199 protein-coding genes, 3 tRNA genes, 1 other RNA gene and 1 riboswitch (2 of these 204 cut by a window edge) are annotated in these 230,686 nt (G+C 30.5%); of the genes, 120 read left to right on the plus strand and 83 right to left on the minus strand.

Going from position 1 to position 230,686, the window contains the following annotated elements:
• The 13 genes from Q1A15_RS12835 to Q1A15_RS12895 form a co-directional block, all read left to right on the plus strand.
• On the plus strand, window positions 1–1,458 hold the 3' portion of the coding sequence (locus tag Q1A15_RS12835; RefSeq protein ID WP_299624400.1) for a hypothetical protein. It extends 321 nt beyond the left edge of the window; 1,458 of the gene's 1,779 nt are visible here — the last part of the coding sequence; the start codon falls outside the window, past its left edge; its stop codon occupies window positions 1,456–1,458.
• Between the two features lie 87 nt (window positions 1,459–1,545).
• A complete protein-coding gene (locus Q1A15_RS12840; RefSeq protein WP_299624403.1) occupies window positions 1,546–2,688 on the plus strand; it encodes a hypothetical protein in 1,143 nt (380 codons plus the stop codon).
• Window positions 2,689–2,791: 103 nt separating this feature from the next.
• Window positions 2,792–4,303, plus strand: coding sequence for an alanine/glycine:cation symporter family protein (locus tag Q1A15_RS12845; protein WP_299624406.1), 1,512 nt, complete (start codon window positions 2,792–2,794; stop codon window positions 4,301–4,303).
• A gap of 83 nt (window positions 4,304–4,386) precedes the next feature.
• Complete coding sequence (locus tag Q1A15_RS12850; protein WP_299624410.1) at window positions 4,387–5,835, plus strand: M20/M25/M40 family metallo-hydrolase; 1,449 nt, start codon at window positions 4,387–4,389, stop codon at window positions 5,833–5,835.
• 1 nt (window position 5,836) lies between these two features.
• Entirely contained in the window at window positions 5,837–6,202 is a 366-nt protein-coding gene (locus tag Q1A15_RS12855) for a hypothetical protein (protein ID WP_299624413.1), read from the plus strand.
• A gap of 5 nt (window positions 6,203–6,207) precedes the next feature.
• Window positions 6,208–7,821 (plus strand): amidohydrolase family protein, encoded by a 1,614-nt coding sequence (locus Q1A15_RS12860; RefSeq protein WP_299624416.1) that lies wholly within the window; start codon window positions 6,208–6,210, stop codon window positions 7,819–7,821.
• Window positions 7,822–7,904: 83 nt separating this feature from the next.
• Window positions 7,905–8,384 (plus strand): hypothetical protein, encoded by a 480-nt coding sequence (locus Q1A15_RS12865; protein ID WP_299624421.1) that lies wholly within the window; start codon window positions 7,905–7,907, stop codon window positions 8,382–8,384.
• Between the two features lie 241 nt (window positions 8,385–8,625).
• Window positions 8,626–9,165: a sigma-70 family RNA polymerase sigma factor gene (locus tag Q1A15_RS12870; RefSeq protein WP_299624425.1), complete on the plus strand. Its 540-nt coding sequence runs from the start codon at window positions 8,626–8,628 to the stop codon at window positions 9,163–9,165.
• Window positions 9,165–9,749, plus strand: a complete 585-nt coding sequence (locus Q1A15_RS12875; protein WP_299624429.1) for a Crp/Fnr family transcriptional regulator — start codon at window positions 9,165–9,167, stop codon at window positions 9,747–9,749. Before Q1A15_RS12870 ends, Q1A15_RS12875 begins: the two co-directional genes overlap by 1 nt.
• 69 nt (window positions 9,750–9,818) lie before the next feature.
• Window positions 9,819–10,493 carry a type 1 glutamine amidotransferase domain-containing protein gene (locus tag Q1A15_RS12880; protein WP_299624432.1) on the plus strand — a complete coding sequence of 225 codons (675 nt, stop codon included), beginning with the start codon at window positions 9,819–9,821 and terminating at the stop codon, window positions 10,491–10,493.
• Between the two features lie 435 nt (window positions 10,494–10,928).
• Window positions 10,929–11,522, plus strand: coding sequence for a Crp/Fnr family transcriptional regulator (locus tag Q1A15_RS12885; RefSeq protein ID WP_299624435.1), 594 nt, complete (start codon window positions 10,929–10,931; stop codon window positions 11,520–11,522).
• A 92-nt stretch (window positions 11,523–11,614) separates the two neighbouring features.
• Window positions 11,615–12,196, plus strand: a complete 582-nt coding sequence (locus Q1A15_RS12890) for a YceI family protein (RefSeq protein WP_299624438.1) — start codon at window positions 11,615–11,617, stop codon at window positions 12,194–12,196.
• Between the two features lie 50 nt (window positions 12,197–12,246).
• On the plus strand, window positions 12,247–12,639 hold the full coding sequence (locus tag Q1A15_RS12895; RefSeq protein WP_299624441.1) for a DUF1801 domain-containing protein: 393 nt from the start codon (window positions 12,247–12,249) through the stop codon (window positions 12,637–12,639).
• A gap of 1 nt (window position 12,640) precedes the next feature.
• On the opposite strand, the gene Q1A15_RS12900 is transcribed toward Q1A15_RS12895, so the two are convergent.
• Window positions 12,641–14,590, minus strand: a complete 1,950-nt coding sequence (locus Q1A15_RS12900) for a YgiQ family radical SAM protein (protein ID WP_095073598.1) — start codon at window positions 14,588–14,590, stop codon at window positions 12,641–12,643.
• Window positions 14,591–14,662: 72 nt separating this feature from the next.
• Here Q1A15_RS12900 and Q1A15_RS12905 point away from each other — a divergent pair, with 72 nt between their 5' ends.
• The gene (locus Q1A15_RS12905; RefSeq protein WP_299624448.1) at window positions 14,663–15,529 is read left to right on the plus strand and encodes a DUF3667 domain-containing protein; all 867 of its coding nucleotides are present in this window, start codon (window positions 14,663–14,665) and stop codon (window positions 15,527–15,529) included.
• 2 nt (window positions 15,530–15,531) lie between these two features.
• Here Q1A15_RS12905 and Q1A15_RS12910 read toward each other — a convergent pair whose 3' ends face one another.
• The gene (locus tag Q1A15_RS12910) at window positions 15,532–16,254 is read right to left on the minus strand and encodes a DJ-1/PfpI family protein (protein ID WP_299624451.1); all 723 of its coding nucleotides are present in this window, start codon (window positions 16,252–16,254) and stop codon (window positions 15,532–15,534) included.
• A gap of 157 nt (window positions 16,255–16,411) precedes the next feature.
• Here Q1A15_RS12910 and Q1A15_RS12915 point away from each other — a divergent pair, with 157 nt between their 5' ends.
• Window positions 16,412–18,913 (plus strand): zinc-dependent metalloprotease, encoded by a 2,502-nt coding sequence (locus tag Q1A15_RS12915; RefSeq protein WP_299624454.1) that lies wholly within the window; start codon window positions 16,412–16,414, stop codon window positions 18,911–18,913.
• A gap of 77 nt (window positions 18,914–18,990) precedes the next feature.
• The gene (locus Q1A15_RS12920; RefSeq protein WP_299624457.1) at window positions 18,991–20,922 is read left to right on the plus strand and encodes a CocE/NonD family hydrolase; all 1,932 of its coding nucleotides are present in this window, start codon (window positions 18,991–18,993) and stop codon (window positions 20,920–20,922) included.
• A 100-nt stretch (window positions 20,923–21,022) separates the two neighbouring features.
• Here Q1A15_RS12920 and asnB read toward each other — a convergent pair whose 3' ends face one another.
• Complete coding sequence (asnB, locus tag Q1A15_RS12925; protein ID WP_299624460.1) at window positions 21,023–22,684, minus strand: asparagine synthase B; 1,662 nt, start codon at window positions 22,682–22,684, stop codon at window positions 21,023–21,025.
• Window positions 22,685–22,930: 246 nt separating this feature from the next.
• Between asnB and Q1A15_RS12930 the strand changes: the two genes are divergently transcribed.
• The 10 genes from Q1A15_RS12930 (at window position 22,931) to trpA (ending at window position 32,935) form a co-directional block, all read left to right on the plus strand.
• The gene (locus Q1A15_RS12930; protein ID WP_299624463.1) at window positions 22,931–24,634 is read left to right on the plus strand and encodes a glycoside hydrolase family 9 protein; all 1,704 of its coding nucleotides are present in this window, start codon (window positions 22,931–22,933) and stop codon (window positions 24,632–24,634) included.
• A gap of 177 nt (window positions 24,635–24,811) precedes the next feature.
• Window positions 24,812–26,203 (plus strand): anthranilate synthase component I family protein, encoded by a 1,392-nt coding sequence (locus tag Q1A15_RS12935; RefSeq protein ID WP_299624467.1) that lies wholly within the window; start codon window positions 24,812–24,814, stop codon window positions 26,201–26,203.
• A 79-nt stretch (window positions 26,204–26,282) separates the two neighbouring features.
• Window positions 26,283–26,864 carry an aminodeoxychorismate/anthranilate synthase component II gene (locus Q1A15_RS12940; protein ID WP_299624470.1) on the plus strand — a complete coding sequence of 194 codons (582 nt, stop codon included), beginning with the start codon at window positions 26,283–26,285 and terminating at the stop codon, window positions 26,862–26,864.
• A gap of 5 nt (window positions 26,865–26,869) precedes the next feature.
• Entirely contained in the window at window positions 26,870–27,856 is a 987-nt protein-coding gene (gene trpD, locus Q1A15_RS12945) for an anthranilate phosphoribosyltransferase (RefSeq protein WP_299624473.1), read from the plus strand.
• 71 nt (window positions 27,857–27,927) lie between these two features.
• On the plus strand, window positions 27,928–28,716 hold the full coding sequence (gene trpC / locus Q1A15_RS12950) for an indole-3-glycerol phosphate synthase TrpC (RefSeq protein ID WP_299624476.1): 789 nt from the start codon (window positions 27,928–27,930) through the stop codon (window positions 28,714–28,716).
• A gap of 85 nt (window positions 28,717–28,801) precedes the next feature.
• Window positions 28,802–29,446, plus strand: coding sequence for a phosphoribosylanthranilate isomerase (locus Q1A15_RS12955; RefSeq protein ID WP_299624479.1), 645 nt, complete (start codon window positions 28,802–28,804; stop codon window positions 29,444–29,446).
• Complete coding sequence (locus Q1A15_RS12960; protein WP_299624482.1) at window positions 29,446–30,204, plus strand: hypothetical protein; 759 nt, start codon at window positions 29,446–29,448, stop codon at window positions 30,202–30,204. Before Q1A15_RS12955 ends, Q1A15_RS12960 begins: the two co-directional genes overlap by 1 nt.
• Window positions 30,205–30,232: 28 nt before the next feature.
• Complete coding sequence (gene trpB, locus Q1A15_RS12965) at window positions 30,233–31,408, plus strand: tryptophan synthase subunit beta (protein WP_299624485.1); 1,176 nt, start codon at window positions 30,233–30,235, stop codon at window positions 31,406–31,408.
• 97 nt (window positions 31,409–31,505) lie between these two features.
• Window positions 31,506–32,066 carry a hypothetical protein gene (locus tag Q1A15_RS12970; protein ID WP_299624488.1) on the plus strand — a complete coding sequence of 187 codons (561 nt, stop codon included), beginning with the start codon at window positions 31,506–31,508 and terminating at the stop codon, window positions 32,064–32,066.
• Window positions 32,067–32,167: 101 nt separating this feature from the next.
• The gene (gene trpA / locus Q1A15_RS12975; protein WP_299624491.1) at window positions 32,168–32,935 is read left to right on the plus strand and encodes a tryptophan synthase subunit alpha; all 768 of its coding nucleotides are present in this window, start codon (window positions 32,168–32,170) and stop codon (window positions 32,933–32,935) included.
• A gap of 82 nt (window positions 32,936–33,017) precedes the next feature.
• Here trpA and Q1A15_RS12980 read toward each other — a convergent pair whose 3' ends face one another.
• Window positions 33,018–33,677, minus strand: a complete 660-nt coding sequence (locus Q1A15_RS12980) for a DsbA family oxidoreductase (protein ID WP_299624494.1) — start codon at window positions 33,675–33,677, stop codon at window positions 33,018–33,020.
• A gap of 227 nt (window positions 33,678–33,904) precedes the next feature.
• Here Q1A15_RS12980 and Q1A15_RS12985 point away from each other — a divergent pair, with 227 nt between their 5' ends.
• From Q1A15_RS12985 to recQ, 5 genes are all read left to right on the plus strand, one after another.
• A complete protein-coding gene (locus Q1A15_RS12985; protein WP_299624497.1) occupies window positions 33,905–34,666 on the plus strand; it encodes an SDR family oxidoreductase in 762 nt (253 codons plus the stop codon).
• A 10-nt stretch (window positions 34,667–34,676) separates the two neighbouring features.
• A complete protein-coding gene (locus Q1A15_RS12990; protein ID WP_299624500.1) occupies window positions 34,677–35,591 on the plus strand; it encodes a helix-turn-helix transcriptional regulator in 915 nt (304 codons plus the stop codon).
• A 92-nt stretch (window positions 35,592–35,683) separates the two neighbouring features.
• A complete protein-coding gene (locus Q1A15_RS12995; protein ID WP_299624503.1) occupies window positions 35,684–36,232 on the plus strand; it encodes a TlpA disulfide reductase family protein in 549 nt (182 codons plus the stop codon).
• A 116-nt stretch (window positions 36,233–36,348) separates the two neighbouring features.
• Window positions 36,349–39,531 (plus strand): S41 family peptidase, encoded by a 3,183-nt coding sequence (locus tag Q1A15_RS13000; RefSeq protein ID WP_299624506.1) that lies wholly within the window; start codon window positions 36,349–36,351, stop codon window positions 39,529–39,531.
• Between the two features lie 73 nt (window positions 39,532–39,604).
• Window positions 39,605–41,710, plus strand: coding sequence for a DNA helicase RecQ (gene recQ / locus Q1A15_RS13005; RefSeq protein ID WP_299624509.1), 2,106 nt, complete (start codon window positions 39,605–39,607; stop codon window positions 41,708–41,710).
• A gap of 44 nt (window positions 41,711–41,754) precedes the next feature.
• On the opposite strand, the gene Q1A15_RS13010 is transcribed toward recQ, so the two are convergent.
• Together Q1A15_RS13010 and Q1A15_RS13015 are read right to left on the minus strand one after the other, a co-directional pair.
• Window positions 41,755–42,375, minus strand: coding sequence for a hypothetical protein (locus tag Q1A15_RS13010; RefSeq protein WP_299624512.1), 621 nt, complete (start codon window positions 42,373–42,375; stop codon window positions 41,755–41,757).
• Complete coding sequence (locus tag Q1A15_RS13015) at window positions 42,359–42,841, minus strand: sigma-70 family RNA polymerase sigma factor (RefSeq protein WP_299624515.1); 483 nt, start codon at window positions 42,839–42,841, stop codon at window positions 42,359–42,361. The genes Q1A15_RS13010 and Q1A15_RS13015 overlap by 17 nt, the downstream gene beginning before the upstream one ends.
• A gap of 284 nt (window positions 42,842–43,125) precedes the next feature.
• Here Q1A15_RS13015 and Q1A15_RS13020 point away from each other — a divergent pair, with 284 nt between their 5' ends.
• From Q1A15_RS13020 to Q1A15_RS13065, 10 genes are all read left to right on the plus strand, one after another.
• Window positions 43,126–43,632 carry a MarR family transcriptional regulator gene (locus Q1A15_RS13020; RefSeq protein WP_299624518.1) on the plus strand — a complete coding sequence of 169 codons (507 nt, stop codon included), beginning with the start codon at window positions 43,126–43,128 and terminating at the stop codon, window positions 43,630–43,632.
• Between the two features lie 89 nt (window positions 43,633–43,721).
• Window positions 43,722–44,015 carry a hypothetical protein gene (locus Q1A15_RS13025; RefSeq protein WP_299624521.1) on the plus strand — a complete coding sequence of 98 codons (294 nt, stop codon included), beginning with the start codon at window positions 43,722–43,724 and terminating at the stop codon, window positions 44,013–44,015.
• 38 nt (window positions 44,016–44,053) lie between these two features.
• Window positions 44,054–44,875 carry a hypothetical protein gene (locus Q1A15_RS13030; protein WP_299624524.1) on the plus strand — a complete coding sequence of 274 codons (822 nt, stop codon included), beginning with the start codon at window positions 44,054–44,056 and terminating at the stop codon, window positions 44,873–44,875.
• 4 nt (window positions 44,876–44,879) lie between these two features.
• Window positions 44,880–45,224: a hypothetical protein gene (locus Q1A15_RS13035; RefSeq protein WP_299624527.1), complete on the plus strand. Its 345-nt coding sequence runs from the start codon at window positions 44,880–44,882 to the stop codon at window positions 45,222–45,224.
• 2 nt (window positions 45,225–45,226) lie between these two features.
• Window positions 45,227–45,598: a hypothetical protein gene (locus tag Q1A15_RS13040; protein WP_299624530.1), complete on the plus strand. Its 372-nt coding sequence runs from the start codon at window positions 45,227–45,229 to the stop codon at window positions 45,596–45,598.
• Between the two features lie 8 nt (window positions 45,599–45,606).
• The gene (locus tag Q1A15_RS13045) at window positions 45,607–46,503 is read left to right on the plus strand and encodes a TIGR01777 family oxidoreductase (protein WP_299624533.1); all 897 of its coding nucleotides are present in this window, start codon (window positions 45,607–45,609) and stop codon (window positions 46,501–46,503) included.
• A 107-nt stretch (window positions 46,504–46,610) separates the two neighbouring features.
• Complete coding sequence (locus Q1A15_RS13050) at window positions 46,611–47,081, plus strand: SRPBCC family protein (protein ID WP_299624536.1); 471 nt, start codon at window positions 46,611–46,613, stop codon at window positions 47,079–47,081.
• Window positions 47,082–47,145: 64 nt separating this feature from the next.
• The gene (locus tag Q1A15_RS13055) at window positions 47,146–47,853 is read left to right on the plus strand and encodes a DUF2071 domain-containing protein (protein WP_299624539.1); all 708 of its coding nucleotides are present in this window, start codon (window positions 47,146–47,148) and stop codon (window positions 47,851–47,853) included.
• Window positions 47,854–47,889: 36 nt separating this feature from the next.
• Complete coding sequence (locus Q1A15_RS13060) at window positions 47,890–49,170, plus strand: hypothetical protein (RefSeq protein ID WP_299624542.1); 1,281 nt, start codon at window positions 47,890–47,892, stop codon at window positions 49,168–49,170.
• Window positions 49,167–49,973, plus strand: a complete 807-nt coding sequence (locus tag Q1A15_RS13065; RefSeq protein WP_299624545.1) for a hypothetical protein — start codon at window positions 49,167–49,169, stop codon at window positions 49,971–49,973. The genes Q1A15_RS13060 and Q1A15_RS13065 overlap by 4 nt, the downstream gene beginning before the upstream one ends.
• A 19-nt stretch (window positions 49,974–49,992) precedes the next feature.
• Here Q1A15_RS13065 and Q1A15_RS13070 read toward each other — a convergent pair whose 3' ends face one another.
• Window positions 49,993–50,145: a hypothetical protein gene (locus tag Q1A15_RS13070; RefSeq protein WP_299624548.1), complete on the minus strand. Its 153-nt coding sequence runs from the start codon at window positions 50,143–50,145 to the stop codon at window positions 49,993–49,995.
• 278 nt (window positions 50,146–50,423) lie between these two features.
• On the opposite strand from Q1A15_RS13070, the gene Q1A15_RS13075 reads away from it, so the two are divergent.
• Entirely contained in the window at window positions 50,424–50,918 is a 495-nt protein-coding gene (locus Q1A15_RS13075) for a hypothetical protein (RefSeq protein ID WP_299624551.1), read from the plus strand.
• Between the two features lie 334 nt (window positions 50,919–51,252).
• Entirely contained in the window at window positions 51,253–51,756 is a 504-nt protein-coding gene (locus Q1A15_RS13080; RefSeq protein ID WP_299624554.1) for a DNA starvation/stationary phase protection protein, read from the plus strand.
• Window positions 51,757–52,021: 265 nt separating this feature from the next.
• On the opposite strand, the gene Q1A15_RS13090 is transcribed toward Q1A15_RS13080, so the two are convergent.
• The 12 genes from Q1A15_RS13090 to Q1A15_RS13145 all read right to left on the minus strand — a co-directional run bounded on the left by Q1A15_RS13090 (window position 52,022) and on the right by Q1A15_RS13145 (window position 64,321).
• Complete coding sequence (locus Q1A15_RS13090) at window positions 52,022–52,708, minus strand: DUF547 domain-containing protein (protein WP_299624560.1); 687 nt, start codon at window positions 52,706–52,708, stop codon at window positions 52,022–52,024.
• A 66-nt stretch (window positions 52,709–52,774) separates the two neighbouring features.
• Window positions 52,775–53,335, minus strand: a complete 561-nt coding sequence (locus Q1A15_RS13095) for a glycoside hydrolase family 19 protein (protein WP_299624563.1) — start codon at window positions 53,333–53,335, stop codon at window positions 52,775–52,777.
• A 24-nt stretch (window positions 53,336–53,359) separates the two neighbouring features.
• The gene (locus Q1A15_RS13100) at window positions 53,360–53,929 is read right to left on the minus strand and encodes a hypothetical protein (protein WP_299624566.1); all 570 of its coding nucleotides are present in this window, start codon (window positions 53,927–53,929) and stop codon (window positions 53,360–53,362) included.
• The gene (locus Q1A15_RS13105; RefSeq protein ID WP_299624569.1) at window positions 53,929–54,297 is read right to left on the minus strand and encodes a hypothetical protein; all 369 of its coding nucleotides are present in this window, start codon (window positions 54,295–54,297) and stop codon (window positions 53,929–53,931) included. Before Q1A15_RS13105 ends, Q1A15_RS13100 begins: the two co-directional genes overlap by 1 nt.
• 606 nt (window positions 54,298–54,903) lie before the next feature.
• Window positions 54,904–55,104 (minus strand): hypothetical protein, encoded by a 201-nt coding sequence (locus Q1A15_RS13110; RefSeq protein ID WP_299624572.1) that lies wholly within the window; start codon window positions 55,102–55,104, stop codon window positions 54,904–54,906.
• A 275-nt stretch (window positions 55,105–55,379) separates the two neighbouring features.
• Window positions 55,380–55,604: a hypothetical protein gene (locus Q1A15_RS13115; RefSeq protein WP_299624575.1), complete on the minus strand. Its 225-nt coding sequence runs from the start codon at window positions 55,602–55,604 to the stop codon at window positions 55,380–55,382.
• A gap of 126 nt (window positions 55,605–55,730) precedes the next feature.
• A complete protein-coding gene (locus Q1A15_RS13120; protein ID WP_299624579.1) occupies window positions 55,731–57,377 on the minus strand; it encodes a serine hydrolase in 1,647 nt (548 codons plus the stop codon).
• Window positions 57,378–57,461: 84 nt separating this feature from the next.
• Window positions 57,462–58,598, minus strand: coding sequence for an AraC family transcriptional regulator (locus tag Q1A15_RS13125; protein ID WP_299624582.1), 1,137 nt, complete (start codon window positions 58,596–58,598; stop codon window positions 57,462–57,464).
• 212 nt (window positions 58,599–58,810) lie between these two features.
• Entirely contained in the window at window positions 58,811–62,251 is a 3,441-nt protein-coding gene (locus Q1A15_RS13130; RefSeq protein WP_299624585.1) for a methylmalonyl-CoA mutase family protein, read from the minus strand.
• Between the two features lie 74 nt (window positions 62,252–62,325).
• Window positions 62,326–63,126, minus strand: coding sequence for a M15 family metallopeptidase (locus tag Q1A15_RS13135; protein ID WP_299624588.1), 801 nt, complete (start codon window positions 63,124–63,126; stop codon window positions 62,326–62,328).
• Window positions 63,102–63,425: a hypothetical protein gene (locus tag Q1A15_RS13140; RefSeq protein WP_299624591.1), complete on the minus strand. Its 324-nt coding sequence runs from the start codon at window positions 63,423–63,425 to the stop codon at window positions 63,102–63,104. The genes Q1A15_RS13135 and Q1A15_RS13140 overlap by 25 nt, the downstream gene beginning before the upstream one ends.
• Window positions 63,422–64,321 carry a LysR family transcriptional regulator gene (locus Q1A15_RS13145; protein ID WP_299624594.1) on the minus strand — a complete coding sequence of 300 codons (900 nt, stop codon included), beginning with the start codon at window positions 64,319–64,321 and terminating at the stop codon, window positions 63,422–63,424. The genes Q1A15_RS13140 and Q1A15_RS13145 overlap by 4 nt, the downstream gene beginning before the upstream one ends.
• A 77-nt stretch (window positions 64,322–64,398) precedes the next feature.
• Between Q1A15_RS13145 and hutH the strand changes: the two genes are divergently transcribed.
• From hutH to Q1A15_RS13160, 3 genes are read left to right on the plus strand one after another with little or no spacing between them, the layout of a single operon-like run.
• Window positions 64,399–65,889, plus strand: coding sequence for a histidine ammonia-lyase (gene hutH / locus Q1A15_RS13150; RefSeq protein WP_299624598.1), 1,491 nt, complete (start codon window positions 64,399–64,401; stop codon window positions 65,887–65,889).
• Window positions 65,890–65,899: 10 nt separating this feature from the next.
• Window positions 65,900–67,894 (plus strand): urocanate hydratase, encoded by a 1,995-nt coding sequence (locus Q1A15_RS13155; RefSeq protein ID WP_299624601.1) that lies wholly within the window; start codon window positions 65,900–65,902, stop codon window positions 67,892–67,894.
• Window positions 67,895–67,907: 13 nt separating this feature from the next.
• A complete protein-coding gene (locus tag Q1A15_RS13160; RefSeq protein WP_299624606.1) occupies window positions 67,908–68,453 on the plus strand; it encodes a DUF4136 domain-containing protein in 546 nt (181 codons plus the stop codon).
• 52 nt (window positions 68,454–68,505) lie between these two features.
• Here the strand turns inward: Q1A15_RS13160 and Q1A15_RS13165 are convergent, their stop codons facing one another.
• Complete coding sequence (locus Q1A15_RS13165) at window positions 68,506–69,633, minus strand: hypothetical protein (RefSeq protein ID WP_299624609.1); 1,128 nt, start codon at window positions 69,631–69,633, stop codon at window positions 68,506–68,508.
• A gap of 257 nt (window positions 69,634–69,890) precedes the next feature.
• Here Q1A15_RS13165 and Q1A15_RS13170 point away from each other — a divergent pair, with 257 nt between their 5' ends.
• Window positions 69,891–70,784, plus strand: coding sequence for an ABC transporter ATP-binding protein (locus tag Q1A15_RS13170; RefSeq protein ID WP_299624612.1), 894 nt, complete (start codon window positions 69,891–69,893; stop codon window positions 70,782–70,784).
• Between the two features lie 16 nt (window positions 70,785–70,800).
• Window positions 70,801–74,454 carry a M1 family aminopeptidase gene (locus Q1A15_RS13175; RefSeq protein ID WP_299624615.1) on the plus strand — a complete coding sequence of 1,218 codons (3,654 nt, stop codon included), beginning with the start codon at window positions 70,801–70,803 and terminating at the stop codon, window positions 74,452–74,454.
• A 79-nt stretch (window positions 74,455–74,533) separates the two neighbouring features.
• Here the strand turns inward: Q1A15_RS13175 and Q1A15_RS13180 are convergent, their stop codons facing one another.
• Window positions 74,534–76,000 carry a hypothetical protein gene (locus Q1A15_RS13180; protein ID WP_299624618.1) on the minus strand — a complete coding sequence of 489 codons (1,467 nt, stop codon included), beginning with the start codon at window positions 75,998–76,000 and terminating at the stop codon, window positions 74,534–74,536.
• Window positions 76,001–76,176: 176 nt separating this feature from the next.
• Between Q1A15_RS13180 and Q1A15_RS13185 the strand changes: the two genes are divergently transcribed.
• The 3 genes from Q1A15_RS13185 to Q1A15_RS13195 are packed head-to-tail and all read left to right on the plus strand — an operon-like array spanning window position 76,177 to window position 77,351.
• Entirely contained in the window at window positions 76,177–76,338 is a 162-nt protein-coding gene (locus Q1A15_RS13185; RefSeq protein ID WP_299624621.1) for a DUF5522 domain-containing protein, read from the plus strand.
• Window positions 76,339–76,395: 57 nt separating this feature from the next.
• Entirely contained in the window at window positions 76,396–77,106 is a 711-nt protein-coding gene (locus Q1A15_RS13190; RefSeq protein WP_299624624.1) for a DUF4197 domain-containing protein, read from the plus strand.
• 59 nt (window positions 77,107–77,165) lie between these two features.
• Entirely contained in the window at window positions 77,166–77,351 is a 186-nt protein-coding gene (locus tag Q1A15_RS13195) for a Lacal_2735 family protein (protein WP_299624627.1), read from the plus strand.
• On the opposite strand, the gene Q1A15_RS13200 is transcribed toward Q1A15_RS13195, so the two are convergent.
• Together Q1A15_RS13200 and Q1A15_RS13205 are read right to left on the minus strand one after the other, a co-directional pair.
• Window positions 77,331–78,131 (minus strand): helical backbone metal receptor, encoded by an 801-nt coding sequence (locus Q1A15_RS13200; RefSeq protein ID WP_299624630.1) that lies wholly within the window; start codon window positions 78,129–78,131, stop codon window positions 77,331–77,333. The two genes, Q1A15_RS13195 and Q1A15_RS13200, sit on opposite strands and share 21 nt — an antisense overlap.
• 27 nt (window positions 78,132–78,158) lie before the next feature.
• The gene (locus Q1A15_RS13205) at window positions 78,159–78,932 is read right to left on the minus strand and encodes a LytTR family DNA-binding domain-containing protein (RefSeq protein ID WP_299624633.1); all 774 of its coding nucleotides are present in this window, start codon (window positions 78,930–78,932) and stop codon (window positions 78,159–78,161) included.
• A 234-nt stretch (window positions 78,933–79,166) separates the two neighbouring features.
• On the opposite strand from Q1A15_RS13205, the gene Q1A15_RS13210 reads away from it, so the two are divergent.
• Both Q1A15_RS13210 and Q1A15_RS13215 read left to right on the plus strand, forming a co-directional pair.
• Window positions 79,167–82,163 carry a SusC/RagA family TonB-linked outer membrane protein gene (locus tag Q1A15_RS13210; protein WP_299624637.1) on the plus strand — a complete coding sequence of 999 codons (2,997 nt, stop codon included), beginning with the start codon at window positions 79,167–79,169 and terminating at the stop codon, window positions 82,161–82,163.
• Window positions 82,164–82,173: 10 nt separating this feature from the next.
• Window positions 82,174–83,667 carry a RagB/SusD family nutrient uptake outer membrane protein gene (locus Q1A15_RS13215; protein WP_299624640.1) on the plus strand — a complete coding sequence of 498 codons (1,494 nt, stop codon included), beginning with the start codon at window positions 82,174–82,176 and terminating at the stop codon, window positions 83,665–83,667.
• A gap of 309 nt (window positions 83,668–83,976) precedes the next feature.
• Here the strand turns inward: Q1A15_RS13215 and pyrF are convergent, their stop codons facing one another.
• Window positions 83,977–84,789, minus strand: coding sequence for an orotidine-5'-phosphate decarboxylase (gene pyrF, locus Q1A15_RS13220; RefSeq protein ID WP_299624643.1), 813 nt, complete (start codon window positions 84,787–84,789; stop codon window positions 83,977–83,979).
• A gap of 64 nt (window positions 84,790–84,853) precedes the next feature.
• Here pyrF and Q1A15_RS13225 point away from each other — a divergent pair, with 64 nt between their 5' ends.
• The 8 genes from Q1A15_RS13225 to Q1A15_RS13260 all read left to right on the plus strand — a co-directional run bounded on the left by Q1A15_RS13225 (window position 84,854) and on the right by Q1A15_RS13260 (window position 91,300).
• Window positions 84,854–85,930, plus strand: coding sequence for an ABC transporter permease (locus Q1A15_RS13225; protein ID WP_299624646.1), 1,077 nt, complete (start codon window positions 84,854–84,856; stop codon window positions 85,928–85,930).
• Window positions 85,931–86,392, plus strand: coding sequence for a TlpA family protein disulfide reductase (locus tag Q1A15_RS13230; protein WP_299624649.1), 462 nt, complete (start codon window positions 85,931–85,933; stop codon window positions 86,390–86,392).
• Between the two features lies 1 nt (window position 86,393).
• Window positions 86,394–86,876, plus strand: coding sequence for a TlpA disulfide reductase family protein (locus Q1A15_RS13235; protein ID WP_299624652.1), 483 nt, complete (start codon window positions 86,394–86,396; stop codon window positions 86,874–86,876).
• A gap of 156 nt (window positions 86,877–87,032) precedes the next feature.
• On the plus strand, window positions 87,033–87,791 hold the full coding sequence (gene tpiA / locus Q1A15_RS13240) for a triose-phosphate isomerase (RefSeq protein WP_299624655.1): 759 nt from the start codon (window positions 87,033–87,035) through the stop codon (window positions 87,789–87,791).
• Complete coding sequence (gene prmA, locus Q1A15_RS13245; RefSeq protein WP_299624658.1) at window positions 87,792–88,625, plus strand: 50S ribosomal protein L11 methyltransferase; 834 nt, start codon at window positions 87,792–87,794, stop codon at window positions 88,623–88,625. It begins immediately after the preceding gene.
• Between the two features lie 8 nt (window positions 88,626–88,633).
• Window positions 88,634–88,909 carry an ATP-dependent Clp protease adaptor ClpS gene (locus Q1A15_RS13250; protein WP_299624661.1) on the plus strand — a complete coding sequence of 92 codons (276 nt, stop codon included), beginning with the start codon at window positions 88,634–88,636 and terminating at the stop codon, window positions 88,907–88,909.
• Window position 88,910: 1 nt separating this feature from the next.
• Window positions 88,911–89,183, plus strand: coding sequence for a hypothetical protein (locus tag Q1A15_RS13255; protein WP_299624665.1), 273 nt, complete (start codon window positions 88,911–88,913; stop codon window positions 89,181–89,183).
• Window positions 89,184–90,472: 1,289 nt separating this feature from the next.
• Window positions 90,473–91,300, plus strand: a complete 828-nt coding sequence (locus tag Q1A15_RS13260; RefSeq protein WP_363322680.1) for a M57 family metalloprotease — start codon at window positions 90,473–90,475, stop codon at window positions 91,298–91,300.
• Window positions 91,301–91,365: 65 nt separating this feature from the next.
• Here Q1A15_RS13260 and Q1A15_RS13265 read toward each other — a convergent pair whose 3' ends face one another.
• The 3 genes from Q1A15_RS13265 to Q1A15_RS13275 form a co-directional block, all read right to left on the minus strand.
• On the minus strand, window positions 91,366–91,761 hold the full coding sequence (locus tag Q1A15_RS13265; RefSeq protein ID WP_299624671.1) for a hypothetical protein: 396 nt from the start codon (window positions 91,759–91,761) through the stop codon (window positions 91,366–91,368).
• Window positions 91,762–91,947: 186 nt separating this feature from the next.
• The gene (locus tag Q1A15_RS13270; RefSeq protein WP_299624674.1) at window positions 91,948–93,444 is read right to left on the minus strand and encodes a S8/S53 family peptidase; all 1,497 of its coding nucleotides are present in this window, start codon (window positions 93,442–93,444) and stop codon (window positions 91,948–91,950) included.
• A 246-nt stretch (window positions 93,445–93,690) separates the two neighbouring features.
• Window positions 93,691–94,773 (minus strand): M28 family peptidase, encoded by a 1,083-nt coding sequence (locus tag Q1A15_RS13275; RefSeq protein WP_299624677.1) that lies wholly within the window; start codon window positions 94,771–94,773, stop codon window positions 93,691–93,693.
• 64 nt (window positions 94,774–94,837) lie between these two features.
• Here Q1A15_RS13275 and kdsA point away from each other — a divergent pair, with 64 nt between their 5' ends.
• Together kdsA and Q1A15_RS13285 are read left to right on the plus strand one after the other, a co-directional pair.
• Window positions 94,838–95,656, plus strand: coding sequence for a 3-deoxy-8-phosphooctulonate synthase (gene kdsA, locus Q1A15_RS13280; protein WP_299624680.1), 819 nt, complete (start codon window positions 94,838–94,840; stop codon window positions 95,654–95,656).
• Window positions 95,657–96,226 (plus strand): hypothetical protein, encoded by a 570-nt coding sequence (locus tag Q1A15_RS13285; protein WP_299624683.1) that lies wholly within the window; start codon window positions 95,657–95,659, stop codon window positions 96,224–96,226. It abuts the gene before it with no gap.
• A 4-nt stretch (window positions 96,227–96,230) separates the two neighbouring features.
• Here the strand turns inward: Q1A15_RS13285 and Q1A15_RS13290 are convergent, their stop codons facing one another.
• Window positions 96,231–97,106, minus strand: a complete 876-nt coding sequence (locus tag Q1A15_RS13290) for a DUF4846 domain-containing protein (protein ID WP_299624686.1) — start codon at window positions 97,104–97,106, stop codon at window positions 96,231–96,233.
• A gap of 164 nt (window positions 97,107–97,270) precedes the next feature.
• Here Q1A15_RS13290 and Q1A15_RS13295 point away from each other — a divergent pair, with 164 nt between their 5' ends.
• Complete coding sequence (locus Q1A15_RS13295; RefSeq protein WP_299624689.1) at window positions 97,271–97,762, plus strand: hypothetical protein; 492 nt, start codon at window positions 97,271–97,273, stop codon at window positions 97,760–97,762.
• 54 nt (window positions 97,763–97,816) lie between these two features.
• Here the strand turns inward: Q1A15_RS13295 and Q1A15_RS13300 are convergent, their stop codons facing one another.
• The 3 genes from Q1A15_RS13300 to Q1A15_RS13310 are packed head-to-tail and all read right to left on the minus strand — an operon-like array spanning window position 97,817 to window position 102,245.
• A complete protein-coding gene (locus Q1A15_RS13300) occupies window positions 97,817–100,264 on the minus strand; it encodes an ABC transporter permease (RefSeq protein WP_299624692.1) in 2,448 nt (815 codons plus the stop codon).
• Window positions 100,265–100,295: 31 nt separating this feature from the next.
• Window positions 100,296–100,973 (minus strand): ABC transporter ATP-binding protein, encoded by a 678-nt coding sequence (locus tag Q1A15_RS13305; RefSeq protein WP_299624695.1) that lies wholly within the window; start codon window positions 100,971–100,973, stop codon window positions 100,296–100,298.
• Between the two features lie 21 nt (window positions 100,974–100,994).
• Entirely contained in the window at window positions 100,995–102,245 is a 1,251-nt protein-coding gene (locus Q1A15_RS13310) for an HlyD family efflux transporter periplasmic adaptor subunit (RefSeq protein ID WP_299624698.1), read from the minus strand.
• 207 nt (window positions 102,246–102,452) lie between these two features.
• Here Q1A15_RS13310 and Q1A15_RS13315 point away from each other — a divergent pair, with 207 nt between their 5' ends.
• The 3 genes from Q1A15_RS13315 to Q1A15_RS13325 all read left to right on the plus strand — a co-directional run bounded on the left by Q1A15_RS13315 (window position 102,453) and on the right by Q1A15_RS13325 (window position 106,218).
• A complete protein-coding gene (locus tag Q1A15_RS13315) occupies window positions 102,453–103,805 on the plus strand; it encodes a sigma-54 dependent transcriptional regulator (protein ID WP_299624701.1) in 1,353 nt (450 codons plus the stop codon).
• Window positions 103,795–105,135 carry a HAMP domain-containing sensor histidine kinase gene (locus Q1A15_RS13320; protein WP_299624704.1) on the plus strand — a complete coding sequence of 447 codons (1,341 nt, stop codon included), beginning with the start codon at window positions 103,795–103,797 and terminating at the stop codon, window positions 105,133–105,135. Before Q1A15_RS13315 ends, Q1A15_RS13320 begins: the two co-directional genes overlap by 11 nt.
• Window positions 105,136–105,267: 132 nt before the next feature.
• Window positions 105,268–106,218 carry a transglutaminase domain-containing protein gene (locus Q1A15_RS13325; protein WP_299624706.1) on the plus strand — a complete coding sequence of 317 codons (951 nt, stop codon included), beginning with the start codon at window positions 105,268–105,270 and terminating at the stop codon, window positions 106,216–106,218.
• Between the two features lie 39 nt (window positions 106,219–106,257).
• On the opposite strand, the gene Q1A15_RS13330 is transcribed toward Q1A15_RS13325, so the two are convergent.
• Together Q1A15_RS13330 and Q1A15_RS13335 are read right to left on the minus strand one after the other, a co-directional pair.
• On the minus strand, window positions 106,258–109,332 hold the full coding sequence (locus tag Q1A15_RS13330; RefSeq protein ID WP_299624708.1) for a hypothetical protein: 3,075 nt from the start codon (window positions 109,330–109,332) through the stop codon (window positions 106,258–106,260).
• 67 nt (window positions 109,333–109,399) lie between these two features.
• Window positions 109,400–110,137 carry an outer membrane lipoprotein-sorting protein gene (locus Q1A15_RS13335; RefSeq protein ID WP_299624710.1) on the minus strand — a complete coding sequence of 246 codons (738 nt, stop codon included), beginning with the start codon at window positions 110,135–110,137 and terminating at the stop codon, window positions 109,400–109,402.
• A gap of 197 nt (window positions 110,138–110,334) precedes the next feature.
• Between Q1A15_RS13335 and Q1A15_RS13340 the strand changes: the two genes are divergently transcribed.
• Entirely contained in the window at window positions 110,335–111,294 is a 960-nt protein-coding gene (locus tag Q1A15_RS13340; RefSeq protein WP_299624712.1) for a transglutaminase domain-containing protein, read from the plus strand.
• Window positions 111,295–111,375: 81 nt separating this feature from the next.
• Complete coding sequence (locus tag Q1A15_RS13345; RefSeq protein WP_299624714.1) at window positions 111,376–112,335, plus strand: transglutaminase domain-containing protein; 960 nt, start codon at window positions 111,376–111,378, stop codon at window positions 112,333–112,335.
• An 8-nt stretch (window positions 112,336–112,343) separates the two neighbouring features.
• Here Q1A15_RS13345 and Q1A15_RS13350 read toward each other — a convergent pair whose 3' ends face one another.
• Window positions 112,344–112,715 carry a DUF1801 domain-containing protein gene (locus tag Q1A15_RS13350; protein ID WP_299624716.1) on the minus strand — a complete coding sequence of 124 codons (372 nt, stop codon included), beginning with the start codon at window positions 112,713–112,715 and terminating at the stop codon, window positions 112,344–112,346.
• A 70-nt stretch (window positions 112,716–112,785) separates the two neighbouring features.
• Between Q1A15_RS13350 and Q1A15_RS13355 the strand changes: the two genes are divergently transcribed.
• The 8 genes from Q1A15_RS13355 to Q1A15_RS13390 all read left to right on the plus strand — a co-directional run bounded on the left by Q1A15_RS13355 (window position 112,786) and on the right by Q1A15_RS13390 (window position 118,521).
• Window positions 112,786–113,394, plus strand: coding sequence for a hypothetical protein (locus tag Q1A15_RS13355; protein ID WP_299624718.1), 609 nt, complete (start codon window positions 112,786–112,788; stop codon window positions 113,392–113,394).
• A gap of 15 nt (window positions 113,395–113,409) precedes the next feature.
• Window positions 113,410–113,706: a transcriptional regulator gene (locus Q1A15_RS13360; protein WP_299624720.1), complete on the plus strand. Its 297-nt coding sequence runs from the start codon at window positions 113,410–113,412 to the stop codon at window positions 113,704–113,706.
• Between the two features lie 141 nt (window positions 113,707–113,847).
• Complete coding sequence (gene creD, locus Q1A15_RS13365; RefSeq protein WP_299624722.1) at window positions 113,848–115,257, plus strand: cell envelope integrity protein CreD; 1,410 nt, start codon at window positions 113,848–113,850, stop codon at window positions 115,255–115,257.
• A complete protein-coding gene (locus tag Q1A15_RS13370; RefSeq protein WP_299624724.1) occupies window positions 115,250–115,630 on the plus strand; it encodes a DUF2809 domain-containing protein in 381 nt (126 codons plus the stop codon). The genes creD and Q1A15_RS13370 overlap by 8 nt, the downstream gene beginning before the upstream one ends.
• Window positions 115,631–115,653: 23 nt before the next feature.
• Window positions 115,654–116,343, plus strand: a complete 690-nt coding sequence (locus tag Q1A15_RS13375; RefSeq protein ID WP_299624726.1) for a hypothetical protein — start codon at window positions 115,654–115,656, stop codon at window positions 116,341–116,343.
• A complete protein-coding gene (locus Q1A15_RS13380) occupies window positions 116,340–116,786 on the plus strand; it encodes a hypothetical protein (RefSeq protein ID WP_299624727.1) in 447 nt (148 codons plus the stop codon). The genes Q1A15_RS13375 and Q1A15_RS13380 overlap by 4 nt, the downstream gene beginning before the upstream one ends.
• Before the next feature lie 11 nt (window positions 116,787–116,797).
• Complete coding sequence (locus Q1A15_RS13385) at window positions 116,798–117,445, plus strand: DUF1361 domain-containing protein (protein WP_299624729.1); 648 nt, start codon at window positions 116,798–116,800, stop codon at window positions 117,443–117,445.
• A gap of 173 nt (window positions 117,446–117,618) precedes the next feature.
• Window positions 117,619–118,521, plus strand: coding sequence for a transporter (locus Q1A15_RS13390; protein WP_299624731.1), 903 nt, complete (start codon window positions 117,619–117,621; stop codon window positions 118,519–118,521).
• Window positions 118,522–118,576: 55 nt separating this feature from the next.
• Here Q1A15_RS13390 and Q1A15_RS13395 read toward each other — a convergent pair whose 3' ends face one another.
• From Q1A15_RS13395 to Q1A15_RS13405, 3 genes are read right to left on the minus strand one after another with little or no spacing between them, the layout of a single operon-like run.
• On the minus strand, window positions 118,577–118,792 hold the full coding sequence (locus Q1A15_RS13395; RefSeq protein ID WP_299624733.1) for a DUF3820 family protein: 216 nt from the start codon (window positions 118,790–118,792) through the stop codon (window positions 118,577–118,579).
• A 9-nt stretch (window positions 118,793–118,801) separates the two neighbouring features.
• The gene (locus Q1A15_RS13400) at window positions 118,802–119,440 is read right to left on the minus strand and encodes a DUF2459 domain-containing protein (RefSeq protein ID WP_299624735.1); all 639 of its coding nucleotides are present in this window, start codon (window positions 119,438–119,440) and stop codon (window positions 118,802–118,804) included.
• A complete protein-coding gene (locus Q1A15_RS13405; RefSeq protein WP_299624737.1) occupies window positions 119,441–120,649 on the minus strand; it encodes an NAD(P)-dependent oxidoreductase in 1,209 nt (402 codons plus the stop codon). It lies immediately after the preceding gene.
• A gap of 231 nt (window positions 120,650–120,880) precedes the next feature.
• On the opposite strand from Q1A15_RS13405, the gene ssrA reads away from it, so the two are divergent.
• Window positions 120,881–121,278: a transfer-messenger RNA gene (gene ssrA, locus Q1A15_RS13410) on the plus strand.
• A 59-nt stretch (window positions 121,279–121,337) separates the two neighbouring features.
• Here the strand turns inward: ssrA and Q1A15_RS13415 are convergent.
• The 8 genes from Q1A15_RS13415 to Q1A15_RS13450 all read right to left on the minus strand — a co-directional run bounded on the left by Q1A15_RS13415 (window position 121,338) and on the right by Q1A15_RS13450 (window position 128,128).
• On the minus strand, window positions 121,338–122,306 hold the full coding sequence (locus Q1A15_RS13415) for a succinylglutamate desuccinylase/aspartoacylase family protein (RefSeq protein WP_299624739.1): 969 nt from the start codon (window positions 122,304–122,306) through the stop codon (window positions 121,338–121,340).
• On the minus strand, window positions 122,306–123,730 hold the full coding sequence (locus tag Q1A15_RS13420) for a hypothetical protein (protein WP_299624741.1): 1,425 nt from the start codon (window positions 123,728–123,730) through the stop codon (window positions 122,306–122,308). Before Q1A15_RS13420 ends, Q1A15_RS13415 begins: the two co-directional genes overlap by 1 nt.
• A gap of 126 nt (window positions 123,731–123,856) precedes the next feature.
• Window positions 123,857–124,270: a VOC family protein gene (locus Q1A15_RS13425; RefSeq protein ID WP_299624742.1), complete on the minus strand. Its 414-nt coding sequence runs from the start codon at window positions 124,268–124,270 to the stop codon at window positions 123,857–123,859.
• Between the two features lie 2 nt (window positions 124,271–124,272).
• Window positions 124,273–124,533, minus strand: coding sequence for a hypothetical protein (locus Q1A15_RS13430; protein ID WP_299624744.1), 261 nt, complete (start codon window positions 124,531–124,533; stop codon window positions 124,273–124,275).
• Window positions 124,534–124,548: 15 nt separating this feature from the next.
• Window positions 124,549–124,821: a hypothetical protein gene (locus Q1A15_RS13435; protein ID WP_299624746.1), complete on the minus strand. Its 273-nt coding sequence runs from the start codon at window positions 124,819–124,821 to the stop codon at window positions 124,549–124,551.
• 5 nt (window positions 124,822–124,826) lie between these two features.
• Window positions 124,827–125,807, minus strand: coding sequence for a deoxyhypusine synthase family protein (locus tag Q1A15_RS13440; RefSeq protein WP_299624748.1), 981 nt, complete (start codon window positions 125,805–125,807; stop codon window positions 124,827–124,829).
• Entirely contained in the window at window positions 125,794–126,741 is a 948-nt protein-coding gene (gene speB / locus Q1A15_RS13445) for an agmatinase (RefSeq protein WP_299624750.1), read from the minus strand. The genes Q1A15_RS13440 and speB overlap by 14 nt, the downstream gene beginning before the upstream one ends.
• Window positions 126,728–128,128 carry an arginine decarboxylase gene (locus Q1A15_RS13450; protein WP_299624752.1) on the minus strand — a complete coding sequence of 467 codons (1,401 nt, stop codon included), beginning with the start codon at window positions 128,126–128,128 and terminating at the stop codon, window positions 126,728–126,730. Before Q1A15_RS13450 ends, speB begins: the two co-directional genes overlap by 14 nt.
• 480 nt (window positions 128,129–128,608) lie before the next feature.
• Between Q1A15_RS13450 and Q1A15_RS13455 the strand changes: the two genes are divergently transcribed.
• Window positions 128,609–129,442, plus strand: a complete 834-nt coding sequence (locus Q1A15_RS13455) for a hypothetical protein (protein ID WP_299624754.1) — start codon at window positions 128,609–128,611, stop codon at window positions 129,440–129,442.
• 99 nt (window positions 129,443–129,541) lie between these two features.
• Here the strand turns inward: Q1A15_RS13455 and Q1A15_RS13460 are convergent, their stop codons facing one another.
• The 4 genes from Q1A15_RS13460 to Q1A15_RS13475 form a co-directional block, all read right to left on the minus strand.
• Window positions 129,542–129,898, minus strand: coding sequence for a DoxX family protein (locus Q1A15_RS13460; RefSeq protein ID WP_299624756.1), 357 nt, complete (start codon window positions 129,896–129,898; stop codon window positions 129,542–129,544).
• Between the two features lies 1 nt (window position 129,899).
• Window positions 129,900–130,763, minus strand: a complete 864-nt coding sequence (locus Q1A15_RS13465) for an SDR family oxidoreductase (RefSeq protein WP_299624758.1) — start codon at window positions 130,761–130,763, stop codon at window positions 129,900–129,902.
• A 54-nt stretch (window positions 130,764–130,817) separates the two neighbouring features.
• On the minus strand, window positions 130,818–131,363 hold the full coding sequence (locus tag Q1A15_RS13470; protein ID WP_299624760.1) for a TetR/AcrR family transcriptional regulator: 546 nt from the start codon (window positions 131,361–131,363) through the stop codon (window positions 130,818–130,820).
• 132 nt (window positions 131,364–131,495) lie between these two features.
• Complete coding sequence (locus Q1A15_RS13475) at window positions 131,496–133,778, minus strand: fibronectin type III domain-containing protein (RefSeq protein ID WP_299624762.1); 2,283 nt, start codon at window positions 133,776–133,778, stop codon at window positions 131,496–131,498.
• Between the two features lie 170 nt (window positions 133,779–133,948).
• Here Q1A15_RS13475 and Q1A15_RS13480 point away from each other — a divergent pair, with 170 nt between their 5' ends.
• Both Q1A15_RS13480 and Q1A15_RS13485 read left to right on the plus strand, forming a co-directional pair.
• A complete protein-coding gene (locus Q1A15_RS13480) occupies window positions 133,949–134,812 on the plus strand; it encodes a hypothetical protein (RefSeq protein ID WP_299624764.1) in 864 nt (287 codons plus the stop codon).
• 177 nt (window positions 134,813–134,989) lie between these two features.
• Entirely contained in the window at window positions 134,990–135,148 is a 159-nt protein-coding gene (locus tag Q1A15_RS13485; protein WP_299624766.1) for a hypothetical protein, read from the plus strand.
• 1 nt (window position 135,149) lies between these two features.
• Here the strand turns inward: Q1A15_RS13485 and Q1A15_RS13490 are convergent, their stop codons facing one another.
• The 9 genes from Q1A15_RS13490 to Q1A15_RS13530 form a co-directional block, all read right to left on the minus strand.
• The gene (locus Q1A15_RS13490) at window positions 135,150–136,682 is read right to left on the minus strand and encodes a hypothetical protein (protein ID WP_299624768.1); all 1,533 of its coding nucleotides are present in this window, start codon (window positions 136,680–136,682) and stop codon (window positions 135,150–135,152) included.
• Window positions 136,683–136,873: 191 nt separating this feature from the next.
• Window positions 136,874–137,158, minus strand: coding sequence for a hypothetical protein (locus Q1A15_RS13495; protein ID WP_299624771.1), 285 nt, complete (start codon window positions 137,156–137,158; stop codon window positions 136,874–136,876).
• A gap of 21 nt (window positions 137,159–137,179) precedes the next feature.
• Window positions 137,180–137,785 carry an ester cyclase gene (locus tag Q1A15_RS13500; RefSeq protein ID WP_299624774.1) on the minus strand — a complete coding sequence of 202 codons (606 nt, stop codon included), beginning with the start codon at window positions 137,783–137,785 and terminating at the stop codon, window positions 137,180–137,182.
• Between the two features lie 98 nt (window positions 137,786–137,883).
• Window positions 137,884–138,756: a helix-turn-helix domain-containing protein gene (locus tag Q1A15_RS13505; RefSeq protein WP_299624777.1), complete on the minus strand. Its 873-nt coding sequence runs from the start codon at window positions 138,754–138,756 to the stop codon at window positions 137,884–137,886.
• 26 nt (window positions 138,757–138,782) lie between these two features.
• Complete coding sequence (locus Q1A15_RS13510; RefSeq protein WP_299624780.1) at window positions 138,783–139,247, minus strand: DUF4174 domain-containing protein; 465 nt, start codon at window positions 139,245–139,247, stop codon at window positions 138,783–138,785.
• A gap of 5 nt (window positions 139,248–139,252) precedes the next feature.
• Entirely contained in the window at window positions 139,253–145,654 is a 6,402-nt protein-coding gene (locus Q1A15_RS13515) for an alpha-2-macroglobulin family protein (RefSeq protein WP_299624783.1), read from the minus strand.
• Between the two features lie 159 nt (window positions 145,655–145,813).
• A complete protein-coding gene (locus Q1A15_RS13520; protein ID WP_299624786.1) occupies window positions 145,814–147,874 on the minus strand; it encodes an OmpA family protein in 2,061 nt (686 codons plus the stop codon).
• A gap of 9 nt (window positions 147,875–147,883) precedes the next feature.
• On the minus strand, window positions 147,884–148,840 hold the full coding sequence (locus Q1A15_RS13525; protein ID WP_299624789.1) for a type IX secretion system membrane protein PorP/SprF: 957 nt from the start codon (window positions 148,838–148,840) through the stop codon (window positions 147,884–147,886).
• A gap of 7 nt (window positions 148,841–148,847) precedes the next feature.
• Entirely contained in the window at window positions 148,848–151,748 is a 2,901-nt protein-coding gene (locus tag Q1A15_RS13530; protein WP_299624792.1) for a gliding motility-associated C-terminal domain-containing protein, read from the minus strand.
• Between the two features lie 113 nt (window positions 151,749–151,861).
• On the opposite strand from Q1A15_RS13530, the gene Q1A15_RS13535 reads away from it, so the two are divergent.
• Window positions 151,862–153,220 carry a Mur ligase family protein gene (locus Q1A15_RS13535; protein ID WP_299624795.1) on the plus strand — a complete coding sequence of 453 codons (1,359 nt, stop codon included), beginning with the start codon at window positions 151,862–151,864 and terminating at the stop codon, window positions 153,218–153,220.
• On the opposite strand, the gene Q1A15_RS13540 is transcribed toward Q1A15_RS13535, so the two are convergent.
• The 4 genes from Q1A15_RS13540 to Q1A15_RS13555 all read right to left on the minus strand — a co-directional run bounded on the left by Q1A15_RS13540 (window position 153,217) and on the right by Q1A15_RS13555 (window position 159,013).
• Window positions 153,217–154,281: a nucleotidyltransferase family protein gene (locus tag Q1A15_RS13540; protein WP_299624798.1), complete on the minus strand. Its 1,065-nt coding sequence runs from the start codon at window positions 154,279–154,281 to the stop codon at window positions 153,217–153,219. The two genes, Q1A15_RS13535 and Q1A15_RS13540, sit on opposite strands and share 4 nt — an antisense overlap.
• A complete protein-coding gene (locus Q1A15_RS13545; protein ID WP_299624801.1) occupies window positions 154,271–155,401 on the minus strand; it encodes a hypothetical protein in 1,131 nt (376 codons plus the stop codon). The genes Q1A15_RS13540 and Q1A15_RS13545 overlap by 11 nt, the downstream gene beginning before the upstream one ends.
• Window positions 155,402–155,476: 75 nt before the next feature.
• Window positions 155,477–156,406, minus strand: coding sequence for a septum formation inhibitor Maf (locus Q1A15_RS13550; RefSeq protein ID WP_299624804.1), 930 nt, complete (start codon window positions 156,404–156,406; stop codon window positions 155,477–155,479).
• Between the two features lie 48 nt (window positions 156,407–156,454).
• Entirely contained in the window at window positions 156,455–159,013 is a 2,559-nt protein-coding gene (locus tag Q1A15_RS13555; protein WP_299624807.1) for an ATP-dependent Clp protease ATP-binding subunit, read from the minus strand.
• 299 nt (window positions 159,014–159,312) lie between these two features.
• Between Q1A15_RS13555 and gyrA the strand changes: the two genes are divergently transcribed.
• Window positions 159,313–161,814, plus strand: a complete 2,502-nt coding sequence (gyrA, locus tag Q1A15_RS13560; protein WP_299624810.1) for a DNA gyrase subunit A — start codon at window positions 159,313–159,315, stop codon at window positions 161,812–161,814.
• A 31-nt stretch (window positions 161,815–161,845) separates the two neighbouring features.
• Entirely contained in the window at window positions 161,846–163,090 is a 1,245-nt protein-coding gene (locus tag Q1A15_RS13565) for a tetratricopeptide repeat protein (RefSeq protein ID WP_299624813.1), read from the plus strand.
• Between the two features lie 62 nt (window positions 163,091–163,152).
• Here the strand turns inward: Q1A15_RS13565 and Q1A15_RS13570 are convergent, their stop codons facing one another.
• Together Q1A15_RS13570 and Q1A15_RS13575 are read right to left on the minus strand one after the other, a co-directional pair.
• Entirely contained in the window at window positions 163,153–163,920 is a 768-nt protein-coding gene (locus tag Q1A15_RS13570; RefSeq protein WP_299624816.1) for a C40 family peptidase, read from the minus strand.
• A 20-nt stretch (window positions 163,921–163,940) separates the two neighbouring features.
• Window positions 163,941–165,116 carry an acetyl-CoA C-acyltransferase gene (locus tag Q1A15_RS13575; protein ID WP_299624819.1) on the minus strand — a complete coding sequence of 392 codons (1,176 nt, stop codon included), beginning with the start codon at window positions 165,114–165,116 and terminating at the stop codon, window positions 163,941–163,943.
• A gap of 99 nt (window positions 165,117–165,215) precedes the next feature.
• On the opposite strand from Q1A15_RS13575, the gene Q1A15_RS13580 reads away from it, so the two are divergent.
• From Q1A15_RS13580 to Q1A15_RS13630, 11 genes are all read left to right on the plus strand, one after another.
• Window positions 165,216–167,279 carry an HDIG domain-containing metalloprotein gene (locus Q1A15_RS13580; RefSeq protein ID WP_299624822.1) on the plus strand — a complete coding sequence of 688 codons (2,064 nt, stop codon included), beginning with the start codon at window positions 165,216–165,218 and terminating at the stop codon, window positions 167,277–167,279.
• Window positions 167,280–167,364: 85 nt separating this feature from the next.
• Window positions 167,365–167,446: transfer RNA gene (locus Q1A15_RS13585), tRNA-Ser, on the plus strand.
• Between the two features lie 21 nt (window positions 167,447–167,467).
• A tRNA-Pro gene (locus tag Q1A15_RS13590) sits at window positions 167,468–167,542 on the plus strand.
• 14 nt (window positions 167,543–167,556) lie between these two features.
• A tRNA-Arg gene (locus tag Q1A15_RS13595) sits at window positions 167,557–167,630 on the plus strand.
• 188 nt (window positions 167,631–167,818) lie between these two features.
• Window positions 167,819–169,009 carry a site-specific integrase gene (locus Q1A15_RS13600; RefSeq protein WP_299624825.1) on the plus strand — a complete coding sequence of 397 codons (1,191 nt, stop codon included), beginning with the start codon at window positions 167,819–167,821 and terminating at the stop codon, window positions 169,007–169,009.
• Window positions 169,010–169,339: 330 nt separating this feature from the next.
• Window positions 169,340–170,158 (plus strand): hypothetical protein, encoded by an 819-nt coding sequence (locus tag Q1A15_RS13605; RefSeq protein WP_299624828.1) that lies wholly within the window; start codon window positions 169,340–169,342, stop codon window positions 170,156–170,158.
• 217 nt (window positions 170,159–170,375) lie between these two features.
• A complete protein-coding gene (locus tag Q1A15_RS13610) occupies window positions 170,376–171,230 on the plus strand; it encodes a hypothetical protein (protein ID WP_299624831.1) in 855 nt (284 codons plus the stop codon).
• Window positions 171,231–171,351: 121 nt separating this feature from the next.
• Entirely contained in the window at window positions 171,352–171,693 is a 342-nt protein-coding gene (locus Q1A15_RS13615; RefSeq protein ID WP_299624834.1) for a hypothetical protein, read from the plus strand.
• Between the two features lie 112 nt (window positions 171,694–171,805).
• A complete protein-coding gene (locus Q1A15_RS13620; protein WP_299624837.1) occupies window positions 171,806–172,687 on the plus strand; it encodes an AAA family ATPase in 882 nt (293 codons plus the stop codon).
• Complete coding sequence (locus Q1A15_RS13625) at window positions 172,671–173,663, plus strand: DUF3871 family protein (RefSeq protein WP_299624840.1); 993 nt, start codon at window positions 172,671–172,673, stop codon at window positions 173,661–173,663. Before Q1A15_RS13620 ends, Q1A15_RS13625 begins: the two co-directional genes overlap by 17 nt.
• 516 nt (window positions 173,664–174,179) lie before the next feature.
• Window positions 174,180–176,240: an NUMOD1 domain-containing DNA-binding protein gene (locus tag Q1A15_RS13630; RefSeq protein ID WP_299624843.1), complete on the plus strand. Its 2,061-nt coding sequence runs from the start codon at window positions 174,180–174,182 to the stop codon at window positions 176,238–176,240.
• A gap of 95 nt (window positions 176,241–176,335) precedes the next feature.
• Here the strand turns inward: Q1A15_RS13630 and Q1A15_RS13635 are convergent, their stop codons facing one another.
• On the minus strand, window positions 176,336–177,244 hold the full coding sequence (locus tag Q1A15_RS13635; protein WP_299624846.1) for a hypothetical protein: 909 nt from the start codon (window positions 177,242–177,244) through the stop codon (window positions 176,336–176,338).
• Window positions 177,245–177,311: 67 nt separating this feature from the next.
• On the opposite strand from Q1A15_RS13635, the gene Q1A15_RS13640 reads away from it, so the two are divergent.
• Window positions 177,312–178,361, plus strand: a complete 1,050-nt coding sequence (locus Q1A15_RS13640; protein WP_299624849.1) for a DNA cytosine methyltransferase — start codon at window positions 177,312–177,314, stop codon at window positions 178,359–178,361.
• Window positions 178,362–178,467: 106 nt separating this feature from the next.
• Here Q1A15_RS13640 and hmpA read toward each other — a convergent pair whose 3' ends face one another.
• Together hmpA and Q1A15_RS13650 are read right to left on the minus strand one after the other, a co-directional pair.
• Window positions 178,468–179,676 (minus strand): NO-inducible flavohemoprotein, encoded by a 1,209-nt coding sequence (gene hmpA, locus Q1A15_RS13645; RefSeq protein ID WP_299624852.1) that lies wholly within the window; start codon window positions 179,674–179,676, stop codon window positions 178,468–178,470.
• Complete coding sequence (locus Q1A15_RS13650; protein ID WP_299624855.1) at window positions 179,666–180,139, minus strand: HPP family protein; 474 nt, start codon at window positions 180,137–180,139, stop codon at window positions 179,666–179,668. The genes hmpA and Q1A15_RS13650 overlap by 11 nt, the downstream gene beginning before the upstream one ends.
• Before the next feature lie 169 nt (window positions 180,140–180,308).
• On the opposite strand from Q1A15_RS13650, the gene cobW reads away from it, so the two are divergent.
• From cobW to Q1A15_RS13720, 14 genes are read left to right on the plus strand one after another with little or no spacing between them, the layout of a single operon-like run.
• Window positions 180,309–181,424: a cobalamin biosynthesis protein CobW gene (cobW, locus tag Q1A15_RS13655; RefSeq protein ID WP_299624858.1), complete on the plus strand. Its 1,116-nt coding sequence runs from the start codon at window positions 180,309–180,311 to the stop codon at window positions 181,422–181,424.
• Between the two features lie 3 nt (window positions 181,425–181,427).
• Window positions 181,428–182,009 carry a cob(I)yrinic acid a,c-diamide adenosyltransferase gene (locus Q1A15_RS13660; RefSeq protein WP_299624861.1) on the plus strand — a complete coding sequence of 194 codons (582 nt, stop codon included), beginning with the start codon at window positions 181,428–181,430 and terminating at the stop codon, window positions 182,007–182,009.
• Between the two features lie 3 nt (window positions 182,010–182,012).
• A complete protein-coding gene (gene cobI, locus Q1A15_RS13665) occupies window positions 182,013–182,714 on the plus strand; it encodes a precorrin-2 C(20)-methyltransferase (RefSeq protein WP_299624864.1) in 702 nt (233 codons plus the stop codon).
• The gene (cobJ, locus tag Q1A15_RS13670) at window positions 182,707–184,074 is read left to right on the plus strand and encodes a precorrin-3B C(17)-methyltransferase (RefSeq protein WP_299624867.1); all 1,368 of its coding nucleotides are present in this window, start codon (window positions 182,707–182,709) and stop codon (window positions 184,072–184,074) included. The genes cobI and cobJ overlap by 8 nt, the downstream gene beginning before the upstream one ends.
• Window positions 184,075–184,076: 2 nt before the next feature.
• Window positions 184,077–184,733: a 5,6-dimethylbenzimidazole synthase gene (gene bluB, locus Q1A15_RS13675; protein ID WP_299624870.1), complete on the plus strand. Its 657-nt coding sequence runs from the start codon at window positions 184,077–184,079 to the stop codon at window positions 184,731–184,733.
• Window positions 184,730–185,920, plus strand: coding sequence for a precorrin-6y C5,15-methyltransferase (decarboxylating) subunit CbiE (cbiE, locus tag Q1A15_RS13680; protein ID WP_299624873.1), 1,191 nt, complete (start codon window positions 184,730–184,732; stop codon window positions 185,918–185,920). Before bluB ends, cbiE begins: the two co-directional genes overlap by 4 nt.
• Before the next feature lie 4 nt (window positions 185,921–185,924).
• Window positions 185,925–187,775 carry a precorrin-4 C(11)-methyltransferase gene (cobM, locus tag Q1A15_RS13685; protein WP_299624876.1) on the plus strand — a complete coding sequence of 617 codons (1,851 nt, stop codon included), beginning with the start codon at window positions 185,925–185,927 and terminating at the stop codon, window positions 187,773–187,775.
• Window positions 187,776–187,781: 6 nt separating this feature from the next.
• Complete coding sequence (locus tag Q1A15_RS13690; RefSeq protein WP_299624879.1) at window positions 187,782–188,525, plus strand: precorrin-6A/cobalt-precorrin-6A reductase; 744 nt, start codon at window positions 187,782–187,784, stop codon at window positions 188,523–188,525.
• Complete coding sequence (locus Q1A15_RS13695) at window positions 188,518–189,618, plus strand: cobalt-precorrin-5B (C(1))-methyltransferase (RefSeq protein ID WP_299624882.1); 1,101 nt, start codon at window positions 188,518–188,520, stop codon at window positions 189,616–189,618. The genes Q1A15_RS13690 and Q1A15_RS13695 overlap by 8 nt, the downstream gene beginning before the upstream one ends.
• Window positions 189,615–190,328, plus strand: coding sequence for a hypothetical protein (locus Q1A15_RS13700; RefSeq protein ID WP_299624885.1), 714 nt, complete (start codon window positions 189,615–189,617; stop codon window positions 190,326–190,328). The genes Q1A15_RS13695 and Q1A15_RS13700 overlap by 4 nt, the downstream gene beginning before the upstream one ends.
• Window position 190,329: 1 nt before the next feature.
• Window positions 190,330–191,988, plus strand: coding sequence for an AAA family ATPase (locus Q1A15_RS13705; protein WP_299624888.1), 1,659 nt, complete (start codon window positions 190,330–190,332; stop codon window positions 191,986–191,988).
• 2 nt (window positions 191,989–191,990) lie between these two features.
• Window positions 191,991–193,292, plus strand: coding sequence for a cobyrinate a,c-diamide synthase (locus Q1A15_RS13710; protein WP_299624892.1), 1,302 nt, complete (start codon window positions 191,991–191,993; stop codon window positions 193,290–193,292).
• Between the two features lie 6 nt (window positions 193,293–193,298).
• Window positions 193,299–197,045 carry a cobaltochelatase subunit CobN gene (gene cobN / locus Q1A15_RS13715; RefSeq protein WP_299624895.1) on the plus strand — a complete coding sequence of 1,249 codons (3,747 nt, stop codon included), beginning with the start codon at window positions 193,299–193,301 and terminating at the stop codon, window positions 197,043–197,045.
• A 50-nt stretch (window positions 197,046–197,095) separates the two neighbouring features.
• On the plus strand, window positions 197,096–197,749 hold the full coding sequence (locus Q1A15_RS13720) for a hypothetical protein (RefSeq protein ID WP_299624898.1): 654 nt from the start codon (window positions 197,096–197,098) through the stop codon (window positions 197,747–197,749).
• A gap of 30 nt (window positions 197,750–197,779) precedes the next feature.
• Here Q1A15_RS13720 and Q1A15_RS13725 read toward each other — a convergent pair whose 3' ends face one another.
• The 16 genes from Q1A15_RS13725 to galK form a co-directional block, all read right to left on the minus strand.
• A complete protein-coding gene (locus Q1A15_RS13725; protein ID WP_299624901.1) occupies window positions 197,780–198,718 on the minus strand; it encodes a sirohydrochlorin chelatase in 939 nt (312 codons plus the stop codon).
• Between the two features lie 10 nt (window positions 198,719–198,728).
• Window positions 198,729–199,451 carry a uroporphyrinogen-III C-methyltransferase gene (gene cobA, locus Q1A15_RS13730; protein WP_299624904.1) on the minus strand — a complete coding sequence of 241 codons (723 nt, stop codon included), beginning with the start codon at window positions 199,449–199,451 and terminating at the stop codon, window positions 198,729–198,731.
• Window positions 199,452–200,270: an SDR family oxidoreductase gene (locus Q1A15_RS13735; RefSeq protein WP_299624907.1), complete on the minus strand. Its 819-nt coding sequence runs from the start codon at window positions 200,268–200,270 to the stop codon at window positions 199,452–199,454.
• A complete protein-coding gene (locus Q1A15_RS13740) occupies window positions 200,260–201,099 on the minus strand; it encodes a (2Fe-2S) ferredoxin domain-containing protein (protein WP_299624910.1) in 840 nt (279 codons plus the stop codon). The genes Q1A15_RS13735 and Q1A15_RS13740 overlap by 11 nt, the downstream gene beginning before the upstream one ends.
• A 205-nt stretch (window positions 201,100–201,304) precedes the next feature.
• A riboswitch (cobalamin riboswitch) is annotated at window positions 201,305–201,494 on the minus strand.
• Between the two features lie 8 nt (window positions 201,495–201,502).
• Window positions 201,503–202,027 carry an AAA family ATPase gene (locus Q1A15_RS13745; protein WP_299624913.1) on the minus strand — a complete coding sequence of 175 codons (525 nt, stop codon included), beginning with the start codon at window positions 202,025–202,027 and terminating at the stop codon, window positions 201,503–201,505.
• 3 nt (window positions 202,028–202,030) lie between these two features.
• Window positions 202,031–202,960: an adenosylcobinamide-phosphate synthase CbiB gene (gene cbiB, locus Q1A15_RS13750; RefSeq protein WP_299624916.1), complete on the minus strand. Its 930-nt coding sequence runs from the start codon at window positions 202,958–202,960 to the stop codon at window positions 202,031–202,033.
• A complete protein-coding gene (locus Q1A15_RS13755; RefSeq protein ID WP_299624919.1) occupies window positions 202,948–203,970 on the minus strand; it encodes a histidinol-phosphate transaminase in 1,023 nt (340 codons plus the stop codon). The genes cbiB and Q1A15_RS13755 overlap by 13 nt, the downstream gene beginning before the upstream one ends.
• A gap of 10 nt (window positions 203,971–203,980) precedes the next feature.
• Window positions 203,981–205,483, minus strand: coding sequence for a cobyric acid synthase (locus Q1A15_RS13760; protein ID WP_299624922.1), 1,503 nt, complete (start codon window positions 205,481–205,483; stop codon window positions 203,981–203,983).
• 98 nt (window positions 205,484–205,581) lie between these two features.
• Window positions 205,582–206,592 (minus strand): UDP-glucose 4-epimerase GalE, encoded by a 1,011-nt coding sequence (gene galE, locus Q1A15_RS13765; protein ID WP_299624925.1) that lies wholly within the window; start codon window positions 206,590–206,592, stop codon window positions 205,582–205,584.
• 147 nt (window positions 206,593–206,739) lie between these two features.
• Entirely contained in the window at window positions 206,740–208,308 is a 1,569-nt protein-coding gene (locus Q1A15_RS13770; protein ID WP_299624928.1) for a PKD domain-containing protein, read from the minus strand.
• Window positions 208,309–208,314: 6 nt separating this feature from the next.
• The gene (locus tag Q1A15_RS13775; RefSeq protein WP_299624930.1) at window positions 208,315–210,063 is read right to left on the minus strand and encodes a RagB/SusD family nutrient uptake outer membrane protein; all 1,749 of its coding nucleotides are present in this window, start codon (window positions 210,061–210,063) and stop codon (window positions 208,315–208,317) included.
• A gap of 12 nt (window positions 210,064–210,075) precedes the next feature.
• The gene (locus tag Q1A15_RS13780) at window positions 210,076–213,165 is read right to left on the minus strand and encodes a TonB-dependent receptor (RefSeq protein ID WP_299624933.1); all 3,090 of its coding nucleotides are present in this window, start codon (window positions 213,163–213,165) and stop codon (window positions 210,076–210,078) included.
• A gap of 439 nt (window positions 213,166–213,604) precedes the next feature.
• Window positions 213,605–214,615, minus strand: coding sequence for an aldose epimerase family protein (locus tag Q1A15_RS13785; RefSeq protein WP_299624936.1), 1,011 nt, complete (start codon window positions 214,613–214,615; stop codon window positions 213,605–213,607).
• A gap of 1 nt (window position 214,616) precedes the next feature.
• The gene (locus tag Q1A15_RS13790; protein ID WP_299624939.1) at window positions 214,617–215,630 is read right to left on the minus strand and encodes a LacI family DNA-binding transcriptional regulator; all 1,014 of its coding nucleotides are present in this window, start codon (window positions 215,628–215,630) and stop codon (window positions 214,617–214,619) included.
• Between the two features lie 6 nt (window positions 215,631–215,636).
• A complete protein-coding gene (locus Q1A15_RS13795) occupies window positions 215,637–216,665 on the minus strand; it encodes a UDP-glucose--hexose-1-phosphate uridylyltransferase (RefSeq protein WP_299624942.1) in 1,029 nt (342 codons plus the stop codon).
• Window positions 216,662–217,786, minus strand: a complete 1,125-nt coding sequence (gene galK, locus Q1A15_RS13800) for a galactokinase (protein ID WP_299624945.1) — start codon at window positions 217,784–217,786, stop codon at window positions 216,662–216,664. The genes Q1A15_RS13795 and galK overlap by 4 nt, the downstream gene beginning before the upstream one ends.
• A gap of 209 nt (window positions 217,787–217,995) precedes the next feature.
• Between galK and Q1A15_RS13805 the strand changes: the two genes are divergently transcribed.
• The 10 genes from Q1A15_RS13805 to Q1A15_RS13850 form a co-directional block, all read left to right on the plus strand.
• Entirely contained in the window at window positions 217,996–219,609 is a 1,614-nt protein-coding gene (locus Q1A15_RS13805) for a hypothetical protein (protein WP_299624948.1), read from the plus strand.
• 492 nt (window positions 219,610–220,101) lie between these two features.
• Entirely contained in the window at window positions 220,102–221,121 is a 1,020-nt protein-coding gene (locus Q1A15_RS13810; RefSeq protein WP_299624951.1) for an alcohol dehydrogenase catalytic domain-containing protein, read from the plus strand.
• Window positions 221,122–221,138: 17 nt separating this feature from the next.
• Complete coding sequence (locus tag Q1A15_RS13815) at window positions 221,139–221,903, plus strand: SDR family NAD(P)-dependent oxidoreductase (protein WP_299625038.1); 765 nt, start codon at window positions 221,139–221,141, stop codon at window positions 221,901–221,903.
• A 24-nt stretch (window positions 221,904–221,927) separates the two neighbouring features.
• Window positions 221,928–223,382 (plus strand): aldehyde dehydrogenase, encoded by a 1,455-nt coding sequence (gene aldA / locus Q1A15_RS13820; RefSeq protein ID WP_299624954.1) that lies wholly within the window; start codon window positions 221,928–221,930, stop codon window positions 223,380–223,382.
• Between the two features lie 5 nt (window positions 223,383–223,387).
• On the plus strand, window positions 223,388–224,479 hold the full coding sequence (locus Q1A15_RS13825) for a mandelate racemase/muconate lactonizing enzyme family protein (protein WP_299624957.1): 1,092 nt from the start codon (window positions 223,388–223,390) through the stop codon (window positions 224,477–224,479).
• Window positions 224,480–224,485: 6 nt separating this feature from the next.
• A complete protein-coding gene (locus tag Q1A15_RS13830) occupies window positions 224,486–225,604 on the plus strand; it encodes a family 43 glycosylhydrolase (RefSeq protein WP_299624959.1) in 1,119 nt (372 codons plus the stop codon).
• Entirely contained in the window at window positions 225,605–226,651 is a 1,047-nt protein-coding gene (locus Q1A15_RS13835; protein WP_299624962.1) for a sugar kinase, read from the plus strand. It abuts the gene before it with no gap.
• A 91-nt stretch (window positions 226,652–226,742) separates the two neighbouring features.
• Window positions 226,743–227,420, plus strand: coding sequence for a bifunctional 4-hydroxy-2-oxoglutarate aldolase/2-dehydro-3-deoxy-phosphogluconate aldolase (locus Q1A15_RS13840; protein ID WP_299624965.1), 678 nt, complete (start codon window positions 226,743–226,745; stop codon window positions 227,418–227,420).
• Between the two features lie 15 nt (window positions 227,421–227,435).
• A complete protein-coding gene (locus Q1A15_RS13845) occupies window positions 227,436–228,998 on the plus strand; it encodes a sugar porter family MFS transporter (protein ID WP_299624968.1) in 1,563 nt (520 codons plus the stop codon).
• A 17-nt stretch (window positions 228,999–229,015) separates the two neighbouring features.
• A protein-coding gene (locus Q1A15_RS13850) for a beta-galactosidase (protein WP_299624971.1) crosses the window boundary here: on the plus strand, window positions 229,016–230,686 show its 5' portion. It continues 456 nt past the right edge of the window; 1,671 of the gene's 2,127 nt are visible here — the first part of the coding sequence; the start codon lies at window positions 229,016–229,018; the stop codon falls past the right edge of the window.

Raw genomic sequence — 230,686 nt, forward strand, 5'->3', positions numbered from 1 at the left:
TCTTTAGGTTTCGGAAATAACTTAACACCTTTTGTTGAAGCTTATTTTCAAAATACAAGTGCTTTTGAGTATGAGTATGGAGGAAAAATAAATTTTATTTCATCGAGTAATCCAGTTCAAAATACTGTATTAAATAGTAGTTATTATAATGCAAGTGTAGATTTATTCTTAAAACAAGAAATGCGTTATTTTGATTGGAAAGTTGGATTCAATGCGTATCGAAATAAATACAATTGGTATGGTTTACCTCCAGAAATAGTGTTTTTAGATACTACAACAAGTACTATTGAAGAAGAACAATTGTATCAATATGTTAATATTTTCGGGTCTATATTTTTTCAGAATAGTGCTACAAAAGAAGTAAACGCATCGATTGCATATTTTTCTGATGACCAAGAGTCAGATGAAATTCATGCAGATGTTGATGCCAACTTTGCCGTTTCTTTAGGAAGATTTGGTTTGAATTATGAGGATTTAGACGTGAGAACTTCATTAAACTTCATTATGGGAGGTTTCGATAGAGCGTATATCGATCCGCTTCAAAAAATAAATTATAGTTTTCTTACCGCAGGTGTTCATCCTTCGTATGCTTTTTCAATCAAAGATTTTGATATTAAAGTAGGAGGTAAAGCGTATTATTCTTTTGATGTAGAAAATACTCAAGGAAAGTTTTTTGCTTATCCAGATGTAGAGGTTAATTATCCTATTATACCAAGATTTGCAAATATCTATGCTGGAGCTACTGGAGATTTAACAGTGAATTCTTATGAAAGTTTTTCTTCAGAAAATCCACATGTTTCTCCAACATTAAATATTCAACAATCTAGTGAGGCGTTTAATGCTTTTGGAGGTTTTAGAGGAATATTAAGCGGTAACTTAAATTATAATGTAAGAGCTAGCTTTAAAAAAGAAGAGAATAAGGCATTTTTTGTGTTAAATGAAGCACTTTCAAACGGAATTAATATTGGTTACCCAAGCGGAATTTTATTTAGAGGTTACAATTATGGAAATTCTTTTAATGTAATTTATGATGACATTACTACAGTTGGTTTCTTTGGAGAAGTTACGTATGATTTTTCTAGAAAACTTAACCTAGGATTAAATGTTTCTTTTAATACATACAATACAACAACTCAAGATAAAGCTTGGAATTTACCACAAATAAAAGCAGATGTTTTTGCTAATTATAAGGTGAAAAAATGGTATGCTGGAGCGAATTTATATTTTATAGGAAGTAGAACAGGAGCTCAAACAAACGGAGCAACTTTTAATGCTATAGATTTAGATGCTTACATTGATTTAAATCTTAATGGAGGGTATCATTTTAATGATTTATTTTCAGTGTTTTTACAAGCAAATAACATTACGAATAGTAATTACCAGCGTTACACAAACTTCAACGCACAAGGATTCCAAATTATTGGTGGGTTCATTTGGAAGTTTGATGCGCTGTTTTAGGTAAATACTACTTTTTAAAATATAACAAAACACAACTATAATTTATGGTTGTGTTTTTATTTTAATAAAAAAACGTACCTTGAAAATATGTTAATTCATATTTCAAATTACATTACAGCATTAGTATGCTTGATCACATTTTTCGTTATTCAAAGAATATATCACAAAGAAAAATCTAGAGAATTAAAAACGAATTCTGTTGAAGGTATAAAATGGTTCGCTTTAGCTATTTTTTCTTGGGGATTAGGAGCTTTTTTGAACATAATGCTTATCGATTTCTTTAATGTATCCGCATCAAATAGTATTATAATAAGCATTGGAGTTTTATTTTCGCTATTAAATTCACTTTTCATTTTACTATCAATTCCTTCGATACAACATAATGAAAAAAGAAGTATTGTAATTCGAATTATAGAACGATTTACAAATAAAGAAGTGTTCATCATTTTCGGAGGAGTATTAACTATGATAGCCTCAGTTTTTATAATCTCTTTTTACACAAATAATCAAGTGAATTCCAGTAATAATGTAATTTGGTTAATCGATATTCCAATTTCTTTAGTGGTAGCTTTTGCATTATTACAAGAGTTAAACAAAGCATTTAAAAATAGAGGAATGCGTTTTATGGTGTTGCCTACATTAGCTTTGTTTTTATTGATTGTTGTTGCAGTTACACATCGAATTTTTCCAGAAGAGAGCGTGGCAAATTGGGTTGATACTAATATTTGGAGTGTTCTTGGTGTAATATCAAGTATTTCATTCAAGTTTTTATTTATACTCTTGTTTACGATCTTACTATACAGTTGGAAATTATTAGCTGAGAAAGAAGAAAAACAAACAGAATTACAAAATACAAAGCTCTTACAAGAAGATTTAATTCTTGAAAATGAAAAGCTACAAATAGCGAATGAAAGTCATTTAAGCACAATAAAAAGTTTGAAATCAGAAATTTTAGCAGAGAAAAAGAAATTCAAAGAGTTGCAATTAGCTTCTAAAGTAGAGTTATCTGATCGTCAAAAAGAAGTATTAGGAAATTTAGGAATTTGTGGAGAAGAAAAATCATATACTGAAATTGCTGAGGCAATGAATATAAGTGTAGATGGATTTCAAACTCACATTTACCAAATCAAAAAAGTACTTAATATTTCAGGAACAGGTGGAAAAGAGCAGTTAATTGCTTACGCTAAAGATCACGAATTACTTGATTTTGCTACGATTCAGCATGATTAACCATATGCTTAATCATTGCTACTTTTAAAAAGAGCATTGTGTAACCTTTACATGCTTTGTCTTTAAAAACATTTTTGTGTGAAACATTTTAATCACACAAATTATGGCATTTCTCATTCAAGAAGCACAAAGTTTAGATCAACAAATCAATCAATCTTTTCATGAAGCAACGAGTTGGTTTACCGACGCAATTTTATATCAAATTCCGATAACAAATACCATTTCCATTCCTTGGGTATTAATTATTCTTGTGCTTGGCGCATTATATTTTTCAATCTATTTCAAAGGAATAAATATCCGTAGTTTTTTAACTTCAGTAAATATCATTAGAGGAAAATATGATCATATTGATATTCCAAATCAAGAAGATGTTAAAGAAACAATACGAGTTGAAGGAAATGGAGAAGTATCACATTTTCAAGCATTAACAGCTGCACTTTCAGCAACAGTGGGTTTAGGTAATATAGCCGGAGTTGCCATCGCTTTGTCTATAGGTGGAGCTGGAGCTACATTTTGGATGATTATTATTGGATTACTCGGAATGGCGTCAAAATTTGTAGAATGTACTTTAGGTGTAAAATACAGAGAAATTGCAAAAGATGGAACTGTTTTTGGCGGACCGATGTACTATCTTAAAAAAGGTTTTTCACAATTAGGTTTTTCTAAAATAGGAAAGTTGTTGTCAGTTGTATTTGCAGTAATGTGTGTTGGAGGTTCTTTCGGAGGAGGAAATATGTTTCAAGTAAATCAAGCATTTAAACTATTCGAATATGTTACTGGAGCAGAAGAGAGTTTTATTTATGGAAAAGGTTGGATTTTCGGATGTATAATGGCAATTTTTGCTGGAATAGTAATTATCGGCGGAATAAAAAAAATAGCCAAAGTAACAGATAAAGTTGTGCCTGTTATGGTGGTCGTATATGTGTTCGCTGTTATTGTAGTTTTATTGACTAATTTTTCTGAAATTCCAAATGCGATATCACAAATTATTGAGGGAGCGTTTAATCCTGAAGGAATCGCTGGTGGTTTTATTGGTGTTATGATTCAAGGTTTTCGTCGTGGTGCATTTTCAAATGAAGCAGGAATCGGATCTTCTTCGATAGCACACGCAGCAGTGAAAACGAATTATGCAGCTAGCGAAGGTTTAGTAGCTTTATTAGAGCCTTTTATAGATACTGTTATTGTTTGTACTATGACTGCTCTAGCGTTAATTATAACAGGACAAATAACTGCTGGAAATGAAGTGTCTTTTGAGCAAGGAGCAATTTTAACTTCTAAAGCTCTAGAAAGTAGTATTTCTTGGTTTCCGTATGTATTAACTATAGCTGTGATTTTATTTGCGTTTTCTTCTATGATTTCTTGGTCGTATTATGGCTATCAAGCTTGGACCTTTCTCTTCGGAAGAAATAAAACCATTGGAAATATTTACAAAGTAATCTTTTGCATATTTACAGTTGTTGGAGCAGCAGCTACTTTAAATGCAGTAACCGATTTTTCTGATGCTATGGTTTTTTCTATGATGGTGCCTAACATGATAGGTTTGGTTGTATTAGCTCCGCAAGTATTAAAAGAACTAAAAAAATATAAATTAAAGATCAAGCAAAATAAACATTAATCAAAAATGTGTTTATAAGAACATGAAACTTACTAGGAAAAAAATAAAACCGTAATTTTAAACTCCATTAATTAAACCAAAACATGAAAAAAACTCTCATTTTTTTATTGGCAGCAACTGTAATTAGTAGCTGTAATACAGATAAAAAAGAAAAAGCTAATGAAACCAAAACTGTTGCTATTGTAAATAAAGCAGAGCAAAAGAAAGACAGTGCTAATATTAAACACTTTTTCAATGCAGCATTAACTGAAGGAAAATCATACGAATGGCTACGTGATTTAACTCAAAATATTGGAGGTCGTTTATCGGGTTCTCCGCAAGCTGCTAAAGCTGTTGTTTGGGGTGAACAACTAATGAAAGACGTAGGTTTAGATTCTGTGTGGTTACAACCTGTTATGGTGCCACATTGGGTTCGAGGAGAAAAAGAAGAAGCGTATTATACTGTAAACGGAAAGAAAAAAGATGTTCCTGTTTGTGCTTTAGGTTTTTCAATTGCTACTCCTGCATCTGGAATTAAAGCTGAAGTTATTGAGGTGAAAAGTTTAAAAGAAGCTGAAGAATTAGGCGACAAACTAAAAGGAAAAATAGTATTCTTTAACGGAGCTTTTGATGAAACTTTAATTAATACTTTTCAAGCTTACGGAGGTTGTGTCGGACAACGTTTTTCTGGAGCTAGAATTTGTGGACAGTTTGGTGCTAAAGGAGTAATTGTTCGTTCAATGACTAACGGAATTAACGATTATCCTCATACTGGAACAATGAGTTACGGAGAAATGCCAAAAGAACAATACATTCCTGCAGCTGCAATTAGTTCGAGAGCAGCAGAAAATTTAAGTGCAGATTTAAAAAAGAATCCAAGTTTACAGTTTTACTTCAAGCAAAGTTGCGAAACATTACCAGATGCGCCATCTCATAACGTTGTTGGAGAAATAAAAGGAAGTGAAAATCCAGAAAAAATTATTGTTGTAGGTGGACATTTAGATTCTTGGGATTTAGGTGAAGGTGCTCACGACGATGGAACAGGAGTTGTACAATCTTTAGAAGTTGCATACTTGTTAAAAAAGAATAATATAAAACCTAAAAATACAATTCGAATCGTATTCTTTATGAATGAAGAAAACGGAACTCGTGGAGCGAAAGAATACGCTAGATTAGCAAAATTGAATAAAGAAATTCATGTTGCTGGTTTGGAAAGTGATGCAGGTGGACATACACCTAGAGGTTTTTCTATTGATGCAAATGCAGAAAATACGGCTTTAGTTCAAAGTTGGAAAACGTTATTGGCTCCTTATGGTTTGCACGATTTAATTAAAGGTGGAAGTGGAGCAGATATTTCTCCGTTAAAAGACGATCATGTTACTTTAGCAGGATATAGACCAGATAGTCAACGTTATTTTGATTATCACCATACATCTACTGATACTTTTGATAAAGTAAATAAAAGAGAATTAGAGTTGGGTAGTGCATCTATGACAAGTTTAGTGTACTTAATGGATAAGTATTTGTATACAGACGAAAAAGTAAAACCATAATATGGAGCAGATGTTTTTGTATTCAAGGTTTCTTATGGCTGTAATGTTAATAGCTATAGGGTTTCATCATTTTTATAAACCTAAATTTTATTATCCAATCATACCAGCTTTTTTTCCTAAGCTTTTTGTTACGTATGCTTCAGGAATAGTAGAATTAGTTATAGGAATAGGTTTGTGTATTCCAAATTATCAGAAATATGCAGCTTTAGGAATGGCCTTGCTTATGATTGCATTTTTACCATTACATATTTGGGATATCACAAGAGAAAAACCAGCAATGAAAACAAAAAAAGGAGCTTACATTAGGCTTGTTATTCAATTTGTTTTGATAGCGTGGGCATGGTTTTTATTCAAAAAACTAAACTAACTTAAATGAAAAAAATAATTCTATTATCAGCATTAGGATTCTTAGCATATTCTTGTCAACAAAAGCAAAAGGTTGATGTTATTGTTAAAAACGCGAATGTTTATACCGTAAATAAAAACTTCGAAACTGTTGAAAGTTTTGCCATTCAAGATGGAAAATTTGTAGCGGTTGGATCAACATCAGAAATTGAAAATAAATATGAAGCAGCTTCAGTTATTGATGCTGAAGGAAAAGCAGTATATCCAGGTTTCATAGATGGACATTGTCATTTTTTTAGATTCGGATTACAATTACAAAAAGTAGATGTTACTGGAACAGAAAGTTACGATGCTGTTTTAGAGAAATTAGTTGCTTTTCAGAAAGAGAAAATCCTTCCTTTTATCACAGGTAGAGGTTGGGATCAAAATGATTGGGAAGTAAAAAAGTTTCCCACAAAAGAGAAATTAGATCAACTTTTTCCAGATACTCCTGTAGCAATCACAAGAGTTGACGGACATGCGATGTTGGTGAATCAAAAAGCTTTAGATGTTTCAGGAATTACAAACGATTCTAAAGTTGAAGGAGGAGAATTTATCAAAGACGATGGAAAACTAACAGGAGTATTAATTGATAATGCAATGGATTTTGTAAAAGTTCCTTTGGCTTCTAAAGCAGAACAAATTCAAGCATTAAAAGATGCAGAAAAAATCAATTTTTCTTATGGATTAACAACTGTTGTTGATGCAGGTTTAGATCAAGAAACAATCGAACTAATCGATAGTTTACAGCAATCTGATGATTTAAAAATCAGAATGTATGCAATGGTTTCTGCAACGCAAAAGAATTTAGATTACTATATTAAAAAAGGAATTATTAAAACAGATCGTTTAAATGTTCGTTCTTTTAAAGTTTACGGAGACGGAGCTTTAGGTTCTCGTGGAGCAGCGTTAAAAAAGCCATATAGCGATCGTCATAATCATTTCGGAGCATTAATTTTTTCTCCTGAACGTTATAAGGAAATTGCGAAACAAATCGCAGATTCAGAATATCAAATGAATACGCATGCCATTGGAGATTCAGCAAATTATTTAATGTTGAAAACATATCAAGAAGTTTTAAAAGGTCAAACCGATAGACGTTGGAGAATCGAACATGCACAAATTGTAGATCAACAAGACTTTGATTTGTTTAAAAATGTTATTCCATCTATTCAGCCTACACACGCAACTTCAGATATGTATTGGGCAGCAGATCGAGTAGGAGAAGAAAGAATAAAAGGAGGTTATGCTTTTAAACAGCTGTTAAATGTATACGGAAAAGTAGCCTTAGGTACCGATTATCCTGTAGAAAAAGTAAATCCGTTTTTAACTTTTTACGCAGCTGTTGCTAGAAAAGACTTAAATAATTATCCTGAAAACGGATATCAAATGGAAAATGCGTTAACCAGAGAAGAAACCTTAAAAGGAATGACAATTTGGAATGCATATGCGAACTTTGAAGAAAATGAAAAAGGAAGTATTGAAGTTGGTAAAATGGCAGATTTCATCATCTTAGATCAAGATATAATGAAAGTTGATATTAATAAAGTGCCTAAAACAAATGTTTTAGAAACGTACTTGAATGGAGAGAAGGTAAAGTAAGTTTCCTCGAGTTATTCAATAAAAAATAAGGGTTATTTTAAAATTCTGTGTAAGGAATTGAGAAATAACCCGTTTTTAATTTTATGAGATCTATAAAAATATTCATCGGACTATTGTTTTTAGTATTGTCTATTTATGGACAGCAAACTGAAAAGGAAGCATTAAAAAAACTATCTTTTTTAATTGGAGATTGGAAAGGAATATCAACTTCATATGGTAAAGACGGTACTTCTAAAGTACCTGTGCAAGAAAATGTACACTATATTATGGATGGTGATTTAATTGTGTTAAACGTAAAATCTGAATGGATTCAATTACATACAATCATCAGTTATAATGTAAAAGATAAAAACTACTATTATTATCCGTTTTCAAAAAAAGGAAATAAACAGGGTTACAAAAGTGAAATTGTAGATGGTAAGTTTATGGTGTATTTCAATGAAAGTGCACGATTAACTTTTACAAAAACAGCTAAAGGAGAATTTCATGAGTTTGGTGAGCGCTTAGTTGATGGAAATTGGGAGAAATACTTTGAGGATATTTTAGAACTTCAAAAAAAATAAATTACAATCTGCGTCTTTTTAAAAAGTTTCATGTCTATTAAGTGAAATTTTAAAATAAATATTATGACGTATAAAGGAGAATGCACCTGTAATTGCGATGGATGCAAAACAGGAAGTTGTACAAATTGCACTTGTGAAAACTGTACATGTTCAAATTGTAACTGTTAATTAAAAATAATTTAAATAGAGTTTCGATGCGTTGTTGTTGAAACTCTATTTTTCGTAAATTATCTTTGTATATATGAATACTCATGAGATTTGGATAAATTACAGTGAAGATTTAAAAAGGTTCATTCTTAGTAAAGTTAAAGACGAGGCAACAGCTGATGATATTTTACAAGATGCTTTTTTTAGGATTCATAGTAAACTAGCTACATTAAAAGATGCATCTAAGCTAAAACCTTGGGTGTTTACAATAGCTAGAAATACTATGTACGATCATTTTAAAGCTTTAGGTAAAACAGTTACATTCGATGTAGTAGATATCGTTTTTGAAGATGATAAAAATGAGCATTCAAAACGAGACTGTTTACCGGGAATAATCAAAAATCTTCCGAAAAAATATAGAACACCATTATTCCTATATGATATAAAAGGAATAAAACAACAAGAAATAGCTGCACAATTAAACTTACCTTTGTCTACAGTTAAATCACAAGTCCAAAGAGGAAGAAAGTTGATCATGAAAGGTTATATGGATTGTTGTGGTTATACAGTAAATGAAAAAGGAAAACTAGTAGGAGAAATCAAAGAAAAAGAAGATTGTAAAGTCTGTAAGTAATGTTAACCAAAGCAATTGTAGATCGCATATTTGATGGTATAGATTTAACTATACAAGAAAGAGAAGTAATTTTCTCTAAATTAGAGTATGTTACAGTTAAAAAAGGACAAGTATTACTAACTCAAGCTCAAGAAATAAAAGATCAGTTTTTTGTTGTAGATGGTTGTTTGCGAACATATTATTTAGATGAATCTGGGAAAGAATACACATTGCAATTCGCAATTAAAGATTGGTGGATAAGCGATTATATAGCCCTATGGACTGGCGATCAAACGGTTTTAAATATTGAATGTATTCGAAATTCAGAATTAGTTAGTATTAGTCAGAAATCATTAGATCAACTTTTTATAGAAATTCCTAAACTGAATGCTTTTTTCAGACAGAAGTTACAAAATGCTTTTGTTCGACAAGAAAAACGAATCTTATCAAACTTAACCAAATCGGCTAAAGAACGTTATTTAGATTTTATTAGAGTTTATCCCGATTTTGAAAAGCACATTAAAAATTTTCATATAGCTTCCTACTTAGGAATAACTACAGAAAGCTTAAGTAGAATACGAAAAGATATCGCACAAAGCGTATAAATTACCATACATCAATTTTTATCTCAAAGCGCAGTTTTACTTTTGTAACATAATTTAAATCACTTATGTATGAAAAAAGTATTATTTGTATTAACTAGTCACGATAAGTTAGGAAGTACAGAAGAAAAAACAGGTTTTTGGGTAGAAGAATTTGCTAGTCCGTATTATTATTTAGCAGATAAAGATGTAGAAATCACTTTAGCATCTCCAAAAGGAGGACAACCTCCAATTGATCCTAAAAGTGAATTGCCAGATTTTCAAACACCAGCAACAGAGAGATTTAATAAAGATGAAAACCTTCAAAATCAATTAGCAAATACAAAAATATTAGGTGAAGTAAAAGCAGAAGATTTTGATGCTGTTTTTTATCCAGGTGGTCACGGTCCATTATGGGATTTAGCAGAAGACAAAGATTCAGTTCGTTTAATTGAAGATTTTTATAACACTAATAAACCAGTAGGAGCAGTTTGTCACGCACCAGCGGTTTTTAAAAATACAACTAGTAACGGAGAGTCTTTAGTAAAAGGGAAAAAAGTTACTGGATTTAGTAATACAGAAGAAGAAGCTGTTCAATTAACAGAAGTTGTACCGTTTTTAGTAGAAAATATGTTACAAGAAAATGGTGGTCAATATTCAAAATCAGAAGATTGGCATCCGTATGCAGTTGAAGACGGACATTTAATTACGGGTCAAAATCCAGCATCATCAGAATTAGTAGCTGAATTATTATTAAAGCAATTATAATAAGATCAAAATAAAAAACCACTCAAGTAATTGAGTGGTTTTTTTCTCTATGAAAAAGAAAAACTACTAAAAATTGCGAAACAACATATAACTTATTTTTTGTAGTATATTTTAAATATCTTCTCGCTTAATTTTTCTTTAGTAAAGCTTTATTAGTGCCTAATCGCATATCCTGCTGCTTTACCGAGTTGTCTTAAATTCATTAAAATTATTTTTATTAAATCTCTCATAATCATTTATAATTAATTGGTTAATTATTCCTTTCATTACAAAAGTACGATCAAGATCCAAGTCGTATTAACTCAAAAGATTTAGATATTAGCTCATTTACGATTTTGAGCTAAAACTGGAATCACTTCATTATAAATGTTACATTTGGGAATAAGTAAGGTTCTTTTTGTAGAACTATAAACTATAATATTTATAAAATTAGTTTTGGAACACACATTAGCACTTATTCGTTATATCAATAAAATAGTTGAGTTAAATTCAAATGAAGAACAAGTTATAATTGATGCTTTAACACATAGAAAATATTTAAAAGATCAATATATTGTTCAACAAGGAGACGTTTGTAAATGCATCAATTTTATTTTAAAAGGATGTACAAAAACATCTTACATGGATAGTAACGGTCAAGAGCATATTGTTATGTTTTCTATTGAAGACTGGTGGACATCTGATATGGGGAGTTTTATAACACAAACACCAGCAGATTATAATATTCAGTGTATAGAGAATACAGAATTGTTCCAGTTAAATTATACTACAGTTGAAGAATTATTTGTGAAAATTCCCAAACTAGAACGATTTTTCAGAAAAATAACAGAAAGAGCTTTAGTAGCTTCTCAAAAGAGAATTGTTACAAACTTTAGTGAAACGGCTAAAGAAAGGTATTTAATTTTTAAAGAGAATTACCCAGAAATAGAAAAGAGAGTACCGCAATATTTATTAGCATCTTACCTTGGTATTACAAAAGAGTTTTTAAGTAGAATAAAGAGTAAAATAGCAAGAGAACCTAAAAGTTAAACTAGTTTAATATGATTTCATAAAATAGATCATTTTTGCCTTCGTCTTTCTTGCGGAAATTTGTCGTATAATTTTTATTAAAAACAAATACGATGAAGAATTTATTCAAAAAAGGATTAGGAATTGCTTTAATTTCATTAGCTACAGTTTCTTTTACAACGATTAAAAAAGAGAAAAAACAAATCAATATTAGCGAAAGTAATATTGAATGGAAAGCTTATAAAGTAACAGGTTCTCACAAAGGAAAAGTTAATGTTAAATCAGGATATTTAAGTTTCGATGATGGTAAATTATCTGGAGGATCAATAACGATCGATATGACAAGTATTAATACTACAGATTTAACAGGAGATTATAAAAATCAATTAGATGGTCATTTAAAGTCAGGAGATTTCTTTAGTGTAGAAAAGCATAATACTTCAATACTAAATTTTACTAAAGTAAAAGCTAAAGGAAAGAACACTTACGAAGTAACAGGAAAATTAACTATTAAAGGAATTACGAAATCAGTAAAGTTTTTAATTTCTATTTACGGAAATAAAGCAACAGCTTCTTTAAAAGTAGACAGAACAAAATTTAATATTAAATACGGTTCATCTAGTTTCTTCGATAACTTAAAAGATAAAGCTATTTACGATGAATTCGATTTAGTTGCTGATTTACAGTTAAAATAAGGAGTATAGTTTTATTTTACATTTTTAAACACCATTTTAAAACTTAAGTTTTGAATGGTGTTTTTTTATACATTAGAAGTGTAGATAATTGTAATGTTGATATGAAATCTTTAGAAGAGTTTTATTACAGTCAAGAAGATGAAATAAAAGAGTGTTTACTGGCTTTAAAAAGTATTATATTGAAATATAATGACGAGTTTACACATAAATGGTATTATCGATTGCCTTGCTTTATGTATAAGAATCAGATATTTTGTTATTTGTGGATTGATAAAAAAAGTAAAACACCTTACATCGCTATTGGAAAAGGAATTCATATCAATCATCCTGATTTGATAAAAGAAAAACGAACCTTTACATCAAAATTAATGGTTGAAATACACAAAAATATTCCAACCACTAAAATTTATACTATTTTCGATGAAGTAATGAAGTTGTATTAAATTACCTTCTCCTTTTCTTTTTAAATCCTTTATTCTTTCTTCTCGATTCTTTTACGCTAGTTACTGTGTCGTTAAACGTATTTTTTGTTTTTCCTGGTTTGTTCTTTCTCCAAGATTTATCTTCAGGTAATAGTTTTTTTACTAAATCTGTTTTTCCAACTTTAGTCAACGTGTCTTTAATCCACTTTCTGTTTTCCTTTTTGTACCAAAAGAAAAACTTATGTTGATCTAATTTTTCTTGACGTGTTTTCGCAGTTTTAACTGGTTTTAAAGTATAAGGATGATAACCACTATAGTAAATCACTGTAGCAACTGTCATTGGAGTAGGAGTGAATCCTTGAACTTGTTCTAACTGGAATCCCATATCTTTAGTTTCAGCAGCTAAGTTTGCCATGTCTTCTGGTTCACAAGCTGGGTGGCTAGAAATGAAATACGGAATTAACTGAAGTTTCAGTTTGTTCTTTTTATTTAAACGATCAAAACGATCTTTAAACTTATGGAAATACGTAAAAGATGGTTTACGCATTAATTTTAAAACAGGATCTGAAGTATGTTCCGGAGCAACTTTTAATCGTCCAGAAACATGATTTTTCATCACCTCTTCAGTATAGTCATCTAATTCTTGCGGATCAGCATTTTTATTGAATTCAGGAACTAGCATATCATGGCGAATTCCACTTCCAATAAATGATTTTTTTACTTTCGGATGCGCATCAACAGCTTTATATAACTCTGTTAATGGTTTATGTGAAGTATCTAAATTACTACAGATAACAGGTGAAATACAAGATGGAGCAACACATTTGTCACAAATCGATTGTATTTTTCCCTTCATCTTATACATGTTTGCTGAAGGTCCACCGATATCAGATAAATATCCTTTAAAGTCGTCCATTTGAGCAACTTTATCAACTTCTTTTAAAACAGATTCCTGACTTCTACTGGCAATAAACTTTCCTTGATGCGCAGAAATTGTGCAGAAACTACAACCACCAAAACATCCTCTATGAATATTAATAGAGAATTTAATCATTTCAAAAGCAGGAATTGGTCCGCGCTTATTGTATTTTGGATGTGGTAATCTTGTATATGGTAAATCAAAAGAAGCATCAATTTCGTTTTCCGTCATCGTTGGAAAAGGAGGATTGATAACTAATTTCTTATCTCCAATTTGCTGAAAAATACGTCGAGCAATTAGTTTATTAGATTCTTGTTCAATGATTTTAAAGTTAGAAGCAAATGTTTTTTTATCCTTTAAACAAGCTTGATGAGAAGCAATTTCTACATCTTCCCAATTTTTGTTTTTAGGCGTTTTCTCATCAGGATTTACTAAGAAAGCAGTTTGCTTAATTGTACGTAAGCTAGAAAAAGGAACACCTTTTTGTAATAATTCTACAATTTCACGTAGCGGTTGTTCTCCCATTCCATACACTAACATATCGGCTTTAGAAGTTTCTAAAATAGAAGGAAGTAATTTATCCGACCAATAATCGTAATGTGTTACTCTTCGCAAAGAAGCTTCAATTCCACCAATAAGTACAGGAACATCTGGGAATTTTTCCTTTAATATTTTTGAATATACAGAAGTTGCATAATCTGGTCTAAAACCAATATCACCATTAGGTGTATATGCATCTTTATCTCTTTTCTTTTTGTTTGCCGTGTAATTACTTACCATTGGATCCATACATCCACCAGTAATAGCAAAGAAAAGTCTAGGAGTTCCTAATTTTGAAAAATCTTGTAGATTATCATTCACATTAGGTTGTGGTACAATAGCAACACGTAAACCATAGCTTTCTAAAATTCGTCCAATTACTGCAGGACCAAATGATGGATGATCAACATACGCATCTCCACTAAACAAAATCACATCTAATTCATCCCAACCACGAAGTTTTACTTCTTTGTTAGTCGTTGGTAACCAGTCAGAAAGTCTTCTTATCCTCATATTTTGCAAAAATACGTTAATATTAACTAATTCCCATATATTTGAGCTGGATAAAACAACGCGTACTAATAAATGAACTGTAAAAATTGCAACGAAGTTATAGAAGATGATGCTTTATTTTGTGATCATTGTGGAGCAAAGGTTTTAAAAGATCGAATTACTTTCCGATTTTTATTGAAAGAGCTTTTTATTAGTTTGGGATGGGATAGCTATTTTATATTAACTATAAAGATGATGTTCTCCAAACCAGATAAGGTTTTACGTGAATATGTAAATGGTATTAGAAAAAGATATTTAAATCCGTTTACTTACATTGCTATTAGTGCTGCACTATCGTTAATCATTTTTAATGTTTTTTCAAAAGATTTTACTAAACTTCAAAATACTATTAATAACACAGAAGTTGCAGCATTGAAAAAGCTAGTAGATCAAGACTTAACAAAGTTAAAAGATGTAACTCCGGAACAATTAAAAGCATTACAGAAACAACAAGTTGCAGCTAAAATTAGGTTAGATGTACAAGATAAAATAATGAAGCTTTTTCTAAAGTACTTTAATATTTTCATGTTTTTATTAGTGCCTTTTTACGCTTTAATAAGTAATTGGACATACAGAAAACCCTACAATTATGGAGAACATATTGTAATGAATAGTTATTTAGTAGGTACATCTATGTATTTTACTATTATCTTATTTTTCTTAGCAATAATAATACATCCAGCTTTCTACTTTTCGAACATCTTTATTTTTACAGCTTATTACCTGTATACATTCAGTAAATTACACGAATACAATCTAAAACAAAGTTTATTGTCTTTATTAAGATTTATACTTGTAGCGTTTATAGTTACAGTTGTATTAATTGTAATTATAGGATTAATAGCAATACTTGTTGGAATACTATATGCGTTAAAAAATCCAGATATATTTAAAATGTAATATTATGGAACTACTAAATGCGGAACTTTAGTAACATCCCAGTCAATTACAAGTCCGCCAGAAATAGATTTTGCTATTTCTTTACCATATAATAGTTCACATAAATATAGTGCAGCTTCAAAAGATTTTGCTCCACCAGCAGAAGTGATAAGATTGTCATCGTGAACAAAAAGTACTTCTTTTCTAATATCTAAACTAGGAAACATTTCACGCATTTTATCAATGTCGGAAGGAAAAGTGGTTGAAACTTTGTTTTGTAATAAACCTGCTTTCGCTAGCACAAATGCTCCGTCGCAATGAGAAGTAACAAATTTAGCATCTTTAGCTACTTTTTGAACGAACGCTATCATTTCCTTGTTTTCTAAATCAGTATCTAAATGATGTTCAGCACTTGGTACTACCAAAATATCAATCTTTGGTAATTGATCTTTTAGGTAATTAAAATCTGGTAAAATACGCATACCTTCAAAAGTTGTTACAGGAGTATCAGTGTCTGCCACAGTAAATACGTTCATAGGTTTTATCCCTTTTCTGAATATTGTATGCTGAAAAATATCAAAAGGAGCAGTAAGTTCTGTATTATATGTTCCATCCATAATTAAAAACGCAACATTATACCTGTTAGGTTTTATTTCAGGAAAGGTTTTAGTTGTTTCTTGTTCTTTTTTAGTTGGTTGACATGCAACTAAACTCACAGTAAAAAGGAAAAGTAAAATTTTTTTCATTTATTAATTTATTATGATAAATTTTAATGTTTAAAAATAAGTATTTTAAATAAGTTCTGTTTTTATTAAGAATTGTTGAGTTTCTTTAACATTATGTTAAGAACTAATGGGATGTCCATTTATTAATTTCGATAAATTTTTTTCAACAAATTTAATAATGAATATAAAACTAATCTCAAGAATTCTTATTGTTTTCATGACTTTAGGTATCACATTAGATGTAGATGCACAAAGAAGAAAGAAAAAAAATAAGAAGGAGGATGCTAAAAAAACTGCAACTCCACCTAAAAAAAGACCTAAAAAAGGCGGTATACAGCCTTATGCCAAGGTAGTTACTAAAAAACACAAAACAGACGAAGGGTTATTTAAAGTACACCAAAAAGATCAAAGTTATCTTTTTGAAATTCCTGATTCTTTATTAGGAAAAGAAATGTTAATGGTAACTAGAATTGCTAAAACAGCTAACGGAATTGGTTTTGGTGGAGGAAAACAAAATACACAAGTATTAAGATGGGAAAAGAAACATAAAAATATATTATTACGTGTTGTTTCTCATTCTGTAGTTGCAGATAGTATTTTACCAGTTCATGAAGCTGTTGTAAATTCTAATTTTGCACCAATTTTATTCTCTTTTCCAATAAAAGCGTTTAGTAAAGATTCTACAGCAACAGTTATTGATGCGACTCCTCTATTTGCTACTGATGTTAAAGCTTTAGGTTTTCCTCAGTCAAGAAGAAGACAGTATAAAATTACAAGAATGGATAAAACAAGATCTTTTGTAGATCGTGTAAATAGTTATCCAAAAAATATTGAAGTTCGTCATGTAAAGACTTACTTTTCTAGCCAACCACCATCGAATGGTAGTGTGGGTTCTATTTCATTAGAGTTAAGTAACTCTATGATTTTATTACCAGAAAAACCAATGAAGCGTCGTTACTTTGATCAAAGAGTAGGATGGTTTGCAAGATCTCAAACAGATTACGGATTAGATGTGCAAAAAAGTAAATCTGTTCGTTATTTAGATCGTTGGAGATTAGAAGTAAAAGACGAAGACAAAGAAAAGTTTAAAAGAGGTGAATTAGTTGAGCCTAAAAAGCAAATCGTTTACTACATAGATAGAGCTACTCCAGAAAAATGGAGAAAATATATCAAGCAAGGAATTGAAGATTGGCAAGTAGCTTTTGAAGCAGCTGGATTTAAGAATGCAATTATCGCTAAAGATCCACCATCTAAAGAAGAAGATCCAGATTGGAGTCCAGAAGATGTACGTTATTCTGTAGTACGTTACTTAGCTTCTCCAATTCCAAATGCAAACGGACCTCACGTAAGTGATCCAAGATCTGGAGAGATTTTAGAATCAGATATCAACTGGTATCATAATGTAATGACATTATTACACAATTGGTATTTTATTCAAACTGCTGCCATCAATCCAGAAGCAAGATCAAATCAATTTAAAGATGAGATCATGGGACGATTAATCCGTTTTGTTTCTGCACACGAAGTAGGGCACACATTAGGATTACCACACAATATGGGAAGTTCAGTAGCTTATCCTGTTGATTCTTTACGTTCGGCAACATTTACTAAAAAATATGGAACAGCTCCATCTATTATGGATTATGCTCGTTTTAATTATGTAGCACAACCAGAAGATAAAGGTGTAGCCTTAATGCCAAATATTGGAATTTACGATAAGTATTCAATCAAATGGGGTTATAAGCCAATTTTAGACAAGACTGCTGAACAAGAAAAGCCTGTTTTAGATCAATGGATTTTAGAGCATGCTGGAGACCCTATGTATCGTTTTGGTAGACAACAATTCGGAGTTATTGATCCTAGCTCTCAAACTGAAGATTTAGGAGACGATGCTGTAAAAGCTAGTTTATATGGTATTGCTAACTTGAAACGTATTTTACCTAATTTAATCAGATGGACTGGTGAAGAAGGTGAAAACTATAGTGAGTTAGGAACTATGTATGGTCAATTACTTGGACAGTACAACAGATACATGGGACATGTATCAGCTAATATTGGAGGAGTATACGAATATTATAAAGCTTACGGTCAAGATGGAGCTGTATATACTCATGTAAGTAAAGCTCATCAGAAAAAAGCAATGAAGTTTTTACAAGATCAATTGTTTAAAACTCCAACTTGGTTAATCGATGAAAATATTTTTAACAAAATAGAGAATGCCGGAAGTGTTGAGCGTTTAAGAGGAACACAAGTAAGAACGTTAAACAACGTTTTAGATTTCGGAAGGTTAGCAAGAATGATTGAAAATGAAACGCTAAATGGTAGAGAGGCTTACACAGCTATTGACATGTTAGGTGAGTTACGTAGAGGTTTATGGAGTGAGTTAACTAGCGGTAGAAAAATAGATACGTATAGACGAAATCTTCAAAGAGCTCATATCGAGCGTTTACAATTTTTAATGGAAAAAGAACAGCGTCCTGTTCCTGCAAGATTTAGAAGATTTTTCGGAGGAACTAGAGTTGATGTAAGTCAATCAGATATTAGAGCTATAGTTCGTGCAGATTTAAAAATTCTTAGAAGAAATGTTAGAGCTGCTATAGGTAGAACATCAGATCGTTTAAGTAGATATCATTTGCAAGATGCTGTAGAACGAATCAATAATATTTTAGATCCTAAGTAGTTAGGAGTACTTTAAAGAGGTCTTTTGTAGACCTCTTTTTTGTTTTATATTTACTTCAAAATCAATCAAAACTAAACATGAAAACATTACTAAAGTTAGTCTTAGTTGCCAGTTTCATTCTAAGTTGTAATACACCAAAAAGCGATGAAGGAGAAAAGAAACAAGCTAAGAAAGAAGACACATTTGTTGAAGACAATTACACAAAGCAAGAGGTAAAAATTACCATGCGTGATGGAGTAAAGCTTCATGCGACAATTTATTCACCTAAAGACACAACTAAAACTTATCCTATTTTGTTACAAAGAACGCCATATAGTTGTGCGCCTTACGGAAAAGATAAGTTTAGAAAAAGAATCGGACCGAATCCAAATTTAATGAGAGAAGGTAACATTATTGTTTATGAAGATGTTCGTGGTCGTTGGATGAGTGAAGGAGTTTACGATAACATGCGTGCGTATATTCCAAACAAGAAAGAAAAAGAATCTGATGAGACTACCGATACTTACGATACAATAGATTGGTTGGTGAAAAATGTAAAGAATAATAATGGTAAAGTAGGAACTTGGGGAATTTCTTATCCTGGGCATTATGCAACAGTTTCTACCGTTGATGCACATCCAGCATTAAAAGCAGCTTCACCACAAGCATGTATTGGAGATTTCTTTTTCGACGATTTTCGTCATAATGGAGCGTTCTTGTTAAGTTATTTTAGAGCAATTTCTCTATTCGGAACATACAAAGATCAACCAACAGATACAGCTTGGTATTCTTTTCCTGATATGAAAACTCAAGATCAGTATCAGTTTTTCTTAGATAAAGGTCCTTTGAAAAATTTAAATGAATATTTTCAGTATGATAGATTAGATACTAAAACAGCTACCACTAATAAAAATAGAATTGATGATTTCTTCTGGAAAGAAATTGTTGAGCATCCAAATTATGATTCTGTTTGGCAAAGTAAAGGTATTATTCAGCATTTAAATAAAGTGCCTTCCACAGTAGCAACAATGATTGTTGGTGGATGGTTTGACGCAGAAGATTTATACGGTCCGTTAGAAACATATAAAGGAATTGAGAAAAACCAGCCAAATAACTACAATACTATGGTTTTCGGACCATGGGACCACGGAGGATGGTCTAGAAATAGAGTACAAAATAAAGTAGGGAATTACTATTTTGGAGATTCTATTTCTTTAAACTTCCAGAAAAATATTGAAACAAAATTCTTTAATCATTTCTTAAAAGGAGACGGTTCTAAAAATACAGGTTTACCAGAAGCTTATGTTTTCGATACAGGTAAAAAAGAATGGAAATCATACGATACTTGGCCGCCAAAGAATGTTCAAAAAGAGTCTTTCTATTTAGGAGAAAATCAAGAATTAAAATCAACGAAATCAGGAAGCGCAAAAATCCAGTTTGTAAGTGATGTAAAACGACCTGTTCCTTATTCTGAAGATATTAAAACAGTATTTACGCCAAGAAAATACATGACAGACGATCAGCGTTTTGCTGCGCGTAGACCAGATGTTTTAGTCTTTGAAACAGACGTGTTAACAGAAGACTTTACTTTAGCTGGAGATATTTTAGCAAAATTAAAAGTAGCAACTACAGGTACAGCTGCCGATTGGGTGGTGAAAATTGTAGATGTACATCCGGCAGATTTAAAAAATGATAACAAACAAATGCAATCGCATTTAAAGTTAAGTAACTATCATATGATGGTGCGTAGTGAAGTTATTCGCGGAAGATTCAGAAATAGTTTTTCAAACCCAGAGCCTTTTACACCTAACAAGAAAACAGATGTGAATTTAAGATTACAAGATGTTTTCCATACGTTTAAAAAAGGACATAAACTTCAGATTCAAGTACAAAGTACTTGGTTCCCTTTAATAGATTTAAATCCGCAAACTTATGTAGATAATATCTTTAAGGCAGATGAAAAAGATTTTAAAACACAAACACATACTGTGTTTACAGATTCTAGTATAGAATTTTCTGTTTTAAAATAATAAGTAAAAAACATACAAAAATTAAAAAATCCCGAGCTGAGTATAATTTCTCTTTGCTCGGGATTTATCAATCACTAAAATATAAAATTAAAAAATCGTTTTAATACGCATCTTCGTGTACCATTTTTATAGCTCTACCACTTGGTTCGTTTTGGTTTTGAAAACTTTCATCCCAAGCTAATGCTGTAGGAGTACTACATGCAATTGATGGAACAGATGGTACAGTTAAAGCAGCAGTTTCACTTGGGAAATGCTCTTCGAAGATTGAACGATAATAATATTCTTCTTTTGCTCTAGGTGTTTGCACTGGGAATCTATGATGTGCACTTTTCATCATTTCATCAGTAACTTCACTTTCAACTAATTCTTTTAAAGTGTCAATCCAGTTGTAACCAACACCATCAGAGAATTGTTCTTTTTGTCTCCATGCTACTTCTTTTGGTAAATAGCTCTCAAATGCTTTACGTAATACCCATTTTTCCATGCGTTCTCCGTTAATCATTTTATCTTCTGGGTTAATTCTCATGGCTACATCCATAAATTCTTTATCTAAGAAAGGAACACGACCTTCAATTCCCCAAGCCATTAAACTTTTGTTAGCTCTTAAACAATCGTACTGATATAATTTATCTAGTTTACGAACTGTTTCTTTGTGGAATTCTTCAGCATCAGGAGCTTTATGGAAATATAAATATCCTCCGAAGATTTCATCAGCACCTTCACCAGATAAAACCATTTTTATTCCCATTGATTTTATAACACGAGCCATTAAATACATAGGAGTAGAAGCCCTAATTGTTGTAATATCGTAAGTTTCTAAGTTGTAGATTACATCACGAATAGCATCTAAACCTTCTTGAATTGTAAATGTGATTTCATGGTGAATTGTTCCAATATGATCTGAAACTTTTTTTGCAGCGGCTAAATCTGGTGATCCATCTAAACCAATAGAGAATGAATGTAACTGCGGGTACCAAGCTTCTTCTTCATCACCACTTTCTACACGCTTAGAAGCATATTTTTTTGCAATAGCAGAAGTAATAGAAGAATCTAATCCACCAGAAAGTAAAACACCATAAGGAACATCACTCATTAATTGACGATGCACTGCTGCTTCTAAAGCATCTCTCAACTCATCAATACTAGTTTGGTTTTCTTTAACTGCTTGATATTCCATCCAATCTCTAGAATACCAAGGTTGTAAACCATCTTCACGAGTAAAATAATGACCCGGAGGAAATATTTCAATCTTATTGCAAACACCTTCTAAAGCTTTTAACTCAGAAGCAACATAAAATGTTCCTTTTTTATCCCATCCTATATATAATGGAATAATTCCCATGTGATCTCTTGCTACTAGATATTCATCAGTTTTAGCATCATAAACAGCAAAACCAAAAATTCCATTTAAATCATCTAAAAATTCAACTCCTTTTTCTTGATATAAAGCTAGAATTACTTCACAGTCAGATTTTGTTTGAAAATCATACTTGTCTTTAAGTTGTTTTCTTAATTCTTGGTGGTTGTATATTTCTCCGTTTGCTGCTAAAACAAATCTTCTATCATTACTAAAAAGAGGTTGTTGTCCAGAAGTAGGATCAACTATTGCTAACCTTTCGTGAGACATAATTACTTTGTCATCACTGTAGACTCCACTCCAATCCGGACCTCTATGACGAATTTTTTTCGACATTTCTAAAATCTGAGATCTTAATACTTCAGATTTTTCTTTTAAATCAAACGCACATACAATTCCACACATAACTTTATATTTTTAATTTTATTTTCTACTTTTAATTATGGTTCAAATTACTTGAATGTGCTTTTTAATAAAAACAATAAAATGTAAATTGGTTTATAATTGTAACTTTTAATATGTTTTTTGTTTTTATGTGTAATATTTTTAACTGAAATGTCTAATTTGAATTAAAGTTTGCTATTTTTCAATTGTTTTTTTGTACTAACTTGTAACATTATTCAAGAATAAAAAGATAAAAGTGAAATAATAATGAAGGTATTTCTTAAAATAATATTGTTGTTTTTAACAATAAATGTTACTTCCCAAACTGCTGTTGATAATTTAGATATCAGATATAATCAAATAGGCTATGCTGTTGGAAGAACAAAACTAATCTCTATAAATAGTAGTTCAAAATTTGAATCTATTTACGAGATCAAGAATAAAAATGGTAAAACTGTTCAGTCAGGAAAAGTAAAAGGAAATAGTTTATGGAATGATGCAGGTGAATATGTCGGTATTATAGATGTTACCAAAATAAATAAAGAAGGAATTTACACGGTTACTGTAGCTGGAAATTCAAAAGAATTCAATGTGCTGAAAAATCCTTACCAGAAATTAGCAGACGATGTGTTCAAGTATTATTATTTCAATAGAGCTTCAACTGAACTTACAGAAGAATATGCTGGTGTATGGAAAAGAGCAAGCGGATTAGAAGGTGATGAAGTGAAAATACATAGTTCAGCAGCAACAAAAGAACGTCCAGAAGGAACGGTAATAAAAGCAACTAAAGGATGGTTTGATGCAGGAGATTACAATATGTATGTAACCAATAGCGGAATTAGTACTTACACTTTATTAAGTGCTTTTGAAAATTTTGAAAACTATTATACTAATAAGACTTATGCTATTCCTGAAAATAAAAACGAAATACCAGATCTTCTTGACGAAGTAATTTGGAATTTAGATTGGATGTTAGCCATGCAAGATCCAAATGACGGAGGAGTCTATCATAAACTTTCTGGATTAAAATTTTCAGGAGCTATTATGCCAGATCAATATAAATTAGATCGATATGTAGTTAAGAAAAGTACGTCAGCAGCTCTAAATTTTGCAGCTGTTTGTGCTATTGCATCAAGAGTGTTTTCTAAAGTGAAAGGTAAGAAAGCGTATAGTAATCAACTATTAGAAGCTGCAGTGAAAGCTTACGATTGGGCTAAAAAACATCCTAAAGATTATTTTACCAATCCTAAAGGAGTAAGAACAGGACAATACGAAGATTTTGATTTAGCCGGTGAATTTCAATGGGCTGCTGCGGAGTTATTTGTAACTTCAGGAAATAAAAAATTTATCAATGATATTTCTGTAGCTACAGTATCTAACAAAGTACCTTGGTGGCAAGATGCTAGTGCGTTAACATTATATACTATTGTAAAGTATGGAGAAAATTTTAAAGGTCAGATTCCATTCAAGAAAGCAAAAAACAAGTTTTTAAGCAAAGCAGATGAGTTGAAAAATAGAATACTAAAATCTTCAATGCGAATTGCAATGGATGGATCAGATTATGTTTGGGGAAGTAATGGAGTAGCAGGAAATCAACTAATGTATATTATGAAAGCTTACGAACTCACTAAAGATAAAACGTACTTAGATGCTGTATTTGTTGGTTTAGATTATTTATTAGGTAGAAACGGAACAGGAATTTCTTATATCACAGGAGCTGGAGTAAATGCTGCAAAATTTCCACATCATAGAACTTCAGAAGCAGATAAGGTAGATTTACCAGTGCCAGGAATGGTTGTTGGTGGACCGCAACCTGGGCAACAAGACAAATGTAAATACATAAGTAAAATGCCTGCGAAATCATATTCAGATACTTGGTGTTCTTATGCTTCTAATGAAGTCACAATCAATTGGAATGCTCCAATAGTTTATGTTGTAAATGCACTTCAATACTATCAAACAAAAAAATAAATAAATACTTGTTTAGATAAAAAAGACTTTATAAATTTGTTGCAAATGAAAATGACACAATTAAATAACTGGTGGTGGAAATCTCTTAACTTACGTTAGTGAGACCATCTTGTTATATATAAATAATAACTGAAAAGGCTTATCTCATGATAAGCCTTTTTTTATTGACCAAATACAATGAAACCTACAAAATTTAAAACACTTTTTAAGCAAAAAATCTCAGATACAGTAACACCTGTAGGCTTATATCTGCGTTTGAGAGATAAGTATTCAAATACTTTATTATTAGAGAGTTCAGACTATCATAGTAAAGAAGAAAGTTACTCGTTTATCTGTATAGAACCAATGGTTTCTTTTAAAGCAGATAAAGATGAATTTTCAATTTTTCACAAGAATAAAGAAGTGAGAAAAGATAAAATCGATAGAAATTTCAATGAATTATTTAACGATTTTACAAAGATTATAGATTTAGACTGTGAGCCAGAATTAAAATCATTTAATGGTTTATATGGATACACAACTTACGATAGTGTTCAGTATTTCGAAACTATCAAGTTAAATAACCCAGATGCACCTTCTGCAATTCCAATGATGCAGTATAGTTTTTATCGTTTTGTGATTGCAATTAATCACTTCAATGATGAAATGAAATTAATCGAGAATTTAGAAGAAGGAGAAACTTCTCGATTAAGTGAAATAGAAACAATCATTGAAGCACAAACCTTCAATACGCAGAAGTTCGAAATAGTTGGAGATGAAACTTCAAACCTAACAGGAGAAGAGTTTATCGAAAATGTAAAAAGAGCAAAATCACATTGTAAAAGAGGAGATGTATTTCAGTTAGTATTATCTCGTCAATTTCAACAACAATACAAAGGAGATGAATTCAATGTGTATAGAGCTTTACGTTCTATAAATCCATCACCGTATTTATTCTATTTCGATTATGGAAGTTTTAAGTTAATGGGATCTTCACCTGAAGCTCAGATTAAAATTAATGAAGGAAAAGCGATTATTAATCCGATTGCTGGAACGTTTAGAAGAACGGGGAATATGGCAGAAGATATTAAGCTTGGTAAAAAACTTTCAGAAGATAAAAAAGAAACAGCAGAGCATGTAATGTTAGTTGATTTAGCTCGTAACGACCTAAGTAAACATGCTGCCGATGTTACAGTAGAAGTATTTAAAGAAGTACAATATTTTAGTCATGTAATTCATTTAGTTTCTACAGTACAAGGAGATTTAAACGGAGATCCAATTAAAGTTGTTGGAGATACTTTTCCTGCTGGAACATTAAGTGGAGCGCCAAAATATAAAGCAATGCAATTGATTGATAAATATGAAAATCAGTCACGCGGTTTTTATGGTGGGGCAGTAGGAATTTTAGGTTTAGATGGAGATGTAAACTTAGCGATTGGTATTCGTTCATTTGTAAGTAAAAACAATGTGTTGTATTATCAAGCAGGAGCAGGAATTGTAATTCATTCTGATGAAGAAAAAGAGTTGCAAGAAGTAAATAACAAATTAGCAGCATTAAAGAAAGCATTAACCTTAGCAGAAAAAATATAAACTAGCATCAAGTTATAGGTGAAAAGCTTGAAGATAATCAAGAACTTTTTACTGAAAACTTAGCTCAAATACTAAAAAAATGAAAATATTAATCTTAGATAATTACGATTCGTTTACATACAACTTGGTGCATATGGTTGAAAAAATTACCGATAAATATCCAGACGTATACAGAAATGACGAAATCTCATTAGAAGATGTTGGAGAATATGATTTAATCATGTTATCACCTGGTCCTGGAATTCCAGATGAAGCAGGAATTTTAAAAGAAGTAATTAAAACTTATGCAGGTAAAAAACCAATTTTTGGTGTGTGTTTAGGTTTACAAGCAATTACTGAAGTTTTTGGAGGAAAGATTATTAATATGAATGAAGTATTTCATGGTGTAGCAACAGACATGAAAGTTACAAAACCAGAAGCTGTAATCTTTAATGGAGTTCCAGAAACTTTCCCAGCTGCACGTTATCATTCTTGGATTGCTTCAAATGAAGATTTACCAGCAGAACTTGAAGTTACTGCAATAGATGAAGAAGGTGGAATTATGGCTATTCGCCATACAGAGCATCAAATTAGTGCTGTACAATTTCACCCAGAAAGCATTCTAACAGAAGTTGGAGAACAGTTGGTACGTAATTTTATTAATTCAGTTTCTAAAAATTAATTCAAATGAAATCGATTCTAAACGATTTATATCAGCATAAAAGATTATCGAAATCAGAAGCAAAAGAGATTTTAATCAATATTGCCAAAGAAGAATATAACGATGCACATTTAGCTTCTTTTTTAACGGTTTTCATGATGCGTCCAATTACAGTAGAAGAACTTGCAGGTTTTAGAGAAGCATTATTAGAATTGGCAGTAAAAGTTGATTTATCTGAATTTAATACTATTGATATAGTAGGTACTGGAGGAGATGGAAAAGATACATTTAACATTTCTACATTAACTTCTTTTATTGTTGCGGGAACCGGACAAAAAGTTGCGAAGCACGGAAATTATTCTGTGTCTTCTAAATCTGGATCTTCAGATATGTTAGAAAGCTTTGGTTATAAGTTTACCAACGATGAATCAGTTTTAAAATCGCAATTAGAAAAAGCAAATATTTGTTTTTTACATGCACCTAAGTTTCATCCAGCAATGAAAGCTGTAGGACCAACAAGAAAAGCTTTAAAATTAAAGACATTCTTTAACATGCTAGGTCCTCTAGTAAATCCTAGTTTTGCCCAAAATCAATTATTAGGAACATACAATTTAGAAGTGGCAAGATTGTATAACTATATCTTACAAGAAGAAGATACTAACTATGGTATCGTTCATGCGTTAGATGGTTATGATGAAATTTCTTTAACAGGAGGATTCAAATTATTTACCAAAGCAGGAGAGCAATTAATCACACCAGAAGATTTTGGAATAAACAGAGTTCAACAATCTGATATTTACGGAGGAGATTCTGTAGAAGCTGCAGCTAAAATATTTAAATCGATTTTAAACGGAGAAGGAACAGAAGCACAAAATAATGTGGTTTTAACCAATGCTTCTTTTGCTTTAACTATTGTAAATCCAGAAAAAGAATTTTCAGTAGCTTTTGAAGAGGCGAAAGATTCGTTATTCGGAGGAAAAGCAAAAGCGTGTTTAGAAAAATTAGTGAATTAAATGTCACTTTGAGTACAGTCGAGAAATAATTTAATTCTTGATTCCACTCGAATTGACACAAAGAATATAAAATGACAATTTTAGAGAAAATAGTAAACTTTAAAAAACAGGAAATAGCAAAAATAAAGGCAGAAATTCCTGTTAAAAAACTAGTTGAAAGTCCGAGTTTTAAAAGAACTCCAATTTCATTAAAAGCATCTTTAACAGCACAAGATTCTACTGGAATCATAGCGGAGTTTAAGCGTCAATCTCCTTCAAAAGGAATTATTAACGATAAAGTTACCGTTGCTGATGTTACAAACGGATATTTAGATGCGAATGTAGCGGCACAATCTGTACTTACCGATACTTCTTTTTTCGGAGGAACAATGGCCGATTTAATGGAAGCTAGAAATGTAAATTCGATCAAACCAATTTTACGTAAAGATTTTGTTGTAGACGGATTTCAAATTGTAGAAGCTAAAGCAATTGGAGCAGATGTTATTCTATTAATTGCGGCTTGTTTAACTGCTGAAGAAATTAAGAATTACGGTCAGTTAGCTAACGATTTAGGATTAGAAGTTTTATATGAAGTTCACAATCAAGAAGATTTAGATAAGATTTCAGATTTAGATAATAAAATTATAGGAATTAACAACCGTGATTTAAAAACGTTTAAAGTAGATCTTGAGCATTCTATCAAGTTAGCAAATCAAATACCAAGTTCAGCAGTAAAAGTTTCTGAAAGTGGAATTAGTAATCCTAGAATTGTAACTGGATTAAAAGAATACGGATTCCAAGGTTTCTTAATTGGTGAGAATTTTATGAAGGAAGAAAATCCAGGAGAAGCTTGTTTAGATTTTATCAATCAAATTCGTTAAACGTCATCGCGAGGAAATATGACGAAGCGATCTTATAATGAGATTACTTCACTTCTTTCGTAATGACCAAAAAGTAATTAAGTAAATGAAATTAAAAATCTGCGGAATGAAATATGTAGATAATATTCGGCAAGTTGCTGAATTAAAACCTGATTATTTAGGTTTTATATTCTACGAAAAATCAAAACGAAATTTTGAAGGTATCATTCCTGAAATTCCTAAAGGAATAAAAAAAACAGGCGTATTTGTAAATGAGTATTTAGAGATTTTAATTTCTCTTGCTGAAGAGTATAAATTGGAAGCTATACAATTACATGGAGATGAATCTGTCGAATATATAAAAGAATTGAAAGGTCACCTCGAGAGCAGTCGAGAAGAAAAACGATTACCAAAAGTAGAGATCATCAAGGTTTTTGGAATTAAAGATGAATTTGACTTTTCTGTTTTAGAACCTTATGAAGCTGTAGTTGATTATTTCTTGTTCGATACTAAAGGAAAGGAGCGCGGAGGAAACGGAGTTACGTTCGATTGGAAAGTTTTAGAAGGTTATAATTCTGAGAAACCATTCTTTTTAAGTGGCGGAATTGGATTACATGAAGTAGCAAAAGTGAAAGAAATTATAAAAACAGATTTACCAGTTTATGCTTTAGATGTTAACAGTAAGTTCGAAAAAGAACCTGGTTTAAAGTCGGTAAAAGATTTGAAGAAGTTTATTAATCAGGTTTTATAATGAGAAAGTTAGGTCAATTTTTTATACTGTTTACTACAGTTCTGATTTCTTGTAAAAGTCAAGAAAAAGAAAAAGTAGAAAAGATAGTTGTAGAAAAAAATCAACCTAAAGTTCATAAAATTGAAAATCTACAAGAATTCGTTTTAACTGAAGATAAGACAAGAACATATCAGCAAATAAGAAGTACAGTTCTTGAACAAAAAAGAAATTTGTTAGCGCGTAAACAATTCGATTCTTTAAGTCAGTTTTTTGAAACAGCATTATTACATCGAATTATTCCTCAATGGGAAGGAACAGTTTGGTCTTTTGAGGGACATACATCAATACCTAAAAAAGGAGAAATCGCGTGCGGATATTTTATTTCAACAACATTAAAACATATTGGATTCAATATAAATAGATATCAATTAGCACAGCAAGGTCCCGTTAACGAAGCTAAAACGCTAGCTTTAGAAAATAAAGTAATTGAGGTCTTTGATCATGAGACAGACAAAATCATCCAGAAGATAAAAGAAGTATTACCTGAAGGTATTCATTTTATAGGTTTTGATCAAGGTCATGTAGGATATATTCTTAAGAAAAAAGGAGAATTGTATCTGATTCATTCAAATTATCTAGATGGAAAAGTAGGAATAGAACCTGTACATAAATCAACAGTTTTTGCTTCATTTTTTGAGTTTTATTTAGTTGAATTAAGTACTAATAAACAACTACTTGAAAAGTGGATTAAAAACGAAGAAATAATAGTTAAGAAATAACAAACACAACACACAAAATAAAAGTATCATGAAATATAATCCAGATGAAAATGGGTACTACGGACAATTTGGAGGCGCATTTATTCCAGAATTGTTACACCCAAATGTAAAAGAGATTGAAGATAATTATATTCAAATTATAGAATCAGAAGAATTTCAAGAAGAATATAAAGCATTGTTAAAAGATTATGTTGGTAGACCTAGTCCGTTATATTTAGCAAAGCGTTTATCTGAAAAATATGGAGCAACTATTTATTTAAAGCGTGAAGATTTAAATCATACTGGAGCTCATAAAGTAAACAACACGATTGGTCAGATTTTAATCGCAAAAAAATTAGGTAAAACTAATATTATTGCAGAAACAGGAGCTGGTCAACATGGTGTAGCAACTGCAACAGTTTGTGCTTTAATGGGATTAGATTGTACTGTGTTTATGGGGGAAATCGATATTGAACGTCAAGCACCAAACGTTGCTCGTATGAAAATGCTAGGAGCAAAAATTATTCCTGCAACAAGTGGAAGTAAAACTTTAAAAGACGCGACTAACGAAGCCATTCGTTATTGGATTCAAAACCCAGAAACGTTTTATTTAATTGGTTCAGTTGTTGGTCCACATCCACATCCAGATATGGTTGCACGTTTACAAGCTATTATTTCAGAAGAAATGAAATGGCAGTTAAAAGAGAAAACAGGTAAAGAAAATCCAGATACTATTATTGCTTGTGTTGGTGGTGGAAGTAATGCAGCCGGAGCTTTTTATCATTATTTAGAAGATGAAGAAGTAGAATTAATTGCTGTTGAAGCAGCTGGTTTAGGAGTGAATTCAGGTGAAAGTGCAGCAACTTCTCAGTTAGGTGAAGTAGGTGTGATCCACGGAAGTAAAACCATTTTAATGCAAGATGAATACGGACAAATTGTTGAGCCTTATTCTATTTCGGCAGGATTAGATTACCCAGGAGTTGGACCATTACATGCCTTTTTACATGATACAAAGAGAGCTAAGTTTATGAATGCCACAGACGATGAAGCATTACAAGCTGCTTATGAGTTAACTCGAATTGAAGGAATTATTCCAGCGTTAGAAACTGCTCATGCTTTAGCTGTTTTGCCAAAAATGAATTTAAAGCCAGATCAAACGGTAGTAATTAACTTATCAGGAAGAGGAGATAAAGATTTAGAAACTTATATCAAGCATTTGAAATAATAAAAAATAGCGTTGTCACCTTGAGCGGAGTCGAAAGGTTTGACAATTAAATTAGTTCTCGACTCCGCTCGAACTGACATTATATAGTATAAATACGATGAGAAAATTTACATATTTATTATGGAGTCTTTTTTCACTAGGAATTGCTTTTTTGATTTGCTATATATTTAGTTTTTTTCAAAAGTATTATCCTTTTGATGGATTTATTTTTGCTATACAAATTCATTTTCTAATGATGGCTTGGATGGCAATTGTAATGGATTATCTTAAGGTTAAAGAGATAACAGTTAAATATTTTGAATCTCAAAGTTTTGAGAAAGGTGGTCGTATTTATGAATGGATAGGTGTTAATTTTTTTAGAAGATTATTAGTTTTAATTGGTTGGGAAAAAGTAACTAATCGTATGAATCCGATAATAAAGAAGGATTTAAATGTATTGATAACTAGAGAAAAGAACACGAAATCAGGAGAACTAGCACATCTTATGATTTTCATTATTATACTAATAGTAATTCCATTTATAACAAATTCATTAGAAGAAGCTAAATGGTTATTAATTACCAATGTAATATTTCATTTTTATCCTGTGTGTCTTCAAAGATATAACAGACCAAAATACCGTAAGGTGATAAGTTTAATGCAAAATAGAAGAACTTAAATTATAAAATATACTCGTCATTCCGAGCAAAGTGAAGGAATCTTTTGTTAAGACTACCTTGTCATTTTATTCCTCGTAATAACATATAAGAAGAAAAAACAATGAACTCAATTCAACAAATATTTCAAAAACAAAAACATAATTTATTATCTATATTTTTCACTGCAGGATTTCCAGAATTAAATCAAACTGCTGAAATTATAGATAAATTAGGAAGTAATGGCGTAGATTTTATCGAAGTTGGTTTACCTTTTTCCGATCCGTTAGCAGACGGACCAACAATTCAGCATAGTAGTACTGTTGCTTTAAAAAATGGAATGAACCTAGATGTTGTTTTTGAACAATTAATAGCAATAAAAGATACAAATATAACTCCATTAGTATTAATGGGGTATGTAAATCAAATTATAAAATACGGAGAAGAAGCTTTTTGCCAGAAAGTAGTAGATTGCGGTATTGATACCTTAATTCTTCCAGATCTACCAATGGTAGAATACGAATCACATTATAGAGATTTATTTAAAAAATACGGATTAACAAATGTGTTTTTAATCACGCCACAAACTTCTGATGAGAGGATTCATAAAATAGACGATTTAACTGAATCTTTCATTTACATGGTAGCATCTTCAGCTATTACAGGAGCAAAAGGAGAAATTTCTCAACAACAAATCGATTATTTCGAGCGCATCAAAGCCATGAATTTAAAAAGTAAATTAATTATTGGTTTTGGAATTTCAGATAATAAAACATTTTCAAAAGCTTGTGAATATGGTAATGGAGCCATAATTGGTTCTGCATTTATTAAAAGCTTAGATAAAAATGGAGTTAACGGAATCGGAGATTTCGTAAAAGGAATTAAAGGATAAAATAATATTCACTTTACAATAAAATAAAACCTCACCATGAAAATGGTGAGGTTTTTTTGCAAAACATATAATTAACCTTAACCTATGCTTTGATTGCTTTAGGTTGGGTGAATTCTTTTAAAATAGATTTAAATACTTCAATAGGTTGCGCTCCAGTAACGGCTTCTTTTCTATTAAAAACAACTGTAGGTACAGATCTCACACCGAGATTTTGCCAATATTGTTTATTACGTTGTACTTCAAAGCGAGCATCATCATCTTTCAACTTAGCTAACGCCTCTTCAGCATTTAAACCAACATCTAATAAAGCTTGTTTTAAAACATCTTCTTTAGATACATCTTTACGTTCACTAAAAAAAGCAGTAGTTAAATGCATTTTTAATTCTGTTTGTTTTCCAAATTGTTTGGCATATTCTAATAATACATGAGCATTAAAAGTGTTAACTACTCGCATACCATCAAAATAATCGAAAGTAAATCCAACATTATTACCTGCATCAACTAAACGTTGTTTAGAAACTTTTTGTTGTTCTGGTGTAGAACCATATTTCTGAGTAATATGTTCAGTTAAATCTTGACCTTCTTCTGGCATATGTGGATTTAGTTCAAATGGTTGCCATTCAATTTCTATTTGATCTTCTATATTTAAATCTTCTATTGCTTTTTGTAAGTGCTTGTATCCTACAGTACACCACGGGCAAACAACATCAGAAACGATATCTATTTTTAACTTATCTTTCATGTTTTATTCTAATAAAGATCATTTTCATGATCGTAATTTTATCTATTTGTAGTAATAACTGTTCCGAGCTTACAAAGTTTTTCTATAACAGTTTAGAAGAGGAAATTCATAGTCTGATACTGAAATTTATAGCATAAATTAGATTTGGAAAAGTAAATCGTAGATATGGAAAAATATAATCAATATTGATAATCGAATTTTGTAGTATAATTTTAAATGAAAGAAAAATGAGTACTAAAAAAACAGCTGTTGTTACTGGTGGAAGTAGAGGTTTAGGTAGAGAAATGATTTTAAATCTTGCTGAAAATAATTTCGATATCATATTTTCATATCATAGTAATAAAGCAAAAGCCGAAGAGGTAATTAATGAGGTAAAAGCTTTAGGAAGCGAAGCTGTTGCTTTTCCTTTTGATGCTAATAATTTAGAAAATACAACATCATTTATACAAGCTATTACAGCGTATCAAAAAGAAAAAAAAGGAACACCTAATTTTGATTTTCTAATTAATAATGCAGGAACAGGAACTTACAATTTAATAGCAGATACAACCGAAAGTCAATTTGATGAAATGTTACATGTGCATTTAAAAAGCGTTTATTTTTTAACTCAAAAAGCACTTCCTTTTTTAAATGATTCTGGTCGAATTATTAATATATCAAGTGGTTTAACACGTTTTAGTTTGCCTGGAATGTCGGCATATGCAATTATGAAATCAGCAATAGAAACTTTTACAAAATATCTAGCAAAAGAATTAGGTGAACGTAAAATTACAGCAAATGTAGTTGCACCTGGAGCTATAGCAACAGATTTTGCAGGAGGAACAAATCGAGATAATTTAGAGAAAAGAGCTATTATTGAAAATTTAACTGCGTTAGGTCGAGTAGGAGAAACGGAAGATGTTGGTGGAGTTGTTGCTTTTTTATGTTCTGAAAAAGCAAGATGGATTAATGGTCAGCGTATAGAGGTTTCTGGAGGAATGTTATTATAATTGTAGAACGATGAAAAAACTACTTCATTTTAAGAAAATTTCGGATTATCATAAGTTAGCTAATTTAAAAGCTCCAGAGCATCCTTTAATTAGCTTAATTGATTACAACGAAATAAATTACCCTGAAGATATTAAAGAAATAAAATGGCGACAAGATTACTTTACTATTGGGTTGAAAAGAAATGTAGCATATAAGTTTTTTTATGGTCAACAAGAATATGATTTTGATGAAGGTGTGATGACATTCATCGCTCCGAATCAAGTAATGAGTTTGGGTGAAAATCCGAATATCAATAAAAAACCATCAGGATGGCTTTTGTTAATTCATCCTGACTTTCTTTGGAATACTCCATTAGCATCAAAAATTAAAGATTATCATTACTTCGATTATGTGGTGAGTGAAGCATTGTTTCTTTCAGAAAAAGAAGAAAAGTTAATAATTTCTATTTTAGAAAATATTGCTACAGAGTATGCTTCGAATATTGATAAATTCAGTCAGAATATTATCGTTTCACAATTGTCGTTATTATTAAATTATGCGGAACGATTTTATGAAAGACAATTTATTACTAGAAAAATATCGAATCATAAAATATTAAATGAGTTTGAAACCTTATTGGCGGATTCTTTTTCAAATCCAGAATTAGAAAAAAACGGTTTACCAACTGTGCAATCTATGGCAGAAAAATTATTTGTTTCTCCTAATTACTTAACGAGTGTTTTAAAACATTTAACAGGTCAAAATACACAGCAACACATTCAAAATTCAACCATTAAAAAGGCAAAAGAAGAATTAACAATTACAAACTTTTCTGTAAGTGAAATCGCTTATAAATTAGGATTTGAATATCCATCGTCATTTACAAAACTGTTTAAAAACAAAACAGATATGACTCCTTCAGAATTCAGACGAAGATTTAACTAGATTTTAAGTAAAGGAATTGTTAGTTTTTTGAGCTTTAATAGACAAAGGGAAAAACTATAAGTATTTTTGCTTGAAATTTAATGAATAACGATTTGAAAAAACATCTTACGCTATCTAACATAATTTTTATAATACTATTGTTTTTAATAGTTTATAAACCAACTAGAGCATGGTTTATTCGTCAGATTTCTTTTTCACCAAAAGTTGAAAAAGTAGAAGGTAGCGCGCGTATTTTTGATTATAACTGGAAGTTAACAGGGTTAAATACTTACGATACCAATTTTTCTGAATTTAAAGGAAAGGTGATTTTCTTAAACTTCTGGGCAACTTGGTGTCCAACGTGTATTGCAGAATTACCTTACATACAAGAGTTCTACAACGATTATAAAGACAAAGTCGAATTCGTTTTTATAACTAATGATAGTAGAGAAACTTTAGAACAATTTTTTAGAGAAAATGATTATGAGTTTCCTGTATATCAGTCGAAGTTTGATTTCCCTAAAGAGTTACCCCCAGTTACTTCTATACCAAGAACTTTTGTGATTGATAAGCAAGGAAATATTAGAGTAGATAAATCGGGTTCTGCTAATTGGAATAGCAATAAGTTTCGAAAAAAAATAGATGAATTAGTAGAACACTAGATCTTTTTCTGAAAAACAGCTAACTACATTATCGCAACTGAGTTGTTAAAAAATCTTAAAAAATTAATAACAACCTAGGAAAACTTTAAATTCGTTGCATAAGAAATCTTACTATAATGAATTTAAAACAAACTACTTTAGTAGTATTACTATCCTTTATTGGCTTAACAACCGTGCAAGGACAGTTAATACGCAAACCAGCGATAAGTCCAGATGCTTCTCAAATGGCTTTCAGTTATTATGGAGATATTTGGGTGTATAATCTTAACTCAAAAGATGCAAAAAGGCTAACGATACATAAAGCCTATGAAACAAATCCAGTTTGGAATCCTAAAGGAAATGAAATTGCTTTTACTTCTGATAGAAAAGGAAATAGCAACATTTTTACAACTTCAGTAAACGGAGGAGTTCCTAAACAATTAACGTATTATCCAACAACAAACATTCCAACATCTTGGGATAAAAACGGAGATGTAATTTTTACAACTCGTCGTATTTATGCTGGTCCGGAATGGGATTTACAAATGTATGCTGTAAATGAAAACGGAGGAACACCTACACGTTTGTTAAATGCTTATGGAGAAATGGCTACAGTATCTCCTAATGGAAAGTTAATTGCATTTACTAAAGGAGCTTGTAGAATTGCACGTGAAGATTACTCAGGTTCTGCTCAAAGAGATGTTTGGATTTACAACACGCAAACTATGAAGTATATTCAAATCACTACAAGTAATAAAAATGATCATTCACCAGCTTGGGATGCGGATGGAAACTTATATTTCATAGGTGCTGAAAGCGGTAGATATAATATTTACAAACAAAAGATTGCTTCAAATGGTGAAGTTAGTGGAGCTAAACAAAAGTTAACGAATTTAACTAAAAACGGAGTTCGTACATACTCTGTTAGTAATAACGGAACAATAGTATATACTTCAGGAATTTCTGTTTTCCAATTAAAGAATGGAAGCAGTAAAAAGTTAACTATTGATATCGCTTCAGATAGTAGATTAAATTCTGAACAAACAAGAACTACAATTGGCGGTATTAGAAATTTTGCTATCTCTCCTAACGGAAAAATGGCTGCAATTGCTATCGACGGAGAAATTTTTGTAAAAGAAAATAATAAAGAAAAAAAGAGAACTAACAATGTTAGTAAAGATCCTTACAGTGATAAAAGCGTAGGGTGGTTTGATGATAAAACAGTAGTGTTTTTGTCTGATAGAGATGGTTTATTCCAATTATACAAGGCAACTTCAGCTGATGATAAAGTAGGAATTGAAAGATCATTAAAAATTAATAACGAGAAATTAACTAGCGCAAAAGAAGATATTCAAGGATTTATTATTTCTCCAGATCAGAAGAAAATTGCTTATCAAGTTGGTAGAGGAAAGTTAATTATTGCTGATATTGAAGATGGAAAATTAAAGAATAAGCAAACTTTTATAGATAGTTGGTCTGCGCCACAAGGCGTTTCTTGGAGTCCAGATAGTAAGTATATTGCTTATTCTCAAACGGATTTAGATTTTGATACTGAGATTTTTATTCAATCTGTTGCAGATAAGAGTAAAAAAATGAACGTAAGTATGCACCCAAGAAATGACATCAATCCAGTTTGGAGTCCAGATGGGAAGAAATTAGCATTCCTTTCAAACAGAAATGACATCAATTATGATGTTTGGATGGTTTGGTTACAAAAAGAAGATTGGGAAAAGTCAAGAATAGATCACGAAGAAGGAGACTATTACAAGAAAGAAGATGAAAAGAAAGCTAAAGGCGATAAAAAAGATGCAGCCAAAAAGCCTAAGAAACCAAAGAAAAAATCTGTAATTGTTAAAATAGATGAAGAGAGAATTTTTGACAGATTAGTTCAAGTTACTTCATTATCAGACGATGAATTTAGTTTAGCGTTTAGTGGAGATAGTAATTTTATGTATTATTCAGCAACAGATCCATCTTCTAAAAGAAGAAACTTATATAAAATTAAGTGGGACGGTTCTAAACCTAAAGCAATTAAAGGTGGAGCAAGAGCTGGAGGTTTTTCATTACAAAAAGGAAAATTATACTTTACTGCTGGAGGAGTTTTAAAAGAATTAAATACTAAGTCAGACAGAATTACAGTTTATCCACATAAAGCAATATACACAAAGTATAGAGGTAAAATTAACGAACAAGTATTTAACGAAGGAATTAGAGCATTAACTGCTGGTTTTTATGATCCTAATTTCCACGGATACGATTGGAATTCTTTAGTGAAAAGATATAAACCTTGGGTATTATCAGCTACTACAGATCAAGATTATTCGTATATGTTCAATTTATTATTAGGACAATTAAATGCGAGTCATATGGGGTATAGAAGTTTTACTCCACCAAATCCTTCTGATAAAATTGGTTTATTAGGGTTAGATGTTACAGATACAAGTAACGGAGCAAAAGTAAACTACGTTTTACCAAATTCTGTATCAGATAAATCTAAGAGCAAATTAAATGTAGGAGATATTATTACACATGTAAATGGAATTGAAGTTCCTAAAGGTGAAAGTTTCTATAAATCACTTAAAAACACAATTAATACTGAAACATTATTAACCTTAAGTTCTGGTAAAGAAGTTGTATTACGTCCTCAAGGAAGTTTAAGAAGATTACAATATGAAGAGTGGATTCGTTCTAGAAAAAAGTTAGTTGACCAATATTCAAACGGACAATTAGGTTATATTCATATTCAAGGAATGAATCAACCAAGTTTTGAGCGTTTCGAAAGAGAGTTAAAAGCAAGTGGTTACGGTAAAAAAGGAATCGTAATCGATGTAAGATACAACGGTGGTGGATGGACTACTGATAGATTAATGGCAGTTTTAAATGTAAAGCAACATGCTTATACCGTTCCAAGAGGAGCAACAAAGTCATTAAAGAATCATAAGAAATTCGAAAATCATTATCCTTATAACGAAAGAGCAATATTATCTGTAAACATAAAGCCAGTTGTTGCTTTATGTAACGAGAATAGCTACTCAAATGCAGAAATTTTCGCACATGCGTTTAAGAATTTAGGGTTAGGTAAATTAGTAGGACAGCCTTCATTTGGAGCTGTAATTTCTACTGGTGGAGCAGGATTACAAAACGGATTTATCCGTATGCCTTTTAGAGCATGGTTTGTAAAACAATCAGGAAAAAATATGGAAAATGAAGCGCCAGCTGTTCCAGATTTCTTAGTGAAAAACGCTCCAGGATGGAAAGATAGAGGAGAAGATGCTCAGCTTAAAAAAGCTGTAGATGTTTTACTACAAGATATTAAGTAGAAAAAGAAAATTTTAATTTTCTGAAAAGCGAAGTTGTAAAAAACTTCGCTTTTTTTATGCTTATTTTTGCCGAATGGAATACCAAGAAGTAGAATTGTTAGAGAAGTTAAAGACGAACTTTGGTTATGATAGTTTTCGATTAAATCAGCAAAAAATAATTACAAATATCTTAGAAAAGCAAGATACGTTAGTAATTATGCCAACAGGTGGAGGTAAATCGATTTGTTATCAATTACCAGCTTTATTTTTCGAAGGAGTTACTTTGGTTATTTCGCCTTTAATTGCCTTAATGAAAGATCAGGTTGATAGTTTAAAGGCAAATGGTATTCCAGCAATGTATTACAACAGTAGTCAATCTAAAGAAGATCAAGATGCTGTTTTTAGTGCTGTTGCAGAAAGAAAAATTAAACTGTTATATGTTGCACCTGAAAGTTTACCATTACTTCAAAATATTTTAAATCAAACCTACGTAAGTGCTATAGCTATTGATGAAGCGCACTGTATTTCTTCTTGGGGACATGATTTTAGACCTTCGTACAAGCAACTTGCTTTTTTAAAAAAATCGTTACCAGAAGTTCCAATTGTTGCATTAACGGCTACTGCAGATAAAGCTACTCAAGAAGATATTGTAGAGCAATTAGTAATTCCTCATGCGACGCGTTTTATTAGTTCATTCAATAGAGCTAATATTAGTTTAGAAGTTCGTCCAGGAAATGAAAGAATTAAGCAGATTGTAAATTTTATAAAAAGAGCTCCAGATGAAGCTGGGATTATTTATTGTTTAAGTAGAAAAGCTACAGAACAATTAGCAAGAAAATTACAAGAACAAAATATAGATGCAAGAGCATATCATGCAGGATTATCTTTTGAAGAACGAGCAAAAACACAAGAAGCTTTTGTAAAAGACGACGTTCAAATCATTTGTGCAACTATTGCTTTCGGAATGGGAATTGATAAATCGAATGTACGTTGGGTGATTCATTATAATATGCCTAAAAATATAGAAGGCTATTATCAGGAAATAGGACGTTCAGGAAGAGATGGATTACCAGCGAAAGCATTGTTATTTCATAGTTATGCAGATGTAATACAATTACGTCAGTTTATAGAAAATACAACAAATAAAGAAGTTCAAGAAGCAAAACTAGACCGAATGAAACAGTTTGCAGAAGCGACTGTTTGTAGAAGGAAAATCTTATTGAGTTACTTTGGAGAATTGATTGAAGAAAACTGTGGAAATTGTGATGTATGTAAAAATCCACCTCAGTTTTTCGACGGAACTGTAATTGCTCAAAAAGCCTTGTCAGCAATTTTTAGGTTGAAAGGAAAAGAAGCCATGGGAACAGTGATTGATGTTCTTAGAGGAGCACAAAACGCTACAGTATTAGATAAAAATTACAATACTTTGAAAACTTATGGAGTAGGAAGAGATATTTCATGGAGAGATTGGCAACATTATTTAGTTCAATTAGCAAATCAAGGTTATTGCCAAATTGCTTTTCATTTAAATAATGCATTACAGTTAACAGACTTCTCTAAAAAGGTATTATTCGATGGAGAAAAGATTCAATTAACAGCGCCAGTAGAAGTTAAGAAAGAAGAAAGGAGAGTTGCTTCAAAAAGTACAAAAACTGCGGCGAAAGATACTTTATTCGAACGTTTAAGAGCATTACGTTATCGAATTGCAACTGAAGAAAATATAGCTGCTTATTTAGTTTTTAACGATGCGACATTAAGAGAAATAGAAAAAGAACGTCCGTTAACAGATAATGAGTTCTTAGCTGTAAGTGGAGTAGGGCAGCGTAAACTTGAAGTTTATGGAGGAGAATTTATGGAAGAAATTAAAAATTTCCTTCAAGAAAAAAAGAGAGGGAAAAAGAATACGGCTTTAGAAACATATAAATTATACAGCCAAGGTTTAACTATTGAAGAAATAGCAGAAGCTAGAGCTTTAAAAACACCAACTATATTTTCTCATTTATCGAAACTATATCTAGAAGGAAAGGATATTAATTTAGATCAGTTTACTTCACCAGAAACAATAAAAGAAGTAGCAAATGCTAAGAAAGTATTGAAAAACGAAACAGCATTAAAACCATATTTCGAATTTCTAGGAGAGAAAGTTCCTTATGAACAAATTCGAGTTGCATTAACTATTTTACAGAAGAAATCAGTTTAAAAATAAAAATTGTCATCCTAGTTTGCTAAGATGACGATTATAATTTATTCGTTTTTTAAACCTTCTATTTCGTTAATAAGGTCGTCTAGTTTAGAAAATAATGTAGCGTATAATAATTTGGTAGAAAGTTTAAAAGCTATCATTGAAATTATAGAAACGATAATTGCAACAGATCCTCCAATACCAATAATTTCTAATAAGGTAGTTTCACTATTTATAAATTTAGATAAAAAGCTATTTTCCTTCAGAAAAAAGGCTAAAATAAAAATAGATAAAACTACAAACGGAATTACAAAAATGAACATTCGTTTCGTTGCTAAAGAAACTGATTTAATCACTTTTCGATAATTTTTTAAATACGTTAAATTATCAGATTTTACATCTAAACTAGAAAATCTACGTAGTAATCTATTGTTATAATAATACAAGCAAAGGATTAAAATTGTACCATATAAACCAATAATGGTTTCCGATAAAAGTATGCCTCCAATAGCTACAATTCCAGCCATTGGTAATAAACCTCTGTTATCAAACTCATAAGTTCGTTTAATTTTGCTAACAATAGATTTAGATTTCTGATTATATAAATTATTAATTCTAGGAGCAATTAAAGATTGTTCATCAATAAAAGCTTCATTCCATATCTTTTCAATTGATTTTTCCATCTAATATTTTTTTTAATTGTTTTTTTATTCTGTTTATACGTACTGCTATATTGTTAGCGCTAGTTCCAATAATTGCAGCAATTTCTTTGTAAGGATTTTCTTCAAGATGCAATAAAATTATAGCTCTATCTACTTCAGATAATTTTTTAATTGCAGCATAAAGTAAGTTCAAATGCTCGTTTTCAAAAGCTTTATTATTTTCAGAAAGCTCAGAGAAATGTTCTGTATTTATAGGCTTTCTTTTGTTCTTTTTATCTAATGTTAAACAAACATTTAAGGTAATTCGATACACCCATGTAGACCATTTTGACTTTTCTTGAAATGCAGCTCTACTTTTCCAAATTTGTAGACAAGCTTCTTGATAAAAATCTTCAAAATCTTCTTGAGAGTTTGTATATGCTCTACAGATTTTAATAATGATTCCTGCATGAGGCAGAATTGATGATATGTAAAAATCGTTACTCAAAAAATATATTTTACATGATTAGTAAATCCTGATTTAAAAATATTACACAAGAATAAAAAAAATAAAAATTAATAAGTTATTTATGATATTATCTGGAATTATATTTTACTTTATTTATTGAGATTAATATATTATATAGTGCTTTGTAATGAATGTATCTTTTGTACTATTTTTTAGGCTTATTTAACTTGGATTTTAGAAATAAGTTGCGTAGTAATGGAAAACAAAAATATTTTATTTTCAATAATTTTTGAAAGTTTAGAAAAAACATATATATTTGTCGCATGAAGTTAGAAGACGCAAAAATAAAGTACATACAAACTTGGGGTAGTTTAGCAACAAGTTGGGGTATAAATAAAACGATGGCTCAAGTACATGCGTTACTACTAGCGACTAATGAAGCTTTATCTGCAGATGAAATTATGGAAGCTTTAAAAATTTCTCGTGGAAATGTAAACATGAATGTTCGTGCATTAATCGATTGGGGAATTGTAAGAAAAGAGTTTGTAGCAGGAGAGCGCAAAGAATTTTTTGTAGCTGACAAAGATATTTGGGAGCTATTTAAACAAGTAACCAAAGAGCGTAAGAAAAGAGAAATTGAACCTGTATTAAAAGTATTAGAAGAGTTACAAAACGATGTAAGTGAAAATTCTGAAGACGCTGAGGTTTTTCGTAAACTAATGAAAGATATTTTATCTGTAACAGGAATGTTTAACGGTTTATTAGAAAAGGCAATTAAAGCAGACGAGCATTGGTTATTATCTAATTTTACAAGATTAATTAAGAAATAAAAAAATTTAAAAACAAGCTTTCAATAATTTCTGAAACTATGAAATATATAAATAGAATATTTGTCATAATCTTCACATTACTACTATTATTGGGAATTGTTGATATAAATAATTTGATTTTTGCCACTTTATTTGCTATTCCTTTAGGGTTTTGTCAGGTTTTAGTTTGTATAGCTATACTTTTTAAGTGGAAAATTTTAAGTAGAAGAAGCAAAGTTTTTGAAGTCATTTACTTTTCTCTTGTTACTTTTTATTTTGTTACGTGGCATTTTTTTATGTCTTACCCAACGGCAAGTATATCCAAAGAGCTATTTTTTAATATAATGCCAATTATTTTAGCTTTTTCTGTAACTCTATTTCTTGAAAACTTAAAATTAGAGTAAAAAAATTTGATTATTAACTTTCAATAATTTTTGAAAATATGAAAACTTTAAATCAACATACATTATTATACGATACAGATTGTCCGTTATGTAACTTTTATACTAGCGCTTTTGTTAAAGCTAAAATGTTAGATACAGAGGGAAGAAAGTCTTTCGGTAAAATAACAGCAAAAGAGAGAAAGTTTATAGATGTAAAAAGAGCTGTAAATGAAATAGCTTTAGTCGATAGAGAAAATAAACAAGTTACTTATGGTATCGATAGTTTATTAAAAGTAATAGGAAATTCATTTCCAATTGTGGAAAAAATAGGAAACTTCAAACCTATTAAATACGGATTATCAAAGTTATATTCCTTGATTTCTTACAATAGAAAAGTAATTATTCCTTCAGAAAAGAAAGCATCTGAAGAGTTAGAATGCATTCCAGATTTTAATGTGAAATACAGATTGTTATTTATTGTCTTAGGAACTTTAATAACGTCAATAACATTATTTCAATTTTCGCATATAATTCAGGCTTTACCAAAAGCAAGTTTTACAAGAGAAATTTGGCTAGCATTAGGTTTAATAGTTACTCAAACTGTATTTATTATCAATAAAGATTTTAAAATCATTTTGAATTACGTTGGAAACCTCATTACTGTTTCATTAATCGGTTGTATTGGTTTGTTTCAATTAATCGTATTAAATAGTATAGCTAGTTTTCCACAATGGTTGATCTTATTTGCTTTTTCTGGAGTTGTTGGTTTCATGTTTTTTGAACATAAAAGAAGAATCAAATTATTAGAGTTACCAAGTTACTTAAGTTGGACTTGGATTGGATATAGAGTGATCATTTTATTTTTCATCTTAAACGGATAATACTATGGATATTGTAACCTACATAGTTTACATTCTCATCTCTGGAATTATTATAGTTTATGTTGGAAATGAATGTTATCAAAACGGAAAAATATACATAGCTAATTTTTTTCCAAACGATCTAAATTTCGCAAACGGAATCAATAAAGTATTACGAACGGCTTATTATGTATTGAATTTAGGAATTGTTGTTTTCACGCTAAATAGTTTAAATAACATCGTAAATATTCAAGAATTGATAGAAGAAATTACTGGCAGATTGAGTTTTGTTTTATTACTCATAGCTTTTTTACACGGAATAAATCTTATCACAATATATATATCACACAAACATTTTAAAAACAAGTAATTATGAACACAACACTAGTATTAATAGCTTATGCAATTTATTTACCAATTAGTACAGGATTAACCACTTTTGTATCGCAACATTTATTTAAGAATAGTAAAATATTTATGCTAGATATTTTCAATCAGCAACAAGAAATTGCTATGGCTACAAATAAATTATTTAAGATTGGTTTCTACTTAGTAAACATTGGCTTTGCTTTAAAAATCATAAAAATTTATTCGTTAACAGATTACAAAGATTTAGTAGAAACACTAAGTGCAAAAATTGGAGGTTTTTCAGTGTATTTAGGTGTTGTTATGATAGTGTTTATTATGTTCTTTTTAAAAGGAAGAAAAGCAAGTAAGGCAGAAAATTTAAGAACACAAAGTTAGGGTTAGTTATGAAAATCGTTATCGCTGGAGGAGCTGGATATTTGGGGAAGTTGCTTACCGAATACTATAGAAAAAAGAAAGAAAATCAGATTTACATTTTAACTAGAACACAACAGTTAAATGTTGAAAATGTAAATTACTTAGAATGGGATGGAAAAACGAAAGGCTATTGGACTAACTTTTTAGAAAACACAGATCTATTAATCAACTTAACAGGTAAATCGGTGAATTGTAGATATACAGCTAAAAATAAAGCTGAAATTTATTCAAGCAGATTAGAAAGTACAAGTGTATTATGTGAAGTTATTCAAGAGCTAAAATTTCCACCTAAAATTTTTATTCAGTCTTCTTCAGCAACGATTTACAGACATTCAAAAGATAAATTAATGACTGAAGACGATGGAGAAATAGGAATTGATTTTTCTATGGATGTATGCAAGAAATGGGAACAAGTTTTTAATGCTTTTGAATTACCAAAAACTAAAAAAATAATTACGAGAACATCTATTGTTATTGGAAATAAAGGCGGAGCATTTCCGATAATGAAAAGAATGACAAAATTAGGGTTAGGAGGGAAGCAAGGTAATGGAAAACAATTTATCAGTTGGATTTCAGAGCAAGATTATATAAATGCTATAGATTTTTTAATCATTCAAAAATCGGGAGTTTACAATCTGTGTGTTCCAAATCCTATTAAGAATGCAGCATTTCAAAAAGAATTAAGACAAAAATTAAAAGTTTCATTGGGTTTACCATCTCCAAAGTGGATGTTAAAATTAGGAGCAAAATTCATTGGAACAGAAACTGAATTACTATTAAAAAGTAGAAATGTGTATCCGAAAAAACTATTGAACCTTGGCTTCAAATTTCAAACGGATAATTTTTATGAATTTAAAATAGAATAGTCATTGCGAGTAAGACGAAGCAATCTGAGGTATAGATGGATTACTTCTTTTCGCTTTGCTTCAATCGTAATGACTTTATAAAACTAAACACCATAAAACATAAAATTATGCCAATAATCATGTTATTCACTAAAATAAAAGCACCGAAACAATTAGTTTTCGATTTATCAAGAAGTATCGAGTTGCATAAAATTTCAACTCAAGTAACAAATGAAAAAGTAGTAGCTGGAAGAAAGTCAGGATTAATAGAATTAGGAGAAACTGTTACTTGGCGTGCAAAACATTTAGGTGTTTATCAGAATTTCACATCTAAAATTACAGGCTGTGCTCCATCGAGCTATTTTGCAGATAAAATGGTGAAAGGAGCGTTCAAGAAATTTAGACATGAGCATTTCTTTTCGCATCAAAATAATACCACATTATTGGTCGACGTTATGGAATATATTTCACCTTTAGGAGTACTTGGTAAATTTGTAGATTATCTTTTCTTAGAAAAGTATATGACTCGCTTTTTGGTAGAAAGAAATAATACAATAAAATCTTATGCTGAATCAGGTAAATGGAAAGAGATTATATAATCTTAACACAGCATTAAAGTTCAATTTAAAAAGTTGAGGTAATATTATTTAATACATTTGAAATATGAGTTTTTTAAAAGCAGAATGGCGAAAGTTAGTAATGATTAATTATGCAGTTAAACCAGAAATATTACAACCTTATGTACCAAAGGGAACATCGTTAGATTTCTTTGATGGAAAATGTTATGTGAGTGTGGTTGGTTTTATGTTTTTGAATACAAAATTACTAGGTATAAAAGTTCCGTTTCATGTCAATTTTGAAGAAGTCAACCTAAGGTTTTATGTAAAAAGATCACATGAAGGAGAAACAAAAAGAGGAGTTGTTTTCATTAAAGAAATTGTGCCAAAATCAGCAATTACTTTTGTAGCAAATACAATTTATAACGAACATTACGAGACGTTGCCAATGCAGCATTATTGGAATATTACTGAGGAAAAGATAAATGTTGAATATAAATGGAAGAAGCAAAAAAAGTGGAATCGTATTACTGTAGAAGCTTCAACTACACAACAAGAAATAGTACTAGGTTCAGAAATTGAATTCATAGCTGAACATTATTGGGGATATTCAGAAAAGAATGCAAGAGAAACTACAGAATATGAAGTAAAACATCCAACATGGCAGTTTTATCCAGTATATAAATCAGAAATAGCATTAGATTTTAAGGCAAATTATGGTGAAGATTTTGAGTTTCTAAAAGACGAAAAACCAACATCAGTATTTTTATTAGAAGGTTCAGAAGTTTCTGTAGAAGGAAAAAAATCGCTGTAATTTTTTTAAGTTTACATTTTAAAACTATGAATAACTATGAAAAAGATATTTGCTTTATTTTTTATAATTACACTTAAAATTTTTGCTAATGGTGGACCAATAGATGGTTCAGTATTTCATAAAACAGGAGATATTATTTTATTAAAACATGCCAATATTACATTAATCAAAGAGGATTTAAAGATTAAGTTAAAAGGTGATTATAGCTATGTAATGGTAACTTATGTTTTAAAAAATAAAGCTTATTCTAAAGAAGATATTACATATGGTTTTCCTGTAGAATTTATGACTGATTCAGATTGGAGAGTTGATGAAGATTTATTATCGAGTTTTAAATTTTCAATTAACGATAAACAAATACCATTTAAAAGTCAAACAGATCTTTCTGTATTCAAATCTGAAGTTGAAAGTTTTGCAAATGAAAAAGTTTCTGTAAAAAGAAAATGGCATGTAATGAATTTTTCACTTGAAGAAGATGAAACTATTACCCTTAAAGTAAGCTATAAAGTTAAAAACAGTTTTTTAGATTGGTCAACAAGTAAAAGTTTTTTTGAAAACTATGATGATAGAAAATTTATCTATGACTTCAGTCCTGCCCATAAATGGGGAAATGGAACGGTTCAAACAATGAATATTGAATTAGATGCTACTGAAGTTATTAATAAAGGAGGAAAGTTAGAATTTAAAGGAATAGAACTTAAAGAAAACGAAGGTGTGTACTCGCTTAGTAAAAGTAATTTTGATTTAAAGAAAGAATTACCAATATACGTGTCTTACAGAAACGAATCTGAGAAGTATTCTAAGTTTTTGTTGAAGAAACGAATAAGCAAAAAGTATCTTAAAAAGATAAAAGTTTCTTCTCAATTAAAAGGTAATTATAAAAAATCATACTTGTTTGATGGTAATTTTAGTACTGCTTGGGTTGAAGGAAAAAAAGGAGCTGGAATAGGCGAGAAAATAGAAATTGAGTTAGATGATTACAATTTAGCTGCGATCTGTTTAGTCAACGGATATACAAAAAATGCAAATACGTATTTGGAGAATAATCGTTTGAAAAAGATAAAAGTTGAAAAGGAGTTTATTGATTATAACGATCCTAATAAGACACAAACCTCAAGTTTCGAAAAAACTTTTGAAGACAAGAAATTCTCGAGTATCAATACTGATAATTTTTATGATTTAGTATCCAAGGTGGCAGATTTTGGAGATGGATATTTGAAAATAAAAAAAGTAACAATTACAATTTTAGAAGTCTATAAAGGAACTAAGTATAATGATACTTGTATTACAGAACTTTTTCTTTTAGGCTATAGATGAAAATAATAAGCTGTTATATATTTCTATTATTCTTAGGAATAAATTCATTTAACTCTAAAATACGAGTATCTATAAATCATAATCTTCCTGTTTATGAATCGACAATTCGAATAATTCAAGGAGATCATATAAAACTTGAAACAGATGCTCAGGGAAAGTGGTATAATATCAAGCCAGTTCTAAAAGAATACGATAATTTATCAAGTAAGAAACAAAATATACTAAAGATAGATTATGAGGTTTCTGAAGTACAAAATAAGTCAGAAAGTAAAATACTTAATTTATCTAACCTATCACCTGGAACTTATTATTACGGAAGGTTTAAGAATTCGAAGAGCAAAATAAAATCGAATAAGCCAATTCATTTTGAATCTGAATCGATTATTCAAATCATAGTTAGAAGAGATAATTCTTACACAGGTATTTTAACAGAGCTATTAAACTTACCATTTATTATTCCGCCGAAAACTATTCCAGATTATGGACATCAAACTGATTTAGCAATTGGTAGCGATTGCGCTGAATTAGCAATTTATGGCAGGAGGCAATTGGGACATAAAATTCCGTATTGCGGACCAAGAAATATCTATAAATATGTAGAAGAATCAGATAATATTAAACCAGGAACAATTCTTCATTTTGGTTTTCAAGTATCTGTTTTATATAAAGACAAAGGTGTGATAGGAAAAATAGATGAAAAAGATCTTTTAATACATGCTTTTGAGAACAAAGTTGAAATTACACCTTTCGGAAAAACCAGTTTGATACAATCTCCTTTTAAACTTTATAATTGGAAGTTATAGCAGTTTAAGTCGTTATAATTTATTTTGTCATTAATATAATAGAAACAATAATTGCAATAATTAAAGCTACGATACCTATTATTATAATGATGTTACTTTCGTTGTAGTTTTTTTGGTTAAAAGGTTTAGAACGCTTTCTTCTTACCTTTAAAAATTTAGATACTTTTTTCATAAAATAAACTTGTTTTAATGTTCACTTCAAGATAACTCATTTCGAATTCTAAGATGAACTCAAATGATGTTTTTATTAACCCATTTCCTACTTTTTTAGTTTTTAAATGCTTGTTTTACAGGTTTTTTTAAATGAGTCAAGAATGAAATCATATGAGCTAAAGAAGAAGATAAAGCCTGCTTAATTTTGTAGTGTATTTGTTTAAAAGCATAAATGCAGATGTTAAATAGTAAGCATCTAAAAAGTAAGTTACTACTAACTTTAAAAACATATACATTATGAAAAAAGTATTCACAACAGCATTAATTTTTAGTTTAGGATTGTTATTCGCACAACAAGACATAATTAAAACAGATTACATTAAAACTATTGAAGAAGGAAAAACAAAAGTTTATGAAAATGGTAAATGGATTTACAAAGACATCAAAATTATAACCTTAAAAGAGGAAGACGTTAAATTCGATAAAAAAGACCGCTACAAGTTAAATCAAGATCGAATCGATGCGCCAGTTGAAGTCACAAAAATTGTAATGACAGATAACGATATGGATAAATATTATGACGACGCATATCTAGTCACTTATACTTTAAATAAAGACAATTCTTTATTATCACAAAGTACTATTCTACCCAAAAGAATTTCATTAGATACCGATTCATTTAAGAATATCGAAAACTTTACAGGAGAAGTAGCATTAACAGAAGAAAGAGACTTTAAAATTACTGCAGTAGATAACGAAAACGAGGAATTCGAATTTATACTTACTTACTAGTGAAAGGGATTTTACAGATTTTCGTTTTCCCCGATAACCAGAGTGTAGATTATATACTCTTCACACAGGCTCTGTACAGAGTGCAGAGCCTTATTTAAAGAACTAAATGCATTTAATTAAAAGTGTATTTGATGATAAAGGAGAGGGATTCGAATTATTATTTATTTACCAATAAAGATTACTAGACTTTCGTTTTCCCCCGATAACCAGAGTGTATTTATTATCACTCTTCACAAAAGGCTCTGTAGAGAGTACAGAGCCTTATTTTAAAAAGAATTACGAACACACAATTATCAATTTATATTGATTTCCACATTGTGAAAAAACATTAAACATGAATTATTTAACAAGAAATAAAGAAGAAAACTTATTAGTAGCTAAACAATTAAATCAATTATTAGCAGATTATCATATTTACTATCAAAAATTAAGAAACTTTCACTGGAATATTGTGGGAGAAAACTTTTTTGAATTGCATGAAAAATTCGAGAATATGTATAAAGATGCCAGAGTAAAAATTGATGAAATAGCAGAACGAATTTTAACTTTACAATTTCACCCAGTAAGTAGATATAGTAGATATTTAAAAATCTCATCCATTTCAGAGAATTCTCCGTTTCAAACAGATAGAGATATGATGTTTATTCTGTTAGAAGATCATAAGAAATTATTATATCAAATGAATATAGTAATTAAAAAAGCAGAACAAGTAGGAGATGAAGGTACAATCGATTTAATTGGAGGATACATTAAAGACTTAGAGAAAACAAGTTGGATGTTAAATGCTTGGACAAAAAGTAAAGTGCAACAATTGAAAGCAGACATCGTATTATCATAGAAAATTATAAACTTAAAATAAATCAGAATTAATTAATGAAGTTATTTCACATTAAAAGAAAAACCAAAATAGAAAACAGATTCTCACCACAAATGGGGAGGTTAATTACGAAAGTCACTTACATAAAAAAATATTTTATGTTTCTACCTGTAAACACTTTACATAAATACAGAGAAACATATTACGGAGAAGTTAAAATGTGCGATGACTGTCATTTATATATTTAAAAAAGGAAAAACCTTTTACCATTGGTAAAAGGTTTTTTTTATGATACGAAGTTATCTAAATTTTCTTCCCAAGAATAAGGCTTGAATTTTATAACATGACTTGAAATATTTTTATCTAGTTGTGTTTTATAAATTTCACGAATACCAGAAAAACCACCAAAATCTTTTAAAAACCATTTGAATAACATGGTTACATGTACTTCTTTCTTGTTCTCAAAAAAGTCTGTCTCATTCTCTAAAAAAGATTGTGTTGCCAAATCTAGTTGTTCATCAATTGTATCAGCATTATAAAAAGCAATTGGAGGGCAACTTTTTGCTCCGCAATTTAAAGCAAAGTGTATGCGATAATCAATTGTTGTAACCGCTAGTTGTTTAATTAATTTTGGAGCAAATAAATTAGCGATAAATCCTAACGAATATTTGTAACGATACTTTCTTAAAATTCCGTGTTCAATATCATCTAAACTGAAATAACAACCTGCAATTTTAATGATTTTAGCTCTATATATTTGAGGTTTACTTAGGCGTAGTTCTTTCCTTAAAATTAAAAAGTAAGCATTATAGATATTAATCCAGAATGCTTTCTTTTTAGAACCATCTTGTAAACTTTGTTCTAAAACTTCTAAAGGCGTAAAAGAAAGTTCTAATGTAAACCTAGTGGTTTCGTTATTATTTTTTACGGCTAATAAAAGTTGTTTAGAAATATCAATTATTGATAAATTCATAAGAAAAATCATGTATGGTTACATGATTAGACTAAAAAAACAAAATATCTTACAAGAATCTATTTCTTATGGAATATAGTTGAAAGAAATCGCAGCGAAAAACTCTTTAGCATAGTCACCGATAGTATACATTTTATCAGTCCCATTCACTATTCTTCTAGCATTATACCAATCAGATTTACTTTCGTTGAAATAATTACCTAAAGATTTTCCAGTGAAAACCCCATTAATCATTCCGTGGAATAAAATTTTAGTAGCAATTTCTTGTTCTAAAGCTAAATCAGGATTGTTAACAAGATCTATGGCTAAGATATCTGTATATCTTTGGTAATTTAGTTTCCAAGTCAATTGAACATAACCTCGTCCGTAATAAACTTGTCCGGTTTCTGCATCAGGAATTCCATATTTTCTTCCTCTTCCTTTACGATATTCACGAAGAGGTTTAATAGTTTTATCGGTTTCATGATATGCTGTAGCCAAAACATAAGCAAGCCATCTTACATCTTTTAAGTTTTCATTTTCCCAGTAATCTAAAATTTGATTGTAACCGTCAACCTGACTTTGTTTTAATCTTCCAAAATGTAATTTGAATCTGATATAATCAAAAAAGAATTTTCTATTTATCATAACATATTTAATAAGGTGGTTAATTTAATTTGCAATTAATAATCCTATTAAAAGTCCGGCTCCAATGCCTCCTCCAATAAGACCAAAATTTTTCCAGAACTGTCTTCGTTGTGCACTTTTAATTTGTTTCATGCTAAGTTCTAACGAAGTGTTGGCATTATTTAAAGATTGCTGAGTTAAATTCAATGTTCTTTCAGTTTCCTTTAAAGAAGCTTTTAATTCTGATATAGTTGTTATATATAAGTTTGATTGTGTTTTTGATTTTTCTTCTAACTGATTAAAAAGTTCATTGTTTTCTTCTATAATACGTTCATATTTTAAAACAATATTTTCAATGTCTTTTCCAAAGTCATTTTTAAATAATTCTCTTCTTAATTCTTCATAATAATTAAAACGAATTTGATTTACTAAGTGCAAAGAATCAATATTATTAATAACTACAGTTCCTTTATTAACTGTAATTGGTAATTTTCGAGATCGAGCATATTCTTTTCCAATAGTTATAGTGTCTTTATTCTTTTTTTGACCATAACTATTATTAAAGGAAAGAAGTGTTATAAAGATTAATAAGGTTAATTTAATTGTGTTTTTCATTATTCAAATTCATTGTTTTTTTGACGTAAATACGCTAATCGTTCTGTAATTTCTTGTTGCTTTTTCTTAATGTTTTGTCGCTCTTCCCAATCTTTTGGCGCTTTAGCTCTTTTCTTTAAAATAATAGAATCTATTTCTAATTGTAAAGCTTCATTTTGAAGTTCATATTTCCTGATTTCAGTTTTTAAATTTTTAATTTCTTTCTGAGCTTTATTATTAGATTCTTGTGCATTTAAAACTTCGGTTTGAGCCTTTTTTACAGATTCTTTTGCATTTTTTAAATGACTGTCTAAAGTGAAAATTTTAATAAGATTTGAAACACCAATAATACAGAGTACAATGAGTAAAATGATATTCGTTTTTTTCATGAAATAGGAGCTTTTTCGACTTAATTTTTGTGTAAATTACTTAAAAAATATGGAAGAATACTACTATAAACGATAAAGTTTACATTAAAAATTGAAATTATTTTAAGAGTGGGAACACAGTGTTTTAGTGTTGATTTTTAGGTTTGTACAATAGAAATAGAATACAAATAAGAGGGATGAATACACAAATTACAACAGAAGCTTGTGTGTAATTTAATCCGATCACTTTGAACCAGTTTAAGAAGTCAACAGATTGTTTAAAAAGCTGATCTGAGAATGATTTAAAATCTTTGATAAAGAGCAAAGAAACAAACACAAAACATATAAAAGTTAATACTATTGTATAGTTCTTTAGAATTCGGCTTAATAAGTATAGAAAAAGTGCTGGAATAAGTATGTAGTAAACAATTATATTAATTTCATTATAACTAAAACCAGTAATTTCAGCTATCCATTTTAATAGTTTATATATCCATTGAAATATTGTTTTCATCAGCAATTAATTCTATAGCAATTTACAGTGAAAAATATAAAAAAAAATCCTGAGTAAAATATACTCAGGATCTGATTTTATAAGTCTTAAAGGTTAGTTGTGTTGTTGTGTTTTTATAATGTATTTTGAATCTTATAATTTTCAACATAAGCTTTTAGTGAATATCCCACTGCAAAACCTAATAATAAACCTGTTATACTACCTAGTAAAATTCCTACTGAAAGATTTCCAGTTAAAGTTCCGAAATTAACTCCTAAAGAAGCTCCTAAGCCTGTGGCGAAGATTAAACTAAAGATAAAATATGTTTTACTCATTTATTAATTTTGATTTGCTTACATATATAAGAAGAGTAATAAGTCTTTTTGTTACAGTGTTTTACAAAATATTTTATTTTTTGGGATGAATAAAAATTAAATTTTATCAGATTTTACAAGGCTTCTAAATCAATTTTAATAGGTGATATTTTTTGATGAAATTTTGTGTTTTTTGATGTTTTTTTGGATCTCAAAAGTTATGTTTTTTACTATTTTGAATAAAAAAGAGAGATAAAATCTCTCCTTTTTTAGGTGTTAATTATGTTTTATTTTTTCTAATAAAACCAAAATCCTCCATTATTTCCTGAACATTGTGCTAAATGACCGTTAATTACACAGTCTCCTTCAACACCAACACAAGCTTCAGAATATCCTTCAAAAGATCCTCCACCTACACCAGTTCCCATACATTTTTGAACTAGAAAAGCTCTTCCTCCATTGATTTCTTGTTGCTCTCCTTTGTTTAATTTTTTACCTAAGTTTAAAATTGTTTTTTTCATGATATTAAATTGTTTTACACTAGAGAGTTCAATCTATTTATGAATTGTTACTACCATTAATCATGATTTTTTGAAAAAAATTAAACTATAAGTTCGAATAGCTTTTTTTACTGATCAAAACTGTTTTTAATTTTCATCAATTACAGCAGGAAGTATATATTCTTGCATCATTTTATCTACATTAGAATGAGCATTTGGAACATTATATGCCGAAGAAGTAATAACAATAACAAAAGGAATATTTTTAAAAATAAAGATTTTATTTCCGCCTCTACCGCTACAATATGAAACTTCATAAGTTTTGTTGTTTACAATGTAAGTTTTATTCCAGAAAAGAAAACCGTAATATTCATTTTCTAATCCAATATTTGCTAGCGACACTTGTTTAGATAAGGTTTTTTCTACCCATTTTTCATTAAGAATTTGTTTGCTTTTCCAAGTCCCTTTGTTTTTATATAGCTGTCCGTATTTTGCAAAGTCAACAGCTCTTAATTGAATTCCACCAGCTGTGTTTCCTACTTTTTGAGGTGTATATTGCCATTTGTAATTAGTAATACCGAGAGGTTTAAATAATTTTTTGCCTGCATAAGAAACCAATCCTTCAGGAACAGATTTATGAATTACATCTCCTAAAACAACTACTCCAGCTGTAAAGTAAGTGAAATCGTGACTTAATTTTTTATCTTTTTCCATGGGTAATTTCAATGTGAAATCAACCCAATTTTTAGTTGGATACATTTTTTCTTCATTTCCTGGGCTATTATAATTTGTGTCGTCACCAAGAAAACCAGAAGTCATGGTTAACAAGGATTCTAAAGTGATACTGTCTTTCTTTTGAGTATAGTTTTTAAATGATTTTAAGTTGTAAAAATCTTTTAAAAGCGCTTTTTCATCATTAATATAATTTTCTTGAATTGCTATTCCTAATAGGGTAGAAGCAAAAGATTTTCCTACAGATCTAACATTATGTAAACTGTTTCTGTTGGCTCCATTAAAATATTCTTCAATTAACAGTTCATTATTTTTTATGACAACAATTCCATTAATTTGATCAAATCTTTTTTCAGCTATTTTTCTATTTAAAGCTTCAATTTTATCTTTATCGTAGTTGCCTTTTGAAATTTCCCAATCGTTAAGTGGTTTTATTTTTTGAATTGGAACTAAATGTTCATCAATTTTGATTCTAGCGACTTCAATTTTTAGAGTTCCTTTAGATAAAACAGGTCCTGTTTTTAATTCTTGATCCTTCAAATACGATCTTACTTCTACAATCAGCGAATGTTTTCCTTCAGTTAAAATATCTTCTCCACCACTTAATTTCATAAACTTTAACCACATAAACCAACTCCAAAAATCAATTTGTTCAGGATAAATTAATGGGAGTTTATAAATAAGTTTATTGGTTTTAGTTTCTAAAGTACCGGCACCTTTATTTAAATTTTCGACGTGTATTTTTTTATCATTTACTAAAAAAGTAAATTGAAAATTCCCTTTGTTTAATAATTGTTCATTAGTTAAATTAGGAGCTAATGATTTAAGACTTTTTATAAGTGGTTCTTTTAACGTAAAGTGAATGTTTAAAAACTTATCTTTATGTAATGTGAAATCATCAGTATAATTATCGGATGTGATTTTATTGGTTTTGAAATCAGCCTTAGAAAAAAATAAGGTGTTTTCTGGTGTTTCTAATTGATTTTTTTTCTGTGAAGAACTTATAGTATTGCAAGCAATAAAGAGATAAATGATACAGAGTAAATTAAAATTTAATTTCATGTTTATTAGTGTTTTATTATTAACAAACATAGATTTAACAAGGAAGTCAAACGCTCCAATTTATAAAATGGGACGCATTTAATACTATTTGGAGTTGTTTTCTATGGACTTTTTATACTGCAAAGGAGTGATTCCTTTGATATTTTTAAATACTCTATTGAAAGTCGTTTTTGAATTGAAACCGCATTCAAAAGATAATCCCAATAAAGTAATATGATCATAATTACCACTCTGTAATTTTTCTATAATTGCATTAACACGATATTCATTAATAAAGTCTGAAAAGTTCTTATCTAATCCGTCATTAATTACTTTAGATAACATGTTAGGGTGCATATTAAGATTATCGGCAAGAGATTTTAAAGTCAATTCAGAATTTAAGTAAAAACGATTCTTTTTCATTTCCTCTTTTAACCAAGAAGCTTTTTCAAGAATTTCTTCAGTTGGGCCTTCTTTTTTATGGTGAGTCTCTTTTTTGTTAGCTTCTAAGAAAACAATTTCAGGTCGTAAAAAAGCTTCAGCGCTAATCCAAATTGTAATTATAGAAAGTGCTATATACATAGGATAATAATCACTAATACCTAACTGAAAATTAAATACTAAATAATCTATAAAAGTATACGGAACCCAAAGTATCCAGATTATAGCGAATATGACGATTAATCGATATAACCATCTTAAATTATAAGCATTGTTATCACTATAATTCTCGTTAAGCCATGTATGATAAATTCTGATTTCTTTTAAAGCATAAATACTGTACGAAACAACGGATATAATAGCAAGGAATTGAATAATTGGAATTATTTGATGAAAAATAGTTGTTTCAATACTAGTTTTCTGAGTTGTAAGAGCTTCTTGACTAATTAGAAAATGAACACTAAGTTCTAAAACTACTGGTAAAAAATGAAGGAGTTCTTTTTTAGAAAAGTGAAAACTAAAATTAGTCATTCGTTTCACATAGAAATATAACAATGGACCAAGTGCCAAAGAGAAGTGTAGTGGAATTAAATAAAAGTAAGTAAAATAACGAGTGAACTGAAAATCTATACTTATAACCCAAACATTCCATAAAACAATAATAAATACAACTAAGCCAAGAAGGAAATTAGCTTTTCTATTGATACGTTTGGTAAAAATGAGTAAAGATCCAAATGTAGTGCCTATAAAAATCGACGCAATTATAACGAGATTGAAGATGTTTAAATTTAGTTCACACATTAACTTATAGGTTTGGATTGCATTTTAGTTCAACAATATAATTTCTTTAAAGAAAAAGAGCAGTAAAAACTTAACATTTCTACTGCTCTTGATTTTATATTAGAATAATTGGTTTTGCGTCATTCCGAATTTATTTCGGAATCTCATAAAGCTATTTAAGAAACAGTTTACAATGAGAATCTGAAAAAAGTTCAGGTTGACGTATATAATTATTACATATTTCTTCTGTATTGTCCACCAACTTCAAATAATGCTGAAGTAATCTGACCTAAAGAACAAACTTTAGCAGCTTCCATTAAGCATTCAAAAATGTTTTCGTTTTGAATTGCAGCTTGCTGTACAATCTTTAATTGATCTTGTACCTCTTGCTTGTTAGCTTCATTTAAGTTTTCTTTTGTTTTGATTTGGAATAATTTTTCCTCTTCTGTTGCACGAATAACTTCTTGTGGAGTAACTGTTGGAGAACCTTTAGAACTTAAGAACGTATTTACACCAATAATTGGAAATTCTCCTGTGTGTTTTAAAGTTTCGTAATATAAACTCTCTTCTTGAATTTTAGAGCGTTGATACATTGTTTCCATTGCTCCTAAAACTCCACCACGTTCTGTAATTCTATCAAATTCAGTTAATACAGCTTCCTCAACTAAATCAGTTAATTCTTCAATAATAAATGAACCTTGAATCGGATTTTCATTCTTAGCTAATCCTAATTCTTTATTGATAATTAATTGAATTGCCATTGCTCTACGTACACTTTCTTCTGTTGGTGTAGTAATCGCTTCATCATAAGCATTTGTATGTAACGAATTACAGTTGTCGTAAATCGCATATAATGCTTGTAATGTAGTTCTAATATCGTTGAAGTCAATTTCCTGTGCGTGTAAAGAACGCCCAGAAGTTTGAATGTGATACTTCAACATTTGTGCACGTGGATTTGCTCCGTACTTATATTTTAATGCTTTTGCCCAAATTTTACGAGCTACACGTCCGATAACTGCATATTCCGGATCGATACCATTTGAGAAGAAGAACGATAAGTTTGGACCAAACTTATTAATATCCATTCCTCTAGATAAATAATACTCTACATAAGTAAATCCGTTAGCTAAAGTTAAGGCTAACTGTGTAATTGGATTCGCACCAGCTTCAGCAATATGATATCCAGAAATAGAAACAGAGTAGAAGTTACGTACGTTTTTCTCAATAAAATATTCTTGAACATCTCCCATTAAACGTAATGCAAATTCTGTAGAGAAAATACAAGTATTTTGAGCCTGATCTTCTTTTAAAATATCTGCTTGAACCGTACCACGAACTTGTGCTAATGTATTCGCTTTAATTTCTGCATACACGTCTGCTGGCAAAACTTGATCTCCGGTAACACCTAAAAGTAATAAACCTAAACCATTATTACCTTCTGGTAAATCACCGTTGTATTTTGGTCTAGCAATACCTTTATCGTCGTATAACTCTTTTAATTTTGTTGCTACTTTCGATTCTAAACCGTGTTCTTTAATGTGTTTCTCACAGTTTTGATCAATTGCTGCATTCATAAAGAATCCTAATAGCATTGGAGCCGGACCATTAATAGTCATCGATACAGAAGTCATAGCATGACTTAAATCAAATCCAGAGTATAGTTTTTTAGCGTCATCTAAACAACAAATAGATACTCCTGCATTTCCAATTTTTCCGTAAATATCTGGTCTATGTCCAGGATCATTTCCATATAACGTTACCGAGTCAAAAGCAGTAGATAAACGTTTTGCTGGCATTCCTAAACTTACGTAGTGGAAACGTCTATTCGTACGTTCTGGTCCACCTTCTCCTGCAAACATTCTTGTTGGATCTTCACCAGTCCTTTTGAAAGGATACAATCCAGATGCATATGGGAATTCTCCAGGAACATTTTCTTGCAAATTCCAACGTAATAAATCACCCCAAGCTTGATATTTAGGTAAAGCTACCTTTGGAATATCAGAATGAGAAAGTGATTTTGTATGCGTTTCAATTTTTATTTCTTTATCACGTACTTTAAACGTGTAAATAGGATCTTTATATTTTTGAACTTTAGTAGCCCAGTTTAAAATGACTTCCCAATTATATGGGTCTAAATTCATTTTAACCTTGTCGAATTGCGCAAATAATAATTTAGCAAATGGGTGTTCGTCATTCTGAACTTGTTTCAGAATCTCATCTTGGTTAATTCCATTTTTAGTAAGGAAAGATTCCTTCACTTCGTTCGGAATGATAGATAATATCGTTTGATAAATTCCATATAACTTTTGAGCAACCTTTTCTTGGTCATCTACTTTTTTATCGTAAGCTCTATTATTTTCTGCAATTTCAGATAAGTAACGTGTTCTAGCTGGCGGAATTACAAATATCTTTTCAGACATTTCTTTAGTAATTTCAAAAGTAGATTTTAAATCAGCTCCTGTTTTTTCAACAACTTTATCCATAATCGCTTTGTATAGCGAGTTCATTCCAGGATCGTTGAATTGAGAAGCAATAGTTCCATACACAGGCATATCATCCATGTGTACATCCCAAAGATTATTATTACGCATGTATTGTTTCTTAACATCGCGTAATGCATCTAATGCACCTCTTTTATCAAATTTGTTAATCGCAACTAAATCAGCAAAATCAAGCATGTCAATTTTCTCTAACTGAGTTGCAGCTCCAAATTCAGGAGTCATAACATATAAAGAAGCATCAGAATGTTCTATAATCTCAGTATCAGATTGTCCGATACCAGAAGTTTCCAAAATAATTAAATCAAACTCAGCAGCTTTTAAAACTTCAACTGCTTCATTTACATATTTAGATAAGGCTAAATTAGATTGACGTGTTGCTAAAGAACGCATATACACACGTTCGTTATTAATAGCATTCATACGAATACGGTCACCTAATAAAGCTCCACCAGTTTTTCTTTTAGAAGGATCGACAGATATTAAACCAATAGTTTTTTCTGGGAAATCAATTAAGAAACGACGAACTAATTCGTCTACTAAGCTTGATTTACCAGCACCACCAGTTCCTGTGATACCTAATACTGGAGTTTTAGAAGTTTCATTTTTCTTATGAATAATATCCATAGTTTCTTTTGAAACTTCTGGGAAGTTTTCTGCTGAAGAAATTACACGAGCAATACTTCCAATTTGTTTTTCAGCTAAGTGTTTTACTTCACCGTTTAATTTATCACCAATGGCAAAATCAGATTGTTGTACAAGATCATTAATCATACCTTGTAATCCCATTTCACGACCATCGTCAGGAGAATAAATACGAGTAATTCCGTAATCCATTAATTCCTTAATTTCTTCAGGAAGGATTACTCCACCACCACCACCAAAAATTTTGATATGACTTGCTCCTTTTTCTTTAAGCAAGTCGTACATGTATTTAAAATATTCGTTATGACCACCTTGATAAGAAGTCATAGCAATTGCATTAGCATCTTCTTGAATAGCACAGTTTACTACCTCTTCAACACTTCTATCATGACCTAAATGAATTACCTCTACACCAGTAGACTGGATAATTCTACGCATTATGTTTATTGCAGCATCATGACCGTCAAATAATGAAGCAGCAGTTACAATTCTTACTTTATGCTTGGGTTTATAAGGAGCTATTTGTTCCATTCGTAAATTTAGTTGTTATTTTGAGTTGCAATTTACGAAAATCTCAAAAAAATTAAGCAATGTTTAAGAAAAGCTTAGGGCTTAAAAGTCAATATTTTTGGGTTTATTCCATTTACATAATTGGTAATCATGTCAATGTCTTTTGCGAACTGTGAACCTTGAAACCCTGTAATGTCTTGATGTGTAATGTTTTGATTGTAGAATTCTAAGTAAATTGAAGATAATGGAGCATAGGACCAGTGCCATTTTTCTTCGTTATATCCAGTTCTTCCGTTATCTTTTGACGTATACACTAAATAGAAACCAAAACTGTTTGCGTGTTTCATTAACCATTCGTATTCTTTTTTACCTTTTCCTTGTAAAAAATATTCATCCTCTAAATCATTAATATCAACATCAGTTCCCCAGTGATGTCTTGAAGTTCCTGGCATAGAACTGTATTCTAAAATTTTTAAAGCGCGTTTGTTTTCAGGATATTTTTTGTATTTGTCAGTCCATTTATAATCCCAAATTCTTTTTTGGTGTGGAAAATTTCGAGTTGCAGAAACAGCTTTTAATTTAATTCCTTCTTTTTCTGCAGCATTTACCATATTAAGAAATTGTTCTAATACTTCTTTTCGTAAATACATTTCGCTAGAAGACAAATTCTTCGGAATTTTACCAAAGTCAGGATGTGTTTTATAATCAAATTTCCCTAAGACGTATTCTTTTGTTAAATACTTTGGGTATTTAGGTGTAGTATCTTTTTTAACAATAGCTACTTCAGCTATTTCGATAACTTCCTCTTTTTTTATTTTCTTTTCAGTTTTGCAGTTAAAGAAAATGCTTAAAAATAGTATTGATGAAAATTTTATAGATGTTTTATAAATGCCCAAAACTTCCTGTTTTTTAAATAATTGATGTCTGTTTCAAATGAGTAAGCTTCTCGCTCAAAGCTTAAATTTCGATAAGCAATATAACTATTTTTATATTTTAAAAATTTAAAAAACCATTCAATTCCATAGAAAATATAAAAAGGAATAATAAGCATTTCTATTTGTTGTCGCAGATGAATTTTCTCATGATTAATCGTGATTTTATCATTTTTAATTGAAGAGTTTTTAAGAAAAATAAACGGATATAAAGTAATACCAGTGAAACCTTTAGGGACGAGATGTTTTGAGATTATAATCATAATTTAGGAGGAAATTTCTTGATTTCTAACAATAAGGATTGAAGTATCGGATTTCTGTTTTTTTTATTCCAAACAATCGATAACGTAGTTCGTTGTGATATCTCTGTTAATTCAATAAATTTCACATTAGAGTCGTAGCCATGCTGTAGCGATTTTGGAACTATAGATAAACCAAATCCGTTTTCAACTAATTTATAGATGGAAGCTGCATGAATTGTATTGTGCGATACGATGGGAGCAAAACCACTTTCGTCAAATATTTGTAAAACTTTTTCGTAATAAGAAGGACTGTAAGATGGATCAAATAAAATAAAAGATTCATCTTTTAGTTGTGATAAATTTTTATAATTCGATTCATTTATAGCATGTTCTTTTGGTAAAACTAAACAGAAGGGTTCTTTTAAAATTGGTGTAATTGCAATATCTCTAGGAACACGATCTAATCGCACAAAACCAATGTCTATTTCTTGAGAAAGCAAATGTTCAATTTGCTTTTGATTATCCATTTCTTTAAAACCAAATTTCACATCAGAAAGTATTTCTTTAAATCGAACTAAAATATCAGGAATAATGCGTTGCATAGCAGAACCTACATAACCAAATCTCAGTTCTCCTAATTTACCATCTTGTAAGAGTTTTGCATATTTTAAACTATTATCGATGTTTGTTAAGTGTTGCGTAAATTCTCGTTGTAAATAACTCCCCGCTGAAGTTAGGGCAACTTTTCTATTATTACGAACAAACAATTGAATTCCTAAATCATCTTCCATTTGCTTGATTTGTCTACTTAACCCAGGTTGAGAAATAAACAAGCGTTCAGCAGCTTTTCTAAAGTGAAGATCTTCAGCAACTGCCAAAAAATATTTGATATGTCTAAACTCTAATTGATAACTCATGGTTATTAATTGTTGATTTAAATGATGTTGTTGGTTATCAAAAGTAAAAATAACTTTGTAAATAGAAAACGATTAGGATGTTTAAATACGGTATAGATAATTTAACAGTAGATACAGTAATTTCAATAGCAAAGGGCGAATTGAAAGCTGTAATTAATGATGAAGCTAAAGCTAAAGTACAGTCTTGTAGAGCTAAGGTAGAAAAAATGGCAAATTCTGATGTAGCTGTTTATGGAATAAATACAGGATTCGGACCTTTATGTGATGTGCAAATCACACCTGAGGAAACAAGTAAGCTTCAAGAGAATTTATTAATAACTCATGCAGTTGGAGTAGGAGAGCCAATAGATGGATTCTTATCTAAAATAATGATGATTTGTAAAGTTCATGCTTTATGTCAAGGTTTTTCGGGTGTTCGACTTGAATTGATTGAAAGAATTCTTTATTTTATAGAGAACGATTTATTACCTGTAGTTCCAAAACAAGGTTCTGTAGGTGCTTCTGGAGATTTAGCACCACTTTCTCATTTGTTTTTACCTTTATTGGGTGAAGGAGAATTTTGGATTAATACTAAAATTAAATCTTCAAAAGAAGTTTTAAAAGCGCATAATTTAAGTCCGCTACAGTTACAGGCTAAAGAAGGTTTAGGATTAATAAACGGAACACAATTTATTTTAGCACATGCCATTTTAGGTTTAAAGAAAATGGAATATGTGTTAGATCTAGCTGATTTAGCTGGAGCAATGAGTTTAGAAGGTTTTCAAGGAAGCGCTTCGCCATTTAAAGAAGAGTTGCATAAAATTAGACCTTTTAAAGGAAATTTGAAAGTTGCAGAACGTATGCGAATGTTTTTAAAAGATTCGCAAAATGTAGAGAATCATTTCGAGTGTGAACGTGTTCAAGATCCGTATTCGATTCGTTGTATTCCTCAAGTACATGGAGCTTCTAGAAATGCATATCAGCATTTAAAAGAATTGGCAGGAATAGAAATGAATTCAGTAACAGATAATCCTATAGTTTTAAGTGAAACTGAAGCAATTTCTGGTGGGAATTTTCACGGACAACCATTAGCTATGGCTTTAGATTATGCTTCAATTGCAGCTTCGGAGTTAGGAAATATATCAGATCGTCGTAGTTATTTATTGTTAGAAGGAAAGTATGGATTACCAAGATTATTAACTGAAGCAGGAGGTTTAAATTCTGGATTTATGATTCCACAATATACAACAGCTGCTTTAGTAACCGAAAATAAATCATTGTGTTTTCCTCCATCAGCAGATAGTGTTCCAACCTCTTTAGGGCAAGAAGATCATGTATCTATGGGAAGTATTTCAGGAAGAAAATTCAATCAAATTTTAGGAAATATAGATAAAATTTTAGCTATCGAATTAATGTATGCGGCACAAGCAATGGAGTTTAGAAGACCGAATACATTTTCAAAAATAGTTGAAGAAAACTTTAAGCTAATTAGAGAGAAAGTTGCTAAATTAGAAGAAGATCGTGTATTAAAAGATGATATTAATGCATTGGTAAATATGGTGAAAGCACAACATTTTATAGTGAATTAAAAATAGGAAGATGACATTTAAAGAGCAAATAAAACAAGGTATTCCTTCAGTTTTACCTTCAAAAAAAGAATACGATTTAACTATAAATCATGCACCAAAACGTAAAGAAATTTTATCTGAAGAAGAGCAAAAATTAGCTTTACAAAATGCGTTACGTTATTTTAAAAAAGAATATCATGCAGAATTACTTCCTGAATTTAAGGAAGAATTAGAAAAATATGGTCGAATATATATGTATCGTTTACGTCCAGATTATAAGATGTATGCTCGTCCAATTGAAGAATATCCAGGAGAATCTACTCAAGCGAAATCAATTATGTTGATGATTCAAAATAATTTAGATTATGCTGTAGCACAACACCCTCATGAATTAATTACTTATGGTGGAAATGGAGGGGTTTTTCAAAACTGGGCGCAGTATTTGTTAACGATGCAGTATTTATCTGAAATGAATGATGAGCAGACATTAGTAATGTATTCTGGTCATCCTATGGGATTATTTCCATCGAATAAAAACGCACCGAGAGTTGTGGTTACTAATGGAATGATGATACCGAATTATTCCAAACCAGATGATTGGGAAAAGTTTAATGCTTTAGGAGTTACGCAATACGGACAAATGACTGCTGGAAGTTACATGTATATTGGTCCGCAAGGTATAGTTCACGGAACTACGATTACGGTTTTAAACGGATTTAGAAAATTAGGAAAATCACCAAAAGGAAATTTATTTGTTACTGCTGGTTTAGGAGGAATGAGTGGAGCACAACCTAAAGCTGGTAACATTGCAGGTTGTATTACAGTTTGTGCAGAAGTGAATGAAAAAGCCGTTCATACGCGTCATTCTCAAGGTTGGGTTGATGAAGTTTTTTCTGACTTAGATGAACTTGTAGAAAGAGTTCAAAAAGCAAAAGAAAACAAAGAAGTAGTTTCTATTGCCTATTTAGGAAATGTTGTTGAGGTTTGGGAAAAATTTGATGAAGCAAATATTCATGTAGATTTAGGTTCAGATCAAACATCGTTGCATAATCCTTGGGCTGGAGGATATTATCCAACTGGATTATCTTTTGAAGAAGCAAACCAAATGATGGCGAATCAGCCTGAAGAATTCAAAGAGAAAGTACAAGAATCTTTAAGAAGACACGCAGCAGCCGTAAATAAACATACAGCTAAAGGAACTTATTTCTTTGATTACGGAAATGCATTCCTATTAGAATCGAGCAGAGCAGGAGCAGATGTAATGAACCCTAATCCAAGTATTGGAAGAGAATTTAAATATCCGAGTTATGTACAAGATATTATGGGACCAATGTGTTTTGATTACGGATTTGGACCTTTCCGTTGGGTGTGTACTTCAGGAAAACCAGAAGATTTAAAGAAAACAGATGAAATCGCTTGTAAAGTCTTACAAGAAATTATGGAATATTCTCCTGTTGAAATCCAACAACAAATGGCAGATAATATCCAATGGATTAAAGGAGCACAAGAAAATAAATTAGTCGTAGGTTCTCAAGCAAGAATTCTATATGCAGATGCTGAAGGAAGAATCAAAATAGCTAAAGCTTTCAATAAAGCCATTAAAAAAGGAAAAATTGGTCCAGTTGTTTTAGGAAGAGATCATCATGATGTATCTGGAACAGATTCTCCGTATAGAGAAACTTCTAATATTTACGACGGATCAAGATTCACAGCAGATATGGCGATTCATAATGTAATTGGAGATAGTTTTAGAGGTGCAACTTGGGTGTCAATTCACAACGGTGGAGGAGTCGGCTGGGGTGAAGTAATTAATGGCGGATTTGGCATGCTTCTTGATGGTACTAAGGAAGCATCGAAACGTTTAAAGTCCATGCTTTTCTGGGATGTAAATAACGGAATAGCAAGGCGTAGTTGGGCAAGAAATGAAGAAGCGATATTTGCGATCGAACGAGCTATGAAAACTGAGAAAAACTTGAAAGTTACATTGCCTAATATAGTTGACGATGCGTTATTAGATAATATTTAAACGTTTTATAATTATGAAGTTAACTAAACTCTTTTTGCCGCTACTATTTTTAATTTTTACTTCATGCAATTCTATACGGGTTGTATCTGATTATGACACAAAAGCAAATTTTGAAAACAAAAAAACATTTGCTTTTTATAAACCTGGAATTGATAAAGCTGAGGTTTCAGATTTAGATAAAAAAAGGATAATGCGTGCTATCGAAGCAGAATTAACTGCTAGAGGTATGCAAAAATCATCGAATCCAGATGTATTGATCAGTTTATTTACAAAATCTCGTGAACGTGTTAATATTAACGATAATCTTAACTACGGATTTGGATACGGCTGGGGTTGGAATCCATGGATGTGGGGCGGAGCTGGTCGATTAAATGTAAATCAGTATACTGAAGGAACTTTATTTATCGATGTAATAGACGCAAAAGAGAAAGAGTTAATTTGGCAAGGAATTGGTTCGGGAGCATTGTCTTTAAGAAATGCTGAAAAACGGGAAGAACGAATCAACAAATTTGTAAAAGAAATTTTAGCTAAATATCCTCCGGGAAGCGAAAAAAAATAACAAGAAAAGGATGTCTAAACAGACATCCTTTTTTTATGTTGATCTCTTAAGTTTAGTTTGCTAATGCATACGAAGTAAGCACATCTAAATAATCCATTGCTATTGCACATTTTTTTGGAGATGGTGTAAACTGAAACATGTAGTAACCAATAGTTCCGCTATAAGGTTCACAAAGTGGTAAACAAGCTCCATAAGTTTCACAATCTCTATCCGCTCTTGCTTGTTGTTCAGCTAAATAATTTTGTAAAGCTGCACTACCTAATTCAAAAACATAAAAACCGTTACATGGTTCAGGAGCATAGATGTCGATTATTGTTTGATGAATCATTTTTCCTTGAGCAACAGTATAACTTTCTTCTTTGTTATATACAGTTATATAGTTTTTTAAATCATCTTCCTTTATGCTAAAAGAGATAGTATTTGCATTGTTTTTAGTATCTAATTCTAAAAGTGTGCCTGATTTTTCTTCAGTATTGTTTTTTGAAGCGATTACTTGAATTTTTTCTTCAGTTTCTAAAATAGAATATAACTCGTTTTCTTGTCCGTTTTTTTCGATAAGTGTTTGATAGTTTTCTTCTCCAACTTTACGAATAACATCTTCCTTAGAAATTTTTGTAATCTCATTGTTAGTATTATCATAAGCTTGTAGAAAAGTAGGGAAGTTTTGATTTTCCCATTCTTCATAATTATCTAAAGCAGTTTTAGGAAAACCAATATGAAACTTAACTAATGTTTTTTCGATTTTATCTGAAGAAATCTCATCTTCAGGATACAATTTTCTGTACTGTTCAATTAAAAGATTTTCTACAGTAGTTTCAGTTTTTAAGATATCATCTTTTATGGTAACATCTAATAAATTATAGGCATTCGTTAAGAAAATGTCGTCTCTAATAGTTAAAAAAGGTAATACAACATCTTTAATCGTTAAGTCTGATTTTAATAATAAATCTTCGTGAGTAATAATGTATTTTACATTATCCCAAACTTTAGGTAATTGAACCGTTTTATTAAAGGCTTTACCTACTTTAGTAATAAAAGTTTCATTTACATTGTTTTTAGAAAGTAATTCTTGTTGAGTGTTAACTTGTGTTTCCGACTCAATGATCTCAGTATTCTCTTCTGAGTTACAGCTTGCAAAAATTGCAGCGAAGGCAATTGTGATTGATAAAATTTTTCTCATCTGTTTTATTTTAATTTTACGAGTTCAAAACTACACGAAGAGTTGCTGCTGAGTTAAAGGAAATAGGATATGTTCGCTAAAGGGATTTTCCTAATTTATGTATAGGTGTATTACAGTAAGAAGATTATGATTAAAAGTTGAGTGAAAAATTTATTTCATTTTATAGTTTTTTTTGATAATTATATTATGATTTAACATTTTTTGTAACAAAATCAATTCTCAATCTACTAACTATAAAATCTATTACACTTATCATAATGAAACTAACCATTAAAAATTTAACTAAAACGTATAAAAATGGTGTAAAAGCCATTGATAATTTAAACTTAGAAATCGGGAAAGGAATGTTTGGTTTATTAGGGCCAAACGGAGCAGGAAAGTCTTCTTTAATGCGAACAATAGCAACATTGCAAAGTCCTGATGGCGGTTCAATTACTTTTGATGGAATCAATATTTTAGAAGATAAAATAGCACTTCGAAAAGTATTAGGATATTTACCACAATCGTTTGGCGTATATCCTAAAATGTCTGCAGAAGAATTATTAGATTACTTTGCAACACTTAAAGGAGTAGCTTCTAAATCTGATCGCGAAAAGTTAGTAAGAGAAGTTTTAGAGATTACAAATTTATATGAGGTTAGAAAGAAATATGTAGCAGGTTATTCTGGAGGAATGAAACAACGTTTCGGAATCGCTCAATTACTATTAAATAACCCCAAATTAATTATTGTAGATGAGCCAACTGCAGGTTTAGATCCTGCTGAAAGACGTCGTTTTTTAAATGTACTTAGAGAAGTAGGAACCAACAGTACAGTTATTTTCTCAACACACATTGTAGAAGATGTAAAAGAGTTATGTAACGAAATGGCAATTTTAAATGGGGGAAAAATTTTAAAACATTCTACTCCTGAGAAAGCGACGAGTGAAATTGAAGGTTTAATTTGGACAAAGAAAGTAGATCGAGATGATTTAGAGCAACATGAGAAAGATTATAATGTGTTATCATCAAACTTCAATCAAGATAATACATTGAATATTCGTGTTTATGCAGAAGAAAAACCATCGGAAGAATTTGAAGCAGCTAAAGCACAGTTAGACGATGTATATTTTATCGCTTTAAAATCAGACGAACCTAAAGTTACTTTAGCTTAATCAATACTTTATAACTATGTTTTCAACAATATTTAAACACGAGGTAAGGTATTGGTTTAAGAAACCAGCCTTTTATATATATTTAGTCATACTGTTCTTTGTTTCTATCTTTTTTGCTGCAGCTACTGCTGGTATTTTTGATAGTATCACAGTTAGTACAGGAGGTCATAAAATTGTAAATTCTCCTAAAGGAGTTAATGACTTATTTAATGGGATGAGTCAGCTGATTTACTTTTTATTACCATCAATAATAGGGGTAACTATTTTTAGAGATTATAAGAGTGAAATGCACTCTATTTTATATTCATATCCATTCACAAAAACCAATTATTTATTTGCTAAGTTTTTAAGTGGGTTAACTATAGTAACGCTCATTGTTTTTGCTATAGGTTTAGGATTAATTTTAGGTTTTAGATTACCAGGAACTAATCCAGAAATTGTAGGAGCTTTTAGTTTTGGATCATATGTGCATTCTTATTTTATTTATGTAATTCCGAATCTAATATTATTTGGAGCTATTGTTTTTGCTGTAGTTACTTTCAGTAGAAATATTGCAGCAGGTTTTATTAGCGTTTTAGCTGTTATGTTGATTCAAGGGTTATTAGTGTCTATGGTTGCAGAACAAGACAATAGATTATTAACAGGGTTGTTAGACCCTTATGGTTTTGGAGCAATGGATTACTATACTCGTTATTGGACGATCGCTGAGCAAAATGAATCACCATTACCAATTGGTAGTGTGATTATATACAATAGATTAATCTGGTTAGGTGTATCTGCGTTAGTATTCGGATTTGTATTTAAAAAATTCTCTTTCTCTCAAGGAGCTTTTACATTCAATTGGTTTAAGAAAGAAAAAGAAATACGAGCAATTAAGAAAAACTTTGGAGGAATCACTAGAATTAGCTTACCAAAGGTAACATACACACATTCACTTTCACATCATTTAAAAAGTGTTTGGAAACTTTCTAAAATAGATTTCAAATATGTAGTAAAATCTTTGCCTTTTATTTCGATTGCTTTAGTTGGATTAATTATATCTGTAATAGGATTATCACAAACCGGATTAGTATTTGGAGCTGAAACTTTACCAGTAACATGGAAAATGTTACAAATTAGTATGAACGGTTTCAATATCTCAATGATTATCATCACATTTTTATATGCTGGATTATTAGTTCACAGAGGAAGAATGGTTAATGCGAATCATTTGGTTGATGTAACTCCAACACCAAATTGGGTATTATGGTTATCTAAATTTACAGCATTATTAAAAGTTCAGTTGATTATTTTATCACTAGTAATGCTTTCAGGAGTTATTTATCAAACATATAAAGGATATTATAACTACGAATTTGGTCATTATTTTTATGAATTATTCGTTTTAAAATTTTGGCATTTTGCAATTTGGGCAGTATTAGCATTATTTGTACAAACCTTATTACGTAATCCGTATGTTGGATTGGTAGTTTTATTAGTCTTAAGTATCGGAATTCCGTTGTTAGGAAATATTGGAATAGAACAATCAATATTTAAATTTAATCAAGGAGCCGGATTTAATTATTCTGATATGAATGGTTACGGATCTTCATTAAAAGGATATTTTATTTATAAAACTTACTGGGGACTGTTTTGTTTAGTATTATTAATCTTAACCGGATTATTTTGGGTACGTGGTCTTCCACATTCATTTAAAGAGCGTTTATCAATTCTTAAACAAAGATTCAATCTTAAAAGCGGAGCAGCTCTAGCAGTGATTTTAGTAGTCTTTTTAGGTTTAGGAGGAAGAATCTATTATGAAAATAATATTAAAAACGAACGTACTTCTAGTAAGGAAAGAGAAGAGCTTCGAGTAAAATGGGAAAAAGATTATAAAAAGTATGAAGGAAAAGCACAGCCTAGAATTGTAGCGGTGAATGTAAATATGGATATTTTCCCTAATTCATATGATTTTAAATCTGCTGGAACCTATAAAATGATTAATAAAACAAATGAAGTAATAGATAGTTTGTTTTTAAATCATAATAATTATCCAAGTACTTTTAAGTTTAATAAAGCTACAGATTTAGTTCATGAAGATACAATTCAGAACTTCGATATTTATAAACTGAAAACACCATTACAGCCAGGAGATAGTTTAGAATTAGCTTTTACTGTGAAGAATAAACCAAATACATTTTGGAGAAAGAATTCACCTGTACGAGAGAATGGAACATTTATGAATAGTAGTATTTTTCCTTCTTTTGGATATTCAGATGATGGTGAGTTAAGAGATGATAGTACTCGTAAAAAGTACGGTTTAGGAAAGAATGATTTAAAGCCTCATCCTTCAGATAGTACGGCTTTAGGTGATACTTATATTTCAAAAGATAGCGATTGGATTGATTTTGAAGCAACAGTATCTACAAGTGAAGATCAAATAGCAATTGCTCCAGGATATTTACAAAAAGAGTGGAAGAAAGATGGACGTCGATATTTCCATTATAAAATGGATAGTAAAATTTTAAATTTCTATGCTTTCAATTCTGCTCGTTATGAAATTAAAAAAGACAAATGGAAAGATGTAAATCTTGAAATTTATTATCATAAAGGTCATGAGTTCAATTTAGATCGAATGATGGAAGGAATTAAAGCGTCATTAGAATATAATTCAAAAAGCTTTAGTCCGTATCAACATAAACAAGTACGCATTATTGAGTTTCCTAAAACTGGAGGAAGTTTTGCACAATCTTTTCCAAATACAATTCCATATTCAGAATCTATAGGATTTATTGCAGATGTAAATAAAGAAGACGAAGGTGTAGATTATCCTTTCTCTGTAACAGTACACGAGTTGGCGCATCAATGGTGGGCACATCAAGTTATTGGAGCAGATGTGTTAGGTGCAACGATGCTTTCAGAAAGTTTATCAGAGTATGTTTCTTTAAAAGTTCTAGAACATAAAGCAGGAAAAACAGAAATGCGTAAATTTTTAAAGAAAGCTTTAGATGGTTATTTAACTCAGAGAACTTTTGAGAGAAAACGAGAAAAACCATTAATGTATAACGACGGACAAGGTTATATTCATTACCAAAAAGGATCATTAATTTTTTATGCTTTGAGTGATTATATTGGTGAAGAAAACTTAAATAATGCTTTAAAATCGTATGTAGAAAAAGTGAAGTTTCAAGTTCCTCCTTATACAACTTCAATTGAAATGGTAGATTACATTCGTGAGAAAACTCCAGATAGTTTACAGTATGTAATTAAAGACATGTTTGAAACTATTACATTATACAGGAATAAGATTGTAAAAGCATCTACAAAAGAGCTTGAAAATGGTAAATATCAAGTTGATATAGAATTTAATGTAAGTAAGTATAGAAACGATGATAAAGGAAAACGTTACTTTGGAGAAAAATCTGGAGATACAATTTCTTATAAAACTGAAAAAATGAAAAAGCCAATTCTTTCTGTGCCATTAGCAGATTATATTGATATTGGAATTTTCGGTGAAGAAGAAGTTGACGGAAAGGTAAAAGAAACGGAGTTATATCTTAAGAAGCATAAGATAACTGCGATAAACAATACTATTTCAATTATTGTTGATAAAAAGCCAATTGAAGTAGGAGTTGATCCTTATAATAAACTGATTGATACACAATCAGGTGATAATCGAAGGAAATTATAAATAATGAAACGTAAAAAGACTGTTGTAAACAACAGTCTTTTTTATTTTAATAATATTTAATTGATAATGAATTCCTTGTTTAAGGGTGTAATCTCGCTCTTGAGTCTATGTAAAATGTTATTGTTTTGCTTATCGAATTATTATTACAATCAGTAGCGTTCATTGTTAGTCGATACTCATTTTTTATATATTGAAGCGATAAACTAGTTCCTATATACATATTAAAACGGTTTCTAAGATCTACAACAAAATCATCTCCGCTTAAATTTAATCCTGTTAAAGTTTCTGTTATTCCTGTATTAACTTCTGTAAGTGTTAAACTATAATTAGAAACTCCTTTTGATAACCACGGATTAAAAGTAACAGGTTCATTATTTCCATGAAAAACAGTTGTTACACGATGTGGATTACTATTAGGTGGGTGTAAATATTGTTGAGCTCTGTTAACACTATAATCTAAATTCTCTTTAGTTTCATAATGCATGAAAAGTTCTAAATACGGAGAGTTAATCGTGGAAATACTAAAATATCCACCAAGATTTGTAGTACCATTACTATAAAAAATCTGTAAGAAATAACTACCTGGAGTAATAGGAGTATTTTCAGTGTAGACGAAAAATTTATTAGTAGGATCTATGGTCAAGCTTCCAGTTCCACCAGAACCATTGTATACCGCTTTCGTTACTCCACCTGATGTTTTTAATACAACTGAATTGATATTATTTCTATAGTAGTAATTACCTAAAACGCTTTCTCCATCTTTAATAAGTGTTAAATTAACACTAGTAGCATTACTTCCAGTACAGATTTCAGTGCTTTGTGTAGAAAGGTTTGAAAGAGGGAAAGTAGAATTGTTATTACTACTATAGAAATAAGATTGATTAGTACTTAAAAATAAGTTAGGATAGATGTCTAAAATATAATCTAATCCGAATTTATCTTCTGGATATAAACTTTCATAAATTGAATTAAAAATATTCTTGAAAGTTTTTTCTCCTTTTAAAATATCATCTCTAATTCCAATAGCAGCAGAAGGAAGAACATCATCTTTAATTGTTTTTACCCTAAGCATTACATGATCTTCAGTAACAAAATCTTCTACTAACATTGCAATATTATCTTCAAAAATATTAGGAGAAACATTTAAAATAAGATGATCTTCAAAAACTTGATGAGCAGGAACTTCAAAACGCTTTTCTTCAAAAGAATTGTTCGTTAACATTATAATATCATCTTCAAAAACAAAATCTGTTCTCATCATTACATGATCTTCAAATACATATCCTTGAAATTGCGTATTACTGTGTTTAACAGCATTTTTTTCAACAGTTAAAGATAAATCTTTACTTACTCCATCTAAAGCGAGTATTTTGTTGAATACAGTAGCAGCTTTTTGATGTAAAGTAATTTCGCGATTGTTTTTAGTTTTTTCTTTTAAGACTAAAGCATCTTTTTCAATCTCTGTTGAAGTTTCGATTAATTCTTTTTCTGAACATCCAATTGCCAGAAAAAGACTTGCCATACCAATGGCTAGTAATTTTTTCATAATTTTAGATTTAATAGGTTTATAATTACTTCAAAACTAGTTTCAATGGATGGTTTAAAAGTGCTAAAGTTTCCGAATCAAGCAAAAAAGCTTTTGAAAGGTTTTATTTGTTTTGTAAGTGAAAAGTATGTTCTGAAAAGAGGAAGGTAAATTGATAATAATTTATCTTTGTTGATATGAAAAAAATATTGAAGGCTGAACCTCATGAGTATTATACGAATGAACAGGGATATAGAGTTTTTAAAGAAGAATATCATTTAAGAAGAGGTTATTGTTGTAAAAGTGGATGTAAACATTGTCCGTATGGATATGATAAGAATACAGATAGCTTTAAATAATTGTGACCTTATTAGATAAAATGTATCCTAAATAATTAGTAAATAAATTTAAAACACATGATTAAAAGAATTTTAATAGTTTGTATCGCATTACAATTTGTTGGTTGCGACGAATTACAAAAAATAGCAAGTCAGTTACCTAAAACAGGAGCTTTAACCCAAGCACAAATAGGAGCAGGATTACGACAAGCTTTAGATAACGGAATTCAACATCAAGTAAAGAAACTTACAGCGAAAGATGGTTTTTATAGAAATGAGCTAGTAAAAATTGTTCTTCCTAAAGAATTGAAAGCTGTAGATAGCGGATTAAGAAAAATAGGATTAAGTAAATTAGCCGATGAAGGAATAAAGGCTTTGAATAGAGCTGCTGAAGATGCAGTAAAAACTGCGACACCAATTTTTGTAACTGCGGTTAAAGACATTACGTTTAATGATGCTAAAAAGATATTATTAGGAAGTGATAGAGCGGCGACTAGTTATTTAGAAGGAAAAACTAAAAGCCCGTTATATTCAAAGTTTAATCCAGTTATTAAAAAATCTTTTGGTAGAGTAGGAGCAGATCAAATTTGGGCTAATTTAATTACTAAATACAACGGAATTCCTTTCGTAAAAAAGGTAAATCCAGATTTAACAGATTATGTAACTACTGAAGCTTTAAAAGGAGTTTTTACAATGATCGCTGTTGAAGAAAAAGGAATTAGAAATAAGGTAGGATTACGTAATACAGATTTACTTAGAAGAGTCTTTGCTTTACAAGACAAGAGGTAGGTTAAGTCTTTGTTTTTCAGATTTTTATTTCTATATTTATAGAAATAATCGCTTAAACTATGTCACGCTTAACTCAACTTCATCGCTATAGAGAACATTTAGAAGAACGCTATTCAAAATTAATAGAACGGTCTAATGATTATAGGTATGAAGATGAAGCTAAGAGTGACATAGCTTTTTATAAAGCTCTAAAGATTTTAGAAAAAATCAATAGAGTTAGGTATTTAGATAATTCGTTGGTGTAATTTTTTGAAATAATCAAAAGATTTTAAAAGTCTACTTCCATACCACGAAAAAAGCTCTCCGTCTACAAATACAGTTTTGGCATGGTGTGTACATCTTCCAATTTCGAAAGCATGTTCTTCTTTAAAAGGATAAGGTTCGGAAGATAAAAAAACTAAATCAGGATCACCTTCAAGACGTATTTTTTTTAGTTCTATTTCAGGATACCTTTCTTTATTCTTATAAATGTTTTCAAACTTATTCAATTCTAGAATATGATTGATAAAAGTATTATTCGCAGCAGTCATCCAAGGATTTCTCCAGATAAAATAAGCTACTTTCTTAGAGGGTATATCTTTAATGAATTCTTTAAAGTCAGTAATCTTAAATTGTAGTTTTTGAATTATTTTCTGCGATTCTGTTCTACAAGAAAATAACTTACCATATTGTTCTATAAGTTCAATAGCGTCATCAAGTGTAAAAATATCAGAAACATGAACAGTAGTAATTCCTTCACAAGCCTCAACAATTTCTTTGGTATTTTCTTCTTTATTACATAAGATGATATCAGGATTTAATGCCTTTATTTTTTCAATCTTTATGTTTTTTGTTCCTCCAACAATAGTTTTGGTTTGTTTTAAATGGTATGGGTGTACACAGAATTTAGTTAGGCCAACAATACTGTCTTCTAAACCTAAATCGTATAAAAGTTCAGTCTGACTTGGAACTAGTGAGATAATTCGTTTTGGAGTTTTATCTAAAGAGATTAATCTATTAAGCTGATCTTTAATTTCAATATTCATCGCATCGAAATTAATAAAATAATCGGATTATTTGATTCCCATTAACTCTTGAAATTCTTTCTTGTAACCTTTACTAACTCTAAATGTAGTTTTTACGTCAGCAATTTTCACGTCAGTTTCACCATAATTAGAAACGATTATTTCTTCGATAAATTCAGAGTTGATTATTGTAGATCTATGAATTCTCATAAACTTAGGAGAATTAAGTCTACGTATTAAACTCGATAGCGATTCACGAAGTAAATGCATTCTATTGTCAGTAGTAAATATTTCAACATAATAACCCGAAGCAGAAATGTGTTTAATTGTATCTGTTTCTATAAAAAGAATTTTATTTCCAGTTTTAACGCTAATCTTTTTTTGCTCTGTAGCTTCTTTTTGCTGAATTATATTAAGTATGTCTGCTATACTTGTTTGAATGTTCAGTAAGTCGTCTTTTTTCTTATGAGCAATAATATTGTTAATACATTGATAAAACCTATTATCGCTAAATGGTTTTAACAAGTAATCAAAAGCAAGGTAATCGAAAGCTTTATGGGCAAAATCATTACGTTCAGTAATAAAAACAAATAGAGGTTTACTATCTTTTGAGACTCCATCTATAATATCAAATCCTGTAATGTCTTCTAATTCAATGTCTAAAAAAACCACGTCAGGTTTTAAAAAGTTTATATGATCTATAGCTTCTGTACCATTAGATAAACTACCAACATTTTGAAAAGAATTAAAATTGTTTAGTAATTTTTCTATTCTAGTTCTAGCAACTTTTTGATTATCAACTATAATGTATTTCAAATTCATAATGTCTTTATAATTATTGAGTTGATCGGGCGACGAAAGTATAAAAGTAAATGCTTTTTTTAGTAAAATATTATGTTCTTTAACATGGTTATAACTAGAATTTAACATTTGAGTTTTTTATCACTTAAAAACGACTACTTACATCAAAAAAAGGGCGCTTTACTTCAAAAGGATTTTAACAAAGATAGATTGGGAATAAATTTAGCCCCCTAATCAATTAAATTAAATAATTTTATGAAATTTCGTTTTAAAAATGCAATGTACTTGCTATTGTTTTTGAGCGTTATCTTTAAAGTAAACGCACAAGACAAAACAGTAAGTGGTGTTGTATCAGATGATGTTGGCCCACTACCAGGTGTTAACGTAATTATTAAAAACACTTCTCGTGGTACTGAAACAGACGGAGATGGAAGATATTCAATCAAAACTAAGCCAGGTGAGGTTCTAGTGTTTAGTTTCGTTGGAATGCAAACTGAAGAAAGAAAAGTTGGTGTTTCAAATAAAATTGATGTTACTTTAAAGAGTGACCAAATTTTAGAAGAGATTGTAGTTATCGGATATGGTTCTGCTAAAAAAGTAGGTTCTGTAGTTGGTGCGATATCAAGTGTTTCTAGCGAAGTTATTCAAGATAAGCCATCTGCAAACGTAATGGATGGATTACAAGGTAGAGTACCAGGTTTACAAGTTTTAACTTCTTCTGGTGAGCCTTCTGCTACTCCTACATTCAGACTTCACGGTACTGGATCTTTAAGTGGAGGTTCTACTCCTTTAGTAGTATTAGACGGAGTTCCTGTTAATTCATCTACATTAACGTCTTTAAACTCAAATGATTTTGAAAGTGTTACTGTATTAAAAGATGCATCTGCTACTTCTATCTACGGATCGAGAGCTGCAAACGGTGTAATCTACATTACTTCTAAGAAAGGTAGAATTAACACTGATCCTAAAGTAACTATCAGAACTCAGTATAGTATTTCTAACTTAGCGAATACAGATTTCTTCGAAAATGTATTAAACAGTAGACAATTAGCAGATTTCCAAGTTGAAACTGGTTTCAGAACTAGAGCTAATGCTGATCAATTATTATTAGATAATCCTAATGATACAAAATGGTATCAAGTATACTATAAAGAAAATGTTGGTTTAACTCAGAACGATATCTCTATTTCTGGAGGTGGTGAGAAAACTACATACTATATTTCTGCAAGTCAGACTAATCAAGAAGGTATTGCTTACCAATCAGATTTCGAAAGATATACTTTCAGAACTAACTTAGACTCTAAAGTTAAAGATTGGTTACGTGTTGGTGTAAATTTATCTTTAGGATATGACGAAAGAGAGTTAAATCCTTCAGGATCTAACAGTACAAACAGAGGTTTAGCTTGGTTAGCACAACCTTGGTTCTCACCAGTTGATGAGAATGGAGTACGTTTCGATAGAATTCCAGGATGGGGTAGATTTCACCCAGCATATAGAGAAGAAAAATTCCAAAATGATGCTGAAAGAATTCAGTTAAACCCATCTGGTTATGTACAGGTTGAGCCATTCAAAAACTTAAAGATTAAAACTCAAGCAGGTTTAGACTTCTTCGATTTTACTCAAAATAATGTAAGACTTCCTTCTTTCATTGGAAGTTTAGGAAATGGATCAATTTCAAGACGTACTGATAGATCTACAACATTAACAGTTACGAATACTGCAGAATACAAATTTAAAATCAACGATTCTAACAGCTTCACAGCTTTAGTTGGTCACGAGATTTTAGATAACAACTTTAGATCTTTTGGAGCTAGCTCTAATGGATTAACTGATGATCGTTTAATAGAGTTAGACTTAGGTCCAGATAACAGAGATGTATTTGAAGATAACTCTAGTTTTGTATTTGAATCTTACTTTGGTAGATTAGAATATGATTATAACAATAAGTATTTCTTCGATTTTTCTGTAAGACAAGATGGATCTTCTAGATTTGGAGCAAACAACAGAAGTGCAACATTCTGGTCTGTTGGAGGTTTATGGAAAATCAAAAAAGAAAACTTCTTAGATAATGTTAATTGGTTAAACGATTTATCTTTAAGAGGTAGTTACGGTACAAGTGGTAACGCTGGTAACACAGATGTTGATTTAGCTAACATCGGTCAGTCTATCGCTATCAACTTCCAGTCTATTGCAACTGCAGGAGCAAATCAATATAATGGAGGTACAGGTTTCCAAATTGGAAATCCAGGTAACCCTAACTTAACTTGGGAAGAGCAATCAAAATTATCTGTTGGTTTTTCTGCTGAATTATTTAATAGAGTTCGTTTAGGAGTAGATTACTATAACAGAAAGACTAGCGCGATGTTATTAGATGTGCCAATCGGATTAACTACTGGTGTTGAAGATATCAGAAGTAACGTTGGTGAATTAACTAACCAAGGTGTTGATGTTAACTTAAGTTTTGATTTACTTTCTGGAGAAGATTTCTACTTCAGTCCTTACATCAACATTAACTACAACCAAGAAAGAGTAACTGAATTATTCGACGGTAACGATTTCTGGATTATTCCAAATACAGGAGTTGCTTGGGCTGTTGGTCAACCTGTAACATATTTCTATCCAATCCATGCTGGAGTTAACCCACAAACTGGTTTATCTGAATGGTATTTACCAAATGCAGATCCAAGTCAAGTTGTTAACCCTAACACAGATAGAAACAATGTAACTTCTAATTTTAATACAGCTGCTTTACAACAAAGTACTGGTATTAAGAGAAATGCACCAATCAATGGAGGTTTCGGATTCTCTTCTGCATACAAAGGATTCTCTTTACAAGCTGATTTCGCTTTTTCTAGTGGAAAATACTTAATCAACAACGATAGATTCTTCTCAGAAAATCCAAATGTATTCGCTGGATTTAACCAATCTACAAGAGTATTAGATTACTGGAAACAACCAGGAGATGTAACTACTTTCCCAAGATTTGATGGACCTAACTTTACACAATTTGATTCTACTTTAATTGAAGATGCATCTTTCATCAGATTAAAGAACATCATTTTAGCTTATAACGTACCAAGTGATATCGTTAAGCGTGTTGGATTAGAGAATGTAAGATTATTTACAGTAGGAAGAAATTTATTAACATTTACAGACTATTTAGGTGTTGATCCAGAAGTGGATTCTAACATTGCATTAGGTTCTAACCCTAATACTAAGCAAGTATCTTTTGGTCTAGAAGTTAAATTTTAATTAGAAAACAATGAAATTCAATAAAATCATAATAAACTCTTTAATAGTTTTAGGTCTAGGATTATCATCTTGTGATGATTTAGAAAGATTTCCTACAGACGAAATTTCTATTGATGATAGTTTTGAATCAATTAACGATGCGCGTGCCTGGAATAATGGTATGTATGCGAACTTAAGAGCTAACGTATATGGTAACAGAATGTTCACTCAAGATGTTCAAGCTGACCAAGTAAATGCTTCTTTAACATACGGAAATAGAAATGGAGCACCTCATAGATGGTTACCATTTTTAGCTGATGCAGGAATAATCGAAGATTATTGGTTTGGTGCTTACCAAGGAATTGCTGATATTAACTTAGCAATCGAAAATTTTGATAACATAGAAACTGCTGACGCTACTGAAGCAGGTGAGTTAAATGCATTCAAAGGAGAAGCACATTTAGCAAGAGCATATTACTACCATAGATTAGTTGTACGTTATGCTAAAATGTATGATCCAGCTTCTGCTGCTACTGATTTAGGTGTGCCTTTAGTACTTCAATTTGATTTAACTGAAAAGCCATCAAGAAATACAGTTGAAGAAGTATACACTCAAATTTTAAATGATATTGCTGAGGCTAAAACTTTATTAGCAGGTGTTAATGGAGCTTCAGGAGCAATCAAATTTAATATTGATGTAGCAAAAGCTTTAGAAGCAAGAGTTTTATTTTACAAGCAAGATTATGCTAACGCAAAAACTGTTGCAGAAGAATTAATTAATAGTGGAAACTATCCTTTAATTACTACTGAAGCACAATTAAGAAACATGTGGACAAATGACTTCCACCAAGAAGTAATTTCTAGTCTTTTTGTTTCTGCTCCAAATGAATTAGGTAGAGCAAATAACATCTACTTAGGGTTAATCGCAGCTACAGGTAACTATGCACCAGATTTTATTCCATCTCAATGGGTTGTTGATGCATACGAAGATGCAGATTTCAGAAAAAACATTTATTTTGAGCAAAAAGATGTTGAGCAAGAAAATATTGTATACCCAGATATCTGGTTAGTAAACAAGTATCCAGGAAACCCAGCTTTATTTACAGGGGCAAATTCAAACTTCCAACATGCACCAATCTTATTCAGAATTGCTGAAATGTATTTAATTTCTGCTGAATCTGATTTAAATGGAGGTTTAGGAGATCCTTTAGTAAGATTAAATCAATTAAGACAAGCTCGTAATGCTTCTATGTTAACTGGTTTATCAGGTACAGGTTTACAGGATGCTGTAAGAATGGAAAGATTTAGAGAGTTAGCTTTCGAAGGATTCAGATTAGATGACTTAAGAAGATGGAATTTAGGAATCACAAGAAGAGATCCTCAAAATACTACGTTGTTACAAACAGGTACTCAGTTTGATCAATTAACTCAACCAGCAGGAGCTGATAAATTCACTTGGGGAATTCCTACAAGAGATTTAACAGTTAATCCTAACTTAAGAGATCAACAAAATCCAGGTTGGTAATCCCAATCTTTTAATAATCCCCAAAAAGAACCCAATCGGGATACTAATGTGAAGTTAAATTTGTTTAATAAATTTTAGTATTAGTTAGTAAAAAGGCTGTCAATTTTTGACAGCCTTTTTTATGTGTTTAAATCAGTTTAATTCAAAGTTGACACGTTTAATTCAAAATTCAAGCAGCTTACATCAAAGTTACTTTAGGGTGCTTGAAAACGCAGTATTTTTGAGTAAGCAACTATAAATCATTGTATAGTTGTTTGAATTAATCAATCAAATAAGTCAAGGAGTTGTTAACCTTGACTTTTTTTATTTTTAGTTGAGTATAGTACTCATTTGTTCTTGTAATTCTTTTGCTTTTTCCGCCGCAGCTTTAGCAAAGTTTTCGTCATTTCCAGCGTAGATAATTCCTCTAGAAGAATTTATTAATAAGCCAACAGAAGAATTCATTCCGTATTTACAAACATCTTGTAAATTACCTCCCTGAGCTCCTACACCTGGAACTAATAAAAAACTATCAGGAATAATTTGACGAATATCTTTTAAATATTCTGCTTTAGTAGCACCAACTACATACATCAGATTCTGAGAGTTTTTCCATGTTTTAGATGTTTCTAAGACATGTTTATAGACTTCTTTATGGTCTATTTTCTGTGTTTGAAAATCAAAAGCACCAGTATTTGAAGTTAATGCTAACACAATAGTATGCTTGTCTTCAAAAGCTAAAAATGGTTCAACAGAATCTTTTCCCATATATGGAGCTACAGTTACAGAGTCAAAAGATAAATCTTCGAAAAAAGCTTTAGCGTACATTGTAGAAGTATTTCCAATATCTCCTCTTTTAGCATCAGCAATTGTAAAAATATTAGGATGATTCTCGTTAATATAATTGATAGTTTTTTCAAGAGATTTCCATCCTTTTATACCATAAGCTTCATAAAAAGCTGTATTTGGTTTATATGCGACACAAAGATGATGAGTTGCGTCTATAATAGCTTTGTTAAATTCAAAAATAGGATCTTCTAATTCTAATAAATGTTTAGGGATTTTATTTAAATCTACATCTAATCCAATGCATAGAAACGATTTTTTTTGTTGAATTTCAGCGACTAGTTGTTCAGTTGTCATTTTTTGTTCTTAAAAAGTTAAGCAAAAGTAACTATTTTAAAGTTTCTGTTATCTTTGTTTCAGTATGTTTCAATATATATCAACCAAAATTTTTCAAGGCTTTTTTACACTTTTTGGTGTAGTAACTGTTGTTTTTTTTCTATTCAATGTTTTACCAGGTGATCCTGCTAGAATGTTAATGGGACAAAGAGAAGATAGTGAGCAGCTAGAAGTGATTAGAAAGAAATACGGATTTAATGAATCTGTAACTACTCAGTATTTATACTATTTAAACGATTTGTCTCCGATATCATTTCACAGTAAAAATCAAGAAAATTATACAAGTTTATCTTCAGGGAAATACAAATCACAAACCTTGTTTTCAGTATTTAATAGCGATGTGGTTTTAAAATATCCATATTTACGAGAATCATTTCAGAAAAATGGAAAAGCTGTCACAAGTGTCATTTCAGAAACATTGCCTAATACATTTGTGTTAGCCATAGTTGCAATAACAATTGCACTTATTTTAGGAATCATTCTCGGAGTTTTTTCAGCAGTTACGGTGAATAGTTTTTTCGATAAACTCATTGCAGTCATTAGTACTTTGGGAATGAGTTTACCTTCATTTTTTTCGGCTATACTATTTGCCTGGTTTTTTGGTTTTGTATTACATAAATATACTGGTTTAGAAATGACAGGAAGTTTGTATCGAGTCGATGATTTTGGTGAAGGAATTTACATTCAATGGAAAAATTTAATTCTACCAGCAGTAGTTTTAGGTATCCGTCCTTTAGCAGTTGTAATTCAACTTACTAGGAATTCATTATTAGAAATACTAAGTCAAGATTATATTAGAACAGCAAGAGCGAAAGGTTTAACGAGTGTTCAAGTGATAAAAAATCATGCATTAAAAAATGCATTAAATCCAGTTGTAACTGCGATTTCTGGTTGGTTTGCGTCAATGCTAGCAGGAGCAGTTTTTATAGAGTATATTTTTAACTGGAATGGTTTAGGAAAAGAAATAGTTAACGCTCTAGACACTTTAGATTTACCAATTATAATGGGAAGTGTTTTAGTAATTTCTAGCTTATTTATTATAATAAATATATTGGTTGATATCGTTTATGTTTGGTTAGATCCGAGAGTTAAATTGAATTAAATGAAATACGTATATATAGTTTTAGTTGGGATACTAGCAAGTTGTGCTTCTCCGAAACAATTTACAAATGAAGCATTGAAAGAAAACTTATTGACTTTAGACAGAAAGCCGATTACGTTTCAAGAGGTGTTAGAAAAAAATAAAGGGAAGAAAATTTTCGCACAAATTTTTGCTAGTTATTGTCCGGTAAGTCAAGATAGTTTCGATGATGTGTTGAAATTTCAAAAGGAAAATCCAGATCATACTTTTATCTTTCTATCTGTCGATCATTCATATTATGATTGGAAGCGTGGTTTAGAATATGTGAAACCTAAAGGTCAGTTTTATTATATAGAAGAAAAAGGAGATGGAGCTTTAGGAAAGTTTTTAAAACTTAAGAGTATTCCTCGTTTTCTTAAAATAGATGAACAAGGTAATATCGTAGTATACAAAACATCAAAAGTTTCTGATAAACTTAAATAAGATGAGATACTTAGTCCTTATTATTTGTTTCGTTTTATCAAGCTGTACCTTTAGAGTGGAAACAGATTTTTCTAAAGAAGCATTAGAGGAACAGTTTTACACATTAGATAATAAAAAAATCACTTTCGAGAAGATTTTAGAAAAATATAAAGGACAAAAAATAGTAATAGATGTTTGGGCTTCTTGGTGTTCAGATTGTTTAGAATCGTTGCCAACTATTAAAAGTATTCAAAGAAAACATCCAAATGTAGTTTTCTTATTTTTATCTATAGATTATACTTTATCTGATTTACAAGCAGGTATTAAAAAATACGATGTGCAAGGAGAACATTATTTATTACCGTCTGGATGGGATGGTAATTTCGCTGATTTTCTAGGTTTATCGTGGATACCAAGATATTTGGTTGTAGATGAAAATGGAGGTATAGCTGTCTTCAATGCTGTGAAAGCTAACGATAAACGTATACTGTCTGCATTAGAGTAAAATATTACGTTTTCGTAAAAAAATAAACTCATAACGTTTTAACTTCATGATTAAAAAAGTAGTTTTGTGAGAATTCGTCATACATATAATTGATGAATCGTTATCAAATCAAATTTATAATCAAACTTCACAATTGAAGTACTTTACAACTAAACAATGAGACAAAAAATTGTAGCAGGTAACTGGAAGATGAATAATACTCTTGGTGAAACTAAGGAGTTATTAAAAGGATTAAAAAAAGAATTAAAAGGTTTAAAATTAGATAATACGCGTGTTATTATTGCGCCAACATTCGTAAACCTACAACATACAGTTAAAAAAACAGAAAAAAGTAGTATTGAAGTTTCAGCTCAAAATTTACACGAAGCTCAAAATGGAGCTTATACAGGTGAAATTTCTGCAGATATGTTATTAGACATTGGAGTGAAGAATGTAATTTTAGGACACTCAGAAAGAAGAGCATATTTTAATGAAACAGATGAGGCTTTAGCTCAAAAAGTAAATACAGCTGTAGGTAAAGGTTTAAATGTTATTTTTTGTTTTGGAGAGCAATTAGAAGATAGAAATAGTGGAAATCATTTTGCTGTTGTTGAAGATCAATTGAAAAAAGCTCTTTTCGGATTACAGTCAGAAGCATTTAAAAATATTATCTTAGCCTACGAACCTGTTTGGGCAATTGGAACAGGACAAACAGCTACTGCAGATCAAGCTCAAGAAATGCATGAGTTTATTAGAGGTTTGTTAGCTAAAGCTTACGATGCTAAATTGGCTGATGGAGTTTCTATTTTATATGGTGGAAGTGTAAAACCAAATAATGCAAAAGAAATTTTCTCTAAGCCAGATGTAGATGGAGGATTAATCGGAGGAGCATCATTAAAAGCTAAAGATTTTTCAGAGATAGTAAAATCAATTTAATTGGATAATATATATATAGAGTATTCTTTTACAGTAAACCCAAAAGTACCAGCAACAGAGATTTTAATTGCTGAGTTAGGGGAGATGCAGTTTGAAAGTTTTGTAGAAAATGAAACCGGTTTACTAGCGTACATTCAAAAAAAAGACTGGAACGAAAATGTTCTGAGCGAAATTTTTATTTTACAATCAACAGAGTTTGATATAAAGTATACTTTTAAAGAAGTAGAACAAACGAATTGGAATGAAGAATGGGAAAAACATTTTAATCCAATTCAAGTAGAAGATAAAGTAAGTATTAGAGCACCATTTCATGAAAATCCTAATTTAGATTACGATATTGTAATTGAACCAAAAATGAGTTTTGGAACTGGGCATCATGAAACTACTCATATGATGGTTCAACATTTATTATCTTTAGATGTAAAAGATAAAAAAGTGTTAGACATGGGGTGTGGTACTGGAGTTCTTGCTATTTTTGCAGAGATGAAAGGTGCTAAACCTATCGATGCTATAGATATAGATAACTGGTGTTATGTTAATTCTTTAGAAAACGTAGAACGAAATTCTTGTAGTAATATTTCAGTATATGAAGGAGATGCTTCGTTATTAATTAATAAGGAATACGATGTTATTATAGCTAATATCAATAGAAATATACTTTTAAAAGACATGAAAACATATATGAATTGTTTAAATGATTCAGGAGTGTTACTTTTAAGTGGTTTTTATAAAGAAGATATACCAATTATAGATAAAGAAGTAAGTCAGTATAATATGACACTCGACACTGTAATTGATAGAAATAACTGGGTAGCATTAAAATATGTAAAATAGAAATGAAGATGAGTACTATTGAAAAAATTCAGGAAGAACTAGATGTACTAGTGCAAGAGACAAGTAAGCATGAGATTATTTTGTATAATGACGATGTAAATACATTTGATTTTGTAATCGATAGCTTAATAGATGTTTGTGAACATACTTTAGAACAAGCTGAACAATGTACGATTCTAGTTCATTATAAAGGAAAATGTGCTGTTAAAACAGGTGAGTATAAAGATTTAGAACCTAGATGTACTAGATTATTAGAGTTAGGTTTATCTGCTGAAATCGTTTAAAATGGAGAATGTTTTAAAATATTATGATTTTTCTGATTTTTTTGAAGACAAATCAACAGCATTTTCTGGAAACGAAATCGCATTTACCGAGTTAAACGCAGAGCATTTTTTAATTTTTGAAAAAACTTCTGAAAATTTTAATTTGTACGTATCTAAATTTCTGAAAGAAAAAGATATTGGAGTGAATCCACCAGAAATACTAGAATTATTAGTAGAAAATTACGATAAATCTATTCCTGAACATAGAATTATCTTACGAAAATACCTTCACTAAAAAACTCAATTTAATTGAGTTTTTTCTTTTTTGTGACCTTTTTAAAAATCTTGTGTCTTATTAAATGTAACAGTAAAGTAATACTGTTCAATTTTTAAGACGTTCATTGTATTTATATAAAGTTACTTTTAAGTTATAACAATACTTGTAGTTAGTTAAAAACTAAGTTTGATAACCAAAGGAGACTTGAGATAAAATTTTTAGCCTCCTTTTTGTGACTTTTTAAAAACCGATGTGTCTTACTAAATGTAACAGTTTAATTAAACTGTTTTTAAAAGAAGTTCATTGTAATCCCTGTAAATAACTCCAAGTTATATTAAGTAATCCAAAGAACTATTAACTGTATTGTTAATAGTGATAAAAATAGTAGTAGTTAGTTTTTATACTAAGTTTGGTTAGACAAGGAGACTTAAAATATTTTTCATTTCTAGTCTCCTTTTTTGTGACTTTTTAAAAAAAGATGTGTCATAATAATGTAACAAGGTTTTAAAGGTTACAAATCATAATAAAGAAAAGTTCATTAGAATAAAAATATAAGGTAATTCCCAATTACATTAAATAATCCCTAAGCTATGCAAATAGCAATAAAATTTAAGTAGTGTAAATAGTTTGAATAGTAAGTAGTAGTTAGTTTTAAAACTAAATTTGGTTAAAGAAGGGAACTGAGAAGATGGAGAAGTTTAAAAGTTCCCTTTTTATTTTACTATCAAATAAGAAATTAAAAAAGAAAATAGTTTAAGTAGTTAAAAATAGTAGTAGTTAGTTTTTATACTAAGTTTGGTTAGACAAGGAGGCTTCAATTAATTTTGAAGTCTTCTTTTTTTGTTATGTTATATAATTCAATAAAATTTACTGTTTTTGTTCTTTGGTTAAATATTTCATAATTAAAATTATGTTTTACGACTTTTTTTGATGTTTTTTAGATGGATGAATAGCATGGTTTTTCTTTTTCTCTACTTTTTTGATAGGATTTATAGAGCATTCATTTCTCTTATAAATCAATTTTTACAGTTTAATTTTATGTTAATTTTTAAGTTTTAGGTTTAAACTTAGTTTCAGATTTTAACTATTTCTCTTCAATTCAGTTGTTAAAATTCATTATGTTCTATATCAATAGGTTACTGTTTTTTTTTGTTAAAAATGTTAAAATTTTATCCTCATTGTTATTTTATAAACATCAAATTTAATTTTGTGTAAAAACCAATAAATGTTAAAATGATAAATAAAAAGTTATAATTTCGTTAAAAATTAATTATAAACCATTAAAAAACCATTTAAAAATGAAGAAAATGAAATTCTCCCGAATTGCATTATTATTGGTTGGTGCGAGTTTTTTCGCATGTCAATCAGAGGACAACAATCAGCCAGAAGCTGCGGCTGAAAACGGAGTATCTACAGAAATCGTTGCTAGATTAGCAGATTTTGACATGAATACTAACGGTGTTAAAAAGGTAAATTTTGTATTACCAAACGGTGAGTTTACTCCTATGTATCAAGTTGAAGGTGATATTCATATGACTGAAGACAAGATTAATAGCTTACCTGATTTACAAGATCTTTCTGGAAGAAACTACTATACTAACAATTTAGTAGCTCAAAACACTGTAATTAACATTATCGGATTTACTGGTGGTGGAGGTTTCGGTCTTTCTAATAAAGCACAAACTGCTTTACAATGGGCTGTTAACAACTACAATAGATTAAATTTAAGTATCCGATTCAATTTAACTTTTGGTACAAACTACCAACCACAAGATATGGTAGTGTATAACAATCCAAACCAAAACGGTTCAGGAGGGTCTGCTGGTTTCCCAACAAATGGTAATCCTTTCAAGTTTGTTCAAATTTTTGGATTAGAGGGGTTTTCTACTAATGTAAACGAGCATGTTATCACTCACGAAATTGGTCACTCAGTTGGTTTCCGTCATACAGATTACCAAACTAGACAAAGTTGTGGACAAAATACTAATGAAGGTACTGCTGGCGTAGGAGCTAATCCAGTTCCAGGTACTCCTGCAGGTTACGATCCAACTTCTGTTATGATTGCTTGTTTTAATTCAAGTGATGATGGTGAGTTCGGTCCTAACGATATTATAGCGTTACAGTTCTTATACTAATTAGAACTTTAAGAAATTACTTTTAAAAGAAAATCCTGAGATTATATCTCAGGATTTTTGTTTTTTTAATAAAATACTTTTTGTGAATAATCTACAATTCTTAAAAGCTTATCTAATAATTTTATATTTATCTGAGGATAGTTAATGTCGTTATACTCATTTTTAATTGATAAATTAATGTCTTCAGGAAGTACTTTTTTCTCTTCTCCGTTAAACTTCAAATAGTACTTACCTTCTCTAAGCGCTAATTCAGCTGTTTCTACAACTAATTCGTTTTTGTTCTCGTCTACTAGTTCTATTTTAATGAACTCAACCTTACCAACTTCATATAAGTCTATGTTAATCTTATATTCAGTATCTGTTTTTTCTACAAAAGAATAAAATACAGATCCTTCTCTGTTTTGACTAAAAGAGGTCATTGAGATTAAAATGAAACAGATAATAAAAGTAATTTTCTTCATTACGAATTGATTTATTTATGATGCAAATTTATAAAAGTTATTTACACATTAATTATTTACGTGTAAAATATAACCAAGTTCATGCCAAAACGATTTTCGTAAGAATTAATTTTATAGAACCACAAAAAAAATCCTCACCAAAGCGGTGAGGATTTTTAGGATTATTTTGTTGTGAATAATTTTCTGTTATTGTACAGCTTTTAAAGCGTTAATGTTACCGTAACCGAAGTTAGAATTTCTGTTTGGATAAAATTCTCCAGCTCTTTTCATTTTGTCTAATACTTGAGAACGTGTCCAAGTTGGGTTTTTAGCCCATACTAGTGCAGCAATACCAGCAGTTGTTGCAGTAGCTACAGAAGAACCTCCAACATAATTAGCGGCATTGTTGTAAGAACTTAACACAGGAACAAAGTTTCCAGAGTTTCTTTCCATTTCGATAGTAAAATCAATTTTAGAACCTGAGTGACAGTTTCCACATCTTGTATATCTACCTTCTTTTAATCCAGTAACAGCAACTGTTTCATTCATGTTTGCTGGGAAAATAACTCCGTACCAAGTTGTAAATGAAGTTGAAGTACCACCAGCAGCGATAATCATTTTTCCTCTATTGTATGCATATTTAATTGCATCTCTAACTCTAGAAATTCCAAAAGGAGAACCAATAGACATAGAAATAATTTTAACATCACTTCTGTTTCCTAATGCAGTTAATGCTTCAGCAACTCCTCTTTTTTCATGATAATCATCAATTAATACATTTTGTACAGCTCTATAACTAACTAAATTAGCATTGTAAGCAACACCAACAGGTAAGTTATTTCCGTTTCTAGGTGCTGTAGCTACAGAAGCCATGCTTGTACCATGTCCACATTTATCGTTAACTCCATCGTAGTTATTAGACCAAGGCCAGATAGAATCTACATAAGTTCCAAATTTTTGTACAGATCTACCAGAAGATTGACCAGTATTAAAGTTTTGATTCATAAATCTTTGATCTGGAGATAAACCAGAATCAATTACAGCTACAGTAATTCCTCTACCTGTACTATAATTCCAAGCAGCTGGAATATTATGAATATCAAAATTCCAAGGCACTCTAGCAGCAGGAGAAACAGTTCTAAAATCTGAAGAAGCAATGTTCTGAGATCTGAAACCACATCCAAATCCTTCACCAGATCTAGCACTTACCCCGTTGTCTTCTTGAAAACTATATGAAGCAGGCTCTAAGTAACGAACTGTGTTATCTTCTAATAAAGCTTGAATAGTTGCGATATTTTCAACTTTAATATCAATAACATTAATGTTTTCATCTACATATAAGTCATCTGTAGCTCTAGATGCAGTAGCTCCCTTTTCATTTTCAATAGATCTAACTAAGTTGATAAGTTTGTCTTTTATTCCGTTAGAAGCAGCACTTCTTTGAAATTGACTTGGATCATTACCATATCCAATAGTTAGTAAGTTGTTTCCGTGTTTAACAGCACTCCAAATTGTTTGTGCATTAGTGTCCATCCAGTCAAAATCACCCTTAGTTTCTAAGGATTCTTGAATTACAGAATTGATTTTGCTTTTAGATAAAAGTTCAGTTTGAGTTTCAGGGGTTGGTTGATCGATGACTTCGTCGTTATTAGAACACGACACGATAGCCCCAGCCACCGCTAGGGTAAGTAGTAATTTTTTCATTCTTTGAAGGGTTTTTTAATTTGTTGACACGAATATATTAAAAAAAATGATAAAATTTTAAATAATATTCATTTTAAGGGTTTTTAATTGTGTTTTTGATAAATAAATACAGAAATGAGTTCGTTTTTGTTAGGTTTTACTTGTTTTAGTAGGGTTGATTAAGGTTCGGATGGTAAATCAATAAAAAAAGCACAACCAAATTGTAGGTTGTGCTTTTTTTATGAGTTAGTTTTGTGAATATGCTATTTATTCTTCAAGTGTAATTCTGGTAGGTGTATCTTTTCCGTTAATAATAGATTGCGTTCCTACAAAAACAGCTTTAATAGTTTCTGATAATATGGAAACATTTAAAGTCTCAGCTTCATCTGTTACTTGATGATAATCTTTGTCTAAATCTATAGGAGTAGTACAAAATGTATGAGACGGAACTCCTAATCGAGCTAATGATGCATTATCGGATCTAAAAAATAAGCGATATTTCTTATAAGGATCTGGATATAATTTGTATCCAGTACCTTCTAAATTCTTCTGAATAATTTTTCCAAAACTAGATCTTTCAAAACCAGTTAACCAAGCAGTTTTTGGTCCGGTTTTAGGTTCTTTACCAATCAATTCTAAATTAATACCAGCTATAAATTTTTTAGGATCTATTTGTTTTCCAAAGTAAGTCGAACCAATTAATCCCATTTCTTCAGCAGTAAAACAAGCAAATAAAATACTCCTTTCGTTATCACCTTTTTTAGCTAAATATTTCGCTAAAGTTAATACACCAACAACACCAGAAGCATCGTCGTTTGCACCATTGTATATAATGTCGCCTTCACCGTTTTTCTTTACACCTAAGTGATCGTAATGAGCAGACACAATTACAAATTCATCTTTCTTACTTTTTCCTTCTAATACACCTAAAACATTGAACATTTTAATACCTTTTTGTTCAAAGTTTTGACGATAAGTTTTTAGGTTTTGAAACTTTTTTAATCCAATTTTTTTGAATTCATTTTCTATATATTGAGCAGCTTTTTCAATACCAGGTGTACCAGTTGCTCTTCCTTCCATTTCGTCTGAAGCTAGAGTGTATAAATGTTTTCTAACTAAAGTTGTGTCGATAACGAGCACTTCTTTTTTACCTTTAGTATTTTTACTAGTATTGGGTGAAGCTTGACTTATTCCATCAGCTCCATTCTTACCATTTTTTCCAATTTGACCATTTCTAGCGTCTTCACCTTTAGTTCCATTAGTTCCGTCTGTTCCTTTGGTATTAATAGCGCAACTAACAATAAGAGTTAATAAAAATATAAGAGGTAACTTTAAAAGAATAGATTTCATAAGTAAATAAATTAAAAGCTAAAGATAGCTAATATTATTCCTTAAATTTGTCAAAATTTTGATAATGGATTTAAATCTTATACCTAAAATAAAACATACAAATGCTAACAATTTCTTTTTACTTTCTGGGCCTTGTGCGATAGAAGGAGAAGATATGGCTTTGCGAATTGCTGAGAAAATAGTAGCAATAACAGATAAATTAGAAATTCCTTATGTTTTCAAAGGAAGTTTTAAAAAAGCCAACAGAAGTAGAATTGATAGTTTTACAGGTATTGGAAATGAAAAAGCTTTAAAAATTTTAAAGAAAGTTTCTGAAACATTTGATGTGCCTACAGTTACTGATATTCATGAAATAGCTGATGCTGAAATAGCTGCGGAGTATGTTGATGTTTTACAAATACCAGCATTTTTAGTTCGTCAAACAGATTTAGTAGTTGCTGCTGCAAAAACTGGAAAAGTTGTGAACTTGAAAAAAGGACAATTTATGAGTCCGGAAGCTATGAAACATGCAGTGAGAAAAGTAAAAGATTCTGGAAACAATAAAGCTTGGATTACTGAGCGTGGTACTATGTTTGGTTATCAAGATTTATTAGTAGATTTCCGTGGAATTCCTACAATGAGAAAATATGCACCAACAGTTTTAGATGTAACACACTCGTTACAACAGCCAAATCAGAGTTCTGGGGTCACAGGAGGAAGACCAGATATGATTGAAACTATAGCTAGAGCTGGGGTTGTAAATAATGTAGATGGATTATTTATTGAAACACATTTCGATCCTGCAAATGCGAAATCTGATGGAGCTAATATGTTACATTTAGATTATTTAGAGCAATTATTATCGAATTTAGTTGCTATTAGAAAAGTAGTAAACTCACTATAAATGAATTTAGATTTTCCAATTACTGCTGATCTACCTTTATCAATCGCAACACGAGAATTAGGCATTAGTAATTGGAAAAATCTAGTTTCTTACATTCAAAAATTACCTTACGGAAGAAATAAAAACAGACAAGATTTATCTTTAGTTTTAAAAGAAAAGAAAGGAAGCTGTAGTTCTAAACATGGTTTTTTAAAAGCTGTTGCGCAAGAAAATAAACAAGATGCTGTTACTTTAATTTTAGCCATTTATAAAATGAATGGAGAGAATACAGGAATAGGATCTGTAATAGAAACTACAGGTTTATCTTACATTCCAGAAGCACATTGTTATTTGAAAATAGAAAACGAAAGAATAGATATTACTTCATCTAGTGCTGCTTTTGATAATTTAAAAGAAGTAATACTTTCAGAAATTGAAATTACTCCAGATCAAGTAACAACATTTAAAGTAGCATATCATCAAGAATTTTTAAAAAATTGGATTGAAGAAATTCAATTAAATAAAACTTTCGAAGAAGTTTGGGAAATCAGAGAAAGTTGTATTCAATACTTATCCTCACAATCAAATTAAAGTTTTATTTAAATCGTATAAATATAGGTTTTTCAAAATAATAACTAGGTGTATATACAGGTAAATTTGAAGAGAATTTATACCAAGGAGATATATTATCATCTTCAAAATTTTTAAGTAAACACACACTTTGCGCAGGAGTATTTCCTTGAGCTAAGAGAAAAAGTTTTTCTCCTTTATCATTAATAACTTCATCAACAATAATTTCGATATGTCCAGGATATCCTGGTTGAACTAGCATATCACCAATTTGCAGATCTTTAATTTGTACTTTTTTAAGTTCGCTATGTAAAGACGCAGTTCCAGCATAAGTATAAATTAAATTCAGGTATTTGTAAAAGTTTGCTTTAGAGTGATTTGGATTTGCAGTTTTATGAGAACTAACTTTATTACCTTTTACTTTAGCTCGAAATCCTTCAGCATATTTTTTCCAAGAACAATAGTGTCCAGAAGTAAATTTAAATCCGATTTCGTTTTTACGATTCTGATCCCATAAATACTCAGCTCTAATTCGCATTAAAGCATCGGCGCACTGCTGTAATCCGTTTTTAGGAACAGGAATTTCTAAAATAGCATCATGCCAATTTTGGGCAAAATATTTAGTGCCATCATGATTTATGATTTCTGTACCATGTTTTTTTAATTTGTAGTTTCTTAAATATTGCTGAAAAGATGTATTTTTAATCGTACTTCGTTTATAACCTTTGGGTGGTTTTACACGAGTTTTAATTGTTTCTCCTTCTTTATTAATTAAACTTTCTTGAGGAGATAAAATTAGAGCTTCAATGTGATTGGTATATTGTTTTCCTTTCGTAGTTGTTCTTAATAAAAGAAACAGCGCTAAAAGAGCAATGATTGTTAGTGAGAGTATTTTTTTCATAGTGTTTTAATATTGAATTTACCTTTTCATACCGTTTTCTAAATTAAAGAATATTTTTGTACTCCTAATATTTATAAAAATGAAAATTAAAAGTATAGTTCTAATACTTGTCCTAAGCTTTGTTTTTTTAGAAAATATCTGCTCAAACAGCTAAGGTTGAAATCATGCATTATCCAAAGAAATGGAAGTTTGAAAAGATTTCATTTCCACTTGATTTTGCTAAAGATATTACATGGAAGAGATTTGAAGAACTACGTTTTTCTCCAGGAATGTTTAAAGTTGAAAGCAAAGAATATTTCACGTATTATTTTGGAATGAAGGTAGAGGAGAAGACAGTTATTAGTGAGGAAACTATAAAAGATATGCTTGAAAAATATTACAAAGGATTATGTAAAGCTGTTAATAGTCAAGGAAAATTTAAAATTGATTATGAAAAAATAGTCGCAAAAGTGTCTAGAAAAGATGCTCAAACTTTTAAAATTTCAGTTGTTTTCTTCGATAGTTTTACAAATGGAAATCAAGTACTATTATCTATGCTATTAACAACAAAAAAGAAGAATAATGCTACAATGTTGTTGGCTTCTGTAGCTCCCAAGAAAAGTGAAGGTAATTTGATAGAATTACATCGAAAGAATTTAGAGTTTAATTTCAATTAAAAATAAAAAAACAGCTACAAATTAGTAGCTGTTTTTTTATTCTTAAAAATAGCTTTATTCAGATCGTAAAGAATTTACAGGATTAGAACTTGCTGCTTGAATAGTTTTAATACTGATTACAATTAGAGCAAAAACAATCATTATAAAACCACTGATTAGAAAAGTCATAAAACCAATGTCTGTTCTGTAAGAGAAATCTTGTAGCCATGTATGAATTCCGTACCAAGCAATAGGAGAAGCCAATACAAAAGCAATACTTACTAAAATTAAAAACTCTTTACATAACAATGTGTTTATTTGTAAAACAGAAGCTCCAAGAACTTTTCGCATTCCAATTTCTTTTACACGCCTGTTAGTGGTGTAAATTACAAGTCCCCATAAACCTAAACAACTAATTAAAATCGAAAGTCCGGTTGCCCAACTTAATAGTTTAGAAACTTTATTTTCTTTGTTGTAAAACTTAGCAATAGTTTCATCCATGAATTCGATACGATAATCTTCTATTTCGCTATAAACTTCACCATAAATATTTTTAATTTGATCTAAAGTCTTTTTAAAATCTTCATTAGATAAATCATGAAAAGCAACATGCACAGCCATGTATCTACTATATCTAGGTCTATACCAATCTCCAGTTAGCGCCAATGGTGAAATATCGAATCGAAGCGATTGCTGATTGAAATCAGACATAACACCTACAATAGGAGTTTTTGAATCTCCAAAATCTAAGGATTTACCTATAGCATCTTGAGGTGATTTAAATCCAAAAGTTTTGCTCGCAGTTTCATTAATGACCAATTCTCTTACAGTATCATTTCTAAACATTTTACCAGCTAAAAGTTTCAATTCAAATAATTCAGCATAATTGGTGTCTCCAAAAATAAATTGAATATCAGACTGTATTTTTTTTTCTCCATCGGTATACGTTGTAGTAGAAGTATTATAACTGTTGGAAGCTGGAGGTACACCACCAATACTCAAATGTTTAATTTGTGGAACAGCTTTTAGCTTTTGTAAGTACAATTCTTTTTTAGCTAATTCTCGCTCACCTCTTGGACTATAAATTGAAGCAATAGCATCAGTTTTAAATCCTACATCTTTATTCAACAAAAAAGTAATTTGCTTGCCAACCAATAAGGTAGCTATAATAAAAATTTGAGCAATAGTAAATTGAAATATTGTTAAGAATTTTCTCAATAAAGCCTTTTTTTCTCCCGATCCTAAGTTGTTTTTTAACACAGCAATTACATTGAATCTAGACATGATTAATGCTGGATAAAACCCAGATAAAAACGTAACAATTAATAATAATAGAATAATTGCTATGATGATTGCAGGATTTCCAAATAACGAAAATGTTAGTCCTTGTTGAACAAAGTCAGAAAATACATTGATTAACCATTTTGAAAGGATTAATGATAAAACTCCAGAAAGAAAAACAAGTAAAAATGTTTCTCCCATAAATTGCATTATCAATTGTTTTCTAGAACTTCCTAAAGCTTTACGGATACCAATTTCTTTAGATCTTTGAGTAGCTTGAGCGGTATTTAAATTGATAAAGTTGATACAGCCTAATAACAATAGGAAAATTGCAACTAATCCTAAGTTTCTTAATAAAGGTTTACTGGCTTGACTTCTTTCCCAATCATAGGTTCCGTAACTATCATTAAAATGTATGTCATGTAATGGTTGAAGAACAAATTCTTTAGATTGATTGTGTTTACGAGAAAAATCATCTAAATGCTTAGCCGCTAAATCATTCAATTCTTTTCGAATTTGATCTAAATTATTGTTCGAACTTACTTTTACATAAAGTTGAGAACTTGAGTTTGTAGAATTCCAGTTTTTGTTGATAAAATCACCACGCAGTCTGGTGTTTAAAATGGTAGGTTTAGAGATAAATTCTTGAAAAATAAAATCTGTTCTACCTTTTAAATTCTCTACAATTCCGCTCACTTTTATATTCAAAGAATCGTTGTAGACTAAAGTTTTACCAATAATTTCTGATGGATTTAACTTTGGAAAATATTCTTTAGCTCTAGTATCTGTTAAAATCACCTGATTAGGATTTTCTAAAGCGTCATTTTTATTTCCTGCTAAAAAGTTATATTCGAAAATATCAAAGTATTCAGGTGTAGTGAAGATCACATGATTCGGCCATTTCTTAACAATGCTTTCTTCTTTATTTTCTACAATTGAAGGTCTTTCAACAGTAAATCCGTTAATAACTTCAAAGTTAGAATTCTCTTTAATAGCATCTTCTAAAGCAACAGTAACTCCAGAGTTGAAAAACTTTCCGTTTGGACCACTAAAGTTAGAAACGACTCTATAAATTCGATCACTGTTTTTATGAAAATTATCAAAAGTAAAATCATAATAAATCATTAAGCCTATAATAAAAGAGGCGCTTAAACCTATGGTAAGTCCAATAACATTTATTAAAGAAAACACTTTGTGTTTCATAATGTTTCTCCATGCTATTTTGAAATAATTTTTAAGCATAACGTAAGGCTTTGTTTTTAAAGGTTAATAATTAAGCTAAAATGTTTTCAGTAACTTTTTGTCCGTCTAACATTCGAATAATTCGATGACTATATTTAGCGTCGTGTTCACTATGTGTCACCATAACAACTGTAGTTCCAGATTCATTTAAATCAATAAGTAAATCCATAACTTCGTTTCCGTTACTACTGTCAAGATTTCCTGTAGGTTCGTCTGCTAAAATTAATTTCGGATTATTAACAACAGCTCTAGCAACGGCAACACGTTGTTGCTGTCCACCAGATAATTGTTGAGGAAGATGATTTCTACGATGCATGATTTGCATTTTTTCTAAAACTTCTTCAACTCTCTTTTTACGTTCGCTTGATTTTACTCCAGTATAGATTAAAGGAAGCTCAACGTTTTCAAAAACAGTAAGTTCATCGATTAGGTTAAAACTTTGAAAAACAAAACCAATATTGTGTTTTCTTAAGTTTGCTCGTTTGCGTTCGTTGTAATTAGAAACTTCAATTCCATTGAATTTAAAGCTTCCTCCATCAGGATCGTCTAATAAACCAAGAATGTTAAGTAAGGTAGATTTTCCACATCCCGATGGTCCCATTATTGCTACAAATTCTCCTTCTTTAACTTCAAAAGATAATTTGTTTAAAGCAATGGTTTGTACTTCTTCTGTTTTGTAAAATTTTTGTAAGTCAGTAATCTGTATCATAGTACTTTCTATTTATTTTTTTTATTGTAATATCAATTCTTCTATGTCTTTATATGCGTCATAACTAGAGGTAATCACTTTATCACCAGAAGTTAATCCGTCTAAAATTTCGTAGAAACTGGAATTTTGACTTCCAAGTCTAGTAGCAACACGATATGCTCTTTTACCATCTTCACTAACTTTAAAAATCCAATTTCCATTTGTTTGCTGATAGAAACTTCCTTTAGGAACAAGTAAGGCTTGTTTTTCAGCACTTAAAGCTACTTTAATTTGAAGGTTTTGTCCTCTTCGAATTCCTTTCGGAACTTCATCTTTAAATTTCATATCGACTTGAAATTTCCCATTATTCACTTGAGTAAAAACCTTTTTTATGACTAAAGTATATTTTTTGTTTTGAAGTGTTAAACTTCCTGTTTGACCAGGATAAATTCTAGAGATATAATGTTCATCCATGGCAAGTCTAACTTTATAATCAGAAGTAACATCTACCTGGCCCAAACGAGTTCCTTTATTAATTGACTGTCCAATTTCTGTATCAAAAGAAGTAAGTTGTCCATCTATTGGTGAACGAACAATTAAATCACCTACTTTTTTACGCATTAATTCTAGAGCATTTTGAGTTCTTCTGTAGGAACTTTTAGCTTTATTAATTTCTAAATTTGAAGCAATAGAATCTTCAGATAAAACCTGTTTTGCCAGTTTTAATCGTTCTTTTTGATAGTTATAGTTGTTTTGAGAAGATTCAAAATCTTGACGAGAAATTACTCCTTTTTCATACAATTTCTTGTTCAATTTATATTCTCGAGTCGCTTCAATATGACTACTTTCTACATCAGTATATCTATTTTTTCTATTGATAGTATTCTGACGAGCTGCATTTTGAGAAATTTGCATTTGCGTCAATAAATTATACACAGATGTTTCTTGATTAATCAGGTTTAATTCTAAATCAGTATTAGAAAGTTTCAAAATAGGTTGTCCTTTTTTTAATGTAGCGCCATCTTCAACATATTTTTCTACAACATTACCACCTTCTAAAGCATCTAAATAAATGGTTGTGATTGGTAATACAATTCCATTGATCGGAATATTTTCTTGAAATACGTCATTTACAATAGTACTCACGGCAATACGCTCTTTTTTAACATTCAGTTTTGTGTTTCCAGATGACTGTGTAAATATGTACACCAGCAATACAACAAATAATAAAGCGCCAATCATAATTATGATATGTTGATTTGAAAACCTTTTCTTTTGTAGTTGAATATCCATTGTAATAATTTTTACGTTACTTCATTCATATTCAATATAATGCCAAAAACACAAGACTCTGTATGTCAGTGTTTTAGGTTTTTGTTGCGTTTTTAAAGTGTTCGGTTTTGATACACTTAATGTTCAAAAATGCACACTTTTGCTAGTGTTATATTTTTTAGTTTTCTAATTTTTAAAACCTAGTCATAAAATCGTAATATTGTAGTAATGGTATTAAAAAAAGCTACAGTTTTAGTCATTGATGACGATGCAGATGTACTCACTGCTATACGTTTGTTACTTAAACCTTTGGTAAAAGCTATTGTGACAGAAAAGAATCCTAGCAATATAATTTCTCAAATAGAAAAAGCTACTTACGAAATTGTAATTCTTGATATGAATTTTAATGGTTTGGTAAATACTGGAAATGAAGGAATTTTTTGGTTACGAAAAATTAAGGAATATCAACCAGAAACAGCTGTTGTTCTCATGACTGCTTATGCAGATATTGATTTAGCGATAAGAGGTTTAAAAGAAGGAGCATCTGATTTTTTAATGAAACCATGGAAAAATGAAAAGTTACTAGATGCTATTGGTACTATTTTAAATAAGAAAAAAACAGAAGCTAAAAAGACTAATACTTTACAAATAGGTAGTGCAACTATTATTGGTGAAAGTGAAGTTATGCAAGATGTTTTTACTAAACTTAAAAAAGTTGCCCCAACAGATGCTAACGTTTTAATTCTTGGAGAAAACGGAACCGGAAAAGATTTAATAGCAAGAGCAATACATGATAATTCTAATAGAAAAGATAAACCATTTATAAAAGTTGATGTAGGAGCTTTAACAACGACATTGTTTGAAAGTGAATTGTTTGGTTATAAAAAAGGAGCTTTTACAGGAGCAAATGAAGATCGAATTGGTCGTTTTGAAGCGGCAAATGGAGGAACTTTATTTTTAGATGAAATTGGTAATATTTCATTAGGTCAGCAAGTACGGTTATTAACTGTTTTACAAAACAGATATATCACTCCGTTAGGTTCTAATAAAGAAGTTCCGATTGATATTCGATTAATCTGTGCAACAAACCTAACTCCTGAAGAGTTAGCAGACGAAGGAAAATTCAGAAAAGATTTAATTTATCGAATTAATACAGTAGACATTATTGTGCCGCCTTTAAGAAATCGAGGAACAGATATTACGATGTTGTCTAAACATTTTGTGGCATATTATGCTGAAAAATACAATAAGAGTAATTTTAATTTTGATGCTGGATTTATAAGTAAACTTAAAAATCACGATTTTCCTGGAAATGTTAGAGAATTACAATATGTTCTAGAGCGTGCTGTGATTATGACTGATGGATCTGTTTTAAAAGCTGAAGATTTGGTGTTTTCTTCAATAGAGCGATCTGTAACACTAAAAACAAGTAAAAATGAAAGCTTGAATTTAGAAGAGGTAGAAAAGAAAGCTATTCTTACGGTTTTAGAAAAACACCAAGGTAATATTTCAAAATCAGCAAAAGAATTAGGAATTACTAGAGCAGCATTGTACAGACGTTTAGCTAAATATGAATTATAAGAGTTTCATTTTAAAAATATTTTTTAGAGTTATACTTATGGTAAGTGTAATTCTAGCTATTGTATATTTCTCATACACAAATGGGTTTACTTACGCTATTCTCTCAGGTTTAGGATTATTCGTTATAATATTTAACACATACACTTTTGTAAAACGTCGTTTCTTAGTTATTGAAGATTTCTTTAATGCAGTTAAATATCGTGATTTCTCCAGAGGTTTTCCCGAAAACGTAGCAGCGAAAGACATTCGTTTCTTGTATAAAGGATTTAATCAAATTCATCAAACGATTAAAGAGATTAATACACAAAATCATGCGCAATATGTTTATCTGCAAAAGATTTTAGAAATGGTAGATATAGGTATTATTGCATATAATTTAGAAACTGGAAGAGTGTTATGGAGTAATGATTCTTTTCTAAAGATTCTAGATGTTCCTTCATTTAAAAATATCAGTTTCATAGAGCGACGAAAGCCAGAGTTATTCACAACTATTTTTGAAACTTTTCATAGAGAAGAAGATTCAGTAGTAATAAACTTAGAAAATGAAAAAATAAAAACTTTAGTTTCTGATACAATTTTTGAGGTTGAAGAAGATACGTTCAAATTATTAGTGATTCAAAATATAGATAATACATTAAATAAAAATGAATCAGAATCATGGAAGAAGTTATTAAGTGTAATGACTCATGAAATCATGAATTCAATAACACCAATTGCATCGTTAGCCAATACTTTAGAAAGAAATTTAGATGGATTAATTTCTGAAAATGATGAAGCTTCTGAGTTGATAGATTTAAATGCAGGAATTAAAACCATAAAAAATAGGAGTGAAGGCTTGTTGAAATTTGCAAAAACTTACCGAAGTCTTAATAAAGTAACCAATCTTAATTTGCAAAAAATAAGAGTAACAGAATTATTTACAAATATTCAGTTACTAATGGAACCTTCTATAAAAGCAAAAGGAATTCAAATAGATTTTTTAAATACCAATGATCGTTTAATGTTACATATTGATGTGCATTTGATAGAACAAGTATTAATAAATTTATTATTAAACGCTGTTGATGCTTGTAAAGAAAAAGAAGAAGCACATATTCGAGTTGAAGCAATAGAAAGCATTAATCGAAATATAGTAATCAAAGTATATGATAATGGAATCGGAATTCCAGAAGATATACAAGAAAACATTTTTGTTCCTTTCTTTACAAGTAAAGAAACAGGCAGCGGAATTGGCTTAAGTTTGTGTAAACAGATCATGCTGTTGCATAAAGGAAGAATACAGGTAAAAAGTGTTATAGAAGAAGGAACAGTTTTTTCGCTAGTTTTTTAATCAAAGAATGATAGTAAAGAATAAAAAACCATTTGCTTGTATCAAAGAGTTTTTTACTAGATACTTTGTATACTTGTATTTGATGTTATTCATTTTTAAAATTTAAGGTATAGTTATTGATAAATGATGCGTATGAGATTATTTACACTGATTTTTTTCACAGTTTTAGTATCCACAGCACAAGATTTTTCAGCAGTAAATGAAAAAGTGAACGGATACCCAGGTATTATTACCGTTGATAAGTTGGCAAACAGAATACAAAAAGATTTCCCTAAAAAAGAGCATCAGGTAAAAGCTTTGTATCGTTGGTTAACTAAACATATTCGTTACGATTTGCAAGAGTTTTACAATCCGAATAGACAAACACGAACGACATTTAGATATCGAACTGAAGAAGAGAAGCAACAAAAAATTAAAGCGATAAACGACAAGATAGTCAAGAAAACTTTACGAACTCGTAAAGCAGTTTGCGAAGGTTATGCAAGAACATTTGCAGAAGTATGTTCACTTTTAAATATCGAAAATGAAGTAGTTACTGGTCACGTTAGAAATTCAGCTCAGGTTATAGGAAATTCATCATTAAGTGCAAATCATGCTTGGAATGCAGTTAAGCTTAATGGAAAATGGATTTATATAGATGCAACTTGGGGAGCAGGAGCAGAGACTAATGGAAGATGGATAAGAAAATTCAATCCGTATTATTATAACATACCAAAGAAGAAATATTTTAAAACTCACTTTCCAGAAGAAAGTATATGGAGATTAAGAGTTGGTAGAATAACAAAAGAACAATATTACAATCAGCCTATTTATAGTAATGATTTTTTAAAATCGAATGTAACTTTAAAATCTCCAAACTCTGGAATTTTAAAAAGAGGAAAAGGAAATGCTGTAACGATAAAACTAGGTAATGCTAAACAGAAAGAATTTTTTGTTGGTTTTTTAGGAAGTAGCAGAGCTGTAAAACCTGAGAAAATTGTAGGTAAATCAACGACAACAGTTCGATTTGTTCCACCTCCAGGAGCTAAACAATGCTTCTTATTAATGGACAGAGAAGTAGCGATAGAATTTTTAATAGATTAAATAAAAATCCCCTTGATTTCGTCAAGGGGATTTTTGTTCTTATTTTTTAGCAATAAAATCTTCTTTACTAAGTAGTTTAATTTGCTTTTTGTCAGCTTTCAGTTTACGCTTTTCGAATTTTGAAATCTCTTTATTTTTGATTTTTTCGAAATCTTTTTTAGCTTTTTGTAATCGAGTTTCTAATACCTCTTTATTCTCAAGCTGAGATAATGAAGGTTTTTCAAACTGATTAGCAACTTCAGCATATAAGTCTGAAAGTTTTTCTCTTAATTCTGGTTCGGCTTCACCAACATAACTATCTCCAGTTGTAACTACTAAACTTTCTTTTAATGGTTGTAGTAGATTAATCACTTTAGTAGCAGTTTTCTTTAATTTAGGATCAGCTTTAATAGCTGCATTAGCATCTTTAATATGAGTGTCAATTTGATATACTAAATACGCTAAATCTTCCATGTCATCATACAGTTCTAGAGTAGTTTTATGCTGAGCGATTCTATCTTCATTAGAAATTAAAGATTTAGGATCGTTTTTCACTTGAATAGTATTTACATACTCTTTTCTCCCTTTTTTAAGTACAACTTTGTAAGTTCCTGCAGGTACACGAGGTGCTGTAAAACCACCAAAAGTAAAGTTTTTACCAGCTGCAACTTTTGGATTCTTCTGTCTGAATCCCCAGTTTACAACATTTATACCTTTTGATTTACCAGGTACAAGAGTAATTAACTCTTTATCATTCTGATCTTTGATAGTTAACGTCATTTTTCCGAATGTATGACGTTTTTTCAAGTAGTAAATGATTTTAGCAGTAGTACTCGGATTATTACCAACAAACTGTAATTCTGTACTTCCGCCTCCAAAACCACCTTGTTCTTTAATAACTGCAGGTTTTGAATTGAAGAAATGTACATTTTTAGCTAACATTTGCTGATTTACTTCACGTAAAGGAGAAATATCATCAATAATAATAACTCCACGACCGTGTGTTCCTAAAACTAAATCGTTTGTTTGTTTTTGAAGATCAATAAAATGTACAGCAGTAGCAGGCATATTGTTTGTAAAACGAGACCAGTTTTTACCACCATCAATAGTAATGAATAGACCGAATTCAGTACCTAAGAATAATAAATCTTTGTTTACATAATCTTCTTGAATGTTTCTAGCGAATCCAACAATATCTTTAGTAGCGATAGATTTCCAAGATTTACCAAAATCAGTTGTTTTGTATACATACGTATTCATGTCACCAGAAGTATGTCCGTCAAATACGGCATAAGCTGTACCTTTATCATGAGAACTCGCTTCTATATGGTATACCCAAGTATTTTTAGGTAAACCAGAAATATTTGCTACTGTATTTTCCCAAGTTTTACCACCGTCTTTTGTAATTTGAACATTTCCATCATCGGTACCTACCCAAATTACTTTTTCATCTAAAGGAGATTCAGCAATGGTAAAAATAGTTGTATGTGTTTCTGCACCAGATTTATCAACAGAAATTCCACCTGATTCTTTATCTTGTTTCTTAGGATCGTTTGTAGTTAAATCTGGAGAAATTTTAGTCCAATTATCTCCCATATCTTCACTAACATGTAAAAATTGACTACCCATGTAAAAACGATCTGGTTGATGAGCACTTACTGCCATTGGAGCGTTCCAGTTAAAACGTAAATCAGCTTCACCTTTAATCGGTAATGGTTGAATATTTCTGTTATAGTTTTTATCAACATCATATCTCCAAACTTGTTGTGCACCTTGCATTTCAGAATAAATAATATTCTTAGTAGGATGTTTTAATACTCTAAATCCGTCTCCAACACCAACACGTTTCCAGTCTCTAGCTTCAACACCACCAGGAGAAGAAGAAGGTCCGTACCAAGAACCATTATCTTGTAATCCTCCATAAATGTTATACGGCTCTTCATTATCGACACTAATTTGATAAAATTGAGAAAGCGGAAGATTATCTACCATATCTAAAGTAGCACCACCATCCCAGCTTCTGTAAACACCACCATCTGTTCCTACGAACATTGCATCTGGATTTTTGATATCAAATACAATATCATGAATATCAGAATGCATTTGACCTAGATTTTTAAATGTTTTACCTCCATCTCTAGAAATAGAACCATTTAATCCACCTTTTACTAAAATATCTGGATTTGTAGGATGAACAACTAATCGAGAAAAGTAGAAAGGGCGAACAACTAAACCGAAATCACTATTTAAAAGTTTCCAGTTTTTTCCAGCATCATCAGAACGATATAAACCTTTATCTTTTTTGCTTTCTACTACAGCAAACACAGTATTTGGTTGTGAAGGCGCAATTGCAATCGCGAAACGACCTAAATCTCCTTCTGGAAAACCATTATGAATTTTATTCCAAGTTTTTCCAGCATCAGTAGATTTGTATAAAGCACTACCTGGACCTCCAGAATTAAATCCCCAACCTGTTCTTCTAAATTCCCACATAGAAGCATATAGTGTGTTAGGATCTTTAGAGTCCATAATTAAATCACTAGCACCAGTTTTTTCATCAACATAAAGAATTCTTTCCCATGTTTTACCACCATCTAATGTTTTGTAAATTCCACGTTCATCACTATCGCTCCATAATGCTCCAAGTACAGCAACATATACTTCATTAGAATTATTTGGATTGATTTTAATGCTACTGATTCTTTCAGATTTTTCAAATCCAATTTTTTTCCAGTTTGCACCACCGTCTTTAGATTTATAAAGTCCGTCACCTAAAGAAACACTATTTCTAGTCCAAATTTCTCCAGTTCCTACCCAAACAGTATTGTCAGGATCACTTGGATCTAAAGCAACTGCACCAATAGATTGCGCATATTCATCGAAAATAGGAGTAAAAGTAGCTCCAGCATTTTCAGATTTCCAAACACCACCACCAGCGGTTCCGGTATAGATAATTTTAGGATTTGTTGGGTGATTTTCTAAGTCGATAATTCGACCACTCATTAAAGCCGGACCAATATGTCTTGCTTTTAAATTTCCGAAAAGTTCTTTCCCTTTTAGAACTATATCTTGTGCAGTAACACTTGTAGATACAACAAGAGAACCACAAACTATGAATTTAAATATCTTGTTCATAATATGTAGAGTGTCCAGTACTGAAAACAATACTGGATTTATATTTAAAGTTGGTTAGTAAGAGAAATTATTTTTTAGCTGGTAACGCAAAAGACGCAGCATCAACTTCTGGATTTAACTTGATCTCTTTAAATTCCATTGTTTGAAACTGACTTCCCATACTAAAAGGAAAATAAATTCCATCAACTTCTTGATAATCACTAAGTGTAGATTTTACTGTTTGTCCTTTCATTGGTCCTTGATTTACTGTGCTTTCAACAACGATAGGAACAAAGTTTTCAGTATCAAAGTAGTAGTGTGTAATGTTTGGTAAAGATTCACCATTTACTAGAACAGGTTTTTTAGTCAATTTAATTTTGAACGTTTCTGCTCCGTCAATAGTTTCTTTTCCAATTAATTCTACAGTATATCCTTTTTCTTTATAGTTTAAAAATGGATCTGGAAATTGAGCTAATTCATTTTTTAAATTTTGAGTAGCTTCATTATCACTTTTTTCAGCTTCCATAGTCATTTGGTTTCTTTGCCAAGAAACTTGCCCGTCAAAAGCAGACCAAACCATTTTGTTTCCTTGTAATTCTATAGAAACTAATTGTTTTCCGTCTTTTGTAGATAATTGTTCGAAAGGAATTTCCATGCCTTGCATTTTCATATTCCCAATCATTTGAATTCCTTTAAGCTTCTCTAGCTTTTCTTTCCCTCCAATATTTTCGATGTAATTATTAATAATTTCGTCTGCAGTTTGTGCATAACTACTTACAGAAAACATAAGCGCTAACGCAATAGATAAAGTTTTTAGTTTTTTCATTGTATTTGATGTTTAAGGTTGTACTATTCTAATAGGAAGAATAAAAATAGAAAATGTTACAGTTTTTTCTTAAAATTTTTAGGTATTTGTATCAAATGTTTTAAAACTTATCTGAGTTGCTATTTTTTGATGGTGTTTTTAATAAAGTTGTAATTCTATAACTTATTTTTTATTTTTAGCTAACTAAGCTATGTATAATGAAAAAGTTTTCCCTTTTATTGTTTTTAATTCCATTAATAACATTTCCGCAAGATTTTACTAAAGTAGATAATGTAACACGTGCTGCTTATAAAAAAGTAACAACTATTGATGCGCTAGCAGAGCGTATTAATAATGATTTTGAAACTGATATAGAAAAAGTGAGATCTGTGTTTACTTGGTTGACATTTAATGTTTCATACCGTTTGCATTATTCTAAGACACTTGAAGCTCCTGAGTTTTTTGTGTATTTAAATGATGAAGATTTAGAAAAGGTTTTAATAGCAAAAGAAGAGAAAAAAATAACGGATGCTTTTTATAATCGTCAAGCTGTATGCGAAGGTTATTCTTTACTGTTCAAAAGAATATGTGATCTGTTAAAAATAGAAAACGAAATGGTTTTTGGATATACAAAAGCTTCTGGAGATTATGTTGGAGTTATACCTAAAGGTAAAAATCATGTTTGGAATGCCGTAAAAGTCAACAATAAATGGATGATGATAGATGCTACTTATGGAGCAGGATATATTTCTAAGAATATTTGGATTAAAAAATTTAATGATACTTTTTTTGATGCTAAAAAGAAAGTTCTTAATGGAACACATTATCCGGGAGATCCTAAATGGAGACGTTTTTTAGGTCAGAAAGAATTGAGAGAGTTTTGTCAAGATCCAGTAGTTAAGAGCGCATATTTTAAACATAACTTAGATGTTTTAGAACCAAAACAAGGTGTTATTGATTTAAAGAATAAAAGTCATCTAAAATTCAAAATAAAAGGATTAAAGCACATGCAATCATTGTTGTATGTTTATGGGAAAGAAGGAATGATTAGAACACCAGAAGTATCAGGCAAAAAAGAATATAGAGATTATTACTTCAAAAAGCCAAAAGAAGATACTACACTACACATTTATGTAGATAATGAGTTGGCTTTGGAGTATATCGTAAAAGTAGAATAACTACCTTTTTTTGATGATTTTCTTAAAAGTTGTAAATCATTAATCAAATGTTTAATTTCCCGCTTTAAAGCTATTTTTTGAATGAAGAAGTACACATTACTACTATTACTATTCCCTTTTATAATTTCAGCACAAGATTTTACCATGGTTGATAATGTTGTAAGATCTGCATATAAGAACGTAACAAGTATCGAAAATTTAGCCAAGCGTATTGATTATGATTTTAAAACGGATGTAGAAAAAACTAGAGCTGTTTTTACTTGGCTAACTCATAATGTAAGATACCAAGAACATTATTCTAAATTATTGAAAGAACCTGAGTTCTTAGTTTATTTTAGTGAAGACCATTTAAAACGAATCATAAAAACTAAACAAGAAAAAAAGATAAAAGAAGCTTTTGAAGATAGAACAGCAGTATGTGAAGGTTTTTCACTTTTGTTCAAACGAATTTGTGATTTAATGAATCTTGAAAATGAATTGATTTATGGATATACAAAACCGTCAGGAGATTATGTTGGAATTTTAGCAACCACAAAAAATCATGTTTGGAATGCTGTAAAAGTCAATAATAAATGGATAATTATAGATCCAACTTACGGAGCTGGACAATCGTATAATGGAGTATGGATAAGAGAATTTAATCCTACTTTTTTTAATACTAGTATGAGTATATTGAACAGAACGCATTTTCCATCAGAAACAAAATGGTTAAACTTCCAAAAGCAACAAAAATTAGAAAAGTTTTGTAGCGAACCTGTTGTAAGAAATGCTTTTTTTAAGCATAAAGTAGATATCGTTGAACCAAAAAAAGGAGTTATTGATGTAAAAGATAATAATTTGATTAAGTTTAAAATAAGAGGAGTAAAGAATATAAAATCGTTACTTTATGTCTTTACAAATGATGGAACAGTGAGAACTCCGAAAGTTAGAAATAAAGAAGGTTACAACGATTATTATTTTCAGAAACCAAAAGAAGATACTACACTACACATATATATAAATAACGAGTTAGCATTAGAATATGCCGTAAAAGTAGAGTAGGCAAAAATCTATTTTTTGCGCCAAAATCCTTGCTCTTTATTTTTATTGGCTAAAGTCAATACATCGACTAAAATGTCACTATTTATATCTTCGATAGTTGTATATCGAAGTGACCTGACTTTTTTTCTGCCTTCAGAAATTAAAATATCATCGTATTGTTCTAAACCGTTAATACCATAAAAACCAACATCTACATATTTCTTTTTCTTAGAAGGATTTAGAAAACAAAATGGATTTCCGTCTAAATAATAAAAAGGAATTTTCCATTTAAATTCTAATACAACTTCAGGGAAATTCTGTTCTATAATTAATTGAAGATGAAGCAAAATAGATTTAAAAGGTTCTTCTTGAGATAATATATAGGCTTCAGCAGGTTTCATAAATTAAAAGTATAATTTTTTTGGATAACTACTTTTTTTATTTTTACTTTGTATTTCAAAGTACTTTACTATGAGTTCAGAAGAATACTTAAAAGACATTACAGAAATTAAAAATTTAATGAATAAATCTTCACGTTTTATTTCATTAAGTGGTTTATCTGGAATCTTAGCAGGAACCTATGCTTTAATAGGTGCTGCTTATGCTTATTGGTTAGTAACTTCTAGCGAAAGAGGTTATTTGATTTTAGATGGTAAGATTTTTAAGTTAGTATTGTTAGATATGTTTTTAGTGTTGTTTTTTAGTGTAGCAACAGCTATTTATTTAACGACATTAAAAGCGAAGAAGAATGATGAACGAATTTGGGATGCAACGACAAAAAGGTTATTAGCTAACTTTTTAATACCATTGTTTGCAGGAGGTATTTACACACTAATTATTTTAAATCAACAACGATACGGACAAACGGGTGCATTAATGCTTTTATTTTATGGTTTAGCTTTAATAAATGCATCTAAATATACTTTAGGTTACGTAAAATATTTAGGTTACACGCAAACAATTTTAGGTTTATTATGTGCCGTTTATCCAGGTTACGGATTTTGGTTTTGGGTTTTAGGTTTTGGTGTAATGCACATCATTTATGGAATTTTAATGTATTTTAAATACGAAAGAAAATAATATAAATCAGCATTTTTGAAAAACTTACTTAACAATATCAATAAAGCTTTCGATCACCGAATTAGACTTGGAATTATGTCTGTTTTGGTGGTAAATGAATATGCAGATTTTAAAACATTGAAAGAATTGTTAGGAGCTACAGATGGGAATTTAGCAAGCCATTCTAAAGCTCTAGAAAAAGTGGGGTTTATTCGAGTAGAAAAACAGTTTATAGGTAGAAAGCCAAATACAAAATACTATGCAACAGCATTAGGAAAAGAAGAATTTAAAAAGCATGTAGAAGCATTAGAAAGATTACTCAAAGGGGAGTAAAATTTTTTTAAAAATAAACTTTGAAATTCAAAGTACTTTTAATAAGTCGTTAAGGGGAAATTGCTAACAACTACCCAGCTAAAGAACTCAGTTTTTTGGTAGGGTAGTTTTCAAAAGAAATTATTAAAACAGTTATATAAAATGGAAAAAGTAGAACAACAATCAGGAAACAAAATAGGGAAGTGGTTAAAACAATCAATTTCTGCAAGAATGTTAATGATCGGCGCATTAATTTTAGTGCTCTTAATTCCTTTGTCTTACGTGAAAGATTTAATTCGAGAACGAAAATATAGACAAAAAGAGGTGATTAATGAGATCAATCAGAAGTGGGGAGGAGAAGTATTACTGTATGGCCCGATGTTAAAAGTACCTTACAAAACATACAGTGTAAAGAAAATTTATAATTCGACTACAAAAACACATCAAGAAGAAATAGTAAGCAAAGTGAATTATGCATATTTCTTTCCAAAAGAATTAGATATTAAAACTACAGTAAATCCACAACCCAAAAAACGTGGTATATATGAAACTGCAGTATACGGAAGTGAAATTTATTTAAATGGAAGTTTTACAAAACCAGATTTTAGTGAAGTAGATGTAAAAGAGCAAGATATATTATGGGAGAAGTCGAGGTTGATTATAGAAACTTCTAACTTAAAAGGAGTTAGTAGTTTAGTTGAAATTCAGTTTAATAAAAATAAATATGCATTTGAATCGAAATATGATGGAGGAAACTCAAACTCAGGAAAGGTATACGAACATGATGTAGATACATACAGATATGTGAATCTGCATAAATTGGAAAGTAAATCGATAAAAAAGACAGATTTACCAGTAGAAAAAGATGTTGATTTTGCTTTAACGATGAATGTGAATGGAAGCAAACAAATTCGTTTTATTCCTATTGGGAAAGAAACAAATGTAAATATTACTTCAAACTGGAAAACAGCTAATTTCTTAGGAGGATATTTACCTTATAATCCAGATAAAATTAATGATAATGGTTTCGATGCAAAATGGAAAGTTTTAGATATCAATAGACCATTTCCACAACAATCATTTAAAGGAATTCCGAATTTAAAGAGTTATGCATTCGGAGTGAACTTTATGATACCAGTAGATCAATATCAAAAAAGTGAACGTACAACAAAGTATGGTTTTTTAGTAATTGGACTTACATTTTTGGTGTTCTTTTTAATACAAACCATGAGTAAGATTTTAATTCATCCGTTTCAATATCTAATGATTGGTATTGCATTGGTGATGTTTTACACATTATTAATTTCAATTTCAGAACACAGTAACTTCTTAAATGCTTATTTGATAGCATCTACAGCTGTAGTTGTATTGATTTCATTATACTCAAAATCAATTCTTAAAATTCTAAAATTTCCTTTATTTATAGGAACTTCACTAACGATTCTTTACACATTTATTTTTGTAATAATTCAGTTAGAAAGTTATGCTTTATTAGTGGGAAGTGTTGGCTTATTCGTAATATTAGCATCAGTAATGTATGCATCAAGAAAAATAGATTGGCAAAATGGATAAAAAAGTATTTCGTTTCGATGGTAAAAGTTTTATAATCTTCATACTACTATTTCTAGTAGAATTAGTAATTGCAAAAACAAAAGGATTTATAAGACATACATTTGGTGATTTTTTAGTGGTTATTTTACTGTATTATTTAGTGAAATCATTTGTGAATTTTACACCTAAAAAAATTGCTATTGGAGTTTTGTGTTTTTCTTTTGCAGTTGAAATATTACAGTACTTTAAAATTGTAGAAATACTAGGTTTACAAGATAATAAGCTGATGAGAATTGTAATAGGAAGTACTTTTTCTTTCGGAGATTTAATCGCCTATACTTTAGGAATAATTACAGTTTACTTCATTGAAACTTATAAAAAGAGAGCTGCTTAAAATTTAAGCTGAATTATTTAAAAATGAAGTTGCTTAAAAAAAGTTTACAAGTAATAATAATTATTGGAGTAGCTACAGTAGTTTTTTCATTGCTTATGGAGCCATTTAAAGATTATGAATTATTTCAAAAAGAACATGTAAAACTAGGATCGTCTTTAAATTCAAATAAAACAAGATTGTTTTTTGAATTAAGAGAGAAACATCTAACTGTTAAATATCATCTTTTTGATTACGGAATGACTACTGTAGTACTCTCAATATTTTTACTGTTTATAGTGATTAAAAACAAGAAGTTAAAAACCTACAATAAGAAAAACTCGGTTTTTCTATTAGGATTGATGTCTTTTCTAACACTTACAGGTTCAATGTTTATACATTTATTTATAGATTTTGGTAGAGAATGTTTTCCATATTGGGCTGACACAATTGCAATTCCGATGTTTTATCTAGGAATATTTTCAATTTGGATATTACTATATTTTCTATTGAATACTATCGGTTTATTATTGCCGTTTAACACAGGAGTTTCATTAAAAGATTATACTCTAAGTTTTAAAAATTTTAGTTACTGGTATGGATTTCAATTTATAGGAGCTTTTTTTATTCTAATACTATGTATTAATAGAGGAATGTTTATTTCTGTATTTAGTGTTCTCTTATGGCTTAGCTTTTTTTACTCAATGTTTGTTGGAAGATTAAAATTGAAAGTATGATATATATTGTTATAGTTTTAATTCTGTTAGTAATATCAGGCTGGATAGCTAGTAAAGTTTCACTATTAATGAATTTTAAAAATGAGATCAATAAAATAACTTTTATTTCATTTAGTACTCTTGTATTTATAGTGCTAATTCCCTTATTATTAGTGTATAATTATTTATATTATCCTAACAAAGCTTTCGACAAGAAAATCTGGAATTCAGTGGTACATGTGAGATATGAAATGTCAAAAAATATTATTGAAAAAGAATTATTAATCGGAAAATCTAAACAAGAAGTGATTCAATTATTGGGAACTAAAGAGTTTTATACAGAAGATAATAGAATTATGTACACTATTGGTCACATACCAAGTTTATTTAATATCGATCCAAACATTCTTTGTGTCGAACTGGAAAATGATATAGTAGTAAGCGTTTTTCAATACGAATCATAATCAAAAAAATCATGACAAAATTTCTAACAAAACAACAGAGTGGCGTATTAATGTTGGTATTAATGTGTAGTTTTTTAGTCTTTTTAAGAGTGCAAATTACTCAGACAATATTTTTTACATACATGCTTTGGAATATATTTTTAGCATTAATTCCTTACTTTGTTACCGAGTATGTTAAGAGACTTAATCTAGAGAAAACCTCAAAAATTAAACAAGCATTCTTATTTATGGTGTGGTTGTTTTTCTTGCCAAACGCACCATACATTATTACAGATTTTATTCATTTAGATACCAGTCCTAAAAATCCTTTAGTTTGGTATGATTTACTCTTACTTTTTTGTTCGGCAATCACTGGATTAATGCTAACCATGTTATCACTCAGAGATATTTATGAAATCATAATTAAACGATGGGGAAAAACAAAAGCATCAGTAAGTATTCCTATCATTTGTTTTTTATCTGGCTTCGGAATTTATTTAGGACGTTTTTTACGCTTCAATTCTTGGGATGTAGTTACTGCTCCAATAACTTTAGTAGAAAAAACCATGTACAGTTTTAAATTGCCAAAAGCTTGGTACGTAACGATAGGTTTTGGAATGTTATTATGGTTATTTTTCTATGTTTTTTTAAGTTTTTTCCAAGGAAGAGAAAAAAAATAATGGTTTTGTAATTACAAGGGTTTGTTGTGTAACGTGTTGTAAAAGAGTGGTTAAATTCTTTGTTTTTTTAAATGAAGAAATATTTAAGTTTTAAAGTGTTGTTAAAAAAGTTTTTTTCGTGTAATGGTCAGATTTTTTTTCGACCAAAAGCCGATACTTAAAAAACTTTAATAATGAAAAAAAATCTACGATTAGCACTATCAATATTAGGGATGATAGGCTTATCAACAATTACAAACGCTCAAGGAATGTTAGATGGTTTTTCTCCAAAAAAAGGAGCATTATCAATTACAGCTTCATACTCTAGAAGTCAGTTTGATGAATTCTATTTAGGAAAAGAAAAAGTAGATGGAGTACCTGTACATGGAGAAATCAACCAAAATATTTTTTCTCTTTATGCGAAGTATGGAATCACAGATCGTTTATCTGTAGCAGTAAATTTACCTTTTATTTCAGCTGATAACACTAGTGGTTTAGGAGATCCTGTAAATGGAGAAAACTCAATTTCTGATTTACAAGATATTTCTATTGCTTTAAAATTAAATGCACATACTTTTAAGTTTAATAGAGCAGATTTAAATATTATTACAGGAGTTACAGCTGTAATTCCAACAGGATATGAGCCTAACGGAATTTTAAGTGTTGGTAGTGGAGCATTTGGAGTAGATGTTACTGCAGGTTTACACTTAAACACAGATGTTGGATTTTTCTCAACAATCTTAGCTGGATATAACTTAAGAGGAGATGCTGATAACGATTTAACTCCAGGTGGAGATTTTGGAGTGCCAAATGCATTTGTTACAACTGGTAAAATAGGATATTCTAGTAGTTTTATTTATGTTGAAGCTTGGGCAGATTATCAAAATTCTGAAGAAGGAGTAGATATCGGAACTCCAGCTTTCGTTGGAAATTTCCCAGAAACAAATGTAGATTACAGTAGAGTAGGACTTACAGTGTATAAAAACATTATTCCATCTTTAGGAGTAAGTTTAGGATACGGAAGAGTAATCGATGGTCGTAACCTTGGAAACTCTCAAATCTATACAGCTGGATTAACATATAACTTATCAATCTAAAATATAGATAAGTTTAGTTATTGTATGAAAAAAGGCGTTTTAAAACGCCTTTTTTTTATCTTCTTATTTTTCTTAAAATATCTTCTAGCCCGTTTAGTTTTAGTTCATATACTAAACCCATCATTTGACCAAGTTTTCCTTTAGGAAAGCCTTTGTTTTTATACCAAACCATGTAATATTCAGGAATATCAATTAAGAAAGTTCCTTTATATTTTCCAAAAGGCATTTTCATATTAGCAGTATCTACTAAAAACTGTTTATCGGGAGTCATGTATTATTGTTAATATTTATTAAGTAATCCAAAATCAAAAAGAGTCCAATACGATGCTTTAATTCCGCTTTCTTTAAATCCATCGTTAACCCAAGTATTACAGGTTTTAACAGGAGAATAAGAACCATTGGCTTTAAATAATTGTGATTTCGGATACATAGTTTGTTGAATAACAATCTTTTCTTTATTCTGATTCAATAGAAAAGTATTTTCTATAAATACATTTAATTTTAAAAGTTGTTTGCTATTCACAGGAACTTTAGTCCATTTTTTTTGTTTGTATCGATGTTTAGAAACTTCAATTAATGTCGGATTATTCAGAAAAAGAGCACCAAAAGCATAAGAAAATTTAAAATCATTCCAAGTAGGAGTATTCATATAAAAATTTTCATCACCCCATCCGAAACGAATAAAATTAGTAGTATAATTTATAGCTAGATCATTAGTTAAATTTGGAGATAAATTATCTTTTGGGATTATAACACTTAAATGAATTCCGTTAGAACTTAAGTACACAAATTTATCTTGATTTTCGTGGTGTTCTTCGTTAACTGTAATGTAACTTATAAGAATAGCAATACCAAGATATAAAAGGATACCCAAAAAAGAGTATCCTGTATATTTCAGTATTTGCTTTATAAATTTCATTTATTCTTTACCATCTACATAATCTTGTAAATAACGATAACGTTCAGTTAATTCACCATTGTTATTTGTCATTTTAGCACGTGCTAAAATTCCATCTTTATCATCATTGTAAAATGCAGGAATAACATGACTTAAAAACATGTCTCCAAATCCTTCACTTGCGTCTTTTGGAAGCTCACAAGGTAAATTATCTACAGCCATTACTACAATCGCATTATCATCTTTATAATCAATTTCAGATTCAGAAGCTGCATCATATCCATAAATAGGATCAGCAATTGTAGAAGCTCTTAATGTAGTTGCTACCGGACCATCAACATCACAAGAAATATCAGCTACATACTTGATGTTAAAATCTTCAGATTTTACATCATTACGAGTAAATAAATATGGAGCGCCATCACCGTAGAAATGTCCAGCTATAAAAAAGTCTGTTTCTTTAGCATATGGCATAAAATTACTTTCGTAACCCGATGGATCTTTATAAAACTCAAATCGATCACCAACTTTTCCGTCAGTTCTTTTAGCGTACTCCATTACATCTACCATGCAATACACAGGTTCTGTAAATTTAGATGTTAAATATAACGCATCACTTACTTCTTTAATACCTAAATGATCTAAAATTTCTTTAGCACCATGTGCTACTTTTCCTGTTCCAGAAAGTAAAATTTTAATATTAGGAAGCGTGATTTTATCTAATTCTCTTTTAACCTCATCTAAATCAGCTAAAGATTCAACTTTTGGTAATTCAAAAGAGTTTTCTTTTAAACCAATTGCTCTAAAACCATTGTAAGCACCAACTAAACCGGCGTATCTACCAAAACCGATTAAACGAGCACCGTTTGCTTTAATAATAGTTTCATGATCGAACATTTCGATATTCTTTTCTAGCATAGCTTGCAACAATTTTCTGTTGTAAGGCTGTTTTTTAATAGTATGACTAAAAAAGAAATATTTTTTATTCGGAATTAAGTTCTCTACTGGAACTTCTTTTACCCCCAATAAAACATCACAGTCAGATAAATCTGAAACTATTTCAAATCCAGCATCTTTATATTGTTGATCTGAAAACACTCTAATATCTGAACTTTCAACAACGATTTCAGCTTGTAGAAACTGTTGTTTGAACTCTTTAAGTTTATTTGGTGCGAATACTACTCTTTTATCAGGTGGGTTTTTACGTTCTTTTATAATTCCGAATTTCATGTATGTCTATAAAATTTAAACAATTATCGTGGTATTTGTTGAAAATTACAACAGATGTATGCGAAAATACTTGATTTAGATATACTGTACAAGTAGTATTTTTTTATCTTTGCGATCCGCATTTTTTGAGACAATTATTATTTTGAAGAATGTGTTTTAAAATGTCAAAAAGTCTGTACTTACTTATTGGTACATATTTTGTAGCTATTATTTTAAATTCTTTGACATATTGGGGACGACTGGTTTTGACAGCAAGATTAGTAAAATTGTAAGCATACCGAGGACTGAAATGATTCTCGTTAAACTTATTTCAACAATTTAAATGGCGAAAATAATTACGCTTTAGCTGCTTAATAATCCGAATTATAGTAAGATTCAAGCCTCGGCGCACAAGGTGCGCAAGCTAAATGTCCACGGAAAGCCTTGGTTTACGGCGTTTCATTTCTGGGCATCATAAAAGTAAACATAGAAAATCTAAAGCTTCGATAGGTTTTCGAAATTAAAGAAGATAAGCTAAAAGTGGATCGTTTTTAGTCAGCTTTTAGTCGAAAATTAAATAAAAACTAAGTATGTAGAAAGCTCTTGAGCTACTTGTTTGGACCCGAGTTCGATTCTCGGCGTCTCCACAAAAAAAACACCTTTTCAATAGAGTTTGAAAAGGTGTTTTTGTTTTTAAAATTAAGTAGAATTATTTAACTATCCCTAAGTGAATAATTCTACTACCAGTTTGTCCAATTGGATTAGTGCTTTTACCTATAACAATTCCAGCTTCTGGGGCAAAATATTCTTTTAAAATTGTTCCAAAAACATCTCTTACTGTTGCAATTAAATCTCCTTTTTTTAAATGTTGTGTTAAATCACAATGAACTTGAATTATTCCACCAATTTGGCTGTAAATCCAGTATGATTTTTTACAGATAATCGCTTTTTGATCTTCTTTATCTATAGTTTCATCATACATTTTTAAAAATGAAAGTGTGTTATATACACCAGTTAAACTGGAACGAATCATTCCTTTTTGGAATTTATCAGGATCACCAACTTCAACAGTAATTGCATCAATTCCTAAATCGGCAGCAGCTCCTCTAAGAGTTCCATCTTTTGGAGGAGCATTAAGAATTATTTGTGGGTTTTGCATAAGAGCTAATTGTTTCGCAATTTTAGAAGACAAATCAGCTCTTATGTAATAAGAATTTACTCTACCAAAACTAGCAGTATGGAGATCTAGTAAGTAATCAAAATTTTTAACTATTCGATTAACTATCCTATTGGCATAAACTTTACTTCTGTTACCATCTTTATCACCAGGCATTATTCTATTTAAATCAACTCCATCAACAAATCTTCTTTCATTAGTCAAAATGGAAGGAACATTTACTACAGGAATACCGATTATTGTTCCTGAAAGTTTTTCCAAATCAATAGAGTTAAATAATCGTTGAATTACAGACATTCCATTTAATTCATTACCATGAACTACAGCTGTAATACCTAAAACAGGCCCGTCTTTTATTCCTTTACCAATAATTACAGGAACATAAATTGGCTGAGCAATACCGTTCGAAACTAAATGTATCCATCGATAGGATAACGAGTTATTTTCGTATTGGTCTAGTTTAATTCTTTTGATGATAGGAACTTTCTGGAATTTTGCCATTATATAATTTCTTTAATTAATGAATCATCATCGTTTAACGATTTGAATAGTTTACGTTTAAAAGTGCCTTTTTTATTTAATAGTTGAATAGCCATTTTATCAATAGCTATTGAAGTTAATACAGTCTGAATATAAGCCTCTATTAAGTCATCTAAGCCAATACCTAAGTTGTTAAACTCTTTTCTTTCCATTAATAATAGCCTGTTTGTATCTGAGCCCCAATCACCATTTTCTTTTTTGAAAGATAAGTTTGTACCTAAAATATCCCATGAAGCTTTTCCGTCTTGTAATGTATCCTTTAAAGGAGCTTTAGCTCGTCTAGAGTAAATAGAAATTGGTTTGTAACCTTCTTTAGTAGCGTGAATCATCATTCTAAAGTCTAAAACATAAGATTGTCCTTTTTGATTTGGAACAGTTCCTACATGATAGTATTTTCCTTCAGAAGTGGTAGAACTCCAATTGTAATTACCTACTAAACTTTGAACAATGAATTTATTATAATCGAAATCCATTTTCATAAAATCTTCTAATTCTTGTTCATTAACTATAGTAAAAACTCCTTGTCCTGCATTACTATATGGTGTTTTCACAACGGCTTTTCCGCCTAAATTCTCAACCCATAATGGTATTTCATTTTTATTAACATCCCAAATTGTATGTGGAGTAATAATTTTAAGGTTTTTATGTTGTAATTCTGAATTGTAAAATGAATATGCTTTAGAGGCAATTAATTTATTTCTTCCACCAGCTAAACAAACAATAGTAGGATTAATAATTTTAGTTTTTGAAGAAATTGGTAATCGGTTCCAAGGTTTTTGAGTTAAGTATCTAAAAACTAAATCTAATTGTATCCATTCGTCACCAACTTTTAATTGAATATAGTCAGTAGAGATATTAACATGACTTTTATCTAAATCATTATAAAAAGGAACAAGGTAAACCTTCTTATTTAACATGTCAGCCATTGCATGTGCATAACCAGAAGCTTCCATATAGTTTTTGTCATAAATAACAGCTACAGCATTATTTATTTTCTTTTTTAATAAAGGTTTTATGGTATGTTCCATGAATTTTCTATAACCACCTTGTTCTTTAAATTCATTTAAAAGTGGCATAGATTTTTGTCCAGAAGGACAAGAGTTGTTTTCTATAATTACCATTTGTCTTTTTCCTTTTTCAGTAGTTACATGAAGTAAATCTGCACCAGATAAATGGTAATATTTAGGTTTGTAGTTTAAAATCTCTTTTAGATCATCACTATTTACTTTAGGATTTAAATGGCAATAACGTTTTACTATTCTATCATTGGTTAAGTTTAAAAAATAACTTACCATAGGATGAATAGTTGCATTAAGAGATTTTTCATACCAATGATTTTCAGGTTCAAAGGTATGAGGTGCTATAATTTCTGTATGTTTAATCACGAATTGAAAAAAATGTTTTTATTTTAAATTTCAGTAATTATATGTTTTCATGTTAGAAGAAAATTAAAATCAATTCAACAGTGAGAAAGGTGAACTGATTTTAATTTAAAATAAGTTTACTAACAATTACATGAAAATTTCATCAGACCTTTTAAAGGTTTTAAATTCGATGTAATAACCATTAGGATCTTTAACTATGAATGTATCATGTTCTCCGTTTTGATCTTCGAAAAAAGTTTTCTTAATGATGGTATCATAAGACCATTGTCTATTTACTGTATCATAAGTATTATCCCAAGTTTCATTATCTAAAACCACTCCAAAATGAAAAGAAGGTAACTGTTCACTATCTAAAGAGTAGAAAGGAAATTGAAAATCAAATTTTTCTATGAGTACAAATGTAACTTGATGACCAAATAAATTAATATCAACCCAATTGTTAGTTTTTCTACCTATTTTTAAATCTAATTGATCACGATAATAGCTGATGGTTTCTTCAATATTTTTACAGGGAAGAGATATGTGAAAAGATGTATTCATAGTTATATTAATTTTAAATCTTCAAGTTTTAGTACAACGAAATCTTCATCATCAAGATCATCTATAATTTCTGTATAAATGATTTCAAATTTTCGTCCTTTACATTTATCTGATTTTAAATCGAATTCTACAAGAATCATTTTATTAATTTCATCAAAATCAATAATATCATTATCCTCTAGTACAAAAGTATAATCACCGTTTTTGTAACCAGCGTATACACCAGTAACAATCATGCTACTTTCTGCTCTGTAATAATTCATAATTAAAGTTTTAAATTAGAAATTGTTGTCTGTATAATCGTCAAGATTATTTTCATCAAAAGAATTTTCATCTTCCATGTAATCATCCATAGTTTTTTCAAGCTTTCTACTAATTTTTACTAAATAAATAGTATCATCAGTTCTTACTTCTACAGCACTAATGGTTTCTCCTTTCGAATTTTGAAAAGAAATAATATCATCGTAATTATATCCGTCAGGATACTTTTCTATTAACAAGTCTAATATATTCGCTGTTAATTTTTCGTAATCAACTATTATTCGTTTCATAAGAATTACATTTTTAATAAATAAGCAAATATTAATGGTGCCACAATTGTAGCGTCACTTTCAATAATAAATTTAGGAGTATCGATATCTAGTTTTCCCCAAGTAATTTTTTCATTAGGAACAGCTCCAGAATAAGAACCATAACTTGTTGTTGAATCTGAAATTTGACAGAAATAACTCCAGAAAGGTGTGTCTTCTCGTTCTAAGTCTTGATAAAGCATTGGTACTACGCAAATAGGAAAATCACCTGCTATTCCACCACCTATTTGAAAAAATCCTATTCCATTTTTAGAATTTTCTGTATACCAATCAGCTAAAAATGTCATGTATTCAATACCAGATTTCATTGTAGAAGCTTTAAGTTCACCTTTAACCACATATGAAGCAAAAATGTTTCCCATAGTTGAATCTTCCCAACCAGGAACTACCATTGGTAAATTTTTTTGAGCAGCTGCATACATCCATGAATCTTTAATATCTATTTCATAATGTTCTTCTAAAACTCCTGATAGTAAAAGTTTGTACATGAATTCGTGAGGAAAATATCGTTCACCTTCTTCTTCTGCTTCTTTCCATATTTTGAAAATATGCTTTTGTAATCTTCTAAAGGCCTCCTCTTCTGGAATACAAGTATCAGTTACACGATTTAAACCTTTTAACAATAAATCCCATTCATCTTGTGGTGTTAAATCTCTATAATTAGGAACACGTTTATAATGCGAATGAGCAACTAAATTCATAATGTCTTCTTCAAGGTTGGCACCAGTACAAGAGATGATATGAACTTTATCTTGACGAATAATTTCTGCAAAGATTTTACCTAATTCAGCTGTACTCATAGCTCCAGCTAACGAGACTAACATTTTAGATCCATCCTCTAACTGTTTTTCATAAGCTTTTGCTGCATCAACTAGAGCTGCAGCATTGAAATGAAGAAAGTATTTTTCTATGAATTCAGATACCGGATGTGTATTAGTATTCATCATTATCTTTAAATTTAGTTAGTTTGTTAAAAGGTGATTGGTTGTCATTTTTTTCGTTAAAATTCTCTTCTTCTACTTCTTCAGTAGATTTGAATTTATAACTCAGCATTTTGTAGTATAATTTAGCAGCTAAAAAATCAGAAGATTTCTCTTTCTCATTAGGGCAGAGTTCTACAATATCAAACCCTACCACATTTTTTTCTTCAAATACTTTACGAAGAAATTCTAAAGTTTCATACCAAAATAAACCTCCAGGTTCAGGAGTTCCAGTGCTTGGCATAATTGAAGGATCTATAGCATCTAAATCAAAAGTGATAAAAATATTTCCAGTAAGTTGCTCTAAAACATCATCCATCCAGTATTCATTGATAGCCATTTCATGAGCAAAAAAGACTTTATCTCTATTCATTACTCGTGTTTCAGAAATATCCATACTGCGTATTCCAACTTGAACTAAATTTGTATTTTGATTTGCTTCGTAAACAGCACAGGCATGATTACAAGAACTACCTTCATATTCTTTGCGTAAATCTGCATGTGCATCTATATGCAATACAGTTAAATTATTAAAACATTCATTAAAGGCTCTTATTGAACCAATTGAAATTGAATGTTCACCTCCGAAAAGAGTAACAAATTTGTTTTTATTTATATATTTTTTCGTGATTTGGTGTACTTCCTCAACCATAGTTTCTGGAGAAGAATTTTCTAATATGGGGTCAGTTAAATAAATTCCTTCTTTATATACTTCACTATTGGTTTCGATGTCGTATAATTCCATATTTTCAGAAGCTTGTAAAAAAGCTTCAGGGCCTCTATCAGCTCCTTTTTGCCATGTACTAGTTCCGTCGTAAGGAACAGGTATTAAAACTATTTTTGAAGTTTCTAATTTTCCATATTTTTCAGGAATACCAGCGTAAGTTCTATTCGTTTTCATATCCTAAAATTGATAGTAATTCTGTACTTTTTTGTTGTTCTTTAAATAATTGAGTTATAATTTCTCCGTTTTGATTTTTAGTTATCAAAATATGTTTTGGGTGTGGAATTAAACAGTGCTGTAAACCACCAAATCCACCAATAGATTCTTGATAGGCACCTGTGTTAAAAAAACCAATGTATAAGGGATTGTTTTTTTCGTATTCAGGTAAATAAATAGCATTTACATGTTGTTCAGAATTATAATAATCATCACTATCACATGTAAGACCTCCCAGTAAAACGCGCTCATAATTATGGTTCCATTTATTTACAGGAAGCATTATAAAACGTTTGTTAATTGCCCAACTATCAGGTAAAGTTGTAATGAAAGAGGAGTTTATCATATTCCATTTTTCTCTATCATTTTGTTTTTTTTGATATAAAACTTCATACAATGCTCCACCACTTTCTCCAACAGTAAAGCTTCCAAATTCTGTAAAAATGTTAGGAGTATCAACACCTTCTTCATCACAAGCAGTTTTAATTTGATTGACAATTTCTTCAATCATATATTGGTAATCGTACTCAAAAGCTAATGAATTCTTAATAGGAAAACCTCCACCAATATTTAAACTGTTTAGTGAGGGACATACTTTTTTTAATTGTGTATATACTTTTAAACATTTCAATAATTCATTCCAGTAATATGAATTGTCTTTTATTCCTGTATTTATGAAAAAGTGAAGCATTTTTAAGGCTACTTGAGGGTTGTTAGCTATTTTTTTTTCATAAAAAGAAACAATGTTTTTATAACCAATACCTAGACGACTCGTATAAAATTCGAATTTAGGTTCTTCTTCAGAAGCTATTCTAATTCCTATATTTAATTTACTTTTTGTTTCATCTAAAAGTAGATTCAATTCTTCATAATTATCAATGATAGGAATACAGTTTTTATGACCTCCTTCGATAAGGTTAACAATATTAGCTATGTATTGATCCCTTTTAAAGCCATTACATAAAACAAAGGCACTATCTTTTAGTTTTCCTTGTTTTTTTAGTGATTTAACAATGTCGATATCAAAAGCAGATGAAGTTTCTATATGAATATCATTTAACAAAGCTTCTTCTAAAACATATCGAAAATGTGAGCTTTTGGTGCAATACGAATAATTATAACTACCCTTATAATTAAGTTTTTCAATAGCATTATTAAACCATTTTTGAGCTTTAATAATATTCTCTGAGATTTTAGGTAGATACGTGAATTTTAATGGAGTTCCATATTGTTTAATTAACTCCATTAGATTAATGTCATGAAAAAATAATTCTTCATGTTTTGTATGAAATTCCTCTTGAGGAAAGTCAAAAGTTTGTTCAATTAAATCTTTATATTTAGTATTCATTTAATTTCAATTAAAATTATAGACAACAAACCCTTTAGCTATCTAATAGCTTGATTTGATATAACCAAAATTGAAATTGCGTAACTAAACTATAAGCTCTAAATACACACCTCGTAAACGAAGATTTTGAAGTATGTTTAAAATAAGTTCGGAAGAAACCTTAATTTTTTCGTTGTGTTTCCCAAACACTAAACAACCTTTTATCTTCCTTAAAAAGTTGTTTACGAAACAAGTAAAACTTAACATTTTATTTTACCATGGGTAAATCAAATATAGTTTTTTTTTTTATTCGCCGATAAATTTTGAAAAAATTAAAATAAGAAATTGAAATTATTAACACAGTTTTAAATTAAGTTTTGATTATGAGGTGATTATAGTTGGCAACTTTTATCATCAAAATCATATTTCACTGAAAACAGGGTAGCAAACTAAATTACTCTGATTTATTATTGTAGCATTAAATATAATCTACGTCAATTCATGAGTTATTTTATAAAAGTCAATTGTTTAGGTGAGGGAGATTCTTCTCATTCAGAAGAGATAACAATTGTTAAGGCAAATCAGAATAAAGATTTAGTAGTTGAAGATTTAAAAACAATTTTATCTTCAATTAATGCAACTTTATTGTCATTCAAAGAAAATGATGAACTTTATGAATTCAATTATATATTAAAAATAGTATATAATGACGAAATGGTAATGCAAGTAATTGAGGGAGAATATGCATTGTTTCAAGAAGTAGTAAAGCATGAAGAACTTTTTGATGAAACCATATCTTATATTAATACAGCAGCAAAAGGAAGATATAATAACAGAATATGGGAAGACAGTGAAACACCTTTAGGAAATGGAGCGATATTAAATTTTGTAGAAAAAGATATTAGATACATTGATACTTATATTGATTTTCTCCGAACTTGTGATCTAGACCATGAAGTGTCTCAATGGGGAGATATTAGTACTATTATTACAAGCTATAAATGGAAAAAGGAAACATGTAAGCTAGCTGTTGGTAGACTTATGAGTTGTAGTGGTCAGCATGGAAAAGAACAATTTGAAATTTTTTTAGAAGAAGGATTAACAGATTATATTTCAGAGAATAAATCCACTTTTTTGACATTATTTGTGGAAGAAACTACATATAGTTTATATCATAACAATTATTACTATAATTATTTAGAAGCACCAAAAACTGAGTTTGTAGAAGATGTTTTAGAAAGTATTACCATAGTTACCGATATTCTTGAAGATGAAGATATCGAATTTTATAAACAAGAGTTGACAAGATTATGGCTCAAACATAGAGCTAATTAATGTTTTAGAAATTAAATTAAAAGCTTGTTCATTTATTTAGCTTCTTAGCTTATTATAGTAAAACCTCAGTGTAAAAACTGAGGTTTTTTTATTGAAAAATTAGATATAAAGTATCTTGTGAAAAGACATATATGATAAAGTCAATACTAAAAATAATATCAGAAGTAATAGACTTATAAATATTGAATCTCGATGGGCTATGTGAGCAACGAATGCTGTGATTAAGAATAATCCGGTTCCTACGTAACTCCATTCTTTAAGGAATATTGGTAGATTAGGAATTATAAGTCCAAAAGCAGCTATAGTCTTTAAAACAGCTAATTGTATTCTGAAAAAATCTGGAAATCCAAGAGATTTTATACCTTCAATAGTAGTACTACTAAAAATATAACTGTATGAACTAAGTAAAAGGAAAACAGAAATTAATGCAGTGCTAATCCAATATAAAATATTCATTTTACAAGAAAAAAGATTGTACTTGATTTACCAATTTTGTTCCGTCAGGATCTCCTACAGTTTTTAAATGCCCTAATTTTTCTGCCCATTCAGAAGTACGAATACGAATTGGTGGATTTTCAGATAAGGCTACTTTTAAAACAACTTCAGCAACTTCTTTTCCAGTTTGATAAGGAGATGCTTCTCCATCACCAGCTCTATTTTGCGCTCCACTTATATATTTTTGAAAAATAGGAGCATAATCACCTGTAGCTAGTTCACCTTGTTCATTTTGAGTTTTTTCTACAGCATTAGACATAAATTCTGTTGTAATTCCTCCAGGTTCAACTAAAGAAAATTGAATACCAAATGCAGGAGTTAAATAACTAGCCAAAGCTTCAGTAAAGCCTTCAACAGCAAATTTAGCTCCACAATATAATTCATTAAAAGGTTGACCAACTAAACCGCCAATAGAAGTAATATTAATAATATGTCCGCTTTGTTGTTTTCTCATTTGAGGAATAACAGCTTTAGATGTACGAATTACTCCAGTATAATTAACATCGGTAACCCAATCTATCTCGTCTTGTGAAGCATGTTCTAAAGTTTTAGCAAAACCAGCACCAGCGTTATTTAGCAGAATATCAAGTTTACCATCTTTATTGATAATAGTTTGAACAGTGTTTATTATAGAATCGTTTTTAGTTACATCTAATTCAAGTATTTCTATGGATAAATTTCGAACTTTAATTTCTTTTTGTAAAGAGTCACTTTTATTCAAGTTACGCATTGTTGCATAAACTTTAAAGTTATTTTCAGCAAATAATAATGCAGCTTCAAAACCAACTCCGGTTGATGTTCCTGTAATTAAAATGTTTTTTTTCATGAGTGTTTGTTTTTTTTGGATAGAATATTCATTCCAATTTTAAATTAAATTTTTTTATGCTTTTATAGCATCCCAAACTAAGTTGAGCTGACTTTCAACATAGTTAGGATTATTCTGTTGAACATTCCAACGTATTGTTGATAGTAAAGAACCTCCAATAAATTGAAGTAATTCTTGGGTCGGTATATTTTTAATAATTCCGTTTGCTTTTCCTGATTCAATCAAATTATGGACTTCTTTAGCTGCATCTTGACCAAATTTTCGACTTTCTTCAGTAATAATAGGGGAAGCGTGTAATTGCTCCATAAACTGAAAATACTCAATGTTTTGAGTGAAAAATTCTGTGGCGAGTATATAATATGTGAAAAACTGACTTTTAATATTTTCTTCAGGAATAAAAGGCTTAAAAATATCTTGTTCTTGAGATTTTACAAATTGATAAATATGATTAATTAAAATCTCTTTATTTGGAAAATAATTATAGATAGTTCCCATTCCAGTACCTGCCTCTTTAGCGATTGCAGACATTGGAGTGGCATGAATACCGTTTTTTGAAAGTAAACTTAAAGCGGCTTTTACAATACTATCTTTTTTTGTCATGTTACAAATGTATAATTTTTTGGAATATTTATTCCAATCAAATATATTAAAAATAAAAAAACCGCTAATTCTAAAAGAACTAGCGGAATAAAGATCAAAAAAAATTCTCCCGGTTTTTCTTGATGTGTTTATCTATTTTTTAATAAGTTTCTTTTTGTAGATAATTTCATTGCCTTCTTTAACATGTAAAATGTAAACTCCTGTTGCTTTTACATTCGGAGTAATTTTTTGGCTTACATTATCGTCAATTACTTGTTTCTTTTGAAATACAACTTTACCATTCATGTCAAATAAAGTGATTTCAATTGGCGCGCGAAAGTACATCTTTTTTGTAGAAATAATAATGTTATTTACAAAAGGATTTGGACTAACTTCAAAATTTTCAGCAGAGAAAATAGGAGGGTGGTTGATTGTATTTTGCTCAGAAGATCTATTAACAGTAGTTCCGCAAGCTCCTAAGAATTCCCAATCGTTAGCAGAAGTACGTAAAAATAAGTTACCTTGATAAACAACTTTATCCCCAGCTGAATAGCTCACTCCGCTTCTCCATTCAGCAATACCAGCACAAATATCTGGATTAGTAGTATCTCCACCAGTAGTATAAGAAACAATTAAACGAGCAGCTTTTCCAGATCCACCTTCGTAAGAATCTGCAACACGTTTAGCAGAAGTGCTTGTTAAACTTGTTCCTCTACCTTTAATGATAAAACTGAGATTGTTTCCAGAAGTCCATCCACTTTTATTCACTAAACTTTGAACCATATTCTTTAAGTTAGGAGAACGTTGCGCACTTCCATTTTGTCCGCTAGACCAAGAACTTGGAGTCCAAACTGTTTTAGCGCTAAATGTATTTCTAGCAGAAACATTATTAGAATTTGAGAAAGCAGCAGAGTTACTACTATCGTGTAAGCTAATTTCAAGTTCTGCACTAGCACTATTACTTTCATCTGCATTGAATTGTAAATAAGCACTTGTAATAGTTGCATTTTTAGGAAGATTTACATTTGTAAAACGCAAACCTATTTTTTGGTAACCATTGTTGTTGTGACTATCGTATACTAATTCTAAATCGCTACTATTAATGTACATAGAACCATCTTCACTTTCTTCAACATCATCATTACCAGAAGCAATCGCAACTTCAATAGTTTTGTTATCGTTATCTGAACCACCTCCGCCAGAAGTATTTCTATTGATAGTTACTACACTACCATTAGAAGGACTCCAAACATCTAAATTAGAAGGAATTTGAAAAGGATTACTATTTGAAACAGATCCAACATTAGAAGCATTGTCTACACGAATTGTTCTTGTTTCAATTTTATTTTCATCAACGAATATCCATTTAAATTGATTGAATCTTCCAGAATTACGAGTCCAATCTTTATTGTCATCATTAGAACGTAATGGAGCACCCCAACAACCTTCACCAACATAAACAGTTCCGTTAGTATTATCTCTTACAAAACCTTCATCGCTACCAGAACTTGTAGAAGGTCTTACTGGCCAAGTGGTTTTTACAGTGTGCGCATCACATTCAACAACTAATTGTACTTTGTTATCATAAAAAGTACGAGCCCAATTGCTGTACTGACTATTTCCTTCTGATTTGAAACGAACGTGAGGACGCATAGGTTTATGATATTGAGCAATTTTCCACTTTGTACTTGAATTGTTAGCCAAATCACTACGTAACCAACTTGTTTGATTTCCTGAAATAGAAATTTCAGTATTTAAAGTGTAGGTTCTTACTAAATTATTTCCAAAAGTAATTGCATAATAAACACTAGAAGAAGGCGTGTCGAAAAGATTATAAATACTATTATTGCTATCTTCATGATTACCTCTAGCTGCAATAATTGGGAACATTCTTCCGTCTGAAGCAATAGTTAATTGCCAATCGTTAAACCAAGTTTGCCATTGACTATTTGTATCGTCATCTGTCATATCTCCACCGAATAATACAGCGTGAGGTTTTAATTTAGATACTAATAAGTTAGCATTTCTTCTAGGAGTTCTGTTGTTTCTAGAGTCTCCACCAGCAATAAAAGATAATCTACTGTTATCTGATGGTGCAGTTTTAAACCATAATCTACGACTTGTTCCTTGACTATCTCTAATAACAAAGTAGTAAGCTGTGTTAGGCGTTAATCCAGTTAATCTTACAAAATTATTGTTCATTCCTTTGTAAGATGAAGTTCTACTAGGAGCTGCTGAATTTGGGTAGCTGCTGTAGTTAGTTCCGAAATCTGTAGTTCCAAAATATACTCTTGGATTACTACCAGAAGTTTGATTCCATCCTATTACTATTGAAGTTGCAGGATTTCCTCTTAATGTTAAACGATACTTATCGTTGTTGGCGTTAGCGTTAAATCCAATACAAAAAAGGATCGCTAAAAAAAGAAGTTTTTTCATGATGAAGTAGGGGTTAATTGGTTAAGCTGTGGCGAAAGTAAAAAAGTTGAAAACTATTTTACTTTCAATTTTAATTCTTAATTTAAAATTAAAATACATAACTTTTATTTCAAGTAAATTTAACGTCTTTGTTTTTAATAATTAACCTTCTTTACACGTAATTTGACTTTATGAATAAACCTAACCTCCTAAAATTATCTGTTTTTTTTATTTTCATCGGTAGAGCCTGGCAACACTTGTTTTGGGACGCTCCTTATCGAACTTTTTTCTGGGATGAATCACTTTTAAAACCTATTGTGGAAAATTGGTTTGGTGTTTCATGGACAACTTATGCGACAAGTCCAAATACAGATGTATTTGTACAATCTTTAATTATAAGTAAAGGTATTTTATACTGTATTGCTGCTGTAAGTAGTTTGCTGATCACTAAAAAGAATAAGAAAGTTTTTAAGATTCCTATCTATTTGGGAGGATTAAGTTTAATAATCTTGACATTATTATTAACTAAAGAGAAGTTTTATCATTTCGCTCAATTTTTCGAGCATAGTATTCAGTTCGGTTTACCATTTGTGCTCTTATATACTTTGAAAGATAGTTTCAACTTAGATAGGTTAATTTTCACATTAAAGGTTTTAATCGCTATTACTTTCTTTTCACACGGACTTTATGCTTTTGGTGCTTATCCTGTTCCTGGAAAATTTGTAGACATGGTAATTAATATCATGGGTGTTTCAGAGTCTTTTGCGATTACTTTCTTGTATGTAGCAGGTATTTTAGATTTTGTTTTAGCGGTTTTAATTTTTATTCCTAAGGTTGATACTTATGCATTAATCTACGCTGTAGCTTGGGGATTGTTAACTGCTTTGGCAAGAATTGTAGCGAATTTTTATATTGATTTTCCTATACAATCCATTCATCAAAATTTATATCAAGTTATCTACAGATTACCACATGGTTTGGTTCCTTTACTAGTATTGTTTCTTAATCGAAGTATAATACGGAATGAGCAATATTCTAGAGCATATTTATCTTAATTAACGTATTGAAAGACAATTTTTTATTTGTTTTTGTTGGTTTTGCATTAGTTTAACATAACATAGTGTTAATATTAACTGAGTTTTACGACCATTCATCTATAATTCCTATATTTCAGTCTTATAATTTATAAATTTATATAGTCGAATAATATTAATCCCCAAAAATTATAGATTATGATCACCAATGCCGTGTTAGTCAAAAAGTTGAATTTTAAAAGTGTCGATAAACAAATAATACTTGAGTTAATTAAATCAGAAGAATATTTTAAAAAAGAAAGTACTTTAAGTAACGAAGAATTAGTGCATTTGATTCGTTTACAGGTAAGTAATTAATCTAATAATGATATCTGTAAGTGAAAATATGCGCTTTCGGATTAAAGTTCTTCTTAAAAGAATAGAGATGTGAAAAACTCTTTTCCATGAAGCCATTCAAATTATCACAATATCTGTAACCTTTAGTTTTATACAATGTATTGTTTGTGTAAGTATGTTCAAATGTATAAAACAGTTTTTTTCCTTCTAAAGAATAAGGTTTACCAAGTCTTCTGTGATTGAATAGCGTTGGCGACGCTATGCTAAATTCGCCATAAATATTTTTTACATTATTAGTTGATAGATTCTTAACATAGTTGTGTAACATGTGAAATGAACTAGGCGCATTATAATTACTCTTTAGTTGATATACAAATCGATCTAGTCTACTATTAAAATCATACAATGTGTGGAAAAGCATCATAGCATTATTTGTAAAATGCATTAAATCAAACTCCTCACTATTATAAATATCTTTCAGTAAATTTTTCTCAGGGTTTAAATATTTATCATATTCATAAGTAAATGTATATGTGATTTTTGGATATTTTAAAGTCTCGTCTTTTGTACTTAAATAGTAAGCAAATTCTTTAGCTGTTTTATAAGGCATGTCATATTGAAACTCAACAGGAAACTTGTTTTCCGCTAATACTTCGTAATATTCCATTTCGGTGAATCGCTTTTTGCTATTGAAATGTGAAAGAACATTATTTTTAAAATTAGAGTAAATAGAGTCTGTAGGGAATCTGAAAAACTTATATTCTTCTTTCATACCTATTGTGATTTTAGGAATAAATTCAAAAGTCACTTTAGTAACATTATCATTCTTATAATCGAAAATCAACTTTAAAGAAATAGAATCTTTAGGAGCTCGATAAAATTTATCTTTTAGATAAGTAGGATCTATTTTAATTTCTTTTATGCGTTTATTTTCAGTTTTTACATCAAAGCTAAATTGATTAATACTGTCGAAAGATGAAATAAAACTACGATAAGGGTCATCTCTTTTACCAATATTGTCTGTAGAAGAAAATGTATATTTAAATTGACTATCATTTAAATAATCAAATGAATATAGATCGGTTGTGAACTGAGGATTTTCTTTCCTCTTTTTATGGTTTACAGCTTCTAAACTATCCAGAGCCTTCTCAGATGTCATTAATCGAGCAAATAGATCAGAAGAAACTCGATTAACAATTTTTTTAGGAAAGCTATCTTTTAATGTGATGATTCTATTTTTTGAATCTTTAGTAACTACAAATTTATTTATAGATTTTTTTCTCAGAAAGCGTCCATTTACCGTTTTTGAGAACAATCGAGCTTTAATCTCGTCAGCTCCATAAGGGTTTGATTTACTTAAATTCGGGACATTAAAATTAATAGTATCGAATTTTCCATTTTTATAAAGGAAAACATTGTCTACAACATATTCGCCTTCAACTTCAGGATGCCAAATATGATCATAAATCGTAGAAATTTTACGTAATTTTTTCTGAGCAAAAGTTTGAACAGAAATACATAAGAAAAATACTAGTAAATAGAAAAGCTTATTCATTGATCAATTTTTGATAAAAAGATGTGTTCCGAAGGAACAAATCAATACAATGATTTAAAGTTAGCTTTTATTATTGATTCCACATTTGCAGAATTCAAAAAAAATAAACCTCAATTCAAATTAAGAATTGAGGTTTTATGTATTAACAATAAGACCCAAAGTTAATACAGCTTATATATACTACTAAAAAATTACTTGTTATGATATGCTTTTGATACCGCATAACTATCTTCGAACCAGTTCCAAAGAATTACTTTTCCGTCTTTAACTTTTACACGTAAAGCATATGTGAATTCTTCTGTTTTTTTATTGGATTTGGTAAGTTTACCAATCATTTTACCGAAAAAAGCAGCAGTATTATCTTTAGATAAAGCATCGCTTGGTTCCCATTTTATAGTTTTAAAGTTAGAACCAAAACTAGGTAAGAATTTCTCTAAGATTGTTTTTTTACCTTTCCACGGTCCAATCCATGGCAAACTTTTATCACCTTCGTTATGTCAAACCATATCGTCATGCATTAAGTCCATCATTTTTTTCATATCTCCTTTACCCATGGCTCCCATAAATTCCATAGCAACTTTCATGGTTTCATCAGAAGCACCATTTTTAGGTTTTAATTGTTGCATTGCAGTTGTCCAATCTTCAATATGATTAGTATTTACAAACTTTCCATCTTTCATGGTATGAACGTCAATAGTCATAATTTTAAATGATTTAGAACCATCGGTTTGTAATCCCATAAAGTTTCCGTTTGGAGTTCCAGTAGCAATACTTCTAACCACGTATTGATCACCGTTATTTATAACTTGTTGCACATCCCATTTTAAATCAGGAATTAATTTCCAAAAGAACTCTAATTGTCCCATTAATTCTTTTGCTCCTTTTGCTCCACTAGAGTTAGAAGAAGTATAATTTTCAGCCATTAACGGAGTAAGAACAGTTGTTGGTTGCGTTTCTTTATTAACAGTTAATGCTTTTTGGTAAAAAACAGAAATCGCTTCTTTGTTTTTAGTAACCTCACTAGAATTATTCTTTTGAGCATTACATCCAGTAATAAGAAAAGTTAAGTATAGCATACTACAAAGAGAAATCAATCTTTTCATGATAAATTGGTTTAGTATTAAGTTATCACAAAAGTATATTGAGCTTACATTGTATTGAGGTAAAAAAAGATATTTTTAGGGTAAAAATGAGAAAGTTGTTATTTGTTTAAAGCTTTGAATTCTTTTGGGGAAAGTTGTGTTCTTTTTCTGAAGAATTTAAAAAAGTTTGTAGAAGAGTCGAAACCGACATGATATGCAATTTCAGTTAAAGAAAGTTGAGAGTTGATAATGAGACGCTTAATTTGTAAAATTAAAATCTCATCAATAAAAGATTTAACAGGTTTACCAATAATACTTTGTGTAATATTATTTAAAGTTTTTGAAGTAACTCCCATTTTGTCAGCATAATAAGAAACTTTTTTGCTTTCAAAGCATTCTTTTTCAATGAGTTCTTGTAATTTGATGAAGTTTAAATGATAATGTTGATTATTGAAATTCTTATTGTTTTTTGACTTAATACGAAGTAGTTTTAATATTAAAACTTGTACCAAGCTTCTAATAATGGCAATAGAATAAGAATCGTTATCACGAGAAAATTCTGTTTGAATTTGTACTACAATATTGTAAATCTCTTCAAAATCCTCATTATTTAATTGGATTTTTGGAATACTTAACATTTCATTAAAAAGCTGGAAAAGTTTTAGTGTTTCAAATTTATCAGAGTATTTGATAATAAAATCTTCGGTAAAAACCAGAATATTGCCTTTAGCTTCTGATTTATGAAATTTATGAATGTTGTTTTTTCTTAAGATAAAAATAGAACCTTTTTGATACGAATAATTTTGGTAGTTTATACTGTGAGTTCCATTGCCTTCAGTAATTAAAAAGATCACATAAAAAGAAACTTTATGATGGTCAAACTGATTATGATCTACAGGTTTCAATTCTATAACATCATTTAAATCAACAAAATCAAAATAAAAATGATCAACCTTTTTTTGTTTAAAAGTAACTTGTTGTATTTGTTGCATTTTTTATGAATTGATAATCAATCGAATTAATTTTTTCTTAGTTCAGATCTGCGCATTGGCATTCCATCAATAAGAGTTAAAAGTAATTCCTTTGTAAAAACCTTTTGCTTCACAGTTTTTTTAATGCCTCCATCTAAGCCAATTAATAAGACTTTAAAGTCCGTTTTTCTCGAAGAATATTTTTTGTATAAAGCATCATTTACGAACCAAGACCCAATAATAGTTTTACCATTTGTGTAAGTTATTTCTCGAGCTCTATTTTTTTGAATATCAAAAACTTTTAATTTTCGCTCTTCAAAAGCTTTAGGATTATCTATAAATTCAGATAATTGTTTATGGTATACTGCGTCATTTGTATTGTTGGTTACGATTAAAACAACTCTGTTTTTCCATTTTAAAGACTTTAAATTTATGCTTTGTGAGAAAGAGTTTAATCCCATCAACAACAAAGCATAAAAAATAAGTCCTTTTGTTTTTTTAAGTATTCGCATAACGATTATTTAATTTTCACACGTATTCCTTTAGAATGACTAGAAAATTCAGGAGCATACATGTTTTGTATTGTGGTAATTCCGTTACTAAAATCACCTTTATTATTTACTCGAATATCGTATTCAAAAACATAAACTCCTTTTGGTAAACGATCGAAAAAGAAATTTGTAGCTGCGTCTGTAGTACTTTCATAATAACCTAAGCCATCTTGCCATTTGTATTTCGATAATACATTAGTTGGTTCGAAAGCAGAAGCGCGCATATCTTTCATATGAATAAACTCCATATCTCTATCTACTTTTAATTCAATACGTACAGTAACTAAATCTCCCACTTGTAAATTGTTATCAGTAATATCAATTAGTTTTTTACCTCTGTCTGAATTTACCTTTTTGAATAGTTTTTTAGTTAATTGTAATGGTGTTTTTGCATGAGAAATTTTATCTAAATCTTCAAAATATTGCCAATACAATCCGCCCCAAGCGATACCTTTATTGTTTTTTGTTAAAGTGACTGTAGCTTTATCAGAAGTAACTTCTTTGTTTTTCCAATTGGTTTTAAAATAACCTGTACCAGCTTCAATTTTTGTATTTTCTAATTTAGTCGGATCTATAATTTCTTTACCAACTTTTACAGTAACTAATTCGTTAGAAGCTAACCAATTTGTTCCTTTAAAAAGTAAAGCATAGATAGCATTTGTTGTCGCTTTTGTTGTTTTCCACTCGCTTACTTGTTTGTTTTTAAGTAGCCAAATTTTAAGGTTATCGATAGTTTTTTCATCATTCTTAATTTCAGCAAACGTTTCAATTAATAAACTTTGTGTTGCTATCGGAGCTTGATGCCAATACCATCCACTTTTATTTTCTTTCCAATACATTCCAAATTCTTCAGAAGTAATACTATTTTCTTCTAAAGATTTTAAAATTAAGTTGGCTTTAGATTTGTTGTTCGTTCTAAATTGAATTAAAGCATTTAATCCTTTACCGTACAAGTTGAAATCATTCCAATATTTAGCAGCTTGTTGAGTGTAATAGTCAATTGCTTTTTGAGTCGATTTTTGAATTTTAATTTCATCAAAGAAACTTCTCATGTATAAATATTGAAGATCATAATAACTGATATGAGACTCTGCTAAATATTTATCATAAGCTCTTTTACCGTCTAAAGCTTTTACTCGTTTTGCTCGTTCTAGTAACTTTTCATATTTATTTTCATATTCATAATCTAAAAACTGAATAGCGTCTCCAATAATGTTTTCAGCAGTATGGTCATTAATTTTTATTCCTAACTTTTGTAAATGACCAAAACCAGTTACGATATGATTTGTAATTCCAATATTAGCATATCGTCCTCCTTTAAACCAAGGAAATCCTCCGTTATCCATTTGCATATACTGAAGCTTTCGAATGGCGTTTGTTTGCTCCGCTTGCATTTTATTCAAATCAAATAATAAAGCAATACGCTTTTTTTGTTCTGATTCTGATTGGGCATCACGTAACCAAGGAGTTTCTTGAATGATAATAGATTTTAATTCTTGATTTTTTTCAAGATTACTGATTAATGCTTCACTACTTTTCCATTGATTAAATACAGCTTTAATTTTCGGATTACTATTGGCAATATAACTCGCTAAAGTATTTGCATAATAACGTGAAAATGTTTGCTCTGAACATTCATAAGGATATTCCATTAAGTATGGAAGTGCTTGCACAGCTTGCCAAACTGGATTTGAAGTTACCTCTAATGTTAATTGATGATGTTTAAGCGTAGTAGAAGTATTATTTTTTAGCTTATTAAGTGTGAATGTCTTTGTTTGATTTCCTCGAACCCACATCGGTAATGTTTCAGTAACCAACATACGATTCGAAAGTACGGGAAGTACATTTTGTTCTCCATCACTAAAGTTTCCTGCTTGCGCAACAATTTTAAAACTAACTGCTTGAATTGTTTCTGGAATTGTTAAGTCCCACGAAACATTGGTATTTCCTTCTGCATCTACGGTAAAGCTTTTTTGTGTTTCTAAGTTGTTTAAATCAGTATCAATAGCTTTTCCTGTAATAGGGTCTGTTATTAATAACTGACTTGTTCCTTGCAGCTCTTTATCTGTTAAATTACTAATTTTCGCACTTACAGTAATTTGATCTTTCTCTCTTAAAAAACGAGGTGTATTTGGTATTACCATTAACTCTTTCTGAGTTACTGTTTCTAGAGTTTCTGTAGCAGTATGTAAATTTTTAGAATGCGCTAATAATTGTAATTTCCATTTTGTTAAAGCCTCAGGGATTGTAAAATTAAAAGAAACATTTCCATCTTTGTCTGTTACCAATTGTGGGTAGAAAAATGCGGTTTCTTGTAAATTTTTACGTGCTTCTATATTAGATAATGGTTTTTTGTTTTCTTCACCATATTCATCTTGAGAGTTTTTAGGTGCCCATCCATCGGAATTTTCTTCTGTGCTATCTTCTCTTCCCAGAAAACCGAAAGATTCAGCTTCTGCGGCTTCAGGTTTAGCAAGTAATTTTTCGCTTCTTCCTCTTGTTTTTCTTTTCATAGGAGCAGGAGAAGCTACACCTGCTACAACTACTTCTTCTAAAACAGCATCATCTTCCAAACGTAAAATAATGTTAGAGAAATTAGTTACTTGTATTTCTCTTGTTCTCATGCCGACAAAACTAAATACAAGAATATCTCCTTTTTTTACATCGATAGAAAATTTTCCATCAAAATCAGTTTCTACTCCTTTAGAACTACCTAAAACTTGTACATTAACTCCAGGTAATGGTCCAGAAATATCAGAAATAACTCCTGAAACTTTACCAGTAAAAGTGCCAGATGTAGATAATATAGGTCCGGCTCTTAATGTATTTAAGTATCTAGTATTTTCCCATTTACTATTATTGAAATTAAATCCGAACCAATTGAATCGGTCGTATTTAATTGTTGGTGGATTATAATAGTTGCGATTTCGTTTGTTAAAAATGAAACGCGTGGTTTTAAAACTTCTAGCACTACTTGAACCATTATTGTGATATCTTGGTTTGTAAACTGGATAGAAATCCCATTCATGATTTCTAAACTGATCTAGAGAAGCATCGTACATTCCAGCTAAAAGTTCTGCAGTAACTTTATCTTTTTGACTTCCTTTAATAGTAAAACTCCAAGTTTCATTTGCTCCAGGTTGCAGTTTATCTCTAAATGTTTTTGTGATAATTTCAAGATCTGTTTTTGGATAAGGAACATCTAAAACAAGATTTCCATTTTTAAAATCGTTGTAATTCACAAAATGATACTGAATACCAAATCCGCCAAGATCGTCTTTAGTAACAGGAATTTCTATTGTTTTACTGTTTCTGTTAAGTTTTAAGTAGTAAGAATTTACGGTTTTATAGTTCTTTTCAACGAACAACATTACTGTAACATCTTTAGAGTTTGTGCTTACAGTTACTTTAGCAACATCACCATCTTTATAAGAAGTCTTATCTGTTTTAATTTGAAATAATTTATTGTCTTCTGGATATTTATCTTTAATTGAAGATACACTAATGTATTTCTTATCGGTAACTGTTTGTCCGAATTTATCTTTTGAAGTAAGCTCTATAATATAGCTTCCAGAAGTCCACTTTTTAATTCCTGTTAAAACAACTTCTTTCGATTTTTCGGTATTAAATTTTGTAGTAAATACGCTTTTACCTTTTTCCCAGTAATTACGATTATCTTCATTTTTATATGGATCGTGTGGGAATTTTTCTTCAAATTCAGTTTTAGAAATTGTTTGAAAATCTGGACTAGGCCAAGGTCGATTTCTTAAAGGATATTTAGGTGCTTTTAGTTTATAGATTTTAATTTCTCCTTCAGCAGGAATAAATTCATCGTTTAAATTTTTAGTGTTAATTGTTAAGATATGTTTCTTGTCTGCTTTATTTAAAACGTCATCAATATCTATATTAGCAATTAAGCTATGATAACCAACGTTTACAATTGTTGTAGCACTTCTAGTTTCTCCATTCAGATCAGTAACATCTGCAGAAATTTCATAATTAAAAACAGGAAGTTGATCTTTAGAAACACTTTCATCTGGTAAAGCTTTAAATGTTATTGTAAACTCTCCTTTGTCATTAGTTAAAATTTCTCCGTTTGCTATTTCTTGAGGTTCAGCATACGCAAAAGAAGGTCGATACCAATAATACCAACGAGGAAATTGAACTTTTCTATGAACACGATACACAACTTTTGCATCTGTAATATTTGAGCCAGCATAAGCTTTAGCAGTACCGGTAACAGTTACACTGTCGTTCAGTTTAAAAGATTCGCTTACGGGTTTAAAATTAGTTTCAAATTTAGGACGCTTATATTCTTCAACAGAAATGTTTTCATAACTTCTTCTTCCATTAATCATAGTAACGATTTGAAAGCTTCCAGTTAAACCTGTGTTTGGTAAGATAAATTCTCCAGCTGTAGATCCGAAATCATTTGTTTTTAAAGTCAGTTCTTTTACTGTTTGATTATTTACATCTTTAAGTGTTACGGCTATTTTTGAATTGGTAAGTATACTCGAATTATCATTTTCTTTTTCAAGAGAAATAGTTTTAAAATATATTGTTTGTCCAGGTCTGTAAATACTTCTGTCTGTAAAAATAAATGTCTCTGTTTGCTTACGAGTACTTCTGCTATTCTTGTAACGTTCTCTTAAATATAAGTTTTCAATTAAAATTTTATCATTTTTAGAAGTAATAGTAGCTATAACGTTGCTGTGATATCCATTTGCATTGTACTTAACTTCACCTTTCTCATCAGTATAAAAAGAAACATTAACATGTCTGTTATACCTTGTATTTTCATTTCTGAAATTAATTAATGCTTTAGAAATAGGTTTTCCTGTATTACGATCTAATACTTGATAAATATTGCCACCATCAGCATTTCTAGTAACTAAAGTAAGGTTAGAAATTTGAATTCCTGTATATCCAAAAGCAGTATCTTCTTGCAAAGTGTTTTTTTCTGAAGCGACAATAAAATAACTTCCTTGTTTTAGTTTAGGAAGTATGGCTTCGTTGGTATGATTTAAATAATCAAATTCGTTAGGAAGCTTATGTTGCCAAGAGCTTACTTTAGTTAGTTTTTGAATTAATTCAATTCGTTTTTTAAGAGGATAAGCTTTTCTTATTTCTTCTAATTTCTTGAAATCAATTTTATATACTGAAAAGTAAAGTTGATCTACGTTCTTGTAATTAATAAGTACTCTTGAGTACTTGTTTATAGGAACATATTGTTCAGCAGTAATTTCTATTGATTGCTCGTTAATTTTTTCTTGTAATAACTTACTTTTTTGAGCAGCATAACTTTTCGGGAATTTTTTAATAATACGATTACAAATAGCTAAAGCTTCTTTGTTTTTAAATCTATATTTTTTGTTTTTACCTTTCGAATTAGAATATGCGTTTGCTAAGTTATGGTAGTAATTAGCGATCTCGAATCCATATAAACTAGAAGCTTCATGATTGCTAAATATCTTTTCTGAAGCTATTAAAGTCTCTAAAAACAGTTTGTCTTTATCCAAAAATGTGGCTTTACTTCTAACAAAATCTAAACGCTGTAAATCTGAATCAACTAAAGCATTAAAGTTTTTGTTATTTAGATGAAACTGAATTAAGTTCTTATAAATTTTTAAAGCATTAAACTGTAACGATAATGTGTCTTTAGTAGTTAAGTTTAAAGCAGCAAATTGTTTCGCTTCATACAATAGCTGTTTGTTATCTATTTTAAATTGATAAGATGGTTTTGTAATTCTGGTTTCATCAGTTTTATAAAAGTTTAACGCGTTATGCGCTAAGAAATCATAAAGCGTAGGGCGATATTTTTTAGATTCAATTTCAGGTTTTAAAAGAACACTGAATTCTTCTAACGGAATCTTTTGTAATGTGGTAGTTGAAGCTAAAGAGTTTTGAAATTCAAAATGAATTTCAGCAAATAGAGTTTCTAAATCCCAAGTTCTAAAATCGTTTGAATCAACTTTTGCATTTGTTTTAGTTCTTTGGTAAAATTTCCATCTGTTACTTTGAAAATATTGCCAATACATGTTGGCTAAAATATTTTGCAATACATTTTTAGTCGGAGCAGTATTTTTTTGAATATGCGCTTTAAATTGTTGTATAACTTTTAATTGCGATTCTTCTTCTAAAATCATAGAGAACTTACTTTTATAAAGTAATGTCTTTATAATTTGAGGAGAATTTTTCTTTTGATTTGCTTTCTCGTAAATACGATCTACAATTTTTAAAGCAGATTTAGGTTGGTTAAGTAATTCAAAGTGATGAACTTCTTTCCAAAGCTTTTCAAAATCATTTTGAGCGTGAAGTATTGTAGAGAAAAGAGTAAGCATTAGTATTGCAATCGATTTATTTTTCATGGTATCATTTTTAATACTTTATAACAAAGTACTCGCATAGGTTCAATATACTAAAGTTTAAATAAGTAAACTCATAGAAAGTACAAGTTAACATATCTTTTCGTTTAGTATTACACTAAAATCAATAGCTATACCAAATTTTCTAATTGGTAGAAAAAATTATAGAATTTTCTTCACAATAAACTCACATCTACGGTTAATTTCATGCTGCTCTTCTGTACAAGATTCTTCAGATTTACACTTTACAAGCGGTTGAGTTTCTCCATAACCAATTGCTGAAATACGATCAGGTTCGATTCCGCTTTCTAAGAAATACATACGAACGGCAGTTGCTCTTTTCTGCGATAGTTCTAAGTTATATCGATTATTTCCTCTGATATCTGAATGCGTACCAACTTCAACGATCATATCAGGATATTTTTTCATCAAATTGATTACACGATCGATAGCTTTTTTACTGTCTCTTCGTAAATACCATAAATTATAATCGAAACTTATCTCGTCGGTTTTAATTACGATTCTATCTTTTTGTTTTTCAATATCCTTTTCATTTTCTACAATTTCATTAGCTCTTTTTTCTTTTTCTAGTTCTAGTTTTTCAGTATTTTTTCGTTTTAAAATTTCCTCTTCTTTCAATTTTAAAGCTAATGCATCTCTTTTTTCTCTTTCTAAGATGATAAGAGACTTCAAGGTCATTGAAGCATCGTTATCTTTATTTCTAACCTTCTTTAAAGCTAATGTTTTCTGATTTTTTGTGTAACCAACTTTTGAAGCTTTAATAGTATATTTTGTTTGACAATTTACTTTAAACCTAAATTTTTCACTGTTTGATGTTACAATTCTACCAATTTCTTTTTGATTGACATCTAACAAAACAATGTCAACATCATTAAGAATTTCTCCCGAATCTTCATCTGTAATAAAACCAGAAATAAATTGAGAGCATGATTCTATTTTTAAAGGTTTCTTTTCAATGATTTTATAAATGTCGTCACTTCCTTTTCCACCTTTTCTGTTTGAAGCGAAAAAACCTTCTTTACTGTTGGTGTTTATGTTGAAAGAAAAATCATCGTATCCAGAATTTACTGGAAAACCAATATTGTCTGGTTTAGAGAAATTATCTGTTGAAATAGTACTGACAAAAACATCTAAAGAACCAAATCCAGGATGACCGTTTGAAGAGAAATACAACTTGTTGTCTTCACTAATAAAAGGAAATTGCTCTTTTTTTGGAGTGTTTATCGTCGGACCTAAATTTTGTGGTTTTCCAAAACTTCCATCATAATCAATAGCAACTCGGTATAAATCAAAACCACCAAATCCGTTTGGCATGTCAGAAGCAAAATACAGTGTTTTTTCATCTGGACTTAAAGCTGGATGTTCAGTAGAATATGTGTTTGAATTGAATGGGAGGGAAGTAATATTTTGCCATTCACCTTCAATAAGTTCAGCTTTGTATAATTGAACGTGGGTTACTTTTTTATCATCAGTTTTTCTTTTTCCTTTTTGAAAATTATTCCTTGTGAAATATGCTGTTTTCCCATCTTTAGTGAAAATGATGTTTGACTCATGTAACTTAGAGTTGATTTTATCTGAAAAAGGTTTTGCAATGCTGTCGCCTAAATAAATTTCATTGTTAGAAACTTGATAAATATCTAAATAATTTTGTCCGTTCCAACCAAATCGTTTGGCGTACATTTCTTTTCTTGGAGCTGCAAATAGAATGGTATCTCCTTTTTGTATTGCACCAAATTCAGAATCAGGAGTATTTATACCCAAGTTTTCAATAGAAAAACGATTGCCCAAAGCGGCAACATCTTCAAGGTATTCAATTTCTTTTTGTAATTGCTCGTATTTTGAATTATCGATAGACTTATAATAATTAAGTAAAACATTATTCGCCTTTTTATATTCACCAAGTGCTTTTAACGAATTAGCAAATTTGTGATAATATGTTTCATCAACTTGTTTGCGATAATTTTTAAGCAGATAACGATAATTCACTGTAGCTTTTTCCATATTATAAGTATAATAATAGGCGTCAGCTAAATTTTTTATGGCTTCAAAACTTTCTCTCTCTTTTAAAGCTTTTTCATATAAAGAAATTGCTTCTGTATAAAATGTTCTTTTAAAATATTTATGAGCTCTTTTCAATGATGAACTTTGAGAAAAGCAAGTAAAAGCAGCGAGGAATAACAGTGTGAAACTTATTTTTTTCATAGTAATCTTTTAAAAGAATCTTGGAGATTTATCGTAACCTTTCTTTAAGCCTAAAGTATCAAAGTCGAAAAGAAGCATAAATTCGTGGGTTCCAGAATTAAAACTACCTAGATTGGTTGTGGTATAATCAAAAGCATATCCGAAACGAAATGAATCTAAAACACGAATATTAAACATGACACTAATAGCATCGTTCACACGATATGCTAATCCAGCTTCAAATTTATCATCAAATAAAACATTTACAGCAGTGTCTACAACTAATGGAGAGCCTTTTACAGCTTTAGCCATGAAGGAAGGTTTTAATTTGAGTAAATCACTAACGTGAAAAACATAACCTCCATTTACGAATAAGTGAATTTCTTCACCTCCAATACTGTTTAATCCGTTATTTTCTTCAAAATGTTCACCTTTCACAAGATTCGGAATTGCTGCACCGATGTAGTATTTATCAGTAAAATAAAAAAGTCCGGCACCAAAGTTTACGAAAGTTTTATTTTGATTTTCAAACGCTAAATCGTTTGGAATAAATCCTGTTGTAATATCTTCATCAGGAAATCTAAATCCATTAAAATTTGTATTGAAACTAGTAAATCCAGCTTTTAAACCAAATGATAATTTATGACCTTCACTCACGTTAATCATGTAAGCAAAATCAGCATAAAAGTTATTTTCTTTTAAAACACCATCTCCTATATCATCGGTAACTATGGATAAACCTGCTTCTATATTATTGCTTAAAGGAGCGTGAACAAAAAAGTTATAAGTTTTTGGCGTACCCACAGCAGAAGTCCATTGCCTTCTGTGCATTACTCCGAAATTAATAACACCTAAATCGTTAGTAACATAAGCAGGATTTACAACATTTTGATTGTACATATACTGCGTATATTGAGGATCTTGCTGTGTAAAACCTTTAAGAATAAAGACAAAACAAAAACAAATTATAAATATGATCTTTTTCATTAGCTATTTATTTACTTAAGTAAATTCTTCCTTGCTTAGGTTTTAAATTATCTTGATTGTATTTAAGTACGTAGAAATATACACCACTAGTAACTTCTGTACCATTATTGTTTAAACCGTTCCATTTAGGATTTTCGGTATTTCCAATAAATAAAGACTGACCGTATCGATTGAATATCTCTAATTCATAATTAGGATAGAAAAACTCGATATTAGGAATAAAATAATCGTCGTTATCTCCATCATTATTAGGAGAAAATCCATCAGGAATAAAGAAGTCATAATCTTCAGGATTACATGAAGATAAATTAAAAGTAATTGCGGTTCTTTCTCCTTCACAACCCGTAGTTGGATCTACATAAGTAGCATAATACGTAACATCTTCTTCTATAAGATCAGTAGAACTTAGCTCATTTCCATTTTCATTACTATCAAACCAAGTTAAATCAAAACCAGGTACATCTGTAATTTCAGTTTCTATATCAAAAAGTGTTAATTTGTCTAAAGCACATCTATTAGTGTTTCCTGTGAAATCAGGTTTTGGAGTATTTATAACTGTTGGAATAAATTCTAATCTTTGGTGATGTTCGCAACTTCCTATTTGTTGAACAGCAAAATAACTTTTTCCGTTTTCTAACAGAGTTGAAATCTCTAAAACATTTCCACCTGTAGCGGCATCGTACCAAATTAATGTTCCTGAAGTTATTGAAGAATCTAGATTATCTAAAGTGAGATTGTCTATTGCACAGAAAGTAGGAGTTGTATCACTTGAATTTACAATTGATGTTGTAATTACAGCAGTAGTAACTACATTTCTAGCTGAGCTTTCACAGCTATTAGTAGGATCGCTAGTTGTAACAAAATAGGTTTTACCATCTTCTAAAATTGTATTGTTAGGTAAAAGGACATCAGAAGTTGCGCTATCGTACCAAGTTAAATTTTCACCAGAATCTACTGTAATGTCATTTAGTGTAGGTTGATTTGGGAAAAAGTTAGATACACAAAATGATTGATTATTATCTAGAACAGGAGGATCAGGAATTCCATTTATTGAAAAAGACTCGTTAATTTCAAACTCGAATTGTGTTCTACATGGAGTTGTGTCATTTTGAACACTTTTAAGAATTACATTATAATTTCCTTGTGCTAAACCAGAAATATCAACATTAAAATTAGCAGTTCCACCTCTGAAAATAATATTGTTATCAATTAGAGTTGTTGAAGAGTCTAATTCGGTTACTTCATAAGTAATGGTGTATTCTCCATCACCTAAATCAGGTGCGTCTATTAGAATTTTCATATCTGTAGCATTACAAATATTGTCGATATCTAAATCTAATTGAATGTCTTTTGGAATTCTTTTTATAGAGAAACTACTTTCGTCACAACTTAAACCTATAGCAGTAGGAGAAGACATTTTAATTTTGAAATCTGTGATTTCTTCAGGTAAACCAGAAAAATCTACGGGTATTGTAGCACTACCATTAATAAAAGTAACGTTGATTCCATTCGCTTCAATTACAGTTGAATTAATAGTATTGGAAATTGTATAATCAACTAAATGACTACTATTTGAAATAGTTCCGTCATTTTCTGATAGCTGAGATATTTCAATATCAATAATATCAGAAGTAAAACAAGTATCTTCAACGCTAACATTTGCATCAAAAATAATAAAGTCGAAATCATCAATTTTATAACTGTCACATATTATGCCTTCCAGATTTCTAATAGCAACAGCTTTTATGGTATAGTTTCCAGCGCTTAACCTTGCAGGTGAACTAATACTATATGTGCTTAATTCATATTCTCCAGTTACTGTATTAAAATTGGAATAAATAATATTTTCATAAGTTCCTGAAAAAACAACTGTATTAGTATCAGAGTTCACAACTTCGTAAACCAAATCATATTCCATTTCTACATCTTTCGTTCCTTCATGTACAATAAAGATTCTTGTTGAAGGCTTTGCACACTGATCTTCAATAAAAAATTTTCCAGAAACCTTTGGTAAAAAGACAGTAACAGTACTTGAAACTTCTGGACATACACCATGTGTAGGAAATACAGTATAGGTAAATAAGTATTTACCAGAACCAAAATCATTGTAAATTTCTTCAATATCAATAGTGTGATCTGTTAAAGAAGTAATTTGACCAGTACGACTAACATCATGCCAAACTCCGTCTGTATCGTTTCCAGTAATATAATCGAAGAGATTAATGTTTCTATAAGAACTTAAATCATCTGTATCACATATAATAATATCTGAAGCACTTCCAGCTTCTGCTGCTCTATGAACTTCTAAAATAACTTTTGCAGTTCTAGCCGGACAAGAATCTACCGCAGGAACAGTATATGTTAGTGTGTGAGTTCCAACTCCAGCCAATTTAGCGTTAAATAAATTACCAGTTAAAGCTAGTAGCGGAGTTCCAGTTTCTACACTCCATCTTCCATTAATGTCAGAACTTAAACTCGTTAAATCATTATCTAAAAAAGTAAACAAGTCAACAGCAGTATTACTACTACAAGCATTAGCTCCACCATCAATATTATCTTCTCCAGGATATCCGCCTAGAAAGACAGAAACTGTAGCGCTTTCCCCACAGCTATCATTTGTGTAGATAAATTTATGTTCTCCAGACCTGTTTATTGTCCAAAGATTTAAAATTCCTGTAGATGAATTTAAGGCAAATCTGTTAACCGGATTTTCACTAGACCAAGTTCCTCCTGAAACTGGTGAGCCACTTAATTGGGTAAAAAGATCAAAACGTTGATAATTACTATCTAGCTCTTTATTACAAACAGTTACAGATGCATCGCTACCTGCACATTGAGAGTGAGAAGTATATGCGTATAAAAAGCTGAAAAAAAATAGTAGAAATCGAGAAAGTAGTTTTCTTTTCATTTCACAAAAGCAATAATATATTCCACAAAACTAGTCTATTTTTTATAGTATACAATTTATTTAACTTTTACCCTATAGTTTGACTATTTTTACATCCTGAAATAAAACTTCTAATGAAAATACATTTTATAGCTATAGGGGGAAGTGCGATGCATAATTTAGCACTAGCATTACATCAAAAAGGATATCAAATTACTGGAAGTGATGATACAATTCATGATCCATCGAAATCGAGATTAGAGGCTAAAGGACTTTTACCTGAAATTTTTGGGTGGTTTCCTGAAAAGATAACGAAAGATTTGGATGCTGTAATTTTAGGAATGCATGCTAAAATAGATAACCCTGAGTTACTAAAAGCTCAAGAATTAGGAGTTAAAATTTATTCTTATCCAGAGTTTTTGTATGAACAATCAAAGCATAAAACTCGTGTGGTAATTGGAGGTTCACATGGTAAAACAACGATAACATCAATGATTTTACATGTGTTAAATTATCACGATAGGGAAGTAGATTATATGGTAGGAGCCCAGTTAGAAGGTTTTGAAACAATGGTTCATTTAACTGAAGAAAATGATTTTATCGTTTTAGAAGGAGATGAATACTTAAGTTCACCGATTGATAGACGACCTAAATTTCATTTATATAAACCAAATATAGCTTTGTTAAGCGGAATAGCTTGGGATCATATTAATGTATTTCCAACTTTTGAAAATTATGTTGAGCAGTTTCAGATTTTTGCAGATTCATTAACAAATGGTGGAATTATGGTATATAATGAAGCTGATGAAAATGTTAACAATGTTGTAGAAAAAGCTACAAGTTCAATAAAGAAATATCCTTACGATACTCCTGAACATTTTGTCGATAATGGAATTACATATTTAAATACGTTTGAAGGAGATTTACCTTTAGAAGTTTTTGGAAATCATAACTTGCAAAATATTGCTGGAGCAAAATGGATTTGCCAACATATGGGGATAGATGAAGAAGATTTTTATGAAGCTATTATGTCTTTTAAAGGTGCTAGTAAGCGATTAGAAAAAATTGCTCAAGGAGATACAACTACAATATTTAAAGATTTTGCGCATTCACCATCAAAAGTAAAAGCGACAACATCAGCAGTAAAGGTACAATTCAAAAATAGAAAGCTTATAGCTTGTCTTGAGTTGCATACATATAGTAGTTTAAATGCAGATTTTTTAACTGAATATAAAAATGCTTTAGATCAAGCAGATGAAGCTGTAGTTTTTTATTCTCCGCATGCCGTAAAAATTAAACAATTAGAAGAAGTAACTGAAGAACAAATAGCAGAAGCTTTTCAAAGAGATGATTTAATTATTTATACAAATCCAGAACAATTTAAAGAATATTTATTTTCTAAAAACTTAGATAAAAGTACTGTTTTATTAATGAGTTCAGGTAACTATGGAGGATTAGATTTCGAGGAGATTAAAACTTTGGTCAGGGCCTAAGCTTGTCTTCCTTTTTTGATCCTTTTTAATAACCAAATGGTATAATCTTTTTTGTAGAAAGCTTTAAGAATAATTTTTAGTCTTTTTATTATAAATAGTCTTTTATTCCATTTGTTATGGTGTTTTTTTCTTAGGTTTTGATTGTCTAATAAAAGTGAAAATTTTGTAGAGTATTTTTCAGAAATATTGTTTTTGAAAAAATTAATAGTATTGCTGTTTAATGTGATTTTTGATAGTGATAAAAAATTGTTTAGTGGAATTTTTATTTGATCATCTAAAAGCTCAATACTTTTTTTTGAATCTACCTTTTGAGAAATTAAAAAAACATCATATGCATTTCTTAACGAAATGTCGTTGTAAAAACGACCATCATCATTTATTTGTTTGGCTATTATAGAGAGTTTAAGTTGGTCGCTATAGTGTAAAAAAGATAAATTATCTTTTGAAAATATTTTATTTTCTATAGTTTTAAAATTAAAAGTTTTAGCAAACTTTCCAGTAGTCATTTCTCGATGAACTTCAATAGCGGCAATTTTAGTTTCTTTTTGAAGTCTTGGATAGTGTTTTTCTGCTGGGAAATGATTATCACTTTTACTAACATCTTCGTATCCAGAATTTAATATTACTTCAACTGTATTGGTGAAATTTTCATCACTAACCAAAAAATCAATATCGCCAACCATGCGTTCGGCAATATCTTCATATAACCCTTCGAGTAAATTCCCAGTTCCTTTTAAAAATATAGGAATAATATTGTGAGCAAGTAAAAGTTCGTTGATTTCCTTAGCTTGTTCAATAATTTGTGTGTTACGTTCTCTATTTAATTCAGTTATATGTTCCATGTAACCAACTAAATCTTCAGGCAAATAATGCAAGAAATCTGTTCTTTTTAAATTGCAGTATAAAGCAGGAAAAACATAATGTTCAGTACTTAATTTAACAACATTATCCCAGTCAACTGTACCTTCTTTTAAAAGATCTTCTACAATTTTTTTATTATGATCTTCATGATTAATAGTTAAACATTTTCCAACGAAAAATAATGTCTCTTTATAGGTCATTGTTAATAATGTTTTTAACGGTTTGAATCATTTTTTGATTGTCAGAATAAGTTAATTGATAGCAGTTTGTAGAAGAAAACCATTTTAAGAATGTGGCTACATTTTCAGGGATATCAGATATCCAAGAGTCTGGAATTAACTGTTGAAAGGCTTCAATATTAGATATTGGAGAAAAATCAATGTCACTATCTTTTTTGTACTTAATAAATACTAAATTTTTACAAGGTAGATTTTTACTAAAATCTATTGTTTTTGGTGGTAAAAAGCGAACTATTTTATTCAGTCTTTTGAAATGAAACTCAGCAGAGTTTTTTAATTCTGGATACATTGGAAGTAATGTCTCAAGACTATTTTTCTTTATTGAAATAGCAGAAGGAAATGTGTAGACATGTTGATTTTCGATATCCATAGGAACAAAATCGTCAGCTAAACAACTTAATCCATTTGCTTGTAGAATTGACAAAGAAGTGCTTTTTCCGTTTCCAGAATCTCCTAAAAGTAAAATGGAATTTTCATTATTTCCTAAGCCAGAGGCATGAAAAATACCCATCCATTCTTCTTCTGGTTTATTGTGAATCAACTGTACTACGTACATCGAAAATTTACCTTGAAAATAATGGATTTCTTTTCTTGGCCAAGATCCAATGAAATCATTGTCAATTAGTAAAAAAGTGTAACCTTCTTCTGTGAAAACTTGAAAATGATGATCGCTATTTTTAGGTTCTTGGATTTCTAAATGTGAAAATTTGGGGTGGACTAAATATTCTTCAAATTCAGTTTGAAAATCTACTTTAAAGTTTAATCCGTTTATTTTATAAAACTTTGTTTTTCCGAATTTAGGAAGGGTATAAGAATTGTTTTTTGTTTCTATATTCTCTTTTTTTACACTATTTGGTATATAAAGATTTTCGTGGATATCTTTTATAAAAAGCTCAGCTTCTTCTATTGAGGTGTTAAATTCATCTTTTAAGTTATTACTGATTTCTTTAAGTGATACACCATCATTTATTTGAGTGATCATATCAGCAGTTTTATTTTCTAAAACGACATACTGATTAGAGCTTGAAAACCAAATTATCGACTTGTCTTCAATTTGCTGTTGTATTAGTGTAATTCCCATTGCGGTAAAAATATAAAACCTTAAGGAATTATCTTAAGGTTTTGTATGGTTTAGATTTAAATATATAAACTTAGTTTATTGTAAGTCTAACTTATTTCTCCAAATTGAATCTTTAGTACTGTTTTTATTCCAATAATCAACTTTAATAGTTTTCATTAGTAAAGCTTTAGTGGTTAGCGTTTTTTTATTCTTTCCGTAACCGCTATTATGTGATTCTTCCCAGCTTAATATTTTGTATGGAAATGAAGATTCAAAGTTAATTTGTAGACTTCTATTGATTTTTTGATATGTAATTTTATATACTGTAGTAGATTCTGTTTTTTCTAATGTAGCTTCTCCTGTATAACTTTTGAAAGGTTTATGTTTTAAATTTAAGAAGAATAACGAAGGGATTATTTCTAGTTTTCCTGTTGGAAGTAATTCTGGGTTCAAACGTATTAACGACCATAAATCGTCTTCTAAAATTGTTTTTTCTATCTTTTTATTCTGAAATGAAGCTCCTTCGAAATATGAATTAAAATTGAAACTAAAGTGATCTTTATTGTTTTTCATGTCTACATAAGTCATACCGCACCATTCTTGCATTGATGAGGCTATTTTCAAAGATGTATTCTCTTTTTCAAATGGAAAAAAAGTGCTATTCATCATTGAGTATGGATAAAATCCTGTATTGAATTTCTTATTCATGTTTAGTTTTAAAACAGGAATATTATTTTGATTAGGATAATCTGCTTTTGTATTTGAGGCTTTAGAGAAAGGTTCAGTAACAAAAATTAAAGTAGCAGTTCCATCGTGATTTTCACCATATCTTGCTTGTGAAAGTTTATAGCTAGATATTTCAGCATTGCCATCGTACCAATATTCTTTTGTTTCTTTTGAAACAATACGATTTGAATTGTTTTCATTTTTTATCAATTCTTTACGTTCTGATGCATTGGAGTGTAAGCAAGAATTCAGACTTAAAAATGAAATAAAAAGAGTAGTTATAATGATAAGTTTTTTCATAAGTGTAAAGAAATAAAAAGACCCAAGTGTTTAGCTTGGGTCTTGAATTTATTCATCGTCTATTTCAGTTCGAGTTTCTTCAGGTTTTTCACCTTTTTCTATCTTAATGGTTAATCTATTAGTTTCATCACTTAGATCCATAAAAATAGAATCACCTTCATCTAATTTAGAGTTTACAATCTCTTCGGCTAAAGCATCTTCAATATACTTTTGAATAGCTCTCTTTAAAGGCCTAGCTCCGTATTGCTTGTCAAAACCTTTGTTTGCGATATAGTCTTTAGCTTTTTCAGAAAGATTTAAATGATAACCTAATTCAGAGATTCTAGATAATAACTTCTTTAATTCGATATCAATGATTTTGTGAATATCTTCACGCTCAAGTGAGTTAAAGACAATCACGTCATCAATACGGTTTAAGAATTCAGGGGCAAAAGACTTTTTAAGTGCACCTTCAATAATACTTTTAGCATGCTCATCTTCCTGATCTTTTTTAGATTGAGTTCCAAAACCAACACCTCCACCAAAATCTTTTAATTTTCTAACACCAATGTTAGAAGTCATAATAATGATTGTATTTCTAAAATCGATTTTTCTACCTAAACTATCAGTAATATGTCCGTCGTCTAGAATTTGTAAAAGCATATTAAAAACATCTGGATGCGCTTTTTCAATTTCGTCTAAAAGAACTACTGAGTAAGGCTTACGTCTTACTTTTTCAGTAAGTTGTCCACCTTCTTCGTATCCTACGTATCCTGGAGGTGCTCCAATTAATCTAGAAATAGCAAACTTTTCCATGTATTCACTCATGTCAATTCTGATTAAAGATTCATCAGAATCGAAAAGTTCTTTAGCTAAAACTTTTGCTAATTGAGTTTTACCAACCCCTGTAGAACCTAGGAATATAAAAGATCCAATAGGTTTGTTAGGGTCTTTTAAACCAACTCTATTTCTTTGAATTGCTTTTACAACTTTAGTAACAGCTACATCTTGTCCGATTACCTTTCCTTGAATTAAAGATGGTAACTCAGCTAAACGGTTGCTTTCAGCCTCTGCAACTCTATTCACAGGAATTCCTGTCATCATAGAAACAACTTCAGCAACATTATCTTCACTTACAGTTTCTCTATGTAATTTAGAATCTTCTTCCCATTGTTGTTGAGCAGAATCTAAAGCAGCTTCAATATTCTTTTCATCGTCTCTTAATTTTGCAGCTTCCTCATATTTTTGTCCGCTTACAGCCTTAGTTTTACGTTGTCTAATTTCTTCAAGTTTTGCCTCTAATTCTAAGATTTGTTGAGGTACAACGATGTTAGTGATATGAATACGAGATCCAGCTTCATCTAAAGCATCAATAGCTTTGTCTGGTAAGAAACGATCTGTCATGTATCTGTTTGTTAACTTTACACAAGCTTCAATAGCTTCATCAGTAAATTCAACATTATGGTGTACTTCGTATTTACCTTTAATATTATGAAGGATTTGAATAGTTTCTTCAACCGTAGTTGGATCTACCATTACTTTTTGAAAACGACGTTCTAAAGCTCCATCTTTTTCAATGTTAGTTCTGTATTCATCTAAAGTGGTAGCACCAATACATTGAATTTCACCTCGAGCTAAAGCAGGCTTCAACATGTTAGATGCATCTAAAGAACCAGTAGCTCCACCAGCACCAACAATAGTATGAATTTCATCAATGAAAAGAATAATATCATCATTCTTCTCAAGCTCATTCATTAAAGCTTTCATACGCTCTTCAAATTGTCCTCTGTATTTTGTTCCAGCAACAAGGCTAGCTAAATCAAGAGAAACAATTCTTTTGTCAAATAAAATTCGAGATACCTTTCTGTTTACAATTCGTAAAGCTAAACCTTCAGCAATAGCAGATTTACCCACACCAGGCTCACCAATTAACATTGGATTGTTTTTCTTACGTCTACTTAAAATTTGAGAAACACGCTCGATTTCTTTTAATCTACCTACTACAGGATCTAGTTTTCCGTTTTCAGCTAATGCGGTTAAGTCTCTTCCGAAGTTGTCTAAAACTGGTGTTTTAGATTTTTTATTCGCCTTTCCTCTTGGAGTTTGTTGTTGACCATATGGTTCAGATTTATCATCTGCAAACTCATCTCCTGGAGTTTCAGCAATAGGATTGATTGGTAAATCGCTTCCTTCTATATTCAGTTCTTTATATAATGCTTTAGCTTGATCGTAATCAACATCGTACTTTTGAAGTAATTTAGTAGTAGGATCATTTTCATTACGTAAAATACATAATAATAAATGAGCTGTGTCTATCGAATTACTTTGGTATAACTTAGCTTCTAAAAAAGTAGTTTTAATTGCTTTTTCAGCTTGTCTTGTTAAATGTAAATTGTTTTTCTGATTTAATTCTCTTGCAGAAACTGGATTTAATCTTTCCAATTTATTGCGTACCAAATCTAAATCAATATCAAAAGTTGATAATATATCTATAGCTTTCCCATCTCCTTTTCTAATAAGACCAAGTAAAAGATGTTCCGTCCCAATGAAATCATGCCCTAATCGTAAAGCTTCTTCTTTACTAAAAGTGATAACATCTCTAACTCCTGGTGAAAAATTTTCGTCCATAAATTAATTTCTTTTGTTGTAAAGTTAGTAAGAATTTTTGTAGAAAAATTACAAAAACAATGCCAGTAAATAAAATTGACAAAAAGGCAGAGTATCTATAAAGAATATATCTTGAAAAAATTCTTTTTAATTGTTAATAAATATAATGAAAATAAAATAAGAAAACTTGGCAAATTTTCACTAAAATAATATCTTGCGTTGCTTATCGGAGGCGATTAAGTATAGCAAAAAGTGAATTTTATAGAAGTAAAATTCACTTTTTTATAAAACAAATACTAATTTTTTAAAAGAAGATTAATATGGCAGATGGTGAAAAGTTGATTCCAATTAACATTGAAGAGCAAATGAAATCGGCTTACATTGATTATTCAATGTCAGTAATAGTTTCAAGAGCTTTACCTGATGTAAGAGATGGTTTAAAGCCAGTACACAGAAGAGTGTTATATGGAATGCATGAATTGGGTATTAGATCTACCGGAGCATATAAAAAGTCGGCAAGAGTTGTTGGAGAAGTATTAGGTAAATATCACCCACATGGTGATACTTCTGTATATGATTCGATGGTACGTATGGCTCAAAATTGGAGTATGCGTTATATGATGGTTGATGGACAAGGAAACTTTGGTTCTGTAGATGGTGATAGCCCAGCAGCAATGCGTTATACTGAGGTTAGAATGCAGAAGATTTCAGAGGAAATGCTTTCTGATATCGAAAAAGAAACAGTAGATCATAAGCTGAACTTTGATGATACTTTACAGGAACCAACAGTATTACCAACAAGAATACCAAACTTATTAGTCAATGGGGCTTCAGGAATTGCCGTGGGGATGGCAACAAATATGGCTCCGCATAATTTAACTGAAGTAATTAACGGAACTGTTGCTTATATCGATAATAGAGATATCGAAATCGATGAGTTAATGCAACACATTAAAGCACCTGATTTTCCAACTGGAGGTATAATCTATGGATATGATGGTGTAAGAGATGCTTTTCATACAGGTAGAGGACGTATTGTTATGCGTGCAAAAGCTACTATTGAAGAAGTTAAAGGTAGAGAATGTGTCATCGTAACAGAAATTCCTTATCAGGTGAATAAGGCAGAGATGATTAAGAAAACTGCCGATTTAGTAAATGATAAAAAACTAGAAGGAATTGCGAGTATTAGAGACGAATCTGATCGTAAAGGTATGCGAATCGTTTACGTATTAAAAAGAGATGCGATTCCTAATATTGTATTAAATAAATTATTTAAATACACACAATTACAAACTTCTTTTAGTGTTAATAATATTGCATTAGTAAAAGGAAGGCCAGAGCAATTAAACCTGAAACAATTAATTCATCATTTTGTTGATCACAGACATGAAGTTGTGGTTAGAAGAACTCAATATGAATTAAAGAAAGCCGAAGCAAGAGCTCATATTTTAGAAGGTTTAATTATAGCTTCAGATAATATTGATGAAGTTATTGCTATTATTCGTGGTTCAGCTAACGCAGATGAGGCTAGAGAAAGTTTAATCAAACGTTTTGAATTATCAGAGATCCAAGCTAAAGCTATCGTAGAGATGCGATTACGTCAGTTAACAGGTCTGGAACAAGATAAATTAAGGGCTGAGTATGACGAAATAGTTAAAACGATTGCAGATTTAAAAGATATTCTTGCTAATGAACCTAGAAGATATCAAATTATTAAGGATGAGTTAATCTTAATAAGAGATAAATATGGTGATGAAAGAAAATCTACTATTGAGTATGCCGGAGGAGACATGAGAATAGAAGACATGATTCCTAATACTAAGGTAGTAGTTACTATTTCACATGCAGGATATGTTAAGAGAACGAATCTAGATGAATACAAAGTTCAGAATAGAGGAGGAAGAGGGCAAAAAGGAGTTACAACAAGAAACGAAGATTTCTTAGAACACCTTTTCGTTGGTACAAATCACCAGCACATGTTATTCTTTACTCAGAAAGGAAAAGTATTCTGGATGAGAGTATTTGAAATTCCTGAAGGAGGTAAAAATACTAAGGGAAGAGCGATTCAGAACTTAATAAATATCGAACAAGACGATAAAGTAAAAGCGTTCTTAGTTACTGATGATTTAAAAGATGAAGATTACATCAATAATCATTATGTAATTATGGCTACTAAAAAAGGAAAAGTTAAGAAAACTCCTTTAGAGCAATATTCTAGGCCAAGAGCAAATGGAATAAATGCAATTACAATTAAAGAAAACGACGAGTTACTAGAAGCGAAATTAACTACTGGAGATAGTCAAGTAATGTTAGCATTACGATCTGGAAAAGCGATTCGTTTCGAAGAAGAGAAAACTAGACCAATGGGAAGAACTGCTTCTGGAGTAAGAGGTATAACACTTCAAAGTGAAGAAGATGAGGTGATTGGAATGGTTTCTGTAAACGATATGGAAAGTAATATTCTAGTAGTTTCTGAAAAAGGTTATGGTAAACGTTCTAAGTTAGAAGATTATCGAATTACCAATAGAGGAGGAAAAGGTGTTAAAACATTGAATATTTCTGAAAAAACAGGTAATTTGGTAGCCATCAAAAATGTAGATGATTCTAATGATTTAATGATTATCAATAAATCAGGAATTACTATTAGAATGGCTGTTGAAGATTTAAGAGTAATGGGGAGAGCTACACAAGGTGTAAAATTAATCAATATTAAGAATAATGATAGTATTGCAGCAGTAGCAAAAGTTATGCATGAAGAAGAGGAAGATGCCAACGAAAATGAAAATGGCACGGAAATTGAAAATCAAACTAATGAAAATTAAGAACTGTATAACAATAACTAAAACAATAAAAATGAAAAAACAAGTTTTAGCACTTTCTTTAGGTTTAGTCACCCTAGTTTCTTTTGGACAAAAAAAGGAACTAAAATCTATGGAAAAGGCCATAGACAAGCAAGATTTCAATGGAGCTATTTCCATAGGAAATTCATTACAGGGTTCTATTGGAGAAGCGGATGAGAAATATCAAGCTAAATATTATTTTTTAAGTGGACAAGCTTTATTAGGAGCTAAGAAATATGAAGAGGCATCTGCATCATTCAATAAATTATTCGATTACGAAGAAAAAGTAGGTAAGCAACGTTATTCTAAGGAAGCTAGACCTATGCTAGAAAACTTAATTCAATCTGTATCAGAAAAAGCAATTAGCTTATATAATAAGGATAAGAATTATAACGAGGCATCTAAGTATTTTTACATGACTTATAAATTAAGTCCAAAAGATACTTCTTTCGCTTATAATGCGGCTATTAGTGCAACTCAAGCTAAAGAATACGATAAAGCAATTGAGTATTACAAAGAGTTAAGAAAGGTAGGATATACAGGAAAAGAAGTAATGTATTTTGCTACTAACAAGTCTACTGGTAAAGAAGAGAACTTAGGTTCTAAAACTCAGAGAGATTTAATGGTTAAAAGTGGAAGCCACATTAAGCCAGTTCAAAAAACTACTGAAGGTAAAGGAGCTATAATCGTTAAGAATATTGCTTTAATCTTAAAAGAGCAAGGAAAAACAGATGAAGCTATCGCTGCAATGTCTGAAGCAAGAAAAGCTAACCCAAAAGATTTAGCTTTAATTTTAAACGAAGCTCAATTATATATTGATTTAAACCAAATGGATAAGTTTGGAGAGTTAATGAATGAAGCTATCAGTTTAGATCCAAACAATCCTACTTTATACTATAACTTAGGTGTTGTAAATACAAACCAAGGTAGAGTAGAAGATGCTATTAAGTATTACAAAAAAGCAATTGAATTAAAGCCAGATTATGCTGATGCTTACATGAATTTATCAGCTGTAATTTTAGGTAAAGAGAAAGAGATTGTAGAAGAGATGAATAAAAATTTATCAAACTTCAAAAAATACGATCAGTTAGCTTTAAAACAAAAGCAAGTTTATAAAGATGCATTACCATATTTAGAAAAAGCAGATAGTTTAAATCGTAGTGTTGATACAGTTAAATCTTTAATGAGTATCTACGAAGTATTAGAAATGTCCGCAAAGTCTAAAGAGTATAGAAACTTATATAAATCTATGCAATAAACTAAGTTCTCTTAGTTATACGATATAAAAAAAGGATAGTTTTAAAACTATCCTTTTTTGTTTTATATGATTTTTCTTATGACTCGTAATTTGTGAGTATGTTGTTGTGTGTCGGTATTATAAATACCACTATGGTCAAGTTTATCTATTCTAACTTTCCCATGTGCATGCATAATATTGTAATCATTCATAACAATACCAACATGAGTAATAATACCTTCTTCATTATCGAAAAAAGCTAAATCACCAGGTTCACTTTCTTCAATAAAGCTTAAAACTTCACCTTGTGTAGCTTGTTCTTTGGCATCTCTTAATAATTGAAATCCACATAATTTATACACAGTTTGAGTAAATCCTGAGCAATCGATGCCAAAAGGAGTTTTACCGCCCCATAAATAAGGAACATTCAAGAAATGATAAGCAGTTTCTACTATAGAAGATTTATTTAAAACACCATGGTTTACTTTACCTTCATAAGTAAAAGTTTTTTCATTTACAGAAAAGCTGTTATTGTTATAATGAGGAAGTCTGGCTCCCATAGGTATTGTAGTCAGATTATTGTCTTTATCAAAGATAAAATCAATTAATTCTCCAGCATAAAATCTATCCTGATTTTCAATTTGACTAAAAATCTCTTCAGGTATAAGTTCATATTGTTTGTTGTCAATATAACCTTCATACCCATCGTAGGCTAGTTTAATTTTACTCCACTTTTTTGTTTTTTCTAAAACCGTAAAATGATCACCAAAAACAAGTTGGTTTACCATTTCTGAAACATCAGCAGGTTCTAAACGAAGTGGTACAATACTTAAATTACAAATTCCGTACAAATAGAAAAACTTTATTTAGTTTAGATTCTTTCAATAACCATTGCGCTAGCACCACCACCACCGTTACAAATTCCAGCAGCACCAATTTTAGCATCATTTTGTTTTAAAATAGATGTTAATGCAATAACAATTCTAGCACCAGATACACCTAATGGGTGACCTAATGAAACCGCTCCACCATTTACATTTACTTTATCTGCAGATAAACCTAAGATTTTAGTATTAGCTAAACCAACTACAGAGAAAGCCTCATTTAACTCAAAATAATCAACATCGTCGATATTTACACCAGCTTTAGCTAATGCTTTTGGTAAAGCTTTAGCTGGAGCAGTTGTAAACCACTTTGGCTCATGAGCAGCATCTGCATAACTTTTTATTTTTGCTAAAGGAGTAATTCCTAATTCTTGTGCTTTTTCAGCAGACATTAAAACTAACGCTGCACCACCATCATTAATTGTAGAAGCATTTGCAGCAGTTACAGTTCCTTCTTTAGTGAAAGCAGGACGTAAAGCTGGTATTTTTTCCATTTTTACATTCTTGTATTCTTCATCTTCACTAAAAATAACTGGCTCACCTCTTCTTTGTGGAATTTCAACAGGCACAACTTCATCAGCAAATTTACCTTCGCTCCATGCTTTTGCAGATCTGTTGTAAGACTCGATTGCAAAATTATCTTGGTCTTCTCTAGAGAACTTATATTCAACAGCACATTCATCAGCACAAACTCCCATGGCTACTTGCTCGTAAGCATCAACTAAACCATCTCTTTGCATTCCGTCTTCCATTTTAACAGGACCGAATTTTGTAGAAGATCTTGCGTGTTGGTAATGAGGGATCATACTCATGTTCTCCATTCCACCAGTTACAACGATATCAGCATCACCTAGTGCAATAGCTTGTGCTCCTAGCATAATAGATTTCATACCTGAAGAGCATACTTTATTTACAGTAGTACATGGAACAGTATCTGGAATACCTGCTAAGATTGCTGCTTGACGTGCAGGTGCTTGACCTAAACCAGCAGAAACTACATTACCCATAAATACTTCGTCAACCATTTCTGGTTTTAAATTTATTTTATCTAGAGCTCCTTTAATTGCTACAGAACCTAACTTAGGCGCAGGCGTTGTTGATAAAGTTCCTAAGAAACTTCCGATAGGAGTTCTGGCAACAGAGGCTATAACTACTTCTTTCATGTTAAATTTGTTTGCTTTTTGTTATGCGAAAATAACCATTTTATAAGAAGTTCTCAAATAATATCAAAAGGTTATATTTACATATTTAATTAAGAAATAATGAATAAAATAATAAATAATCTATACAAGAACAATGCTGCGATATATCGAGTGTTTCTATTTATTATTACTGCTTTTTTTATTGTGTATTTACTTCCAAAAGGAGGTCAGTTTAGATACGATTATTCGCCAGGCAAACCTTGGTCTTACAATAACTTATATGCTCCGTTTGATTTTGCAATACAGAAAACAAAAGATGAAGTTTCAGAGGAAATTATTCAGATAAAGTCTTCTGTAAAACAGTATTTCTCTTTTGATATTAGTGTACCTGAAAAAACTAAAAATGAATTTATTTCTTCATTAGAAAATGATGCGGTTGTATCTGATAGTTTATCAGCAAAAGAAATCAAAAACTTAAAAAATAAGGGAATTGCTGTTATCAATAAGATTTACAAATACGGATTTATAGATGAGGTTTCTAAAGGAAAAGTAAATCAAAATTCAACAATAATTCTTAGAAAAAACAACGAAATATCAGATGTTCCTTTTGTGCGATTGGTAAAATCTAAAGATGTTTTAGTACTTATTGCTCAGGAACTTTCCGTTTTAGAAGATAATTATGGAAGAGATTTTGTGGTGAAAAAATTATCGGAAATTTTAGAACCAAATGTGCAATTTGATGAAGAGTTTTCTCAGAAAGAATTAGATCAAGCATTAAAAGAAATATCTTACACAAAAGGAAAGATTAATAAAGATGAATTGATTATTCAAAAAGGAGATATTGTAGAAGGAGAAAGCCTGAATGAGTTGAATTCATTAAAAGAAGCTTCAAAATCTCAAATATGGACAAAATCTAATTATAATTGGCTGGTTTTTGGATATACGATTTTAGTGTCTTTAGCCTTGTTAATGCTATTATTGTTTCTACACAGATATCGTAAAGAAATCTTTGATGATAATAGTAAAATAACGTTCATTTTTTCAAATATTCTACTAATGATTTTTGTGCAGACATTGGTAGTTAAATACAATCCAGATTACCTGTATGTAATTCCGTTAACTATTTTGCCAATAGTCTTAAAAGCCTTTTTCGATGCACGTTTAGGATTATTTACTCATATATTAACTGTCTTATTATTAGGGTTTATTGTGCCCAATAGTTTTGAGTTTATTTATTTGCATATCATTGCCGGAATTGTAGCAGTTTTATCCACTTCAGAATTATACAAAAGAGCAAGTTTATTTATATCTGTAGCTCAAATTACTTTGATTTATATGCTTACTTATTTTGCATTTTCGATAATTAAAGAAGGAAATGTAAGCAGTATAAAAGGAATTTATTTCGGACTGTTTGCTATGAACGGTTTATTGTCATTCTTAGCTGTTTTCTTTATTTATTTTTATGAGAAAGTTTTCGGATTAGTATCAGATGTTACGTTATTGGAGTTATCGAATACAAATTCGCCATTATTAAGAGAATTAAATGAAAAAGCACCAGGAACCTTTCAGCATTCGATACAAGTGGCAAATTTAGCAGAAGCTGCGGCAAATGAAATCGGAGCAAATTCGATGTTAGTAAGAACAGGAGCTTTATATCATGATATTGGTAAAATGGTAAATCCGAAATATTTTACAGAAAATCAAATCACAGGTGTAAATCCGCATAACGATTTATCCCCAAAGGATAGTGCTCAAATTATCTTAAATCATGTGATAAAAGGGATAGAAATAGCCAAGAAGAACAATTTGCCAGACCGTATCATAGATTTTATTAGAACACATCACGGAACGAGTTTAGTTTATTATTTCTACAAGAAAGAACAAGAAAATAATCCAGATCTTGAAGTAGACGAGAAGAAGTTCAGATACCAAGGACCAATTCCATTTTCTAAGGAAACTGCTATTTTAATGATTTGTGATGCTGCTGAAGCTGCATCTAAGAGTTTAAAAAAGCCAACTGCACAATCTATAGATGAACTCATAGATAAAGTTGTTGAAGGTCAAAAAAACAAGAATCAGTTCATAAATTCAGATATTACGTTTAGAGAAATAGAAAAAATTAAAAAAATTATTAAGAGTAAATTGATGAATATCTACCACTTACGAGTTGAGTATCCAGAATAGTGATTTTTTTTTACGAAAAAGCTTGCGAGATTCTTTTTCTAATCTTAAATTTGCACTCGCAATTTTTAAGTTTTCAAAACTTAAAGGAGAGGTGGCAGAGTGGTAATGCAGCAGCCTGCTAAGCTGTCATCCTTCGGGATGCCCGGGTTCGAATCCCGGTCTCTCCGCAAAAGAATTGCAAAACACCTCGGGGTGTAGCGTAGCCCGGTCATCGCGCCTGCTTTGGGAGCAGGAGGTCGCAGGTTCGAATCCTGCCACCCCGACAAAAAGAGTTACTGGTCGCGTAGCTCAGCTGGATAGAGCATCTGCCTTCTAAGCAGACGGTCACAGGTTCGAATCCTGTCGCGATCACAATAAGCCTTACTAGTTTTAGTAAGGCTTTTTTGTTTTCTAGAGTTTATGCTATCTACAGCGTATATAACTATTCTTTTTATTACATATTCTTATTACTAATAATTCCTTCTTCTAAATGTTTCAAGGTATACATTAAGGTACCCACTTTATTTTTCTGAGGTACCCATTTTCAAAAACTAAAAACAATGAATAATAGTAAAATACATATACTTTTTCTTATCCAAAGAAATAAGGTAAATAAAAGAGGAGATGTTCCTATGAGATGCAGGATAACCTATAAAAAGCAGAGGAAGGATTTTTCTACAGGAATTTTTATTAACCCTAATTATTGGGATGGAAAAAAACAAAAGCTTTTGAAAAGAGCTGAAAATTCAAAAATTATAAATACACAATTAAGCCTTATTAGTCAGAAGATTAATGAGGCTTTTTTATTGTTACAACTTCAACAAAATGATTTTAATGTCGATGATATATATAGTCAATATAAAGGGGAGAATACGAGAGAGGAGAAGACTTTGTTAGAATTATATGATATGCATAATGAGCAAGCTAAAAAATTAATAGGTATAGACTTTAAAGAAGTTTCTTGGTCTAGATATGTTGAGAATAGGAGAAAGGTTGAAAAGTTTATAAAATTCAAATATAAAAGGAATGATATAAAACTTAATAAACTCGATCTAAAATTCATAAAAGATTTAGAGTACTATTTTAAAGTAGATCTAAAGTTAAGTCAGGCTACTATAAATAGAAGTTTACAGAGAGTTAAGAAAATTATGCAATACGGAATTGATGAAAACTATTTAGAGAAAAATCCTTTTTCAATGTATAGAACAACTAAACACAAGACTCAGTTAGTTTACCTTACAATTGATGAGTTGAAGAAGGTAGAGGATTTTAGTTTTAATCAATTAAAATTACGACAGATTAGAGATTTATTTGTGTTTTGTTGTTACACAGGGTTAGCTTATCAAGAGATGTCGTCTTTTAAAATTGATAATATCATTAAGGGATTTGATGGTGATTATTGGATTGAGATGCATAGACAAAAAACAAATTCAAAAATTTCAGTTCCATTACTTCCAAAAGCATTAGCGATTTTAGAATATTATAATAATAGTTTACCAAAAATTTCAAATCAAAAATTTAATTCCTACTTAAAAGAGATAGCTGATATTATTGGAATTGATAAAAAATTAACTCACCACGTTGCTAGAAAAACATTTGCAACTACAGTATTATTATATAATGGAGTTTCTATGGAGGTTGTGTCAGAATTATTAGGTCATTCAAGATTGCAAGTTACACAAGAGCATTATGCAAGAGTGATAAAAAAAGGAGTTAGTAATGAAATTAAAATATTGAAAAAGAAGTTGTAATTACGGAATCTCACAAAACTACAATGTTAAAGGTTAGTAGCTTTACTGTGTAAGTAAAATAGTTTACTATTTTTACCATTGAAACATACAATATAGGTGTTTACTTATCACAAGCTCCTTGTACAGGAATCCGCCAAATTTCAATAGTAACTATAGGAGCAGTACAATAAGTAGATACGCACTCAATTTTGGGTGTGTTATCTCTGTGCTGTTTAGTATAGTTAAGGTTCTTGGCGGAGCCTCTGTGCAGCTAAATAAGTAGGAGAGCACACCTTTCTTTTTTACTAACAATTCTGTTAGCATCTCCACAGAATCCAAATTTATTTAATTATGATACAGAAAAATGTATTCTTATCATTTATGGTTTTAACCTTCTTTGTAGTGTCTTGTAGTAACAATGAAGAGCAGACAGAAAATGACAATCAACCACCAATTTCAAGTAAAGAAAAGCTGATTTCCAAAATTACTAATCATTATTATCAGGATTTACATTCTTCGTATAAACCAGACACTTTAGTTTATCAAAATGGGAGACTAGTAAAAGCATGGTTTTATGGCGTTTCAGGAACAATGTATGAATTTGAGTATGGATCAAACGATAAAATAGAAGTTGTGTATTCTAAATACAATACTCCTTATAATGAGATAGGAAATTCCATTGCTACAGAAAATTATAAGAATAGAACCTGTTATTATGATGCTTCAAATAAGCTTATAAGACAAGTTTTTGAAGATGGTAGAGAGATTACAATTGATTACGATTCAGAGGGTAGAGCAACTAAAATACAAGGAGATATTAGTTTAATAGATAACGGCTTGGTGACTTTTAGTGATTTTGATACTAATGGTAATCCTCAGAAGAATAGTTACAATTATGCTGTGAGTTACGATGATAAATCCAATCCTGTGTATGTGTTATTCAAGAAGTTTGGTTTTTTCAATATAGAAATGGGGAATTCTTTGGATGATAAGAGAGCGTTTTATATTTCACCAAATAATGTTACTCAATCGATTAGAACAAGTAATAATGGCGAGAATATTTTTAGCTCTATATACACTTATGATAGTCACGGTTATCCTATCTCAAGTAATTATTTGATTGCTGTTTTTCCAGAGCCTAGAACAGAAAAATTTGAATACATAAAATAGTTAAAATTGAAGTGTACAATATCTAGAAGTACAAAAAGTAATTCATTATATTAGAAGCATATGGTTTAAGTTAATTTTTTAAAATTCAATTTTTATGAATATGAAAAAAATAGTTACAATAATTTGTTGTTTCTTCCTATTTAGCTGTCAAAAAGAAAAAACAATTATAGACAAGATTAATTTTAATGGTCAGAAAGTAAATGATTTTGCAAAGAAAATGGAAAAAGAAGAAATGATAAGTTTTTTTCGTGAAGATTATTCAGGGAATAAACTGTATAAATCATTTATTAAGGTAAAAGATTCTACATATGATATTTATTTAAAGTTTAATTCCAATAAGTATGATCTACAAACTCTGAAAAATGTGAAAATTTACTATAATAGTAATCCTTTTTTAGGTTTTTCTGATGATACTTTAGGTGTTGTTTATAGAGCTTTTAAAAGATATTTAAATGAAGAGTATAGAGATATAAAAGATACTATTTATAGTAAGAGTTCTCTTGTTTTTCAAAATGTTTCAAGCAAAAAGATAGATACGATTTTTAGTTTTAACCATGGAAATAAGGAGATTTTATTACAAAAAAATAGACCTCTAGTAATAAGAAAAAAGAATTACCAACAAGAGATAGAAGATACCAAGGATTCTATCTTAAATAACCAAATGATTGATGATCTTATTAGATTGGATAATCCAAATGTTTATTGGAGAAAGAGTGGTAAAAATACTATAAAGTTTCATTTAAGTGGAGGAGATGTAGTGAAATTAGACAAGTTTGATTTAAAGGTTATAAAAAGTATAAGATTTAAAGTTTTTATAAAAGATGAGTTTGATGAAACATTACATGAAACAGTTCCCATAACTTTTGAGTTACCAATAAAAATTGATAAAAGCACTCAGTTTGGTACTGCATATGAGGGAAATGAAGCTAAGTTTAAATTGACTTATAACAAAAATGATTTTAGATATAAATCTCTTGAAAAATCACGTTTATATAGAAAAAATAACAATATTAAAGTTGAGTCAAAAATTCTAGCTATTGCTTTTGATGATGGAACAGTTTTAAAAAAATAATTTTTCCAAAATTTTTTATTTTTTCTAGAAATAAGAATGTGAAGTAACCTAAAATTCACCCCCACCCTTTTTTAATTCTGGGGATATACCCCCCTAGTAAAAATTAAAAATTTAAATAACTATGGTTAAAATTGTAGATTTTAAGGTGTATAAGCGTGAAGATGAGACAGAGTTTTGCGTATTAATTGTACAAGGAGGTGTTGAAGCAGTAAAAAGTAAGGAAACGGGTAAAATTTATCTCACAGCAAGACAAGCTAGAGTTCCTTCTACATTTGATGCAACAACATGTAAGAGTCTAGTAGGAACAGATCTAGATGGTTTTGTTAGTAAAGTTGAAGTAGAACCTTATGAATACATAGATGAAAAAACAGGAGATGTTCTAAATCTAACTCACAGGTATGAATATCTCACAGAACAGGAACATGTTTTAAATGAAAACGTGGTTTACGAAGAAGTGATATAACTGATTATTTAAAAAAAGTACAAAAGAAGAGTTTCAAAATTGAAGCTCTTTTTTTATGCTTTGATTAGAAGTTATACTCGCTAAAAATTATAAAAACTAAACAACTAAAATTATGCAAATACAAAAAGCAGAACGCTATCAAGTAAAATTACGATTAGGTATATCAGGAGCAAGCGGATTTGGAAAAACACATTCCGCGCTATTATTGGCTTATGGAATGACACAAGATTGGACTAAAATAGCAGTCATTGATACAGAAAATAAAAGTGCTAGTTTATATTCTCATTTGGGAGATTATAACGTCATCAACTTACAACAACCTTATAGCCCTGAACGATATATTGAAGCTATTCAACTCTGTGAAAACTCAGAGATAGAGGTTGTCATTATCGACAGTATTACTCATGAGTGGAACGGAAAAGGAGGATGTTTACAATTACACGAACAATTGGGAGGAAGATTCCAAGATTGGGCAAAAATTACTCCTCGTCATAATGCTTTTATAGAAGCTATCCTCGACTCAAAATGCCATATAATTACAACAGCAAGGAGAAAAATAGACTACTCGTTAGATATAGGAAAAAGTGGTAGAACTAAAGTAGTAAAACATGGTACTAAAGAAATTACAAGAGAAGGTTTTGAGTATGAACTCACAGTGAATTTTGAACTGATAAACGATCAGCATTTAGCCAAAGCCAGTAAAGACAGAACAGGGCTTTTTATGGATCATCCAGAGTTTGTAATAACCAAAGAAACAGGAGAGAAACTAATAGCATGGTGTAATCAAGGAATCTCCATAGAACAGGCACTATCAGAGATTGCAAAATGTACAACAGTAGATGGACTCAGACATCTTTATAAAAAATATCATGTGCTACAAAAGGAGTTGCACGAAGCAATTGTAAAACGTAAAGAGGTTATTGAAAATTTAAATAACCAAATAATCACAGAACATCAAATCGTTAAAACCTTAGACAATGGAATTAATAACTAATACAAACCCTATAGAAATGATACAAGATGTATCACAAATAGTTCAAGGAACACCAACACCTAGTAAATTTATAGAAGCCAATACCACAGCGGTTAGCTTAGATCACATAAAGAGAGATTGTATTATTCCCGTTTTTGCAAAAGACAATGAAACGACCATTTCTCACTATGATTTTATAAACGCTACCCATGAAGTTGCAACATCTCTTTTCTCTACATCTATTAATACGCCCAATATAAGAGTTTCTCATCAAATTAAAGGTAGAGTTCCAAGTGCGATAAATAAGCCTGCAAGAGAGCTCCTAGAACATGAAAAAACAATATACTATGAGAGGATGGCATTCATGTTTGAGATTCCTAACAAGCAAATTGTCGTGAATAATCAAGTTCTGAACCTAACAATAGGCGGTGTTAGAGCCTACAATCAAGAGAATTTATACTCCAAAAAGACCATTGAGAAATTCAAGGTTTTTATAGGGTTTAAAAATACGGTATGTACAAACCTTTGTATCAGTACAGATGGTTTGAAATCAGAGATTAGAGTCAGTGGTATTTCAGAGTTACAACAGACGATTTATGAGCTTGTAACGAATTATAATCAAGAAGCTCATCTAGGAAATATGGAAAGAATGCATAAGTTCTCATTAAATGAATTTGAGTTTGCACATCTTGTAGGGAAAATGAAACTGTACCACTTTTTGCGTAAAAGTAATAAAAAAGACAAGTTTCCAATTCAGCTTACAGATTCACAAATTACCTCAGTAGTCAAAGGGTATTACAAGGATCCTAATTTTAGGTGCTCAGAGAATAATGATTTGAATTTATGGAATTTGTACAACTTATTCACAGAAGCTAATAAATCGTCTTACATAGACAGTAACTTAGAGCGGAATGTCAATACGTACGAGTTTGTTCAAAACATAGGGAACTCTCTTCAGAATAAGTCTGCTAATTGGTACTTGCAACATATTTTATAGCTCTTTTGTGATTATATGCGATGAGAGAAAATGAATTAATAGAACAACTACAATACACAAATTCAAATGAGTTGTTGGTAGTAACATGGTACAATGAGTTAATTGTTTTAAAGTGTCCTTTTAAAGTAATGGCAGTTGATAAAATTGGGCATATTAAAAAGGGAGAATTTGTTCTGGTAGATAAAGTAAAGGTAACCCCTGATTTAATAACAGTTTTTCTAATTCATAATCAGGCATTTTATTATTCTCACTTTAAGATTCTTTTAGTTTAGTAGATGGTATTGATTTTTTAAGTTAAAACTTCGTTATTAATTACAAAAGTTTTTTTACATTAATCATGATTTTGGTAATGCCTTCAAGTTTATATAGTACAATTAATTTTAGCTTATTGTATGTACTATAAAGGTAAAAACGAGAATCTTACAAAATTTCTATTTTAGTATAACCCAGTTTTGTAAAAGTTCATTAAATAAGTTTATAAGGGTTAATAAACTAGTAACTAAATTATTATTCATAATGATTAAGAATATGATAGAGAAGAATAATAAATTATTTGTACCTAAAAATTTAGATTTAGAGTATTTAGCGCAAAAAAATCCACCAAATTTTAAACCATTTAAGTTAGATAAATTAAAGTATATTTTATCCTTAATATCTGAGTTAAGAGTTTCAAATAAAGATTTACTTTTTGAAGATTATACACCAATAAACGCTAGTTTATTGCAAAAGAAAATTCAGAATTATAAAGATTATTTGAATTACTTGATAGATGATTTACGAATTGTTAAATCAGATAATTCTTATGTAAATAATTTGAAATCTAGAGGGTATCGTTTTGAAAATGGTTATAACACGTTTTTGAAAACGGTTGATGTAACTGATATTAGCTTGAGTAAAGCTATAGATAAGGATATTAAAAAATCTGAGGTTACACTAGATGGCTTAGATTATCTTACAAAGTGGTATAACGATAAATTAAAAATTGATTATACAGCTTGTAAAGAATTCTTAGATAGGGAGTATGAATTAAAAATAATGTTTCCAGAATTGAGAGACTATGATATGATAAAAAAAGCGTACAGGATACCTTTAAATCAATATAATAGCTCTTTTATATCTCTAAGTAAAATTTATACAAAACAGTTTTTTCTGAAACGAGATAGTAATGTCTACAGATTTCATTCAAATTTAACGAATGTCAGCAGTATACTAAGAAATGCTATTACTTATGATGGTCAAAAATTAGTAAACATTGATATAACTAATTCTCAACCATATTTCAGTTCTATATTATTTAAATCAGATTTTTGGAAAAAAAGCCAAAAACTTTCTTCAACAAATAACAATGTATTTAATATATCAAATATTAAAAATAATAATCTTTACATTATGTTAGGAGATATTGAATCCCCTGATGTAACAGAGGATATTATTGAGTTTGTTGACCTAGCATGTCAAGGAAGATTGTATGAGGTTTTGCAAGAGAAGTTTAAAAAAATTGGCTTTGAGTTTAGTACAAGAAATGATGTTAAAAAAGCAATATTTCAAGTACTTTTTACTTCAAATCAGTTTATTGGACAACCTGATGCAAAACCTAAAAAACTTTTTTCTGAAATTTTTCCTCACGTATATAGGTTCTTTAATTTAATTAAAAAAGGAGATAAGACAATATTGCCAAGATTACTACAATCTATAGAAAGTTATGTTGTAATTGATGTTTTGTGTAAGAAAATAGAGCAGGAGCATCCTGAAATACCTATTTTTCCAATACATGATAGTATTGCAACTACAGTAAAATATAGAGATGTTGTAAAAAAAGTAATGTTAGAAGAATGTCATAAGTTATTAGGTATTCCTCCTGTATTAAAGTTTGAGTACTGGGAAAAAGATCTTTTAATTGATAGAATTAAAGAGTTAGAGTCTAAAATTGAAACTAATACTTTTATTGTGTACAAGGCAACTAATATACTTACAAATGAGGTATATATAGGTGCTAGTACAAAATCTCTAAAAGAGAGAGTTAAAGATCATAAATACAAATCTACTGTTCATAATAATAGAAAGTTTTACAATGCAATTAATACTTATGGATTTGATAATTTTAGATGGGAACAGATAGATACAGCCTCTAATTTAGAAGAGTTAGCTTTTAAGGAAAAGAGTTATATTGTAGAATACAATTCTAAGCTTAAAGGCTACAATTCAGATTGTGGAGGTGGCTTTTCCAAGATTGTATATCAATATTCTAAGGAAGGAGTCCTATTAGATCAATTTGATAGTTTAAATGATGCAGCTGCAAAAGTAACATCTAACAAACAGCAAATTAGTCGTGCTTGTTTAACTAGTAATATCTATAAAGGTTTCGTATGGAGTTATAATGATTCCTTTGAGAGTTCTAAAATAGAGGATAGAAGAACAAAAAAAGTTTTTCAATATTCTTTAAATGATGAATGTATTGGAGTATTTGACTCTGTAGCTGAAGCGTCTAGTTATACTGGTTTTAATAGAACAAGCATTGCAAAAGTTTGTAGAGGAGAACGCAACAAATGCGGAGAATTTAAATGGAGCTATGAATAAATTAGTTATAATTGAGAGGAGTGTTAATCACTCCTCTTTTTGTTTTATTGAATATTTTATTTTTAGTAATTTAATTCGTCTAACGATTTTAAAATCTATTTATCCTTTTTATAGTCGCCCACAAGCTTAATTGAGCTTGTAATTCCACTTTCAAATTTAAATCTGAAACCAATTGTATATCTTGATATTGATATAGTTATAGAGTCATTTCCTCTTTTGTTAATTATATAATTTTGACTTTCTTGCCAAGGTATTACATCAAGGCTTGCTTTCTCTTTGTTATAGTTGTATTCTGCGATGATATGATTTTTTCCTGAATCTAAAATTAAATTACACGCATTCAAAATTTGACTTTTGTTAAGTTGTTTAATAGTAGAACCTAGTTCATCTCTCAACAGTCTTAAAAAATTTGTTCTACTTTCATTAGCATGTGAATAGATTTTATCAGCAAAACGAGCTTTAGTTAATCCAACGTTAATTGCATTATTATCAATTTTTTTCTTGAGTATAGAGATATTTGTTTCATTAGTGTTAAGTATTGAGTTTAAAAAATCAATGTAATAACCGTCAAATTTATTGTTGAAACTAAGTTGCTCATTTTTTGCGTTAAAATATTTTTCTAAAAGACTTTTAGCTCCCATATTTTTTGAAAGTATCTGTCTTAAGTTTTTAGCACATTTTAACGAATATGCATTAAAGGAATTATCTATACTTTTAACTTTTATATCGTCAGTTATAGTGTTTCCAGTTGCACCAGAATTTACACCTATGTCATTGATTTCTACAATATCATTATTTACATGGTCACAAATAAGCTCAGCACTTAATTTTCCTATTTTTTTAATAGAAAGTATTTCGTTTTCTAAAAAAAGTTCAGAATGTTCTTTTAGTTTATTATTATCATTTAAAGGAGAGTCTAATATTGCATCAGGAAATTTTTCGTTTAAATAAATACAGGTAAAGAATTGATGAAGTTTTCCAGCAGAGTCTGATTTATTAGCCATAGATTTTTTTTAATTTAATAGTGAGATTTAGTAGGTAAATATATAATTTTGAAAATTAATTTTTAACATGAAAGTAGTATCATTTTTTTCTGGAGCTGGAGGATTGGATCTCGGATTTCAAAAGGCTGGTTATGATATAGTATGGGCAAATGAGTTTGATAAAGAAATTTGGTCTACATATGAATTTAACCATCCTGATACAGTATTGGATAGAAGAAGTATTGTTGATGTTCAATCTAAAGAAGTTCCTGACTGTGAGGGTATAATAGGAGGTCCTCCTTGTCAAAGTTGGAGTGCAGCAGGTTCTCATAAAGGTATAGATGATAAACGGGGTAAACTCTTTTTTGATTTTATAAGGATATTAGAAGATAAGCAACCCACATTCTTTTTAGCTGAAAATGTTTCAGGTATATTAGCTCCTAGGCATTCTAATGCCTTAAAAAATATTATAAGTAGTTTTGAAGGAGCTGGTTATAATGTTGTGTATAAGTTGTTAAATGCTAAGGACTTTAATGTTCCACAAGATAGGAAACGAGTAATTTTTATTGGTTACAATAAAAATAAAACTAATAATAGAGTATTTAAATTTCCAAAGATTAATAATTCTGTAGTAGCTCTAGAAGATGTAATATGGGATTTAAAAGATAATGCAATACCTGCTTTAGATAAGAACTATAGCAATTTAGATAGTTGTAATATTTTAAATCATGAGTATTTTATTGGTTCTTATTCTACGATTTATATGTCTAGAAATCGAGTAAGAACTTGGGAAGAACAATCTTTCACCATTCAAGCAGGAGCAAGGCATGCACCAATACATCCGAATGCTCCAAAAATGATAAAGTTAGAGAAAGATAAACAAATTTTTGCTCCAGGATTTGAGAATTTATATAGGAGGTTATCAGTAAGAGAATGTGCTAGAATTCAGACATTTCCTGATGACTTTAAGTTTATTTATACAAAAGTTGCTGCAGGATATAAAATGATAGGGAATGCTGTACCTGTTAATATGGCTTATTCATTGGCTATGATGGTCAAGGAAGATTTAGAAAGTATGACTAAATTAAATAATGAAAGGGTGATATTAAGAGAGAATAAAATAGATATCAATTTATAAACACTGTTAATATTAATAAAACACCAACAGGTTCGAATCCTGTCGCGATCACAATAAGCCTTACTAAAACTAGTAAGGCTTTTTTGTTGTTGTTAATTACAGATGATTAAGCAAGCGAAAGAGAAAGTTCTTCAATAGGACCAAAAAACTCATAATGAATCTGCTCTGATTTTACACCCAAATTTTCTAAAATCGATAAAGTATTAGCCATAAAAGGAGTAGGACCACAAAAGTAAAAGTAACTATCTGGACTAATATTTAAGTCTTCAAATATCTCAGAAGTTAAATACCCTTTATAATCATAGTCTTTTTTTAAAATATCTTCTTTTAATGGTAAAGAATAAACAGTTTTAGTTGTAATATTTTCATTTAATAATTCATGTATTTCTTCAGAAAAAGCATGAGTATCACTATTTAAAACACACTGAATGAATGTGATTTTTTGACTCTCTCTTGTAGAAGCTTTTTTAAATATACTCATAAGAGGTGTTACACCAATTCCTCCACTAATTAAAACTATAGGTTTTTCAGTTTCCTTTAAAGTAAATTCTCCAGACGGCATTCCTAACTCTAAAATATCTCCTTCATTAATTTTATCATGTAAATAGTTAGAAACTATTCCTTCTGGGTTTCCTGATTCTTTTTTAACGCTAATCCTTAAATAGTCTTTTTCGTTTGAATCTGATAAACTATAATTTCTAGTGTGTTTATGAGTTGTGTTAGGAATATCAACAGTTAATGCAATATACTGACCAGGAATGAATGGAGGAACTGATTCTCCGTCTTTTCTTTTCAAGTAGAAAGAAGTAATTACATCACTTTCCTTTACTTTTTTCGTTACTAAAAATTCTTTAGAGCCTCTATATCCACCTCTGTATTGTTCTCGTTCACTATAAATATCTTCTTCACGTTGAATAAAAATAGCTGATAAGTCATTATAAGCTTCTTTCCATGCATTCATAATTTCTGAAGTTGCTGCGGTTCCTAAAACTTCTTTAATTGCGATTAGTAAATATTTTCCAACAATAGGATAGGCTTCTTTTGGTATAGCTAAACTAGTGTGTTTTTGAGCTATCGATTCTACAGCGCCTTTCATCATTTCTAGTTTGTCTATATGAACAGCATACTGAAAAATTGCGTTAGCTAATACTTTTTGCTGTGTTCCTTTTTGCTGATGTGTCATATTAAATACATCTTTTAATTCAGGATGATTTGTAAATAAAAATTGGTAAAATAATTTTGTAATTGCTTCTCCGTGTTGCTCTAAAACTGGAGCTGTAGATTTTACAATTTCTATTGTTTTTTTACTTGCCATAATAAGTGGTGTTAATCTTGTTTTTTAATAATGAAAAAGAATAAATGATTATTAATCCCGTGAGTGTTGGATAGACAAGAAATATGTATCCTAGTGCTTTAATTTCAGAACTAGAAATCATAGGTATTATTGAAATTGCACCAGCTGGAGGATAATTAATATTGAAAAGATTAATTATCAATATACAAGTACTTATAGCTAGAGTTATTTTTAGAACAACAGCAATATCTAACTGATTAAAAAAAACTCCTAAAAAAGCTGCAATTACAGAACTTGTAAACATTTTGATAAACGATTGAGTGCCTTTTTGTTCTGAAAAAGCTAATACTCCAGAAGCTCCGAAAGAAGCTATAATTAAAGTATTTTGTTCAGTCTTGAATAAGTAACTATGTGTCCAATAAATACTAATAAAACATAAAGCAGTTATAATAAAACCGATGATTTTCTGATATAATTCTATCATTGTATGGGATTAATACTTTGGCAAAATTATGATGCAATGCACAGTAGGTTTATGACTCAAATCATAATGAAAAAAATAGCAGGAAATAAGCAGTGCTAAGGAGGAAAAGCTTTTCTTTTCAAAGAAAGATAAAACCCTTATTTTTGACTCAAATAAATCTGAAAACACCATGCTTACAAATAAAATACCAGTAACTATAATAACCGGATTTCTAGGATCGGGTAAAACAACATTAATTCATCAAATAGCAAAAAATGCGAACGGTAGACGTTTAGCCATAATCGTAAATGAATTCGGTGAATTAGGAATGGATGGAGAAATTCTAAAAGGAAACGATTGTGGATGTGAAGAAGAAAATATTTTAGAATTAAGTAATGGTTGTCTTTGTTGTACTGTACAAGAAGAGTTTTTACCAACAATGCTTCAATTAATGGAACGTAAAGATCAAATTGATCATATTATCATAGAAACTTCTGGATTGGCTTTACCAAAACCATTAGTAAGAGCATTTAATTGGCCAGATTTAAAACCTCAAATAACCGTAGATGCAGTGGTAACTGTTGTAGATAGTGTTGGTCAAGCTACTGGAGAAATTTGCGATAGAGCCAAAGTTCAAGAGCAACGTTTGGCAGATGATAGTTTAGATCACGAGTCTTCAATTGAAGAATTATTTGAAGATCAATTATCATGTGCGGACTTAGTAATCATGACAAAGTCAGATTTAATAGATGGGGAAAAATTCAATGAAGTAAGAGATATTATTCAGAATAAAATTGGAAATCAAATTAAGATAATATCTGGTGTAAAAGGAGATATTCCTGTTGATGTTTTATTAGGCTTAGATGCGAAATCTGAAGATTTCATTGAAGAAAAGCATTCACATCACGAAGCACATCACCATCACGACCATGATCATAATCACCACGGACATCACCATCATCATGACCACGATCATGATCACCACCATCATGATCACGATCATGATGATACAATTAATTCATTAGTATTATCTGTTAAAACACCACATACTCCGAAACAATTAATAAAAGCTTTAGAAGAGCTTGTTGCAGAGTTTGAAATCTATAGAATTAAAGGATTTATAGATGTGCCAAACAAACCAATGCGTATGATTGTTCAAGGTGTGGCAAGTAGATTTGAAAATTATTTCGATAGAAAGTGGAAAGACGGAGAAACTAGAGGAACTCGTTTAGTAATTATTGGAGAACAATTAGTTGAAAGCGATTTAGAGAAAGCAATCGAAAATAAATTAACTGTAACAGCTTAATAAATGAAGATATATACTAGAAAAGGCGATGCAGGAAAAACTGGAGTTTTTGGAGGAAAACGTACGTATAAAAATTCAGCAAGAATTGAATGCATTGGAACTTTAGATGAGGTGAATTCTACGATCGGTTTATTAAGAGCAAAGTTAGGTCCAGAACACGAATGGCAAACTAATTTACATCGTATTCAAAAGGATATGATGGATATGATGTCACATTTAGCACGTCCATCAGATTCTAAAAAAGAAAATCCAAATCCAAAACCAATTGATGGTGCAGATTTCTGTGAAGAATGGTTAGATGCTTTAGAAGCAGGTATTAGTTCACCTTCAGATTATTTTATTTTACCAGGAGGAAACGAAATTTCTGCTTTATGTCATGTATGTAGAACTCAAATCCGTAGAGGAGAACGTACTTTGGTTACTTTAATGCAAGAAGACCCAGATAGTGTAGAAGAATATGTAATGGCATATGTAAATAGATTATCTGATTTATTTTTTACAATGTCTAGAGCAGAAATGGATAAAGAAGGTGTAGCTGAAGAAAAATGGCAATTATTTCTTTATAAACGAAAGAAGAAAAAATAATCTATGGTATATGGAGTGGCTTTAGGCCCAGGTGATCCAGAATTGTTAACCATAAAAGCATTACGTATTTTACAAGAAAGTGATGTTATATTTTATCCAGGTTCAACATTTAAAGGTGTACAAAAGAGTTTCGTTTATCCGTTACTAGAATATCATAACTTAAGAGATAAAGATCTTAGAGGGTTCTATTTAGAAATGTCTGATAACAGATCGCAATCAAAAAAAGTTTATGAAACTACAGCTTTTGAAATTCAGAAATTAGCTGCTAAAGGAAAGAAAGTAGCTATTGTTTGTGAAGGAGATTTAAGTTTATATGCTTCTTTCACTTACATCATGGAACATTTGCAAGAATTAAATGTGCCTATTTCGTTAATACCAGGAATTAATTCATTTAGTTTAGGAGCAGCAAAGCATCAAATACCATTAAGTCTTTTAAACGATAAAATTGCCATAGTGCCAAGAGTAAAAACTATTGAAGAAATCACAACATACTTTAATAGTGTAGATACTTTGGTATTAATGAAAGTAAAAACAAGTTGGGAACATTTTTACGACCAATTGAAAGCACAATCATGGCAATTTTACTATTGTGAACGTTTAGGAACAGCTCAAGAATATATTACTACGAACTTACAAGAAATTTCAGAGAGAGAAATACCGTATTTCTCTCTTTTAATTATAAAAAACAACAAAACAAATGATTAAAGTTGTTGGAATAGGTCCAGGACATCAACAATATATGATTCCTATGGCTGCTGAAGCAATTACAAAAGCAACAGTAATTATTGGGTATCATTACTATTTTCAATTCATTCAACATTTAATAGATCCAAATGCAGTTTGTATTGGAAAAGAGTTGAGCGAAGAAGAAAAAAGAGCAGAAATAGCAATTGAACATGCTCTAAAAGGAGAAAATGTTATTGTTATTGGTTCTGGAGATGCTAGTATTTATGCAATGGCTTCAATAGTATATCAGAAAGTTGCAGAACAAAAATTAGAAATTCCAGTCGAAACTGTCCCAGGTATTTCAGCATTTATAACAGCGGGAAGTAAACTAGGAGCAATTTTAGGTCATGATTTTTGTTGTATTTCTCTGTCTGATTTAATGACACCTTGGACAACTATTGAAAAGAGAATAAAAGCAGCAGCTCAAGGTGATTTTGTTACAGGTTTATATAACCCAAGAAGTAAGAAGAGGTATTGGCAGTTACAAGCTTTAAAGAATATTTATTTAGAGCATAGAGAAACCTCAACTCCAGTAGCTATTTGTAAGCAATTAGGAAGAACTGAAGAAAATATAGAAATTACAACCTTAGGTGAATTAAATGTAGAAGATGTAGATATGTTTAGTGTAGTTTTGATAGGTAATAGTCAAACATTTAGATATAAAGATCATTTAATTACGCCAAGAGGATATTTAAATAGAAAACCTGAAACCGGACAAGAAATTCAGGATGCAAGTTTTAGAGAAATTGTAGAAAATTTACCAGAGAACAATCTAGATAAAGATCATTTATGGGCAGCAATTCGTTGTATTCATACTTCGGGAGATTTCGACTATATCAACTATATAGAAACCTCCGAAGGAGCTATTGAAAAATGGAATGATTATTTGAAGAATGGTGGAGTAATTGTAACAGATGTAACTATGGTAAAAGCAGGAATCACTAGAGCTTTTACAGGAAAATATAATAATGAAGTTGTTTGTTTATTAAACGATGAAGAAACACTAAAGTTAGCAGCAGAAGAAGGATTAACCAGATCTCAAGCTGGTATTAAACGTGCTGCGAAAAAATATCCAAACGCATTATTTGTAATAGGAAATGCACCAACGGCCTTGATTGAAATTGTAGATCAAGTTAATGAAGGAACAATACAACCAATAGGAATTGTTGGGGCGCCAGTAGGATTTATAAATGTGATAGAATCTAAAGAACGTTTAAAAATGCAAAAAGAAACTTCGTTTGCGCTAATTACAGAGCGACGTGGTGGAAGTAATTTTGCAGCTGCTATTGTAAATGCAGCTTTTACTTTAGATGAAGTTTCTAAATTAGAATTATCCTAAAGATGGAAAACGAAACACAACGTTTTTTTAATGAAGAAGAGCAACAGATTCTAGAAGAAATCTTATTGCATCGTAGAGATGTTAGAGGAAATTATTTTAAGAAAGATCCTATTTCAGAAGAGGATGTAAATAGAATATTGCAAGCAGCTTTAGCAGCACCATCTGTCGGGTTTTCGCAACCTTGGGAATTTGTTATCATTTATGATAAAAAAACAAAAGATGCGATACGTGGTTCATTTCAAGAAGAAAATGAAAAAGCCATAGCTCAGTTTTCAGATGAAAAGCAACAAAAATATATTCGATTAAAGTTAGAAGGAATTACCGAGTCTCCATTGAATATTGCTGTGTTTTACAAACCTACAAAAGAACCGGTATTAGGACAAACAAGTATGCCTAATATGGGGAAATACAGCGTAGTTTGTGCGATTCAAAATATGTGGTTAATGGCAAGATCCCTAAACATTGGCATGGGTTGGGTGAGTATTTTAGATCCTGAAAAGGTGAAAGATATTCTAAATGCTCCTAAAGAAAATCAATTAATAGGGTATTTATGTTTCGGTTATACAGATAAGTTCTATAATAAACCTGAATTAGAAATTAAAAAGTGGGATTATAAAAAACTTCAGCATGAAGTTGTAATTCAAGAAAAATATAAATGATATTTCATGTAATCGGTATAGGAAATAAGCAACCTGTTTTTTCAGAAGAACAAAAGAAGTTGATTGAAAATACTACTGTTTTCAGTGGAGGTAAACGTCATTTAGAGTTGGTAAAAGATATACTTCCCAAAAATTACCAATGGATATACATCAAAAGTCCGATGTCAACAATATTTCAGGAGTATGGAAATACACAAACCAATGTTGTTATTTTTGCTTCTGGAAATCCATTATTTTATGGTTTTTCAAACACGCTTCAGAACAAATACCCAAATGCTGTAATCCATACTGAGCCTTATTTTAGTTCAGTTCAATTGTTAGCCAATAAAACTAATACCAATAGTAATGAGTTAATAGCGGTTAGTGTTCATGGTAGAACATGGAAAGCATTAGATGCAGCATTAATACAACAAAAAAGTTTAATTGGTGTATTAACGGATTCGGATAAAAATCCGAAAGCAATTGCAGAAAGATTACTTCAATATGGATTTACAAATTATAAAATAAGTATTGGAGAAGATTTAGAAGGAGAACATGAAAAAGTTCAAACCTTAACATTATCAGAAGCTTTAGGTTACGAATATCATAAACTCAACTGTGTGTTATTACACAGAATAGAGAAAAGAAAACAGCATTTTGGAATTCAAGATGGAAATTTTAAAGGATTACCTGATAGACCCAAAATGATTACTAAAATGCCAATTCGTTTAACAACCTTACATCTACTAGAAATATTAAATGCAAAAGTATTTTGGGATATCGGATTCTGTACAGGATCAATTGCTATTGAAGCAAAATTGAAGAATCCTAATTTAGAAGTTGTAGCTTTTGAAAAAAGAGAAGAATGCGAAGAAATACTATATCAGAATCAAAAAAGATTTGGAGTTCCAGGAATTCAAGGAATTATAGGTGATTTTTTTGAAAAAGATATAGAAACATATAGTCAACCAGATACAGTTTTTATAGGCGGACATGGAGGTAGATTAGAAGAGTTACTCATTAAAGTAAATAAAGTGATAACTTCTAATGCTATTATTGTGATGAATACAGTAAAAGAAACTAGTAGACTATCATTTATAGAAAGCTGTAAAAACTTAGGTTGGAAATTAACAGAAGAGATAAATTTAACCTTAGATTTACATAATCCTATCTGCTTATTAAAAGCAGTGAAAATAGAAGGGAAATAAGAATATGGCAGAACAAGTTTTAAAAGTAGCAATAATCAGTTTTACAGATAACGGATTAGAAATTGCTAAAACATTACAAAATGAGTTTTACAGAAGTAAAGTTTTTACAACAAGAGCAGTTGAAGAAACAAAAGATATAAAACAGATAGATTCTGTAAAGGAGTTAATGGAAGCTTCATTTCAGAAATATGACGCTTGGTTTTTTGTTGGAGCTTTAGGTATTTGTGTGCGAAGTATTGCAAGTGTAATTGAAGATAAAAAAACAGATCCTGCTGTAGTTAATATTGATGATCAAGGAAAATTTGCACAGTCTGTATTGAGCGGACATGTAGGTAAAGCGAATGAACTAACAGCGCAAATAAGTAGAATTTTACAAGCAACTTCTGTTGTTTCGACATCTAGTGATTTACAAGATTTGTGGAGTTTAGATATGTTAGCAGAACAATATGGTTGGGTTCAGAAATGCAATACCGAATTAAATGCTATTATCTCTCTATTTGTTAATAGAAAACCGATTGCTTTAGTTTTAAAAGTAAAAGATAAAGGAACCGAGTTTTTAGAAAAAACTTGTCCAGATTTTGTGACCATTTATTATAGTTTAGATACTGTAGTAACAGATAAACATGAAGCTTTACTATATGTAGGTTATGAGTTAATTCAATTAGACTTACCAACATTAGCTTTTTATCCGAAATGTATTGCATTAGGAAGCGGTTGTTCTAAGGATATCGAACCAGAGTTATTCGAGAAAATATTACGTGAAGAGCTACAAAAACAACAAGTGGCAATTGAAAGTGTAATGGCTATTGGTTCTGCTGATATTAAAGCAGAAGAACAAGCTTATTTAGACATCGTTGCCAAATTAGACATCCCATTAATCACCTATAATGGAGATGAACTTAATAGTATCGATGTAGCAAATCCATCAGAAGTAGTAAAGAAAAAAGTTGGAGTTTATGGTGTTTCTGAAGCTTCAGCAGCTTTAATCGCTAATGAGAGTGAATGGTTGGTAGAGAAGACAAAAGTAAATACCGATTCTGGTAAAAAATTCACCTATGCAATTAGTTTAGTTTCTGATTTTACTAGAAAACCAAGTATAGCAATTGTTGGAGCTGGTTCTGGAGATCCTGATTTATTAACCTTAAAAGGTCGTGCAATTTTAGAAGTTGCAGATTGTATTTTATATGCAGGTAGTTTAGTTCCAGAAGAGTTAACTCATATGGCTAAAGAAGGAGCCTTAGTTCGTAATTCTGCATCTATGACTTTAGAGGAGCAAATTGATATCATAGATGATTATTATGCACAAGGAAAGAAAATTGTTCGTTTGCATTCTGGAGATCCTTCAATATATGGAGCAGTTCAAGAACAAATGACAATTTTTGATGCTAAAGGATACGATTATTATATCGTTCCTGGAATTTCTTCATTCCAAGCAGCAGCAGCATATTTAAAATCAGAATTTACCATTCCAGAAGTAGCACAAACTATAATTTTAACAAGAGGTGAAGGAAATACACCAACTCCAGAGCACGAGAATATTGCTGATATGGCAAAATTACGTGCGACAATGTGTATTTTTCTAAGTGCAGGAATTGCAAAGAAAGTTCAAGGAGAATTACTAGAACATTATCCGCCAGAAACTCCTTTAGCTGTTTTATATAGAGTAAGCTGGAAAGATGAGCAAGTGTGGACTGGAAAGCTTACAGAATTAACACAAATCATTAAAGAAAATAAATTAACAAGAACAGTTTTAATAGTTGTTGGAGAGGCAGTTGGAGCAAGAAAAAATCGTTCATGGTTATATGATAATAAATGGCATCATATCTTTAGGAAAAAGGAAAAATTAGTAAAGTAATTTAATATGATACTAGTTTTTGGTGGAACAACAGAAGGTAAGCAAGTAGCATCATTTTTAGATGAAGCTCATATTCCGTATTACTATTCAACCAAAACTGAAGTGTCATTTCAAGGTAAAGGAATTCCGATATACGGAGCATTAACAAAGCATGAATTAGAACAATTTTGTATTACAAATAAAGTCAAATGTATTGTTAATGCTTCGCATCCTTTTGCTGAAGTTTTACACCAAACTGTTGCTGCTATTGAAATAACAATTCCGATAATTCGATTTGAACGAGAATTTACAAAAAGAATCAATCATGAATTGGTAACTTATGTAGATTCTTTTGAAGAAGCAATAACAATTTTTCAACAGAAAAAATATAATTCTTTATTGGCACTTTCAGGAGTGCAAACTATACATAAATTAACTTCATATTGGAAATCGAATACAACTTGGTTTCGAATTTTAGACAGAGATAGTTCACGAGCTATTGCAGAACAAGCCAATTTTCCATCAGAACAGTTGTTATATGGTTATCCTCAACATGTAAAAGAAGAGATTTTGTTATACAAAGAGTTAGCTCCGAAAGCTATTTTTACTAAGGAAAGCGGAGTTAATGGAAAGCTAGATCAAAAAATTTCAGCCGCACTAGAAACTCAAATCCCAATAGTTATTTTAAAAAAGCCTTTGTTGTCAAATAGGTATCTTTGTACGAATTCTATTGAAGAATTACATCAAAAGATTATAGTATATATTGAGTGATTTACAAGAAATACCCGATAAACCTCTTCGTAAAGGATATACAACAGGAGCTTGTGCTACAGCTTGTGTAAAAGGAGCTTTATTAGGTTTAATCTCTCAAAAGAAACAGGAAAAAGTTTCAGTAATGCTTCCTGTAGGAGAAACTGCAACATTTTACTTAAAAGATGCTATCATTTCTGAAGATAAGAGCGCAATCACAACCATTAAAGATGCAGGTGACGATCCTGATGTTACACATCTAGCAGAAATTACAGCTAGTGTTTCATTCAATACAACAAAAGAAATTATTTTTAAAAGGGGAGAAGGTGTTGGTTTGGTAACTTTACCAGGATTAGAAATTGCTGTCGGAGAACCAGCAATTAATCCTGTTCCTAGAAAAATGATGACTACAGTTTGTCATAAAATGTTATCAGATTATAATCTTACTGATAAAGGAGTCACTATTGAAATTTCTGTAAAAGACGGAGAAAAGCTAGCGAAGAGAACTTTAAATAGCCGTTTAGGAATTTTACATGGAATTTCTATTTTAGGAACTTCAGGTATCGTAACTCCATTTTCAGCTGCTTCATACATAGCGAGTATTCAACAAGGAATAGATGTTGCCTTGGCGAATAATGAAACTCAATTATTAATTAATTCTGGAGCAAGAAGTGAAAAAGCACTTCGAAGTATTTTTCCTGATTTTCCTGAAGTAGCTTGTATTCATTATGGAAATTGGATTCAAGAAACTTTTGAGAAAATTCACAAAGAGAAAGCTATAAAAGTTGTGAATATGGGAATCATGCTAGGTAAAGCATCTAAGTTAGCTAAAGGTCATACAAACACACATAGTAACAAAACAACTTGGGATAAAAATTTTATTTACAAACTAGCATTAGATTCTGGTTATAATGAAGAAATTTCAAGTAAGGTTTTAGCATTAAATATGGCAGGTAGGTTACAAGAAATCTTTACTTTTGATGCAGAAGAACCTTTTTATCAAATGTTACTTCAAAAATGTTACGAGCATTGTTATAAAATAGCGCCGAATGTGACATTGAATTTGTATTTAATAAACAACAACAACCAAGTTATATCCTATAAAAAAGTATGAGTTTTTTAAACTTTACACGTCCATTAATCGCAGGAGTTTTACATTCTTTTGAACCCGATCATGTTTCTGCAGTTTCAGTATTAGCAGCGGAAAACGCAATCAATAAGAAAAAAGTAACTTTAAAAACTGTTTTTACAGCTTCACAATGGGCTTTTGGACATTCTGTTACTTTATTACTTTTCGGAGGAATAGCATTATTATTCAGATCGGTATTATTATCATTTATCGAGGATATCTCATATTTTGCTGAATTAGCAGTCGGACCAATTATGATTTGGTTAGGAATTACAGCAATCAGAAGAAATCATAAATTAAAAGATATGATGTCGGATCATAAAAAGATCGAAGAACACGAACATGATCCGAATAATATGATTCACTTGCATGGGAAATCTGGAGAGGAAATAGCAATGAATCCAATTAATAGATCTTTTTGGATTGGTATGTTACATGGTCTAGCAGGTACAGGTGGAGCATTAACATCTGCTTTGGTAATTAGTGCAAGTACAATAACAGAAGCTATTTGGATTTTAGTTATAGAATCTTTGGGAGTTATTTTTGCCATGGCTGCTTATAGTTATGTACTTATTTTTACGATGAGTAGATTTATAGAACGTAACATGTCAATTTTTAAATGGTTAAATGCATCAATAGGAATTATATCAATAATTGTTGGTGTTATTTGGGTGTATAAAACTTTATTAGGTTAGCATGCAAAACAAAATCAATTTTCCATTTACAGCAATTGTCGGTCAAGATGATTTTAAATTATGCTTGCTACTGAATCTAATAGATCCAACTATTGGAGGAGTTTTAGCTACTGGAGATAAAGGAACCGGAAAAACAACTACAGTTAGAGCATTAAGTCAATTAATGGGAGAAGATTTTCCGTTTGTAAACTTACCTATTGGCGCAACTGAAGATCGAGTATTAGGAAGTGTAAATTTAGAAGCACTTATTAATCAGAAAAAGACTATTGTAGATAAAGGTTTATTAGCAAAATCACATCAAGGATTCTTATATATAGATGAAATCAATTTGTTGAATGACTATTTAATGGATGTGTTATTAGATGCTGCTGCATCTGGTGGATATCATTTAGAAAGAGAAGGAATCTCTGAATGGTTAGACAGCAGATTTTGTTTAGTTGGTACTATGAATCCTGAAGAAGGAGAATTACGACCACAACTGAAAGATAGATTCGGATTAAGCGTTGCTATAACAACACCGAAAGATATTACGCTTCGAAAAAAAATAGCATTACAACGTTTAAATTTCGATACCAACTCGTCTGAGTTTTATGAAACACTAAAAGAAGAAGAATCAGTATTAAAAGCAGAAATTCTTTCAGCAAAAAATAAATTAGTAGACGTAGTATTATCAGAAAAAGTACAAAACGAAGCAGCTAAATTAACTGTTGATGCCAATGTAGAAGGATTAAGAGCAGATATACTTTTGTTAAAAACTACTAGAGCTTATGCCGCTTTATTAGGAGAAAGCGAAACGACAGAAGCAATGTTATATAAAATAGCACCTTTTGTTTTATCGCATAGGAGTAGTGATTTTACTCCGCCAAATGAAAAAGAGAATTCAACTGAGCAAAATTCAAAAGAAGAAGAGAAGAAAGAAAAAACAGAAACTCAACAAAGGGCAAATTCGTTTCAACTTCCAGAACAAATTAAAAACGGATTACAATTTTCTATTCCTCAAGCCTCAAAAAAAAAAGTAGTAGCACTACCAACAAATAATGAACTCATAAAGAGTCCATATATAGCTAAAGAAGCAGATCGTATTGCTATAGTAAAAACAATTAAAAACTACATTGTAACACAGGAGTTTACTAAGATATATCAACAAATTACTGAAAAAGCATCAGCTAAAATTATTTTTTTATTAGATACCAGTGCTTCTATGGCAATTGATAAGCAATTAGGATATATTAAAGGAATTGTTCAAAAAACAATAGTTTCTTATCCAGCAAAAAAGATTGAATACGCTATTGTAGTTTTAGAAAATTCATCAGCAAAAATTTTACAATATTTTACTGCAGATAGTAAGCGAATACATGAAGCCAGTTATCAATTAAGAGCTGGAGGCAAAACAAACTTAGGAAGTGCTTTTTTAAAAGTATTTGAGTTATTGAAGTCAATAAATACTAAAACCGTACAACTATTTGTGTTAACAGATGGAAAGATTAATACAGGACACGAAAATCCATTTGATTTTGCTGTGAAAAATTACAAAATGTATTTGTCTAAATTATCAAATACCACCATCGTAGATACAGAAAATGGTTTTGTGAAATTAGGTAGAGCAAAACGTTTGGCAGAAATTTTAAATTTACGATACGTACCTTTTTCATCATTATAATTATGGCAAAGGCATTTTTAATAGCAGCTCCTTGGAGCAATTCTGGAAAAACAACGATAACACTTGGTTTAGCACGTTACTTTAGTAATAAGAACTATAAAGTACAAACTTTTAAATGCGGACCAGATTATATAGATATAATTCATCATTCTAGAGCAGCTAAAAGACCTAGTATCAACTTAGATAGTGTATTAATGTCAGATACATACATTCAAGAAGTATTCACAAAATATACTAATGAAGCTGATATTTCTATTGTAGAAGGCGTAATGGGATTGTTTGATGGAGCAGTTAAAGATCAAGGAAGTTCAGCTGAATTGGCAAAAAAACTTAATATTCCAGTTATTTTAGTGGTGAATGCTAAAGCAATGGCGTATACAATTGCTCCTATTTTACATGGATTAAAAACGTTTGATCCTGAAGTTAAAATAGCAGGAGTTTTGTTCAATTTTGTGAAAACAGAATCACATTATGCGTTTTTAAAGGAAGCTTGCGAAACCGTCGGAATTCCTTCTTTAGGATATATTCCTCCAAACGACGATATTAAAATGCCTTCTAGACATTTAGGTTTACATATTGAAGATAAATACGAAGAGTTAATAGAAAACGCAGCAAGTCATATCGGTACACATGCTAATATAAATGAACTTTTAAATGTTGCGACTTCGATTAAAAAAGCTTCAGTTCAAAGTATAACAAAACAAGTAAATCTTTCAGAAAAAAAGAATTTAAAAATAGCTGTAGCTAAAGATGAAGCGTTCACATTTACTTATGTCGAAAACTTAGCTTATTTAAAGCAGTTAGGTGATGTAACATTTTTTAGTCCAATCCACGATACAAAATTACCTGAAGCTGATATTATTTATTTAGCGGGAGGTTATCCAGAATTATATTTAGAACAATTAAGTTCGAATGCTGAAATGAAAACAGCTATTAAAAACGCAGCTGAAGATGGAATTAAGATTTTAGCAGAATGTGGAGGAATGATGTACTTAGGAAATCAAATTATTAATGCTGATGGAATTGCTTTTAACATGGTGGGAGTTTTTGATTTTAGTACAACAATGGAACAAAAGAAATTACATTTAGGATATAGAAAAGTTGTTTTTGAAGACGAAACGATTTGGGGACACGAATTTCATTATTCCTCAATGATTCATGATAAATACGATTCAATAGCAAAAGTTTATACAGCAAGAAAAAGAGAAATAGCAACTAAAGTATTTTCATACAAAAATGTGATGGCAAGTTATATTCATTTGTATTGGGGAGCAGGAAACTTTAATTGGTTTACCAAAAAATAGAAAATTATGCATTTAATAGCAACAATACCTGGAGGTTGGAATCCAGATGATGATGGAGTTTTTTACATTGAACAAAAACCAGGTGATATTGTTTTTTTAAGTGCAGGCGATACCGAAATACACACGGTAAATGAAGCCTATAAAACACTTTATACTCAAGAAAGTGATACACTGCCAAGTTTACGCATGACCAATTTGGTATATCTAAAACAAGAATTGACGATAGATAATTATGTAGAAGACGTTTTAGAAAAAGCAAAAGTTATTGTTTGTAGTCTTTTAGGAGGAATAAGCTATTATAAATATTTAGTAGAATCGTTAGTTGAACTGCAAGAAGAAACCAATTGTGTGTTACTTTTTATTCCTGCTCATGAGCCAGATTACGAATTGATGAAGTTGTCTTCTGTACCATTACAAACAGTACATCATTGTAGACAATATTTACAACAGGGAGGAAAAGCAAATGCGATTAACTTTTTGAATTATATCCGAAAGAATTTTTTCAATCAAACTGTTAAGGTAGCTACAGCTGAACAAATAGACGACTTGTTCTTATATACGTTTGAAAACGGAGTTGTTACACAAGAAGAATTAGATTCAAGTGTAGATCATAGTCAACCAACAACAATTTTATTAGCATATAGAACGCATTTCTTAGCAAATAACTTAGAACCTTTAGAAGTTTTAAGTCGATCTCTATTAGATCAAGGAATACAGTCTGTTGTAGCCTTTGCAAATAATCTGAGAGATCCTGATACATTGGTGAATCTTGAAAAACTAATGACGAATTCAGGTACTAGAAAAATATCAGCCATAATTAATACAACAGGATTTACAATTAAATCTTCAGATATTACTGATTTTATTTTTGATAGATTAGGAATCCCTGTTTTACAAGCTATTTTTTCCACAACAAATAAAACAGTTTGGGAAGAAGGTATGTTTGGTCTACCGCCAACTGATATTGCTATGAATGTAGCTTTACCAGAAATTGATGGAAGAATTATAGGTAGAGCAGTATCTTTTAAAAAAGAAGTTCAAAAAGACGAACTTACCGATAGTACAATTGTAAAATATGAAGCTCACCAACCAGCTTGTGAATTCATGGCACGATTGGCAAAAAACTGGATTAAATTACAAGAAAAGAAAAATGAAGAAAAACGAGTAGCTGTTATTTTACCTAACTATCCCAATAAAGATAGTCGATTGGCTAATGGAGTAGGATTAGATACGCCAGCAAGTTGTACCGTTTTATTAAACGCATTACAAGAAGCAAATTATAATTTAGGAGAACAACTACCGCAATCAGGAACAGAATTAATGCATTGGATTACACAAGTTACAACCAATGATATTAGTACAACGCAAACTCGTCCTCATGCAATATTATATAGTTTATCTGATTTTAAAAAACGATTTGATACTATTTCAAAAACGTTACAAGAAAAGATTATAGAACAATGGGGAACTCCAGATAATGATCCTTATTTCACAGAAGAAGGCTTTATCGTTTCTGGATTTTTATTAGGAGATGTTTTTGTGAGTATTCAACCTTCCAGAGGTTATAATCAAGATCCGCAAGCAATTTATCACTCTCCAGATTTAGCGCCAACATATCAATATTTGGCTTATTATTTCTGGTTACAAGATACATATCGGGCAGATGCTGTAATTCATTTAGGAAAACATGGAAACTTAGAATGGTTACCAGGTAAAAGTGTGTCTTTAGATCCAGAAACTTGTTTTCCAGCGATGTTATTCGATGCATTACCACATTTTTATCCCTTTATCATCAACGATCCAGGAGAAGGAACACAAGCAAAACGAAGAAATCAAGCGGTAATTATAGATCATTTAATTCCGCCGATGACTCGAGCTGAGAGTTACGGAAGTTTAATGAAACTAGAGCATTTAGTTGATGAATATTATGAAGCTTCAAATTTGGATCCGAAAAGATCAAAAGCTTTAGAAGATGAAATTGCCAATTTGGTCAAAGAAACAAAATTGAATGTTGATTTAGGAATTACTTCGGATGATGTAGATGAACTATTGGTAAAATTAGATGGATATTTATGTGAACTTAAAGAAGCACAAATTCGAGATGGCTTGCATATTTTCGGAAAAGCTCCTGTAGATGAACAATTAATTGATTTATTAATTGCTTTACACAGAATGCCAACTTATGAGCAAAAAGGAATTACACAAGTTTTAGCAGAAGATCTTGGAATTGAACAAAATATTTTAGCATTAGATTATGCTGAAAAATTAGAAATAAAGATTGGAGAAAAAGATTGTAAAACTGTAGGTCAAGTTGTTGAGCAATTAGAATCTATAGCAAAACAACAATTGATACAATTTTTAGATGAAAATATTTTATCTGAAGTTTATCCAAAATTAAATGAAGTTTTAGAACTGATAAAACATAAAACCTTAGTTGCTGTACACAATACAACTGAAGAAATTACAAATTTATTAGAAGGATTGAACGGAGCGTATGTTCCTTCTGGTCCGTCAGGAGCTCCAACAAGAGGACGTGTAGATTTATTACCAACAGGTCGTAATTTTTATTCAGTTGATGTTCGAACAATTCCTACCGAAACTGCTTTTCGTTTAGGTGAAAAGAGTGCAAAACTAATTATAGATCGTTACATCCAAGAACATGGAGATTATCCAGAAACAATTGGGATTTCTGTTTGGGGAACCTCAACAATGCGAACAGGAGGAGATGATATTGCTCAAGCATTTGCCTTAATGGGAGTAAAACCAATTTGGAAAAATGCCAATAGAAGAGTAAGCGATTTTGAAGTAATTCCGTTACTGAAATTACAACGACCAAGAGTAGATGTTACCTTACGTATTTCTGGTTTTTTTAGAGATGCTTTTCCTGATGTAATTAATTTATTCAATACTGCTGTAGCTAGAGTTGCTGAGTTAGATGAATCTTTAGAGGAAAATCCGATTCGTAAACGATTTTTAGAAGAAACGAAAGATTGGGAAACTAAAGGTTTACCTCAAGAAGAAGCTAAACAGCGTGCTTTATACAGAGTTTTCGGATCTAAACCAGGTACGTATGGCGCAGGTTTACAAGCTGTGATTGATGAGAAAAATTGGGATACACAAGAAGATTTAGCCAAAGTATATATCAATTGGAGTGGATATGCTTACGGAAGTTCTAAAAAAGGTGTTTCTGCTCACGAATCATTTACTAACAGATTACAAGCGATGCAAATAGTAATGCATAATCAAGATAATAGAGAACACGATATTTTAGATAGTGATGATTATTATCAATTTCAAGGCGGATTAGCAAATGCTGTTGCTAATGTAAAAGGAAGTGAAGCTGAAGTATATTTTGGAGATCATTCTCGACCAGAAACCCCAAAAGTAAAAACATTAAAAGAAGAATTGTTAAAAGTATATCGATCAAGAGTGATAAATCCAAAATGGATTGCAGGTGTACAGCGTCATGGATATAAAGGGGCTTTTGAAATGGCGGCAACGTTAGATTATTTATTCGCTTATGATGCTACTACAAACTTGATTGATGATTTTATGTATGAAGGTATCACTGAACGTTATTTATTAGACGAGAAAAATAAAGCTTTCATAAAAGACAACAATCCGTGGGCTTTAAAAGATATGAGTGAACGTTTATTAGAAGCAATTCAGCGAGGTATGTGGCAAGAGCCTTCAAACGAAATTAAACAACAATTAGAAGATTTATATCTCGAAGGAGAAGGGATTGTGGAGTAGGTTTTGGTTAAATAGGAATTTATTATTAATGTTGAGTTCATAATTTAAGAATGACCATAGAAGAATTAAAAAAAGTTTTAAGAGAGGGATCAGATAAAGATAAACATGAAGTAATTTCTAAAGTTAAAGAAGAGTTACTGAACATAGAAATTTTTAATGCCCTAATTGAACTTTTAAAAGATAGTAAATACCATAATCGCTTTTTTGCTATTTATCATTTGATAGATAAATTTTCAGACTTTCTTAAAAAATCGAATGAAGTCGTTGTTAATGATGTTTTTAATTTACTATTTGATAATTTTTATCCAGTAGTTGATAGGGTAAATTGGGCTCTGAGTATTATTGGAGATAAAGCGTTAGATAAATTAACAAAGGAATATTATATAGCAACAGATGAAAATAAAATCCGAATTATAATCGCAGTTGGTAGAGGAAACTTTAGTCATCGTTCCAAAGATAGATTACATATTTTATTGGATGGAATTAAATCTGAAAATGAAAAATTAAGATTTAATTCAATGAGAGAAATTATTGCTAATACTCAACAGACATCAAGAAATGAATGGAATTCAATTCATGATAAATCAATTGATGTAGATGAAATTCATATGAGAATTTTACCTGTAGCTAAAGAATTTACAAATTCTAAAGATGACTATGTTAAGAGTTTCTCTACCGAATATTTGAATAGAGGAGGGAATTAAATAGAGAATATAGATTAATTTTTTTGTTTGTTAAATCCCTAAAATCTTTTTAATTGTATTCCCAAAGCCACCTTTCTTTTCTCCAGGTTTTTCATCTTCTTCAAATAAAATACCTTTAACATTTAAATGATGTCCCATTTGTTCCTGACCTAAATATTCTTCAAAACCAACAACTTGTTTTCGGTATTTGCACATCTGGCAATTCATATTAGCAATACCATTTTTAGCTTCATCTAAACGTTCATCAAAAGCTTTTAGAATTAATTCATCAGTCCCAAAAGGATCAGTATAAATATATTCATGTTCAGATTTTTCGTCCATAGCAGAAACTGCTCCATAAATACGTTCTAATAATACACCAGTAAAGAAGAAAAACGGAATTACGATTGTACGTTTAAATCCTAATTTATTTACTAATTCTAAACTCTCTTTTATATTTGGATAAGCAGTTCCACTGTAACCAACAGTAGCAAAACCAAAACCTAAACCTTCCCAAAGCATATTCATTAATTTGGCAACATCACTATTTGCATCAGGGTCAGTTGTACCTCTACCGACCACAATTAAACAAGTATCTTTTCTGTCTACAGGAGGAAGTTTTGCTTCCGTTTCTTTGATACGTTTTACTGATAAATCCAATAAAAAAGAACTCACACCAATGTGTTTAGCCATAGAAATGGTTAAGTCATCGTGGTAAGTTTGTAATGTATTTAGCTCAAAAGGAATATCATTTTTAGCATGCGATCCAGCAAATAAAATTACAGGTAAAGCATATATTTTACGAACACCGTTTAAATACATACGCTCTACAGCAGCTTCATAAGTCGGATGGTTAAACTCTAAAAAACCATAATCAACTTCATATTTATCTTCGTAACGTTCCCTTAAAACGGTAACTAATCTTTTAAACGATGTAACGGCAGCCGCTCGTCTAGAACCATGTCCGCATAATAAAATTCCTTCTTTCATTGGTCTTGTTTTAATAGATTGGAGTAGCTCCAATAATAAAAACTACAGGCATAGGAATAGAACTTTCGGCTATTTTAGTTTCTATATTACCTAAAGTACCTGTAATAATTTGTTGATTTTCTCTTGATACGTTTGAAATAGCGTTTACAGGAATCGTTTCATCTTTACAAACTTCTAAAAGTTTGGGAATGATTCTATGCAAGCTTTTTAATCCCATATAAATAGAAATCGTATTTCCTGCTTTAAGCATGTGTGCAATTCCATTGAGCTGTTCAAAAGAATAATCAGCAGTATGAGCAGTACAGATAAGCATTGCATTTGAATGATTTCGTTCTGTAATTGGAATATTTAATGTGTTGGCAGCTGCAATTGAAGCAGTAATGCCAGGAACTACTTCAAACGGTAATTCATGTTGTACTAAATATCGAGCTTCTTCAGCAGCTCTACCATAAATATAAGGATCGCCAGATTTTAAACGTACTACTTTTTTACCTTCTAAATAATGTTCGTGTAATAATTGATTAATACGATCTTGTCTACTAATTTGATCTGATTTATCTCCAAATTTTCGACCTACATATATTTTTTCAGCAGCAGTATTTAAAGCTAAAATTTGTGTAGAAACTAAGTTGTCGTGTAAAATAACATCGGCATCTGTAATTAGTTTATGAGCTTTAACTGTAAGTAATTCTGGATCTCCAGGACCGGCACCTATAATATTAATCTTCTGCATTTACGAAACAAGAATTAAAGGATCTGGATATTTATAATTATACTTTAGTAACGTTTTACTTTTTGTATTTGATATTTTTTTAAATTCAATACTATCAGAAGCTTTAAATTCAGGAGGAATTAATCCTTCTTTTTCAGCAGCCAAAGTATAAAAAGTTTCTCGTAACGGATGTTCATCAGCACAACCATTAATTATAGTTCCCCAAGCATTTTCAGAAATAATAGCATTAATTAATCCGATACAATCATCTTGGTGAATTACATTAATTGGAGCTTTACCATTTGCAACTTCTTTTTTCTTTGCTAAAAAACGTCCTGGAACTCTATCATAACCAACGAGTCCAGCTAAACGAAGAATAGTAAGATTATTTTTTAGACGCGATTGTAAAAGTTGTTCAACAGCTAAAACGGCTTTTCCTGATTCTTTTTCAGGTTTGTTATCTAAGGTTTCCGTAACCCAATCGTTTGTATTTTGATATACAGAAGTAGAACTAATAAAAATTACTTTTTGTTCTGGTTTTATATATGGTAATACTTCTTTGATTTGTTCTTGATATACATTGAAAATATTAGGAATACGCTTTGGAGGAAAATTGATTACAATTACTTCACTGTCTGAAAAGAAATCATTCATCAAAGTTTTATCACACGATTCACCTAATTTAAATACGAAAGGAATAATATTACGCTCCTTAAGTGTTTCTTCCTTTGTTTGCGATGTTGTAGAGCCTTTTACGGTATAACCTTTATCGATTAAAAATTCTGCTAGAGGCAAACCAAGCCATCCACATCCTAATATGCTAATTTGTTTATTGTTCAACAGGTAAAACTATTTTAGGGTTTTTACTATCCATACTTAGGTAAATACTAAGAATATATTCCCAAAGTGTACTATTATTTTTAGGAATGTCCAATGATACTAAAAATTTTCCTTTCCTATTCTTTAAACGAATATGAGCTATGTGATTAGTATCTTTTTGCTTCCAAATAACTTCTGCAACACCAACTTTTCTATCTTTAATTTCTTGAGTAACATCATTTTCCATTGCTTTAGTAATCGGACCAATAGCTAATTTTAAATTCGTTTCTGGTCCTTCTATAACAATATCAAAATCATCAGTGTAAGTAACTTGATGTGATTGTGTAATTGTTTGCTGATTTCCATTCGGAAAATTTACTTGAACATTAGATGAGGTTTCAAAAAGTTTTTTGAATAAAGGATATAGAAATTGATCTGATGCTGGAGAACGCGCAACTAATGCATTTCCATAATCTTTATCTTCTTTCTCATTAAAAACAATTGGTTTTACAGTTCTTTCATTATCTGAATCCATTGCTTCATCTCCATCTTTATACAAAAGATAAGAATCGATAGGTTTATCTTCATTGATATGAGCATCGATAATTTCAACAGCTTTTTCTGGAGTTACGTTTTTATACCAGTAATTTCCAGGTTGAACAATCCAAGTAGGAGCATCTTCACAACGACCATTACATCGTGTTCTTATGGAGTGTGTAGAGTTCCATAGTCCTTCATTTCTTAAATGTGCTCTGGCTTCTCGAACAGCCATTTCACTTTTTGCTTTTTTACACGAACCACCGTCACAGAATAAGAAAGTAGTTGTAGCTTTTGATACATCTTTTCCCATATCTTATTCAATTTTTTGATTTTGACAATATGAGAATGTTTTATGTTTAGTGTTATTATCAATCATTAGATTTTTAGATGACAAAAACACGCTGCGCAATACTAATCTTTTCATTATTTTAAAAAGAGTTTTAGGCAGGTAATTTGTAGAAAATGCTACTTAAAATGTAGTTGTTAATTTTCCAACTCTTTACCCGAGAGTTATTAATTATTTAATGAATTTTGGCAGGTCTCCTGACTTAGTTCTAAAAATATCGCCTTCCCACTTAATCGTTAAGCAGTGGCACATTGATGTTTTTTGAAACGAACTTTACAGTTGCGGGAACAGTTTTGGATTTACACCAAATTCCCTTTTAATTTTTATTCGCATAAAAAACCAAAATCCATCGTAAAAATAGAGCTTTTTATTTTAGCGAAGTGTTAATGAAATGTAAGCGTTTGTGAACAGTTGTTTTTGGAATTTCAAGAATGCTAAAACCTAAATCATTATATATGTTTAATAGTAAGTTTTGTAGCTGTTTAGCTTCTTCAAAAGACTGTAGTCGTTGTTCGTCTTGCGTGTAGATTTCTTTCCAAAGTGGACAAAAAAAGACGGTGTTATGATAAAAACTTTGATAATCGAAATCTAAAAAATCATCAGAAACAGGTTGTTTTTTTAATTGTAAATATGCGATATTATCTGCCAAGCCTCTATCTACAAAAGCATGTTGAAGAATAGGTGTATGTAATTCTTTAATAGTTTGTTGATGAACAAGTTTTGTGAAACCAGAAACATCTTCCCAAGGCGTTTTATTACTGTTTTTTTGTTGTTCAGAAATTATAATTCTTCGAGATACTTCTTCAAAAACTGTATGTCCGTTTTCTTGTAATGAATTAATAAGTGTAGTTTTTCCAGTGCTTGGAGCTCCTGTTATAATGTATCTTTTCATATATCAACAACAAAAATAGTAAAGCAATCCACTTACTACAATAAAGAAAAATGTAGTAGTATGATTTATTCTTGCTACTGAAGAAAATTCGTGATCTTCAATTTTACGATCATGTATTCCAATAAACGGTTTATCTACGAGTTTACCGTGATAATAATTCGGACCTCCAAATCTACATTTTATGATATACGCTAAGGCAGCTTCAGGATATCCTGCATTTGGACTCGTATGTTTTTTACCTTCTTTAAAAATACTGAATATGTACTTCATTTTTCCTGAAACAAGTAACATAATCATTGCTGTTATTCTTGATGGAATATAATTAAAGACATCATCTAGTTTCGCAGCAAATTTTCCAAAGTAAAAATAACGTTCGTTTTTGTAGCCAATCATAGAATCTAAAGTGTTTACCATTTTATATAACATAGCACCAGGAACTCCCAGTATTGCATAAAAAAATAATGGAGCAATTACACCATCACTTAAGTTTTCAGATAAAGTTTCAAAAACAGCTGTTTTAATTTGTTGTTCATTCAGTTGAGAAGTATCTCTTCCTACAATCCACGATAATCTTTTTCTTCCTTGTATAATGCCTTTAGCTAATTCATCAAATACAGCTTTACCTTCTTCAATCAAACTTTTATTGGCAATAGCATAGAATAAAAATATACTTTGAACTATTACATATACAATGGGATACGGTTTTAATAGAAATTGAATGATGTAAAATGAAAGAAATGTACCAGAAGTAAGTATTAAAGTTAACAACATGCCTTTTGAAAATCGAGATTGACCTTGATTCAATTTTCGTTCTCCAAATGCAATTAAATTTCCAAACAAACGGATGGGATGTGGTAACCATCTTGGGTCACCTAAGATTAAATCTAATACATAAGCAATACTTAAAGGAAGTAAAAATATTAATTGTTCCATGAGCGTAAAGCTTTAATTAATAAGGCGTTTTTTTCTGGGGTTTGACTAGCAATTCTAATATAGTGTTCGTCTAAAGTTCTGAAGTTTGAAGCATTTCGTATTAATAGTTGGTGAGAATTAACCAGATATGACTTTAATTCAGAAGCTTTAGGTTGAGATAAGCGAATTAAAAAATAGCTTGTATTTGTTGGAATTACTTCAAAGCCGTTCAATTTATTTATCTCATTCTGTAATGTTATTGCATCAGAAAAATACGATTTAAAATCAGGTAGAATTTTGTTATAGTTTTTAAAAATGAATTCACCAGCTTGTAAAGCAAGACTGTTTACATTCCAAGGCATTTTATGTTGTAAAAGTTTATTAATAATAGGAGAGGAGCTAAGTATATAACCTAAACGTAAACCAGGAACACAAAATAGTTTTGTTAACGATTTTACGAGGATAATATTTTGATATTCTGATAGCAAATCAATACAAGAAATAGCACTGTTTGTAAATTCTGTATAGGCTTCGTCGATAATAAAATAGGTGTCAGGATATGATTTTGCTACAGCAGCAATTTCTTCACTAGTATTTTCAAAACCATCAGGATTATTAGGATTACAAATAAAAGATAGTTTCGTAGTGAATTTATGTTGGAGCACAGATTTTCGACCAATAAATTCTAACTGTAAACTATTGGCTTTTCCAGCTTGTTCGTATTCAGAAAAAGAAGGTGTGCAAATAGTAGCGCTACTTCCGTAAAAAGCATTAGTGATTAAATAAAAAGCTTCAGTTGCTCCATTAGTTACTAAGCAATTTTGATTAGAAATATTATGATGTTTACTTAGTGATTGAATGAAATTTTCACTGCTTGGAGCAGGATAACTTTCTATTAGATCTAGTTGTTTTTTTAAATATTCTTTAAGCTCAACGTGGGCTCCTAAATTATATACATTAGAACTAAAATTTGCTTTAAAATCAATTCCGTTGAACTTATGTGTATCGTCTCCGTGTCCGTATTCTATCATATTTTAAAAGTTACGAATGCATTTGACGAATGATGTAATCCATGTCTAAATTCGATTCTAAATGAACCGCAAGTTTATCGTAGTTTTCTTCCTTATATTTTTTGTAGTCGAAAGTTGTTGTGTTTTGTTCAATGACAAAATCACTTAAAAGATCATCAATAACTACACTGTTATCAAAGATTCCATGAATGTAAGTTCCCCAACAGTTTTCATCAAAATACCCTTCTGAATTATCATTAATAGTATTTAGTTTTTGTTGATGTTCAAAAGAGGTAATTCCCATATGAATTTCGTAACCCGTACAAGTATCAGAATATTCTTTAAACTTAAAATTACATTGTAATGTTGTTTTTTCTGAAGCCATTATCGTATCAGCAGGAATAATACCTAAACCAGGTATAGTTTGAATTTCGTTTTCAACATGATGAGGGTCAGAAATCGAGCGGCCTAACATTTGAAATCCACCACAGATACCTACAATTTTTTTATTTTGTTCGTATGCATTCAAGATTTCTTGAGCAAGTTCAGCATTTCGTAAAAATTGCATATCAGCAATTGTGTTTTTACTTCCCGGAATTATAATAATATCTGCTTTTTTAAGATCTTCTGGTGTGCGAGTATAAAATAAATGTACTCGTTCATCTTTTTCTAATCTATTAAAGTCAGTAAAATTAGAAATAAACGGTAGTAGTACCACAGCAATATTAATTTTTCCAGAAGTAAAAGCTTTATTTTTAGTGTCTAAAGCCAATGAGTCTTCTTCTTCAATGTATATATCTTTAGCAAAAGGAATAACACCTAATACAGGAGTATTAGTGAGTTCTTCAATCATTTTTTTTCCTTCCTCAAATAAAGAAATATCACCTCTAAATTTATTAATAATGATTCCCTTAATCAGTTTTCTTTCATCATCGTCAAGTAATACAATGCTACCAAAAACACTAGCAAAAACACCTCCACGATCAATGTCGGCAACTAAATATACATCAGCATTCGCATGTTTAGCCATGCGCATATTTACAATATCTCTGTGTTTTAAATTCAATTCGCTAATACTTCCAGCGCCTTCTAACACTACTGGATTAAATTGTTCTTGAAGAGTATCAAAAGCTTTTTTGACTTCTTTAAAAAGCTCTTGTTTATTATTTCCTAAAAAGTAAGAACGAGCAGTTTGATCTCCAATTGGTTTTCCGTGTAAAATGACTTGAGATTTGTTAGCTCCAGAAGGTTTTAGTAAAACCGGATTCATTTCTGTAGTACATGAAATTCCAGCTGCTTCTGCTTGTACTGCTTGTGCACGTCCAATTTCTAATCCGTCTTTAGTCACAAAGCTATTTAAAGACATGTTTTGTGCTTTAAATGGAGCAGGAGTAAACCCTTTTTGTTTTAAAATGCGACAGATACCAGTAACTAACATACTTTTACCAACATCTGAACCAGTTCCAACTAGCATTATTGGACGTAATTTTTGAGTCATTTTCATTTCGAATTGAATTGCTAAAATAACAAACATTCTTCATGAATTATGATCTAAATAAGAAGACTAAATATTTAGTTTTTATAAAAAAACCTTACTAATTAAGTAAGGCTTTTGAATTTTTTGAAGATACATTATTTCACAGATTTCTGCCATTCCCAAGCAGAAACAAGAGCTTCTGTTAATGTTTTTTCGTTCTGCCAACTCAATTCTTTTTGAATTTTAGAAACATCGGCATAGGCAGCTGTTACATCGCCAGCTCTTCTGTCTGTAATTTTATAATTCAATTTAACATTAGTTGCAGTTTCAAATTTTTGTATAATTTCTAATACAGAATTCCCTTTTCCTGTACCAACATTAAAGAATTCAAAACTTTCGTTATTTCGTTTATCAATAAGTCTTTTTAATGCAGAAATATGAGCTTTTGCTAAATCTACCACATGAATGTAATCTCGAATAGCTGTTCCGTCAGGTGTATTATAATCATCACCAAAAACAGAAAGTTCTTTTCGAATTCCCATGGCAGTTTGTGTTATATACGGAATTAAATTTTGAGGAATTCCAATAGGTAATTCACCAATTTTAATACTTTCATGCGCTCCAATGGGATTAAAATATCGTAGTGATATTGCATTTATATTAGTCACTTTACTTGCATCACGTATAATTTCCTCGCCAATTTGTTTTGTGTTTCCGTAAGGCGATTCAGCTGGTTTTATAGGTGAGTTTTCCGTAATGGGAAGTTCATCTGCTTGTCCGTAAACAGTGCATGAAGAGCTAAAAATAAAATTTGAAATTTTATGATTTTTCATTTCTTGAAGTATATATACCAATGAGTTGATGTTATTCTCATAATACTCTAAAGGTATATTTACACTTTCACCCACAGCTTTCGAAGCGGCAAAATGAATAATTCCATCAATTGAATTTGTATTAAAAAAGTGTTTCACATCTTTTTTGTTACGTAAATCGATGTTAAAGAATTCAGGTTTTTTATTAGTTATTTCTTGAATATTATCAAGAACTTCAATTTTTGAATTAGATAGATTATCTATAATTACTACTTCGAAACCTGCATTTTGAAGTTCTACAACGGTATGAGAACCAATAAAACCTAGGCCACCAGTTACTAGAATTTTTTTCATGTAAATGCTATTTTTTTTTGCTGATTAATTTATTTGAGTTTCTCTTAAAAAGAAATTAAGCCTAAAAAGTTTTAGACTTAAATTCCTTTTAACAACTTATTTTGTAGTTAAAATTAAATACAATATGAAAACAATAATTTTATAGATTTAAGGACGTAAGTTTACTTTTCTTAAAGTAAGATCGTCGATAAAAAATCGTAAAGGTTCTGGATTAAACTGATTAAATCCTCTAATCAGAAGTTTAGCATCTTCTGTACTATTAGCTGTGAAAAATAAGCTTTGATATAACCATTGACCTGTTGGAAATGCACTATCAAAGAAAACAATTCCTAATTCTTGGAAAGGAGGATCTGCAAAGAATCTAATTTCTGGTAAAAACTGAGAAGGATCACTGTTTCCTAAACTTTCTACATAAATCCAAAAGCCTAATTCGTACGTTTGACCTTGTTCGGTTGGTACAGTAGCAGGACCACTATTAATTATCATACCACCGTTAGCTTGGTATTCAACTAATAAACTATTTGTACCTGTTTTTGCCCTTATTGATGAAGCTTCACGAGTGTACATTGCCCACATTCCGCCCCACATATTGTCTGGCCATTCATCATTTATATTCGTGCTGTTTTCAAAACTATAATCTAAAATCGATTCAAGCATGTTTTCAAGTCTGTCGAAACCAACAGGTGTTTGAGGAATAGCATCGGCATTAACTCTATCTGTCGTAGCTAAAGTACCAGGAGTATACGACACAGTAACTTCGTCGTCTCTAAAAACTGTTTCGTTTAACGTAAGTACAAGAATGTTAGGGAAATTACTATCTACATCAATATTAGTAATATTTACAGGAATAATAGCTCCGTTATTTTCTAAAGTTACATTAAACTGACTAGCATCAGCACTTGCTGGATCCATATCTCTACTGAATTCTAAACCAATTTTACCATCAATTTCGTTAACAGAAATTAAATTTACTGGTTCTGTAGAAGGTATTACTTTAATTAAATTCTTTACTGAAATTGTATCACCACCAGAAGGTCTATCTCTACGAGCTATAAATTTTAAATCATGAACGCCTAAACTTCTATAAGTAACATCAACTTCAACATCTGAACCGTCAAAAGTATCAGGAGAAGCTCCGTTGAATGTCCATTCAAAAATATCAGGATCACCAGTAACAGTATAAGAAAAACGCACTTTTTTACTAGCAATAACTTCATTTTCTGCATTGTCAGCAATAACTAAAGGAGCTCCTAAAGTACCATCGTCGTTTAAGATATTAGCCGTTAACCCAATATTCACTTCAGATAGCACATTTACAACTATAGTTGTGTCTGCTACATTAGAACCAGTTGATTGTCCATTTGCAAATACATCACCTTTAAAAGTTTGATTTAAAGTTACATTATAAGTTCCTGGTTGATTAAAAAATGCTTTGACAATTTTATTTGATGAAGTTTGATCGTTGTCTGATCCATCAATGTCAACAACATTTTCTGGGAAAGTCCAAGTTCTTGAAACTACACCAGCAGAAGCATCAGCAAAATCAATATCTTGATTAACATTTACTCTATTATCAAAGTCCATTTCAGAAGTAAAAATAGCTCTTTGATTAGGTTCAATTAATACTGTTTCTTCTTTATCACACTGAATCAATAAAGCTCCAGTTAAAGAAATAAGTATTAAAGGAATTATATTTTTAAGTTTAATTTTTTTCATTGTATTTTAATTCGTTATAAGATTACCGTTCGCTTGAACTTCTCCTGTAGGAATAGGTAAATAATCGTGTTGATTAGAACTGTAAGAACTATTGGCAACCATAAAATCTGGTCTAATTCTTTCATCAATAAATAAAGGTGCTACACCACCATTACTAATTTGTAATACTGTTTCTTTATTTGTTTCTCTCCATGCTTCATCCGCAGCTAGTTCACTAAAAACTTCAGCAACAATTCCCCAGCGTACTAAATCATTCCAACGATGCCCTTCAAAACATAATTCAGAAGGTCTTTCAACTCTACGTATATGCGTCATTACAGTTTCTACAGTAGGAGTAACCATTGGTAGTGTTCCATGTACTTGTTTACTTATGTGTAATTGCGGAAAAGTTCCACCGTTGTTTGTTAAATATTGATTTAAAGTAATTACTCCAGCTCTAGATCTAATCATATCTATATATTGCATAGCAGTATTTACATCACCGTTTAATTCTAAGATCGCTTCGGCATACATTAAGTACACATCAGCAAGTCTAATATGTCTGAAGTTTATTCCTGATCTACCACTAAACTCAATAGCATCTTCTTTATCTTTATGATACCAGTTTGAGTGTTTTTTGATGTAAGCACTTTGACCGAATCCCCAGCCTGGTTTATCTCCAAAAGGAACATTGTAGTAATTTCCTTCACCATTTCTAGGTGCAATAGTTGCAGTTAATCGTTGAGAATGAACATTTCCTGAAGCGTTTTTAGGACTTGTAGGATCGATTTCATCATTAATCAACATTTCGTGTAAGTAGTAAGAAGCTAATAATGTATTAAAAGCATTAAAACTTAATTGTCCTGTTGCACTAGCTAACGTAGAAGCTTCTGCACCAACACCACCAGGAAAATCATCAACGGCACCACCACCAATACCAGGAGCTAATTCGTCGTTGTATACAACTTCGAAAATAGATTCTGAATTGAATTCAGTATCATGTCTAAAATTATCAAGAATTTCTGGAGTTAAACTGTAGATTCCAGAATCGATAACCTGTCTGAAGTTTTGAGCAGCCATAGCCCAGTCTTCTTCATATAAATACACTTTACCTAATAAAGATGTAGCAGCTCCCCAAGTAACACGACCTAAATTTTCATCAGACCAAGATTGAGGTAAATTTGCTTTTGCGAACTCTAAATCTGGTTTAATAACAGTTTCTGTGATTTCTTGCATAGAAGATAAGTCTTTATTAAACTCACCAGTAGCAGGAACAGTGGTGTGAATGATTCCTTGTCCGTAGGTATGTGCAATTTGAAAATAAAAGAACGCTCTTAAGAAACGAGCTTGAGCTTCAATTTCTACTTTACTATTATCAGCAAACATTACCGCAGAATCAGCAGATTGTAATTCATTAATTACTTGATTTGCTCTAAATACACCTATGTATAATTCATTCCATTTATCAGTAACGTAGAAAGTTCCATCATTAAAAGTTAAATTTCTAAATTGTAATGGTCTGTACCAAGGTTCAGTACCAGCAATATCACCTCTAACCATTTGATGTTGTAAAAGTCCACCACTTACAGATTGAAACTGTAAAGCACCATAAACAGTAGTTAAAGCAGCATTAAATTGTTCTTGAGTTTGCCAGAAAGTATCGCTTGTAATAGCATTTGGATTTACTTCTTTTAAGAAGTCATCTTCATCACAACTTACAAAAGTAATCGCTAGTATAAGTAGTGATAATAAACTTGTTTTTTTAAATTTTTTCATGATAAATATTTTTTAAAAACTTAACTGAACACCTAAAGAAAATTGACGAGAAACTGGGTAATCTCCACGATCAACACCTCTAGTAAAAATACCATCACCACCAACTTCAGGATCGAAACCTGTATATCTGGTAAATGTAAAAGGGTTAACAGATGATAAATAGATTCTTGCTTTATCAATTCCTGAAGTTTCTAAACCAGGTATGGTGTAACCAAGTGTTATATTTCTAATTCTCCAATACGTTCCATCTTCTAAAAAGAAATCAGATCTAGCTCTAACATTATTATGAAAAGCACTAATTCTATCTGTAGGAATATCTGAATTTGGATTTTGAGGAGACCACATGTTAAATAAATCACGATGTCTTCCTTGTCCGTATGCGTGTAATTTTGCTCCGTTGTAAATTTCTGCACCTTGAGAATAGAAGTTTTGAACGTATAAATCAAAATTTTTGTATTCAAAATTAAAGTCTAAACCAACTTCAAAATCAGTCTGACCAGAACCTTTATAAACACGATCGTTATCATCAATAACATTGTCTCCGTTTTGATCTACAAACATTAAATCTCCTAATCTAGCGCTACTATCAATTGGTAAATAAGCATCTAATTGTTCTTGAGTTTTTATAACACCAGCATTTTCAACTAAGAAAAAAGCTCCAGCTTCTCTTCCAACAGCTAAGAAAGTAGTAAAATCAATATTTGGACCTTGAGATGTAATTGGTCTACCATTGGCAAAACCTCTTTGAATACCGTTTAAGTTTGTAACAGTATTTCTATTTCGTGTAAATGTAGATGAGATATTATATTTTAATCCGAATTTAGTTTCATCTCGATAAGACAAAGCAAACTCGAAACCTTCATTGGTCATATCACCAGCATTAATAACTAATACATCAAAAATACCAGCTCCACCACCAGGTTGTGCTGTTCCTGAAGAAGGCGGAAGTCGTTGCTCTAATAGCATGTCTTCTCTTCCGTTTTCATAATAATCTGCAGTAAAAGAAAGTTTGTTATCGAAGAAAGTAGCATCTATACCAATGTTTTTTGAAATTGTAGTTTCCCAACGAATATTTTCATCAACAAAACGTCTTTGTGAAAATCCAAAGTTTAAACTTTCATTTGGTCCAAAAGGATAATTAACACCAGATTCTATCACAGGAGTAAAAGCATAATTTGGAATATTTTGATTTCCAACTTCAGCCCAACTACCTCTAAGTTTTAAGCTATTAATAAAATCAACTTTAAAGAAATCCTCTTCATGAATGTTCCATCCAGCAGAGAAACCAAAGAAGTTTCCAAATCTATTTTTAGGTGCAAACCTAGAAGAACCATCTCTTCTATAACTTGCAGAAAATAAATAACGGTCATCGTAATTATACTGAACTCTTAATAATTTACCCGCCAAGGTGTTTCTTTGAATTACCTCTCTTGGTCGTGTTGCTTCAGCACCAGCACTTAAAACTTGAATATCGTTACTTGCATTTTCATCGAAAATTACTCCTGTAGCAATATCTTGACTTTCTTGTTCTTCGTAAGAAATAACACCTGTGAAATTTAAATTATGATTACCAAAGTTGGTTTTATAATTTAAAATTCCTTCAATAGTTTCTCTTTTATTGAAAATTGAAAATCGATCTAAAAGAGCATTTTCTCTTGATGCAGTAGGATTTAACTCACCGCTAAAGTCAAACACTCGATATTGAGGACGGAACCATTTTCTTCTAAAATCCCAAGTATTTCTACCTAAGTTTAGTTTTAAATCTAATCCTTTTACTATTTCATAGCTAAAGTTAGCCGCAAGATTTGTTGCGTTTACTTCTCTCTCATCTATATTGGTAAGATTTCGAGATAAATTACTAAATAAAATTGCGTTTCTTACAGGAATAGATACTGTATTTTGTCCGACACTAGTAACTTGACTAAGACTTGGTTGCCAGGGGTTTTGTGCAACAGCAAATTCGTATAAAGCAAAAGGTTCTTCTTCTGTATCTTCTTGTGTTATACCTACAGATGCGAAAGCTCTAAACTTTCCTTTCTTATAATCTGCAGTTAATCTATTAGCAATTCTTCTAAAGCTAGATTTTATAATAACACCCTCTTGATCAAAATAAGAGCTGTTTAAATTAATTTTAAGATTATCTGTACCACCATTTAAGTTTAAACTAGCACTTTGAATTACAGCATTATTATTTTGAATGTCACCTACAAAATCAGAATTAAAATCTAACGCATTAGGATTAAAAAAGAAAACAAGAGGTTCTTGTCCAATTGCATCTAATCTAGTGTCTTCTGCAAATAATTGTTGCGTAGTATTCATTAAAGGAGTTCCAGAAGTAATGTTTTGAATTCCTGTGTAAGCATTTACATCAATCTTCATTCTTCCATTTTTTCCCTTTTTTGTTGTAATTAAAATTACTCCGTTAGAAGCTCTAACTCCATATACAGAAGCAGATGCACCGTCTTTTAAAATATCAATAGATTCAATTTGTTCAGGCGCAATATTTGGGTTGTCTGTGAAAGGAACACCATCAACAACATAAAGTGGTCCTAGTGCATTTGGGTTTACTGAACCTAAACCTCTAATTTGAATGTTTGCAGCCTGTCCGGGTCTACCATTAGCAGCCTGAATATTAACTCCTGCAACTTTACCTTGTAATGCACTTCCTAAATCTGGAACAGCAAGTTTCGTAATACTTTCTGCTTTTACATTAGCAACTGCACCAGTAATCTCTTTTTTACGTTGTGTACCATATCCAACAACAACTACCTCATTTAAAATATTAGCTTGAGGCTTTAAGATTATTTTTAAGTTATTGTTTGAAGTATTAATTACAACTTCTTTACTCTTATAACCAATAAAGCTGAAGATTATCGTACTTTTTGGAGTTACTTTTATTTCATAAAAACCATCAAAATCTGTTTCTACACCTGTACTTGTACCTTTAATTATTACATTAGCTCCTGGTAAGGGATTATTTTCTTCATCCACAACCTGACCTTTTACATTAATTTTTTGAGCTCCTACGTAGCCAAAAATTAGTAAAAAGAACATCGTTACTAAAGGATTTTTGAAATGAGAATATCGCAAATATCCGTCCATGTTTTTGTTTTTTTATTGATTATCGATTTCAAATATTGTTAAATTATAAATTGATCTCTCAAATTACCACTTGATAAAAACTTGACAATAACGTTTTAGTTGTATAAATACTATGTTTTTGTCGGCAAATGTCAATAAAATAGCAGTATTAGCGCATAATGTAGAGTTTTTATTTTTTTAACAATAAATTTTATTATAAGGAATTTTTGATGCCTTTTTTTGCTATTTGTTAGTTTTAAAATAACACTTTAGATAGATAATTTTCACACGAAATACAATCTGAATCTTTTTTAATATCAAATTGAAAAAAAATCTAATATTAAATGTGAATGATTTTAACCATAATTAAACCTAAAATAAAAAATAACCGTCTCAAATTTTGAAGAAAAAATGAAACGGAAAATTGTTTTATGAAAGTTTAAAAACGAAGAGAAATCAATCACAATAAAGAAAAAGTTAACACAGTTTCGTTTTTGTATTCTTTTCCTGGTTCTAAAAGTGTAGATGGAAAATTGATATTATTTGGTGTATCAGGATATTTTTGAGTTTCAAAACAAATACCCGGATAGTCTGAAAAGCTAGATCCGTTTTTAAGATTTAAATGACCGAAATTCAAAGGAGTGTATATTACAACTGCTGGTTGGTTTGTAGAAACTTCCATTTTTATTCCTGATGCATCAGAGCTTAATATGATTTTGTTTTCATTCTGATTGAAAATGAAAGTATCATCCAATCCTTCAAAATTGTTTTCTCCAATTGTTTTTAGTTTTCTATAATCGTACTCAGTTGAGTTAACTTTTAGTAGATTTCCTGAAGGGATTAAATTTTTATCAACTTCTAAATACTGATCGCAGTTTAATCGTAATTTATGTTCTAATATTGAACCTTTTTCATTCAAATTATAATAGTTATGATTCGTAAGATTTACATGAGTTTTTCTATCACTTACCGCAGTGTATATAATATGAACTGTATTTTTATTGGTTAAAGAAAAAGTAGCAGTAACGGTTAAATTTCCTGGATAACCTTCTTCTAAATGTTTGCTTTCATAACTTAATCTAAGTTCAGAGTGATCATCATTTTCTAGAACTTCTTTTACAGCCCACATTTTTCTGTCAAAACCATTTTTTCCACCATGCAAATGAACGTTGTAGTTATCGTGATGTAATTCATAAACTTCATCATCAATTCTGAAAGATTTATTCGAAATGCGTCCAGCATATCTACCAACAGTACTTCCTAAATATATTCTTTCTTTTAAATAAGTTTCATCATAATATTCATCTTCAGAATGTAAACTCAGTATTGTTTCAGTAAGCTGATTATTTTTATTAGGAACCTTTAAACTAATTATAGTTGCTCCGAATGGATTAACAACTAACTCCATTCCATTTTTATTGGTAAGTTTAATCGAAGATTGGATAATTGTCGCTGTTTTTTGAATGTTCATTTTATAAGGATGATTGCCTTTTAATTAAATTGGTTTTTAGAATTTCATGAGAAAAATCAACTGACTTATCACTCGTGTTTTCTATCCTATTGATTAAAGTATTTAATGCTAGTTTTCCTATTTTCTCTTCGTTTTGATCTATAATAGATAATGAAGGAATAGTATACTGAGGAACAAGTCCATCAGTAAAACCAACTACTGAAATATCTTTAGGAATTCGAAATCCGTTTTCTTGTATCACTTTTAATGTACAAATAGCTGATAATTGATCAGAAGTAATAATTGCATCAATACTGTGTTTTTTTAAGTGAGATTTTAAAATAGAATTGAATTTTTTATACTTAGGAATTTCAATGACTAAATTTTCCTCGATTTTAAGATCTTCGTTAGCTTTTACATATCCTTCTTTTCTCAATTTTCCTACACTAGTTTGATAAATTGTAGACAAAAAAGCAATGTTTTTACAACCTTGTTGATGTAAGTACTTCGTAGTTTCATAAGTAGCCTCAAAATCATCAATAGTAATTTTGTCACAACCAATTTCATAACAAACTCTATCGAACATTACTACCGGTAGTTTTCTCTGTTTGAAGTTTTGTAAGTGAGAAAATTCCTGCAAATCTTCTGTTTCTTGGGCTAAAGAAATAATTACACCATCAACACTACCATTTAGTAAAATAGAAACACCTTCAATCTCTTTCTCAATAGTATCGTTTGATAAAATGATTAGAATTTTATAATTCCTTTTAGTAGCTTCATCTTCAATTGCTCTAATCACTTTTGCGAAAAAATCACTTTCAATATTAGGTAAAATAACACCTATACGTTTTGTAGCGTTAGATTTTAAACTTCTAGCAATATCATTAGGAATATAGTTTAAAGATTTTGCTACACTAATTACATTATCTTTAGTTTGTTGACTTATTTCATGACTATCATTTAAAGCTTTAGATACAGTTGAGGCAGAAACATTTAAAATTTTAGCAATGTCTTTAAGCGTAACTTGATTACTCATCTGTTTTTATAAACTATAATGTTTATTACTCAATTCTTTTAATGTATTTGCGGCTTGTTCTGCAGAAATATCTCTTTGCGGATTAGCAAACATCTCATAACCAACCATAAACTTTTTAACTTCAGCAGATCTTAATAACGGCGGATAAAAAGACATGTGGAAATGCCATTCAGGATGCGCTTTATCTGTCGGGCTCTGATGAATTCCAGATGAATAAGGAAAAGAAGTTTCAAATAAATTATCGTATCGAATGGTTACTTCTTTAATTATTTTAGCGAATGAAATTTCTTCTTCTGAATTGAGTTCTTTAATACTACTGTAATGTTGTATTGGAGCGATCATAACTTCATATGGCCACACTGCCCAAAACGGAACTAATGCAACAAAATGTTCGTTTTTTGCAATAATTCGTTCATCTAATTTTAACTCTTTTTGAATATAACTTTCAAGTAAACTCTTTCCTGTTTTGTTATAATATTTTAACTGTTGTTCTTGTTTTTTAAGAACGATTTCAGGAATTGAATTTTGTGCCCAAATTTGTCCATGAGAATGCGGATTACTACATCCCATTATAGCACCTTTGTTTTCAAATATTTGAACATGGTTGATTTTTTTCAGACTACCTAATTCAGTATATTCTTCTTTCCATAATTGTACAACTTTGGTAATATCTTCAACTTTCATCAAAGGAAGTGTCAAAGAATGATTAGGAGAGAAACAAACAACTTTACAAATCCCAGATTCTGTTTTAGCTTTTAACATATCATCTTCAAAAACTTCTTCTGCAACATCTTGTTGTAATGCTGCAAAATCGTTCGTAAAAACAAATGTAGAATCGTAGTTCGGGTTTATCTCTCCATTAGCTCTAGTATTACCAGGACATAAATAACAGTCTGGATCGTAATCGATTTTAGGTAATGCTGCTGGAGTGTCTTTTTTTCCTTGCCATGGTCTTTTAGTTCTGTGTGGAGAAACCAAAACCCATTCGTCAGTTAAAATATTGTATCTTCTGTGTGATTGTTCGTATATTTTCATGATTGTTTTTTTACACCATCACCAATGTGAATAGCAATTGGAGTTAAGTCAATAGAAAATTGATTTCTATATGCGTTTGAAATTTCTTCAATAAGATCCTCAACAAAATCTTTATGAATAAGGTTTATTGTACATCCACCGAAACCACCGCCCATCATTCTAGCACCTAAAATTTGATCAAACTTTTTAGTATATTCCACCAAGAAATCTAATTCTTCACAGCTTACTTCATACAAAGTGCTTAAACCTTCGTGAGACTTGTATAAAAGTTCTCCTAAAGTATTAAGATCTTTTCTACTAATAGCTTCTACGGCTTTAAGTGTTCGTTGGTTTTCTTTAGAAATGTAAAACGCTCTGTTGTATATTTTTTCTGGAAGTAAGTTTTTAAACTCTTTAACTACTTCTGGTTTAACATCACACAAATAATCAAGATCGTCATACTTTGCACCAATAGTTTTCATGGCAATTTCACATTCGCTTCTTCTAACATTATATTCACTAGTGGCTAAATTGTGAGATACGTTGGTGTTTAGTAAAACTAATTTATAATCACCGAAGTCTACTTTTATAGTTTCGTGTTCACTTGTTTTGCAATTCAGTAATAATAAATGATCTTTTTTACCTTTTACAACAGTAAACTGATCCATAATACCACATTTAGTACCAACCATTGTGTGCTCGGCATCTTTAGATAAATTAATGATTTCTGCATCAGTTAAACCGATATTAAAAAGTTCATTTAGACCTTTAGCAATACCACATTCTAAAGCGGCAGAAGAACTAACACCAGAACCTAAAGGTAAGTTGCTGTCGATATAACAATTGAAACCTTGAACAGATTTTGGTTTTAGAACATTTATATAATAAATAACACCGATAATATAGTTATGCCATTCTATATTACTGCGATTAAGGTTTGCTAAATCAATTGTAAATTGACTGTCGATATTTTTAGAATACACAGTAACATTATTACTGTTATTTTTTTTAAATTTAAGAGTGATTACTTTATCAATTGCCGCAGGCAATGCATGTCCACCATTATAATCTACATGTTCTCCAATTAAGTTAATTCTTCCTGGAGATTTTATCACGAGATCATAAGAATCATTTTTATTCATAATAAAAGAAAAGTTTTAAAACACAGAAATGTGTTAAGTAAATATATGTCAAGGAGGTTGTAGTAGTAAAAAAATAACTTGACAAAAACTTGACAAACACCTATTAATCCATTGTAAAATAATGAACAACGCCTTTTTGGTAGTTTTTTTGATCCAGTTTTATTATTAATATTGTTTAGCAAATTAACTTTTCAAAGAATACAATAGTCATGCATAAATCATTATCGTTACTACTATTTTTTATTATTTTCCTTTTTTCTACGAATCAAGTTCTAGGTCAAGATAACGATCCAGATAAAGTTTACGAAAAGGCAATTAAAATTCGTTTAGAACATCCAGATAGTGCGATTTACTTGTTCAGTAAAAGTTATAATAAGTACATACAGCAAAAAGATACCATAAAGGCAATTTATAGTATTTTGAATGAAAGTGAGGTTTACGAGAATAATGCAAAATATGCCAAATCATACGAGATTTTGTGGAAGGCAGTAATTATGCTTGATGAATCTAAAAATGAAAGTTTAAAATCAGTTTTATATCATAGATTAGGAAGAATTTTCTCATATCATAAAAGAGAAAAAGAATCTATAGAATATTTAAAGAAAGCGTTAAATATTCAAAAAGCAATTACAAAAAAGAATAACTTTTCTAAAGTAAACTTAGTTCCATATTATTATTCTTTAGTGGCTACGTATAGAGAATTGAATAATGATGCGTTAACAAAAGCTTATTTAGATAGTTGCTACATGTATTACAAAAAGAAAGAATCTTTGGTAGCTAAAGCTTTTATTGATTTTGAAAAAGCTTGTCAGTTTATAAAGTCAGATAGTAAAAAAGCAATTGAATTGTTGGATGAATTGTATCCTTGGTTTAAAAAGAATTCACCGACTTATTTAGTGTTGTTTAATAAGTATAAAGGAGACGCATATTTTGAAATTTCAAAATTTAAAGAGAGTGAAAAATGTTATTTAAATGCTTTAGAAACATCAAAAAAATATAATAGTCATGTTGATTTTACCGCATTAATATATGGTCAGTTAGCGAAGCTTTATGCTGAAAAAGGGAATTACAAATCAGCATTTGTTAATTTGAAAAAAGAGAAAGAGTTAGATCAAGAGGTGTTTGATATCCGTAGTGAAAGAAATCAAAACCATATAGAAATTAAAAACGAATATCTGATAGAGAAAGAAAAGCAAAACCAACTACTGCAAGAGCAATATTTAAAACAGCTTGAGCAAGAAGACAAGATTAAAAACCTACAAAGAATCGTGTTGTTAATCTCTATTATATTCATATTAGCAATAGGATTTTCATATGTCAAACGTTTAAGGTATAAGCATTTTTCTGAAAGGAAAATGTTAGAAATGAGTAAAGAGTTGGAGATTAAGAAAAAGAATGAAATGCTAGATCTAAAGAATAAAGAATTAGCAACATCAGCACTGCAAATTATAGAAAAAGATGAGCTATTAAAAATGCTGAAGAATAAAATTGAAACTGCAAAAACAGACAAGTCTAAAGTTAGTGAAATCAATAATGTTCTAAGAACAATATCTGTAAGTAATAATAAAAACTGGGAGGAATTCAAGTTAAGATTTGTTGATGTAAACAAAGAGTTCTACGATAAAGTTTTTGAGCGTTTTCCAAATCTAAGTCAGGGAGATCAAAAGATTTGTGCCTTAATAAAACTAAACTTTTCAAGTAAAGATATGGCTAAGCTTTTAGGTATATCTGTTGAGTCTGTCCATACGTCTAGACATAGAATTCGAAAAAAAATGAATTTAGACAGAAGTATAAATTTAGAAGATTTTATCAATTCAATTTAAGAGAAAAGCAACTAGAAATAGTTGCTTTTTTATTGTCGTTTTATGTAAAGGTAAAAGTGATAATCTTAATTTATGGGTTCTTAAATTAAGAATGTATTAAGTAATCGAGTCTTTTTTTGTCATTTCAATATTGAGTTTTAGAGTAAAAATCTTAATTAAAAATGAACAAAGTAGAATTACAGTATACTTTTTCATGTTTCTTAAACCTTACTTTTAAATCGAAATTTATATGACTGAAAATCTTCTAATGATTAGTAAATAAGCTATGAAGCTACATTTTTAGATAGCATTAAAAAATTGCTATATACTTCATAATTAGTACTTGTAAAGTTTTTGTCAAGTATCTAAATTAAACTCTTCGCACTGTTTTCTTCTATTTTTAACTCACTCAAATTATGTAATGAAAGCTGTCATGTTTTTTAGAAGCATTCAGAGTAGTAAATATTAATTACAAAGAGGTATTCACCTCAACAACAAATCAAATTTAATCAGATGAAAGCAACTCTTTACGAGGGAAATAAAAAACTGTCTTTAGTCAATAAAGAAATAGAAGCACCAAAAGAAGGAGAGGTAAGAATAAAAGTAGCATATGCAGGAGTTTGCGGAACAGATATGCATATTTATCATGGAATGATGGATGGTAGAGTAGCTATTCCTTTAACTATTGGTCATGAAATGTCAGGTACAGTTGATGCGGTAGGAAAAGACGTTACAGGTTATAAAATTGGAGATAAAGTTGTCGTTAGACCTTTAGATGATAGATTAGCTAAACCATCTGATAAAGGTTTCAATCATATTTGCGAAGAATTAAAATTCATTGGTATTGATAGTCCTGGTGCTATGCAACAATACTGGAACGTTCCAGCTTTTACACTTCACAAACTTCCAGATACAACAGATTTAAAATTAGCAGCATTGGTAGAACCACTTTCTGTGGCAACGCACGATGTTCGTATGAGTGAATTAAAACTGAACGAGTATGCTGTTGTTTTAGGTGGAGGTCCGATCGGAATGCTAATCGCTTTGGTAGCAAAAGAAATGGGAGCTAATGTTATTATTTCTGAAGTCAATGAAAGCAGAATAGCTAAAGCAAAAGAAATGGGATTGGAAGCTGTTAGTCCAATAGAAACAGATTTGGTTGCTTATGTAAAAGAAAAAACCGAAGGAAGATTAGCTGATGTAGTTTTTGAGGTTGCAGGTGTTCAACCCACACTAGATATCATGACTGAAATAGCTGGAATACGAGGGAGAATTGTTATGGTAGCGATTCATGGGCAACCTAAACCTGTAAATCTTTTCAAGTTTTTCTGGAAAGAATTAAAGTTGATAGGAGCAAGAGTTTATGAAAAAGAAGACTATGAAAAATCAATCCAATTAATCAATGATAATAAACTTCCATTTTCAGAAATGATAACGGGAGTGGAATCAATTAGTAAAATTCAAGAAGTTTTCGAAGGAATTGACAAAAACCCTAATGGGATGAAAACATTAATCGATTGTCAATCCGTATAAAAATATAATCGATGGGAATATTAAACAAATTTAGTTTAGAAGGTAAAACAGCATTAGTAACAGGTTGTAAAAGAGGAATAGGTAAAGCAATGGCTGTTGCATTAGCAGAAGCTGGTGCAGATATAATTGGAGTTTCTGCTTCATTAGAATTAGAAAATAGTAATGTAGAGAAAGAAGTTGTTGCAACTGGAAAATCTTTTAAAGCTTATCAATGCGATTTTGGAGATAGAAAAGCTTTATATGAGTTTATCAAACAAGTGAAAGAAGATTTTCCCAAAGTAGATATTCTTGTAAACAATGCAGGAACCATTTTACGAGCTCCTGCTGTAGAACATTCAGATGAATATTGGGATAAAGTAATTGAAATCAATCAATCTGCGCAATTCATTTTGACTCGAGAATTTGGTAAAGAAATGGTGAAAAGAGAAGAAGGTAAAATTATTTTTACAGCCTCTCTATTAACTTTTCAAGGTGGAATTACAGTACCGGGATATGCAGCAAGTAAAGGTGCAGTCGGACAATTAACTATGGCTTTTGCTAACGAATGGGCAGGAAAAGGAGTAAATGTAAATGCAATTGCTCCAGGTTATATTTCTACAGATAATACCGAAGCTTTAAGAAATAATCCAGAAAGAGCAACTTCAATTTTATCTAGAATTCCCGCTGGAAGATGGGGACAACCAGAAGATTTTGCAGGTCCAGTAGTGTTCTTAGCCTCTAAAGCATCAGACTACATGAGTGGCTCTGTAATGCTTGTAGATGGCGGATGGATGGGAAGATAAAATAAACTTTAAAACAACTAAATCATGTCAACAGTAAAAGAATATCAATTATTTATAAATGGCGAGTGGAAAAAATCGTCATCTGGAGAAACTATAAATGTTGTTTGTCCTGCAACAGAAGAAATTGTTGCAACAGTTCAAAATGGAACACCAGAAGAAGCTGTAGAAGCATTAAAAGTTGCTGAAAAAGCACAGAAAGAATGGAGGAAATTACCTGCTCGTACAAGAGGAGAGTACTTATATAAATTGGCAGATGAAATTGATGCAGAATCTGATGGCTTGGCTAAACTTTTAGTAAAAGAGCAAGGAAAATTATTAAAAGTCGCTAAGATGGAAGTTGCGGTCACAGCTTCGTTTATCAGATATGCAGCTGAGGGAGCAAGAAGAATTGAAGGAGATATTATTCCTTCTGATAATCCAAATGAACAAATTTGGATTCAAAAAATTCCAAGAGGTGTTGTAGTAGCTATCACTGCTTGGAATTTCCCTTTAGCTTTAGCAGGTAGAAAATTAGGTCCAGCTTTAGTAGCTGGAAATACTGTTGTTATTAAACCAACTTCAGAAACACCATTGGCTACATTAGAGTTAGGAGATTTAGCAAATAAAGTTGGAATTCCTGCTGGAGTTATCAATATTTTAACTGGACCAGGAAGAGCTATGGGAAATGCTCTTGTAGAAAATCCAATAACAAAAATGGTGACAATGACGGGTTCTACACCTGTTGGACAACAAATCGCCAGAAATGCTGCTCAAAATTTAACTCATGTACAGTTGGAGTTAGGAGGAAAAGCTCCCTTCATTGTATTTGAAGATGCAGATATAGATGCAGCTGCAGAATCGGCTTTGCATTCTAGATTTGATAATTGCGGACAAGTATGTACTTGTAATGAAAGGATGTATGTACACGAAGGAATTTATGATGAGTTTATGGAAAAGTTCATTGCTAAAGTGGAAGAACTTAAAGTTGGTGACCCTATGTTGGAAGAAACCGATATGGGACCAAAAGTAAATGCTTCAGAGTTAAAAAACATGGAACATTTAGTTGCGGTTAGTTTAGAAGAAGGAGCAACATTAGCAACAGGAGGAAAACGACCAGAAGGAACTCAATTTGAAAAAGGTTTTTGGTTTGAACCTACAGTATTGACTGACGTAACGCAAAAAATGACGATTGTTCATGAAGAATCTTTCGGTCCAATTTTACCAGTTTTAAAATTCAAAACATTTGAAGAAGTAATAGATTATGCTAACGATTGTGATTATGGTTTAGCAGCTATGGTATTTACAAACGATATCAGCACGATTATGAAATGTAATGAAGAACTTGAGTTTGGAGAAATCTATGTGAATCGTGGTCACGGAGAGCAACATCAAGGTTTTCATAACGGATATAAATTATCAGGTTCTGGTGGTGAAGATGGAAAGTATGGTTTCGAGCAATATTTAGAAAAGAAAACTTTCTACGTAAGACATAAAGCATAGTTTTTATGAGTACAGCAATAAAAAATATTGAAGTTAAACTTTTCGAAGTTCCTCTGCCAGAAGTACTTTCTGATGCTAAGCATGGAGATCATTATCATTTTGAGTTAGTCACAGTAACGATTACTCTAGAAGATGGTTCTGAAGGTACTGGTTATACTTATACTGGAGGAAAAGGAGGTTACGCAATTAAAGCAATGATAGAGCATGACTTTACAAACGCTTTAATTGGCAAAGATGGAACAGACATAGAAGCAATTTATGAGTTTTTAGAATGGCATATTCACTACGTTGGTAGAGGAGGTATAGCATCTTTTGCGATTTCTGCAGTAGATATTGCGTTATGGGATATTCGTTGTAAAAAAGCCAGTCAACCTTTATGGAAAATGTCTGGTGGAACTTCAAATACTTGTAAAGCATATTGTGGAGGTATCGATCTAATGTTTCCTATTGAAAAGTTGTTGAAAAACATGGATGATTATATATCTAGAGGTTTCAATGCAGTAAAAATTAAAATAGGAAAAGAAAATTTAGACGAGGATATAGAACGAATTAAAGCTGTTCGAAATCATATCGGACCAGATATCACTTTCATGGTAGATGCAAATTATTCTATGACCAAAGAAAAAGCTATTGAAGCGATAACACGTTTTAAAGAATTTGATATTACTTGGTTTGAAGAACCAATTATTCCAGATGATTACAAAGGATATGGTGAAATTGTAGACAAAACAGGTTTTCCTTTAGCAATGGGAGAAAACTTACATACAATCCACGAGTTTGAATATGCAATGGATCAAGCAAAGCTTTCTTTTATACAGCCTGATGCTTCTAATTGCGGAGGAATTACAGGTTGGTTAGCAGCTGCAAAATTGGCAAAGGAAAACAATATTCCTGTGTGTTCACACGGAATGCAAGAATTACATGTGAGTTTGGTTTCAGCTCAACCGAATGCTGGATGGTTAGAAGTACACAGTTTTCCGATTGATGAATATACGAAACGACCTTTAGTGGTAGAAAATTTTAAGGCTGTGGCTCCAAGCACTTCCGGGGTTGGAGTAGAGTTTGATTGGAAAAAGCTACAGCCATTTAAAAAGTAAAAGTACATGAGTAACAACATAACAGAAAAGCAGTTAGATTTTCTAGGAATAACAAATCAAGATAAGTTAAGTGCAGCCAGTAAAAGAGCATTAAAATGGCCTATTGATTTAGGAAATGAATGGTTTTTTGAATACGAAGTAGAAAATTTAAAAGGAGACTTAGCATACGAAGAAGGTGTTGTGAGAAGAGATCCTAGTGCGATGATAAAACACGATGAAAAGTATTTTGTATGGTATTCTAAGTCTGTTGGTCCAACAGATGGTTTTGCAGGAGACATAGAAAAGGAAAAAGTATTTCCATGGGACAGATGTGATCTTTGGTATGCTACTTCTTATGATGGAATCACATGGAAAGAAGAAGGTGTAGCAGTAAAAAGAGGAGAAAAAGGAAATTACGATGATAGATCTATTTTTACTCCAGAAGTTATGGAACACGATGGAAAATATTACTTAGTGTATCAAACCGTAAAATCTCCATACAATGTTAGAGTTAAAAATCAAGTAGGTTTAGCTTGGGCAGATTCTCCACACGGACCTTGGATAAAATCAGAAGAACCAATTTTAAGTCCAGCTGATAATGGAGTTTGGCAAGGAGATAAAGACAATCGTTTTATGGTAGAAAAGAAAGGAGATTTCGATAGTCATAAAGTTCACGATCCATGTATTATTCCTTATAACAATAAATTCTATTTGTACTACAAAGGAGAGCAAATGGGAGAAGCAATTACGTTTGGAGGAAGACAAATAAGACATGGTGTTGCAATTGCAGATAATCCTAAAGGTCCTTACATAAAGTCAGAATACAATCCAATTTCAAATAGTGGTCATGAGATTTGTGTTTGGAAATATAACGGAGGAATTGCTTCTTTAATAACGACTGATGGCCCAGAAAAAAATACGGTTCAGTGGGCTTCAGACGGAATTAATTTTGACATCAAAGCTGTAGTAAAAGGTGCGCCACATGCAATCGGATTGAATAGAACAGCAGATATAGAGAAAGAACCTTGTGAAATTCTTCGATGGGGATTAACTCATGAATACATGAATGACGATTATCAGTATATCAGAAGATTTACAACATGGAAAATGAAACATCATACCGCAAAAGGAGAAAGGGGAGAATAGATGAAGAAAGTTGTAACATTTGGTGAGATTTTATTACGATTATCACCTCCAGGATATTTAAGATTCTCTCAAGTTAACAGTTTAGATGTTCAATTTGGAGGAGGTGAAGCCAATACTGCTGTTTCATTAGCTAATTATGGAGTTAACGTAGATTTTATTACAAGAATTCCAGATAATGATATTGCACAATGTGCTTTAATGGAAATGCGAAAAAGAGGTGTTGGTACTAGTAATGTCATTTACGGAGGAGATAGATTAGGTATTTATTTTTTAGAAAACGGAGCTGTTAGTAGAGGAAGTAAAGTTGTTTATGACAGAGAGAATTCTGCAATGTCTCAAATTAAATCAGGAATGACCGATTGGGATTTTGTGCTAAAAGATGCAACGTGGTTTCATTGGTGTGGTATTACTCCGGCGATTTCTCAAAGTGCAGCTGAAGCTTGTTTAGAAGCAGTAAAAGCTGCTTCAGCAAAAGGATTAACTATTTCAACTGATTTTAATTACCGTGCAAAACTTTGGAAGTATTGTAATCATGAAACTCGACAGAAAATCATGACTGAACTAACTTCGTATAGTACTATTATTTTAGGTAGTGAATACGACGCAAAAATGTTCTTCAATATTCTTCCAGATGAGGTTTCAACAACATTAAATACATCAGAAAAGAAGAGAGAAGAATTCTTATCTATTTGTAAAAAAATACAAGAACAATTTCCAACTATAAAGAAGATTATAAAAACAGAACGTGGTTCTATATCAGCATCGCACAATACCTGGGGGGGAATTTTATTTGATGGTGCTAAATTATATGAATCTCCGAAGTATGAAATAACAGATATCGTTGATCGAGTTGGAGGAGGTGATTCTTTTATGGGCGCATTAATTTATGTCTTATTAGAAAATATGAATGACAACCAAAGAGCATTAAACTTTGCTACGGCAGCATCTTGTTTAAAACATACAATTAAGGGAGATGTGAATTTAATGACTGTAGAAGAAGTTGAAAAACTCATGGAAGGTGACGCTTCAGGTAGAGTTTCAAGATAAATAACAGAAAAAAATAGTAGTAATTATAAAAATACGGTAAGTCTGTGAGATGTTACTGAGGGTTCTTATATCAAAAATTTAAAGATTAAAAGTGGCAAAGTATTCAAGAATAGAAGTAATAAATACCATGATAAATACGGGTTTAGTGCCACTTTTTTATCATGAAGATATCAATTTAAGCAAGCAAATATTAAAAGCATGTTATGATGGTGGAGCACGATTATTAGAATTTACTAGTAGAGGTGATTTTTCGCATCAAGTATTTGAAGAATTAAATAAATACGCATTAAAAGATTTACCAGGAATGATATTAGGAGTTGGTTCTATTACAGATGCAGGTTCTGCTTCTTTATACATGCAATTAGGAGCAAACTTTATCGTAACTCCTGTTTTAAGAGAAGACATAGCAAAGGTTTGTAATAGAAGAAAAGTATTATGGTCTCCAGGTTGTGGAAGTTTAACTGAAATAGCAAACGCAGAAGAATTGGGTTGTGAAATTGTAAAACTATTCCCTGGAGGAATTTACGGTCCCAATTTCGTGAAAGCTATAAAAGGACCTCAACCTTGGACGATGATTATGCCTACTGGTGGTGTATCTACAGAAAGAGAAAATTTAGAAGCTTGGTTTAAAGCTGGTGTTACTTGTGTTGGTGTTGGATCGAAATTAATTTCTAAAGAAATTATTCAAAGTAAAGATTTTAACAAGCTAGAGAAAACAGTAAAATCAACAATCGATTTAATAAAAGAATTAAAAACAACCTATATCTAAAAACTTAAAAAGAATATGTCTAGTAAACAATTATATATAGTCCGTATTGCAGCAATTGTTGCATTAGGAGGTTTTCTCTTAGGATTTGACGCTTCAGTAATTTCTGGTGTAGTACGATTTATTGAACCAGAATTTAATTTATCAAAATTACAGTTAGGTTGGGCAGTGAGTTCAATTACACTTACAGCAGCTTTAGGTATGCTTATTGCTGGTCCGATGAGTGATAAATACGGAAGAAGAAAACTACTTAAATATGCGGCTTTGTTGTTTACAGTTTCAGCTGTGGGATCTGGATTAGCAGGTAATTTTTTCTGGTTAATCATTTTTCGATTAGTTGGTGGATTAGCTGTGGGAGCTTCTTTAATTATTGCTCCAATGTATATTGCTGAAATTGCCCCTGCTGAAAAACGAGGACAATTAGTTTCTATCAATCAGTTAAATATTGTTTTAGGAATATCAATCGCATTTTTTACAAATTATCTCATTCTAAAATGGGGAGAAACCGATACAGAATGGGTAAAAACTCTTGGTTTGAAAGAATGGAATTGGAGATGGATGTTAGGGATTGAAGCTGTTCCAGCAATCTTTTATTTTCTTGGATTATTTCTAGTGCCTCGAAGTCCGAGATGGTTAATTATTCAAGATAGAAAAGAAGAAGCATTAGCTGTTATAGAAAAAGTGATTTCAAAAGAAGAAGCACAAAATCAAGTAGCAGAAGTAACGCAAAGTATTTTAGAAGATAAAAACAAAGAGAAATCAAAAATCTCTGATCTCTTTAGTAAATCTATGCGTAAAGTAATTACGATAGGTTTAATTGTGGGGATTTTTCAACAAATCGTAGGAATCAATGCTGTGTTATTCTACGCCCCAATGATTTTTGAACAAACAGGAATTGGAACCGATGCTTCATTTGTGCAAGCTGTTTTAGTTGGTTTTACAAATTTGATCTTTACAGTTTTAGCAATTTTTACAATTGACAAATTAGGAAGAAAACCATTATTAATTATTGGAATGGCTGGTATTGCTATTTGTTTGTTTTTATTGAGTTATGGATTTAATTCAGCTACGTATTCACTAGATGCAGATGCAATTGAAAGTTTACCAGAAACGCTTCAGAAAGATAAACTACTTACTATTCAAGGTAAAGTATTTGAAAATGATCTTGAATTCAAAAAAGAAATTTCCTCACTGTTAGGTGAAAAGGAGTATAAGTTACACGAAGGAGCAATTGCAAGTGTAGGTACACACATGAATACAATTTTAATTCTTATTGGAATTATTGGCTTTGTAGGATCGTTTGCTATGTCAATTGGTCCAGTAATGTGGGTGTTGTTTTCAGAATTATTTCCTAATAAAATAAGAGGGTTAGCAATCTCATTTGTAGGATTAATAAATCTTGCTGTTTCATTTTTAGTGCAATTACTTTTTCCATGGCAATTATCTGCTTTCGGAAGTACTAAAACATTTTTAATCTACGGGCTTTTCGCGCTTATCGGATTTGCTTTTGTGTGGTTTAAAGTACCAGAAACAAAAGGAAAGTCATTAGAAGAGTTAGAAGAAATTCTAGTAAAGCAATAGTTCAAAAAATTAAGAATATGAAAATGAAGTTCTCTTTACAACACGTATTAACTGCGGCAAGTATAGTTCTATTTTTAAATTGTAATAATCAATCTCCAAAAAAAGAAAAAGAGCATAAATTAATATTGTTTGATTTTGAAAATATCCAGCAAAAATCACGTATAAAAGCTCAAGATGCAACTTTTGAATTTGTAGAAGAAGCAAACAATAACTACATAAAAGTCAATAACGGATTTACGATAAAAGAACCAGGAGTAAAGTTGTTGGCAGAGAAAGTATCTCCGTGGAATTTATCTAGCTATTTTCAGGTAAAAGCTGATGTTAAAAATATAGGAGAAGAAGATATTCAAGTAGAAATGTTTGTTGGTAACGATCCTAATTTACTGTTACGTTGGTATTGTTCTGATTATGTTGATTTAAAACCTGGTGAAGCAAAAACAATAGTGGTTGATTTAGCTTGGACACCATGGATTAACAAACCGCAAATAGAATTTAAAGGGATGAATGGAGCGCCAGGGAAAATCAAAGCAGATTTAACCAAAGTGACAGAAATTACATTCAATTCAAGATATGCAACAAAACGAAATAATTTTACAGTTGATAATGTAAGAGCTGTAGGTAAATATGAAGAAAAAGATACAAATAATTTCTTCCCATTTATAGATGAATTTGGTCAGTACAAACATGCCGATTGGAAAGGTAAAATCCATTCTAAAAAAGAACTAATTGCAACAGCGAATAAAGAATTAAAAGTTTTAGAAGCCAGTAAAGGAGCACCGAATATTGGAAAATATGGAGGTTGGACAGCCGGACCAAAACTTAAAGCCACTGGTTTTTTTAGAACTGAAAAAGTGAATGGCAAATGGTGGATGGTTGATCCGGAAGGAAATTTATTTTGGACGGCAGGTTTAAATTGTGTGTCATCTAGTTCAGTTGCTACAGGAATTACAGCTAGAGAAAATTATTTTTCTTCAATGCCAAGTAAAGATGAAAAATTAGGTCAGTTTTATAAAGAAACCAAGTTTGTTCCTAATCATGGTTTTTATTTCGATAAGGTTCCTTACACTACGTATAATTTTTATCAAAGTAACCTCTACAGAAAATATGGAGATAATTGGAAAGAAAAGTTTCAAGATATCGCTCATAAAAGAATCAAAGATTGGGGAATGAATACCATCGGATTCATGTCTGATTTTGGAGCTACTCGACAAGGAAGAACTCCATATGTCGGTTCAATTTGGATTAAAGAAACACCAAAAATTCTAGGTTCAAAAGGATATTGGGGACCAATGCACGATGTTTTCGATCCAAACTTCAGAAAAGCTGTTCAAGAATCTATTCAAAGTCAAAAAGAAGGCGCCAACGATCCTTGGTGTATAGGATATTTTATAGATAACGAATTGTCTTGGGGACTTTTAGGTTCACTTTCAGTAGGAACATTAAAAAGTCCAGCAGATCAGCCAGCTAAAATCGAATTTATTAATGACTTAAAAGCTAAATATGTAAGCATAGAAAAGCTGAATAAAAAGTGGGGATCAAAATATACTTCTTGGAATAATATGTTAGAAGTCACAGATGAACCTAATGCAAATTTAGCAGAAGAAGATTTGTTAGTTTTCTATAAAAAAATAGCAGATACATATTTTAAAATTGTTCATAACGAAATTAAAAAAGTTGCACCTGATCAA

The sequence above is a fragment of the uncultured Tenacibaculum sp. genome (assembly GCF_947495995.1).
Taxonomy (GTDB): domain Bacteria; phylum Bacteroidota; class Bacteroidia; order Flavobacteriales; family Flavobacteriaceae; genus Polaribacter.

What these genes read in the sequence shown, in the direction of transcription:
- Q1A15_RS12870 (WP_299624425.1), top strand. Translation starts at nt 8,626, where the DNA reads ATGAATACTCATGAGATTTGGATAAATTACAGTGAAGATTTAAAAAGG.
- Q1A15_RS13290 (WP_299624686.1), bottom strand. Translation starts at nt 97,106, where the DNA reads ATGAAAAAAATACTCTCACTAACAATCATTGCTCTTTTAGCGCTGTTT.
- Q1A15_RS13275 (WP_299624677.1), bottom strand. Translation starts at nt 94,773, where the DNA reads ATGAAATCTATTCTTTTAAAGTTACCTCTTATATTTTTATTAACTCTT.
- Q1A15_RS13610 (WP_299624831.1), top strand. Translation starts at nt 170,376, where the DNA reads ATGGAAAAAGAAGAAATGATAAGTTTTTTTCGTGAAGATTATTCAGGG.
- Q1A15_RS13190 (WP_299624624.1), top strand. Translation starts at nt 76,396, where the DNA reads ATGATTAAAAGAATTTTAATAGTTTGTATCGCATTACAATTTGTTGGT.
- Q1A15_RS13650 (WP_299624855.1), bottom strand. Translation starts at nt 180,139, where the DNA reads ATGATAGAATTATATCAGAAAATCATCGGTTTTATTATAACTGCTTTA.
- Q1A15_RS13580 (WP_299624822.1), top strand. Translation starts at nt 165,216, where the DNA reads ATGAATAAAATAATAAATAATCTATACAAGAACAATGCTGCGATATAT.
- Q1A15_RS12905 (WP_299624448.1), top strand. Translation starts at nt 14,663, where the DNA reads ATGAACTGTAAAAATTGCAACGAAGTTATAGAAGATGATGCTTTATTT.
- Q1A15_RS13070 (WP_299624548.1), bottom strand. Translation starts at nt 50,145, where the DNA reads ATGAAAAAAGTATCTAAATTTTTAAAGGTAAGAAGAAAGCGTTCTAAA.
- Q1A15_RS13215 (WP_299624640.1), top strand. Translation starts at nt 82,174, where the DNA reads ATGAAATTCAATAAAATCATAATAAACTCTTTAATAGTTTTAGGTCTA.
- Q1A15_RS13165 (WP_299624609.1), bottom strand. Translation starts at nt 69,633, where the DNA reads ATGAGAAAAATTTTATCAATCACAATTGCCTTCGCTGCAATTTTTGCA.
- Q1A15_RS13140 (WP_299624591.1), bottom strand. Translation starts at nt 63,425, where the DNA reads ATGATTATAATCTCAAAACATCTCGTCCCTAAAGGTTTCACTGGTATT.
- Q1A15_RS13345 (WP_299624714.1), top strand. Translation starts at nt 111,376, where the DNA reads ATGAAGAAGTACACATTACTACTATTACTATTCCCTTTTATAATTTCA.
- Q1A15_RS13170 (WP_299624612.1), top strand. Translation starts at nt 69,891, where the DNA reads ATGAAACTAACCATTAAAAATTTAACTAAAACGTATAAAAATGGTGTA.
- Q1A15_RS13145 (WP_299624594.1), bottom strand. Translation starts at nt 64,321, where the DNA reads ATGAGTTATCAATTAGAGTTTAGACATATCAAATATTTTTTGGCAGTT.
- gyrA (WP_299624810.1), top strand. Translation starts at nt 159,313, where the DNA reads ATGGCAGATGGTGAAAAGTTGATTCCAATTAACATTGAAGAGCAAATG.
- Q1A15_RS13235 (WP_299624652.1), top strand. Translation starts at nt 86,394, where the DNA reads ATGAGATACTTAGTCCTTATTATTTGTTTCGTTTTATCAAGCTGTACC.
- Q1A15_RS13620 (WP_299624837.1), top strand. Translation starts at nt 171,806, where the DNA reads ATGCAAATACAAAAAGCAGAACGCTATCAAGTAAAATTACGATTAGGT.
- Q1A15_RS13375 (WP_299624726.1), top strand. Translation starts at nt 115,654, where the DNA reads ATGAAGTTGCTTAAAAAAAGTTTACAAGTAATAATAATTATTGGAGTA.
- Q1A15_RS13225 (WP_299624646.1), top strand. Translation starts at nt 84,854, where the DNA reads ATGTTTCAATATATATCAACCAAAATTTTTCAAGGCTTTTTTACACTT.
- Q1A15_RS12930 (WP_299624463.1), top strand. Translation starts at nt 22,931, where the DNA reads ATGAAGGTATTTCTTAAAATAATATTGTTGTTTTTAACAATAAATGTT.
- Q1A15_RS13810 (WP_299624951.1), top strand. Translation starts at nt 220,102, where the DNA reads ATGAAAGCAACTCTTTACGAGGGAAATAAAAAACTGTCTTTAGTCAAT.
- Q1A15_RS13270 (WP_299624674.1), bottom strand. Translation starts at nt 93,444, where the DNA reads ATGAAAAAATTACTACTTACCCTAGCGGTGGCTGGGGCTATCGTGTCG.
- Q1A15_RS13385 (WP_299624729.1), top strand. Translation starts at nt 116,798, where the DNA reads ATGACAAAATTTCTAACAAAACAACAGAGTGGCGTATTAATGTTGGTA.
- Q1A15_RS13520 (WP_299624786.1), bottom strand. Translation starts at nt 147,874, where the DNA reads ATGAAAAAAATAAGTTTCACACTGTTATTCCTCGCTGCTTTTACTTGC.
- Q1A15_RS13315 (WP_299624701.1), top strand. Translation starts at nt 102,453, where the DNA reads ATGGTATTAAAAAAAGCTACAGTTTTAGTCATTGATGACGATGCAGAT.
- Q1A15_RS13325 (WP_299624706.1), top strand. Translation starts at nt 105,268, where the DNA reads ATGAGATTATTTACACTGATTTTTTTCACAGTTTTAGTATCCACAGCA.
- cobW (WP_299624858.1), top strand. Translation starts at nt 180,309, where the DNA reads ATGCTTACAAATAAAATACCAGTAACTATAATAACCGGATTTCTAGGA.
- Q1A15_RS13310 (WP_299624698.1), bottom strand. Translation starts at nt 102,245, where the DNA reads ATGGATATTCAACTACAAAAGAAAAGGTTTTCAAATCAACATATCATA.
- pyrF (WP_299624643.1), bottom strand. Translation starts at nt 84,789, where the DNA reads ATGACAACTGAACAACTAGTCGCTGAAATTCAACAAAAAAAATCGTTT.
- Q1A15_RS13010 (WP_299624512.1), bottom strand. Translation starts at nt 42,375, where the DNA reads ATGGAAAAATCAATTGAAAAGATATGGAATGAAGCTTTTATTGATGAA.
- Q1A15_RS13475 (WP_299624762.1), bottom strand. Translation starts at nt 133,778, where the DNA reads ATGAAAAAACTTCTTTTTTTAGCGATCCTTTTTTGTATTGGATTTAAC.
- Q1A15_RS12890 (WP_299624438.1), top strand. Translation starts at nt 11,615, where the DNA reads ATGAAGAATTTATTCAAAAAAGGATTAGGAATTGCTTTAATTTCATTA.
- kdsA (WP_299624680.1), top strand. Translation starts at nt 94,838, where the DNA reads ATGGATTTAAATCTTATACCTAAAATAAAACATACAAATGCTAACAAT.
- Q1A15_RS13425 (WP_299624742.1), bottom strand. Translation starts at nt 124,270, where the DNA reads ATGAATACATCTTTTCACATATCTCTTCCCTGTAAAAATATTGAAGAA.
- Q1A15_RS13045 (WP_299624533.1), top strand. Translation starts at nt 45,607, where the DNA reads ATGAAAATCGTTATCGCTGGAGGAGCTGGATATTTGGGGAAGTTGCTT.
- Q1A15_RS13260 (WP_363322680.1), top strand. Translation starts at nt 90,473, where the DNA reads ATGAAATTCTCCCGAATTGCATTATTATTGGTTGGTGCGAGTTTTTTC.
- Q1A15_RS12940 (WP_299624470.1), top strand. Translation starts at nt 26,283, where the DNA reads ATGAAAATATTAATCTTAGATAATTACGATTCGTTTACATACAACTTG.
- Q1A15_RS13755 (WP_299624919.1), bottom strand. Translation starts at nt 203,970, where the DNA reads ATGATAGAATACGGACACGGAGACGATACACATAAGTTCAACGGAATT.
- Q1A15_RS13605 (WP_299624828.1), top strand. Translation starts at nt 169,340, where the DNA reads ATGATACAGAAAAATGTATTCTTATCATTTATGGTTTTAACCTTCTTT.
- Q1A15_RS13450 (WP_299624752.1), bottom strand. Translation starts at nt 128,128, where the DNA reads ATGAATACTAAATATAAAGATTTAATTGAACAAACTTTTGACTTTCCT.
- Q1A15_RS13700 (WP_299624885.1), top strand. Translation starts at nt 189,615, where the DNA reads ATGAGTTTTTTAAACTTTACACGTCCATTAATCGCAGGAGTTTTACAT.
- Q1A15_RS12970 (WP_299624488.1), top strand. Translation starts at nt 31,506, where the DNA reads ATGAGAAAATTTACATATTTATTATGGAGTCTTTTTTCACTAGGAATT.
- cobI (WP_299624864.1), top strand. Translation starts at nt 182,013, where the DNA reads ATGGTATATGGAGTGGCTTTAGGCCCAGGTGATCCAGAATTGTTAACC.
- Q1A15_RS12980 (WP_299624494.1), bottom strand. Translation starts at nt 33,677, where the DNA reads ATGAAAGATAAGTTAAAAATAGATATCGTTTCTGATGTTGTTTGCCCG.
- cobM (WP_299624876.1), top strand. Translation starts at nt 185,925, where the DNA reads ATGGCAGAACAAGTTTTAAAAGTAGCAATAATCAGTTTTACAGATAAC.
- Q1A15_RS13625 (WP_299624840.1), top strand. Translation starts at nt 172,671, where the DNA reads ATGGAATTAATAACTAATACAAACCCTATAGAAATGATACAAGATGTA.
- Q1A15_RS12865 (WP_299624421.1), top strand. Translation starts at nt 7,905, where the DNA reads ATGAGATCTATAAAAATATTCATCGGACTATTGTTTTTAGTATTGTCT.
- Q1A15_RS13470 (WP_299624760.1), bottom strand. Translation starts at nt 131,363, where the DNA reads ATGACAAAAAAAGATAGTATTGTAAAAGCCGCTTTAAGTTTACTTTCA.
- Q1A15_RS13400 (WP_299624735.1), bottom strand. Translation starts at nt 119,440, where the DNA reads ATGAAATTTATAAAGCAAATACTGAAATATACAGGATACTCTTTTTTG.
- Q1A15_RS13775 (WP_299624930.1), bottom strand. Translation starts at nt 210,063, where the DNA reads ATGAAAAAATTTAAAAAAACAAGTTTATTATCACTACTTATACTAGCG.
- Q1A15_RS12880 (WP_299624432.1), top strand. Translation starts at nt 9,819, where the DNA reads ATGAAAAAAGTATTATTTGTATTAACTAGTCACGATAAGTTAGGAAGT.
- cobA (WP_299624904.1), bottom strand. Translation starts at nt 199,451, where the DNA reads ATGCAGAAGATTAATATTATAGGTGCCGGTCCTGGAGATCCAGAATTA.
- Q1A15_RS12985 (WP_299624497.1), top strand. Translation starts at nt 33,905, where the DNA reads ATGAGTACTAAAAAAACAGCTGTTGTTACTGGTGGAAGTAGAGGTTTA.
- Q1A15_RS13405 (WP_299624737.1), bottom strand. Translation starts at nt 120,649, where the DNA reads ATGAAATTCGGAATTATAAAAGAACGTAAAAACCCACCTGATAAAAGA.
- Q1A15_RS13095 (WP_299624563.1), bottom strand. Translation starts at nt 53,335, where the DNA reads ATGATAAATAGAAAATTCTTTTTTGATTATATCAGATTCAAATTACAT.
- Q1A15_RS13760 (WP_299624922.1), bottom strand. Translation starts at nt 205,483, where the DNA reads ATGTTTGTTATTTTAGCAATTCAATTCGAAATGAAAATGACTCAAAAA.
- Q1A15_RS13725 (WP_299624901.1), bottom strand. Translation starts at nt 198,718, where the DNA reads ATGAAAGAAGGAATTTTATTATGCGGACATGGTTCTAGACGAGCGGCT.
- Q1A15_RS12875 (WP_299624429.1), top strand. Translation starts at nt 9,165, where the DNA reads ATGTTAACCAAAGCAATTGTAGATCGCATATTTGATGGTATAGATTTA.
- Q1A15_RS13035 (WP_299624527.1), top strand. Translation starts at nt 44,880, where the DNA reads ATGGATATTGTAACCTACATAGTTTACATTCTCATCTCTGGAATTATT.
- Q1A15_RS13490 (WP_299624768.1), bottom strand. Translation starts at nt 136,682, where the DNA reads ATGAATAAGCTTTTCTATTTACTAGTATTTTTCTTATGTATTTCTGTT.
- Q1A15_RS13390 (WP_299624731.1), top strand. Translation starts at nt 117,619, where the DNA reads ATGAAAAAAAATCTACGATTAGCACTATCAATATTAGGGATGATAGGC.
- Q1A15_RS12855 (WP_299624413.1), top strand. Translation starts at nt 5,837, where the DNA reads ATGGAGCAGATGTTTTTGTATTCAAGGTTTCTTATGGCTGTAATGTTA.
- Q1A15_RS13120 (WP_299624579.1), bottom strand. Translation starts at nt 57,377, where the DNA reads ATGAAATTAAATTTTAATTTACTCTGTATCATTTATCTCTTTATTGCT.
- Q1A15_RS13250 (WP_299624661.1), top strand. Translation starts at nt 88,634, where the DNA reads ATGAGTACTATTGAAAAAATTCAGGAAGAACTAGATGTACTAGTGCAA.
- Q1A15_RS13545 (WP_299624801.1), bottom strand. Translation starts at nt 155,401, where the DNA reads ATGGGAATTACACTAATACAACAGCAAATTGAAGACAAGTCGATAATT.
- Q1A15_RS13530 (WP_299624792.1), bottom strand. Translation starts at nt 151,748, where the DNA reads ATGAAAAGAAAACTACTTTCTCGATTTCTACTATTTTTTTTCAGCTTT.
- Q1A15_RS12850 (WP_299624410.1), top strand. Translation starts at nt 4,387, where the DNA reads ATGAAAAAAACTCTCATTTTTTTATTGGCAGCAACTGTAATTAGTAGC.
- Q1A15_RS13525 (WP_299624789.1), bottom strand. Translation starts at nt 148,840, where the DNA reads ATGAAAAAGATCATATTTATAATTTGTTTTTGTTTTGTCTTTATTCTT.
- Q1A15_RS13635 (WP_299624846.1), bottom strand. Translation starts at nt 177,244, where the DNA reads ATGGCTAATAAATCAGACTCTGCTGGAAAACTTCATCAATTCTTTACC.
- cbiE (WP_299624873.1), top strand. Translation starts at nt 184,730, where the DNA reads ATGATATTTCATGTAATCGGTATAGGAAATAAGCAACCTGTTTTTTCA.
- Q1A15_RS13455 (WP_299624754.1), top strand. Translation starts at nt 128,609, where the DNA reads ATGAGTTATTTTATAAAAGTCAATTGTTTAGGTGAGGGAGATTCTTCT.
- Q1A15_RS13125 (WP_299624582.1), bottom strand. Translation starts at nt 58,598, where the DNA reads ATGTGTGAACTAAATTTAAACATCTTCAATCTCGTTATAATTGCGTCG.
- Q1A15_RS13460 (WP_299624756.1), bottom strand. Translation starts at nt 129,898, where the DNA reads ATGAATATTTTATATTGGATTAGCACTGCATTAATTTCTGTTTTCCTT.
- Q1A15_RS13130 (WP_299624585.1), bottom strand. Translation starts at nt 62,251, where the DNA reads ATGGAACAAATAGCTCCTTATAAACCCAAGCATAAAGTAAGAATTGTA.
- Q1A15_RS13075 (WP_299624551.1), top strand. Translation starts at nt 50,424, where the DNA reads ATGAAAAAAGTATTCACAACAGCATTAATTTTTAGTTTAGGATTGTTA.
- Q1A15_RS13100 (WP_299624566.1), bottom strand. Translation starts at nt 53,929, where the DNA reads ATGAAAAACACAATTAAATTAACCTTATTAATCTTTATAACACTTCTT.
- bluB (WP_299624870.1), top strand. Translation starts at nt 184,077, where the DNA reads ATGGAAAACGAAACACAACGTTTTTTTAATGAAGAAGAGCAACAGATT.
- Q1A15_RS13350 (WP_299624716.1), bottom strand. Translation starts at nt 112,715, where the DNA reads ATGAAACCTGCTGAAGCCTATATATTATCTCAAGAAGAACCTTTTAAA.
- Q1A15_RS13555 (WP_299624807.1), bottom strand. Translation starts at nt 159,013, where the DNA reads ATGGACGAAAATTTTTCACCAGGAGTTAGAGATGTTATCACTTTTAGT.
- Q1A15_RS13465 (WP_299624758.1), bottom strand. Translation starts at nt 130,763, where the DNA reads ATGAAAAAAAACATTTTAATTACAGGAACATCAACCGGAGTTGGTTTT.
- Q1A15_RS13230 (WP_299624649.1), top strand. Translation starts at nt 85,931, where the DNA reads ATGAAATACGTATATATAGTTTTAGTTGGGATACTAGCAAGTTGTGCT.
- trpA (WP_299624491.1), top strand. Translation starts at nt 32,168, where the DNA reads ATGAACTCAATTCAACAAATATTTCAAAAACAAAAACATAATTTATTA.
- Q1A15_RS13200 (WP_299624630.1), bottom strand. Translation starts at nt 78,131, where the DNA reads ATGAATATTGAAATTAAAGATCAGCTTAATAGATTAATCTCTTTAGAT.
- Q1A15_RS13830 (WP_299624959.1), top strand. Translation starts at nt 224,486, where the DNA reads ATGAGTAACAACATAACAGAAAAGCAGTTAGATTTTCTAGGAATAACA.
- Q1A15_RS13175 (WP_299624615.1), top strand. Translation starts at nt 70,801, where the DNA reads ATGTTTTCAACAATATTTAAACACGAGGTAAGGTATTGGTTTAAGAAA.
- Q1A15_RS12900 (WP_095073598.1), bottom strand. Translation starts at nt 14,590, where the DNA reads ATGAGGATAAGAAGACTTTCTGACTGGTTACCAACGACTAACAAAGAA.
- Q1A15_RS13745 (WP_299624913.1), bottom strand. Translation starts at nt 202,027, where the DNA reads ATGAAAAGATACATTATAACAGGAGCTCCAAGCACTGGAAAAACTACA.
- Q1A15_RS13355 (WP_299624718.1), top strand. Translation starts at nt 112,786, where the DNA reads ATGAGTTCAGAAGAATACTTAAAAGACATTACAGAAATTAAAAATTTA.
- hutH (WP_299624598.1), top strand. Translation starts at nt 64,399, where the DNA reads ATGTTTAAATACGGTATAGATAATTTAACAGTAGATACAGTAATTTCA.
- Q1A15_RS13435 (WP_299624746.1), bottom strand. Translation starts at nt 124,821, where the DNA reads ATGAAACGAATAATAGTTGATTACGAAAAATTAACAGCGAATATATTA.
- Q1A15_RS13030 (WP_299624524.1), top strand. Translation starts at nt 44,054, where the DNA reads ATGAAAACTTTAAATCAACATACATTATTATACGATACAGATTGTCCG.
- Q1A15_RS13550 (WP_299624804.1), bottom strand. Translation starts at nt 156,406, where the DNA reads ATGAAAAAACTTATCATTATAACTACTCTTTTTATTTCATTTTTAAGT.
- Q1A15_RS12860 (WP_299624416.1), top strand. Translation starts at nt 6,208, where the DNA reads ATGAAAAAAATAATTCTATTATCAGCATTAGGATTCTTAGCATATTCT.
- trpC (WP_299624476.1), top strand. Translation starts at nt 27,928, where the DNA reads ATGACAATTTTAGAGAAAATAGTAAACTTTAAAAAACAGGAAATAGCA.
- Q1A15_RS13080 (WP_299624554.1), top strand. Translation starts at nt 51,253, where the DNA reads ATGAATTATTTAACAAGAAATAAAGAAGAAAACTTATTAGTAGCTAAA.
- galE (WP_299624925.1), bottom strand. Translation starts at nt 206,592, where the DNA reads ATGAAAAAAATTCTAGTAACTGGTGGCCTAGGTTTTATTGGTTCTCAT.
- Q1A15_RS13055 (WP_299624539.1), top strand. Translation starts at nt 47,146, where the DNA reads ATGAGTTTTTTAAAAGCAGAATGGCGAAAGTTAGTAATGATTAATTAT.
- Q1A15_RS13330 (WP_299624708.1), bottom strand. Translation starts at nt 109,332, where the DNA reads ATGAACAAGATATTTAAATTCATAGTTTGTGGTTCTCTTGTTGTATCT.
- recQ (WP_299624509.1), top strand. Translation starts at nt 39,605, where the DNA reads ATGGAATACCAAGAAGTAGAATTGTTAGAGAAGTTAAAGACGAACTTT.
- Q1A15_RS13705 (WP_299624888.1), top strand. Translation starts at nt 190,330, where the DNA reads ATGCAAAACAAAATCAATTTTCCATTTACAGCAATTGTCGGTCAAGAT.
- Q1A15_RS13380 (WP_299624727.1), top strand. Translation starts at nt 116,340, where the DNA reads ATGATATATATTGTTATAGTTTTAATTCTGTTAGTAATATCAGGCTGG.
- Q1A15_RS13600 (WP_299624825.1), top strand. Translation starts at nt 167,819, where the DNA reads ATGAATAATAGTAAAATACATATACTTTTTCTTATCCAAAGAAATAAG.
- Q1A15_RS12935 (WP_299624467.1), top strand. Translation starts at nt 24,812, where the DNA reads ATGAAACCTACAAAATTTAAAACACTTTTTAAGCAAAAAATCTCAGAT.
- cobJ (WP_299624867.1), top strand. Translation starts at nt 182,707, where the DNA reads ATGATTAAAGTTGTTGGAATAGGTCCAGGACATCAACAATATATGATT.
- Q1A15_RS13335 (WP_299624710.1), bottom strand. Translation starts at nt 110,137, where the DNA reads ATGAAAAAACTAAAAACTTTATCTATTGCGTTAGCGCTTATGTTTTCT.
- Q1A15_RS13500 (WP_299624774.1), bottom strand. Translation starts at nt 137,785, where the DNA reads ATGAAAAGATTGATTTCTCTTTGTAGTATGCTATACTTAACTTTTCTT.
- Q1A15_RS13395 (WP_299624733.1), bottom strand. Translation starts at nt 118,792, where the DNA reads ATGACTCCCGATAAACAGTTTTTAGTAGATACTGCTAATATGAAAATG.
- Q1A15_RS13155 (WP_299624601.1), top strand. Translation starts at nt 65,900, where the DNA reads ATGACATTTAAAGAGCAAATAAAACAAGGTATTCCTTCAGTTTTACCT.
- Q1A15_RS13185 (WP_299624621.1), top strand. Translation starts at nt 76,177, where the DNA reads ATGAAAAAAATATTGAAGGCTGAACCTCATGAGTATTATACGAATGAA.
- Q1A15_RS13105 (WP_299624569.1), bottom strand. Translation starts at nt 54,297, where the DNA reads ATGAAAAAAACGAATATCATTTTACTCATTGTACTCTGTATTATTGGT.
- Q1A15_RS13710 (WP_299624892.1), top strand. Translation starts at nt 191,991, where the DNA reads ATGGCAAAGGCATTTTTAATAGCAGCTCCTTGGAGCAATTCTGGAAAA.
- Q1A15_RS12915 (WP_299624454.1), top strand. Translation starts at nt 16,412, where the DNA reads ATGAATATAAAACTAATCTCAAGAATTCTTATTGTTTTCATGACTTTA.
- Q1A15_RS13480 (WP_299624764.1), top strand. Translation starts at nt 133,949, where the DNA reads ATGAATAAACCTAACCTCCTAAAATTATCTGTTTTTTTTATTTTCATC.
- Q1A15_RS13535 (WP_299624795.1), top strand. Translation starts at nt 151,862, where the DNA reads ATGAAAATACATTTTATAGCTATAGGGGGAAGTGCGATGCATAATTTA.
- Q1A15_RS13835 (WP_299624962.1), top strand. Translation starts at nt 225,605, where the DNA reads ATGAAGAAAGTTGTAACATTTGGTGAGATTTTATTACGATTATCACCT.
- Q1A15_RS13505 (WP_299624777.1), bottom strand. Translation starts at nt 138,756, where the DNA reads ATGCAACAAATACAACAAGTTACTTTTAAACAAAAAAAGGTTGATCAT.
- trpB (WP_299624485.1), top strand. Translation starts at nt 30,233, where the DNA reads ATGAAATATAATCCAGATGAAAATGGGTACTACGGACAATTTGGAGGC.
- Q1A15_RS13415 (WP_299624739.1), bottom strand. Translation starts at nt 122,306, where the DNA reads ATGGCAAAATTCCAGAAAGTTCCTATCATCAAAAGAATTAAACTAGAC.
- Q1A15_RS13300 (WP_299624692.1), bottom strand. Translation starts at nt 100,264, where the DNA reads ATGCTTAAAAATTATTTCAAAATAGCATGGAGAAACATTATGAAACAC.
- Q1A15_RS13090 (WP_299624560.1), bottom strand. Translation starts at nt 52,708, where the DNA reads ATGAATTTATCAATAATTGATATTTCTAAACAACTTTTATTAGCCGTA.
- Q1A15_RS13065 (WP_299624545.1), top strand. Translation starts at nt 49,167, where the DNA reads ATGAAAATAATAAGCTGTTATATATTTCTATTATTCTTAGGAATAAAT.
- Q1A15_RS13690 (WP_299624879.1), top strand. Translation starts at nt 187,782, where the DNA reads ATGATACTAGTTTTTGGTGGAACAACAGAAGGTAAGCAAGTAGCATCA.
- trpD (WP_299624473.1), top strand. Translation starts at nt 26,870, where the DNA reads ATGAAATCGATTCTAAACGATTTATATCAGCATAAAAGATTATCGAAA.
- Q1A15_RS13340 (WP_299624712.1), top strand. Translation starts at nt 110,335, where the DNA reads ATGAAAAAGTTTTCCCTTTTATTGTTTTTAATTCCATTAATAACATTT.
- Q1A15_RS13430 (WP_299624744.1), bottom strand. Translation starts at nt 124,533, where the DNA reads ATGAATTATTACAGAGCAGAAAGTAGCATGATTGTTACTGGTGTATAC.
- Q1A15_RS13795 (WP_299624942.1), bottom strand. Translation starts at nt 216,665, where the DNA reads ATGAAAATATACGAACAATCACACAGAAGATACAATATTTTAACTGAC.
- Q1A15_RS13160 (WP_299624606.1), top strand. Translation starts at nt 67,908, where the DNA reads ATGAAGTTAACTAAACTCTTTTTGCCGCTACTATTTTTAATTTTTACT.
- Q1A15_RS13485 (WP_299624766.1), top strand. Translation starts at nt 134,990, where the DNA reads ATGATCACCAATGCCGTGTTAGTCAAAAAGTTGAATTTTAAAAGTGTC.
- Q1A15_RS12955 (WP_299624479.1), top strand. Translation starts at nt 28,802, where the DNA reads ATGAAATTAAAAATCTGCGGAATGAAATATGTAGATAATATTCGGCAA.
- Q1A15_RS13320 (WP_299624704.1), top strand. Translation starts at nt 103,795, where the DNA reads ATGAATTATAAGAGTTTCATTTTAAAAATATTTTTTAGAGTTATACTT.
- hmpA (WP_299624852.1), bottom strand. Translation starts at nt 179,676, where the DNA reads ATGGCAAGTAAAAAAACAATAGAAATTGTAAAATCTACAGCTCCAGTT.
- Q1A15_RS13565 (WP_299624813.1), top strand. Translation starts at nt 161,846, where the DNA reads ATGAAAAAACAAGTTTTAGCACTTTCTTTAGGTTTAGTCACCCTAGTT.
- Q1A15_RS13825 (WP_299624957.1), top strand. Translation starts at nt 223,388, where the DNA reads ATGAGTACAGCAATAAAAAATATTGAAGTTAAACTTTTCGAAGTTCCT.
- Q1A15_RS13770 (WP_299624928.1), bottom strand. Translation starts at nt 208,308, where the DNA reads ATGAAAAAAATTAAACTTAAAAATATAATTCCTTTAATACTTATTTCT.
- Q1A15_RS13370 (WP_299624724.1), top strand. Translation starts at nt 115,250, where the DNA reads ATGGATAAAAAAGTATTTCGTTTCGATGGTAAAAGTTTTATAATCTTC.
- Q1A15_RS13515 (WP_299624783.1), bottom strand. Translation starts at nt 145,654, where the DNA reads ATGAAAAATAAATCGATTGCAATACTAATGCTTACTCTTTTCTCTACA.
- Q1A15_RS13195 (WP_299624627.1), top strand. Translation starts at nt 77,166, where the DNA reads ATGTCACGCTTAACTCAACTTCATCGCTATAGAGAACATTTAGAAGAA.
- cobN (WP_299624895.1), top strand. Translation starts at nt 193,299, where the DNA reads ATGCATTTAATAGCAACAATACCTGGAGGTTGGAATCCAGATGATGAT.
- Q1A15_RS13440 (WP_299624748.1), bottom strand. Translation starts at nt 125,807, where the DNA reads ATGATGAATACTAATACACATCCGGTATCTGAATTCATAGAAAAATAC.
- Q1A15_RS13040 (WP_299624530.1), top strand. Translation starts at nt 45,227, where the DNA reads ATGAACACAACACTAGTATTAATAGCTTATGCAATTTATTTACCAATT.
- Q1A15_RS13785 (WP_299624936.1), bottom strand. Translation starts at nt 214,615, where the DNA reads ATGAACATTCAAAAAACAGCGACAATTATCCAATCTTCGATTAAACTT.
- Q1A15_RS13265 (WP_299624671.1), bottom strand. Translation starts at nt 91,761, where the DNA reads ATGAAGAAAATTACTTTTATTATCTGTTTCATTTTAATCTCAATGACC.
- creD (WP_299624722.1), top strand. Translation starts at nt 113,848, where the DNA reads ATGGAAAAAGTAGAACAACAATCAGGAAACAAAATAGGGAAGTGGTTA.
- aldA (WP_299624954.1), top strand. Translation starts at nt 221,928, where the DNA reads ATGTCAACAGTAAAAGAATATCAATTATTTATAAATGGCGAGTGGAAA.
- Q1A15_RS13615 (WP_299624834.1), top strand. Translation starts at nt 171,352, where the DNA reads ATGGTTAAAATTGTAGATTTTAAGGTGTATAAGCGTGAAGATGAGACA.
- Q1A15_RS13790 (WP_299624939.1), bottom strand. Translation starts at nt 215,630, where the DNA reads ATGAGTAATCAAGTTACGCTTAAAGACATTGCTAAAATTTTAAATGTT.
- Q1A15_RS13050 (WP_299624536.1), top strand. Translation starts at nt 46,611, where the DNA reads ATGCCAATAATCATGTTATTCACTAAAATAAAAGCACCGAAACAATTA.
- Q1A15_RS13285 (WP_299624683.1), top strand. Translation starts at nt 95,657, where the DNA reads ATGAATTTAGATTTTCCAATTACTGCTGATCTACCTTTATCAATCGCA.
- asnB (WP_299624460.1), bottom strand. Translation starts at nt 22,684, where the DNA reads ATGTGTGGAATTGTATGTGCGTTTGATTTAAAAGAAAAATCTGAAGTA.
- Q1A15_RS12920 (WP_299624457.1), top strand. Translation starts at nt 18,991, where the DNA reads ATGAAAACATTACTAAAGTTAGTCTTAGTTGCCAGTTTCATTCTAAGT.
- Q1A15_RS13180 (WP_299624618.1), bottom strand. Translation starts at nt 76,000, where the DNA reads ATGAAAAAATTACTAGCCATTGGTATGGCAAGTCTTTTTCTGGCAATT.
- Q1A15_RS13780 (WP_299624933.1), bottom strand. Translation starts at nt 213,165, where the DNA reads ATGGACGGATATTTGCGATATTCTCATTTCAAAAATCCTTTAGTAACG.
- Q1A15_RS13805 (WP_299624948.1), top strand. Translation starts at nt 217,996, where the DNA reads ATGCATAAATCATTATCGTTACTACTATTTTTTATTATTTTCCTTTTT.
- Q1A15_RS12960 (WP_299624482.1), top strand. Translation starts at nt 29,446, where the DNA reads ATGAGAAAGTTAGGTCAATTTTTTATACTGTTTACTACAGTTCTGATT.
- Q1A15_RS13540 (WP_299624798.1), bottom strand. Translation starts at nt 154,281, where the DNA reads ATGACCTATAAAGAGACATTATTTTTCGTTGGAAAATGTTTAACTATT.
- Q1A15_RS13060 (WP_299624542.1), top strand. Translation starts at nt 47,890, where the DNA reads ATGAAAAAGATATTTGCTTTATTTTTTATAATTACACTTAAAATTTTT.
- Q1A15_RS12845 (WP_299624406.1), top strand. Translation starts at nt 2,792, where the DNA reads ATGGCATTTCTCATTCAAGAAGCACAAAGTTTAGATCAACAAATCAAT.
- Q1A15_RS12910 (WP_299624451.1), bottom strand. Translation starts at nt 16,254, where the DNA reads ATGAAAAAAATTTTACTTTTCCTTTTTACTGTGAGTTTAGTTGCATGT.
- Q1A15_RS13295 (WP_299624689.1), top strand. Translation starts at nt 97,271, where the DNA reads ATGCATTATCCAAAGAAATGGAAGTTTGAAAAGATTTCATTTCCACTT.
- Q1A15_RS13305 (WP_299624695.1), bottom strand. Translation starts at nt 100,973, where the DNA reads ATGATACAGATTACTGACTTACAAAAATTTTACAAAACAGAAGAAGTA.
- Q1A15_RS13110 (WP_299624572.1), bottom strand. Translation starts at nt 55,104, where the DNA reads ATGAGTAAAACATATTTTATCTTTAGTTTAATCTTCGCCACAGGCTTA.
- Q1A15_RS13630 (WP_299624843.1), top strand. Translation starts at nt 174,180, where the DNA reads ATGATTAAGAATATGATAGAGAAGAATAATAAATTATTTGTACCTAAA.
- tpiA (WP_299624655.1), top strand. Translation starts at nt 87,033, where the DNA reads ATGAGACAAAAAATTGTAGCAGGTAACTGGAAGATGAATAATACTCTT.
- cbiB (WP_299624916.1), bottom strand. Translation starts at nt 202,960, where the DNA reads ATGGAACAATTAATATTTTTACTTCCTTTAAGTATTGCTTATGTATTA.
- Q1A15_RS13020 (WP_299624518.1), top strand. Translation starts at nt 43,126, where the DNA reads ATGAAGTTAGAAGACGCAAAAATAAAGTACATACAAACTTGGGGTAGT.
- Q1A15_RS12840 (WP_299624403.1), top strand. Translation starts at nt 1,546, where the DNA reads ATGTTAATTCATATTTCAAATTACATTACAGCATTAGTATGCTTGATC.
- Q1A15_RS13205 (WP_299624633.1), bottom strand. Translation starts at nt 78,932, where the DNA reads ATGAATTTGAAATACATTATAGTTGATAATCAAAAAGTTGCTAGAACT.
- Q1A15_RS13575 (WP_299624819.1), bottom strand. Translation starts at nt 165,116, where the DNA reads ATGAAAGAAGTAGTTATAGCCTCTGTTGCCAGAACTCCTATCGGAAGT.
- Q1A15_RS13000 (WP_299624506.1), top strand. Translation starts at nt 36,349, where the DNA reads ATGAATTTAAAACAAACTACTTTAGTAGTATTACTATCCTTTATTGGC.
- Q1A15_RS13720 (WP_299624898.1), top strand. Translation starts at nt 197,096, where the DNA reads ATGACCATAGAAGAATTAAAAAAAGTTTTAAGAGAGGGATCAGATAAA.
- Q1A15_RS13255 (WP_299624665.1), top strand. Translation starts at nt 88,911, where the DNA reads ATGGAGAATGTTTTAAAATATTATGATTTTTCTGATTTTTTTGAAGAC.
- Q1A15_RS12990 (WP_299624500.1), top strand. Translation starts at nt 34,677, where the DNA reads ATGAAAAAACTACTTCATTTTAAGAAAATTTCGGATTATCATAAGTTA.
- Q1A15_RS13740 (WP_299624910.1), bottom strand. Translation starts at nt 201,099, where the DNA reads ATGGGAAAAGATGTATCAAAAGCTACAACTACTTTCTTATTCTGTGAC.
- Q1A15_RS13660 (WP_299624861.1), top strand. Translation starts at nt 181,428, where the DNA reads ATGAAGATATATACTAGAAAAGGCGATGCAGGAAAAACTGGAGTTTTT.
- Q1A15_RS13210 (WP_299624637.1), top strand. Translation starts at nt 79,167, where the DNA reads ATGAAATTTCGTTTTAAAAATGCAATGTACTTGCTATTGTTTTTGAGC.
- Q1A15_RS13640 (WP_299624849.1), top strand. Translation starts at nt 177,312, where the DNA reads ATGAAAGTAGTATCATTTTTTTCTGGAGCTGGAGGATTGGATCTCGGA.
- galK (WP_299624945.1), bottom strand. Translation starts at nt 217,786, where the DNA reads ATGAATAAAAATGATTCTTATGATCTCGTGATAAAATCTCCAGGAAGA.
- Q1A15_RS13845 (WP_299624968.1), top strand. Translation starts at nt 227,436, where the DNA reads ATGTCTAGTAAACAATTATATATAGTCCGTATTGCAGCAATTGTTGCA.
- speB (WP_299624750.1), bottom strand. Translation starts at nt 126,741, where the DNA reads ATGAAAACGAATAGAACTTACGCTGGTATTCCTGAAAAATATGGAAAA.
- Q1A15_RS13115 (WP_299624575.1), bottom strand. Translation starts at nt 55,604, where the DNA reads ATGAAAAAAACAATTTTAAACTTAGGTAAAAAATTAAACAAAGGAGAG.
- Q1A15_RS13510 (WP_299624780.1), bottom strand. Translation starts at nt 139,247, where the DNA reads ATGCGAATACTTAAAAAAACAAAAGGACTTATTTTTTATGCTTTGTTG.